Annotated in this window: 190 protein-coding genes, 14 pseudogenes and 2 riboswitches (2 of these 206 running past the window's edge); of the genes and pseudogenes, 98 read left to right on the top strand and 106 right to left on the bottom strand. The window is 72.7% G+C overall.

Going from position 1 to position 227,741, the window contains the following annotated elements; translation table 11 throughout:
• Positions 1-984, bottom strand: the 5' portion of a protein-coding gene (locus tag ACSU53_RS02545; protein WP_437024538.1) for an McrC family protein. It extends 270 nt beyond the left edge of the window; the window shows 984 of its 1,254 coding nt (coding positions 1-984); it begins with the start codon at positions 982-984; its stop codon lies beyond the left edge, outside the window.
• Positions 981-2,795, bottom strand: coding sequence for a DUF4357 domain-containing protein (locus ACSU53_RS02540; RefSeq protein WP_437024537.1), 1,815 nt, complete (start codon positions 2,793-2,795; stop codon positions 981-983). Before ACSU53_RS02540 ends, ACSU53_RS02545 begins: the two co-directional genes overlap by 4 nt.
• Positions 2,796-3,007: 212 nt before the next feature.
• On the opposite strand from ACSU53_RS02540, the gene ACSU53_RS02535 reads away from it, so the two are divergent.
• On the top strand, positions 3,008-4,330 hold the full coding sequence (locus tag ACSU53_RS02535) for a hypothetical protein (protein WP_437024536.1): 1,323 nt from the start codon (positions 3,008-3,010) through the stop codon (positions 4,328-4,330).
• A gap of 160 nt (positions 4,331-4,490) precedes the next feature.
• Positions 4,491-5,588, top strand: coding sequence for a hypothetical protein (locus tag ACSU53_RS02530; protein ID WP_437024535.1), 1,098 nt, complete (start codon positions 4,491-4,493; stop codon positions 5,586-5,588).
• On the opposite strand, the gene ACSU53_RS02525 is transcribed toward ACSU53_RS02530, so the two are convergent.
• Entirely contained in the window at positions 5,563-6,069 is a 507-nt protein-coding gene (locus ACSU53_RS02525) for an ATP-binding protein (RefSeq protein WP_205077761.1), read from the bottom strand. The genes ACSU53_RS02530 and ACSU53_RS02525 overlap by 26 nt on opposite strands.
• 226 nt (positions 6,070-6,295) lie before the next feature.
• Between ACSU53_RS02525 and ACSU53_RS02520 the strand changes: the two genes are divergently transcribed.
• Entirely contained in the window at positions 6,296-7,807 is a 1,512-nt protein-coding gene (locus ACSU53_RS02520; protein ID WP_344556827.1) for an oxidoreductase, read from the top strand.
• Here the strand turns inward: ACSU53_RS02520 and ACSU53_RS02515 are convergent.
• The 4 genes and pseudogenes from ACSU53_RS02515 to ACSU53_RS02500 all read right to left on the bottom strand — a co-directional run.
• Positions 7,804-8,265: pseudogene (locus ACSU53_RS02515) on the bottom strand (transposase); the annotation flags it as partial. The gene ACSU53_RS02520 and the pseudogene ACSU53_RS02515 sit on opposite strands and share 4 nt — an antisense overlap.
• 148 nt (positions 8,266-8,413) lie before the next feature.
• A complete protein-coding gene (locus tag ACSU53_RS02510) occupies positions 8,414-8,731 on the bottom strand; it encodes a Yae1 family protein (RefSeq protein WP_437024534.1) in 318 nt (105 codons plus the stop codon).
• Between the two features lie 78 nt (positions 8,732-8,809).
• Positions 8,810-9,277, bottom strand: coding sequence for a hypothetical protein (locus ACSU53_RS02505; RefSeq protein WP_437024533.1), 468 nt, complete (start codon positions 9,275-9,277; stop codon positions 8,810-8,812).
• An 84-nt stretch (positions 9,278-9,361) separates the two neighbouring features.
• Positions 9,362-9,586, bottom strand: a complete 225-nt coding sequence (locus ACSU53_RS02500) for a DUF397 domain-containing protein (RefSeq protein WP_186779377.1) — start codon at positions 9,584-9,586, stop codon at positions 9,362-9,364.
• A 319-nt stretch (positions 9,587-9,905) separates the two neighbouring features.
• On the opposite strand from ACSU53_RS02500, the gene ACSU53_RS02495 reads away from it, so the two are divergent.
• Together ACSU53_RS02495 and ACSU53_RS02490 are read left to right on the top strand one after the other, a co-directional pair.
• Complete coding sequence (locus tag ACSU53_RS02495) at positions 9,906-10,808, top strand: helix-turn-helix domain-containing protein (protein WP_437024532.1); 903 nt, start codon at positions 9,906-9,908, stop codon at positions 10,806-10,808.
• Positions 10,805-10,996 (top strand): DUF397 domain-containing protein, encoded by a 192-nt coding sequence (locus tag ACSU53_RS02490; protein ID WP_384667243.1) that lies wholly within the window; start codon positions 10,805-10,807, stop codon positions 10,994-10,996. Before ACSU53_RS02495 ends, ACSU53_RS02490 begins: the two co-directional genes overlap by 4 nt.
• A 46-nt stretch (positions 10,997-11,042) precedes the next feature.
• Here the strand turns inward: ACSU53_RS02490 and ACSU53_RS02485 are convergent, their stop codons facing one another.
• The 5 genes and pseudogenes from ACSU53_RS02485 to ACSU53_RS02465 all read right to left on the bottom strand — a co-directional run.
• Positions 11,043-11,408 (bottom strand): hypothetical protein, encoded by a 366-nt coding sequence (locus ACSU53_RS02485; RefSeq protein WP_384667240.1) that lies wholly within the window; start codon positions 11,406-11,408, stop codon positions 11,043-11,045.
• Between the two features lie 220 nt (positions 11,409-11,628).
• Positions 11,629-15,681 (bottom strand): Eco57I restriction-modification methylase domain-containing protein, encoded by a 4,053-nt coding sequence (locus tag ACSU53_RS02480; RefSeq protein ID WP_437024531.1) that lies wholly within the window; start codon positions 15,679-15,681, stop codon positions 11,629-11,631.
• A 1,220-nt stretch (positions 15,682-16,901) separates the two neighbouring features.
• Positions 16,902-18,305: pseudogene (locus ACSU53_RS02475) on the bottom strand (helicase-related protein); the annotation flags it as partial.
• Positions 18,306-18,683: 378 nt separating this feature from the next.
• Positions 18,684-25,019, bottom strand: a complete 6,336-nt coding sequence (locus ACSU53_RS02470; RefSeq protein WP_437032988.1) for a protein kinase domain-containing protein — start codon at positions 25,017-25,019, stop codon at positions 18,684-18,686.
• A gap of 295 nt (positions 25,020-25,314) precedes the next feature.
• Positions 25,315-25,484 (bottom strand): annotated as a pseudogene (locus ACSU53_RS02465) (aminoglycoside phosphotransferase family protein); the annotation flags it as partial.
• A gap of 52 nt (positions 25,485-25,536) precedes the next feature.
• On the opposite strand from ACSU53_RS02465, the pseudogene ACSU53_RS02460 reads away from it, so the two are divergent.
• Positions 25,537-25,713, top strand: a pseudogene (locus tag ACSU53_RS02460) (transposase); the annotation flags it as partial.
• Between the two features lie 522 nt (positions 25,714-26,235).
• Here the strand turns inward: ACSU53_RS02460 and ACSU53_RS02455 are convergent.
• The 3 genes from ACSU53_RS02455 to ACSU53_RS02445 form a co-directional block, all read right to left on the bottom strand.
• A complete protein-coding gene (locus ACSU53_RS02455) occupies positions 26,236-26,529 on the bottom strand; it encodes a hypothetical protein (RefSeq protein WP_164349034.1) in 294 nt (97 codons plus the stop codon).
• A gap of 285 nt (positions 26,530-26,814) precedes the next feature.
• Positions 26,815-27,498: an ABC transporter ATP-binding protein gene (locus tag ACSU53_RS02450; RefSeq protein WP_164333335.1), complete on the bottom strand. Its 684-nt coding sequence runs from the start codon at positions 27,496-27,498 to the stop codon at positions 26,815-26,817.
• Entirely contained in the window at positions 27,495-28,583 is a 1,089-nt protein-coding gene (locus ACSU53_RS02445; RefSeq protein WP_164443963.1) for an FtsX-like permease family protein, read from the bottom strand. The genes ACSU53_RS02450 and ACSU53_RS02445 overlap by 4 nt, the downstream gene beginning before the upstream one ends.
• A 173-nt stretch (positions 28,584-28,756) precedes the next feature.
• On the opposite strand from ACSU53_RS02445, the gene ACSU53_RS02440 reads away from it, so the two are divergent.
• A complete protein-coding gene (locus ACSU53_RS02440; protein ID WP_437024530.1) occupies positions 28,757-29,980 on the top strand; it encodes a sensor histidine kinase in 1,224 nt (407 codons plus the stop codon).
• Positions 29,977-30,612, top strand: coding sequence for a response regulator (locus ACSU53_RS02435; RefSeq protein WP_164333338.1), 636 nt, complete (start codon positions 29,977-29,979; stop codon positions 30,610-30,612). Before ACSU53_RS02440 ends, ACSU53_RS02435 begins: the two co-directional genes overlap by 4 nt.
• A gap of 310 nt (positions 30,613-30,922) precedes the next feature.
• On the opposite strand, the gene ACSU53_RS02430 is transcribed toward ACSU53_RS02435, so the two are convergent.
• Both ACSU53_RS02430 and ACSU53_RS02425 read right to left on the bottom strand, forming a co-directional pair.
• Entirely contained in the window at positions 30,923-31,219 is a 297-nt protein-coding gene (locus ACSU53_RS02430) for an antibiotic biosynthesis monooxygenase family protein (RefSeq protein WP_239064166.1), read from the bottom strand.
• Positions 31,220-31,337: 118 nt separating this feature from the next.
• On the bottom strand, positions 31,338-33,881 hold the full coding sequence (locus ACSU53_RS02425) for an MMPL family transporter (RefSeq protein ID WP_437024529.1): 2,544 nt from the start codon (positions 33,879-33,881) through the stop codon (positions 31,338-31,340).
• Positions 33,882-34,036: 155 nt separating this feature from the next.
• Here ACSU53_RS02425 and ACSU53_RS02420 point away from each other — a divergent pair, with 155 nt between their 5' ends.
• Positions 34,037-34,633 carry a TetR/AcrR family transcriptional regulator gene (locus tag ACSU53_RS02420; protein ID WP_437024528.1) on the top strand — a complete coding sequence of 199 codons (597 nt, stop codon included), beginning with the start codon at positions 34,037-34,039 and terminating at the stop codon, positions 34,631-34,633.
• 264 nt (positions 34,634-34,897) lie between these two features.
• Here the strand turns inward: ACSU53_RS02420 and ACSU53_RS02415 are convergent.
• Together ACSU53_RS02415 and ACSU53_RS02410 are read right to left on the bottom strand one after the other, a co-directional pair.
• Positions 34,898-35,077 (bottom strand): annotated as a pseudogene (locus ACSU53_RS02415) (transposase domain-containing protein); the annotation flags it as partial.
• 100 nt (positions 35,078-35,177) lie between these two features.
• Positions 35,178-35,459: pseudogene (locus ACSU53_RS02410) on the bottom strand (FecCD family ABC transporter permease); the annotation flags it as partial.
• Between ACSU53_RS02410 and ACSU53_RS02405 the strand changes: the two are divergent.
• Both ACSU53_RS02405 and ACSU53_RS02400 read left to right on the top strand, forming a co-directional pair.
• Positions 35,367-35,921 (top strand): annotated as a pseudogene (locus ACSU53_RS02405) (GntR family transcriptional regulator); the annotation flags it as partial. The pseudogenes ACSU53_RS02410 and ACSU53_RS02405 sit on opposite strands and share 93 nt — an antisense overlap.
• Positions 35,922-35,980: 59 nt before the next feature.
• Entirely contained in the window at positions 35,981-36,148 is a 168-nt protein-coding gene (locus ACSU53_RS02400; RefSeq protein ID WP_362102644.1) for a hypothetical protein, read from the top strand.
• 54 nt (positions 36,149-36,202) lie between these two features.
• On the opposite strand, the gene ACSU53_RS02395 is transcribed toward ACSU53_RS02400, so the two are convergent.
• Positions 36,203-36,730 carry a copper chaperone PCu(A)C gene (locus tag ACSU53_RS02395; protein ID WP_437024527.1) on the bottom strand — a complete coding sequence of 176 codons (528 nt, stop codon included), beginning with the start codon at positions 36,728-36,730 and terminating at the stop codon, positions 36,203-36,205.
• Positions 36,731-37,243: 513 nt separating this feature from the next.
• Between ACSU53_RS02395 and ACSU53_RS02390 the strand changes: the two are divergent.
• A pseudogene (locus ACSU53_RS02390) lies at positions 37,244-38,088 on the top strand (hypothetical protein); the annotation flags it as partial.
• 41 nt (positions 38,089-38,129) lie between these two features.
• On the opposite strand, the gene ACSU53_RS02385 reads toward ACSU53_RS02390, so the two are convergent.
• The gene (locus ACSU53_RS02385) at positions 38,130-38,267 is read right to left on the bottom strand and encodes a hypothetical protein (RefSeq protein ID WP_164443932.1); all 138 of its coding nucleotides are present in this window, start codon (positions 38,265-38,267) and stop codon (positions 38,130-38,132) included.
• A 744-nt stretch (positions 38,268-39,011) separates the two neighbouring features.
• Here ACSU53_RS02385 and ACSU53_RS02380 point away from each other — a divergent pair.
• From ACSU53_RS02380 to ACSU53_RS02370, 3 genes are all read left to right on the top strand, one after another.
• Positions 39,012-40,352 carry a TrkH family potassium uptake protein gene (locus ACSU53_RS02380; protein ID WP_164443961.1) on the top strand — a complete coding sequence of 447 codons (1,341 nt, stop codon included), beginning with the start codon at positions 39,012-39,014 and terminating at the stop codon, positions 40,350-40,352.
• An 85-nt stretch (positions 40,353-40,437) separates the two neighbouring features.
• Positions 40,438-41,070: an NAD-binding protein gene (locus ACSU53_RS02375; RefSeq protein ID WP_164443960.1), complete on the top strand. Its 633-nt coding sequence runs from the start codon at positions 40,438-40,440 to the stop codon at positions 41,068-41,070.
• A gap of 187 nt (positions 41,071-41,257) precedes the next feature.
• Positions 41,258-41,707: an ATP-binding protein gene (locus tag ACSU53_RS02370; RefSeq protein WP_164443959.1), complete on the top strand. Its 450-nt coding sequence runs from the start codon at positions 41,258-41,260 to the stop codon at positions 41,705-41,707.
• Between the two features lie 226 nt (positions 41,708-41,933).
• On the opposite strand, the pseudogene ACSU53_RS02365 reads toward ACSU53_RS02370, so the two are convergent.
• A pseudogene (locus ACSU53_RS02365) lies at positions 41,934-42,194 on the bottom strand (LysR substrate-binding domain-containing protein); the annotation flags it as partial.
• Between the two features lie 181 nt (positions 42,195-42,375).
• Between ACSU53_RS02365 and ACSU53_RS02360 the strand changes: the two are divergent.
• Together ACSU53_RS02360 and ACSU53_RS02355 are read left to right on the top strand one after the other, a co-directional pair.
• On the top strand, positions 42,376-43,794 hold the full coding sequence (locus tag ACSU53_RS02360) for an aldehyde dehydrogenase family protein (protein WP_437024526.1): 1,419 nt from the start codon (positions 42,376-42,378) through the stop codon (positions 43,792-43,794).
• 106 nt (positions 43,795-43,900) lie between these two features.
• On the top strand, positions 43,901-44,617 hold the full coding sequence (locus ACSU53_RS02355; RefSeq protein ID WP_437024525.1) for a GntR family transcriptional regulator: 717 nt from the start codon (positions 43,901-43,903) through the stop codon (positions 44,615-44,617).
• Positions 44,618-44,677: 60 nt separating this feature from the next.
• On the opposite strand, the gene ACSU53_RS02350 is transcribed toward ACSU53_RS02355, so the two are convergent.
• The 7 genes and pseudogenes from ACSU53_RS02350 to ACSU53_RS02320 all read right to left on the bottom strand — a co-directional run bounded on the left by ACSU53_RS02350 (position 44,678) and on the right by ACSU53_RS02320 (position 50,194).
• Positions 44,678-44,959: an ATP-binding cassette domain-containing protein gene (locus tag ACSU53_RS02350; RefSeq protein WP_343240703.1), complete on the bottom strand. Its 282-nt coding sequence runs from the start codon at positions 44,957-44,959 to the stop codon at positions 44,678-44,680.
• 76 nt (positions 44,960-45,035) lie between these two features.
• Positions 45,036-45,353 (bottom strand): annotated as a pseudogene (locus tag ACSU53_RS02345) (branched-chain amino acid ABC transporter permease); the annotation flags it as partial.
• Between the two features lie 82 nt (positions 45,354-45,435).
• On the bottom strand, positions 45,436-46,437 hold the full coding sequence (locus ACSU53_RS02340) for a proline racemase family protein (RefSeq protein WP_437024524.1): 1,002 nt from the start codon (positions 46,435-46,437) through the stop codon (positions 45,436-45,438).
• Positions 46,438-46,439: 2 nt separating this feature from the next.
• Entirely contained in the window at positions 46,440-47,336 is an 897-nt protein-coding gene (locus ACSU53_RS02335; RefSeq protein WP_164349071.1) for a dihydrodipicolinate synthase family protein, read from the bottom strand.
• Positions 47,333-48,784 carry an FAD-dependent oxidoreductase gene (locus tag ACSU53_RS02330; protein WP_437024523.1) on the bottom strand — a complete coding sequence of 484 codons (1,452 nt, stop codon included), beginning with the start codon at positions 48,782-48,784 and terminating at the stop codon, positions 47,333-47,335. The genes ACSU53_RS02335 and ACSU53_RS02330 overlap by 4 nt, the downstream gene beginning before the upstream one ends.
• Entirely contained in the window at positions 48,777-49,031 is a 255-nt protein-coding gene (locus tag ACSU53_RS02325; protein WP_437024522.1) for a (2Fe-2S)-binding protein, read from the bottom strand. Before ACSU53_RS02325 ends, ACSU53_RS02330 begins: the two co-directional genes overlap by 8 nt.
• Entirely contained in the window at positions 49,028-50,194 is a 1,167-nt protein-coding gene (locus tag ACSU53_RS02320; RefSeq protein ID WP_403639686.1) for an NAD(P)/FAD-dependent oxidoreductase, read from the bottom strand. Before ACSU53_RS02320 ends, ACSU53_RS02325 begins: the two co-directional genes overlap by 4 nt.
• Positions 50,195-50,305: 111 nt before the next feature.
• On the opposite strand from ACSU53_RS02320, the gene ACSU53_RS02315 reads away from it, so the two are divergent.
• Positions 50,306-51,889: an aldehyde dehydrogenase (NADP(+)) gene (locus ACSU53_RS02315; protein WP_437024521.1), complete on the top strand. Its 1,584-nt coding sequence runs from the start codon at positions 50,306-50,308 to the stop codon at positions 51,887-51,889.
• Positions 51,890-52,243: 354 nt separating this feature from the next.
• Here the strand turns inward: ACSU53_RS02315 and ACSU53_RS02310 are convergent, their stop codons facing one another.
• The 4 genes from ACSU53_RS02310 to ACSU53_RS02295 form a co-directional block, all read right to left on the bottom strand.
• A complete protein-coding gene (locus ACSU53_RS02310) occupies positions 52,244-52,369 on the bottom strand; it encodes a hypothetical protein (RefSeq protein WP_437024520.1) in 126 nt (41 codons plus the stop codon).
• A 26-nt stretch (positions 52,370-52,395) separates the two neighbouring features.
• Positions 52,396-52,620: a hypothetical protein gene (locus tag ACSU53_RS02305; RefSeq protein WP_437024519.1), complete on the bottom strand. Its 225-nt coding sequence runs from the start codon at positions 52,618-52,620 to the stop codon at positions 52,396-52,398.
• Positions 52,621-52,651: 31 nt separating this feature from the next.
• Positions 52,652-52,939: a hypothetical protein gene (locus ACSU53_RS02300; protein WP_437024518.1), complete on the bottom strand. Its 288-nt coding sequence runs from the start codon at positions 52,937-52,939 to the stop codon at positions 52,652-52,654.
• Between the two features lie 526 nt (positions 52,940-53,465).
• Positions 53,466-55,031 carry an ABC transporter substrate-binding protein gene (locus ACSU53_RS02295; RefSeq protein ID WP_437024517.1) on the bottom strand — a complete coding sequence of 522 codons (1,566 nt, stop codon included), beginning with the start codon at positions 55,029-55,031 and terminating at the stop codon, positions 53,466-53,468.
• 446 nt (positions 55,032-55,477) lie between these two features.
• Between ACSU53_RS02295 and ACSU53_RS02290 the strand changes: the two genes are divergently transcribed.
• Entirely contained in the window at positions 55,478-58,075 is a 2,598-nt protein-coding gene (locus ACSU53_RS02290) for a collagenase (RefSeq protein ID WP_437024516.1), read from the top strand.
• Positions 58,076-59,052: 977 nt separating this feature from the next.
• Here the strand turns inward: ACSU53_RS02290 and ACSU53_RS02285 are convergent.
• Positions 59,053-60,045: a LysR substrate-binding domain-containing protein gene (locus tag ACSU53_RS02285; RefSeq protein WP_164333356.1), complete on the bottom strand. Its 993-nt coding sequence runs from the start codon at positions 60,043-60,045 to the stop codon at positions 59,053-59,055.
• 250 nt (positions 60,046-60,295) lie between these two features.
• Here ACSU53_RS02285 and ACSU53_RS02280 point away from each other — a divergent pair, with 250 nt between their 5' ends.
• A complete protein-coding gene (locus tag ACSU53_RS02280; protein WP_164333357.1) occupies positions 60,296-60,811 on the top strand; it encodes an ATP-binding protein in 516 nt (171 codons plus the stop codon).
• A gap of 363 nt (positions 60,812-61,174) precedes the next feature.
• Here ACSU53_RS02280 and ACSU53_RS02275 read toward each other — a convergent pair whose 3' ends face one another.
• The 5 genes from ACSU53_RS02275 to ACSU53_RS02255 form a co-directional block, all read right to left on the bottom strand.
• A complete protein-coding gene (locus tag ACSU53_RS02275) occupies positions 61,175-61,504 on the bottom strand; it encodes an FCD domain-containing protein (RefSeq protein ID WP_437032986.1) in 330 nt (109 codons plus the stop codon).
• A gap of 69 nt (positions 61,505-61,573) precedes the next feature.
• Entirely contained in the window at positions 61,574-64,171 is a 2,598-nt protein-coding gene (locus tag ACSU53_RS02270; protein WP_437024515.1) for a collagenase, read from the bottom strand.
• A 236-nt stretch (positions 64,172-64,407) separates the two neighbouring features.
• On the bottom strand, positions 64,408-65,493 hold the full coding sequence (locus tag ACSU53_RS02265; protein WP_275403981.1) for a S1 family peptidase: 1,086 nt from the start codon (positions 65,491-65,493) through the stop codon (positions 64,408-64,410).
• Positions 65,494-66,028: 535 nt separating this feature from the next.
• A protein-coding gene (locus ACSU53_RS02260) for an IS5 family transposase (protein ID WP_437032984.1) occupies positions 66,029-66,888 on the bottom strand; the annotation gives its coding sequence in 2 pieces (ribosomal slippage) (positions 66,029-66,543 and positions 66,543-66,888; 861 coding nt in all).
• 33 nt (positions 66,889-66,921) lie between these two features.
• Entirely contained in the window at positions 66,922-68,382 is a 1,461-nt protein-coding gene (locus ACSU53_RS02255; RefSeq protein ID WP_403639667.1) for an aminopeptidase P family protein, read from the bottom strand.
• A 166-nt stretch (positions 68,383-68,548) separates the two neighbouring features.
• Between ACSU53_RS02255 and ACSU53_RS02250 the strand changes: the two genes are divergently transcribed.
• Genes ACSU53_RS02250 through ACSU53_RS02230 form a run of 5 tightly spaced genes read left to right on the top strand, consistent with a single transcriptional unit; the run spans position 68,549 to position 74,327 of the window.
• Positions 68,549-70,288 (top strand): ABC transporter substrate-binding protein, encoded by a 1,740-nt coding sequence (locus ACSU53_RS02250; RefSeq protein WP_437024514.1) that lies wholly within the window; start codon positions 68,549-68,551, stop codon positions 70,286-70,288.
• A gap of 19 nt (positions 70,289-70,307) precedes the next feature.
• A complete protein-coding gene (locus tag ACSU53_RS02245) occupies positions 70,308-71,252 on the top strand; it encodes an ABC transporter permease (RefSeq protein WP_164333360.1) in 945 nt (314 codons plus the stop codon).
• Positions 71,249-72,235, top strand: coding sequence for an ABC transporter permease (locus ACSU53_RS02240; protein WP_437024512.1), 987 nt, complete (start codon positions 71,249-71,251; stop codon positions 72,233-72,235). Before ACSU53_RS02245 ends, ACSU53_RS02240 begins: the two co-directional genes overlap by 4 nt.
• Positions 72,235-73,302 carry an ABC transporter ATP-binding protein gene (locus tag ACSU53_RS02235; protein ID WP_384669895.1) on the top strand — a complete coding sequence of 356 codons (1,068 nt, stop codon included), beginning with the start codon at positions 72,235-72,237 and terminating at the stop codon, positions 73,300-73,302. The genes ACSU53_RS02240 and ACSU53_RS02235 overlap by 1 nt, the downstream gene beginning before the upstream one ends.
• Positions 73,299-74,327, top strand: coding sequence for an ABC transporter ATP-binding protein (locus ACSU53_RS02230; RefSeq protein ID WP_437024511.1), 1,029 nt, complete (start codon positions 73,299-73,301; stop codon positions 74,325-74,327). The genes ACSU53_RS02235 and ACSU53_RS02230 overlap by 4 nt, the downstream gene beginning before the upstream one ends.
• A 38-nt stretch (positions 74,328-74,365) precedes the next feature.
• Here the strand turns inward: ACSU53_RS02230 and ACSU53_RS02225 are convergent.
• Positions 74,366-74,461, bottom strand: a pseudogene (locus tag ACSU53_RS02225) (IS3 family transposase); the annotation flags it as partial.
• Positions 74,462-74,907: 446 nt separating this feature from the next.
• Here ACSU53_RS02225 and ACSU53_RS02220 point away from each other — a divergent pair.
• Positions 74,908-75,232: pseudogene (locus tag ACSU53_RS02220) on the top strand (transposase); the annotation flags it as partial.
• Between the two features lie 11 nt (positions 75,233-75,243).
• Here the strand turns inward: ACSU53_RS02220 and ACSU53_RS02215 are convergent.
• The 4 genes and pseudogenes from ACSU53_RS02215 to ACSU53_RS02200 form a co-directional block, all read right to left on the bottom strand.
• Positions 75,244-75,453: pseudogene (locus tag ACSU53_RS02215) on the bottom strand (acyl-CoA thioesterase); the annotation flags it as partial.
• 125 nt (positions 75,454-75,578) lie between these two features.
• A riboswitch (cobalamin riboswitch) is annotated at positions 75,579-75,788 on the bottom strand.
• Between the two features lie 76 nt (positions 75,789-75,864).
• Positions 75,865-76,713 (bottom strand): ABC transporter ATP-binding protein, encoded by an 849-nt coding sequence (locus ACSU53_RS02210; protein WP_360594498.1) that lies wholly within the window; start codon positions 76,711-76,713, stop codon positions 75,865-75,867.
• Complete coding sequence (locus ACSU53_RS02205; RefSeq protein ID WP_164333372.1) at positions 76,710-77,738, bottom strand: FecCD family ABC transporter permease; 1,029 nt, start codon at positions 77,736-77,738, stop codon at positions 76,710-76,712. The genes ACSU53_RS02210 and ACSU53_RS02205 overlap by 4 nt, the downstream gene beginning before the upstream one ends.
• 32 nt (positions 77,739-77,770) lie before the next feature.
• Positions 77,771-78,811 carry an ABC transporter substrate-binding protein gene (locus ACSU53_RS02200; RefSeq protein WP_437024510.1) on the bottom strand — a complete coding sequence of 347 codons (1,041 nt, stop codon included), beginning with the start codon at positions 78,809-78,811 and terminating at the stop codon, positions 77,771-77,773.
• A gap of 43 nt (positions 78,812-78,854) precedes the next feature.
• Positions 78,855-79,047, bottom strand: a riboswitch (cobalamin riboswitch).
• 413 nt (positions 79,048-79,460) lie between these two features.
• Between ACSU53_RS02200 and ACSU53_RS02195 the strand changes: the two genes are divergently transcribed.
• The 3 genes from ACSU53_RS02195 to ACSU53_RS02185 are packed head-to-tail and all read left to right on the top strand — an operon-like array spanning position 79,461 to position 81,741.
• On the top strand, positions 79,461-80,096 hold the full coding sequence (locus tag ACSU53_RS02195) for a metal ABC transporter ATP-binding protein (protein WP_033275430.1): 636 nt from the start codon (positions 79,461-79,463) through the stop codon (positions 80,094-80,096).
• Positions 80,093-80,962, top strand: a complete 870-nt coding sequence (locus tag ACSU53_RS02190) for a metal ABC transporter permease (RefSeq protein ID WP_384669892.1) — start codon at positions 80,093-80,095, stop codon at positions 80,960-80,962. The genes ACSU53_RS02195 and ACSU53_RS02190 overlap by 4 nt, the downstream gene beginning before the upstream one ends.
• Positions 80,920-81,741 carry a metal ABC transporter solute-binding protein, Zn/Mn family gene (locus ACSU53_RS02185; RefSeq protein ID WP_360594504.1) on the top strand — a complete coding sequence of 274 codons (822 nt, stop codon included), beginning with the start codon at positions 80,920-80,922 and terminating at the stop codon, positions 81,739-81,741. Before ACSU53_RS02190 ends, ACSU53_RS02185 begins: the two co-directional genes overlap by 43 nt.
• 65 nt (positions 81,742-81,806) lie before the next feature.
• Here the strand turns inward: ACSU53_RS02185 and ACSU53_RS02180 are convergent, their stop codons facing one another.
• Together ACSU53_RS02180 and ACSU53_RS02175 are read right to left on the bottom strand one after the other, a co-directional pair.
• Positions 81,807-83,492 carry a class I adenylate-forming enzyme family protein gene (locus tag ACSU53_RS02180; RefSeq protein WP_437024509.1) on the bottom strand — a complete coding sequence of 562 codons (1,686 nt, stop codon included), beginning with the start codon at positions 83,490-83,492 and terminating at the stop codon, positions 81,807-81,809.
• Positions 83,489-85,231, bottom strand: a complete 1,743-nt coding sequence (locus ACSU53_RS02175) for a CoA transferase (protein ID WP_437024508.1) — start codon at positions 85,229-85,231, stop codon at positions 83,489-83,491. The genes ACSU53_RS02180 and ACSU53_RS02175 overlap by 4 nt, the downstream gene beginning before the upstream one ends.
• Before the next feature lie 110 nt (positions 85,232-85,341).
• Between ACSU53_RS02175 and ACSU53_RS02170 the strand changes: the two genes are divergently transcribed.
• The gene (locus ACSU53_RS02170) at positions 85,342-86,520 is read left to right on the top strand and encodes an acyl-CoA dehydrogenase family protein (RefSeq protein WP_437024507.1); all 1,179 of its coding nucleotides are present in this window, start codon (positions 85,342-85,344) and stop codon (positions 86,518-86,520) included.
• Here ACSU53_RS02170 and ACSU53_RS02165 read toward each other — a convergent pair.
• Both ACSU53_RS02165 and ACSU53_RS02160 read right to left on the bottom strand, forming a co-directional pair.
• Positions 86,517-87,563, bottom strand: a complete 1,047-nt coding sequence (locus ACSU53_RS02165) for a sugar ABC transporter permease (protein ID WP_437024506.1) — start codon at positions 87,561-87,563, stop codon at positions 86,517-86,519. The genes ACSU53_RS02170 and ACSU53_RS02165 overlap by 4 nt on opposite strands.
• Positions 87,560-88,678 (bottom strand): MFS transporter, encoded by a 1,119-nt coding sequence (locus ACSU53_RS02160; protein ID WP_019521404.1) that lies wholly within the window; start codon positions 88,676-88,678, stop codon positions 87,560-87,562. Before ACSU53_RS02160 ends, ACSU53_RS02165 begins: the two co-directional genes overlap by 4 nt.
• A 254-nt stretch (positions 88,679-88,932) precedes the next feature.
• Here ACSU53_RS02160 and ACSU53_RS02155 point away from each other — a divergent pair, with 254 nt between their 5' ends.
• From ACSU53_RS02155 to ACSU53_RS02110, 10 genes are all read left to right on the top strand, one after another.
• Complete coding sequence (locus tag ACSU53_RS02155; RefSeq protein WP_026243302.1) at positions 88,933-89,637, top strand: hypothetical protein; 705 nt, start codon at positions 88,933-88,935, stop codon at positions 89,635-89,637.
• Positions 89,638-89,828: 191 nt separating this feature from the next.
• A complete protein-coding gene (locus ACSU53_RS02150; RefSeq protein WP_136238325.1) occupies positions 89,829-90,470 on the top strand; it encodes a sigma-70 family RNA polymerase sigma factor in 642 nt (213 codons plus the stop codon).
• A 139-nt stretch (positions 90,471-90,609) separates the two neighbouring features.
• Entirely contained in the window at positions 90,610-91,353 is a 744-nt protein-coding gene (locus ACSU53_RS02145) for a hypothetical protein (protein ID WP_437024505.1), read from the top strand.
• 152 nt (positions 91,354-91,505) lie between these two features.
• Positions 91,506-92,102: a sigma-70 family RNA polymerase sigma factor gene (locus ACSU53_RS02140; protein ID WP_037643109.1), complete on the top strand. Its 597-nt coding sequence runs from the start codon at positions 91,506-91,508 to the stop codon at positions 92,100-92,102.
• Between the two features lie 212 nt (positions 92,103-92,314).
• On the top strand, positions 92,315-92,569 hold the full coding sequence (locus ACSU53_RS02135) for a hypothetical protein (protein ID WP_028959070.1): 255 nt from the start codon (positions 92,315-92,317) through the stop codon (positions 92,567-92,569).
• Positions 92,569-94,857, top strand: a complete 2,289-nt coding sequence (locus tag ACSU53_RS02130; protein ID WP_437024504.1) for a heavy metal translocating P-type ATPase — start codon at positions 92,569-92,571, stop codon at positions 94,855-94,857. Before ACSU53_RS02135 ends, ACSU53_RS02130 begins: the two co-directional genes overlap by 1 nt.
• A complete protein-coding gene (locus ACSU53_RS02125) occupies positions 94,854-95,366 on the top strand; it encodes a copper chaperone PCu(A)C (protein ID WP_437024503.1) in 513 nt (170 codons plus the stop codon). The genes ACSU53_RS02130 and ACSU53_RS02125 overlap by 4 nt, the downstream gene beginning before the upstream one ends.
• A 377-nt stretch (positions 95,367-95,743) precedes the next feature.
• Entirely contained in the window at positions 95,744-96,163 is a 420-nt protein-coding gene (gene panD, locus ACSU53_RS02120; RefSeq protein ID WP_164443934.1) for an aspartate 1-decarboxylase, read from the top strand.
• A 43-nt stretch (positions 96,164-96,206) separates the two neighbouring features.
• The gene (locus ACSU53_RS02115) at positions 96,207-96,551 is read left to right on the top strand and encodes a GNAT family N-acetyltransferase (protein ID WP_164333367.1); all 345 of its coding nucleotides are present in this window, start codon (positions 96,207-96,209) and stop codon (positions 96,549-96,551) included.
• 23 nt (positions 96,552-96,574) lie between these two features.
• Entirely contained in the window at positions 96,575-97,225 is a 651-nt protein-coding gene (locus tag ACSU53_RS02110; RefSeq protein ID WP_384669898.1) for an aspartate/glutamate racemase family protein, read from the top strand.
• A 481-nt stretch (positions 97,226-97,706) separates the two neighbouring features.
• On the opposite strand, the gene gndA is transcribed toward ACSU53_RS02110, so the two are convergent.
• On the bottom strand, positions 97,707-99,146 hold the full coding sequence (gndA, locus tag ACSU53_RS02105) for an NADP-dependent phosphogluconate dehydrogenase (RefSeq protein ID WP_437024502.1): 1,440 nt from the start codon (positions 99,144-99,146) through the stop codon (positions 97,707-97,709).
• A 582-nt stretch (positions 99,147-99,728) separates the two neighbouring features.
• Between gndA and ACSU53_RS02100 the strand changes: the two genes are divergently transcribed.
• The gene (locus ACSU53_RS02100) at positions 99,729-101,087 is read left to right on the top strand and encodes a transglycosylase family protein (RefSeq protein WP_437024501.1); all 1,359 of its coding nucleotides are present in this window, start codon (positions 99,729-99,731) and stop codon (positions 101,085-101,087) included.
• An 86-nt stretch (positions 101,088-101,173) separates the two neighbouring features.
• Here the strand turns inward: ACSU53_RS02100 and ACSU53_RS02095 are convergent, their stop codons facing one another.
• Positions 101,174-102,706: a DMT family transporter gene (locus tag ACSU53_RS02095; protein ID WP_437024500.1), complete on the bottom strand. Its 1,533-nt coding sequence runs from the start codon at positions 102,704-102,706 to the stop codon at positions 101,174-101,176.
• Between the two features lie 548 nt (positions 102,707-103,254).
• On the opposite strand from ACSU53_RS02095, the gene glgA reads away from it, so the two are divergent.
• The 5 genes from glgA (at position 103,255) to ACSU53_RS02070 (ending at position 111,882) form a co-directional block, all read left to right on the top strand.
• Positions 103,255-104,406 (top strand): glycogen synthase, encoded by a 1,152-nt coding sequence (glgA, locus tag ACSU53_RS02090; RefSeq protein WP_437024499.1) that lies wholly within the window; start codon positions 103,255-103,257, stop codon positions 104,404-104,406.
• A 52-nt stretch (positions 104,407-104,458) separates the two neighbouring features.
• Positions 104,459-105,685: a glucose-1-phosphate adenylyltransferase gene (gene glgC, locus ACSU53_RS02085; RefSeq protein WP_437024498.1), complete on the top strand. Its 1,227-nt coding sequence runs from the start codon at positions 104,459-104,461 to the stop codon at positions 105,683-105,685.
• Between the two features lie 310 nt (positions 105,686-105,995).
• Entirely contained in the window at positions 105,996-108,656 is a 2,661-nt protein-coding gene (locus ACSU53_RS02080; RefSeq protein WP_437024497.1) for a PA14 domain-containing protein, read from the top strand.
• Positions 108,657-108,900: 244 nt separating this feature from the next.
• Positions 108,901-110,304, top strand: a complete 1,404-nt coding sequence (locus ACSU53_RS02075) for a wax ester/triacylglycerol synthase family O-acyltransferase (RefSeq protein ID WP_437024496.1) — start codon at positions 108,901-108,903, stop codon at positions 110,302-110,304.
• Positions 110,305-110,406: 102 nt separating this feature from the next.
• Complete coding sequence (locus ACSU53_RS02070; protein WP_437024495.1) at positions 110,407-111,882, top strand: SDR family NAD(P)-dependent oxidoreductase; 1,476 nt, start codon at positions 110,407-110,409, stop codon at positions 111,880-111,882.
• Between the two features lie 23 nt (positions 111,883-111,905).
• Here ACSU53_RS02070 and ACSU53_RS02065 read toward each other — a convergent pair whose 3' ends face one another.
• Positions 111,906-112,313 (bottom strand): hypothetical protein, encoded by a 408-nt coding sequence (locus ACSU53_RS02065; RefSeq protein ID WP_437024494.1) that lies wholly within the window; start codon positions 112,311-112,313, stop codon positions 111,906-111,908.
• A gap of 469 nt (positions 112,314-112,782) precedes the next feature.
• Between ACSU53_RS02065 and ACSU53_RS02060 the strand changes: the two genes are divergently transcribed.
• Positions 112,783-112,956: a hypothetical protein gene (locus tag ACSU53_RS02060; RefSeq protein ID WP_437024493.1), complete on the top strand. Its 174-nt coding sequence runs from the start codon at positions 112,783-112,785 to the stop codon at positions 112,954-112,956.
• Positions 112,957-113,023: 67 nt separating this feature from the next.
• Here ACSU53_RS02060 and ACSU53_RS02055 read toward each other — a convergent pair whose 3' ends face one another.
• From ACSU53_RS02055 to ACSU53_RS02045, 3 genes are all read right to left on the bottom strand, one after another.
• Positions 113,024-113,446 carry a VOC family protein gene (locus tag ACSU53_RS02055; protein ID WP_437024492.1) on the bottom strand — a complete coding sequence of 141 codons (423 nt, stop codon included), beginning with the start codon at positions 113,444-113,446 and terminating at the stop codon, positions 113,024-113,026.
• A gap of 200 nt (positions 113,447-113,646) precedes the next feature.
• On the bottom strand, positions 113,647-115,017 hold the full coding sequence (locus tag ACSU53_RS02050; protein ID WP_437024491.1) for an amidase: 1,371 nt from the start codon (positions 115,015-115,017) through the stop codon (positions 113,647-113,649).
• A 626-nt stretch (positions 115,018-115,643) separates the two neighbouring features.
• A complete protein-coding gene (locus tag ACSU53_RS02045) occupies positions 115,644-116,417 on the bottom strand; it encodes an MBL fold metallo-hydrolase (RefSeq protein WP_437024490.1) in 774 nt (257 codons plus the stop codon).
• 215 nt (positions 116,418-116,632) lie between these two features.
• Between ACSU53_RS02045 and ACSU53_RS02040 the strand changes: the two genes are divergently transcribed.
• The gene (locus tag ACSU53_RS02040) at positions 116,633-116,800 is read left to right on the top strand and encodes a hypothetical protein (protein WP_192231460.1); all 168 of its coding nucleotides are present in this window, start codon (positions 116,633-116,635) and stop codon (positions 116,798-116,800) included.
• Positions 116,801-116,930: 130 nt separating this feature from the next.
• Here the strand turns inward: ACSU53_RS02040 and ACSU53_RS02035 are convergent, their stop codons facing one another.
• On the bottom strand, positions 116,931-118,340 hold the full coding sequence (locus ACSU53_RS02035; RefSeq protein WP_437024489.1) for a lipase maturation factor family protein: 1,410 nt from the start codon (positions 118,338-118,340) through the stop codon (positions 116,931-116,933).
• A gap of 265 nt (positions 118,341-118,605) precedes the next feature.
• Here ACSU53_RS02035 and ACSU53_RS02030 point away from each other — a divergent pair, with 265 nt between their 5' ends.
• Together ACSU53_RS02030 and ACSU53_RS02025 are read left to right on the top strand one after the other, a co-directional pair.
• Entirely contained in the window at positions 118,606-120,720 is a 2,115-nt protein-coding gene (locus ACSU53_RS02030) for a SpoIIE family protein phosphatase (protein WP_437024488.1), read from the top strand.
• Between the two features lie 31 nt (positions 120,721-120,751).
• On the top strand, positions 120,752-121,615 hold the full coding sequence (locus ACSU53_RS02025) for an Fpg/Nei family DNA glycosylase (RefSeq protein WP_437024487.1): 864 nt from the start codon (positions 120,752-120,754) through the stop codon (positions 121,613-121,615).
• Between the two features lie 30 nt (positions 121,616-121,645).
• On the opposite strand, the gene ACSU53_RS02020 is transcribed toward ACSU53_RS02025, so the two are convergent.
• From ACSU53_RS02020 to ACSU53_RS02010, 3 genes are all read right to left on the bottom strand, one after another.
• A complete protein-coding gene (locus ACSU53_RS02020; protein WP_437024486.1) occupies positions 121,646-122,299 on the bottom strand; it encodes a zf-HC2 domain-containing protein in 654 nt (217 codons plus the stop codon).
• A gap of 151 nt (positions 122,300-122,450) precedes the next feature.
• Positions 122,451-122,963, bottom strand: a complete 513-nt coding sequence (locus tag ACSU53_RS02015; protein WP_437024485.1) for a hypothetical protein — start codon at positions 122,961-122,963, stop codon at positions 122,451-122,453.
• A 136-nt stretch (positions 122,964-123,099) separates the two neighbouring features.
• Positions 123,100-123,645: a sigma-70 family RNA polymerase sigma factor gene (locus tag ACSU53_RS02010; RefSeq protein WP_437024484.1), complete on the bottom strand. Its 546-nt coding sequence runs from the start codon at positions 123,643-123,645 to the stop codon at positions 123,100-123,102.
• Positions 123,646-123,856: 211 nt separating this feature from the next.
• On the opposite strand from ACSU53_RS02010, the gene ACSU53_RS02005 reads away from it, so the two are divergent.
• Positions 123,857-125,008, top strand: a complete 1,152-nt coding sequence (locus tag ACSU53_RS02005; protein WP_437024483.1) for a CapA family protein — start codon at positions 123,857-123,859, stop codon at positions 125,006-125,008.
• A 98-nt stretch (positions 125,009-125,106) separates the two neighbouring features.
• Here the strand turns inward: ACSU53_RS02005 and ACSU53_RS02000 are convergent, their stop codons facing one another.
• Complete coding sequence (locus ACSU53_RS02000; RefSeq protein ID WP_437024482.1) at positions 125,107-125,568, bottom strand: universal stress protein; 462 nt, start codon at positions 125,566-125,568, stop codon at positions 125,107-125,109.
• A 112-nt stretch (positions 125,569-125,680) separates the two neighbouring features.
• Between ACSU53_RS02000 and lysX the strand changes: the two genes are divergently transcribed.
• Together lysX and ACSU53_RS01990 are read left to right on the top strand one after the other, a co-directional pair.
• Positions 125,681-128,959: a bifunctional lysylphosphatidylglycerol synthetase/lysine--tRNA ligase LysX gene (gene lysX / locus ACSU53_RS01995; protein WP_437024481.1), complete on the top strand. Its 3,279-nt coding sequence runs from the start codon at positions 125,681-125,683 to the stop codon at positions 128,957-128,959.
• A 159-nt stretch (positions 128,960-129,118) separates the two neighbouring features.
• The gene (locus ACSU53_RS01990) at positions 129,119-129,958 is read left to right on the top strand and encodes a polysaccharide deacetylase family protein (RefSeq protein ID WP_437024480.1); all 840 of its coding nucleotides are present in this window, start codon (positions 129,119-129,121) and stop codon (positions 129,956-129,958) included.
• 31 nt (positions 129,959-129,989) lie between these two features.
• Here ACSU53_RS01990 and ACSU53_RS01985 read toward each other — a convergent pair whose 3' ends face one another.
• Entirely contained in the window at positions 129,990-130,649 is a 660-nt protein-coding gene (locus tag ACSU53_RS01985) for a class F sortase (RefSeq protein ID WP_437024479.1), read from the bottom strand.
• A 336-nt stretch (positions 130,650-130,985) separates the two neighbouring features.
• Between ACSU53_RS01985 and ACSU53_RS01980 the strand changes: the two genes are divergently transcribed.
• On the top strand, positions 130,986-131,504 hold the full coding sequence (locus ACSU53_RS01980) for a hypothetical protein (RefSeq protein WP_437024478.1): 519 nt from the start codon (positions 130,986-130,988) through the stop codon (positions 131,502-131,504).
• A gap of 141 nt (positions 131,505-131,645) precedes the next feature.
• Here ACSU53_RS01980 and ACSU53_RS01975 read toward each other — a convergent pair whose 3' ends face one another.
• From ACSU53_RS01975 to ACSU53_RS01965, 3 genes are all read right to left on the bottom strand, one after another.
• Positions 131,646-132,182: a hypothetical protein gene (locus ACSU53_RS01975; RefSeq protein WP_437024477.1), complete on the bottom strand. Its 537-nt coding sequence runs from the start codon at positions 132,180-132,182 to the stop codon at positions 131,646-131,648.
• Between the two features lie 299 nt (positions 132,183-132,481).
• Complete coding sequence (locus tag ACSU53_RS01970) at positions 132,482-133,246, bottom strand: DUF4239 domain-containing protein (protein WP_437024476.1); 765 nt, start codon at positions 133,244-133,246, stop codon at positions 132,482-132,484.
• A 113-nt stretch (positions 133,247-133,359) separates the two neighbouring features.
• Complete coding sequence (locus tag ACSU53_RS01965) at positions 133,360-133,500, bottom strand: hypothetical protein (protein WP_437024475.1); 141 nt, start codon at positions 133,498-133,500, stop codon at positions 133,360-133,362.
• A 902-nt stretch (positions 133,501-134,402) separates the two neighbouring features.
• Between ACSU53_RS01965 and ACSU53_RS01960 the strand changes: the two genes are divergently transcribed.
• The 4 genes from ACSU53_RS01960 to ACSU53_RS01945 all read left to right on the top strand — a co-directional run bounded on the left by ACSU53_RS01960 (position 134,403) and on the right by ACSU53_RS01945 (position 140,036).
• Positions 134,403-135,326, top strand: coding sequence for an SCO0930 family lipoprotein (locus ACSU53_RS01960; protein WP_437032982.1), 924 nt, complete (start codon positions 134,403-134,405; stop codon positions 135,324-135,326).
• A 323-nt stretch (positions 135,327-135,649) separates the two neighbouring features.
• Positions 135,650-136,462 (top strand): SAM-dependent methyltransferase, encoded by an 813-nt coding sequence (locus ACSU53_RS01955; protein WP_437024474.1) that lies wholly within the window; start codon positions 135,650-135,652, stop codon positions 136,460-136,462.
• Entirely contained in the window at positions 136,459-138,603 is a 2,145-nt protein-coding gene (locus ACSU53_RS01950) for a putative bifunctional diguanylate cyclase/phosphodiesterase (protein ID WP_437024473.1), read from the top strand. Before ACSU53_RS01955 ends, ACSU53_RS01950 begins: the two co-directional genes overlap by 4 nt.
• 275 nt (positions 138,604-138,878) lie before the next feature.
• On the top strand, positions 138,879-140,036 hold the full coding sequence (locus tag ACSU53_RS01945; protein WP_437024472.1) for a tetratricopeptide repeat protein: 1,158 nt from the start codon (positions 138,879-138,881) through the stop codon (positions 140,034-140,036).
• Here ACSU53_RS01945 and ACSU53_RS01940 read toward each other — a convergent pair.
• Positions 140,019-140,936 carry a hypothetical protein gene (locus ACSU53_RS01940; protein ID WP_437024471.1) on the bottom strand — a complete coding sequence of 306 codons (918 nt, stop codon included), beginning with the start codon at positions 140,934-140,936 and terminating at the stop codon, positions 140,019-140,021. The two genes, ACSU53_RS01945 and ACSU53_RS01940, sit on opposite strands and share 18 nt — an antisense overlap.
• Positions 140,933-141,328: a hypothetical protein gene (locus ACSU53_RS01935; protein WP_437024470.1), complete on the bottom strand. Its 396-nt coding sequence runs from the start codon at positions 141,326-141,328 to the stop codon at positions 140,933-140,935. The genes ACSU53_RS01940 and ACSU53_RS01935 overlap by 4 nt, the downstream gene beginning before the upstream one ends.
• 142 nt (positions 141,329-141,470) lie before the next feature.
• On the opposite strand from ACSU53_RS01935, the gene ACSU53_RS01930 reads away from it, so the two are divergent.
• A complete protein-coding gene (locus tag ACSU53_RS01930; RefSeq protein WP_437032980.1) occupies positions 141,471-145,259 on the top strand; it encodes a CHAT domain-containing protein in 3,789 nt (1,262 codons plus the stop codon).
• Between the two features lie 22 nt (positions 145,260-145,281).
• On the opposite strand, the gene ACSU53_RS01925 is transcribed toward ACSU53_RS01930, so the two are convergent.
• Positions 145,282-146,166: a LysR family transcriptional regulator gene (locus tag ACSU53_RS01925; RefSeq protein WP_437024469.1), complete on the bottom strand. Its 885-nt coding sequence runs from the start codon at positions 146,164-146,166 to the stop codon at positions 145,282-145,284.
• A 132-nt stretch (positions 146,167-146,298) separates the two neighbouring features.
• On the opposite strand from ACSU53_RS01925, the gene ACSU53_RS01920 reads away from it, so the two are divergent.
• The 4 genes from ACSU53_RS01920 to ACSU53_RS01905 all read left to right on the top strand — a co-directional run bounded on the left by ACSU53_RS01920 (position 146,299) and on the right by ACSU53_RS01905 (position 150,904).
• On the top strand, positions 146,299-146,970 hold the full coding sequence (locus tag ACSU53_RS01920) for a succinate dehydrogenase (protein ID WP_437024468.1): 672 nt from the start codon (positions 146,299-146,301) through the stop codon (positions 146,968-146,970).
• A 1-nt stretch (position 146,971) separates the two neighbouring features.
• On the top strand, positions 146,972-148,921 hold the full coding sequence (locus tag ACSU53_RS01915; protein ID WP_437024467.1) for a fumarate reductase/succinate dehydrogenase flavoprotein subunit: 1,950 nt from the start codon (positions 146,972-146,974) through the stop codon (positions 148,919-148,921).
• A complete protein-coding gene (locus ACSU53_RS01910; protein ID WP_437024466.1) occupies positions 148,918-149,667 on the top strand; it encodes a succinate dehydrogenase/fumarate reductase iron-sulfur subunit in 750 nt (249 codons plus the stop codon). The genes ACSU53_RS01915 and ACSU53_RS01910 overlap by 4 nt, the downstream gene beginning before the upstream one ends.
• Positions 149,668-150,052: 385 nt before the next feature.
• On the top strand, positions 150,053-150,904 hold the full coding sequence (locus tag ACSU53_RS01905) for a DUF2382 domain-containing protein (RefSeq protein ID WP_437024465.1): 852 nt from the start codon (positions 150,053-150,055) through the stop codon (positions 150,902-150,904).
• Positions 150,905-150,932: 28 nt separating this feature from the next.
• Here the strand turns inward: ACSU53_RS01905 and ACSU53_RS01900 are convergent, their stop codons facing one another.
• Complete coding sequence (locus ACSU53_RS01900; protein ID WP_437024464.1) at positions 150,933-151,949, bottom strand: LLM class flavin-dependent oxidoreductase; 1,017 nt, start codon at positions 151,947-151,949, stop codon at positions 150,933-150,935.
• Between the two features lie 147 nt (positions 151,950-152,096).
• Between ACSU53_RS01900 and ACSU53_RS01895 the strand changes: the two genes are divergently transcribed.
• Positions 152,097-152,591 (top strand): LNS2 domain-containing protein, encoded by a 495-nt coding sequence (locus tag ACSU53_RS01895; protein ID WP_437024463.1) that lies wholly within the window; start codon positions 152,097-152,099, stop codon positions 152,589-152,591.
• A gap of 435 nt (positions 152,592-153,026) precedes the next feature.
• Here the strand turns inward: ACSU53_RS01895 and ACSU53_RS01890 are convergent, their stop codons facing one another.
• A complete protein-coding gene (locus ACSU53_RS01890; protein WP_362099908.1) occupies positions 153,027-153,242 on the bottom strand; it encodes a dodecin in 216 nt (71 codons plus the stop codon).
• Positions 153,243-153,472: 230 nt separating this feature from the next.
• Here ACSU53_RS01890 and ACSU53_RS01885 point away from each other — a divergent pair, with 230 nt between their 5' ends.
• Positions 153,473-154,732 carry an extracellular solute-binding protein gene (locus ACSU53_RS01885; protein ID WP_437024462.1) on the top strand — a complete coding sequence of 420 codons (1,260 nt, stop codon included), beginning with the start codon at positions 153,473-153,475 and terminating at the stop codon, positions 154,730-154,732.
• Between the two features lie 251 nt (positions 154,733-154,983).
• Here the strand turns inward: ACSU53_RS01885 and egtD are convergent, their stop codons facing one another.
• From egtD to egtA, 4 genes are read right to left on the bottom strand one after another with little or no spacing between them, the layout of a single operon-like run.
• Positions 154,984-155,952 (bottom strand): L-histidine N(alpha)-methyltransferase, encoded by a 969-nt coding sequence (egtD, locus tag ACSU53_RS01880; protein ID WP_437024461.1) that lies wholly within the window; start codon positions 155,950-155,952, stop codon positions 154,984-154,986.
• Entirely contained in the window at positions 155,949-156,791 is an 843-nt protein-coding gene (gene egtC, locus ACSU53_RS01875; protein WP_437024460.1) for an ergothioneine biosynthesis protein EgtC, read from the bottom strand. The genes egtD and egtC overlap by 4 nt, the downstream gene beginning before the upstream one ends.
• Complete coding sequence (gene egtB, locus ACSU53_RS01870; protein ID WP_437024459.1) at positions 156,791-158,110, bottom strand: ergothioneine biosynthesis protein EgtB; 1,320 nt, start codon at positions 158,108-158,110, stop codon at positions 156,791-156,793. The genes egtC and egtB overlap by 1 nt, the downstream gene beginning before the upstream one ends.
• On the bottom strand, positions 158,107-159,435 hold the full coding sequence (gene egtA, locus ACSU53_RS01865) for an ergothioneine biosynthesis glutamate--cysteine ligase EgtA (protein WP_437024458.1): 1,329 nt from the start codon (positions 159,433-159,435) through the stop codon (positions 158,107-158,109). The genes egtB and egtA overlap by 4 nt, the downstream gene beginning before the upstream one ends.
• A 300-nt stretch (positions 159,436-159,735) precedes the next feature.
• Here egtA and ACSU53_RS01860 point away from each other — a divergent pair, with 300 nt between their 5' ends.
• On the top strand, positions 159,736-160,638 hold the full coding sequence (locus tag ACSU53_RS01860; RefSeq protein WP_437024457.1) for a TIGR02452 family protein: 903 nt from the start codon (positions 159,736-159,738) through the stop codon (positions 160,636-160,638).
• A gap of 69 nt (positions 160,639-160,707) precedes the next feature.
• Here ACSU53_RS01860 and ACSU53_RS01855 read toward each other — a convergent pair whose 3' ends face one another.
• On the bottom strand, positions 160,708-161,154 hold the full coding sequence (locus ACSU53_RS01855) for a type II toxin-antitoxin system PemK/MazF family toxin (RefSeq protein ID WP_437024456.1): 447 nt from the start codon (positions 161,152-161,154) through the stop codon (positions 160,708-160,710).
• A gap of 231 nt (positions 161,155-161,385) precedes the next feature.
• Here ACSU53_RS01855 and ACSU53_RS01850 point away from each other — a divergent pair, with 231 nt between their 5' ends.
• From ACSU53_RS01850 to ACSU53_RS01825, 6 genes and pseudogenes are all read left to right on the top strand, one after another.
• The gene (locus ACSU53_RS01850; RefSeq protein ID WP_437024455.1) at positions 161,386-162,378 is read left to right on the top strand and encodes an Acg family FMN-binding oxidoreductase; all 993 of its coding nucleotides are present in this window, start codon (positions 161,386-161,388) and stop codon (positions 162,376-162,378) included.
• A 649-nt stretch (positions 162,379-163,027) separates the two neighbouring features.
• Positions 163,028-164,290 carry an MFS transporter gene (locus ACSU53_RS01845; RefSeq protein WP_437024454.1) on the top strand — a complete coding sequence of 421 codons (1,263 nt, stop codon included), beginning with the start codon at positions 163,028-163,030 and terminating at the stop codon, positions 164,288-164,290.
• Between the two features lie 98 nt (positions 164,291-164,388).
• Positions 164,389-164,919: pseudogene (locus tag ACSU53_RS01840) on the top strand (cysteine hydrolase family protein); the annotation flags it as partial.
• Between the two features lie 137 nt (positions 164,920-165,056).
• Complete coding sequence (locus ACSU53_RS01835; protein WP_437024453.1) at positions 165,057-166,007, top strand: aminoglycoside adenylyltransferase domain-containing protein; 951 nt, start codon at positions 165,057-165,059, stop codon at positions 166,005-166,007.
• A 32-nt stretch (positions 166,008-166,039) separates the two neighbouring features.
• Positions 166,040-166,891 (top strand): serine/threonine protein kinase, encoded by an 852-nt coding sequence (locus ACSU53_RS01830; protein WP_437024452.1) that lies wholly within the window; start codon positions 166,040-166,042, stop codon positions 166,889-166,891.
• A gap of 282 nt (positions 166,892-167,173) precedes the next feature.
• Complete coding sequence (locus ACSU53_RS01825) at positions 167,174-167,626, top strand: hypothetical protein (RefSeq protein ID WP_437024451.1); 453 nt, start codon at positions 167,174-167,176, stop codon at positions 167,624-167,626.
• 156 nt (positions 167,627-167,782) lie between these two features.
• Here the strand turns inward: ACSU53_RS01825 and ACSU53_RS01820 are convergent, their stop codons facing one another.
• The gene (locus ACSU53_RS01820) at positions 167,783-168,211 is read right to left on the bottom strand and encodes a peptidase M23 (RefSeq protein WP_437024450.1); all 429 of its coding nucleotides are present in this window, start codon (positions 168,209-168,211) and stop codon (positions 167,783-167,785) included.
• 278 nt (positions 168,212-168,489) lie between these two features.
• Here ACSU53_RS01820 and ACSU53_RS01815 point away from each other — a divergent pair, with 278 nt between their 5' ends.
• From ACSU53_RS01815 to ACSU53_RS01805, 3 genes are all read left to right on the top strand, one after another.
• The gene (locus ACSU53_RS01815; protein WP_437024449.1) at positions 168,490-168,921 is read left to right on the top strand and encodes a VOC family protein; all 432 of its coding nucleotides are present in this window, start codon (positions 168,490-168,492) and stop codon (positions 168,919-168,921) included.
• Between the two features lie 185 nt (positions 168,922-169,106).
• Positions 169,107-169,532, top strand: coding sequence for a CBS domain-containing protein (locus tag ACSU53_RS01810; RefSeq protein WP_437024448.1), 426 nt, complete (start codon positions 169,107-169,109; stop codon positions 169,530-169,532).
• Between the two features lie 8 nt (positions 169,533-169,540).
• A complete protein-coding gene (locus ACSU53_RS01805; RefSeq protein ID WP_437024447.1) occupies positions 169,541-170,239 on the top strand; it encodes a phosphoribosyltransferase in 699 nt (232 codons plus the stop codon).
• Between the two features lie 183 nt (positions 170,240-170,422).
• On the opposite strand, the gene ACSU53_RS01800 is transcribed toward ACSU53_RS01805, so the two are convergent.
• Both ACSU53_RS01800 and ACSU53_RS01795 read right to left on the bottom strand, forming a co-directional pair.
• On the bottom strand, positions 170,423-171,613 hold the full coding sequence (locus ACSU53_RS01800; RefSeq protein WP_437024446.1) for a CaiB/BaiF CoA transferase family protein: 1,191 nt from the start codon (positions 171,611-171,613) through the stop codon (positions 170,423-170,425).
• 189 nt (positions 171,614-171,802) lie between these two features.
• Positions 171,803-172,084: a hypothetical protein gene (locus ACSU53_RS01795; protein ID WP_437024445.1), complete on the bottom strand. Its 282-nt coding sequence runs from the start codon at positions 172,082-172,084 to the stop codon at positions 171,803-171,805.
• A gap of 177 nt (positions 172,085-172,261) precedes the next feature.
• Here ACSU53_RS01795 and ACSU53_RS01790 point away from each other — a divergent pair, with 177 nt between their 5' ends.
• A complete protein-coding gene (locus tag ACSU53_RS01790) occupies positions 172,262-173,167 on the top strand; it encodes a LysR family transcriptional regulator (protein WP_437032978.1) in 906 nt (301 codons plus the stop codon).
• Between the two features lie 335 nt (positions 173,168-173,502).
• Here ACSU53_RS01790 and ACSU53_RS01785 read toward each other — a convergent pair whose 3' ends face one another.
• Positions 173,503-174,069: an NAD(P)H-dependent oxidoreductase gene (locus tag ACSU53_RS01785; protein WP_437024444.1), complete on the bottom strand. Its 567-nt coding sequence runs from the start codon at positions 174,067-174,069 to the stop codon at positions 173,503-173,505.
• 138 nt (positions 174,070-174,207) lie between these two features.
• Between ACSU53_RS01785 and ACSU53_RS01780 the strand changes: the two genes are divergently transcribed.
• Positions 174,208-174,966, top strand: coding sequence for a TetR/AcrR family transcriptional regulator (locus ACSU53_RS01780; protein ID WP_437024443.1), 759 nt, complete (start codon positions 174,208-174,210; stop codon positions 174,964-174,966).
• A 194-nt stretch (positions 174,967-175,160) separates the two neighbouring features.
• Positions 175,161-176,198 carry a LacI family DNA-binding transcriptional regulator gene (locus tag ACSU53_RS01775; RefSeq protein WP_437024442.1) on the top strand — a complete coding sequence of 346 codons (1,038 nt, stop codon included), beginning with the start codon at positions 175,161-175,163 and terminating at the stop codon, positions 176,196-176,198.
• A 312-nt stretch (positions 176,199-176,510) separates the two neighbouring features.
• Here ACSU53_RS01775 and trxA read toward each other — a convergent pair whose 3' ends face one another.
• On the bottom strand, positions 176,511-176,924 hold the full coding sequence (gene trxA, locus ACSU53_RS01770; RefSeq protein WP_437024441.1) for a thioredoxin: 414 nt from the start codon (positions 176,922-176,924) through the stop codon (positions 176,511-176,513).
• A 128-nt stretch (positions 176,925-177,052) separates the two neighbouring features.
• On the opposite strand from trxA, the gene ACSU53_RS01765 reads away from it, so the two are divergent.
• The 3 genes from ACSU53_RS01765 (at position 177,053) to ACSU53_RS01755 (ending at position 180,638) form a co-directional block, all read left to right on the top strand.
• The gene (locus ACSU53_RS01765; RefSeq protein ID WP_437024440.1) at positions 177,053-178,489 is read left to right on the top strand and encodes a dihydrolipoyl dehydrogenase family protein; all 1,437 of its coding nucleotides are present in this window, start codon (positions 177,053-177,055) and stop codon (positions 178,487-178,489) included.
• Between the two features lie 329 nt (positions 178,490-178,818).
• Complete coding sequence (locus ACSU53_RS01760; RefSeq protein WP_437024439.1) at positions 178,819-179,784, top strand: pirin family protein; 966 nt, start codon at positions 178,819-178,821, stop codon at positions 179,782-179,784.
• A 425-nt stretch (positions 179,785-180,209) separates the two neighbouring features.
• The gene (locus tag ACSU53_RS01755) at positions 180,210-180,638 is read left to right on the top strand and encodes a VOC family protein (RefSeq protein ID WP_437024438.1); all 429 of its coding nucleotides are present in this window, start codon (positions 180,210-180,212) and stop codon (positions 180,636-180,638) included.
• Positions 180,639-180,873: 235 nt separating this feature from the next.
• Here ACSU53_RS01755 and ACSU53_RS01750 read toward each other — a convergent pair whose 3' ends face one another.
• The 10 genes from ACSU53_RS01750 to ACSU53_RS01705 form a co-directional block, all read right to left on the bottom strand.
• Positions 180,874-181,632 carry a GntR family transcriptional regulator gene (locus ACSU53_RS01750; RefSeq protein WP_437024437.1) on the bottom strand — a complete coding sequence of 253 codons (759 nt, stop codon included), beginning with the start codon at positions 181,630-181,632 and terminating at the stop codon, positions 180,874-180,876.
• Positions 181,633-181,740: 108 nt separating this feature from the next.
• The gene (gene deoC, locus ACSU53_RS01745) at positions 181,741-182,457 is read right to left on the bottom strand and encodes a deoxyribose-phosphate aldolase (protein WP_437024436.1); all 717 of its coding nucleotides are present in this window, start codon (positions 182,455-182,457) and stop codon (positions 181,741-181,743) included.
• 134 nt (positions 182,458-182,591) lie between these two features.
• Positions 182,592-183,047: a D-ribose pyranase gene (rbsD, locus tag ACSU53_RS01740; protein WP_437024435.1), complete on the bottom strand. Its 456-nt coding sequence runs from the start codon at positions 183,045-183,047 to the stop codon at positions 182,592-182,594.
• A gap of 91 nt (positions 183,048-183,138) precedes the next feature.
• Entirely contained in the window at positions 183,139-184,713 is a 1,575-nt protein-coding gene (locus tag ACSU53_RS01735; RefSeq protein ID WP_437024434.1) for a sugar ABC transporter ATP-binding protein, read from the bottom strand.
• A complete protein-coding gene (locus ACSU53_RS01730; protein WP_437024432.1) occupies positions 184,713-185,738 on the bottom strand; it encodes a sugar ABC transporter substrate-binding protein in 1,026 nt (341 codons plus the stop codon). Before ACSU53_RS01730 ends, ACSU53_RS01735 begins: the two co-directional genes overlap by 1 nt.
• Before the next feature lie 105 nt (positions 185,739-185,843).
• Positions 185,844-186,893: an ABC transporter permease gene (locus ACSU53_RS01725; protein ID WP_437024431.1), complete on the bottom strand. Its 1,050-nt coding sequence runs from the start codon at positions 186,891-186,893 to the stop codon at positions 185,844-185,846.
• A complete protein-coding gene (locus ACSU53_RS01720) occupies positions 186,890-187,807 on the bottom strand; it encodes a ribokinase (RefSeq protein ID WP_437024430.1) in 918 nt (305 codons plus the stop codon). Before ACSU53_RS01720 ends, ACSU53_RS01725 begins: the two co-directional genes overlap by 4 nt.
• Before the next feature lie 233 nt (positions 187,808-188,040).
• A complete protein-coding gene (locus ACSU53_RS01715) occupies positions 188,041-190,059 on the bottom strand; it encodes a SpoIIE family protein phosphatase (RefSeq protein WP_437024429.1) in 2,019 nt (672 codons plus the stop codon).
• Between the two features lie 365 nt (positions 190,060-190,424).
• Positions 190,425-192,272 (bottom strand): SpoIIE family protein phosphatase, encoded by a 1,848-nt coding sequence (locus ACSU53_RS01710; RefSeq protein WP_437024428.1) that lies wholly within the window; start codon positions 192,270-192,272, stop codon positions 190,425-190,427.
• Between the two features lie 176 nt (positions 192,273-192,448).
• A complete protein-coding gene (locus tag ACSU53_RS01705; RefSeq protein ID WP_437024427.1) occupies positions 192,449-193,723 on the bottom strand; it encodes an amidohydrolase in 1,275 nt (424 codons plus the stop codon).
• Between the two features lie 389 nt (positions 193,724-194,112).
• On the opposite strand from ACSU53_RS01705, the gene ACSU53_RS01700 reads away from it, so the two are divergent.
• Complete coding sequence (locus tag ACSU53_RS01700) at positions 194,113-194,910, top strand: 3-hydroxybutyrate dehydrogenase (RefSeq protein ID WP_437024426.1); 798 nt, start codon at positions 194,113-194,115, stop codon at positions 194,908-194,910.
• A 166-nt stretch (positions 194,911-195,076) separates the two neighbouring features.
• Positions 195,077-196,465, top strand: a complete 1,389-nt coding sequence (locus tag ACSU53_RS01695; RefSeq protein WP_437024425.1) for an MFS transporter — start codon at positions 195,077-195,079, stop codon at positions 196,463-196,465.
• 212 nt (positions 196,466-196,677) lie between these two features.
• On the opposite strand, the gene ACSU53_RS01690 is transcribed toward ACSU53_RS01695, so the two are convergent.
• Positions 196,678-197,445, bottom strand: coding sequence for a sulfite exporter TauE/SafE family protein (locus ACSU53_RS01690; protein ID WP_437024424.1), 768 nt, complete (start codon positions 197,443-197,445; stop codon positions 196,678-196,680).
• A gap of 209 nt (positions 197,446-197,654) precedes the next feature.
• Positions 197,655-197,915 (bottom strand): GlsB/YeaQ/YmgE family stress response membrane protein, encoded by a 261-nt coding sequence (locus ACSU53_RS01685; RefSeq protein ID WP_164334660.1) that lies wholly within the window; start codon positions 197,913-197,915, stop codon positions 197,655-197,657.
• A gap of 474 nt (positions 197,916-198,389) precedes the next feature.
• Between ACSU53_RS01685 and ACSU53_RS01680 the strand changes: the two genes are divergently transcribed.
• The 4 genes from ACSU53_RS01680 to ACSU53_RS01665 all read left to right on the top strand — a co-directional run bounded on the left by ACSU53_RS01680 (position 198,390) and on the right by ACSU53_RS01665 (position 201,958).
• On the top strand, positions 198,390-199,043 hold the full coding sequence (locus tag ACSU53_RS01680; RefSeq protein ID WP_437032976.1) for a helix-turn-helix transcriptional regulator: 654 nt from the start codon (positions 198,390-198,392) through the stop codon (positions 199,041-199,043).
• A complete protein-coding gene (locus tag ACSU53_RS01675; protein WP_437024423.1) occupies positions 199,040-200,017 on the top strand; it encodes a pyridoxal-phosphate dependent enzyme in 978 nt (325 codons plus the stop codon). Before ACSU53_RS01680 ends, ACSU53_RS01675 begins: the two co-directional genes overlap by 4 nt.
• A 252-nt stretch (positions 200,018-200,269) precedes the next feature.
• Positions 200,270-200,629: a cupin domain-containing protein gene (locus ACSU53_RS01670; protein ID WP_437024422.1), complete on the top strand. Its 360-nt coding sequence runs from the start codon at positions 200,270-200,272 to the stop codon at positions 200,627-200,629.
• 483 nt (positions 200,630-201,112) lie between these two features.
• Positions 201,113-201,958, top strand: coding sequence for a class I SAM-dependent methyltransferase (locus tag ACSU53_RS01665; protein ID WP_437024421.1), 846 nt, complete (start codon positions 201,113-201,115; stop codon positions 201,956-201,958).
• A gap of 474 nt (positions 201,959-202,432) precedes the next feature.
• On the opposite strand, the gene ACSU53_RS01660 is transcribed toward ACSU53_RS01665, so the two are convergent.
• Genes ACSU53_RS01660 through ACSU53_RS01650 form a run of 3 tightly spaced genes read right to left on the bottom strand, consistent with a single transcriptional unit; the run spans position 202,433 to position 205,337 of the window.
• Complete coding sequence (locus ACSU53_RS01660) at positions 202,433-203,083, bottom strand: LutC/YkgG family protein (RefSeq protein WP_437024420.1); 651 nt, start codon at positions 203,081-203,083, stop codon at positions 202,433-202,435.
• Positions 203,080-204,585 carry a lactate utilization protein B gene (locus tag ACSU53_RS01655; RefSeq protein ID WP_437024419.1) on the bottom strand — a complete coding sequence of 502 codons (1,506 nt, stop codon included), beginning with the start codon at positions 204,583-204,585 and terminating at the stop codon, positions 203,080-203,082. Before ACSU53_RS01655 ends, ACSU53_RS01660 begins: the two co-directional genes overlap by 4 nt.
• A complete protein-coding gene (locus ACSU53_RS01650; protein WP_437024418.1) occupies positions 204,582-205,337 on the bottom strand; it encodes a (Fe-S)-binding protein in 756 nt (251 codons plus the stop codon). The genes ACSU53_RS01655 and ACSU53_RS01650 overlap by 4 nt, the downstream gene beginning before the upstream one ends.
• Positions 205,338-205,815: 478 nt before the next feature.
• Between ACSU53_RS01650 and ACSU53_RS01645 the strand changes: the two genes are divergently transcribed.
• Genes ACSU53_RS01645 through ACSU53_RS01630 form a run of 4 tightly spaced genes read left to right on the top strand, consistent with a single transcriptional unit; the run spans position 205,816 to position 209,705 of the window.
• The gene (locus tag ACSU53_RS01645) at positions 205,816-207,117 is read left to right on the top strand and encodes an alpha/beta fold hydrolase (protein WP_437024417.1); all 1,302 of its coding nucleotides are present in this window, start codon (positions 205,816-205,818) and stop codon (positions 207,115-207,117) included.
• A 55-nt stretch (positions 207,118-207,172) separates the two neighbouring features.
• A complete protein-coding gene (locus tag ACSU53_RS01640) occupies positions 207,173-207,916 on the top strand; it encodes a PIG-L deacetylase family protein (protein ID WP_437024416.1) in 744 nt (247 codons plus the stop codon).
• A gap of 5 nt (positions 207,917-207,921) precedes the next feature.
• Complete coding sequence (locus tag ACSU53_RS01635; protein WP_437032973.1) at positions 207,922-208,824, top strand: sigma-70 family RNA polymerase sigma factor; 903 nt, start codon at positions 207,922-207,924, stop codon at positions 208,822-208,824.
• Positions 208,825-208,874: 50 nt separating this feature from the next.
• Positions 208,875-209,705, top strand: coding sequence for a pentapeptide repeat-containing protein (locus ACSU53_RS01630; protein WP_437024415.1), 831 nt, complete (start codon positions 208,875-208,877; stop codon positions 209,703-209,705).
• Here ACSU53_RS01630 and ACSU53_RS01625 read toward each other — a convergent pair.
• Complete coding sequence (locus ACSU53_RS01625; protein ID WP_437024414.1) at positions 209,667-211,196, bottom strand: cytochrome P450; 1,530 nt, start codon at positions 211,194-211,196, stop codon at positions 209,667-209,669. The genes ACSU53_RS01630 and ACSU53_RS01625 overlap by 39 nt on opposite strands.
• Positions 211,197-211,306: 110 nt before the next feature.
• Between ACSU53_RS01625 and ACSU53_RS01620 the strand changes: the two genes are divergently transcribed.
• Together ACSU53_RS01620 and ACSU53_RS01615 are read left to right on the top strand one after the other, a co-directional pair.
• Complete coding sequence (locus ACSU53_RS01620) at positions 211,307-211,915, top strand: TetR/AcrR family transcriptional regulator (RefSeq protein WP_437024413.1); 609 nt, start codon at positions 211,307-211,309, stop codon at positions 211,913-211,915.
• Positions 211,916-212,005: 90 nt separating this feature from the next.
• Positions 212,006-212,734 (top strand): DUF2470 domain-containing protein, encoded by a 729-nt coding sequence (locus ACSU53_RS01615; RefSeq protein WP_437024412.1) that lies wholly within the window; start codon positions 212,006-212,008, stop codon positions 212,732-212,734.
• 189 nt (positions 212,735-212,923) lie between these two features.
• Here the strand turns inward: ACSU53_RS01615 and ACSU53_RS01610 are convergent, their stop codons facing one another.
• From ACSU53_RS01610 to ACSU53_RS01600, 3 genes are all read right to left on the bottom strand, one after another.
• Positions 212,924-213,970 (bottom strand): hypothetical protein, encoded by a 1,047-nt coding sequence (locus tag ACSU53_RS01610; RefSeq protein ID WP_437024411.1) that lies wholly within the window; start codon positions 213,968-213,970, stop codon positions 212,924-212,926.
• Positions 213,971-214,027: 57 nt separating this feature from the next.
• Positions 214,028-215,263 (bottom strand): FUSC family protein, encoded by a 1,236-nt coding sequence (locus ACSU53_RS01605; protein ID WP_437024410.1) that lies wholly within the window; start codon positions 215,261-215,263, stop codon positions 214,028-214,030.
• An 86-nt stretch (positions 215,264-215,349) separates the two neighbouring features.
• Positions 215,350-215,844: an FBP domain-containing protein gene (locus ACSU53_RS01600; protein ID WP_437024409.1), complete on the bottom strand. Its 495-nt coding sequence runs from the start codon at positions 215,842-215,844 to the stop codon at positions 215,350-215,352.
• A 204-nt stretch (positions 215,845-216,048) separates the two neighbouring features.
• On the opposite strand from ACSU53_RS01600, the gene ACSU53_RS01595 reads away from it, so the two are divergent.
• Together ACSU53_RS01595 and ACSU53_RS01590 are read left to right on the top strand one after the other, a co-directional pair.
• Positions 216,049-217,335, top strand: a complete 1,287-nt coding sequence (locus tag ACSU53_RS01595; RefSeq protein WP_437024408.1) for an ROK family transcriptional regulator — start codon at positions 216,049-216,051, stop codon at positions 217,333-217,335.
• A gap of 87 nt (positions 217,336-217,422) precedes the next feature.
• Positions 217,423-217,860, top strand: a complete 438-nt coding sequence (locus tag ACSU53_RS01590; protein ID WP_437024407.1) for a hypothetical protein — start codon at positions 217,423-217,425, stop codon at positions 217,858-217,860.
• A gap of 183 nt (positions 217,861-218,043) precedes the next feature.
• On the opposite strand, the gene ACSU53_RS01585 is transcribed toward ACSU53_RS01590, so the two are convergent.
• The 4 genes from ACSU53_RS01585 to ACSU53_RS01570 all read right to left on the bottom strand — a co-directional run bounded on the left by ACSU53_RS01585 (position 218,044) and on the right by ACSU53_RS01570 (position 222,376).
• Positions 218,044-219,075: an SDR family oxidoreductase gene (locus ACSU53_RS01585; protein ID WP_437024406.1), complete on the bottom strand. Its 1,032-nt coding sequence runs from the start codon at positions 219,073-219,075 to the stop codon at positions 218,044-218,046.
• 292 nt (positions 219,076-219,367) lie between these two features.
• A complete protein-coding gene (locus tag ACSU53_RS01580; RefSeq protein ID WP_437024405.1) occupies positions 219,368-220,603 on the bottom strand; it encodes an FUSC family protein in 1,236 nt (411 codons plus the stop codon).
• Between the two features lie 31 nt (positions 220,604-220,634).
• Entirely contained in the window at positions 220,635-221,291 is a 657-nt protein-coding gene (locus ACSU53_RS01575; protein WP_437024404.1) for an HAD family hydrolase, read from the bottom strand.
• A 41-nt stretch (positions 221,292-221,332) separates the two neighbouring features.
• Complete coding sequence (locus ACSU53_RS01570; RefSeq protein ID WP_437024403.1) at positions 221,333-222,376, bottom strand: PHP domain-containing protein; 1,044 nt, start codon at positions 222,374-222,376, stop codon at positions 221,333-221,335.
• A 137-nt stretch (positions 222,377-222,513) separates the two neighbouring features.
• Between ACSU53_RS01570 and ACSU53_RS01565 the strand changes: the two genes are divergently transcribed.
• Together ACSU53_RS01565 and ACSU53_RS01560 are read left to right on the top strand one after the other, a co-directional pair.
• Positions 222,514-223,323 carry an SDR family oxidoreductase gene (locus ACSU53_RS01565; RefSeq protein WP_437024402.1) on the top strand — a complete coding sequence of 270 codons (810 nt, stop codon included), beginning with the start codon at positions 222,514-222,516 and terminating at the stop codon, positions 223,321-223,323.
• Positions 223,324-223,429: 106 nt separating this feature from the next.
• The gene (locus ACSU53_RS01560) at positions 223,430-223,672 is read left to right on the top strand and encodes a hypothetical protein (RefSeq protein ID WP_437024401.1); all 243 of its coding nucleotides are present in this window, start codon (positions 223,430-223,432) and stop codon (positions 223,670-223,672) included.
• Positions 223,673-223,702: 30 nt separating this feature from the next.
• Here ACSU53_RS01560 and ACSU53_RS01555 read toward each other — a convergent pair whose 3' ends face one another.
• The 3 genes from ACSU53_RS01555 to ACSU53_RS01545 all read right to left on the bottom strand — a co-directional run bounded on the left by ACSU53_RS01555 (position 223,703) and on the right by ACSU53_RS01545 (position 225,722).
• Positions 223,703-224,266, bottom strand: a complete 564-nt coding sequence (locus ACSU53_RS01555; protein ID WP_437024400.1) for a VanZ family protein — start codon at positions 224,264-224,266, stop codon at positions 223,703-223,705.
• A 113-nt stretch (positions 224,267-224,379) separates the two neighbouring features.
• Positions 224,380-225,042 carry a DUF4230 domain-containing protein gene (locus ACSU53_RS01550; protein ID WP_437024399.1) on the bottom strand — a complete coding sequence of 221 codons (663 nt, stop codon included), beginning with the start codon at positions 225,040-225,042 and terminating at the stop codon, positions 224,380-224,382.
• Between the two features lie 299 nt (positions 225,043-225,341).
• Positions 225,342-225,722: an anti-sigma factor antagonist gene (locus ACSU53_RS01545; RefSeq protein ID WP_437024398.1), complete on the bottom strand. Its 381-nt coding sequence runs from the start codon at positions 225,720-225,722 to the stop codon at positions 225,342-225,344.
• 242 nt (positions 225,723-225,964) lie between these two features.
• Between ACSU53_RS01545 and ACSU53_RS01540 the strand changes: the two genes are divergently transcribed.
• Entirely contained in the window at positions 225,965-226,357 is a 393-nt protein-coding gene (locus ACSU53_RS01540; protein WP_437024397.1) for a VOC family protein, read from the top strand.
• A 122-nt stretch (positions 226,358-226,479) separates the two neighbouring features.
• Here the strand turns inward: ACSU53_RS01540 and ACSU53_RS01535 are convergent, their stop codons facing one another.
• On the bottom strand, positions 226,480-226,752 hold the full coding sequence (locus tag ACSU53_RS01535; RefSeq protein WP_437032971.1) for a DUF4235 domain-containing protein: 273 nt from the start codon (positions 226,750-226,752) through the stop codon (positions 226,480-226,482).
• Between the two features lie 160 nt (positions 226,753-226,912).
• Positions 226,913-227,741, bottom strand: the 3' portion of a protein-coding gene (locus ACSU53_RS01530) for a glutathione S-transferase family protein (RefSeq protein ID WP_437024396.1). 197 nt of this gene lie beyond the right edge of the window; 829 of the gene's 1,026 nt are visible here — the last part of the coding sequence; its start codon lies off the right edge, out of view — the gene reads right to left on this strand; its stop codon occupies positions 226,913-226,915.

The following is a 227,741-nucleotide window of genomic DNA, read 5'->3' as shown; positions in this document are numbered from 1 at the left end:
CTTGTACTTGGCGTCGACGACGGCAACGGGTGTCCGGCCGTCCCCGGTGCGCACCACGAGGTCGGGGCGGATCCGTACGAGGCCGGCGGTGTCCAGGTGGTGGCGGTCCTGGAGACGAGGGACCAGCCCCTGCTCCTTCAACGCTGTGCTCAGCGCGACGGTGACGAAGTCCTCGAACAACTGGTTCATGTCGAACAGGAAACCGTCCACGGTGAGCGGATCCGCCCCCGGCGTTCGGTGCTCCGGCGAGGAGCCGCGCAGAACGGCTTCGCAGAGCCGCACGGCCGGCTGGTAGCGCACGTTGAGGCGGGAGGGCTGCCAGCGCGGCAGCTCCTGTCCCCGGACCAGTGGGAGCGCGTCGGCGAGACGGACCCGCTGGTGCGCCAGTCGCCGCCGCACGGGGCCGGAAACGCCCGGGAGCCGCAGCAGTCGCTCGACGGCGGCCCGCAGGATGCGGTTCTCGGCGGTGTCCGCGGTGTAGGCGTCGTACGCGATCTCCACGGGAGGCGTGCGGCCGAAGTGCCGCCGGATCTGGTCGGCCTCACGTATCCGCCCGCGCACCACCAACGAGGATTCCTCCACCTCCCGGTAGCCCTGGAGAACCCCCTGTCGCAGCGCCGCGTCGATCCGCCGCTCCACGGCGTGGGCGAGCGCGGGCACCACGTCGTCGTACGCGCCGGTGTCGACGGCGCCCTCCCGTTCGTCGCGCCAGGCCCGTTCCGGGTCGAGGCTGAAGCCGAGCAGGAAGAAGATCCGGCTCACCGGCGTTTTGGGCATGATCCGTAGGACCGGACCGTCGCGCATACGGAGCGCGCCGACCCGGTTCCCCGCCCGCAGCAGCCAGTGACCGTCCCGGGCCGGGTCCGGCGTGGCGCTCTGGAGTATCCCGGAGGAGGCGAGGGCCCGGCCGGCCTCGGCGCCGAGCGGCACGGAGACGGCGGGCCCGTACTCGTGCAGCACCATGTCCGGCACGGGTGCCGTCATGCCGGCCGCTCGCGCAGCGAGTCGAGCCCGTAACGGGCGGCAACGTCGATGCCTTCGCCGTAATGATGCTCTTCGAGAAGCGGCAGGATCTTCGTGCGCCAGGTCCGCTCGAGGCCACCGTCGCGGTACACGCCCGGCTTCATCAGGTACGAGGGACCGATGGCGAAGTCCGCTTCGTCGATACGGGAGTTGAGAGCGTCGAGGAGACGGGCCGGCTCCGCATCGCGGCCTTGTCGTTCGAGCCAGCGTCCGAGCAGCCCGGAGGTCGGCTCGGTGCGCGGGGACAGCTCGACGAACGCGAATCGGCGCCGCATGGCCGCGTCGACCAGCGCGATCGACCGGTCGGCGGTGTTCATCGTGCCGATCACGAAGAGGTTGGGCGGCAGCGGGAAGTCGTCCCCGGAGTAGGTGAGCCGCACCGACCGGTCCCGGTACTCCAGCAGGAAGTACAACTCACCGAACACCTTGGCCAGGTTGGCGCGGTTGATCTCGTCGATGATCAGGAAATGCGGGACATGCCGGTTGCCCTCGCGTGAGGCGAGGTCGGCGAGCTCCCGCAGCGGGCCGGCGGTCAGCCGGAACGCCACCTCCCGTGTCTCGGGGTCCTCCACCGGCCGGAACCCCTCGAAGAAGTCCTCGTAGGCGTACGACGGATGGAACTGCACGATCTTGACCTGCTCCGGGCCGCCGCCGAAGTACTCGGCCAGCTTCATCGCCAGGTACGTCTTGCCGGTGCCCGGCGGACCGTAGAAGACCAGCTGCTTCTCGTCGAGCAGGAGCTCGCGCAGCTCCTCCAGCCACGCCCGGTCGTGGACCAGGAGATCGTCGGCGAGCGTGTCGCTGATCTCGGGCAGGGTCAGTTCCTTCGGCACCGGCCGCTCAAGGGTCTGCACGACCTCGGGCTCGTCCGTACCGCCCGCCTCACCGGCCAGCCCGTCCAGAGCGTCCAGGACGCCGGTCAGATCGACCACGTCGTGCTGAACGGACAACTTCTGCCGCAGTTCACCGGGCAGTTCGTCGTACGCGTGACTGTCCGCCTGCCAGGTGACCGGCCGTCGCAGGTTGGACAGCCCGCCCGGCGACGAGGCCTGCACGGCGTCCCCGGTGATCCGGCCGAGGTACAGCCGGTCGTCGTCATAGGTGGCCACGGTGTCCCCGACGCGCATCTGCGTCAGGAACGCGTGCAACTCGTCCACCAGGCCCTGCTTCTGGTGGTACGAGGCCGCCCCCTCGTAGCCCTCCTCGACGAAGCGGCGCAGCGCGCTCTTGGTCGGGTCGGACTCCTCCAGCGGCGGCAGGTGCGCGCCCGACAGCGACACGAGCCCTTCCTTCAGCCACTGCTGCCGCACCAGGTTGTGCCCCGAGACGTTCGAGCCGCGCACCAGCCACGCCTTGTGCGGGGGGCGCCAGCCGGTGGACTGGTAGTCGGAGAGCGGGTGGCCCTCGTCGGTGCGCCAGGACTCCGGGCCGGAGGCGTCGTAGCCGTACACCAGCGCGGCGGCGGCCGACGAGGAGTTGCACTCGATGTCCCGCGTCACCACCCAGCGCGTGGGCGCGTCCTGTGGCCGGCCGGAGGCGGCCGGGGCGTCCACGAGTGCGCCGTCCGCGCGGAGTTCCGCCCGGAACCGGCGCGCGTGGCGGCCGAGCCCCGGCCACTCCTCGGCGGTCACGAGGGATCCCTCGCGCAGCAGGAACTTGTTCGTCCCGTTGCCGCCGAACCGCGTCAGCAGGTACCCGCGCGCCTCGGCACCGTCCTGCGGCAGCTTGATGCGGAAGTCGGGCGTGCCGGGGAGGCGGTCGGGCTGCGGCATGGTGACCTTCCGAAAGGGCGAGGCCTGTGTCGGACACCGCACAGACTACACGTTGACACCGTCAACGCGCATGAGTGAGATGTATCAGGCTTCCTCGGACCTGTGCCGCTGGGTGGCCGATGTGGATCGAGTGACACACGGTGCGGTGATTCGGCTATACCGTTCTGCCGGGACGTCAGACGCGGGCTGACGTGGGATGAGTAGGGGGGACGATGATCGACTACCGCAAGGTGCCGAATGTTCCGGTCTGGACGCTGGCGACACGCGATGTCCAGGTGCCGGCCGTCATCGGGGACGGGCCGATGACGCCCGAGCGGCTGACCGAACTGCGCGGGGTGCTGGCCGCGTTGGCCGACCAGCCGATCGCCACGCTGGAGGCGCACCCGCTGCCCGAGAAGCTCGACCGCAGCCGTGGCATTCCGCTCGATGCCGCCAGCCCGCTGGCGCAGCATCTGTCGCAGCTCATCACCGACTCGGCGAAGGTGTCCGCCACGGCCGCCAAGGCGACGGCCTCCGGCGGGATCCTGTGCCGCGTGGTGGTCCCGGCGAAGGTTGCCGGGGAGTTCGGGCAGGGGCTGGTCCGCTGGATGGTGCCGAAGGGGTCGAAGGGCGGGTTCTACGGCGACCTCGTGAATTCGGCGACGGGGCAGATCGTCGCGAAGCCGACGTTCGTGCCGGTCAGTGGAGCGGCAGCGGCCGGCACGGTCGGCGGCGCGGGCGCGACCGTCGGCGCCGCGGCTGCGGGGGGAACGGTGCTCACGGTGGCCGCTCCACTCGTGCTCATGGCGGTGGCCGTGGGGGTGAGCGCCCACGCCGACCGCAAGCGGCAGCAGGCCATCGAGCACATCACGGACCTTCTGGAGCAGCTTCAGGCCGACAAGCTCGACGACGAGCACAGCGCACTCAACGGCTGCCGCCCCGCCATCGACAAGGCCACGGCCATCCTGCTCGACCAGGGAAGACTCGGTGTCTCGCTGGGCCTCGACTCGGCGGTGCACGCCATCGACACGGCACTGAGCAAGGCCGATATCCGTCTCGCCCGTTGGCGGGGCGCGCTCGACAAGCTGCCCGCCGGCGAGCCCGTCGAGATGGGCACGCTGACCGAGGCGTTCCCCGGCGTCGACGAACAGGGAGGTGTGTTCCGCACCCACCTCGAACTGGTCTCGCTGGCCGTCGCGTTGAAGCGGCGCGTCAACGTCCTCCAGGCGGTCGAGCGGGCCCAGAGCGAGCCGGACAACCTGTTCGAGAACTTCGTCCGTGCCCTCAAGGACGACGAGCGGCGTCTCGAGGAGCTGGAGAAGGGCATCGCCGCCGTGCTGCTGCGTCTGTCGACGCTGGAGCTGGCCCGCCCGAGCAGCAAGCGCCCCGTCTTCACGACCGGTGAGGTCGACCGGCTGCTGCGTTCGGCGTACCAGCTCCGCAGCCTGGGCGACGGCGTCGCGCTCAACGGCCGCCCGACGGACGTGGCGATCGAGATCGCCCGCGACCGGGACGGCTCGGTGGTGGTGTTCCCCGCGCTGCCCGCGGAGGCATAGCGCTGCGGAGGGGAGGGTGAGGGCGCGCGGCTCCGGCGCGATGGTGTGGCTGGGCGGGGAAGCCTGCCCGACGTGCGTCACATCCTCGCCCGAAAGCACGCTGGTGAGAAGTTCCGGCGTTCTGAGGTGTAATCAGGTTGATGGTGCTTAAGGTCACCGCATGGTGGGGTTGAGAACGCTGAAGGGATACCTGCTCGAAGAGGTCCTCGCCTGGCTGCTGCGGACGAGTGGGTACCGTCTGCTGACGGAGGCGGACGACACGGCCAGGCCCCCGTGGAAAGTGCTGGAAAAGCGCAAACACGGCCTGGTGGTCCGGGGCCGGGGGGCTTGGCACCAGGCGGATGCTTTGGGTGAGTTCCCGTACGTCCCTCCCTTCTCGCTCCCGATCCGTCTGTTCGCCGAGGCCAAGTTCACCAGCCCCCCGGTCGGACTCAGTGTCGTACGCAACGGCCACGGTGTCGTGCACGATCTGAACGCAGGCGACGTCACCACGCTGAGCAATGGTGCGGGTCCTCGGCGCCCGAGGACGCGCTACCACTACAGTTACGCGATCTTCTCGACGTCAGGGTTCACGCGGGACGCGCAGGAGTTCGCGCTGGCCCATCAGATCTCGCTCATCGATCTGTCGCTGCCCGACTTCAACCCCCTGTGCAAGCTGGTGAAGTACGCCGCCGAGGCGGTCTACGACGTGACCAAGTCGATGCCTCCGAGTCAGCGGCCCGCCGTGTACAGGATCCGCAACTACGTACGCCGCCATCTGCTGGACATGGACGAGGGCCCCGTGCCCAGCTCCGCCGCGGTGACTCGTCCGCTCGACACGCTGGTGGCCGACCTGCAGCGTCTGCCGCTCGGACTCGTACTCGCCTTTCCCGCGGCTCCATTCGTCCTCGGGCTCGTCTCCGACGACCTCGAGCACTTCTTCAGATACGCGCGGGCACATCCCACTCACGCGGTGCGCGTGCGCAGGAGCCAGCGGAGCGCAGGGCATCCCCTCTGGTTCCTCGAACCCCGTGAAGGACGTGCCTACACGCTGAGCTTCAGCCTCCCGGAGTACGTCGAGGACTGGATTCTCGACCAGGAAGAGGGGATCCGGTCCCGCACCCGTCGGACGGCGCGTGACCTGCTCTCCGCCATCACCGTCTACTGGGTCGGGGGCGGACACACCCACACCTTCCGGCTCCACTACGACCCGGACGAGCTCCGTGAGGCCAGCGGAAGAGCCAGAACACCGTTCAGCGACGTGGACCTCCTGTACTGATCCCGAGGGTGGTCGGGCTGGTGGGATCGAGGCCGGGCGGCCAGGGACTGGTGTCGAGCAGGTCCGCCCGGACGGTCTTGCCGCTGGGTGGGTAGGGGACGCAGTCCCAGTGGTCGGCGAGGGCGGTGACGAGGGTCAGGCCGCGTCCGGTGGTGCCGAGTGGGTCGGTGTCCGTGGGGCGGGGGAGCGGGTGGAGGTCTCCGCGGGCGTCGCTGACCTCGATACGCAGGCGGCCGGCCGCCGGGCCGAGGGCGAGCGTGAGCCGGAAGCAGCGGCCCGGCACGCGCCCGTGCAGTACGGCGTTGGCGGTCAGCTCCGCGACGACGAGTTCGGCACGCTCCGTGAGGTCCTGCGAGACGCCCCAGGAACGCAGTTCGGTCACTGCGAGGAGCCGCGCGAGACGGGCGCCGCGCCGTGTGGAGGACAGGAGCTGGGTGAAGGCGCCGACGCGGGCGACGACGTGAGGTGTTGCCTGGTTCATGGCGTCAGCGTGGCGGGAGGGAACAGGCGGAGGCGAGTACCGCGTCCCGTACGCTGAGTGAGCGTACGGAGCCGGAGCGTCCGGTCTTCCACACGCACCGGTACGGCAGTTTCCGGGAGAGTTGTTTGCGAGGCGCGTTGGCGATCGGGCTGTAAGAACCCCTAACAGAATGAACTGATCTCTTGGTCGGTGCGCGACCGGGTGAGGAGATCATTACTCTGCATGGGTGCTGTCATATGACGAGTTGACCTCGCCGGAGCGCGAGCTATGGGACGCCTTCCCCGAGGGGTGTCGAGTTGACCTGCGCACAGGCGCGCCCGAGGCGGACGCTCCCTCCTCGGGTGCTCGGTGGGGTCCCGAACGCACGGTCCGCGCGGCCGTCGTGATGGCGCTGCTGCTCGGCGCGAACGATGATCGGTCTGGGGGCGTAGCCGCCCTGCGTCTCGCCGGGACGCGTATCACCGGCCGTCTTGACCTGTCCGGGGCGGAGATCCCCCACAGGCTCTCGCTGGAGGGCTGCCGGCTGGACGAGGCGGTGCGGCTGCGCGGGGCCACGACCCGGACGATCGAGGTCGCGGACAGCTGGGTTCCGGGGATCGATGCCGAACTCGCACGGATCGAGGGCGACCTGGATCTGAGGCGGTCGACTGTCGAAGGTGGCTCTCTCATACTCGTCAACGCCCGTATGGCCGGGAATCTCCTGCTCGCGGACGCCGAAATTTCAAGCCCGGAAGAATGGGCGGTGCTCGCGGGCGGCCTTGTCCTGGACGGCGGCGTCTTCGCCCGGCGGCTCACCACACGAGGCGGGTTCCGGCTGCCTGGCGCACGACTGCTCAGCGGTCTGTTCCTGCAAGGCGCACGGTTGGAGAACACCGGTGGCGTCGCACTTGCCGCAGGTGGTGTGACCGCCTCGACCGTGGACTGCTCCCAGGGATTCACCGCGCAAGGAAGTGTGCGGCTGCGCAGGGCTCGCATAGAAGGTCTGTTGACCTTCGAAGGAGCCCGTCTGAACGGGGACGGCACAGCCCTGGACTGCGTGGCGATGCAGGTGGGCGACTTCGACTACAGAACCGCAGCACCGCTCTCAGGGCTGGTGGACCTCCGGTCCGCACAGGCCACCTGGTGCCAGGACAGCGAGCGGAGCTGGCCTGAGAAGGTGCTTCTGGAAGGGTTCACCTACGGCTCCATCCGATTCCGGGATACGCCGTCCGCAGCGGGCGAAGGCGAAACGCCCGACAGGGACGAGGTGGCCCGTCGCCTGGCGTGGGTCCGTCGGAATCCCGGGTATGCCCCGCAGCCGTACGAACAACTCGCGGGCTGGTACCGGCGCATCGGCCACGACGACGACGCCCGCCGCGTGCTCCTGGCCAAACAGCGCCACCGACGCCTCACCCTATCCCTGCCGGCACGGGCGTGGGGGCACCTGCTCGACGTGACCGTAGGCTATGGCTACCGGCCCTGGTTGGCAGGCGTCTGGCTCCTGACACTGACCCTGCTGGGCGCCCTGGTCTTCGGTACCCACTCTCCCACCCCGGTGAAGCCGGGTGAAGGCGTCCCGTTCCAGCCCCTGGTCTACACACTCGACCTCTTGATTCCCATCGGTGGTCTGGGACAGCGCGTGGGGTGGTACTGGTCGAACAACGGCCTCCAGTGGCTGGCCTACCTGCTGATCGCTTGCGGTTGGATGCTCACGACCGCCGTCATCGCCGGTGTCACCCGCACCCTGCAGAAGAACTAGCGATCGACAGTTGAGTTCAGGCGTCGCCAGCAGAGCAGTGCGCATCCGAGGATGAGGAAGGCTTCGTGGATGTCGTCGCGGATCTCCCAGCGGATCCGCAGGCGGCGACACCAGTGCAGGTGGGCGAAGGCACGCTCGACAACCCAGCGTTGAGTGCCGAGTCCGGAGCCGTGTTCGGTGCCGCGTCGCGCGATCAGCGGCTTCACTCCCAGCACGCGTCCTGCCCCGGTCAACAGGGCTTCGTCCCGTCTTCGATCCCCCTTGAACGCACGGATGTGGGAGCCGTCGACTGCCGTCCGGGAGAAGCCCAGGGCGTCCGCACCGCGGAGCCTGGCCAAGAGCGCTTCGTGGAGCCGGGGCCACACGCCGGCCTTGGTCCACTCGGCCAGGCGCCGCCAGCAGGTCATGCCCGAACCGAAACCAAGTTCCGGTGGCGGGTGTTCCCAGGCGGTCCCGGTGTGCAGCACGAACAGGATCCCCCTGAAACACCAGCCTGTCCGGATGCCGCTTGCGCCCCGGATGCCGGACCCGACGTTTCGTTAGGAGTTCTAAGGCGAGCGGGGCCGCACCTCGGAGTGGAATGCGGTCGGAAACGCGTCCTTGGTGTCAGTGGGGGACGCGGTCCATGGAGGTGGGGGTGGCGAAGACCTCGTCAAGGCTGGTGGCGTCGATGGCGCGGTCGAACCAGAGATCCAGGAGCGGCAGGTCCGTGCAGGTGGTGACGCGCTGACGGGCTTCTTGCGTCAGCGGGAGGCCGCGGCGCTCCATCAGACGCAGCAACTGCTCGGCCTTTCCAGCCAAGCGTCCCTCCTTGAACCCCTCCTTGAACCCCTCCTTGAAACCTTCCTTGAAGCCTTCTTCCAGCCCTGCGAGGCGGGCGTCGCCCACGATGGTGCCTCGCCTGGGGGTGAAAGGTGTTTCCATCAGGTTCCTTCAGACTTTCGGGAGCGTTCGCAGCCCACGCCGCGTGTGGTCAAGGCGGGGGCGAGTGCTGGGTCTGCTCTACGCGCAGGGGCAGGCCAGTTCGGGCGTCGTGCGGTTCGGTGAGCATGTCACCACGGCCAGGGCGAGGTACGACGGGCGTTCGAGGTAGTGGCCGTACGACACGTCGCCGCCCGCGTGCAGCCGTTCGGCGGCGGCGTCCACCAGCCGAGCCAGGCGGGCGGTGTCCCGGTCGTGCTCCGCGGCGAACCGCGGGGCGTACTCGGCCAGGCGCTCACTCAGCCAGGCCACAGCCTCCTTCGCGTCCTCCCAGGTGCCCCTCACCAGTGAGCGCGGTTTGACGAGCCAGTACGCCGTCTCCAGGGGCGGGAGGTCCGACGTGCGGAACTCCGAGGCGACTTGGCGGTAGCGCTCGATCAGTTCCGGCCTGCTCCCGGCCGGGGGCGGATCGGGGTGCGGGGGCCGTCGTAGGGCCTCGTCGTCGAAACGTGCCTTGGGGCCGGTCCAGAGGTAGGCGTGGTGGTGCACGTGTTGCTCCCGGAGGGCGGAGCGCCGGCCGGACGCGGGGAGGGGCCCGGTCCGGCCGGCGACGGGGGAGGAGAGGGACGAGGGTCAGGCGCCGAGGCCGAAGCGGGCCGGGTCGATACCGGCGGCGTCCAGTTCCTCCGTGGTGAACCGCAGCGGCGCTGCGTCCGGCCGCTTGCTGTCGCCCAGCGCCCAGGCGTCCTCGCCGATCCGGGCGAGGGTCACGCACCCTTCCGTGCAGGGGCCGCCGCACGCCTTGGTCAACGAGGCCGCGCTGATGTCGAGGGCGTAGAGGTTGGTTCCGTTCTGCATGACTGCACCTTCCAGCTCGTCTGACGCGGCCGGGTCCGGCCGCGCCCGCCCGTAGTGGGCGGGAGTGCACGGAGGGGGCGGGCCGCCTGGTGTTTCCGCAGGTGAGCGGCGGATACGGACGGCTCGTCCCGGATCTCCGTGACCTCAGAGTGGCGGTCGGACGGGGGCGGGGACGAGTGTGGCACCCCGTACGCTGAGTCAGCGTACGGACACGAAGAGTGGACGGTACGTCTGATGATCCGTCAGTCTTGGGGTGGACGCGGGCGGCGGAAGAGACGGCCGTCGCGGTGCGGTGCGGAGGCAAGGAAAGGGGCGGCGGATGGACGTGGTCGGGGTCGAGGGGGAGGCGGCGGCCGGGAGCGCCGGCGGTGTGCGGGCGGTTCCGGCGGGGCCGGTGGGGGAGTGCGAGCGGGAGCCGCATCCGTCGGACAGCCTGCGGACGTTCGGGGCCGTCGTCCAGGCGCTGCGCGAGCACGCGGGGCTGAGCCGGGCCGACCTCGGCGCGAGGGTCCAGTACTCGAAACACACGGTCGAGTCGGTGGAGTTGGGACGCCGGATGCCGGACGAGGCGTTCGTGGAGCGCGCGGAGGAGGCCCTGGGCAACACCGGTGCGCTGCGGAAGGCCGCGCGGCATCTGACGCGGGGGGAGGCGGGGCTCGCGGCGTGGTTCCGGCGGTGGGCGAGGTTGGAGCGGGAGGCGGTGAGTCTGTGTACGTATGAGTGTCGCTTGGTGCCGGGGTTGTTGCAGTCGGAGGGGTATGCGCGGGCGGTGTTCGAGGGCACGATCCCGCTGCGGACGGACGAGGAGTTGGAGGTGCAGCTCGCTGCACGGATGGAGCGGCAGGTGATGATGCGGGAGCGGCCGACGGTGCCGTTCAGCTTCATCGTCGAGGAGCACGTGTTCCGGCGGCAGTTCGGGGATGCCGAGGCGATGCGTGGGTTGGTGGACCACGTACTTGAGCTCACGGCTCCGCGTAACGTGACGCTCCAGGTGGTGCCGGTGGAGGCGCGGTTGCATGCGTGTCTGGATGGGCCGTTGCAAATTTTGGAGACGGCCGAGGGCCGACGGCTCGGGTACTCAGAGGGGCAGCAGAACGGTCGGCTGATCTCCGACCCGAAAGAGATGATCCTGCTCTGCCAGCGCTATGACACACTGCGCTCGCAGGCCCTGAACCCGACCGAATCCCGGGACCTGCTGGAGCGACTGCGAGGAGAGCTATGAGCAGCGGCACGTCGGAACTCGCCTGGTTCAAGTCCAGCCACAGCGGCAGCCAGGGCGACAGTTGCGTGGAGGTCGCGATCGCCGAACAGGCGGTTCACGTCCGGGACTCCAAGGACGTGACCCGCCCGTCCTTCGCCGTCGGCCGTGAAGGCTGGGGGCAGTTCGTACGGTTCGCGTCGGAGCGATGAACGACTTGGGGGCGTGCCGTCCACTGGAGCAGCGGGCGGCACGCCCTCACCGCGTCTCTTTCGTGGGGCCGTATCCCAGGGCCGCGCGGTTGATGAAACGGTCACCGAGGTCGCGCACGGGCGCGGGCTTCGGTTGCTTCGCAGTGCTCTTCGCCGTGGACTTCTTCGGGGCTGGCTTCTTGCCGCCCGCATGCTTGGTTGCTGTCGCCTTCGCCTGCTTGGCCTTCTTCGCGGCCGGCGTGTTGCGTGCAGCGAACCTCTTGCGGGCCGCTGAGAGCCTTTCGCGTTCTGCAATGGCTACGTTGGTGGGGAGGGCCTCGGCGAGAACGCGGGCCCGGCTGAGCGCGTAGCGCGCTGCACTCCAGTTCTTTCTACTCATGGCCGAATTCGCCAGGCTGATGGCGTGCTGCAAGGCTCTGATCTTCGCGGGCTGCTTCCGAGGTATCTCGGACCCGGCTCCGCTGCTGCGCTTCTGCCCGGCGGCTCGGGTACGCCAATCCGTACCTGAGCTCAGGACGACGATTGACCGAGGGTTGCTGCTCTGGTTTACGCGTACCACGTGCGTTGTTCCTTGGTTGAGCGGTGGGGCAGGCCCTGGGGTGGCCACCAGGCGGGGCCACCCCAGGGGCGGGTCAGTCGTGGCGAGGACCCTGACCGGGAGGCGGGGTGAGGGTGGATCGGTAGGTACCGGACTCGCCCTCGATGAGCGGGTTCTCCAGGGTCAGGCCGGCGGCGGCCATGCGGTCGTACTCGGCGAGGATCAAGTTCTTGGTGCGGTACTCGCCATGCGCCTTCATGTCGTTGTCGCGGGTGACGTTGAAGGTGTCGAGGATGTAGGCGGTGTCGTCGCGGTTGATCCCGTAGAGGTGGAAGAAGAGGGCGTCCAGTTCGGCGCGGATCACTGCGCGGCGGTCCTCGTCCCAGCGGAACGGGGCGCCGGTGTCGCCGAGGTCGCGGGCGAATGGAGTCAAGTCTCGGCAGGTATATGTGAGCTCAAGCGTCCGCCGCGAAATGAAATTCTCATGGGGTGCGAGTTGGTGCGGTGTTGGTACAGGAGTCTGCTCAGATGTCCCCTGAGGAATGCTGGGCTGGCTCAATGAATTGCGAAGAGTGTAATCGTACGGGAAGGAATTGTAGACAGCCAGGAGGAGGTTGAGGTCTTTCGCTTCCGGTCCTGCGGAAATGATCCAGCCGTACGATGCCGCGCCCCATGGAATCAGAGCCGAGATTGCAGTTCGGTCATCAGTGCTTCGTGCCACACGACGATGCCCAAGGAGTGCAGTGCGGCATCCGAAATCGCGACGCGCCAGTCGATCTTCGGTGGCCTCGACTGATACCCAGTATTGCGGTTGCACTCGAAAATCGGCATCGGTGAGGTTTTCGATCGAGACGAGTCTATCTCCTGCGGCGTCCGCGAATCGGTGTGTGAATTGATGACCCATGCGCCCCTCATACAGGGGGAGCAGTCTGTTATCGCCGCGAATCAGCGCGTTACCGGCCGGGTGCCAACCGTCCCTAAGGAGGTCAGTGAAGGATTCACCGTTCTGAACGTCAGGACGGAATAGATGGGCGTCATTGGACATGTGAAACATGGTCATAAGTGAGATGCCCCAGGCGTTACCATCGATCTCTTTGGTCTTGTCTACGAGGACTGGCATTCGGCGGTAAATTCCGAGAGTGATCTCTGCGTCTCGGCGAGATCGAAAGACCGGGCATGTCCCCGTGTTTGGGTTCAATAGGGTGATTTCTTCGGGTGTGAGGCTGAAGGTCTTAGTCGGGTTTTTGAGCTCTTCTGGGTTGTGGAGGAAGAACCCGAAGCGCGCGGATCCCTCGGTGCAGTGAGGGCCGGTCAGAGAGAATACGCAGAACTTAAATGACCTATGCACGTCGGGAAAGATGGGTGCTGCATTCTCGAAGTCGAAAAGAGCGGCCAGTGACTCGTGTTGGACAATATCTTTGAAGAAGAATTGCGTTGTTGCGTCCGTTGCAATCCCTGTTGGAACGATCATGCCAGTCCGGCCGTGCGGGCCGGTGAGGATACGATCCGTCTCTGCGAAGACCGCATACGTGTTGATGTCGCCGCGCGCTGTCAGAGGGAAGCGATTGCTCATGCGCAGGAAGTGGCTTTCGCCTTCCGCGCGACGCTTAGCTGCGCCGAACTCGGTGAAAAGGCGCCTACCGTCTGGATCGCCACTTAGAGCAGCGATAAGCTTCTTCCGGGAAGCTGCGTTCTTTGCCTTGGCGATCAACGGCGACCGCTGCGCGAAGAACTCCTGCTCCTGGAGCTTGACACGCTCCCACGGCGGATTCCCCACCACCGCATCGAACCCACCGGCCCACCCCGTCCCCGGCTGGACGCCCGCCCCCGACTTCGGGACCGCGAACACCTCCGGGAACTCCAGGTGCCAGTGGAAAAACCGGTACTGATCCCGCAGGCTCATGATCTCGGCGTGCGTGGTGTCCGGCACCGCCGACTGGTCACGCCCACGCAAGGCGCGGAACACTTGGTCGGTCGGAGCCTCCGGCGCCCCCTCCCACTTCGGCCAGACGAACGCGGCGCACCAGGCGTCGGCGGCGTGCAGGTCCTGCACGTACGTCGCGGACTCCACGTAGGCCTGGTACGCGGACTCCTGCGCCCGCACCTGCTCCAGGGAGTCGGTTGGCGCAGCTGTGATCCGGGCGAGTTCGGCGGCGTACTGGTCATTGCCAGGCAGGACGTCCGTGTCGAACAGCAACTCGTCCTGGCCACCACGCTGGGCCTTGTTCCGCTTGACCAGCCCAGCCGCGTATTTCTTGTCGTCCCCCTCGATCGGCTTGAACGCGTCGTCCGGCACGCCCTCCGCCAACAACTTGGGCGTCGCGCCGATCAAGCCGTTGCCGTGCTTAACGTGGGCGTCCAGGAACCCAAGCGGCTTACCCGGATCCAGCGCCTCCAGCCACAGCGAGACCTTCGCCAGCTCCACAGCCATCGGGTTGAGGTCCACGCCGTAGATGCAACGCGCGACGACCTCGTGCAGCGCATGCCGCACTGCGTCGACCGTCGGCTCCGGGTTGCGCTCCCGCACCGACGCAACCCGCTTGGCGATACGCCGAGCTGAAGCGACGAGGAAGTGCCCAGACCCACAAGCCGGGTCGCAGACCGTCAGTGACAGCAGCTCGTCGACGATGTCGTCAGCCGGGTCGGGACGGCCGGCCTCCGTGGCCCGCTGCTCGCCCCGCTTCACCGCGTCGTCTATGACCGGATCCAGCGTCGTGTCCAGCAGGCACTCGATCAGCGACGACGGGGTGTAGTAACTACCGGTCGTCTTACGACTGTTGCCCGCGACCTCGATCAGCTCGAAGGTCCGGTCCGTCGCCGAGTGCTTCGGCTCCAGCTCCAGCAGCGACTCGTAGACCGAGCCCAGCTCCTCCGCGTCCAGGTGCCGGTAGTCGACGGACCGCCACCGCCGCGCACCCGGGTCCCGCACCTGCGCCAGATGCCGCACGGCGGCCAGCAGCGACTCGTTGGACAGCTTCAGCCCGTCCAGCGGGGCGTCGGCCTCCGTGTGCGTGAACAGGCCACCGAGGCCGGGCAGCCCCAGCTCAGGACGGCCCTCTTCCTTCCCCAGCGCGTCGAGGACGATCCGCAGCGCCTCGTACTGGTCACCGTGCGCCGTCCCCTGCCGCCGCCGGGCCCGTTCCCGCAGCCGCGCCGACGAGAAGTACCGCTCGTACGCCTCCCGTTGCCGCTCACTGGCGTTCGGGTCGAGCAGGGCGTCCCGGTCCTCAGCCACAAACACGAACAACAACCGGTACACCAGCCGCAGCAGCGCATCCCGCAGCGCCTTCGGGTCCACGTCCTCCCGCAGCCGCACGTTCTCCGGATGCCGCAGGAACCCGGTCCCGAGCACGGTCAGCGCGTTCTGCACGCCCAGCCGCAGCTGGTCCAGCGCCCGCGCGCCCGAAGTGACGGCCTCCGTCCGCCACTTCTCCAGCCAGCACCCGGCCGGCGCCGCCCCCTCCGGCACAGCGAACCGCGAAGCATGCAGCACGCAGTACAGCAGCACGAACTCGCTGAACAGCTCCCCGTCGAAGATCGCCTCAAGGTCGAACTCGACGTACGCCGCCGTAGCAAACGAAGACGAGTCCCGCAGCAGCCGCAGCCGGCGCCCGTTCGTCAGCACCGCCCACAGGTGGGCCTCGGTGCGGTTCAGGCAGTCCTGGAGCATCGACTGCGCCGGGACCTGACCGGCCGCCGGACGCTTATCCAACTCCTGGTTCCACGGCACCAGATGCACCAGCGCGGGACCGTGCCGGTGCGACACCGGGAACCGCTTCTCCGCATCCGAGTCGGCCGGGATGCCCCCCGCCCCGACCTCCGTCAGCGCACCGAAGTCCAGCTTGCGGAACAACTGGGCGAGCCAGTCGGAGCCCGCCCGGCCCGTCGGGTCAGCGGACGGCGCACCCGTGACCGGGTCCGAGGGCAGCGCGGCGCGCAGCTCGCGCCACAGCGGCTTGAGGTATTCCCAGGCGCGCTCGGCCTCGTCCCGCACGGGGACGGAGGCGGGCAGGCCGTAGTCGGCGGGCTTGGTGCCCGGCAGGTTCCGCGCCTCGGCGATGCGCAGCAGCATGTCGGCGGGGAGCAGACCGCCGACCGTGGTGACGGCGGTGAAGGCCAGGGCGGTACGAGTGGCGGCGGCGGACATCAGGCTTCGGCTCCGGACACGGTAGAGGCGGCGGGGGCGGCGGGCGGCACGTAGACGTAAACCCCGAGTACGTCGGCGGGCTCCTGCGGGACGACCTTCAGGCCGCGGACGATCTCTTCGTTGGCCTTGCGCACCCGGCGGTGCGAGGCGTCCAGTTCGGCGGCCAGGCGGGTGCCGTACTCGGTGAGGTGCTCGGCGAGGCCGGGCAGGCCCTCCAGCGCGCGGGTGATGAACTTGCGGGCGGACAACTCGTGGGTGTTGGCGGTGGCGCGCGCGCCGAGCAGCGCGGCGGCCGCGTCGTCGTCCAGCCAGCGGGCGCGCTGCGGCAGACCCTCGTAGGCCAGCAGCCGCGCGTCCTCGGCGACCACCTGCCGCTCACCCGAACGGGACGGCAGGGTGAGGTGGAAGCGGTAGCGGACCAGCAGCAGCGTCGTGCGGACGCTCACCGCGTCCGTCGTCACCACACCGCAGCGGCGGGCCGGGCGCGGACCCAGCGCCTTCGCGTCCAGCGCCGAGTCCAGGACGTACGAGGCGACGGCCCCGATCGCCGGATCGGTGCGGACGAGGGCGGCCTCGCCGCGGCCGATCGCCGGCGTGGTGCGGAACGGGATCTCGCGGTCCTCCTCGACCAGCCGGTTGCCCAGCGTGGCCGCGAGCGCGTCCCGCAGCCCGGCCGGGGTGCCGCCGACCTGCGCGGTGAAGTCACCGCTGCCGTCCCGCGGATCGCGCACGAGCGCGTCCAGGTCCCGCAGCGCCTCCAGCATGAACTCGCGGACCTCCTCCGCGCCGCCGAGCGCGGCCCGTACGGCGGCCACCTCGCGGGCCACCTCCTCCGGGTGGATGGCCCGCTGCGCGTACTTGGAACGGGAGGTCTTCTCCCGGTCGGCCGCCGACGTCCACTCCCGCTCGATGCGGTCGAAGGACTCCTGGTGGGCGTCCATCTCGAACAGGCTCTCCTGGCTGCCCTGCCGGCCGTGCAGCAGCAGCCACTCGACCACGGCGTCCGTGACGCCGCTCGCGGTCTCGTCCGGGACGGAGACGGAGATGCCGAGGTCCTTCTTGATCTGGCGGTGCTTCTTGAAGAGCACCTCCAGGACCTTGCCGTCGATGCCGTTGTCCTCGCCGTACATCGTGATGACGCGGACCTGGTCGCGCTTCTGCCCGTACCGGTCGACGCGGCCCTCACGCTGGTCGTGGCGGGTGGGGTTCCACGCCAGGTCGTAGTGGACGACGGCGTCGAAGTGGTGCTGGAGGTTGACGCCCTCGGAGAGGCAGTCGGTGGCGATCAGCACGCGCCGCACGGACGGGTCGCCGCCCTCCTCGGCGGCGAGCTGCTCGATCCGCTCCAGGCGCTGCTGCGGGGAGAGCGTGCCGGTCACGGCCGCGATCCTGGTCCTCTTGCCGAGCTTGCCGTCCAACTGCTGGGCGAGGTAGTCGGCCGTGGGGATGTAGCGGCAGAACACGATCGGGTTGTAGCCCTTGCCGATCAGGTCCTTCAGGTGCTTGGTCAGCGCCTTCAGCTTCGCGTCCCCCGCCGGGCCCATCAACTCCTCCGCACGCCCGGCGAGTTCCAGCAGGCGGGCGCCCGCGTCCTCCGACTCGGCGGCGCCGGGCGCCACGTCCATGCCCTCGTGCCGGTCGTTCTCGGCGGAGTCGGCGGCCACCGGGGCGCCCAGCACGTCCGCCTCGTGCGCGGTGCGGGCGGTGGCGGACTCGGAGCGGGTCTTCAGGGTCTGGGCGGCGGCGGCCGGGGACGACACCATGGAGCGCAGCAGGGCGATCACCGACCACCAGGCGATGCGGGCCTCCCGCTTGCCCTGCTCCCCGGCCGCGTGGACGCGGTCCGCGGCGTAGGCGATCGCGTCGTCGAGGAGCGCCCGGTAGGCGGGCGTCAGCTTGTACGGCTCGTCCTTCGTCCAGCGGTCGGACGGGAACGCGGTCCGCTCCGCCAGGGAGTCGTCGGCGAGGCCGTCCTCCTTGGTGAGGTAGTCGCGGACGTCGGCGCGCTTGCGGGCCACGAAGTGCTCGGCGAGCTTCGCCCGGCCCGCCGGCGTCTCCAGGTCCAGCGTCGCCAGCTCGGGCCGCACCAGGCCGAGCAGGTTGCGGAACGCGGACTCCTTGCCGGAGTGCGGGGTCGCCGTCAGCAGCAGCAGATGGCGGTCGGCGTCGGCGGACACCTTGCGCAGCAGCTCGTAGCGGAGCTGGTTCGTCGCGGAGGACGCGCCGCCCTGCGCGGGGTCGTCGGCAGCCACGCAGGTGTGCGCCTCGTCGACGATCACCAGGTCGGGGCAGTGCTTGACGAAGTCCTCACGGTGACGGGTCGACTTGATGAAGTCCGTCGAGATGATCGTGAACGGATGCCGGTCGAACAGCGACTGGCCCAGCTCCAGGTTCCGCTCCAGACGCGACACTGTGGACGCCAGCACCAGCTCCGCGTCGATGCCGAACTTCTCCCGCAGCTCGCCCTGCCACTGCTCGGCCAGCGCGGGGGAGCACAGCACCGCCAGCCGGGTCGCCTCGCCCTGCGCCAGCAGCTCCTTGGCGATCAGCCCCGCCTCGACGGTCTTGCCGATACCGACGTCGTCCGAGATCAGCAGCCGTACCGTGCGCTGCCGCAGCGCCATCAGCAGCGGCACCAGCTGGTAGGCGCGGGGCTCGACGGCGATCGACGCCAGCGAGCGGAACGGGCCCGCGCCCGACCGGAACCCGATGCGCAGCGCCGTGCGCAGCAGACCGGCGGCGCGCTGGTCGCCCAGGTCGTCCGGGCTCGGCGCGGCGAACTCGGCGGGGCGCACCTCCTCGAACGAGGGGAAGACGGCCGCGATGTCGTCCTCGCTCCCGCCCAGCGGGCGCAGCACCAGCATGTCGGGGGCGCTCTCGGGCAGCACCACCCATTCCCGGCCACGGGCCGCGACCAGCGAGCCGGCTGTGTACGTGAGGCTCATGGGATGTCTCAGTTCCTCGGGTCGATACGTCGGGAGGTCGAAAGGGGCGCGGGACGGTCAGCGCAGATGGAAGTAGGCGGCATGGTGCTCGACGACGGCGTCCCAGTCCGCGTCCGCAGGGAAGCGCAACACGTCCCAGCCCGCCTCCTCCAGGCGGTAACCGGCCTCCACGTCACGGGAGGAGTCGGCCGGCCGGTCCGGGGTGTCGACGAACACGGCGAGGTGGACGCCGTCCAGGCGGAACACCAGGTCGGGCCGGGCCGCCGCCGCGTCGACGAACACGTCGGCCGCGTCCGGCAGCCGGTAGCCCTTCGCCTTCAGCCAGCCGACCAGATCGCCCTGCGCGACGAGCGCCGCCAGGTCCGTCTCCAGCGGCGTCGGCACGGACACGGGGGAGTCCCCGGCAGCGGCGGGAGCGTCCGCGTCCGCCGCCGTGCTGCCGCCCGTGCCGGCAGCCGCCGCCGGTACGAGCCTGCGGAACACCTCGCTGCGCGACTCGCCCCGGTCCTCCCGCTCGGTGCGGGCGCCGGCCAGCCGCAGCAGCAGCGGGCGGGCGGTGTGCCGGCTCAACTGCCGGTGGTGGGCCTGGTTGGCGTACGTCAGCAGGCAGGTGTAGCAGCCGCGCGCGCACTTCTCCTGCTCGGAAGGACCGCCCAGGTCCTCGCCCGTGTCCGGGTCGAAGTGGCAGATCTCCAGTGCCGTCCGGGCGGCCTGCGCGAGCGCGTCCTTCTCGTGCTGAATGCGGCGCAGCACGCCCGCACCGCCCTCCGCGGCCTCCGTGAACAGCATCCGGCGGCGCGGCCCGTCGTCCGGGGGCAGCAGCTCCGCCGTCAGCTCGGAGTCCTCCAGCTCGAACGCCGCCTCGATGCCCCGCTCCAGGGCGTACAGGAACGACAGCGCCACCGGCTCCGGCTGCGGCTCGTCCAGCGTGACCACCAGGATGTTCCGGCGGTCCTCCACGTACGGCAGGACTCGCTTCTTGCGGCGCTTCTCGTTGCCGTCCTCGTCGACCACCGGCATGCCGGTGCCCTCGATGGCGTCCGCGGCGGCCCGGTCGTTCAGCCAGCGGCCGTCGCCCAGGTCCAGCCAGTAGCCGTCCGGCTCGCCCTCCTTGTCGCGGACCCGGCCCAGGTTGGTGATGCGGACGGTCGCCGAGTCGCCGTAGTCCAGGTCGAGGACGGGCGTCCCCTCCCCGTCCCTGACGTGCGAGGTGAGACGGCCCTTGCGGGCGCCGTGGTCCTGGAACGCGTACGACGTCTCCAGGCGGAAGCCTGCCCTGCGCCGCTCCTCCTCGTCGGAGGAGATCCGCTCACGCGGCGTGGTGTACACGGTGTGCAGGTGGAGGAGGCCGGTGCGCTTGCCGCGCAGCGGCTCGCCGCACATCGCGCACAGGTCGGAACCGGCCCTGACATCGTGGTGGTAGCCGCAGCCGTCACAGCGGCGGGCTTCTGCCGTCGCCAGGTCGCCCGAGGCGTCCGGCGGCAGCTGCACCCGGGTCACCTGGTAGCGGGCGCCCTCGTGGTAGATGAGCGCGCCGGGGCCGAACTCGCGGATCGCGAGGAACCGGGGCCGCTGCAGGTAGTCGCCGTCGGCGTTGCGGCGGTTGCCGGAACGCGGGATGTAAGCGGCCAGCGGCAGCCTCGGGAAGCTGTAGCCGGGCAGGAACCCCTCGGACGCCAGGTAGCGGTACGGGTTGAAGTCGCTCATCACCGACTTGCTGTCGGTGGAGCGGTTCAGCAGCAGGTTCGTCTGCGTCTCCGCCTCCCGGCGGCGGGTGCGCGCCCGGCTCTGCTCACCGGGGGAGAGGGTGTGGTCGACGACCCGCTTGTTCTGCTCGTACTGGTCGATGACGGCCGCCCGGAACAGGTCCCGCCACCGGTCGAACGCCGCGTCGAACTTCGCCGGGGCCCGCTCGATCCGGTCCTCGATCCACTCGTCGTACCACCAGGTCGTCGCCTCGAAGTCGGCGATCAGCGGGGCGAGGACCGTACGGGCCGCGACGACCGCACGGCGGCGGGCGCCCTCGTCCAGGGACAGGTCGCGGATCCCGTCGACCAGCGGCAGGGGCATCTGCGGGTCGGGGCGGTCGTCGCCGTCCGGGTCGTAGGCGACGTCGATGACGTGCGGGATCGCGGCGCCCAGCTCCATCCCGGTCTCCGCCAGCCAGATGCCCTGGAGGTGCGAGCGGACCAGGTCCTCGTTGGCGAGATCCAGGCGCGGCGGGGCCACCTGCCCCGACACCATGTCCCGGGAAAAGCGGAAGTAGTACTGGTCGTGGCTGTTGCCCGTCGCGCAGTACGTGGTCACCAGCGCGGGCTGGCCGGAGCGGCCCGCGCGTCCCGAGCGCTGCGCGTAGTTCGCCGGAGTCGGCGGCACGTTGCGCATCATCACCGCGTTGAGCGAGGCGATGTCCACGCCCAGCTCCATCGTCGGCGAGCAGTACAGCAACGGCAGTTCGGCGTCACGGAACTGCCGCTCGCGCTCCAGCCGGTCCTCCGGCGTGACCTGCGCGGTGTGCTCCCGCGCGAACAGGCCGGCCAGCTCGGCCGCCGCCGTACGGTACAGGTCGCGGAAGAACGGATTGACGCGCGGCCCCTCGCCGCTGCTGTAGGTGCGCGCCAGCGGGTCGACCGCGCCCCGCTCACCGTCACCGGCCCGCCAGATCAGCGCGGCGGCCGCCACCCGGTAGCCGAGGCGCTTCTCCGACGCACGGCGGCGGAAGGCCGGCCCCGAACGCTCGGGAACCGCCTCCACCTCACGCACGAGCTCGGCGTCCCGCAGCACCTTCAACAGGTCCTCGATGACGCACTGCACGTCCTCCAGCGAGGCCGACGCCTCACGCAACGCGGGCAGGTTCCGCCGCAGGTACTTGCCGAACTTGCCGCGCGCCGACAGGAACAGCGCCGACCGCTCCATGCCGGGCCGCGAACCGTACGGGTAGGCGGTGCCGACGGTCGGCTGGTCCGAGTCGCTCAACACCCACGGGCCGGTCAGGCGCTCCTCGCTCGCCCGCTGCAAGGTGTCGAAGTCGTCGCGGAAGTACTGCACGTCGATGGCCAGTTCACGCCGCATGTGGTCGAGCAGCGTGCGGCCGATCTCCTCGCGCAGATGCGGGTCGGCGTCGCGCAGCACCGCGTGCGCGGACTGCCAGCGGTCCGGCTGGGCGGCGACCCAGTCCAGGTCCTCGTAGCCGATCCGCAGCAGACCCGTCTGCTCCAGGTTCGGCATCGTGATGCGCCAGCCGCGCTCCAGGTCGCGGTAGAGGCGGTACCCGACGACGTCCCGGAACACCTTCGCCGCCCGCTTCTCCATGGACGGAGGCAGGTTGGTGCCCGACGCGTAGTCGCGAGGCGTCAGACCCATCACCTCGGTGACGGCCTCGGCGAGGTCGTCGTGGCGCAGCCCGTCCTCACCCGCCCGCACAGCCGCCTGGTACAGCGCGCCGCGCAACTGCGTCACCTGGGCGAAGTCGTTGAAGTGCCCTGCCTGCAGGGACGCGTCCTGCCGGTTGTCGACGAAGGTGAGAAGCTTGCGCGCCTCCTTGCCCAGACTGTCCTCGGGCACCGCCCGCAAGGACTTCACGATCGACGCGGAGATCAGCGAGGTCGCCGACGAACGCCCCTCCTGGTCCAGGGTGGCCAGCTTGGCGAAGTCCCGCCCGCGCGTCTGCTCGTAACTGACCTGGCAGTGCACGCAGAAGAGGAACGGCGCCGGCACGAACGCCGCCACCAGGCCCTCACCGGACTCGTTGCCGTGGGCGTCCACGACAACCCGCTTCGGCAGACGGGGGCGGTAGGACTTCTTGACGGTCATCCCGCCGTTCGCGTCCGGCTCCAGCCACGACTCCGGCAGCCGGCGGTCGTCCACGGCCTTCTGCGGATCGGCCGGCCACTCGTAGTCCTGCCCCGGCATGCCCAGATACAGGTAGCCCTCGCCCTCGCGGCCCCCGGAGGCGGAGGTGTCCCGGCGCGGCTCGTACCGGAAGGCGCCGCCGTCCTCGCTGCGCCAGACCGTCAGGTACTCCTGACCGCACTCACGGCAGAAAGCCAGCGGGAACAGCGGCTTGCCGCCGCTGTCCGGCTGCTCCAGCTGATAGGTGCGGGTCAGCGGCCGGGTGAGCGGATCTTCCAGCGTCGTGTAGACGGTGTCGCCCTTGGACAGGAACTGGTGCAGCCGGAACGCGAACAGCGGCCGCTCCGTCACCGGGTGCTTGGCCTGCGCGCCCGCCTCCAGCGTGGTGCGGATCGCCTCCCGCACGGTCTCCTCGGCGACACCGGACACGGCGGACAGCTCCGCCGCCGCCTCCTCGACGGTGGCAGGGGCACGGCGGCGCAGCCGGCCCGTGCCCTCCTCCTGCTTCAGCCCGAACCGCGACTCCACCCAGCGCGCCAGGGAGTCCTTCGTCAGCGCCTCGTACGACCGGGGCGCCGAAGGCACCCGCAGCCGCTCGGCGGGCACGGACTCTGGCGCCTCATCGGTGGCCCGGATCAGGGTCTCGCCGATGACCCGCTCCGGCAGCACCGTCGTGCCGAACAGCCGCCTGGCGACCTTGGCCACCTCACGCCGCTGGTCGTCCCAGGTGCCCTCGGTCGACATGGTCGCCGAGGTGCCGATGCACTGCAGGGACTCCGACGCCCGGCAGGCCTCACGGACCCGCCGGATCAGGAACGCCACGTCGGCGCCCTGCCGGCCCCGGTAGGTGTGCAGCTCGTCGAAGACGAGGAACTGAAGTCCCTCCGCCATGCGGATCAGGCTGTCCCGGTCGTCCGGCCGGGTCAGCATCAGCTCCAGCATCACGTAGTTGGTCAGCAGGATGTCCGGCGGGTTCTTGCGCAGCTCACGGCGCTCCTCGCTGGACTCCTGGCCGGTGTAACGGGCGAAGGTGACCGGCTCGCGGCCCTTCCCGAAACCGTGGCGCAGGTACTTCTCCAGCTCCCCGAGCTGCGAGTTGGCCAGCGCGTTCATCGGATAGACGACGATCGCCCGCACCCGGCGCTCGGCGCTGGGTCCCGCAGCCTCACGCTCCTTCAGGACGCGGTCGACGATCGGCACGATGTACGACAGCGACTTGCCGGAGCCGGTGCCGGTGGTCAGCACGTAGGAGTCGCCCGCCTGCGCGGCCTCGATCGCCTGGCGCTGGTGGAGGTGGAAGGTCAGCGGCCGTCCGTCCGGACGCGACGAGGTCTCCCTCTTGCCCGCCTGGAAGATCTCCGCGCACCTCGGGTGCAGGACGCCGTCCCGCACCAGGTCGGTGACCTGGCCGCCGTCGGCGAAGAACGGGTTCAGCGACAGCCACGGGTCGGGCCACTGCGACTTCGCCCGCAGATCGTCGGCGACGAAGCCCTCGATGCGCGCGTCCCGGATCACCGTGCCGCTCTTGGTGAAGCTCTCGTACTCGGTGATCAGGTCGGCGTGGATGCCGAAGACGTCCATCGCCTCCGGCAGACGCGGCTGCCTGCGCGGCGCGGGCGCGGGTACGGCGGGGACCCGCTCGGGAAGCAGGGCGCGCAGCCGCGCCACCGGGTCGGACTCCTGCCAGTGCGGAGCGAGCAGGGCAGCCGTCGGGTCCTGGGAGAGCGCGAGCGGGACCAGCACCTCGCGGACCGACGCGCCGTTCTCCGGCCGGTGTTCGGCGTCCTTCTCCAGCAGACGCTCCACCAGCCGGACCAGACCGGCGGGCAGATCCGGACGCACCAGCGTCAGCTGGGGCGGCAGCTCCCGCAGATGCTGCTCGGAGATCTCGTAGTGGGTCCGGCCGGAGAACGGCGGACGGCCGATGAGCAGTTCGTACAGGATGCAGCCGAGCGCGTAGAGGTCGGCGGAGGCGGAGACCTGCTCGGCGCGGAACTGCTCGGGCGCCATGTAGCGGGCCGTGCCGAGGCTGACGCCCGTGCTGGTCAGGCGCGTCTGGTCGGGGTCGTCGACGATCGAGCCCATCCCGAAGTCGAGGACCTTGACGGTGCCGTCACCGGTCAGCATCACGTTGGCCGGCTTCAGGTCGCGGTGGACGACCCCGGCGGTGTGCGCGGCGGTGAGCCCGGACGCGATCTGCGCGCCGATGGCGGCGACCCAGGAGACCGGCAGCTGGGGTTCCTCGTCGATGAGGTCGGCGAGCGGACTGCCGTCGAGCAGCTCCATCGCCAGGTACGGCAGTCCGCCGCCGTCCGCGGTGTCGTCCACGCCGCCGTCGATCAGGAGCGTGAGGTTCGGGTGCCCCTGCGAGAGCATGCGCATGATGCGCACCTCGCGGCGGAAGCGCGCGGTCTCCTTGCCGGACCCCGAGGCGTCGATCGCGCCCCCGGTCCGGCTGCGCAGCAGGGTCTTGACGGCGACCTGCCGGTGCGGGGAGTCCGGGGCGGCCTTCAGGTCCTCGGCCCGGTGCACCTCGCCCATGTTCCCGCGCCCGACGACGCCTGTGATGCGGAAACGTCCGCCGACTGTCCCCAACCCCACTTACCCCTCCCCATTCACCCGTTTTGTACGCGGTGGATGCGTCCCGCAAGGGAGCGTATACCGTCCCGGTTGAAGAGGATTATGCAATCTGTTTACGTTGTCAACGCGTCGACTGTGTTGTTAGTGCGATCGACGTATGTGTCTGCAGGCTGACATCCGGGCGCCTCGCAACGTGGTAGAGCTCGCGGCCGGCCAGTCGACCAGTCGACCGGCTGGGCGGGTGCTTCCTGAGCGGCGGCGCGTCGTGCAGCTTCCGGATGGCGGCGCCCGCCGCGGCCCACGCCGTCGGCGACCCGGTCGACGGCCCGCCGAGGCGCCCAAGCGTCGTCCCCGGGAGTGCGGCGGTCGCGAGCACGGGCGGCTTGCGCCACAGGACCTCCGGGTCGGGACCGGCGCGAGGGGCATCGCCTCGACCTCGACGTCGATGCGCGCCTGATCGGCGTCCACCTTCCAAGGGATGAGTGCTCGTCGTCCGTACCGCAGTGATGTCTCCCACGCCCGCTGGGCCTTGATCGAACCGGTCTTCACCGCTTGGCGAGCCGGGCGAACGGGTCCCGGCACGGCGGCCCGGGTGCACGACTTACGGGAGATCGTCAACGCGATCCTGTACGTCAACCGCACCGGCATCCCGTGGGAGTACCGCACGACTTCCCGCCGTACAAGACCGTCTACGACTACTACGCGAAGTGAGGGCCGACGGCACCACCCAGCAGGTCCACGACCTGTTGCGCGACAAGACCCGTCGATCCCACGGCCGTCACCGTCCACCAGCCGCACCCGCCGTACGACACCGCCATCGCGTTCCTTGACCACCCGCACACCGGCCTCCCCGAGCCTGCACTCGGAGGGCTCAACGAGACCTCCACCGCCACGGCGCCGGGTCCGGCATCACCGGAAGGTGTCCAGACAAGGAGATACTCGGCCGCTACAACTTCACCGGCTCCGTCCTCGTCGGCGGGAGTCTGCGTCCGCTGTGCGACCCGGACGCGCCGGAGCTCGATGAGGACGGCGACGGCGAGCAGGAGTGGCAGGCCGAACACCGAGCGGGGGCCGCCACACTCCCCGGCCGGCGCTCGGTTCAGGGCCCAAGGGGACAGGGCGGCGTCTTCAGTGCGGGAGTGGACCACGTCGCTCAGGGCTGCATCGGCCGAACCGTTCACGGGTGGGCTGCACCGGCGGCGGGACGGCGGGTGGTGGGAAGGTCTGGCACTTCGGCAGTGCGGGCCGAAGCGGGATCCAGTGACACGTCGATCACATCGACGAGTCTGCGCAGCTTGTGCTGTGCGCGCGGCGCGTCGGACCGCGGCACGCGTACGACGGCCGTGGCCGAGTCCGGTGATGAGGTGGTGTATGCAAGGTCGAGCACGTGGTGGTTGTTGAGGGTGGCGGCAAGGCGTGCGAGCGTTCCGTGGCCGGGCCGGAGCGTGACGGTGAGCCGGGTGTGTTCCATGGGTGGTGGTCCTTGTCTATGGGGGCCGTGGTGGGGCCGGAAAACGAAAAAGACCCCTCGCGAGGTGCGAGAGGTCTGCGTGCGGGCGGTGAGCCGGGGAGGGTTACTCCTGCGGGCTCGGTGCCGGCACGCTGCCGCTGGTAATCAGCTGCTGCTGCATGCGGGCATGCTGGCAGAACCCGGCTGCCGCTCGGAAGGCCATCTCATAGTGCGGACGAGGGGAGGGGCCGGGGCGTGCCCCCTGGTGTGCTGGGGCACGTCCCCGGGCCTGGGGGCGTCGGAGGGTCAGCGGGCTGCTGCGGGCAGATGGAGGCGGCCGTCGTGGACTTCGGCGATCTGGTCGACGGCGGTGAGGCGGGTGCGGTCGTGGGTGACCAGGACGGTGGCGGTGGCCTGCTGGTGGGTGAGGCGGGTGATCAGGTCGATGATCGCGGCGCCGCGTTCGTGGTCGAGGGCGCTGGTGGGTTCGTCGACCAGGAGGACGGTGGGGTCGTTCATCAGGGCGCGGGCGATGTTGACGCGCTGGCGCTGGCCGCCGGAAAGCTGGTGCGGGCGGCGGCCCGCGAGGTCGGCCAGGCCGACCGCGTCGAGCAGGTCGAGGGCGCGGGTGCGGGCCTTGGCCGGTGAGCGGCCGTCGAGCTGGGCCATGACCTGGAGCTGTTCGGCGGCGGTGAGGGAGGGCAGCAGGTTGGGCTGCTGGAAGACGATGCCGATCTTGTGGCGGCGCAGATCGGTGAGCTCGCCGCGGCTCATACCGGTGGTGAGAATGCCGTCGATGGTGACGGCGCCGGTGTCGGGGGTGATGAGGGTGGCGGCGACGGCAAGGAGGCTGGACTTGCCGGAGCCGGAGGGGCCGATCACGGCCGCGAGGCTGCCCTTGGGGACGTCGAGTGTGACGTTGTCGAGGGCGGTCAGTCGGCTGTCGCCGTCGGGATAGGTGAGAGTGATGTCGGTCAGGTCAAGGCTCATCGGGCGCTCCCCAGGGCGGTCAGCGGGTCGACGGAGGTGATGCGGCGGATGGCCAGGCCCGCGCCGAGGAGGCCGAGGAGGATCACCACGGCGGCCGGGAGCAGGACGGTTGTGGGGGTGAGGAGGAAGGGCACGGCGCTGCCGGAGACGAGCGCCCCGAGACCTGCGGCGAGGCCGGTGCCGAGCAGGGTGCCGCCGACGAGCAGGACGACGGCCTGGCCCAGTGCGTCCTTGAGGAGGTTGGCCGTGGAGGCGCCCAGCGCCTTGAGGACGGCGACGTCGCCGCTGCGCTGGATGGTCCACACGGTGAAGAAGGCGCCGATGACCAGGGCGGAGATGGCGAACAGGAAGCCGCGCATCAGCTGCAAGGAGCCGTTCTCGGAGGCGTAGGAGCCGATCGCGGAGAGCGAGTCGTCCTTGGAGAGCGTCTTGGTGCCTGCGGCCTGGTCGGTGGCCGCCAGATCGGCGTTGGAGGTGGTGGTCAGGGCGATCACGGTCGCAGCCGGGCCGTCACCGCCGGTGGTGGGGGGCGCGGTCTCCTGCCAGACATCGAGGCTGGTCCAGATCACTGGGGTGTGGCTGAACGAGGCATCGCCCTTGACGGCGGCTACGGTCAGCCGGTCACCGGCCAGGGTGAAGGCGTCCCCCGCCTTGAGTCCGAGGTCGTCGGCAGCCGTGGTGGACAGCACCACCGACTTACCGTTGATCTTGTCGCTGTCCGGGGCGAGGCGGGAGCCGGGCTGGATGCCGAAGGCGGATACCCCGGTGCTCCTGTCGCCGGCGGTGGCCTTGGTGGTGGTGATGCCCAGCGGTTCGGCACTTTCCACGCCGGGCGTCTTGGACCACTGCTGCCACTGCTTGGCGATGACGGTGGAGTTGGAGTAGGACACGTCCTGGCCGCCGCTGGGCGCCTGGAAGGCGATCCTGTCGGCCGGCAGGCCGGTGATGGCGGAGACGTTCTGCCGGCCCAGCCCGGCAGTCAGTCCGGACAGCAGGCCGACCAGCAGGGTGATGAGCACGATGACGGTCCCCATCAGGGCGAACCGCCCCTTGGCGAACTTCAGGTCTCTCCAGGCGACGAACACGGCTTTGGCCTGCCTTTTTCTGGCTGCGGATGAGGTAAGCCTCCACCATTGCCGTCAGCCCCCCGCGCACACATCTGGCTCAGGACAGCACTTGGCGGATCGAAGGACGGCGCGCGAGTTGTAACTTTCGATGGAGGCCGCGTTGGGGTGTGCGTCCTTAGGCTGGAGGGACTGTGAACACCACCGCTCCCTCCCTGACCCCGACCACCCGTGCACTGGCCTGGTGCCTGCACCTGCTGATCGTCGCGCTCCTGGTCCTGGCGGCGGGCCGGGCCGTGGCCGATAGCGAGCCGCACGCAGCGATGACCGTCGTCGTGGCCGCGGCGTGCGCCGTGGCGTACTCGGCCGGGCCGGCCCTGCCGCGCATCCGCCGCTCCCCGCGGGCCGCCGCAGTGTGGCTGGCCGCCGTGGGTGCCTGCTGGCTGGCGCTGCTGGCGCTGTCCGCCGACGCCGTCTGGGTCGCCTTCCCGCTGTTCTTCCTCCAGCTCCACCTGCTGCCGCGCCGCGCCGGTCTGGCCGCCGTGGCCACGACCACCCTCGCGGCGATCACCGGCTTCGCAGCCCATCAGGGCTCTTTCAGCCTCGCCATGGCGATCGGCCCAGCTCTGGGAGCCGCGGTCGCCGTCGCGGTGGTGTGGGGATACCAGGCACTGTTCCGTGAGAGCGAACAGCGCCGTCGCCTGATCGTGGAACTCACCGCCACCCGCGTCGACCTGGCCCGTGCCCAGCACACCGCCGGTGTACTGGCCGAACGCGAACGCCTGGCCCGCGAGATCCACGACACCCTCGCCCAGGGGCTGTCCAGCATCCAACTGCTCCTGCGCGCCGCCGAACGTGCCCTGCCCGGCACTGAGGAAAGCCCCGCTGCCCGCTACGTGGACCAGGCACGCCAGGCCGCCGTGGACAACCTCGCCGAAGCCCGCCGCTTCGTCGCCGCCCTCACCCCGCCCGCCCTGGAGGACTCCACCCTGGCGGGCGCCCTGGAGCGCTTGTGCGCCACCACTTCCGCCCGGCACCCCGTCACCGCACGCTTCCACCTCACCGGTGACCCCCTGCCGCTGCCCACCGCACACGAGGTCGCCCTGCTGCGCGTCGCCCAATCCGCCCTCGCCAACACCGTCCGCCACGCCGGCGCCACCCGTGTCGAGGTCACCCTCAGCCACCTCGGCGATCATGTCGCCCTCGACGTCGTCGACGACGGCACCGGATTCGACCCCGGCCGGGTACCGGCCGCCGACCCCGGCAGCGGCGGCTTCGGCCTGGCCGCCATGCGCGCCCGCATGCACGCTCTCGGTGGCAGCCTCACCGTCGAAGCCGCCCCCGGACGCGGCACCGCCCTGGCCGCTCAGCTCCCCCTACCCGCCCCCGCCGACACAGAGATCGAGGACCACCGGTGACCGACCACGCCATCCGCCTGCTCCTGGCCGACGACCACCCGGTGGTACGCGCCGGGCTGCGCGCTGTTCTGGAGACGGAACCCGGTCTCACCGTCGTCGCCGAGGCCGCCACCGCCGAGGACGCGGTCGCCCGCGCCGCCCAGGGCGACATCGACGTCGTTCTGATGGATCTCCAGTTCGGCAAGGGAATGGGCGGCGCCGAGGCCACCGCACAGATCACCGCCCGTCCGGGAGCCCCCCGCGTGCTGATCGTCACGACCTACGACTCCGACGCCGACACCCTGCCCGCCATCGAGGCCGGCGCCACCGGCTACCTCCTCAAAGACGTCCCACCCGAAGACCTGGCCTTTGCGGTCCGCACCGCCTTCACCGGCCGGACCACCCTCGCCCCCGCCGTCGCCGACCGGCTCATGAACCGGCTCCGCGCCCCCGCCACCAACCTGACCCGACGTGAGACCGAAGTCCTCTCATTGGTCGCCGAGGGCTTGTCCAACCAGACGATCGGCCAGCGGCTCCACCTCACCGAAGGCACCGTCAAGTCCCACCTGGCCCGCATCTACGCCAAACTCGGAACCGACTCACGCACCGCCGCTGTGGCCACCGCGACCGACCTGGGGCTCATCCGCCGCTGAACAGCATGTGGTGGGCGGAGTTCCCATTCTCCAGGACCTCAGCAGCGTCCGGAGTTGTGGTACCGGCTGGGCTTGGTGCCCCGTGCTTTGGACCCATGTGAACCCCCACGGCCAGTTCGAGCCGGACACGAACCCCACCCCGACTTGGCCTTTGCCGCGGTCCAGAATGCCCGGCCCCTGCATGTGGTCTGCCTACCCGTACAGGCAAGGGCGGTCACCGCTGCCGCGGTGCGGCCAGGAGGCACCGGTCTGCGTCATCCCGCGCGGCTCGGCCGCGCGAGCTGTTCCGGCACCCGCGGGGCCAGAAATGTCAGACCTGTGTGACCGCTTCGAAGACCGTGACGCGGTTGTCGTCGGCGAGCGAGGGGGTGGGGTCGGCGTGCGCGGCGCGGAACGCCTCCGACAAGGTGTAGGCGGTGAACGCGGTGTCGTCCTCGAAGTCGGGGACGGCCAGGTAGCCGTGTGCGCCCTTGCGGGGACGCAGCAGCCGTGTGTTGCGCAGCCCCGGCACGTCGGTAAGGGTGGCGCGCATGCTGGCGGTGAAGTTGTCCTCGAACGCGCCCTGGGCGGGCGCGGCGACGGTGAACTCGGTGACGGCGGTGAACATTCCTGTCTTCTTTCGGTTGTTGGCGTGATGTCGGTGGTTGTCCCGCCCGGCCGGGGCCCGCACGGCGATGGCGGTGATGTGCACCGCGTGTCCGATCGAGTCCCTCTGCGGGGTGCGGTTACCGGGCTGGAGTTGGGCTCGGGGTCGCGGCCGGCTGAGGGAGCTTGCCTGTGCGGCGGGCCCAGATTTCGAACGCGACAGTCATGAACGGGGGTACGGCGGCCAGCAGGGCGAAGATCGTGGTCCGGCCCAGCCGCCACTTCAGCCGGATCGCGACCAGGATGGTCAGGGACACGTAGACGATGAAGGCGGCACCGTGGAGGGTGCCGAAGATCCGTACGCCGAGTTCGGTGGTTTCGGGAATGTACTTGAAGTACATTCCGGCCAGCAGGCCCGCCCATGTGCACGCTTCGATGACCGCGATCCAGGTGAACGCGCGCAGCAGACGCCCGGAGCCGGTTTCGGCAGCCCGTGTGGCCGGCACGTCGGCGGAAGGCGGTTCGGAAGTGGGCGTGGAAGGCGTCTGCGGGGTGCCTGGGCGTGCAGGCCACAGGGCGCGGTCGCCGAGCAGGCGGACGATGGCGGGGACCAGGAGCGGGCGGATGAGGAAGGTGTCCAGCAGGATGCCGAAGGCCATGGCGAAGCCGAACTGGAACAGTTCGCGGATCGGCTGGGTCATCAGGACGGCGAAGGTCGCCGCGAGGATGAGGCCCGCGGAGGAGATGACGCCGCCGGTGCGTGTCAGGGCGGCGGTGATCGCCTTCGCTGGGGGCTGGGTGCGCAGTTCCTGCTTGAACCGGCTCATGATGAAGATGTTGTAGTCGACGCCGAGCGCGACGAGGAAGACGAAGATGTACGCGGTGACGCGGTTGCCGATGCCGTCGTCACCGAGGACGGTCACGGTGAAGAAGGTGGTGGCGCCCAGGGTGGCCAGGAACGACAGGATCAGGGTCGCGACCAGGTAGAGCGGGGCAAGGAGCGAGCGGAGCAGCAGGACGAGGACCGCGGTGACGAGGGCCAGGACCAGGAGCACGATGAAGGTCGTGTCGCGGTCGAGGGCGGAGCGGATGTCGGCGTTCTGCGCGGTCTCACCGCCGATGAGCACCGTGGCGTCCTGCACTCCGGCGGCCTGGGCCGCGGACTGTGTGGCCTGCTTGAGGGGACCGATCGCATCGAGTGCCTTGGAGCTGTAGGGGTCGAGGTCGAGGACGACCTCGTAGAAGACGGTCTTGCCGTCCTTGCCCATGCGGGGGTCTGCGACACGGCTGACGTGATCGGCATCGGTGAGCGCGGTGGCGATGTCGGCGGGTGCGGGGCTGGAGCGCAGGTTGTCCTGGGAATGGACGACGACGGTACTGGGGGCGATCTCGCCGGGCCCGAATTCCTCCTGGATGAGTTGCTGCCCGTGCTCCGACTCGGTTGCGGCGCGGAAACCGCTGAGGGTGTTGAAGCTCTCCTGGTAGCCGAGCAGTCCCGCGCTCAGCACCACGAGGAGTGCGATCACGGCCGAGGCCACCTTGACGGGGGCCCGGGCGACCAGGGCGGCGATGCGGTGCCAGATGCCTGCGCCGCGACTGCGTTCGGCGGCCTTGTCCACGCCTCCGGGCCAGAAGACGCCCCTACCCAGCAGGAGGACCAGGGCGGGGATGAAGGTGAACGCCACCAGCGCCATGACGGCCACGCCCAGGGCGAGGTACGGTCCGAAGCCATGAAGTGCCGGGGAGACGGCCACGAGCAGGGCGAACATGGCGAGCACGATGGTTGAGGCGCTGGCGAGGACGGACTCGGCGGTGCGGCGCACGGCGGTCTGCATCGCGCGGGCGCGGTCTGGCTCGTCGAGCAGGGTCTCGCGGTAGCGGGCGGTGATGATCAGCGCGTAGTCCGTGCCCACCCCGAACAGCAGCACGGTCATGATCGAGGCGGTCTGGGAGCTGACCGTGATGACTCCGGCGTCCGCGAGAATCGCGCCGAGCGTCTCCGCCACGCGCATAGCCACGCCCACGGCAAGAAGCGGCACGAGCGCCATCAGGGGCGAGCGGTAGATCGTCAGCAGGATGATCAGGACCAGCACGGTGGTGGCCAGCAGCAGGACTTTGTCACCGCCGCTGAAGACCTTCACGGTGTCGGTGGCGATCCCGGCGGGGCCGGTCACCGCGACGTCGGCGGGCTCGGCCCGGTCGGACGCGAGGGCACGCACCTCGTCGACCGCGTTCTGGAAGGACTCGTCCGAGGGGCTTCCCTTCATGGGCACGATGACCAGCTGGGCACCGCGGTCCTGCGAGACCAACTCGGTCACGGCGTCGGGAGCGGTCACCGTGGAGACCACGCTCACGACATGGTCGGGTCGGCTGGTTCCGGAAAGGGCCGAGGTGATGGCGGCGACCGCCTGCGTGGCGCTCGCCGTGGCGTCGGTGCCCTTGCCGCGGACCACGATGATCGCCGGCGTCGCGTCCTGGCCCGGAAGCTGGGCTCGGACGAGATCACGAGCCTTCATGGAGTCCGAGGCGGCGGGCGGCAGGTTGGCGGACGCGTTGTCCTCGACGGATTCCAGGACCGGGGCGACCCCGGCGAGGAGGCCCGCGATCAGGACCCAGAAGGCCACCACCACGGCGGCGCGATTCTTCGATCCCAGGAGACATCGGAGCAGAGCGGGGGAGTTCATCGGTTGCATCGGGCAGCCTTCGGCAGGAAGCACGGACAGACCTTAGCGACAGGGTGTCTCTAAGTTGCGTCAAGCTAACACAGGCCCCCTCGGCGCCTCGGACGCGGGGATAGATTGGCGTGGGACGGCGCAGCACCCGAGGCGGAGCGGAGAGAATGCCCAAGATCGAAGCCGGCAGCGTCCAGGAGCACCGGGCCCAGCGGCTCGCGCAGCTGATCGACGCGGCCGAGGCAATCCTGAACGAGAGCGGTGTGGAGGCCCTCACCGCGGGCGCGGTCGCCGCACGGGCCGGCATCGCCCGCAACAGCATCTACCGTTACTTCGACTCCATCGACGACCTGCTCGAACTCGTCGTCACCCGGGAGTTCCCCGACTGGATCGACGCTGTGGAGCGGGCCATCGCGGCCGAGACCTCACCCGAGGAGCAGGTGGCCGCCTACGTCAGGGCCAATCTCGAACAGGCCGCTCGCGGCACCCACGGCTGGCGGGCCGCGCTCTCGCGCGGCTCCCTCTCGCCGTCGGCGCGGGAGCGGGTGAGGAGCCTGCACATCTCGCTGCACGAGGCGCTCGCCCGGGTCGTGCGCGAACTGGGGCAGCCGCAGCCCGAGCTGACCGTGGCGGTGGTCCAGGCAGTCGTCGATGCATGCATCCGCAGAGTCGACCAGGGCGACGATCTGACGACCGTGTCCGACTTCGCGGCGGGAGCGACGCGTCGACTGCTCGCGGACGACGACTTGCCGCATCACCCGTGACGCACGTGCCACAGGCGACCAGGGCCACCAGCAGGACCTGCGGGTATCCCGAGGCGGCCGTGTACTGGTTGGATCCCTTGCCCAGCTTGGCGCGGACCGCTGGTCGTCGGCGATGCCCAGGTGGGTGCCGTCGATAGCGGTGACGAGCAGACCCTTCCAGCGTGCTCCGGTGGTACGGATCGCGCTGGCGGGTCCGCGGAGCAGGTCGAACAAGGCCCGCACCGGGCGGACACCGAGCCGGCAGCGGGCGTGCCACAGCGCGGTCGCGCTCACTTCAACCAGCGGCAGCCCCACCAGGGCGCCGGTGAGCTTGCGCCATACCTCGCGATACCCGCAATCCTCGAACAGGGCCGCGGCTGGCAGCAGGTGGACCACGCCCCGCACGGGCAGCTTCCGCAGCCGCTGCTGGACCCCTCCGCGCTCGGCAAGCTCGGCATCGACCAGTTCGAACGGAACGATCCGTGGGCGGTCAGGGAGACGTCGCGCACCAGGTTGCGGGCTCCGGCGGTGAGCGTGACGCCGTCGACGCTCAGTTCGGTCGCGGTCATGCCACTCCTCGGTCGGTGATGCGCCGGGCGTCCCGGCGCATCAGCCACAGGAGGAACGGACCGCCGCACAGGGCTGTGAGCACGCCGACGGGTATCTCCGTCGGTGCGGCGATCGTCCGTGCGGCGATGTCGGCCCAGACGAGGAAGACCGCCCCTCCCAGTGCCGCCGTGGGCAGGACCCGGCGGTGGTCGCCGCCGACGAACAGGCGCACGATGTGGGGCATCATCAGTCCGACGAAGCCGATCGGTCCGGCCGCCGCGACCAGCACTCCCTGGACGGCGGGGAGTTCCGCGAGACGTTCCCGGGGGAGCACGATCTCGCCACCGAGTACGAGGTCAGCCGGCGCACGGTGCGCGAGGCACTCCGGCAACTGCGGGCGCAGGCCATCGTCACGGCGCATCGCGGCAGGCTCTCGCGGTTCGCCGCGGACGGTCCGCTGGAGCCCAGGGTCGGTGAGGCATACAGCCTCTTCCGGGCCGTGGAGGCCGTCGGCGCGGTCCAGCGCAGTGGCGTCCGCGTCCTCGACCAGCGGGCCGACGGAGTGGTGGCCGCTCGACTGGAGGTCGAGGAGTCCACGCTGCTGGTCCATCTCGAACGGCCGCGACTGGCCGACGAGGAGCGCCTTGCCGTCGACCGGGTCTGGCTGCCCGCGGCGGTAGCCCGACCGCTCCTGGGCGTCGACTTCACCCGCACATCGCTCTACGACGAGCTCGAGCGCCACTGCGCCGTCCGCGTCAGCGGGGGATGGGAACTCATCCGGGCTGTCGTGCCGGGACGGGGAGAGCTGGCCCGACTCGCATGCTGGGTTCCACCGCTCTGTTCGCGATCGACCGGCTGGGGAGAGACGCCGGGGAGCGCGCCGTCGAGTGGCGGCAGACGCTGGTCCGTGCCGATCGTTTCGCGATCGCCGCCGAGTTCTCCGAAGGAGACGGCTACCGGCCCGGTGCTCCCGCTCGCACCTTCTGACAGGCCCGGCGCACGGCCCTCACGTGGTGCACGACCGACGGCTGACGTGCTGGCTCAGGAGGTGGGGGAGGGGCTTTCGTCGTAGGCGGGGCTCTGCGCCTGGATGTCGAAGGTGATCGACCCGGCCTTCTCGAAGCGCATCGTGATCTTCATGAAGTCCCCGCCCCTGATCACCTGGCGTGCGTCCCGCAGCACCAGGTGGGACGTGCCCGGTTCCAGTTCCACGAGCGTGTTCGCTGGGAGGTCCACCCCGTCCCCGAGCCGCTTGCCGTCGGAGTCGACGATGTCCACCGAGGCCGCGTTCGGAGTGGTGGCGCCCACGAGCCTGTCGGCTTCCTTGCCCTTGTTGTAGAGCCACACGTATGCCGGGACGTCGTCGCCCGGTTGCCACGGCTCGCCCTGCGGTTCGGCCACGTGCGCGTACCGGATCATGATGTCGCCGACGCGGGCGTTCTGACCGGGCGCGTTCCAGTCCGGCAGGGAGAAGTCATCCCCCCCCCCACATCCACCTGCGGTCACCGCAAGGGCGAGTGCGGCCGCCGCGAGAGCGCGTCGGCCGCGCGGCCGGAGGCCGACTGTCATCGGTACTCCTCCCACAAGTCCATCGGTTCCACACCGGGTGCCCACACGGGCCACGACAAACGGGACAGAGCCGATCGGGGCGGGCCCACGGACCGGATCGGGGCTCAGGAACAGGCAGGGAGACGGGGACGGTCCGCGGCGTGTCGGCCGCACCCGCCCGGTGTGCCGGTTCCTTGCCCGATGCGCCCCTTCGTCGTCCGGCCTCCGTCCGTTTGCTCAGGTCCCGCCGCGGAGAGTGCGCAGCCCGACCGGCTTCGCCGCGGCGAGGGCTTTGCCCAGATGTGCCAGCTGCCCCGTCGAGCCGCCCAGTCCGTGGCTCGCGACTGCGCTCGGTGCGAACGTGGCCCGCTGTTGGCTGTGGGCATGACAGATCGTCCCTCGTGTACGGCATCGGCGAAGCCCTGTCGTCTTCCTGGACCGACCGGCCCACCGCACCGCGTCCATGACACCGAACGTCAAGGAGTACAGGTGAAACGAAGACTCGCCGTGGCCGGCCTCTCCCTGGTCGTGGCCATGGGAACGGTGGCTCTGCCCGCCGTCACCACCGCCCGGGCAGCCGCGGGACGCGGCACGACGGCCGCGGCCGCAGACCCGAAGCCCGTCGACCGGGCCGTCGCCGCCGCGGACAAGGTCACCTCCAGCGGAATCGACGCCCTCGCCAAGGGACCCGACGAGCGCTACGACCGCACCATGGTCACCCCCTGGGGCAAGGGGCTGTACTCGATCGCATACGAGCGGACCTACCGAGGTCTGCCCGTGGTCGGCGGCGACGCCGTGGTCCTGGCCGACGGCGACGGCGACGTGCGCGCCGCGTCCGACGTCCGGATACCCGTCGGCACCGAGGCCAAGGTCAAGGCCGCCTCGGCGGCGCGCACCAGCCGCGCGAAGCTGAAGAAGACCGAAGGGACCGAGTCGCAGCGGCTGGTTGTGTCGGTGCGGGGCGACAAGGCGAGGCTCGCCTGGGAGACCGTCGTCACCGGCACCACCAAGGACAAGCGCCCCAGCCGGCTGCACGTCTTCGTCGACGCGCGCACTGGCAAAGTCATCGACTCCTACGACGACGTGCGCGCGGGCAGCGGCCACAGTGAGTGGAACGGCCCGAACCCGCTGTCCATCGACACCATGGCACCGACCCCGGTGACGGCAAGCCGACCAGTCCGACCTGCAACAACACCACCCTCACCGGGGTCGGCATCCAGAACGCGGGCAAGATCTTCTACGGCGGCATGCTGCTGAAGACCAGCAGGATGACGCACAAGCGCTACCGCACCGCGACGCCGACCGCCGCGAAGAACCTCGACGCCACCTGCAACCTGTTCAACAGGACGAAGGCCGCCTGGGACGCGATCAGGCAGCCGCCGGGTGCCGCGCGGTCACCCGCCCGAGCACATCGGCACAATCAGGCACGGTCGTTGTCCGCCCGCCCCCATGCCGCCAGCAGACCGTTGATGCCGTCGCCGGCGTAGGCGAAGACGTGGTCGACGTCCCACTCGCGGAGCCGTTGGAGGATGTAGTCGGCCACCTTGGTGCTGGCCATGGACACTCCGTTCCGATCCCGTCGACGGATGACGCTGCCTCCGGTCCACGTGGGCAGAGGGAGGCACGCGGATAAGACGCTTCATGAGTAACCGGGCCGGTACGGGCGAAACGTCGCCCGGGCCGAGCCCGCGCGGTCGCCGGGGCGACCGTGCGGGGGAGGCGAGCGGGTCGTCGCACGCCTGCCCGCAGCGGCGGCAGTCCGCGCCGTACGACGGTGGCGATGTCGTGCGGACGACCGGGGTCGGGCGGTAGAGCCCGGTGATCGCCAGGACCCGGGAGCCAGTCGTCAGGGTGTCCCCGGCACGCCAGTCGGTCGGGCCGTGCTCGTGCAGCACCCGACGCAGGACGCTGAGGTCGGTGCCGCCGGCCTTGCGGGCGCGAGCGTCTGCGCGGCGCGTTCGTGCCACGCGGTCGCGGTGGCGAGACCGCAGCGCCGAGCGGCCACCGGTGCCTCATGCCTGGCGCGATGACGGAGCCGGCAGGCGCCGGGTGAGCACGGACGGGCCACCTGAGGAGTCCCCTCGGACGCGCCGGGACGAAGCGGAGGTCTGAACTGGACACTTCCGGGCCGGCCGGGTAGACAGGCACGCGAAGCCTCTGGTGGGCACGGTTTTACTGGCCCAGGACCTGTCCACCGGGGGCTTCGCCCTGTCTGTCACGCAGTGCGGCTACCCGGCTCACCAGGACAGGCGGACGGGAGATCGGCGGATGTGAGTCGGGGCGGCACACCGGAGGTGGCGTGATGGATCGCCTTGGACGGCGGCGGCACCCGGCGCAGATCGTGGTGGCGGGGTTCGCCGCGACGATCGCGGTCGGGACCGTCCTGCTGATGCTGCCGTTCGCTCGTCAGGGGCCTGGTGCGGCCGGCATGCCGGACGCCCTGTTCACCGCCGCATCCGCGGTCTGCCTGACCGGTCTGACCGTCGTCGACACGCCGGCCTACTGGACGGGATTCGGGCAAGCCGTGATCCTCGGGCTGATCCAGGTGGGCGGGTTCGGGATCATGACGTTCGCGTCGCTGCTGATGGTCCTGGTCTCCCACCGGCTCGGGCTGCGCGCGCGCATGACGGCCGCGGCGGAGACGAAAACCCTCAGCCTGGGGGACGTGCGCAGAGTGATCGCCGGCGTGGTCGCCACCAGCCTGTCGCTCGAAGCGCTCACGGCTCTCGTTCTGACCGTACGCTTCGCGGTCGGCTACGACGAACCCTGGCTGCGGGCACTGTGGCTGGGGGTCTTCCATTCCGTGTCGGCCTTCAACAACGCCGGGTTCGTGCTGTATCCCAACAGCCTGATGCTCTTCACGACTGATGCCTGGATCTGTCTGCCCATCGCCTTCGCGGCCATCGCGGGCGGGCTGGGTTTCCCGGTTCTCCTGGAGCTGCGCCGCCGTCTGCACCGGCCGCGCACCTGGTCTCTGCACACGAAGATCGTGCTCTTCTTCAGCGCCGCCTTTCTGATCGGAGGCAGCGTTTTCGTCACGGCGATCGAGTGGTCGAATCCGGCCACGCTCGGCCCGCTCGACGTGAGTGACAAAATACTCGCCGGCTTCTTCCAAGGGGGCGCGATGCCCCGGAGCGCCGGATTCAACAGTCTCGACATCAGCGGAATGAACTCCGCGACCTGGCTGGGTGTGGACGTCCTGATGTTCGTCGGCGGCGCCAGTGCGGGCACGGCCGGCGGCATCAAGATCACCACCTTTGCCGTTCTCTTCTTCGTCGTCTACGCCGAAGTGCGCGGCGAGAGCACGGTCAATATCTTCAGCCGTCGCCTGCACGGCGACGTGCAGCGGCAGGCTCTGACCATCGTCCTGCTGTCCATGGCCGCCGTGGTACTCTCCACGATCGCCGTCATGGTTTCCACCGTCATCAGCCTGGACCAGGTCCTGTTCGAGGTGATCTCCGCGTTCGCCACCGTGGGGCTGACCACCGGCATCACCTCCAGTCTGCCGACCGCGCATCAGCTACTGCTGGTCGTGCTGATGTTCATCGGCCGCCTCGGCCCGATCATGGTGGCGTCGGCTCTGGCCCTGCGTTCACGTGTCCGTATGTACGACCTGCCCGAGGAGCGACCCGTCATTGGCTAGCCTTTTCTTCTCCCGGAAGACGCCATCGGTCCGGAGAAGCAGAGCAGAGAGCCGACGCCGAGACACTCGGGCGAGTTCCGTCGCCGTGATCGGCCTGGGCCGGTTCGGCCGGGCTCTCGCCCTGGAGTTGATCGACGAGGACACCGAAGTCCTGGGTATCGACGAAGACCCCGACACGGTCCAGGCCCTGTCCGGCTCCCTCACTCATGTGGTGCGCGCCGATTCAACCAAGGAAGAGGTGCTGCGGCAGCTCGGTGTTCACGAGTTCGACCGTGCCGTCGTCGGCATCGGCACCAATCTGGAAGCCAGCATTCTGACGGCTTCCCTGCTCATTTCCTTCGGCGTCGACGACGTGTGGGCCAAGGCCACCAGTGAGGCGCACGGCCGTATCCTCACCCAGATCGGCGCCCACCATGTCATCTACCCCGAGCACGACATGGGGCAGCGCGTCGCCCATCTGGTGCGCGGCCGCATGCTGGACTACATCGAGTTCGAAGACGACTTCGCCATGGTCAAGACGAGCGCACCGGCCGACATCGTGGGACTGCCCCTGGGCAGCAGCAACGTACGCACCCGGCACGGCGTCACGGTGGTGGCGATCAAGCGGGCGGGCGAGGGCTTCACCTACGCCACCGCCGCCACGGTGGTGAAGAAGGGGGACACGATCATTGTCGCCGGGCGCACCCGACAGACCGAACGCTTCAGCGAACTGACGTAGTCCGGTGGAGCTCTTGGCGGAACGACTCCCCGGGGTCGGTTGCCCCGGCGCCAGGTGGTGTCGGGGACAAGCCCTGATTGCCCACGGTCTGCGCGATGCAGCAAGTTACCGAAGACGGACATTGCTTGGAGGTTTCCGGGGTAGCTGCGCTGGGTAACGCTTGGCGCTTCGGAAGTGAGGCGGGTTCGTGGATACTGCTGCCCGAAATGAGGGCCGGGAGCCGCTTGTCGATCGGCCGATCGCGGCGTCCGCCGCCTTCCAGGGCAGTGCGGAGATCGCCGAGGCCCGTGACATGGCCCGCGACTTCCTCATATCGGTGCAGGCGCAGCACAGACTGCCGGTGTCGGTGCGGGCGATCGGCATGGTGGAGCTGGTCGTGAGCGAGCTGGTCACCAACGCCCGTAAATACGCGCCCGGCCCGTGCCTGCTGGACCTGGAGATCATCGAGGATGCCGTCCAGATCACCGTGTGGGACAGCGACACCACCCTGCCGGAGGTCCATGCAGCCGACGCGGAAAGGGTCGGCCAGCACGGACTGGAGATCGTCATGGCGGTGTCCCGGACCTTCTGCGTTCACCAGGAAGCGGTCGGCAAACGGATCACCGCGTCCGTGGTACTCACCGACGACGCACGGTAGAGACACCGCCAGGCCGCCTTGCCTTCCCCCTGGACTGTCGAACGAGAACGTTCCACAGTCCCGGTCGCGTGGGTACGGGATGCTCTGTGGTTCGTGGACGGCACGGTCGGGGCCGGTCCGGACGCGGGGTTCGAACGGCCGCCCGTCCCGCAGGGCGGCGCCCTCCAGGACGTGCGAGCTCGCGGACGCGGTGCCGGGGTGCCCACGGGCACCGGCTGGTAGCGGTTCACCCGTGACCGGTACGGCGGGCGCGGTGAACGGCGACGGCGAGGAGCTCGGCGGGGGGTCCGGCGAGATGTCGGCCGGCAGGCCACACCGCGCGCAGCGAGCGGCGCAGGTCGACGCCCTCCACCTCGACCGGAACCAGACGTCCCTGGGCCAGGTCGCCTCGCACCGCGAGCTCGCTGAGGACAGCCGGGCCGGCCCCCGCGACGACCGAGCCCCGCACGGCCGCCGCCGAGCCCAGTTCCAGCAGCGGGGCCTCCTCGACATGTGACATATTACATGGTGTTCGTGAGGCGCTTCGCGGCGGCATCGTCATCGGTCCGACGTGTGTCGGGGTAGGGCCCCTCCTGCACTCGCTGCGGAACCGATGCCGGCCCGAAGAGGCGGCCCCTGTGACCGTCCGGAGGCCCACTGCGTCATGACTTCATCCCGGAAGGCCCCCTGTGAACATCCACCCCGCCCCGACGGCCGACAGCGTGGTCATCTCCCGTAACCCCGCCGACCCCGGCGACGTGCTCGTCGAGCTGTACGGCTGCACCCCCGACACCGCCGCTCGAGCCGTGCAGCGGGCCGCCCGCGCCCAAGCCGCATGGCTCGCCGCCGGTGCGGCCGAGCGGTCTGCGGTCCTGCGCCGGGCCGGAGACGCCCTGGAGGGCGCGTATGAAGAACTGACCGGGCTCCTGGTCCGCGAAGTCGGCAAGCCGCTCACCGAGGCCCGCGAGGAACTCACCCGCGCCGTGGCGATCTGGCGCTATTACGCCCAGCTGCCACAGGACGTTCCCGGAGCGGTGCACGAGCCGACGTCCGGACCAGGGCTCCTGCTCACTCGCCGGCGTCCACACGGCGTCGCCGGATTGATCACCTCCTGGCAGTTCCCGCTGGCCGCGCCGTCCTGGAATGCGGCTCCGGCCCTCGCGGCCGGCAACACCGTGGTCCTCAAACCCGCACCGGAGGCCACCGCGTGCGCCCTGCGCCTGACGGAGATCCTCGGGCGAGCTCTCCCCGCGGACGTCCTGCAGGTCGCCCCCGGAGGCGTCGAAGCCGGGGCCACCGTGGCCCGCCTGGCCGATGTGGTCTCCTTCACCGGGTCCCGCGCCGTCGGTACTGCGATGGTGCGCGCCGCAGCGTCCCGGGGCGTGCCCGTTCAGGCGGATATGAGTGGTTACAACACGGCCGTGGTCCTCCCGGATGCCGACGTGGTACGCGCCGCCGCCGACATAGCCGTCGCGGTCGCCGGCTGTGCGGGGCAGAAGCGCACGGCCACCAAGAGGGTGATCGCCGTGGACAGTGTCCTGCCGAAGCTGCGCGAGGCGTTGAGACAGGCTCTGCAAGCTCTGCCCGCCCGTGATCCGAACGCGACCGACTCGGTGTGCGGCCCCGTCATCTCCGAGATGGCCCGTGACCGTGTCGTCCACGTCACGGACAGCGCTCTCGCCTCGGGGGCGGACCTCCTGGCGGGGGATGCCCGGGGTGGCCGGAGAGAGGCGCCGGGCTGGTATGTCGACCCCGTGCTGCTCGAGAATGTGCCCGGACACCATGACCTGAACCGCCGTGAGATCCATGGCCCCGTCGCGGTGTTGTCAGGGGCGTCGGACTTCGACGAGGCGATCCGGGTCGCGGGCAGGTGCCGCCGCGGCGTGGTGTCCTCACTGCATACGAGCGATCTGGAGAAGGCGCTTGCGATGGCGGACCGCCTGAACACGGCGATGGTGCGGGTGAACGCACCGACCACCGGTACCGAGTTCCTGCCCCCCTTCGAGCGGGAGAAGGATGCCCGCAGAGTGCGCGAGAAGGAGCGCGCCACGATGGATTTCTACACCTCCACCCGAACGGTGTCCCTTCTGCCCACCGCGTCGGCCTGAGCTCGTCACAGCGAGGGAGCCCAGGGCCCCACCGGTCGCACGGACGGGGCGCGTGGAGAGCAACGTGACATTGTATAGTGGGGCAACAAATCCACGGAGGGAACCCATGAGCGAGCTGAAGCCCCGCACACTCATCTCGGTGCACAAGCACCTGCGTGACCAGGTCGCCAACGCCCTCCGCGCGGCACTGATCGCGGGCGACCTGAAGCCCGGGATCATCTACTCGGCACCCACCCTCGCCGCCGAGTACGGCGTCTCCGCGACGCCCGTACGCGAGGCCATGCTGGACCTGGCGCGCGAAGGTCTGGTCGAGGCCGTACGCAACAAGGGCTTCCGCGTCACCGAACTGTCCGAGCGCGACCTGGACGAGTACACCGAGATCCGTTCCCTCATCGAGATCCCGACCGTCGGCAGGGTCACCCGGTCGGCCTCGCGGGAAGATCTCGAGGCCCTGCGCCCCGTGGCCGAAGAGATCGTGGCCGCCGCACGCGCCGGCGACCTCATCGGCTACTTGGAGTCGGACCGCCGCTTCCACCTCGGCCTACTCGGCCTCGCCGGCAACTCCCGCCTCGTCGAGACCGTGGCCGACCTGCGTAAACGCTCCCGGCTCTACGGCCTGACCGAACTCGCGGAAGCCGGGGCGCTGGTGGCCTCCGCGCAGGAACACACCGCACTGCTCGACCTCATGCTGGCCGGGGACTCCGCGGCGGCCGAGAAGCACATGCGTCATCACCTTGCGCACGTCCGGACCCTGTGGGCGGCGCGGAACCAGGAGAAGGCAGGGGAGCGCACCTCCTCGGTGCGGAAGCTGGGCACCCGCTGATCCCATCGCCACCGGCCGGCCACGGCTGACGGGGGACGGAGTGATCGGTCGGAGCATCCGTCAGGCCCTCGACCGCCCGACGCACGACACGTCCTTCTCCTTTCCCCGCTCGACGATCGACCAGGGCGTCGCCCTCGTGATGTCCTCCCCGAACGCCGAGACGGTGCCGGCCCGGGGCCTCACGAGGCCGGAGATCGCCGAGACGGTCGTGGACTTCCCCGCGCCGTTGTTGCCCAGGAGGGCGACGATCTCGTTCTCGCGGACGGTGAGGTCGAGCCCCCTGAGGGCTTCCACCTTGCCGTAGGCGACTTCCAGTCCCTTGATGTCGAGGACGGTGTTCACTGTCGCACCTCCGTCGTGTCGCCCGGACCAGAGTGTCAAGAGCGATCATGAGTACGACCGCGATCGCCGTCATCGCGAGCTGCGCCTGGGTGATCTGCGCGCCGGCGATGTTCAGCGTGCCGCCCCGGACCTCGATCTGGTACACCTCCGGGGTCGGGCCGAACGCGACCGCGATGCCGTACTCGAGCGCGAAACTCGCGCCGACGGCGGTGATGAGAACGGACAGTCTCGACGCGCTCCGCAACGGCCGGTAGGCCACCCGTTCCATCACCATGCCGAGGGTACCGGTCGCGATCATCGCGACGATCATGATGGCGACGAGCGCGACGAGTCCGCCGCCGAGTGCACCGGCACTGACACTGAGCATGGCGAAGCCGGCGAACGCCCCGAGCATGTACAGATCGCCGTGGGCGAAGTTGAGCAGCTGTGTGACGTCTGGCCTTCTCGTATGCCGCGTGGGCGGCATACGAGAACGCTCAGAGGCTGAAGCCCGCCGGGTAGGGGTCCGACGGGTCGAGCAGGTACTGCGCGGTGCCGGTGATCCAGGCGCGGCCGGTGACGGACGGCAGGACGCCCGGGCGGTCCCCGACCGTCGTCCCACCGAGGATGCGGCCGGTGAACCGGGAGCCGATGAACGACTCGTTGACGAAGTCCCGGCCGACCGGCAACTGGCCACGGGCGTGCAACTGTGCCATCCGGGCACTGGTGCCCGTGCCGCAGGGCGACCTGTCGAACCAGCCCGGATGGATCGCCATGGCGTGCCGTGAGTGCTCCGCCGTCGATCCGGGCGCCTCGAGATAGACGTGGTGGCACACGTCGATCTCCGGGTTCTCGGGGTGGGAGACCGGGTTCTGCTTGTTGATCGCGTCCATGACGGCCAGTCCGGCGTCGAGCAGCCGCTGCTTCTCCGCCCGGTCGAAGGGGATACCGAGATCCTCGGTCCGCACGAACGCGTAGAAGTTGCCGCCGTAGGCGATGTCGTAGCGCACCGCCCCGTATCCCGGGACGTCGACGACCTGGTCAAGTGCGTGGCAGTACGATGCCACGTTCTCCAGGGTCACCGATTCGGCGTGGCCGTCGCGCACCCGCACCCGGGCCGTGACCAGTCCCGCCGGTGTGTCGAGCCGGACCAGCGTCTCCGGCTCGGTCACCTCGACCATGCCGGTCTCCACGAGGACCGTCGCGACGCCGATCGTGCCGTGCCCGCACATGGGCAGGCAGCCGGAGACCTCGATGAAGAGCACGCCGTAGTCGGCGTCCGGCCGGGTCGACGGCTGGAGGATGGCGCCGGACATCGACGCGTGCCCGCGCGGCTCACATATGAGCAGGGTGCGCAGGTCGTCGCGTTCCGCGACGAACCGCTGCCGCTTCTCGAACATCGTCCCCCCGGGGAGGACACCGACACCACCCGTGATCACCCGGGTGGGCATCCCCTCGGTATGGGAGTCGACGGCGTGGTAGCAGACGGTCGAGCGCATCGTCAGTTCACCCCGGCGTCGATGAGGGCCTGGGTGGCGGCGCGCACGACGGCTTCGGTCTCCGGGGCCAGAGCCTGCCGCGGCGGGCGGCAGGCGCCGCCCCGCCGGCCGATCATGTCCTGGCCGAGCTTGATGGCCTGCACGAACTCCGTCTTGCTGTCCCAGCGCAGCACCGAGTGCAGCCGACGGTAGAGCGGCAGGGCCGTGTCCAGATCGCCGCCGACGGACGCCTCGTACAGCGCAAGACAGGCATAAGGGAAGACCTGCGGATAACCGGCGACCCAGCCCTTGGCGCCGGCCATGCCGACCTCCAGCACGGTGTCGTCCGTACCGATCATGAGGTCGAGACCGGGCGCCAGCTCGGCGATCTCGTAACAGCGCCGGACATCGCCGGAGAACTCCTTGACACCGACGATGAACCCCTCGGCGTGCAGCTTGGCCAGCAGGTCGGGGCGCAGGTCCACCTTGGTGTCGATGGGGTTGTTGTACGCCGTGACGGGCAGCCCCACCGAGGCCACCAGCTCGAAGTGCTCCAGGACCGCGCGGTCGTCGGCGCGGTAGGCGTTGGGCGGCAGGCACATGACGGCCTGGCAGCCGGCGTCCTTGGCGAACTGGGCGTGCCGCCTGGCCTCGGCACCGCCGTAGGCCCCGACACCGGGCATGACGGTGAACCCGTCGGGGGCGTTCGCCACGGCCGTCTCGACGACACGGTCGCGCTCCTCGTAGGTCAGTGTCTGGTACTCGCCCAGCGACCCGTTCGGCGCGACACCGTGCAATCCCTGCTCGGCGAGCCAGGCGACGTTCTCACCGTAGGCGTCGAAGTCGACGGTGAGGTCGTCGTGGAACTGCAGGCTGGTCGCGACGATGACGCCGTGCCAGGGCATGCGGGTCTCTGTCATGCGTGCTCCTTCGGAAGTTGTCGGTGTTCTTCTTCATCGATGTCGGCAAGCGCCCCGAGACTGATGGGCGTTGCGACAAGCCGCTCTGCGGGCGTGTAGGCCCGCTCCTGGGCCGTGAGGCAGTGCACGGCAGGGCCGCACATCCGCCCCTGGCACCAGCCCATCCCGGCGCGGGTCAGTTGCTTGACCTGCCGGTGGTCGTGGGCCCCGCCCCCGGCGCAGGCGCTGCGGACCGCGCCCGCGGTGACCTCCTCGCAGCGGCACACCACGGTGTCGTCGCTCAGCCACCACGGCCAGGCCGGAGGGAGCGGATGGGCCAGGGCCATCGCCCGGGCGAAGCCGCGCTGCCGGGCCACCGCGGAACGCACCGCGGACAGCCGCCTGCGCTCCAGCACGGAAGCGGAGCCGGAGTCGGCGAGGACCGATTCCGCGGCCAGACGGCCCTCGCCCACCGCGAGTACCGCCCCGCCCACTCCGCAGGTCTCCCCCGCGGCGTACAGACCGGGGACGGTGGTGCGCTGTCCGCCGTCGACGGCGACGACCGCGTTGCCGTCCGGAGCGTCCGTGAGGGCGCAGCCGAGGGGAACGAGCAGGTCGAGCTGGGGTGCGAATCCCCAGCCGACACCGACGGCGTCGACCTCGACCTGTCGTCGGGTGCCGGGCCGGGGGCTGCCGTCCGGCCTCAGCGAGGCGATCCGGACCGCTGTGACGCGGTCGCCTCCTTCGGCGCGGATGATCGCCGTGCGCGGGTGGACCCGGATGCCGTGGCGAGCGAGCGTGGCGCCGTACCGTGCCCCTTCCGTCCACTTGGCGGGGTTGCGCAGCAGTGGCCCGGGGTGGCGCAGCCACGCCAGCGGGTGAGCGGCCTCGCAGACCGCGACGACGTCGACTCCGCGCGCCGCGAGGCCGGCGGCCACCGGCAGCAGGAACGGGCCGGTGCCGCCCAGCGCCACCCGGCTCCCGGCCGTGACCCCGCCGCCCTTGAGCAGCGCCTGGAGGCCGCCGATGGTGAGCACACCGGGCAGGTCCCAGCCCGGGAAGGGCAGTTGCCGGTCGTAGGCCCCGGTCGCCACGAGCAGTCTCGGCGCACGCAGGGCTCCGGCGGTCTCCCGCGGCGCGTCCCGGCGGTCGACCACGTGGACGGCGAATCCGTCATCCTCGCGGACGGCGGACCAGGCATGATGCGCCAGGCGCAGATCCAGCCGGCCTTTTTGGGAGTACGCCGACAACGCCTGGCTCAGGGCGCGGTAGTCGCGCAGTCCGTGGTGCAGGTCGTCGGTGGGGATCGCCGCCAGCGCATGCTCCGGCGGGTGCCGCCAGTACTGACCGCCGACGGCGGTGCCCGAGTCAACCAGTACCACGCGCAGCCCACCCGCCAGAGCCGTGACCGTCGCGGCCATACCGGCCGGGCCCGCGCCCACGACAATGAGGTCGGTCGATTCACTCATCGTCATCCTCCTCGGTCGTGACGGTCATACCCGGGCGCGCCGGTACCAGGCAGGCACGCTGCCCGCCGGCGCCGTCGATCGTCACCAGGCAGTCGAAGCAGACGCCGATCCCGCAGAAGACTCCGCGAGGACGGCGCCCGACGCGGCTGGTGCGCCAGGACAGCCGACCCGCGGCGACGAGCGCCGCTGCGACGGTCTGTCCCTCGACGAACGACAGTGGCTCGCCGTCGATGATGAGCTCACTCACTCCGGTGCACCTCCAGAGGTGAGGAATCGGTTCGGCAGAAGTCCGGTGTGCGCGGTCGGATCGGCGCCGCGCCAGGTACGGCCGAGCAGGTGGGCCGTCACCAGCGCACCGGTGGCGGGCGCGAGACCGATCCCCGCGCCCTCGTGGCCGCATGCGTGGATGACGCCGGGGGCCCGCGGGTCGGGGCCGACGACCGGCAGGTGGTCCGGGCAGTACGGGCGGAAGCCGCGGTAGCTGCGGATCAGATGGGTCTCGCGCAGGAAGGGGAACAACCGGCAGGCCTGCGAGGCGAGCCGGGTGATCACGGCGGTGTTCATCGTGGTGTCGAAGCCGACGCGCTCCCGACTGGCGCCGATCAGGATCGTGCCGCCGCGCGTGCCCTCCACGACGCACGAGGTCTCCAGTCCGGCGTCGGACGACGCCACGTTGGCGACGTAGTCGGCCGAGTAGACCTTGTGCCGGACCATCGGCGGCAGCGGTTCGGTCACCAGGACGAAACCCCGGCGGGGAAGTACCTCGACGTGCGCGCCGAGCCTCCGGCCGACCTCACCGCCCCAGGTCCCGGCCGCGTTCACGACGGCATCGGCGGGCAGGACGTCACCGGCCGCCGTCCGTACACCGGTCACCCTGCCCTCCCGGCCGGTCACCGCGCCGGTGACCTCACCCGGGTGGAAGCGCGCGCCGCGTTCCACGGCGGCACGCAGCAGGGCGGCCGCCGCGAGCACGGGCTGCACCTGCGCGTCCTGCGGATAGCGGATGCCGCCGGGGAGTCCGGGGGCCAGGTGGGGTTCGACGTCCCGCACCTCACCGACCGGCTCGACGCGGACACCGGCCGCCTCCTGTCGCGCGGCGAACCCGCCGAGCGCCGCGAGGCCTTCGGCCGTGCTCGCGACGACCAGTCCGCCCTTGTGCTCGAGTTCGAAGGAGTCCGGCCCGAGCTCCTCGCCGGCCTCGTCCCACAGGGCACGGCTCAGGCGAGCGAGTTCGAGTTCGGGACCCGGCTCCTTGTCGGAGAGGAGGATGTTGCCCTCTCCGCGACTCGTCGTCCCCGAGCCGACGGCTCCGCGGTCGACGACCGTGACGTCCAGCCCCGCCGACGTGGCGTGGAAGGCGCACGCCGCGCCGACCACGCCCGCACCCACGACGACGACTTTCAGGGTCATCGACCCTCCCCCTGTGCAATGTCACATTCCATTGCCTAGGCTATACAGCCGACCGATGTGAAGACAACGCCAACGGCAGTACGACTTTTCTGCAACAGGAGACGGAGAGCAGTGCACCTGACTGGAACCTCGATCGTGGCCGGCCGTGACATCCCCGGAACCGGCGCCCCCTGGCGTGCCGTCCAGGCGGCGACGTCCGAGCCCTTGGGCCCACCGTTGCGTGACGCGTCACCCGACCAGGTCGCGCAGGCGGCCCGTCTGGCCGCCTCTTCCGCCCGCGAATACCGCGCCTTGCCCGGGCACCGCCGGGCCGCCTTCCTCGACGCCTGCGCGGAGGAGATCGAGGCACTCGGCGACAGGCTCCTGGACCTCGCGGCGAGTGAGTCCGGACTGCCGCGGGACCGTCTGACCGGTGAACGCGGACGCACCTGCGGACAACTGCGCATGTTCGCCGATCTGGTCCGCAGCGGTGACGCGCTCGGTGTGCGCGTGGACCCCGCGCTGCCGGGGCGTCTGCCGCTCGCCCGAGCGGACCTGCGTCTGCGCAGGATGCCCGTCGGCCCTGTCGCCGTGTTCGGCGCGGGCAACTTCCCGCTGGCCTTCTCCGTCGCCGGCGGAGACACCGCGTCCGCACTGGCCGCGGGCTGTCCCGTCATAGCCAAGGCGCACCCGGCGCACCCGGGCACCTGCGAACTCGTCGCCCGCGCCGTCGTCTCCGCCGCCCGGCGCACCGGCATGCCTGCCGGCGTCTTCTCGTTGCTGGTCGGCCGCGGTACGGAAGTCGGTCAGACACTCGTGCGCGACCCACGGATCACGGCCGTCGGATTCACCGGGTCCCGGACCGGTGGCCTGGCCCTGGTCAGGGCCGCGCACACCCGGCCGGTGCCCATTCCCGTTCATGCCGAGATGTCGGCGGTCAACCCGGTGATCGTCCTCGACGGAGCCCTGGCCGCCCCCGCCGCACTCGCCGCCGCGTATGTGACGTCGCTGACCAACGGCTCAGGCCAGTTCTGCACGAATCCCGGCCTGGTGCTGCTGCCGACGGGCGCGGCAGGTGACGCCTTCCGCTCGGCAGTGGCCCGGGAGGTGGCCGACACGACAGGACGGGTCATGCTCACTCCGGGCATCACGGAGGCGTACATCGAGGGGTCGAGACGGTGGGCGGCCGTCGACGGCGTCTCGTTGCTGGCCCAGGGAAAGCCCGGGGAGAGCCCGTATGCACCGGCCCCGGTCGTGCTCGAGTGCGATGCCGCGACCTATGCCTCCCATGAGGACCTCTCCGGTGAGGTCTTCGGGGCCGCAGGACTCATCGTGCGATGGTCTGGTGTCGAAGAACTCCTCGGCCTGCTGGAGAACATGGAGGGGCAGTTGACGGCAACCCTCCACGGCACCGACGCCGACCTGACGACGGCTGCCCGCCTCCTGCCCATTCTGGAGGAGCTCGCCGGACGCATCCTGTGGGGCGGCTGGCCGACAGGGGTCGAGGTCGGCCACGCCATGGTGCACGGCGGACCGTGGCCCGCGACGAGCTCGCCCGGTACGACGAGCGTCGGAACCCTGGCGATCGAACGCTGGCTCCGCCCCGTCTGCTACCAGTCGTTCCCCGACGCCCTTCTCCCCGAGGAACTGCGCGCCGACAACCCGCTGGGGATCCCCCGGCTCGTCGACGGCACGCCCGAACCGCGGCCGAGGTAGCCCTGCCGGCCGCACAAGAGGGCTCCGCCGAACGGATGACGGGACGCCCCTCGCGTGCTTCCGCTCGACCGGGCCCGGTGCGGGGCCCGGCTGAGCGAGGCTACGGGGTGATGCCTGGCAGGATCACCTGGTACTGCCGTTTGCCTCGGATATGTGCCCAGCCGAAGGCGGACGAGTCATGTTCCGTTTCTTTGGTCCGAGGATCCGCACCCAGCACGGCCGCAGGAAGGTGGGCGAGCGGGACCGCGGTGCAGTGGCGGCTGGTCGAGGCAGCCCTCCGCCCCACCGGTCACGCAGTCGGCTTGACACGATCATTGAGATTCCTTACTGGTGGGCGGTTGCGCGTGGGGGTGTTCAGTGCTGCCCGGCCGCGGCCGGGACATCGGGCGGCGGGGACTGCTCGCTGCCCGAGGGGTGGGCGGCGTGCCGGGCGCCGACGCGGATGCGGGGGACGGCCAGGGTGAGCAACAGGCCGGCCACTGCTGCGCCGATGGTGACCAGTCAGGTCATGCGGAACCCGCTCTCGGTGGGGATGATCCGCGCCGGGCGCCCGGTTCCTTGGTCATGCCGCCAGGATGCCCACCGTGACCACCGCTGGCGGTGGAGGTGCCGATGGAGCGTACGAGCGCGTCGACCCCGTCGGCGGGCGCGGTCTCGGTGACCGGCACGGAGTCCATGACCAGGGCGGGCATGGCGGCCTGGGCGGTGCCGGCGCCGGCACTGATGATCACCGAGGCGACGACGATCGCCAGACCTGGGACATCAGCGGCATTCCCGGCGCCGTCGCCGGCGCCGATGACCGACGCCCGCCGGCAGCGAGGTGCGGGCGCCGTACCGGGCGGAGACGGGGGCGAGAGCCATCATGACCAGGCCGCCCGGGGATAGCGCGAGGCCTGCGGCGAGGACGGACTGCCCAGGCCGTAGCCGGTCGCCTCCGGCGACTGACAGCGACATGGCGTACATCGCGAAGCCGACCATGATGGATGCCAGGTTGGTGCCAAGCAGCGGGCGGCGCACGGTGACCCTTGGGCCGACCAGCGGCTCGGACACGCGTGTCTCGTACCATCCCCATGCGGTCAGGACCACGACTCCGGCCGCGAACAGACCCGGGGTCGTCCCGCTGGTCCAGCTCCGGTCGCCGTCCTTCGTGACGGGCAGCAGCACGAGCCGGGCCGGGGGAGAGGCTGGGCGACTCGGACAACAGCATGGTGACCAGCAGCAGGCAGACGGGTGCCGAGAGCGGCCGGGAGCCGGATCAGCACACGCCAGTTCGCGTTCGGGACCATGGCGGCCGGGACCGGCAGGCCGGTCCCGGCCGCCGCCCCCGAGGGTGGCGCTGACAAGCGGCACGGTCCCGCCGGCCTTGGCGGCCGGCAGTTCGTCGCGCTGGACGCTGATGCCGACCGGTACGCCGCCGGTGGCCAGGCCCTGCAGCGTCGGCCGACGATGACCGGGACCAGGCGGTCGGAGACCGCGCAGACGACGGAGCCCGCGACGAGGGGGAGCAGCGACACGATCAGGACGCGGCGCTTGCCGAACATGTCGCCCGGCGCGCCTGCGATCCAGGTCCGGGCTGTCAGACCCAGGTCAGTCGCCACAGGCGCAGAAGCCCCGTGCCATCCACCGCGTACTGGCCGCCGCCCACATCCTCCGCGGACACCACGAAGTCCTTGGCCTGCCACAGCGGGACGACGGGCACATCGCGGGCGACGGTCCTTTGAAGGGCTTCGAGGTCGGCTTCGGCGTCGCCCCGGTCGGCGAAGCGCTGACTGCTCGTGATCAGCCGGTCGACGGCCTTGCTGCCGTACCCCGTTGCCATGGTGCCGTCCGTGCCGACGAGAGGACCGCCGAAGGTGTCGGGATCGGGATAGTCGGCGACCCAGCCGACGGCATAGGCGTCGAGTTTTCCCCCGGCCCAGCTCTTCTGGAATTCGTGCCACTCGTATCCTTTGAGGGTCACCTTGAACAGCCCGTCGGCCTCGAGTTGCCTTTTCACCTCAGCGGCCTCCTCGTGGGCTGCGCCGCGTCCCGCTGCGTAGCCGTAGGTGAAAGCCAGGGGGATTTCTTCACCGGCCTCGACGAGTAGTCGGCGCGCCCTTTCGGTGTCCTTGTGAGGGTAATTGTCGAAGAAGGAGGTGGTGTGGCCCGTGATGCTCGTCGGGATGAGGGAGTAGAGCGGGTCCACGGTTCCGTCGTAGACGTCGTAGGAAATCCGGCCCCTGTCAATCAGCCAGGCCGCCGCCTGACGTGCGCGTCTGTCGTGGAACGGCTTGCCGCGGCGGGTGTTGAGATACAGGTTTCGAGTCTCCGCGCTCTGTGCTTCCGTCACGCGTAGCCCTGGATCGCTCGGGTTCAGATCGGCGAGCATTTCGGGGGGGAGCTGTCTGAGGGCGACGTCGATGTGGTGGGACTTCCAGGCACGGGCGAGTGAGTCGGGGGTGTCGTAGAAGCGGAGTTCGATCGGCTGGCCGGTCTTCTCGGCGGCACCCTTGTACCGAGGGTTGGGCGAGAGGGAGAGCTTCTCGCCCTTCGTGTGGGAGACGAGACCGTACGGTCCGGTCCCGTCGATCCGGCCGTCCGAGCGCAGGGAGTCAGCCGGGTACGTGGTCGAGTCGACGATCGAGCCCGCCCCGGTCGTCAGCTTGAAGGGGAACGTGGCGTCCGGTGCGGTCAGTCGGAAAGTGACGGTCCGGTCGCGGGCGTCCATTGTCTCGATGGTGTCCAGAAGGGATGACGGTCCCACGTCGGAATCTATTTTCTTGACGCGTTCGAAAGAAAACGTGACGTCAGTTGCGGTCATTCTGCGTCCACTGGGGAAGGTGATGTCATCCCGCAGCCGGCATCGGTAGGTGCGCAGGCCGGAGTCGGTGAAGGAGCAGCTTTCGGCAGCGTCCGGAACGGGCTTGGTCGCTCCGGGGTCAAGGGTCAGCAGCGTCTGGAAGACATTGCTGTAGAGAGCCGTCGAGCCGGAGTCGTAACCGCCGGCCGGGTCCAGTGACGTCGGAGGTTCCGTCGTCCCGACTCTGATGGTGGTGCCCTCCTGGCCGCCCGGCGGGTACAGCAGAAAACCGGCTGCCAGTGTCGCGGCGATCACCGTGGGTGTGACGACGGATGCGCGGATGTGCGCGCGAATAGGCCTCATGAGGCTCGTCCTCGCAAGTTCAAGACGAACAGGAAATCTCGATCCCCTGGGGGAGAGAGTGTCGGCCAAGTATGCGCAGGCATCGCGTCCTTCGGGGCCCGACGGTACTTCCGGCACGATGTCTTATGACTGACGCGGCGAAACTGTTATGCCCCGTTCGGCGAGAGGGCCGACAGGGCTCGGCACCCCCTTTCAGCAGCCATTCCGCCTCGTCTCCGGTGGTGCCGCGGACCCGCGTGCACCGGTCCCGCCCACGGTCTTACTCCTCGACACCATTCCCTGTGGCATGTCACCTGTGCCATGTTCCGTGGTGCAGGGCGTGGTCATGCCAAGCCGAGAGGCCGTCCGTCTGCCCCCACGGCGGCAGCGCGGCACTCCGCTCCCCGCGCCCTCTCCCCCTTCAGTCGGCCGTGCTCCGCACAGCCGGATCCCTCATGGGAGGCGCAGTGAGAAAGTCACTGGTACGGCGAGGTCTGGGGGCGGCGCTGCCGCTGGCCCTGACCGTCGCCATGAGCATGGGCCTGCTGTCGCAGCCGGCCGGCGCAGCCGGGAACACCGGCTCCGTCGCGCACGTCGCGGCGGACGACCCGGAGGACGCAGGACCCCCACCCGTAGCGCAGTCCCCCACCGCCGAGACGGAGCACGTCGCGCACGGACGCACGAAGGTGTCCGAGCTTCCGCCCCTGGCCGCGAGCAAGGACCCGCTCAAGGAGGTGTACGGCAAGACCGCGAAGGCGCCGGTCCGTCCCTCGAAGTCGATGGAGAAGGCGGTTGCCGGCAAGACCGGCAAGTCCCGTGCGCTTGCCGCCGCGTGCAACGTCTCCGACTTCACCAGCCGAAGCGGCGGCGCGCTGGTCCAGCAGATCAAGGCGTCTACAACCGACTGCGTCAACACCCTGTTCAACCTGACCGGGTCGGACGCCTACTACGCCTTCCGCGAGTCGCAGATGACCTCGGTCGCCTACGCCCTGCGCGACGGCTCGACGTCCTACCCGGGTAATGCCTCCACCGGTATGCCGCAACTCGTGCTCTACCTGCGCGCCGGCTACTACGTCCACTACTACAACGCAAGCACGGTGGGCTCCTACGGCAGCAGCCTGCAGACCGCGATACGCGCCGGGCTCGACGCCTTCTTCGCCAGCCCGCGCTCACGCGACGTCAACGACGCCAACGGCGAGACGCTCGCCGAGGCGGTCACGCTCATCGACAGTGCCGAGGAGAACGCCCGCTACATCCACGTCGTCAAGCGCCTGCTGGCGGATTACGACTCCACCTGGAACTCCTCCTGGTGGATGCTCAACGCGGTCAACAACGTGTACACCGTGACCTTCCGCGGCCATCAGGTGCCCGCGTTCGTGAGTGCCGTGCAGTCGGACCCCGGTCTGATCGACGCGCTCTACAACTTCGCGAGCGGCCACCTCGCGCTGCTGGGAACGGACCAGTCCTACCTCACGTCGAACGCGGGACGCGAACTCGGCAGGTTCCTGCAGCACTCCCCACTGCGCTCCAAGGTCCGCCCCCTGGCCGCGGGCCTGCTCAACTCCAGCTCCATCAAGGGCCGAACGGCCCCGCTGTGGGTCGGTGTGGCCGAGATGACCGACTACTACGACAAGGCCAACTGCTCCTACTACGGCACCTGCGACCTCCAGGCCCAACTGGCCCGCTCCGTCCTGACGGTGACCTACCCCTGCAGCTCCAGCATCACCATCAAGGCGCAGCAGATGACCTCGGGCGAGCTGTCCTCCAGCTGCAGCAGCCTGCGCAACCAGGACGCCTACTTCCACAACGTGGCCCGTGACAACGGCCCCGTCGCGAACGACAGCAACAGCACCATCGAGGTCGTGGTCTTCGACTCCAGCACCGACTACCAGACCTACGCCGGCGCCATGTACGGGATCGACACCAACAACGGCGGCATGTACCTGGAAGGGAACCCGTCGGCGGCCGGCAACCAGCCGCGATTCATCGCCTACGAGGCCGAGTGGCTGCGGCCCGACTTCCAGATCTGGAACCTCAACCACGAGTACACGCACTACCTCGACGGTCGCTTCAACATGTACGGCGACTTCAACGCCAACATCACCACCCCGACCATCTGGTGGATCGAAGGCTTCGCCGAGTACGTCTCCTACTCCTACCGCGGTCTCCCCTATACGGAGGCGACGACCGAAGCAGGCCGTCGCACGTACGCGCTGAGCACCTTGTTCGACACCACGTACAGCCACGACACCACGCGCATCTACCGCTGGGGCTACCTCGCCGTGCGGTACATGCTCGAGAACCACCGCGCCGACATGGACACCGTCCTCGGCTACTACCGCGCGGGAAACTGGAACGCCGCACGTTCCTACCTGACCGGCACCATCGGCACCCGCTACGACACCGACTGGTACACCTGGCTGGCGGCCTGCGCGGCCGGCAACTGCGGAGGCGGGGGCACCAACCCGCCCGGCAACCAGGCGCCCACCGCCGCGTTCACCACCGCCGTCCAGGGCCTGGACGTCACCTTCACCGACCAGTCCACGGACGCCGACGGCACCATCGCCTCCCGGTCCTGGAGCTTCGGTGACGGCACCACCTCCACGGCCACCAACCCCGTCAAGAGGTACGGGTCGGCCGGGTCCTACACGGTGAAGCTGACCGTCACCGACGACAAGGGAGCCACCTCCACCGCAACGAGGACGGTCACCGTAGCCAGCGGCGGAGGCGGCGGCACCGAGTGCACCGGAACCGACACCCGGGAACTGGGCCAGAACTGCCAACGCGGCAACCAGTCCGCCACCACCGGTAACTACGCCTACCTGTACCTCTACGTCCCGGCCGGCACCACCCAGCTGAAGATCACCACCTCCGGCGGGACGGGCGACGCGGACCTCTACTACAGCACCAGCGGCTGGCCCGGCACCACGAGCTACACGCAGCGTGCGACGGGATCCGGCAACAACCACACCCTGACCATCAACAACCCGCCGGCCGGAGCCAACTACATCAGCCTGCACGCCGTGAGCAGCTTCAGCGGCGTCACCGTGAGTTCCGCCTACTGACCCACGCTTCCCGCACCAAGGTACGACCCCCACGACGGCCCGGGGCGGCTCTCCCCGCCCCGGGCTGCGTCCGGGGCGACGGCAGAAGGGGAGACCTCCGTCGCCCCGGACCGCGAACACACCGCCCGCCCCCACACGGGCATCCGACCTCCCAGGCGGCAGAGCGTGAAGGCATCACCCGCACGCAGGCGCCGCCGAGCCATGAGGTCCCTCATCGCGTCCGTCGGCCTCACCTGCGCACTCGCCACACCCGCCGTCGGCAGCGGTGAGAGGACACGCCGCGGCTCGGCGCCTCGCAACAGCGCTGCGTGAGCGCCTGGGTTCCCGCTTCGCAGGAGCCTGGATCGACCAGAAGCACGGCGGCAGGCTGACCGTGGCCGTCACCCGGTCGACGGCCACCGCCCCCGTCGAGGTCCGGCCCGCTCAGGCTCGGGCCCCCGACGACGACCACCGTCGTCGTCGACCGCAGCCTGCGGCAACTCGACAGCATGCCCGCAGAGTTGGCCCACCCTATGGCCGCGGGGAACAAGGGCGCTGCCCACGGTCTGCAGTTGGCTGTGGTGGTGCAGGACAACAAGGGTCGTCCGGACCTGCCACGGGGCTACCCTCACCTTCGCCCAGCACACAGTGGTGGAGTGGGGCGAGGCGGACTCTCGGGGAGGGCCGCGAGGTCAGCACCTACGCGCACGCCTCCGAACCCTCTTCGGCTGCGGCAGCCAGTACTCGTGCGCCCCCCTTCACGCTCGGGCTTGACCACCATCGACGACCCCGGCCTTCTGGCAGCCGCGAGGATGGGTCTACCCGTCGACCGGCATCACCAGCTGAGGCTACGAGGACGGCGGCCGGTACGTGTGAGAGCAGGACTCCCCGACCGGCTACACCTGCGGGCAGATCACCGTGGTCGGAGTCCTTCCCGTACTCTGCTCGGGGGCGTGGCACGCCGTGCATGCCGCAGTGCAGCGGAACACGTCGGCTGATCAGACCGTACCGGGGAGTGCCTTTCCGGCTCCGCTCGCGGGACGGGCGGGTGCGTAGGCGCGTGTCACCCACTTCTGGAAGTGCGGAGCCTGCGACAGCAGCTGCCAGTGGGTGCGTACGGCATGGTGGTGCACCACCTCGACGACCGGCGCCTCGACCGAGTCCCGCCGCCAGACGAGCAGATGCCGCTGCCACAATGGATCCCCCACGAGGGGTTTGACCAGCACTCCGCCCACCGGGCGCATGGTGGGCTGGACGGCGGCCACCCCCAGCCCCTTGGCTATCATCGACTGCAGTTGGTCGAGCATGTGGAACTCGTGTGTGACGGCGGGCCTGAATCCTGCGGCCCCGCACGCGTCGTAGAAGGCGCCGGGCCAGCCCACCCCGTCGTCCGCGGAGACGAACCACGCGTCCTCCGACAGGTCGGCCAAGGACACCTCCAGCCGTTGCGCCAGTGGGTGGTCTGCGGGCGTGGCCACGAACACCGGGACGGTCCTGATCGCCCGGTGATCCAGCTTCGGTGAGTGACGAAGAGGGAGTCCAGGGTAGTCGCACCCCAGGGCGACGTCGAGTTCGCCGGCCTCAAGGAGGCCGAGGAGTTCTCCGGTGGCGTACACACTGCTGACGGAGACGGTCAGATCGGGGCAGGCGTCGCGGAGGACGTCGAGCAAGGTGGGCACCACCGGTGTGTTGATGGCACCGAGGCGAAGCCGACGTGTCGTCCCGGACGAGCGGGGCGGCCGCAGACGCGCGAGATCGTCGGAGAGCGCCAGGATCTCCCGGGCCCGGCCGACGACCTGGGCGCCGTAGGCGGTGAGTTCCACGCCCGTGCTGCTTCGCAGGAAGACACCCGCGCCGAGCAGCCCCTCGATGCGGCGCAGTTGGGTACTCATCGCCGGCTGGGTGTACCCGAGCGCCGCGGCGGCCCGGCCGACACCCCCCGCGTCGGCTATGGCGCACAGCACACGCAAGTGGCGCAGCTCAAGTTCCACGCAGGCACCTCGCTCCGGGCGAACAGAGGTCCATTATGCGCCACGAAGAAGTGGGTGGGAAATCCGAGACGGTCCGACGCCTTCGGTCGACCAGCAGGCCGAGGGTCCGAGGGTTATGGGTGAGCCGGAGTCTCTGGTATGGCCTGGCCGGTTGTTTGCGTTTGACCGCCGTGCAAGTCTCGGACCTGCGTGTTGTTCCGCAGAGGCGACTGCGGAAGCCTGAAGCGCACCGCCTTCGAGGAGCGACATCATGCCTCACACCTGCATCAGCTTCACCGTCGAAGCGACCGGGGCCGCGGTTCACCGCGCCCGCCACCGCGTCTCCACCGCGTTGAGCTGGTGGGGAGGGCCGGTCGAGGATGATCTCCGCTTCAGCGTGGAACTCGTGACCTCCGAGCTCCTCACCAACGGGCTGCGGCACGCCGGCGGGCCCATGACCGTCGAGTTGACGCTGGTGCACGACATGGTCGTCGTCGCGGTCCTCGACGACAGCCGGGAGCTCCCGCGGCCTCGGCTGACAGAGGTGGACGACGAGTGCGGGCGGGGACTCGCCCTGATCGAGGACCTCAGTCTGATACGGGGAGCCGAGACGACTTCCCGCGGTAAGCGCTGCTGGGCGGTTCTGCCGCTGCGGACGCCGCAGGAGCCGGTTGCCGAGTCGGCTCCGGCTGAGGAGGCGGACCCCGGCTTCGCGGCGGACCGGGAACGCTGGTCACTGGCTCCGCAGGGGAGCGGACTGTTGGCGAGTCTGTTTCCGGCGAAGTGAGCTCGTTCTCTCGGTCGGCCCCGGGAGCCGACCCACAGCAGGCGGGTATGCCTGCGGGCGCGAAACCGCTCGTTTTGACGCTCTGGCTGCCCTCAACCTGCACAGCGAGCCGATAAACCGCCTCTGCCCTGGCCTCTTCTTCGGCTGGCTCGGACCGACCTTGTTCCGATGACGTCGCACGTGGAGTGCGCCGCTGGCCCGACCGGGCCACCGCCCGCGCCGAGATCTTCACCTTTGTCGAGATCTTCTACAACCGCAAGCGGCTACGGAAGCACCCGCATGGAGCTACCTGACGCCGCTGGAGATCCGGCAACGGCACGAGCAAGGAAACGCCCTCGCGGCGTAAGCATCGAGTGTCCGACGTCACGGGGGAAGTCCACCTGCTGCGGCGTCGCCAGACAGCATGAGGTCGAGCAATGCGGTGTGCTCGTGCACGGAGGCCACCAGCGCCCCGGCTTCCGCGAGCTTTGAGAATCCGTATGGTCGGGAGCGTTTTCGCACGTCGGCCACAGTATCGACGAGGCGGGAATGGCCGACCAGGGCGAGCAGGCCGAGATGGAAACGACGGTTTGATCTCAAGTCGGCGATGAGGTCGCCGGCGCTTGCGGCGGCCACGATCTCCCCGGCTACGGGGCGCACGGCCTCGAGCTCTTCCCCTGAGGCCGACCGGGCGACCCGGCCGACGGTCGGGATCCCGATGAGAGGAAGCCGGGGCGGGCGCGAGGATCGCGCCCGCCCCGGCGGTCGGCGGTGGATCAGGGCTCAGTACTCGGTCTTGACCGTCGCTCCGGAGAAGTCCGCGGCAGCGGCCAGGCTGATGTAGTTCCAGCCGGCGGGCGGATTGGTGATGGTGAGTGTTTCGCTGTTGCCTGCGCCTGTGGACCTGCTGGTGTAGCTGGAGGTGGTGGCCCAGGTGCTGTTGCTGTAGTAGAGATCGGCGTTGCCGGTGCCACCGGACGAGGTGACCTTCAGCTGCTGGACGCCGGCGGGGAGGTAGATGTAGAGGTAGGCGTAGTTCCCCGCAGTCGCGGACAGGTTGCTTCGCTTGCAGTTGCGGCCGAGTTCCCGCCCGTCGCTGCTGGTGCACTCGGGAGTGGCGTCCGCGCCGCCGACGGCGATGCTCTGGGTCGCGGTGCTGGTCGCGCCCTTGTCGTCGGTGACCTTCAACGTCACGGTGTAGGTGCCTGCCGCCGTGTAGGTCTTGGCCGGGTTGGCCGCGGCGGAGGTGGTTCCGTCGCCGAAGCTCCACGAACGGGAGGCGATGGTCCCGTCGGAGTCCGTCGAGCGGTCGGTGAAGTTGGCCGTCAGACCACTGACGGACACCGCGAACGCCGCAGTGGGAGCCTGGTTGCCCGGCGGGGTGGTGGAGCCCCCGCAGTCGCCGGCTGCGCACCGGGACAGCCAGTTGTACCAGTCGCTGTCGTAGCGGGTACCGATGCTGCCGGTGAGGTAGGCGCGGGCAGTGTTCCAGTTGCCGGTGCGGTAGTACGCGAGGACGGTGTCCAGTTCGGCGCGGTGGGACTGGAGCATGTAGCGCACGGCGAGGTAGCCCCAGCGGTACACACGTGTGCTGTCGTGACTGTAGGTCGTGTCGAACAGTGTGCTCAGCGCATAGGTGCGCCTGCCGGCTTCGGTGATGGCCGCGTCGTAGCGCAGGTTGCGGTAGGAGTAGGACACGTACTCGGCGAAGCCCTCGATCCACCAGATGGTGGGGGTCGATACGTTGGCGTTGAAGTCGCCGTACATGTTGAAGCGGCCGTCGAGGTAGTGCGTGTACTCGTGGTTGAGGTTCCAGATCTCGAAGTCCGGACGCGCCCACTCGGCCTCGTAGGCGATGAACCTGGCCTGGTTGCCGGCCGAGGAGGGGTTCCCCTCGAGGTACATGCCGCCGTTGTTGGTGTTGATGCCCCAGTCGGCCCCGGCGTAGGTCTGGTAGTCGGTGCTGCTGTTGTAGACGACCACTTCCAGGCTGGTGTTGCGGTCACCCGCGACAGGCCCGTTGTCCTTGGCGATGCTGTGGAAGTAGGCATCCTGGTCGGCCAGGCTCCGGCAGGTGGACGCCAGCTGTGCCGAGGTCATCTCCTGGGCGCGGATGCGCAGGCTCGCGCTGCAGGTGTGGTTGATCACCAACACGCTGCTCGCCAGGCGCTGTTGGAGGTTGCAGGTGCCGTAGAGGCTGCACTTGGACTTGTCGTAGCTCTCGGTCATCTCGGCAAGGCCCACCCACAGCGGAGCAGTGGTGCCCTTGAGGGAGCTCTTGGCCAGCAACGCGGCCACCTGGGGACGAGTTGTCTCCCGGGTAGCGGTGTGCTGCAGGAACCGGGCGAGTTCACGTCCGGCGTTGGACGCGAGGTAGCTCCGGTCGGTGCCGAGCAGGTTCTTGTGCGAGGAAGCGAAGCCGTAGAGGGCCTTCAGGACGCTCCGGTCGGAAGACACCGCGGTGACGAAGCCCGGCACCTGGTGGCCACGGAAGAGAACGGTGTGGACGTTGTTGACCGCGGTGAGCATCCACCAGGACGAGTCGTACGTGCTGTTGTAGTCCTTCAGCAGCCGCTTGACGACGTACAGGTAGCGGGCGTTCTCCTCGGAGCTGTCGATCAGGGTGACTGCTTCGGCCAGGACCTCGCCGTTGGCGTCGGTGACGTCCTGCGAACGGGGGCTGGCGAAGAACGCGTCGAGACCGGCACGGACGGCGGTGCGCAGCTTCGGGCCGTAAGCACCCACTGTGGCCTCGTCGTGCCAGTGCGCGTAGTAGCCGGCGCGCAGGTAGAGCAGGAGCTGGGTCATGCCGGTGCTGCTGTCACCCGGGTAGGCGGCGGAGCCGTCCCGCAGTGCGTAGGCGACGCTCGTCATCCGGTCCTCGCGGAAGGCCCGCTGCGCGTTGCTTTCGCTGAGGTCGAAGAGCGTGTCGATGCACTCGGTCGTGGACGTCTTGACCTGCTTGACCAGGCTGCTGCCCGAACGGCTGGTGAAGTCTGCCGGGCTGCAGCCCGCGGCGGCTCCCTTCCCCTTACCAGCAGCCTTCCTGTCCGAAGACTCGTTCATGGAGGGCCTCTTGAAGGGTGGAGGGGAGACCGGGCTGTCGTAGTCCCGACGCACCACGTCTGTGGCCGATGAAAGCGGCGCCCGTTCTTCTACCGGCAACGGCTTGCCGTGCACGTGCTCGGGGTCTTCTCCCAGTGCCGCATGCAACGAAGCCTGCGGAGGTATGCCCTCGTGCGCCCGTTCGCCGTCCGATGTCTGGATCGGACGGCTCAATGCGGCATAGCTCGGGGCTGACAGCATGCCTATCCCGAGGCACAACGCAAGTATCAGTGCGCCCAGCCTCGCGATGCTTGGTCGCTCGAAGTTTCTTTTCACTCACTGCCTCCAGAAGGAGCAGCCGTGCGGATGACACGGCTCAGGTGGTCATCCCGGCCGTCCGGAGAAGCGCCTGGGAGAGGCGACTTCTCCGGACGGCCGGTGAAAGTGCAATGCAACAGGTGACATTGCACTCTCGTCTTTGATGTGAGCGGGAAACTGCCCTGGGCTTCGCCGCTCTTCGGCCAGGCTGGCCTTCCTGCCTTCGCCTTACTGAGGCGGCGTCATTGCGGGGGTCAGCCGGCCAGCAGGCTGACTCCCAGGGAGGAGAGGGCCCGGCTGATGGGTTCGTGGATCATGCCGCATCCGCTGTTGGGACCACCGCTGAGGATTCCGTGCGCGGTCGAGCCGTCGTAGACGCCACTGCCGCTGTCCCCGGGCGACACGCACGCCGTGCTCCAGGTCATCCCGGTCAGGGTGCGTCCGGGGTACTGGACGGTGGCGTTGACATCCGTGATCTGCCCGCAGGTGTAGCCGGTGGTGGAGCCCTGCTTGCACACGTACTGACCCACGTAGTCGTAGTCCCAGTTGCGGATGGGTTGGGTGGTGTAGACCCAGCCTCGCGGCTGCCAGAAGGCGGTGTCGCTGATCCGGACGATCGCGTAGTCGCCGTAGTAGCCGAAGTGGTAGTTCGCCGTGCTGCCTACGCCCTGGTAGCCGTAGCTGTAGGTCGGTACCTCCCAGTAGGAGGCGGCCTCGGTGCAGTGACCGGCCGTCATCATGTAGTAGCCGGAGCGGTCATAGGCCATGAACGCACTGGTGCAGCGGGTGTTGCCGCCGTAGATGGCCAGCCCCGAGCGCAGCGGAGGATCGCACGAGTACTGCCCGCCGCAGTACAGCGGCCGGGACGCGTGCCGGTAGCTGTCGACGACCAGCGCGTCTCCGAACGTGCGCTCGGCCCAGCGCACGACGCGCCGTTGCTCGTCCGTCAGCTTCTTTCCTCGCGGAAGATCCAACCGCAGAGCGTTCTTCTCGGTCACCACCGCGGACTGCAGGCCGTGCTGCGCCGCCTTGTTCGCCTTGGCGATCCGCTTGCTCAGCGAGGCCGACATCGACTGCAGCTCACTCATGCTGCGATCGACGACCACGGTGTCGACCGGGGACTTGCCTGAAGCCGCAGCGGTCACCGATGAGGCCGAGGCCTTCTCGGTCACTGCGACCTTCAGCTTTCCGCCGTCCTGGTGGTCCACCCAGGCCCCGCCGAACCGCTCGCCCAGTTTCGTGCGTAGTTCGGTGATGACAGCGGTCTGTTCGTCCTGCCGGGCTATGCGGCGTTGTCCTTCTGCGACCGGGATGCCGTAGTCCTCGACCAGTTGGGTCACTGCGGCTTTCTGCTGTGCGTTCGGGGCCGGCTGGTCCGAGGTGTTCTCAGCGGCCGAGGTCGTCGGCGCGAGAAGGAGCGTGGCGATCAACGCAGCCACTGCTGCTATCGGCCCTGACAGCCGTAACGGAGCACTGTGCACGGAGCACCTCCATGTGGTGGGACCGATGCCGGGCCCGGGCCCTTGCCTGTGTCTGGACGGATGCCCGGCGTCGGGGACATGACAGGAACAATATGGAGGGTGACATGTCACATGGCAAGAGCGAATTGTCTCCTGGCAGCGTCCGAGCAACTGCGCACGGTGATAGGTCCTGGTGGCACGTTCGGTCACGTGCGAAAGTCTTGTCGCCTGAGGGCCCCTGGAGGCGAAGAAGTCACAGAGGCCCTGCGCGCCAAGTAGCGCTTCCTGGCGGATGCCTCGTGGCTCAGCAGCTTCTAGCGGCCGGGGGAGGGCAGGCAGAGCGCGGTCTCCGACAGGGCAGGGCCTGTCGGAGACCGCGCTCGTTGCGATGGCCGGCTAGGCCGTTTCTTTCGGATCACCTCGTCGACCAGATGAAGATGGCGGCGAGGTGCAGTCCGGCTAGGTAAATGGTGGCCGTCTTGTCGTAGCGGGTGGCCAGGCCGCGCCATTGCTTGAGCTTGTTGATGCACCGCTCGACGGTGTTGCGCTGCTTGTAGGTCTCGCGGTCGAAGGCCGGGGGACGGCCCCCGAGCCGACCACGTCGCTTGCGGTTCGCAGCCTGGTCCGCCGGCTGCGGGATCACCGCTCGGATCTTCCGCTGTCGAAGATGGAGGCGGATCGCCCGGGACGAATACGCCTTGTCGGCCAGGACCACGTCTGGCGTGACCCTGGGGCGGCCGATCCGTCTGGGCACCCGTAACCGGGCCATGACCTGCTCGAAGGCGGGTGCGTCACCTGCTTGACCCGGCGTGATGACGAACGCCAGCGGTCGGCAACCGCCGTCCGCGACGAGGTGGATCTTCGTGGTCAGTCCGCCGCGGGACCGTCCGAGGGCATGGTCAGCCGGCTCGCCGGCCGGGGCCCCTTTTGACGGGCCCCGGCGGCGTGCTGGTGTGCGCGCACGACAGTGGAGTCGACTGCGACGACCCAGTCGAGGTCGCCTTCGGCGTCGGCCTGGGCGAGCAGGGCGGTGAAGACCTTCTCCCAAGTGCCGTCGGCGGCCCACTTCCGCAGCCGGTTGTACGCGCCCTTCCACGACCCGAACTGCTCGGGCAGGTCCATCCACGGGGTGCCGGTGCGGTACTTGAACGCGATCGCGTCGATCACCTGCCGGTGATCACGCCACCGACCACCGCGCCGAGGGGTCCGGTCCGGCAACAACGGCTCGATGCGGGCCCACTGGGCGTCAGTCAACGACACACCCAGACCAACGATCCGATGATCTGAAAGAAACGGCCTAGCTCACGGCTAGCTCTCCAGCAGCCGGGCCATCCACTCCTCCACATCGGCGGCGTTGCGGGGCAGGGCGTCCGAGAGAAGCTTCGCGCCGTCCGCGGTGATCAACAGATCGTCCTCGATACGCACCCCCATGCCTCGCAGTTCCAGCGGCAGTGTCTCGTCGTCGGGCTGCAGATAGAGGCCGGGCTCGACCGTGAGGACATGGCCCTCCTCCAGGACTCCGTCCAGGTAGGTTTCCGCTCGCGCCTGTGCGCAGTCATGGACATCGATGCCGAGCATGTGACCGCTGCTGCACAGCGTGTAGCGGCGGTGCAGGCCGCTGTCCTCGTCCAGCGCCCTCTCGGGTGGCAGGCGCAGGATGCCCCACTCGTGCAGACCCTCGGCTATGACGCGCATGGCCTCCCGGTGGAAGTCGCGGAACCTGGCCCCAGGCTTCAGGACGGCGATGGCGGCCTCCTGGGCTGCGAGGACCAGGTCGTAGACGTCTCTCTGGGCAGCGGAGAAGCGACCGGACAGGGGCAGGGTGCGCGTGATGTCCGCCGTGTACAGGGTGTCGGTCTCCACGCCTGCGTCCAGGAGCAGCAGCTGCGAGGGGTCAAGCGCGCCGTCGTTGCGGATCCAGTGCAGGACACAGGCGTGAGCACCGGAAGCAGCGATGGTGTCGTAGCCGGTCCCGTTCCCCTCCGCTCGCGCACGAAGGTTGAACACGCCCTCGATCCAGCGTTCACCGCGGGGGTGCCGCAGAGCTTGCGGCAGCGCCCGCACCACGTCGTCGAAACCCGCGGTGGTGTGCTGGATGGCCAGTTGCAGCTGGCCGACCTCCCAAGGTTCCTTGACGAGGCGGAGCTCCGACAGAACAGTCTCCAGCTCGGTGTCCCGCGCCTCGGTACGGCCCTCCGGGGACGCCAGGTCCTCCAGCACCGGGTCCACCCCGGCCAGCAGGCGGGTGGGCGGTCGGGAACCGGCAAACGTCGTGGGCAGATCGTCCAGGTGCTCGCTGCGCAGGCCGGTCATCATCGTCGTCTCGTCGAGGTCAGGGCGGCGGCCCACCCAGAACTCCCCGTAACGGCGGTCGCGGTAGAAGCCGCTGCTGTCACGCGGCGAGCGCGGGCGGACGTAGAGCACCGCCTCGTGCCCTTCCGAGCCTGTCGGCTCGAGGACCAGTACATGACCGGGCTGGTCCTCCCCGGTCAGACCGGTCAGCCAGGCGTAGGCGCTGTGCGGTCGGAAACGGTGATCGGTGTCGTTGGAGCGGACCTTGAGGACCCCGGCAGGCACGACGAGCCGCTCACCCGGAAAGCGGGCCGAGAGCCGCTCGCGGCGGGCGGGGAGATGGGCGTGTCCCGGCACTCGGGTGTCCGGCGGGAGCGGGGAGGGTGCCCAGCCGGCGGACATGAAGACGTCCAGGGCTGTGGAGACGGGCAGATCATGACTGCGGGTGTGCGGGCGGGCGATGTCGTCGGACGGCACGGAGCTCCTTCGAGAACGGGGCGGGAACAGGGCGGCACATCCGAGGCAGGACACAGCTCGGTAACGGACAGGCCTACCTCTTGGATATAAAATTTCACATTACTATGTTACGGGTCACACCTCATAGGTGTCGGTGCTTCCCACCGCCTCCAGCAAGGAGTGGCACATGATCCGCAACGCTCGCGTCCTGGCCGCATCCCTCGGCGCCTCCCTGTCCCTCGTCGTCGTGGGTGCCTGTACCGATCAGGCAGGCCACGACTCCAAGGCGAACCGGCCGGACTTCACGACCGGAACCGTCATCGGCGGTACCCCGAAGAAGGGCGGCACCCTCACCGTGCTGTCCAACCAGGACTTCGCCCACCTCGACCCCGCACGCAACTGGGTGATGCCCACCATGGACTTCGGCACCCGGCTGCTGTACCGCACCCTGACCACGTTCAAGGCCGAACCCGGGGAGAAGGGGAGCGAGATCGTCCCCGACCTCGCCACCGACCTGGGCAGGCCCTCCGACGGCGGCAGGACCTGGACCTTCACACTCAAGCCCGGCCTCAAGTACGAGGACGGCACCCCCATCAAGGCCCGCGACATCAAGTACAACGTGGAGCGCTCCTTCGCTCCGGACCTCGCGGGAGGCCCCGATTACGCCCAGCAGTACCTGGCTGATGTCGAGGGATACGCCGGGCCGCTGCAAGGAAAGCACCTGGACTCGATCAGGACCCCCGACGACCGCACCATCGTCTTCTCGCTGCGCAGACCGGTCGCCGAGTTCTCCTACACGGTCACGCTGCCCACCTTCTCTCCCGTTCCCCAGTCACAGGAGAAGGGTGTCCAGTACGACCTGCGCCCCTTCTCCTCGGGGCCCTACAAGATCGACAGCTATGCGCGTGGCAAGAAGCTGGTCCTGGTCCGCAACCCCCACTGGGACCCTGGCACCGATCCGGTACGCAAGGCCTACCCCGACCGGATCGTCGTGGTCCAGGGACTGAAGGGCGGCCAGATCGATGACCGGATCATCGCCAGCCAGGGAGCCGACGCATCCGCGGTCGAGTGGTCCGACATGCAGCCGTCCAGCATCTCCAAGGTACTCACCAGGCCGGAGATCAAGAAACGGCTGTCTGCCGAACGGACCGGCTGCACCGACATGCTCGCTCTGAACACCTCTCGCCCGCCCTTCGACAACCTCAAGCTGCGACAAGCAATGCAGTACGCCGTCGACAAGCAGGCACAGGTGACTGCCAACGGCGGACCAGCCCTCAACGACGTCGCAACCGGCTACCTCCCACCGGCTCTGACCGGCAATCAGGTCGCTGACCCGGTCTACGGCACATCGGACACGGGGGACGTGGACCGCGCCAAGAAGCTCCTCGTCGAGGGGGGCAAGCCTGCGGGCTTCTCCGCGACCATCACCGTCTCGACCGGGGACAAGACCCGTGCTGAGGCACTTCAGCAGAGCCTGTCCCGGATCGATGTCCGTCTGAAGATCCAGACCGTCGACCCCTCGGTGTACTACGACACCATCGGCGACACCAAGAACGCCCCGGACATGGTCATCAGCGGCTGGTGTCCCGACTACCCCTCTGGTTCCACCTTCCTGCCCTTCGTGTTCGACGGCCGAACCATCAAGGAGAAGGGAAACCAGGGAAACGTCTCCCAGTTCCGTGACGAAGCCGTACAGAAGCGCATGGACGAGATCGCCGAGATGTCCGACGCCGCAAGCGCCAACCAGGCATGGATCGACCTCGACCCCGTGATCCAGCGCAAGTCCCCGGCCGTCCCCCTGCTGTGGGAGCGCAAACCCTTGCTGGTCGGCGACAACATCGCAGGCGCCTTCGGACACGCGGCCTGGACCGGACAGTTCGACTTCGCGGTGATCGGACTCAAGGACCCGGCAAAGAGCCGGGACTGAGAGACACGGACGAACCGCAATGACCCTTCCGCTCAACACTCCCGTGCAGACCGGCACGGCACCACTGCCCGACAACCTCTGGCGGACCACTTGGCGAGGGCTCTGCCGGAACAAGGGCAGCCGCATCGCCCTGGCCACCACCGCGCTCCTGGTCCTGATCGCTCTCACGGCACCACTCCTCAGCCGCCTCGGCGGATGGTCACCCACCGCCTTCGACCCTGATGCCATCGACCCCTATCTCGGCGGGATGCCCCGGGGGCCCCTCGGCGGCATCAGCGCCGAGCACTGGCTCGGCGTGGAACCGGTCACGGGTCGCGACCTGTTCGCACGAGTGGTGCACGGCGCCCAGGTCTCCCTGCTGATCTCATTCGCCGCCACCGCGATCGTCGTCGGTGTGGGCACCGCCGCAGGAATCGTGGCAGGCTACTTCGGCGGCCGCATCGACACCGTGCTGAGCAGGTTGATGGACCTGACCATGTCCTTCCCCTCGCTCATCTTCATGATCGCGATGATGTCCGTCGCCCAGGACGTCAACCGTGTCGTACTGATGACAGTCGTCATCGGCGTCTTCGGATGGCCCGGCATCGCTCGGGTGGTGCGCGGCGAAGCCCTGGCCCTGCGCCACCGCGAGTACGTCGAAGCCGCGCGCGCCTGCGGATCCGGCTCATGGCGCATCCTCACCCGGCAGGTGCTGCCCAACATCGCCGGCCCCATCATCGCCTACACCACCCTCCTGATCCCCGGCATGATCAGCACCGAGGCGGCCCTCAGCTTCCTCGGTGTAGGAGTACGCCCACCCACGTCATCTTGGGGCCAGATGATCGCCGAGGCCGTCGCATACTACGAGACGGACCCGATGTACTTCCTCGTCCCCAGCGCCTTCCTCTTTCTCGCCGTCCTCGCCTTCACCGTGCTCGGCGACGGACTGCGCGACATCCTCGACCCCCAGGGAGGCCGGCAATGATCGTCTACCTGGCGCGCAGGGCTCTTGGCGTGGCTGGGGTGCTGCTCGCCATCTGCGCAGTCACCTTCGTCATCTTCTATCTCCTCCCAGCCGACCCCGCCGCTGCCGCCTGCGGCAAGACATGCAGTCCCGAACGACTCGCAGAGGTACGTCACTTCATGGGACTCGATCAGCCCGTCTGGCGTCAGTTCGGTGACTACCTCACCGGCATCTTCGCCGGCCGGGACCTGGGCAGCGGCCCCCACACCATCCACTGCGGTTTCCCGTGCCTGGGCTACTCCTACGAAAACGCCCTGCCGGTGTGGAGCCTGCTGATGGACCGTCTCCCCGTCTCCGCCTCCCTGGCTTTCGGCGCCGCCTGCATGTGGCTCGTCCTGGGACTGGGCGCAGGGGTGACCGCCGCACTCAAGAAGGGCGGACTGCTCGACCGGACGCTGATGGTAGGCGCCGTAGCCACCGCCTCCCTCCCCGTCTACTTCACCGCGGTCATGCTCATCTACGGGCTGGTCCGAATCGGAGGGCTCCTGCCGTATCCCACGTACATCCCGATAAGCAGCGACCCGTTCGGATGGGCGGCCAACCTCCTGCTCCCCTGGACCGCCCTGGCCCTCCTCTACGCAGCGATGTACGCCCGCCAGAGCCGCAGCTCCATGATCGAGGCCATGACACAGCCGTACATCCGCACTGCCCGGGCAAAGGGCATGCCACGCCGCGTCGTAGTGATCAAACACGGCCTGCGCTCCGCCATAATGCCGGTGATCACCATCTTCGGCATGGATCTCGGAGCCCTGCTCGCCGGTGCCGTCATCACCGAGTCCATCTTCGGCATCCCCGGCGTCGGCCGCCTCTTCTACGATGCTCTGCAGCGCTCCGATCAGCCCGTTGTCCTGGGCGTCACCCTCCTGGCCGCGTTCTTCATCGTGGCAGCCAACGTCGTCATTGACCTGCTGTACGCCGTCATCGACCCCAGGGTGAGGAAATGATGCCGTCCACCACTGAGCCCGGCGTGCCCTTGCTGCGCGTGCGTGACCTGAAGGTCGCCTTCGACACCCCCGCCGGCACGGTCCAGGCAGTCGATGGGGTCTCTTTCACTGTCGAAGCCGGCCGCACCCTGGGCCTCGTGGGAGAGTCCGGCTCCGGCAAGTCGGTCACCTCACTGGCCGTTATGGGCCTGCACCAACGGGCACAGGTCAGTGGATCGATCACCTTGGCCGGACAGGAACTGCTTCCTCTCACTGATCATCAGTTCAGCCGGCTGCGAGGGCGGAAGATGGCCATGGTCTTCCAGGACCCTCTGTCCGCGCTGCACCCCGCCTACACAGTCGGCGAACAGATCGCCGAGGCCCATAGGCACCACTTCGGCACCCGCAGGCGAGCCGCTCGCCGACAAGCTGTGGACATGCTCGGTGAGGTCGGCATACCCGAGCCTGCCCGCAGGGCAGGTGAGTACCCCCACCAGTTCTCCGGCGGCATGCGCCAGCGCGCCATGATTGCCATGGCCCTGTCCTGCGAACCGGACCTGCTCATCGCCGACGAACCCACCACCGCGCTCGACGTCACCGTCCAGGCTCAGATCCTCGAACTCATCGCAAGAGTGCAGCAGGAGAGGCGGCTGGGCGTCCTGATGATCACCCACGACCTGGGCGTGGTGGCGCGTGTCGCCAACGACGTGCTCGTCATGTACGGCGGCCGGGCCGCTGAACAAGCTCCGGTCGATGACCTCTTCCTGCGGCCTGCCCATCCCTATACCCGCGGCTTGCTGGAATCCTTGCCGCGCCTGGACGATCCCGATGATGCACCGCTACGCGTCATCCCCGGCAGTCCGCCCTCACTTGCCGCCCCGATATCCGGCTGTCCCTTCGCCCCTCGTTGCCCTCAGGCAGAAAGAGCTGAAGAGCTGGTCCGCGCCCGCTGCACAGGGGAACGGCCCCGGCCACAGGAGCACTCTTCCGGACGATCGGTGTCCTGCCACCTGCCCTTGCTCCCCGCCGTGAGGCCCCGACCCGCCCTGCCTCACAGCGAAGACGATCAGGAGGAGAAGACCCGATGATTCATGCTCGACGAGACTCCCAGAGCCCAGAGGAACGGACCGCTGCCGTCGAGACGCCCCTGATGTCCGTCCGCGGGCTGACCAAAGCCTTCCCGGGCCGCCGCGTCCGGGGCCGGGCAGCCGCTCCGGTCCGAGCAGTGGACGGGGTGGACCTCGACCTGGCGAGGGGCGAAACGCTCGGCCTGGTCGGTGAGTCTGGATGCGGGAAGTCCACTACCGGACGCATGCTTGTGCGTCTCCTGGAACCCACTGCCGGCACAGTCGAGTTCGAGGGGCGGGACATCACACACGCCTCATCGCGTGAACTGAGGCCTGTACGCCGGCGTCTGCAGATCATTTTTCAAGACCCCTATGCCTCCCTCAACCCCCGGCAGACCATCGCCCGTATCATCGCCGAACTTTTGCTGGTCCAGGGCTCCTCCGCACGGGCCGCACGGCTGAGGGCCGCGGAACTGCTGGCGATGGTGGGCCTCGGCGATGAACATCTGGACCGTTACCCGCACCAGTTCTCCGGAGGCCAGGCGCAACGCGTCGGCATCGCGCGAGCCCTGGCCACCGGACCCCGCCTCGTCATCGCCGACGAACCCGTCTCGGCGCTCGACGTCTCCGTGCAAGCCCAAGTGGTCAACCTGATGGAACGTCTCCAACGCGAGCTCGACCTGGCCTTCCTCTTCATCGCGCACGATCTGTCTGTCGTCAAGCGGGTATGCGACCGGGTGGCGGTGATGTACCTCGGTCGTATCGTCGAGATCGGTGACAAGCACGAGGTTTACACTGCGGCGGCCCATCCCTACACCCGTGCGCTGCTCTCGGCTGTACCGCTGCCCGATCCCGCACAGGAGCGTCGTAGAGAGAGGATCATTCTTCTGGGCGACCCGCCCAGTCCGGCCGCGCCCCCGACGGGCTGCAGCTTCCACCCACGTTGCCCGAAGGCACAGCCGGTCTGCCGCACCGAACAGCCTTCTCTGCAGGTTGTCGGCTCGGGAATGCGTAAGGCGGCTTGTCACTTCCCCGAGATCCAGTGAAACCTGCGTACGTCACCAAGGGATATGAAGACCGGGTGCACGGCGCCGGTGATCCCGGTCTCGCGCATGAGGCGTTCGACGGTGCAGCGGGCTACCTCGTGGCCCTGACGGTTCAGTTCCCGCCAGATCTTCCTGGGCCTCACCGGGGTCTGAAACGAGCGGTGCAACCAGGGCGGTTGGGGGGACTGACGGGCTGCGGAGAGGCGGCCGTCGAAGGTGATGTCGAAGGCGTGCAGGGCGGTCTTCCAGGGCATGGTCCAGCGGGCCTGGTCCTTGCCGGTGGGGTCCAGGCTCACTGAACTGCTCCGGGTTCGATAGACATGGCCGCCCCGGGCCCCGCGACGACTCGACCGCCCATTGGGAGACGTGACTCGATCGCTGCATAGGCCAACGTCGGCGAGGTCGTCCGCTGGGTTGACGTGACGACGAGCCGGCGGAGGTGACCGTGATGGTGATCAACACGGACGGCGACCGGCTGCTGTCCCGCCGCGTCCAGAACGACGGGTCTGAACTGCTGGAACTCATTGGCGATGTGCTGGCGATATCCACCGACGTGCTCTGGGCGGTCGACCTCAACCACGGCGGCGACATGGACGTCTTCGGCAGCGCCGACCGCCTGGCGGGTTTCGCCGTTCTGGCTCCGCAGCCCCGTGACTCCGGCCGCGTCGGCGGCAACCTGCGCAGACCCCGCCGCTACCATCGCGGACTGTTGTGGGCCATGTACCTCTCGGCGATGGCCGGCCTGCCCGGCCTCCAAGACGTACTACCGGCGCAAGCGGAGCGAGGGGAGGGGACACAAGCAGGCCCTGCTCGCGCTCGCACGCCGTCGCCTCAACGTCCTGTGGGCCATGATCCGTGACGGTCAGTGCCATCAAAGTTCACCTCCCGTCACGGTTGCGGCTTGACAACACGATGGGGATGTCCTTCCCGCGCGTTCGAGCTCGGCGTGCACCGTGAGCAGATCGCCGGCACGTACCGGGGCCAGGAACGCCATCCCGTCGACAGAGGCGGTCACCGGGGGCTCGTGGGCGTGTCGTCCGGCGGCAGCCGCAGCTGCGTCGTCGATCAGCTTCATCACCACTCCGCCGTGGATGGTGCCGTACAGGTTGGTGTCGTGTTCGCTCATGATGTGCGCGAGCGTCACCCGTGATGCGGCCGGGTGCTTCGTGTCGGTGGGCAGGGTGGCATGTCGGTCGGCCACGTCAACTTCTCCTTCGCGAGTCGGGACAAGGGCGGAACCGCATGCGAGTACGGGTGCGCGGGCAGGTGGCAGGTCTTCGGACTCGCGGGCACGTCTCGTCGTACGACACTCCTGCCGGCCGTCGCTTCCCAGGCCCGGTACGTCGGACCCAGTGCGTATGACGGTGGTCGTCTCCGCTCACCGCTGCGGGGCAGTCCCGGTGTCCCACCGGGTTCCCTCTCACGACGCCCTGCCGTGGGGCCCCATGCCTTCAGGGCTATGGGGGAGGGCGGGGCGAACCAGCTGCGCGCGCGATCCTACGGGCCGCGTCTCGTCGTTCGGGGCCTGGGGCCGCCCTCAGTTCGCTGCCACCGTGCCCAGGAAGCGGATGTGCGGCCGGTCGCCCGGGCCGGAGCGGGTGACCTCGGTGCGTACGCCGTACACGTCGGCGATCAAGGGCTCGGTCAATGTGTCGCCCGGGGTTCCGGCAGCGACCACCCGGCCGCCCCTGAGGACGACGACCTGGTCGCAGTACATGGCCGCCAGGTTCAGGTCGTGCAGGGCGACGACGCTGGTGACGGGGAGTTCGACGATCAGCTTCAACAAGTCGAGCTGGTGCTGGATGTCGAGGTGGTTGGTGGGTTCGTCCAGGAGCAACTCGCGCGGTTCCTGGGCCAGGGCGCGGGCGATCTGCACGCGCTGGCGCTCGCCGCCGGAGAGCGTGTGCCAGGGCTGGTCCGCGCGGCCGGTGAGGCCGGTGCGCTCAAGGGCGCTGCGCACGGCTTCCTCGTCGGCCGCGGTGGCGGGGGTCCAAGCGCGTCGGTGCGGGATGCGGCCGAGGCGTACGACGTCGAGAACGGTCAGCTCGACGAGGGTGTCGGAGTGCTGCTCGACGACGGCAACGCGCCTGGCCACGGCGCGGCGGCCCCAGTCGCCGAGGGGACGCCCGTCGAGGGTGACGATGCCGGAGGCGGGGGCGAGGACGCCGGACAGCAGCCGCAGCAGCGTCGACTTGCCGGAGCCGTTGGGGCCGAGCACCCCGGTCACGGAGCCGGGCCGGGGGGTGAGGCTCACACCGTCGACGATCAGCCGCCCGTCGAGGGTGCGGCTCACGCGGTCGGCAGCGAGGGTGTGCGGCCCGGCGGGTGCCTGTCCACGGCCGGGCGGCCGGGTACCGTCGTCCCGCCGCTCGGTGCCGGTCGTCATCGCATCCTCCTCGTGCGGTACAGGACCAGGACGAACGCCGGAACACCGACGAGTGAGGTGACCACGCCCACCGGCACCTCCTGGGGGTCGAGGACGGTACGGGCCAGGGTGTCGGCCCAGACCAGGAACACCGCCCCGGCGAGCGCGGTGACCGGCAGCAGCCTGGCGTGCCCCGGGCCGACGAGGGCGCGGGCGGCGTGCGGCAGGACCAGGCCGACGAAGCCGATCGCCCCCGCCGAGCTGACCAGCGCGGCGGTCAGCAGCGCGGTCACGCACAGCAGCACCAACCGGGTCCGGGCGACGGACACCCCGAGCGTGGCCGCGGCGTTCTGGCCGAAGGCGAAGGCGTCCAGGGTGCGTGCGTAGCCGAGGCACAGCACGAGGGCGAGCGCCAGGACGGCCGCGCAGAGCCCCACTTCGGTCCAGCCGGCCCCGCTGAGCGAGCCGAGCATCCAGAACAGCACGCCCCGGGTGGTCTCCGCGTCGGCCGCCGTCGTCACGACGAACGAGGTCAGGGCGGAGAACAACTGCATCGCGGCCACCCCGGACAGGACCACCCGGTCGGTCGTCCCGCCGAGGGTGTGGCTGAGGAGCAGCACCAGAGCGAACGAGCTCAGGGCGCCCACGAAGGCGCCGCCGGAGACGGTCAGGACGCCGCCGCCGGCGCCGAGGACGATCACGGCGACGGCGCCGGTCGACGCACCGGAGGAGACGCCCAGGACGAAGGGATCGGCGAGGGGGTTGCGCAGCAGGGACTGCATCACCGCGCCGCACACGGCGAGTCCGGCCCCGCACACCGCGGCGAGCAGGGTGCGAGGCAGCCGCAGGTTCCACACGATGCCCTCGCGGATCGGCGTGAGATCCGTCGAACCCCAGCCCAGGTGGGAGGCGATCACCGACCACACGTCGCCCACCGCGATGTCCGCCGGACCGATGGTGATGGCCACGGCGACGGACGCGGTGAGCACCGCCAGCCCGGCGCCCAGCCCGGCGACGACGCGCACCACCCGGACGGCACCCCGCATGGGGCGGACCGGGGAGGACCGCAGGGCGGTTCTCATCCGGCGAGCCCGTACTCGCGCAGCGCCGCGGCGACCTTCTCCACGCCCTCGACGGTACGGATCGTCGGGTTCATGGCCTGCCCGCTGAGCAGGACGTACCGCTTCTCCTTCACCGCCTTCATGTTCTTCGTCGCCGGGTTCGACTGCAGGAACGCGATCTTCTTCGCGGCCGACTCGGCGGTCTGCGACTTGCGCGTGAGGTCGCCGATGACGAGCACGTCGGGATCGCGGTCGGCGACGGTCTCCCAGTTGATCTGGGGCCACTCCTGCGTGCTGTCGTCGAAGACGTTCTGCGCGCCGAGCGCGTGGGTGATGATGCCGGGCGCGCCGCAGCAGCCCGCCATGTAGGGGGACTCCTGGTTCGCGAACCAGTACAGGACGGTGGTGTCCTCGGCGCGGATCCCCGCCGTGGCCTTCGTCACCCGGCTCTTCAGCCGGGCGACGAGCTTCTCGCCCCGCTCGTCCACGCCGAAGACCCGGGCCAGTTCCCGTACTTCGCGGTAGACCGTCTCCATGGTCAGGGGCTTGGTCCGTGAGCCGTCGCCGTCGCCGCTGTTGTCCTTGCCCTCGCAGTCGGCGGGTGACAGGTACGTCGGTACGCCGAGCTCCTCGAACTTCTCGCGGGAGGCCACCCCGCCCTTGCTCAGGGTGGAGGTGAAGGAGGAGGCGACGAAGTCCGGTTCGGTGTCCAGGACTCGTTCGAACGACGGCTGGTTGTCGGCGAGCCGGGGCACCTTGGCGTTGGCCTTCTCCAGTCCCTTCATGACCGGGTCGGTCCAGGTGGCGGTTCCCACCACGCGGTCGGCGAGGCCGAGGGAGAGCAGGATCTCGGTGGTGCCCTGGTTCAGGGACACGGCCCTCTTCGGTGGAGCCTCGACCGTCACCTCCTGCCCGCAGTTGTCGAACGTGACGGCCCCGGCATCCGAGCCGCCGGACTTCGGGGACGAGCCGGAGTCGGAGCCGGAACCGCACGCGGTGAGCAGCAGGGCCCCGGTCAGGAGCAGGACGGAACAACAGGCGGGGCGTGACAAGTGCACGGTTGCGGCTTCCTAGGCGTCGGGACCCATACGCGGGGTCCGTGCGGACGATCGGGTGCCAGCAGGTCTTCGGACTCGGGATCACCCCGGCGGGACGCCTTCCCGGACCCGGCCGTGACCGTCGTCCAGTGGCTTCGCTGCCCCGCCCGTCACCCTCACCGCTGCGCGTCAGTTCCGGACTCTCACCGGATTCCCTGACCCGTGCACGTGTACGGACACGCCCACGAGTTCGACTGGCGTCCGGAAGCTACCACAGCCTTACCCATGTGGTCCGACCTGCCCGTCGGCGGTGCCCGCCGGGCCGAGGCGCGCGCCCCCCAGGTGGCCGCCGCTCCCAGTGGCTTCTCCGGCGCTGGTTCGGCCATGCGAGTCCCCAGGCGTCGGCCGAAGGGGACAAAGGCCACTGCGGCGCGGGCCAGGTCTGCCGGACCCCGACCGCAGCGGTTGTATGACGTCCTGCTCGTGACCGTCTTCTCGACCAGCACCGTCCGGCGCCCATGGCGCCGCAATTCCCGAGCCCCGCCATCGCGGGCCGAACGCGCCGCGGCCCGTCCGGGAAGCCAAGTCCGCTGCCGTCGCGGATCCTTCGCCCCGTCCGGGAACCGACCGCCTCTCCCCTCCGACTGCTGTGAGGAGGCAGGGAGGTGGCATGGAAGGGCTGGATGTCCGGATGTCGGGCGTCGTGTGCCGGCACGGCCGGGTCGAGGCCGTGCGCGACGTCGATCTCGACGTCGTGCGCGGGCAACGGGTGGCGCTGACCGGTACCAACGGGTCGGGCAAGACCACGTTGCTGCGTGCTGTTCTGGGGCTGCACCGGCATGTCGCGGGCCGGATCCTGGTGGGTGGCCGGGACACCGGGAGTGCTGCCGAGTGGGCGTGGCGGCGACGGGCGTGCGCGTGGATCCCGCAGAAGCCGGCGACCGGACGTTTTCCCTTGCTGGCAAGCGAGTTGCTGGCCAGCGGCGGTGCGCGTGCCGAGGCGGCGGAGGCGGCCGACAAGCTCGGGGTCGGGCATCTCGCCGACCGGCCGTTGCACACCTTGTCCGGTGGTCAGCTTCAGCGTATGTACCTGGCGCGGGCGGTCGGCTGTGTGGCGGCCGGGGCGGGCGTCCTGCTCGCCGACGAGCCGACCGCCGCCCTCGACTTCTCCGGTCAGGAGGAGGCGGCCGACGTATTGCTCTCCCTGCCGGTGACCGTCGTGGTCGTCACCCACGACCGGGCTCTGGCCGAGCGCTGCGACCGGGTGCTGGAGATGGCCGCGGGACGTCTGCGGGAGGTCCGGTGAGCGTCCTGGCCGCGGCCGACGTCGGTCAGCTCCTGCAGCTCGTGCCCGTTCAACGGGCGGGTGTCGCCCTGCTGGTGGCCGCGGTCGGACTGCCGGTGATCGGTGTCGTCATCGTCGGCCTCGACATCATGCCGGTGCGGTTCGCGATGATGCATGTCGCACTCCTGGGCATCGCCGTTGCTCTGCTGACCGGGCTCGATCCCATGCTGTGTGCGCTGGTGGCCTGCGCGCTCGCCGGCGCCGGAGTCGCTCCGCTGGCCCGTACCCCGGACGGTCTGTCAGGTGCCATGGGTCTGCTGATGAGTCTGGCGATCGCTGCCGCCCTGCTCGTGCTGGCCGTCTCCGGCGTCAACGCGGCGGGCGCCTTCTCCCTGCTCTGGGGGTCCATCCTCTCGGTCGGTACCGCCGACCTGTGGCTGCTCGTCGTGCTGGCCGTCGTCGTACCGGCTCTTTTCTGGTGGCGTCGCAGAGACATCGCGCTCCTCCTCTACGACCGTGAACTCGCCCTGTCCTCGGGCGTGCGGGTCGACCGGCTCACCCTCGTGCTGCTGGTCCTGGTCGCGGTGTCCGTCGCCGGGGCCATCAAACTCACCGGCGCCCTCCTCGTCGACGCGCTGACGCTTCTTCCGGCCCTCGCCGCCCGGCGGCTGGGCCGCTCCCTGCTGTCCATCACCGTGTGGGCGGTCGGCATCGGTGTGGTCGTGAACCTGACCGGGTTCCTGGTCGCACTCCGGTTCGACTGGCCGCCCGGTCCCGTCCTCGTCCTCACGGCCGGCGTGGTCGTCCTCGCCGTCCATCTCGTACCCGAACGGAGAATCAGCTCATGGCGCGCACCCGCGTCCGCATCACTCCCCTCCTCGCACTGAGCTTCAGCGCGGTCCTCCTGCTGACGGCCACCGGCTGCGGTGGGGAAAGCGACACGTCGTCCTCCTCGTCCGACGCGGACGCGGCGGGGAAGGGCACCGGCCCGGTCGTGGTCGCCACGACCAGTTGGGAAGGGGCGTTCGCCAAGGCCGCCGGTGCCGAGGACGTCACGGTCATCGTGCCGGAGTCGGTGCAGCACGCCCCCGACTACGACCCGAAACCCTCCGATCTCACGGCCGTGGCGGACGCCGACTTCGTGCTGTACGCCCCCTTCGAGCCGTACGCGGAGAAGTTCAAGGAGGCCGCCGGAGGCGACGCCGAACTGGTCGAGGTCAACCTCGACAACGACGCGGACAAGGCCAAGGCCGAGGTGACCCGGCTGGGCAAGATGTTCGGCACCGAGGACACCGCCGCCGGGTGGATCACCTCGTTCGACACCGAGTACGGCAAGCTGCAGAAGGACCTCAAGAGCGCCTGGCCGGACGGCAAGGCGCCCACCGTCGTCGCCCAGGTCTTCTCCGCCTGGTCGGCGAAGCTGGCCGGGGCCGAGGTGGTCGGCACGTACGGACCCGAGGCCGTGACGGCCAAGCAGTTGTCCGACCTGTCCAAGAAGAAGCCGCAACTGGTGCTCGACAACGTGCACATGACGGCCGGCACCGTGCTGCCCGACTCGGGCGCGCGCCAGGTGGGAATCGTCAACTACCCGGACAAGGACCTGGATCTGCTGACCGTCTACAAGAACGCGGCGACGACGCTGGAGAAGGCGATGAACGCCTCCTGATCCGAGGCACCGGACGACAAGGGCCGCTCGGGGAACACTCCGAGCGGCCCTTGTCGTCCGGCGGGTCAGCCGGCCGAAGCCAAGGGCTGCTGCTGTCGCTCCGCCTGGGGCGTGCACCGTTCCCGCAGTACCGCCCGGTCCGGCTTGCCGGCCGGCGTCAGGGGCAGCTCACTCAGCACCAGCAGGCGCTCAGGTTGTTTGCGTCGTTCCAGACCTCGCGTGTCCAGGTGGGCGCACAGTTCCTCCAGCGTGGGCGCCGCCTCGTCCCTGGGCACGACGCAGGCCGCGAGCCGCTCGCCCATCAGCGGGTCGGGCACGCCGACGCAGACCACGTCCCGGACCGCCGGGTGCGCGGCCAGTTCGACCTCGACCTCGGCGGGGCTGATGTTCGCACCGCCGCGGATCACCACGTCCTTCAGCCGTCCGACGACCCGGAGCGTGCCGTCGTCGTCGATGAGACCGAGGTCCCCGGTGCGCACCCAGCCGTCCGCGGTGCGGTAGCGGGTGTCGAGGTCGGGGGCGGCGACGTAGCACAGCGGTGTCATCGGGCCACGGGCGACGATCTCACCGACCGTGCCCCCGCTGACCTCCCGCAGCTCACGGGTGCCGGGGACGGCGATCCGTATGTCGGCGACCCGGGGGTCGGGTTGTCCCGCGGCGATGCCGGGCCGTCCGTCGCCGTCGGGGGAGCCGTGCGTCAGCCCGGTGTGGCAGTTGACGCCGTCGGCGGAGCCGTAGAGGTTGACGACCGGGCAGCCGAAGGCCAGGCGGGCCTCGGTCGCGGTGGCCTCGTCCAGTGGTGAGCCGCCGACGACCACGGCCGTCGGTGGAGTGAACGTCCGGTGCCCGCCCTCCGCGATCCGGTCGAGCATCATGCGGATCATGGTCGGTACACCCAGGACATGGGTCGGTTCGTGTGCGGCGAGTGCCTCCAGGGCGGCCTCGGGGGTGAAGTGGTCGAGCAGGACCAGGGTTCCGCCGTGCCGGGCGAGGGTGACCGGGGTGCCGTTGCTGCCGAAGGCGGAGGCCAACGGGACCAGGAAGAGGCAGCGCGGTCGGCGCCCGTCGGGGATGAGGGAGCCGAGGAAGTTGCCCCGGCCGCCGGCCAGGGCGTTGTGCGAGTAGGCCACCATCTTCGGCTCGGACTCCGACCCGGAGGACACGAGGATGCGGGCGGCGGTGTCGGGATCGGGGCGGGCCGGCACGAACGTCTTCGGGTCGGTGCGCATCAGGGCCGACAGCGGGACGGCTCCCTGCGGTGCGGTGCCCGCCGGCCCGGCGGAGACGACCGTACGCAGGGCGGGCAGTTCATCCGTCAGCGCCAGCAGGTCGGCCGCATGGTGGTTGCCCCGGTGCTCGGCTGCCGCGATCACCGCGACCGCCTCCGATCTGCGCAGCAGCGAGGCCGCCTCGCGCCCGCCCCGCCCGACCGGGAAGGGCAGCGCGACCGCGCCCAGGGCGGCGAGCGCGAGGTCCGCGATGACGGCGTCGCGGCCGTTGGGCAGTTGGACGCCGACGACGTCACCGGTGTGTATCCCGAGGCCGGAGAGCCCGGCGGCCAGACATCGGGCCTTGCGGTCCAGAGCGGTGTAACAGAGTTTCCCCTTGCCGTCGAGGACCGCCGTGCGGTGCGGGTCGGCGATCTGACGGGCGCGGTAGAGGCTGTAGAGATCCAGGTCGGGGCAGGTGCCCTCCACGGCCCAGGTACGGCGCAGCGTGGCGGGCAGCAGGTCGTGCAGGGCGACGGTCATGCGAACCTCCAGGGGGCGGGAACGGCGGGGGAGCCGTGCGCGTCGCGGCTGATCGGGCCGGAGGAGAGCAGGCCGGCGAGGTCGGTGACGACCGGGACGGCGGCCGTGCCGCTTTCATGCAGCCGCTCCAGCGCCTGTGCCGCGGACAGGTGACGCACGTCGTACGGGTGCGCCGCGTGGTCGGGCAGCGCGATCCAGCCGTCGGCCGTGGGCACGGGCCGGCGGAATCCAGCCGGCCGGCGCGGGTCGAGGCCCCGGGCCGCGCGGATCCGGGCCGGCGCGGTCAGTACGTCGGCCGCCCCGAGCAGGGACGAGTCCACCCGCACACCGGCTCCCGTGCGCTGGCGCAGCAGCAGCCCCGCGAGGACGGCCTCGGCCCCGAGGAGCCCCCCGAGTACGTCGAGCAGTGTCATCAGGGACGGCACGGGCGGCTCGTCGGCGGCCCGCACCGCCTCCCCCACTCCGGTGCGGGCCTGCACCATGAAGTCGGTGCCCATCGGAGCCCCGGGCAGCCGGTCGGCCCATCCGCTGGTGTACGCGTAGACGAGCGCGGGGTTGCCGGCGGACAGGTCCTCGTGGTCCAGGCCGAGCGCGGCGGCCTTGCCGGGCGCCCAGTTGTGCAGGAACACATCGGCGTCCGCCGCCATCGCACGCAGCCGCTTGCGGTCCGCGGCGGACTTGATGTCCACCTCGACGGCCTTCTTGCCCCGGTTGAGGGCGAGCCAGCGGGCCGAGACTCCCGAGCAGGTCGGTGGCATGCCGCGCAGCGGATCACCGCCCGGCGGTTCGATCCGCACCACTTCGGCGCCGAGCAGTCCCAGCAGGTGCGCGGTGAGCGGTGCCTGGATCCGGCGCCCGGCCTCCAGGACGGTCTGCCCGGCCAGCGGGGCGTCGACGGGCGGTGGTGCACCGGATCCGGAGTACGACGCCTCGTGCGCCGTCAGCTTCCAGGGCGGAGCCCCGTCGTACTCGACGGCCCGTTCGGTGAGCGTGTGCAGGGCGCACACCTCGGCACCGGAGGACCGGGCCGCTTCCCGGACGCGCTCCCAGCCGTGGCCGCCGGCCGAGGTGTGCAGCTCCTGCGGAAAGGGCGCGCAGGCCGTGGCGTACCGGAACTGGAAGGGCCGCCAGCCGCGCCGTACCGCGTCCGCCGGTGCGTCGAGGGCGCGCCAGAAAGCGGCCCACGCGCCCGGATCGAGCGTCTCCAGCTCGAAGACGACCCCGTCGGCGGAGGTGAACGGCGGACCGCCCGGTGCGGTCTCCGCGGCCTCGGCCTCCTCCGCCCCGGCCGCGGCGAGGTACTGCGAGACGGCGAGCAGCCCGGCTCGCTCGACGCTCACCTCGGTGCTCGTCACTCGTGAGCCGCGGGCCTGCGCGAGAAGCCCGGCCAGCAGGCCCTGCACGGTCAGGACACCGGCTGCGGTGGCGGCGTAGTCGGCGGCGAGCCCGCGAGGCGCCCCGTCCCGGCGGCCGTGCACGGCCATGATGCCCGTCGCCGCCTGCGCGGTCGCCTCGTCGACGGCCAGGTCGCCCCACGTCACGTGGGCGGTGATGCCGTCGCCCTCCGGTCCGACGAGTGTCGTGCGTTCGCCGGAGCGCCCGGTCTCCTCCGCGCCGAGCAGCCGCAGGTGCTCCGCGACGAGTCCGTCCGCCGGCCCCGGGGGGCCCGAGGCTTCCAGACGCAGTCCGTCGAGGGGCCGGGACGTCTGCGCGATGGCCGGTGTGGCTGGTGGTGCCATGCCTCTCCTTTCCTGACGCGCGGGAACCCGGGGGCGATCACCCCCGACCGGTTCCACGAACAGACAGTCGGACCGGCGAGAGCCGGAGTTCCCTGAAAGGTGGGGGAGACGTGCTGGACGAGACGCTCGGTGACCCGCAGTGCCCGCCGGAGGTACGGGAGTTGAAGGACCGGGTGGCGGACTTCGTCCGCGCCCGGGTCGTGCCCTGCGAACGGGTCCTGGACAGCGGTGGCCCGGACGCGGCCCGGACGCTGCACCGGCTGCGCCGGGAGGCGAAGGAACAGGGCCTGTGGGCACTGCCCCTTCCGGTCGAACTGGGCGGTCAGGGGCTCGGACTGCGCTCGTACGCCCATGTCGCGGAGGCGGAGGGCGCCAGCGATCACGGACCGGCGGCCCTCGGCACGGCTTCCCTGCTGGACGCGCTCATGCTGGCGCGACACGGCAGCCCGCGCGTACGCGAGCGATACCTCGCGCCGCTGGTCGCGGGGGAGTTGCGGGCCAGTTATGCGATGACCGAGCAGGACGCCCCCGGCACCGACCCGTTCCTCACCGCCACCCGCGCCGCCGAGACCGAGGACGGCTGGCGGCTGACGGGAGGCAAGTGGTTCGTCAGCGGAGGCGACGCCGCGGACCTCGTCACCGTCCTCGCGCGCACGGACGGGCGGCCCCCGGAGCGGGAGGGCCTGTCCTTGCTGTTGGTCCCGACCGCGTCTCCCGGCTTCCGGGTGGTGCGCGAGCTGCCCGTGCTCGGCGCCGCCGGGCAGGCGGAGATCGCACTCGACGGGGTCGCGGTGGACGCCGACCACCTGATCGGCGAACGCGGCAAGGCCCTCGCCGTCGCCGCCGAACGGCTCCAGCTCGGCCGGACCCTGCGCTGCCTGCGCTGGCTCGGCCAGGCCGGCCGAGCCTTCGACCTCATGCGGGAACGTGCCGTCACCCGCACCCGCTCCCGTGGTCCGCTCGGTGAGCTGCAACTCGTCCAGCGCCACGTCTTCGAGTCACTGCTCGCCCTGCGGACGACCCGGCCGTTGGTCCACGAGGCCGTGTCCCGGCTGGACGCGGGCGCCGACGCCCATGTGGAAGTGGGGCTGGCCAAGGTCGCCGCGGCCCGCACGCTCCAACAGGTGGCCGACGCGGCGATACAGGTACACGGCGCGGCGGGACTCGGCCCGGACACCGCACTCCCCGCGCTGTTCCGTACAGGGCGCGCGGCCCGCATCCTCGACGGCCCCGACGAACTGCACATCACCTCCGTGGCGCGACGAGTGCTGCGTACGGAGCGGCTCTAGCCGGTGCCACCGGCCACCTGGCCGGTGAGTTCCGCGAGGGCGTAGGCCAGGAAGAAGTCGCCCCAGATCAGCTCGTGCCGGACGGCTGTTCCGGCCGGGAGGTCGTAACAGCCGTCCAGGAGGCGCCCGTCGGCGGTCAGATGTCGGTCGACCAGCACTTCGAGGACACCGACGGCCCGGTCCCGGCGTCCCAGTCGCAGCAGAGCCAGCGCGGTGATGGCGGCGGCGGAGGTGTCGAGGGGGCCGCCGGCGTGAGCGGTGTCGGCGAGCGGCACGGGAGAGGCCGGCGCCGACGTGTCGGCGAGTGCGGCGAACGAGTCGCCGTCCGGCAGACGGGCGCCTTCGGCCAGGGCGAGCAGCAGCCACGCCGGACCACGGCTCCAGCCCGGTGGCGGGTCGGCACAGGCGGTCCAGCCGGTCGCCTCGGCGTGCAGCCACGACCAGGAGGACGGTCGGCTCCCGAGGCACAGGTCGAGGTGCCGGCGCAGATGGGAGCGGGCGGCCTCCACGTCCACCGTGGCCAGCAACGGCACCATGCCGGGGACGCCGTCCACACGGGCCGTCAGCCGCGGCCCGCCGAACGCCGAACCCCACGGCACGAGACCCAGTTCCGGATCGAAGGAGTCCCGGCAGGCACGCGCGCCCTGGTACCGGATCCGCTCCCCGTCGTCGGCGAAGACGGTGCCGTACCAGAGGATCAGGCCCCGGGTGGAGGTGTCCGCCCCGGCCCAGTCGGCCAGGCGGGCCGTGCACGCCCGTGCGGCCTCCCGGTCCGAGGGATCGCCGGTGTGCCGGGCGCGCAGCCACAGCAGCCCCGCCCAGAAGCCGCCGGTCCAGGAGCCGCGCGCCGTCGTCCTCCACGCCCCGGTGCCCGGGTCCGCGTAGAGGGGGAACCGGTCGCCGACTTCGGCGCGGGTGACGGCGACCCTGGCGAGGACGGAGCCGAGCGCCGGAGCGGCCCAGCCGGGTGCCGGGCCCGGTTTCACGCGGCCCGCCCGCCGGTCCTCGGACGGGGGAGTGTCCCCGTCCGGGCGTGCCTTCATGACAGTACGTCCGACCGGCGTTCCCGCACGGACCACAGCAACGCCACCACCCCGGCCCCCGCGAACTCGGCCGCCACGAGAAGCCACCCGCTTCCGTACCGGCCCGCCTCGGCCAGTACTCCGAAAACCGGTGGGCCGACCGCGAACCCGGCGAAGAAGCCCGCGGAGACCAGCGCGGAGTCCTGGCCCGCCCGTCCCGGCTCCGCGCGCTGCAGGACGAGGACCATCGATACCGCGTTCGCCGCCACGGCGAACACCCCGACGGCCAGGGCCGCCACCCACACCAGCGGGCGAGCGGACGACGAGCCCGCCAACAGCAGGGCCGCAGCCACCGCTCCCACAGCGAGCGAGCCCGGCAGCCGGACCGCCCGGTCGGGCCGCCCCGCCACCTTCGACCAGCCCAGCCGGCCCGCGATCCCGGACACGCCCAGCACGGCCACCAGCGCCCCCGCAGCCGTGGGACCGAGCCCCAGACGCTCGGTGCCGTACAGCGACAGGTAGGTGTTGACCGAGGCGATCCCGCAGCCGAGCAGCAGCGAGAACACCATCAGCCACGCGGTCATCCCGCGCGGTACCCAGACGGCCGGCGTGGACTTCGCGGGCGGGTCGGCCGGCAGCGTACGTGCCGCCCACACGGCGGCCACCGCCGCGGCGCCCGCGGCGGTCCAGACGGCGCCCCGCCATCCGGTGAGACCGGCCAGCGCCGCGAGCGGCAGTCCGGCCGTGAACGCCCCCAGCTGTACCCCCGACTGCTTCGTGCCGGTCACCGAGCCGCGCCGGGCAGGTGGTACGGCGGCGAGGATCGCCTTGTTCGTGGCGGGGTTGGCCAGCGCCTGCGGCAGTCCGCCGAGCGCGACGGCGGCCAGCAGGAACCCGGAGCCCGGAGCCGTTCCGATCAGCGCCAGCGCGACCGCGGCCACGGCGAGCAGGGCCATCAGGCAGCGCCGGGGCCCCACCCGGTCCACCACCCGGCCGCCGGCCGGGGAGAGCACGGCCGCCGTGGCGAACCCGACGGTGGTCGTCAGCCCGAGCACCGTCGGTGAGACGCCGAGGTCCGCCACGAGCCGCGGGCCGAGCGCCCCGAGCAGGAACAACTGCATCATCGAGAAGGCCATGGCACACGTCAGCAGCGCGGTCAGAGCCCTTGTCGCTCCTTCCCCGGTCGCCGGACCCGCCCCGTTCCGCCCGGCCTGTTCTGTCCGTCCCGTCGTCACAGACGCACCTCCTTGGGGAGGCAGTCGAGTGCAACTCTCCTTGGGTTCCCGCAAGTTGGCGTGACATGAATCACCGGGGGCGGGTTGAGTCGCAGGTCCGGGAACTTCTCGTACTCGCTCAAGACGGTGCGCCGGAAATGCAAGGATGAGCCGCCATGGGTGCTGGGGGAGGTCTCCGCACGACACGGGCCGCGGTGTTCGCGGCCGTCTGCGTGCTGCTCGCCGCCCTGGGGCACGTCATGATGTCGGGCGCCTCCGTGCCCTGGTGGGCCCTCGCCGTCGCGGTGGTCGCGTGCGGCGGGACTGCGTGGTGCCTGGCCGGCCGGGAACGCGGGCTCCTCCTCGTCTCCTCCGTCGTGGTGGCCGCTCAGTCGGCGCTGCACGAGTGGTTCTCCTACGCGCAGGAACTGTCGACGTCGTCGATGTCCGCGGGCGGTACGGCTCACGGCACGCCGTCCACGCATCACATGGCCTCCACGGCGCACACCGGTCACGCCATGCACTTCATGACCCATGACGGATCCGCCGTGGAGCCGACGGAGGCCATGGACCCGGCGACGGGAATCGGCCACATCATGAGTGGCGGGATGTCCCCCACGGGCATGCTCGCCGCCCACTTGCTGGCCGCGCTGCTGAGCGGCCTGTGGCTCGCGCACGGCGAACGCGCGGCCTTCCGTGTCCTGCGGGCCGTCGCCGGATGGCTGGCCGCCCCGCTGCGGCTGCTTCTCGCCCTCCCGGCACCTCCGCGCCGCCCAGGCGTCGTCCTGCGCCGTGGCCGCACGGACCGCAGTCCATGCCGGCTGCTCCTGGTGTACGCGATCACTTCCCGGGGTCCGCCCGTGGGAACCGCTGTCCTCTGAGACGGCCGGTTCCCCGACACCGTCCCGGGCCTCTCACGCCCGAACGGCTTCGGGCACCAGGAGTGCGCCGCAGTACAGGCGTACTCCTGCCACCCCCTGCCCACACCGGATCCGCCGTGCGCCCCGAGCCGCCCGGTCCGGTCTCCGGATGTCCGCGTGCCGGCCCTCCGGATCCCCGAAAAGGACACCAGGTGATCAGTCCCGCTCCTCCTGCCGCATGCGACAGGACTCCGCACCCCACGAGAACACCTGAGGAACGCAAGTCGGCCGACGAGCTGATAACGGCCTGGGCGCTCACTGCCCGCGGTGGTGACCCGGAAGCCGTCGAGAAGTTCGTTCGCGCCCTCCAAAGAGACGTCCGGCACTTCGTCGGGTATCTCGGCGCAGACCCCCAAGCCGCCGACGACCTGGCTCAGGACACCTTCCTGCGGGCCCTGGGCAGCCTGCACCGTTTCGAGGGCCGCTCCTCCGCCCGCGTCTGGCTGCTGTCCATCGCCCGACGCGCGGTGATCGACAGTTACCGGCACGCGTCCGCCCGGCCGCGTCTCGCCGACACCGACGACTGGCAGGCAGCCGCCGAACGCGCCCAGGAGCGCGGTCTGCCCGGCTTCGACGACGGCATCGCTCTCGCCGAACTGCTGGATGCGCTGCCCGCCGAACGCCGTGAGGCGTTCGTCCTCACCCAACTCCTCGGCCTTCCCTACGCGGAGGCGGCCGAGTTCAGCGGCTGCCCGATCGGTACGGTCCGCTCCCGGGTCGCCCGGGCCCGTGCCGCACTGATGCAGTTACTGCACGACGCGGAACGAGCCGACCCGGTGGGAGCTCCGAACTGACCGGGCGCTCTGAGCGACTCGGTGTCGGCCGCCGAGGAGCCCCGCGACCGGGCCGTGCGGGACTCGTTCCCGGCCGCGGTCCGGTCGGGTGGCATCCCCGGTGTCGGCGTTCGTCCACCGAGTGCCAGGATGGGGCGCCATGTCCGCCGGTGGGTTTCTGCGTGTGCTGCGGGCCGCGGTGTTCGCGGCCGTCTGCGTGGTGCTCGCCGCCCTCGGCCACGTGCTGATGTCGGGGGAGGGGCTGCCCTGGTGGGTGCTCCTCTCCGGCACCTTCGCGGTCGGTGCCGTCGGCTGGGCTTTCGGGGCCCACGAGCGCCGCCGCCGTACGGTGGCCGGTCTGACGGTCGTCGTCCAGACCTGCCTGCACATCGCCTTCACGCTCGCGCAGTCCGGCAACCGGCCGGTTATGGCGACGGCCCCGGGGGACGCGCAGTCCCTTCGGCAATGGGCCGACCGCTTTCTCTGCGGTGCGGCCCCCACGCCCGAGCGGATTGCCCGGGCCTACGACATCGCCGTGGCGGCGGGGCTGCACCCCACGGATCACCTGGCCTCTCACGGTGCCCACAGCATGGCGTCGACGGGCCACGACATGACGCACCTGGCCGGCTCGTCCTCCTGGGGCATGCTGGCCGCCCACGTGCTGGCCGCCGTCCTGTGCGGACTCTGGTTGGCCCAGGGCGAAACCGCGGTCTTCAAGATGCTCCGTGCCTGCGCGGACCGTGCGTTCGTACCGCTGCGGCTGGTCCTGGCCGTGCTCTGCCCACCCTCCTCCCCCCGGCCCTCCTTCCGGCCGGCTCCGCGGCCGAGGCGGCGCCTGCGGCAGCTCCTGCTCGTCCAAGCCCTCGCCACCCGGGGACCTCCCGGGGAGACCGCTGTCGTCTGACAGCCGGATCACCGCCACCGCCTTCCACACGGCGGCGGTCTCCCGTCCGCGCTTCCCTGCGGCCGGATCTCCCCAACACCCGTGCGACCGCCGACGGCGCCCGTGCCGTGCCCGGCCCGTGCGCGCGGGACTGAAGGAAGGACCACAGGACCATGACCCCTGCCCTGCCCACCGTGACCGACGAGACGGTCACCGCCTGGGCGCTCGCCGCCGCCGGCGGCGACAGCGAAGCGGTCGACCGTTTCGTCCGGGCACTGCAACGCGACGTACGCCGCTACGTGACGTACCTCGCCGACGACGCGCAGGCGGCGGACGACCTGACCCAGGACACGTTCCTGCGCGCCCTGACGGCACTGCCCCGGTTCGAGGGGCGTTCCTCGGCGCGGACCTGGCTGCTGTCGATCGCCCGCCGGACCGTCATCGACAGCCTGCGACACGCCGCGTGCCGTCCCCGTACGGCATGGACCGACGACTGGCAGGCCGCGGCCGAACGCGCCCAGCCGACAGGGCTGCCGGGCTTCGACGAGGGCATCGCCTTGTTGGAGCTGGTCGACTCCCTGCCCGGCGACCGCCGTGAGGCGTTCGTGCTGACCCAGCTCCTCGGGCTGCCGTACGCCGAGGCCGCCGAGCTGAGCGGGTGCCCGGTCGGCACGGTGCGCTCCCGGGTGTCCCGTGCCCGGACCGCCCTGGCCGAGTGGGCGGCGGACGGGTCCGTCACCCGCCACCTGGCGGAACCCGCCGTGGCCTGACGACACGACCGGGCGCCGTTCCGGCCGTCGGTCGCCGCTCCAGGGCAGCGGCCGACGGCTGCCGGCCTTCCTGAAGCCTCTCGGGCCTCTCCAGTGACGGGCGTCACACTTGCCCTGAGGAACTGGAGAGCCTGCGGCCCCGACTCCTGTACCGGTGCGGCTCGGTCCAGTGGAGGCCGTGCGGCGTGCGACGCGATCGGGAGAGTCGACAGATGGCCCAGACACGGCAACCCGCTTCCGGTACGCCGGCCGGCCTGCTGCGCCGTGTCCTGCCCCCTCCTGCCCTGTGCGGGTTCCTCGTGCTGCTGGTGCTGGTCTTCGCCGTCTCCTACGCCGTCGGCCGGAGCGTCGGCCCCGTCGCGCCCGGGATGCACGGCCCCGGGATCACCGAGGACGGCCATGAGGGCGGCGGCACGGACGTGGAGGACGACGACATGGGCGGCATGAACCACGGGAGCGGACACTGATGGCCGGCGAGCCGGTGTCCGTGGTGGAGGTGACCGACCTCGCGGTCGGCGGCATGACCTGCGCGGCCTGCGTGAAGCGGGTGGAGAAGAAACTGGCCAGGCTGGGCGGCGTCACCGCGAGCGTGAACCTGGCCACCGGACGGGCCCGCGTGCACCATCCGTCCGAGGTGCTCCCGGAGCAGCTCGTCGCCACCGTCGAGCAGGCCGGATACACCGCCGCACTGCCCGAACCGCCCGAAGCGCGGCGCCGAGAAGACGGTGACGACGAGGACACGGACACGGGGCAGGAACGCCACCGGCTGACGGTCACCGTCCTGCTCGCCGTCCCCGTGCTCGTCCTGTCGATGGTGCCCGCCTGGCAGTTCCGCAACTGGCAGTGGCTGTGCTTCGTGCTCGCCGCGCCCGTCGTGGTCTGGGGCGCCTGGCCCTTCCACCAGCGGGCGGCGCGGGCACTGCGGCACTCCACCTCGACCATGGACACCCTGGTGTCGCTGGGCGTCGTGGCCTCCTTCGCCTGGTCCTCCTATGCCCTGTTCCTCGGCGGCGCCGGCGCCCCGGGCATGCGGATGCCCTTCAGCCTGGTGCCGACGGCATCGGACGGCGTCGCCCACATCTACCTGGAGGCCGCCGTCGGCGTCCCCCTGTTCGTCCTGGCGGGCCGGTACCTGGAGGCGAGGGCCCGGCGCGGCACCGGAGCGGCCCTGCGCTCACTGGCGGAACTGGCCGCCAAGGAGGTCGCCGTACGCGACGACACGGGCGAGCGCCGCATCGCGATCGAGGACCTCAGGGTGGGGCAGATCTTCGTCGTGCGGCCCGGAGAACGCGTGGCCACCGACGGCACGGTCGCCGAAGGCAGTTCGGCCGTCGACCTCTCCCTGGTCACCGGGGAGAGCGAACCGGCCGAGGTCGCTCCCGGCACGGCCGTGATCGGCGGCAGCGTGAACGTCGGCGGCCTGCTGGCGGTGCGGGCCACCGCGGTCGGCGCCGACACCCGACTGGCCCGCATCACCCACCTGGTCACCGAGGCACAGGCAGGCAAGGCGCGGGCACAGCGCCTCGCCGACAAGGTCGCCGGCGTCTTCGTACCGGTCGTACTCACCCTGGCCGCCACCGTCCTCGGCTTCTGGCTCGGCGCGGGCGCCGACCCGCAGGCCGCGATCACCGCCTCCGTGGCCGTCCTGGTCGTCGCCTGCCCCTGCGCCCTCGGCCTCGCCACCCCGACCGCCCTGATGGCCGCCACCGGCCGCGGCGCCCAACTGGGCGTCCTGATCAGCGGCCCACAGGCCCTGGAAGGATTGCAGCACATCGACGCCGTGGTCCTCGACAAGACCGGCACCCTGACCTCCGGGCACATGAGCGTCGCCCGGGTCACGGCCGCACCCGGCGGCATCGGCGAGGAACGGGCGATCAGGCTCGCGGGCGCGGTCGAACAGGGCTCCGAGCACCCGCTGGGCCAGGCCGTCACGGCCCACGCCCGACGCACCGCACCGGACGGCACGCTGCCGGACGTGACCGGCTTCGCGGCACTGCCGGGACGCGGCGTGCGCGGGAACGTCGACGGCCGGCTGGTGGAGGTGCTGGCCCCGGACGACGAGCTGCCCGCACCCCTGGACAAGGCGCTGTCCGCCGCCGAGACGGCCGCCCACACGCCCGTCGTGGTCCGCGTCGACGGTGTGACCGAGGCGCTCGTCGAGATCGGAGACGTATTGCGGCCGGGCAGCTACCGGGCCGTGGACCGGCTACGGCGTCTGGGGGTACGGCCGGTGCTGGACACCGGAGACCGTGAGGCACCCGCCCGCGCCGTCGCCACCGCCCTGCGCATCGACGACGTACGCGCCCGCTGCACCCCCGAGGACAAGGCCCGGCTCGTCCGCGAACTACGGGAAGAGGGCTACCGGGTCGCCGTCGTCGGCGACGGAGTCAACGACGCCGCCGCCCTGGCCGGGGCCGACCTCGGCATCGCCATGGGCACCGGCACCGACGTGGCGATCGGAGCCGCCGACGTCACCCTGGTCCGCGGAGACATCGACGCCCTCGCGGACGCCGTCCGCCTCTCCCGCAGCACGCTGGCCGCAATCCGCGTCAACCTGCTGTGGGCCTTCGGCTACAACGCCGTGACCGTCCCCCTGGCCATGGTCGGCCTGCTCAACCCGATGCTGGCCGCCGCCGCGATGTCCGTCAGCTCACTGCTCGTGGTCGGCAACAGCCTGCGGCTGCGCGCCTGGCGGCCGTCGCCGGCCCGCGGCCGTCCGTCCGCGTCGCCCGCCCGTGAGAGGAGCCTTCGATGACACCCTCCGTCTGGACGCCCACCCGGCGACGACTCGCGGACACCGCCCTGGCCGCTCTGGCACCGGTCTGCGCCTGTGTGCTGGCCCTGGGCGGTCTCGCGGTCTGGACCGCCACGGGCAACGCCGGTACCCCCGCACGCATCGGGGTCACCGACGCGCGGCTCTTCCTCCCGTCGCGGGGAGTGCCGGAGACAGCGGCATTCTTCAAGATCATTAACACCGGTGGCGCCCAGGACCGGCTGATGGGGGTGACTTCGTCCGACGTCACCGAGGGCATCTCCCTCAGCAGCCACCGGATGACCACCGGCGGAGCCGCATACCGCTGGCCCACGGAGTCACTGTCCATCCCCGCCGGGGGCACCCTCGACATGTCTCCGCACAGCAGCGATGTGACCGTCCCGGCCGCGACACGCTGGGCGGAGGGCGACCTGGTGCCGTTCACCCTTCACTTCGAGCACAGCGGGCGAATGGAGGTCCTGGCGGTGGTCGTCCGGCCCGGGTCCTGGTGACGCCGCCGCGCGGCGGAGCACCGTGGGGCGTACGGCGCTCCGCCACGCGCTGTCAGGCGGTGACCGCATCGGCCGCCTCGTACCCGGCTTCGGTGACAGCCGCGCGGACCAGGGCGTCGAGGGCCTGGCGCATCGTCAGGTCAGTCAGCATCTGGTCAGCATGAGTCCGCACGCATTCCGGGACAGGTGTTCGGGGCGGTGCTTGGTCGGCCATGGTGCGACAGTCCGGATCGGACGGAAGCGCAGGCGAGGAGCCTTCTTGCCCGAGTGGGGTCCGTGTTCTCCGGAATCTTCGAGTGCGACGCGTGCCGGTGTACAGTGAACGACGCCCCTGACCTGCAGAAAGCTGGCGGGGAGCCGTCTTCTAGGAGTCCAAAGTGCTGCGAACTTTGATGAAGTCCAAGATCCATCGCGCCACCGTCACCCAGGCCGACCTGCACTACGTGGGATCCGTGACGATCGATGCCGATCTGCTCGACGCCGCCGATCTGCTGCCCGGCGAGCTCGTGCACATCGTCGACATCACCAACGGGGCGCGGCTCGAGACGTATGTGATCGAGGGGGAGCGCGGGTCCGGTGTGGTCGGGATCAACGGGGCGGCGGCGCACCTCGTCCACCCCGGGGATCTGGTGATCATCATCAGTTACGCTCAGGTGACCGACGCCGAGGCGCGGGTACTGGAGCCGCGGGTCGTGCACGTGGACCGCGACAACCGGATCGTCGCGCTGGGTGCCGACCCGTCCGAGCCGGTCCCCGGGTCGGACCAGGAGCGCAGCCCGCAGGCCGCCACGGCCTGAGGGGCCGCGCCGCCGCAGACCGAGGCAGGAGCGTGGTGCGTCCATGAGCGACATCGAGATCCGCGACGACCGGGCGGCGGGCCGGCTGGAAGCGGTGGCGGGCGGAGACGTCGTGGGCCGGATCGAGTACTTCGTGCTCGACGAGCCCCGGCGGGCCCTCGTGCCGGTGCACACCGTCGTCGAACCGGCGCACGAGGGGAAGGGCATCGCGGGCTCCCTCGCGCGCGAGCTCTACGGCATCGCGTCCCGTGAGGGAAGCGCGGTCGCGCCCCTGTGCCCGTATGTCACGAAGTGGGCGCAGCGCCACCCGGACGAGGCGCCGTCGGCGGATCCCGAGCTGATGGCGGCGGCGAAGAAGGGGCTCGCCGACCACCCCGAGATGTTCTGAGCCGGGTCCGGTCCCGTCCCGCCGTGCTGGCGCTGCTGCACACCTCGCCCGTGCACGTCCCCGTCTTCGACGCGCTGCGCGACCGCGCGCACCCGGGGCTGGAGCTGCGGCACCTCGTCGCGGCGGACCTGCTGGAGCGGGCGCGCGCCACCGGGCCGGAGGCCGTCGCCGGTGACGTACGGGCGCGGGTGCGCGAGGCCGTGGACGGCGGGGCGCGGGCGGTGCTGTGCACCTGTTCCACCCTCGGGGCCGTCGCGGAAGCCGCGTCCGGCGTGGCCGGTGTGCCCGTGCTGCGGGTCGACCGCCCGATGGCGCGGCAGGCCGTGGAGGCCGGCCCGCGCATCGTCGTGCTCGCCGCGCTGCAGAGCACCCTGCGTCCCACGGTCGGCCTGATCGAGGAGGAGGCCCGCCGCGCGGGCCGTCCCGCGCGTGTGCGGCCGGTGGTCGTGGACGGGGCCTGGGAGCGGTTCGAGGCCGGTGACTCCGCCGGGTACCTGAGTCGGGTCGCCGCCGCGGCCGACGGCGTGACCGGTGCCGACGTGATCGTGCTCGCCCAGGCGTCCATGGCCCCGGCGGTGGAGCTGGGCGGGGCCCGCGTGCCCGTGCTGTCCAGCCCGGGGACCGGACTCGCGGCGGGGGCAGCGGCGGCGGGCGGTACGGGTGGCCGTAGGTGAGATCGGGAGCCCGAGCGTGCCGCGGTCGGGTGACTGGGGAGGCGGCCGTTGGGTAGGCGGGGGATAGTCCAGAGCCGACGTCGACCGACTGGCCGGAGGACCACCGTCATGACCGAGCCGCATCCGGACCCCGTCCCGCCGGGACCCACCCCGGGGCCGGACCCCTCGCAGCCGCAGCCGAACCCCGCGCCCGTTCCGCCGCCCGAGCCCCCGCCCGGCCCGGACCCCGCGCCCGGTCCCACCCCGCCGGAACCCGGTCCGCCGGCCCCGGGACCGACGCCGCCCCGGCCGGGGCCTCCGCCCGGGCCGTCGCCCTCGCCCATCCCGCCGGGGCCCGAACCGGTGCCCAACCCGGAGCCCGGCCCGCCACTGACCTGACCGGCGGAGCGGCATGGCCGCGGAAACGACGCGGGGGCGGTGAACGGGTGCTCACCCGTCCACCGCCCCCGCACTGTTCACCTCACGCGAGCACGGTGGAGCGCTACGCCGTCACCTCGGACCGGTCGCCGCCCCACAGCGTGTGGAACGAGCCGTCGCGGTCGGTGCGCCGGTAGGTGTGCGCGCCGAAGTAGTCGCGCTGGCCCTGGGTCAGGGCGGCCGGCAGCCGCTCCGCGCGCAGGGCGTCGTAGTAGGCGAGGGCCGCCGCGAAGCCGGGGGTCGGCACGCCCTGGCGGGTGGCCGCGATCAGCACCTCGCGCCAGTCGTCCTGCGCCTCGGCGATCTCCCGCGCGAACGTCTCGTCGGACAGCAGGCTCGGCAGGTCGGCCCGCGCGTCGTAGGCGGCCCGGATGCGGTCCAGGAAGGCGGCGCGGATGATGCAGCCGCCGCGCCAGATCGCGGAGACCGCGCCCAGGTCGATGTCCCAGCCGTACTCCTCGCTGCCCGCGGCGATCTCGTGGAAGCCCTGGGTGTACGACACGATCTTCGACGCGTACAGCGCCTGCTCCACCCGGTCCGCGAACGCCGCGGCCTCCGCCTCGCCCAGCGGCTTCGCCGTCGGGCCGGCCAGTCCGCGGGACGCCTCGCGCAGCGCCCCGTGCCCGGACAGGGACCGGGCGAACACCGCCTCCGCGATCCCCGACACCGGAACCCCTAGGTCCAGGGCGATCTGCACGGTCCACCGGCCCGTGCCCTTCTGCTCCGCCTGGTCCACCACCACGTCGACGAAGGGCTTGCCCGTCTCCGCGTCCACGTGCGACAGGACCTCGGCCGTGATCTCGATCAGGTACGAGTCCAGCCGCCCGGTGTTCCACGTGCGGAAGATCTCCGCGATTCGGGCGGGGGAGTACCCGGCGACGTCGCGCAGCAGCTGGTACGCCTCACCGATCAGCTGCATGTCGGCGTACTCGATGCCGTTGTGCACCATCTTCACGAAGTGCCCGGCACCGTCCGGGCCCACGTGCGTCACGCACGGCGCGCCGTCGGCGGCCTTGGCGGAGATCTTCTCCAGCATCGGGCCCAGCGAGTCGTAGGACTCCTTCGGGCCGCCCGGCATGATGCTCGGCCCGTTCAGAGCGCCCTCCTCGCCGCCGGAGACACCCATGCCGACGAAGTGGATGCCCTGCTCGCGCAGCGCCTGCTCCCGGCGGCGGGTGTCGGCGAAGTGGGCGTTGCCGCCGTCGATGATCATGTCGCCGGGCTCCAGGAGCGGCGCGAACTCCTCGATCACCGCGTCGGTCGGCTCCCCGGCCTTGACCATGACGACCAGTCGGCGCGGGCGCTCCAGCGCGGCCACGAACTCCTTGGCCGTCTCGGCCGCCACGAAGTCGCCCTCGCTCCCGAACTCTTCCACGAGCGCGTGCGTCCGCGCCGCCGTCCGGTTGTGCACCGCGACCGTGTAGCCGTTGCGGGCGAAGTTACGGGCGAGGTTGCGGCCCATGACCGCGAGGCCCGTCACGCCGATCTGCGCTGAACTGCTCATTGAGTTGGCTCCTCATGACCTTGGTAACGGTGCTGCCGGTGCGGCGGCGCTGCCGGTCGGTGCCCGCCAGTCCTGCCGCGACCATCCTGGCGTGCCGCTCTTCCTGCCGCACGCGCGGGTCGTCACGACACGCACGCCGCCTCATACGGACGAAAGTCGCACGACACTCAGTGGACACGCAGGTCCGTCCGCGATGTGGGCCGCCGGGTGCACGCAGAGCGGTCCGCCCCGCGCGGCTGCCCTCCGTCCCCGCGCCTTGCGTCCCCGGCTCCGCGCCTTGCGTCCCCGTCCCCGCGCCCTGCGTCCCCGGCTCCGGGCCCCGCCTTTCGCTCACCTGGATCCGCTCCTCCGCAACCGCCCGGCGTCGTCTGCCGTGCGGGTCCGCGCCCGTGCCCGGATCGTGCGCCCGGAGCACGCACCCGGCGCGCACCCCGCGGAGGGGTCGCACGAGGCCGCGGCAGGGGCGCAAGGCGCCGAACGATCCCGGCCATTCGGCGCCTCCGGGCGGCCGATAGCCGTCTTGTCGCGCCCGGCGGGGAGCGCTTACTTTTGCCCCTTCTGACGCAATGTCGAGGGGGCTCCATGGCCGTGCGCGGCCGGCACCGCCGGTATCAGCCGAACAGAATCAACCGTGCCTCGCTCACCGTCACGGCGGGCGGCGCCGGGATGGCCCTCCCGTTGATGGGCGCCGGTGTCGCCGAGGCGGCCGACGTGGAGACCTGGGACCGGGTCGCCGCCTGCGAGTCGACCGACGACTGGGACATCAACACCGGCAACGGGTATTACGGCGGCCTGCAGTTCAGCCAATCCACGTGGGAGGAGTACGGCGGCACGCGGTACGCGCCCCGTGCGGACCTGGCCACCAAGGACCAGCAGATCGCCATCGCCGAGAAGGTGCTCGACGGGCAGGGCCCCGGCGCCTGGCCGGTGTGCTCGAAACGGGCCGGGCTGACCAGAGGCGGAGCCGAGCCGGACATCCGGCCGGGTGCCGACCGGGCCGACCGCGACGACGCCCGACGCGGCGGCAGCGGCACCGGCGGTGGCACCAGCGGTGGCTCCGGCGGCAGCAAGGACGCGCGGGGGACCGCCGGGAAGAAGACCGACCGGCCCACCGTGGAGGACGTCAAGCCGCAGAAGACGCCCCAGTCCCGGGCGGGACGGGCCGAGATGTACACCGTCGTCCGCGGCGACACGCTCTCCGGCATCGCGTCCGGCGAGCGGGTGCGGGGCGGCTGGCAGGAGCTGTACGACGCCAACCGCTCGGCCATCGGCGCCGATCCGGACCTGATCCTGCCCGGCCAGCGGCTCGCGCTGCCGGACGGCACGGGCAAGCAGTCCGACCGGGCGTCGGCGACGTGGGAGCGGACGAAGCCCGCCGCCCCGCAGAAGCCGGAACGGGGACAGAAGGCGTCGGACGGACAGCGGCAGAAGTCCACCGCCTCGCCGAAGCCGTCCCCGTCGGAGAAGAAGAAGTCGGAGAAGAAGACCTCCGCACCGCGCACCGGCGAGCGGGCCGACCGGGCCGCGGCGTCCGGCGGTGGCCTCGTGGCTCCGGTCGCGGCCCCCCTCGGCACGCCGTACCACAAGGCGGGCTCCTCCTGGTCGAAGGGCTACCACACGGGCGTCGACTTCCCCGTGCCCACCGGCACGTCGGTGAAGTCCGTCGCGAGCGGCCGGGTGGTCAGCGCGGGGTGGGAGGGCTCCTTCGGCTACCAGGTCGTCGTCCGGCACGCCGACGGCCGCTACAGCCAGTACGCCCACCTGTCCGCGATCTCCGTCCGCAACGGGCAGTCGGTGAGCGCCGGTCAGCGCATCGGCCGGTCCGGGAACACCGGGAACAGTTCCGGCCCGCATCTGCACTTCGAGGTGCGGACCGGGCCGGGCTTCGGGTCGGACATCGACCCCGTCGCCTACCTTCGGGCGGGCGGCGTCAGGATGTGACGCGTGCACGGCCCGGGAAGTGACGCAGACTCCCGCCCTCCTCAGGGTGCGACGCGTGCGCGGCATCCGGGGTGACGGCCCGCGGCTCAGGAAGTGACCGGTGCGCGGTGCCCGTCCAGGACGGGCACCGACAGGTACGGGCCGTCCCGGAAGGGCGCGGACGTCAACAGCGGCGAGCCCGTCGGGGCAGGGGCGGGCGCCGGCGCCCGCCGAAGGGCGGCCGGCACGGTCTCCGACTCCGTGTGCGCGGCCCCCGCCTGTGTCCCCTCTGTGTGCGACGCCCCCATGTGCGACGCCCCCGTGTGCGTCGCACCCATGTGTGAGGTCACCGTGTGTGCGGCCCCCGTACGGGTCGCCCCCGTCAGCGCTGCCCCTGAGAAGACCGGCACCGCGCAGGCCAGGGCCGGGACCGCGGCGGCGAAGACGGACGACGAGGACGCCGCCACGATCGGGACCCGGAGCCCGGACACGGGCCCGGCACCGTCCCGGGCGCCCTCGGCGATCTCCCCGCCGCCCCCGACGAGCACACCGGCCCCGACGGGCACCTCACCCTCGGCGGGCACACCGTCCCCGCTGCCGGCAGCCGGCCAGGAGAACGCGGGAGGCGCCCACGGCACCTGCTCCGGCACCCGGAACCGCTCCGTGGCCAGGAGCCCGGGAGCCGAAGCCCCGCCGGACGACCCGGCCGCAGAGCCGGCGTGCGCGACGGATGCCGCGACGGCTGCCGGCGCCGCCGCGCCCCGGGCCGCCCGGACCGGTGCTGCCGTCCGCTCGCCGCTGTCCCGCTGCTCGCGGGCGAGCCGCTCGGTCGTCAGCAGGATGAGTCCGCCGGCCGCGACCACACCGGAGCCCAGGGCGAGCACCGTGCCGGTGGAGCCGTAGCGGAAGGTCTCGCCGAACATGGTGATGCCCACCGCGGCCGCCACCACCGGGTTGACCACGGTCAGGGTGGCCAGCGGCGCGGCGAGTCCGGCGCCCCGGTAGGAGGCCTGGGAGAGCAGCATGCCCGCCGTGGCGAGGACGCCGATCACCGCGAGGGACGGCACGTCGGACGCGGCCACGCCGTCGGTCCAGTCCACCGCGACGGTCTTGGTGAACACCGACGACATGCCGAACGCGACACCGGAGGCGGTCGCGAGGAGGATGCTGCGCACCGCCGGGTGACGGTGCACGGCGCGCGCCGCGACCATCAGGGCGACGATCGCCCCGGCCGTGACCACCGCGGCCACCGCCCGCTGCGGGGTGGAGAGGGACTGGGCGCCGGCCGTGCCGACCAGGGCCAGCAGACCGGCGAGACCGACCGAGGCCATCAGCGCACCGCGCCAGGCTGTCGCGCCCGCCCGGCGTCCCACGAACAGCGCGGCCATGGGCAGCGCGAAGACGATGGTGAGCGCGCCCAGCGGCTGCACCAGGCTCAGGGGGCCGTAGGCCAGCGCGACGACGTGGAGGAGAGCGCCGAGACCGTTCAGCGAGACCGCGCCCCACCAGGCCGGCCGGCGCAGCGGCGCGTACGGCTCGCCGGGGGAGGACACCGCGACCTGCTCCTGCACGATCGCCCCGCCCGCGTAGGCGACCGCGGACACGAACGACAGGAGCACGGACAACGCGAGGGCGCTCATCGGCTGCTCCTCTGCGGGGAACCGGGGCGCGGTGCCCGGCGCGGCGGACGGTCGGCTGTCATGGGGAACACGATGCCGCTTCCGGCTGTTCCCGTCGTCGTTCCTGAGCACCCAATCCGTCCTACTGCCGATGGAGTAGGAGGACCGCCCGGTCATCCCCTGGGTGGGCTCCCGCCGAGGGAGGGCCCCCTACGGGCACCGCCCGAACCGCCCCGGGGAAGCCGTCGGCCGGGACGCGGCACCCCGGGATCCCGCCCCAGGGCTTCGCCCCGCCGCCCCGCCCCATCCCCGAGCCCGTCCCTGACCGGCCTGGCCCCCCGCACCCACTCCACCGGACGCACCCACGCCCGCTTCCTGAACGGACCCCAGCCCATCCCTCGGAAGGCCCCACCGCCCACTCGAACTCCCCGACCGCCCCCGACCGCCCCCGACCGCCCCCGACCGTCCCCGACCACCCCCGACCGGCCCTCCGCCCCGTTCTCCCCTTCCCCACGCGCCCCATCTGGGTGACGATGGGAACAACGTCCGCTCAGACAGGGGGTTCGCGGGTGCGAGTGGGACTGCTGACCCGGGAGTACCCCCCGGACGTGTACGGCGGCGCGGGCGTGCACGTGGAGTTCCTGGCCGGGGAGCTGAGGTCCCTGGTGGACCTGGAGGTGCACTGCTGGGGCGAGGGCCGCGCGGAGGGCGTGCGGCGGCACCGGCCCTGGCCCGCGCTGGACGGAGCCAACGACGCGCTGCGCACCTTCTCCGTGGACCTGGCCATGGCCGCCGCGCTCGAAGGCCGCGACCTCGTCCACTCCCACACCTGGTACGCCAACCTCGGTGGTCACCTCGCGAAGCTGCTCCACGGCATCCCGCACGTGGCGACCGCGCACTCCCTGGAGCCGTTGCGGCCCTGGAAGGCCGAGCAGCTCGGCGGCGGCTACGCCCTGTCGGGCTGGGCGGAGCGCACCGCCCTGGAGGCCGCCGACGCGGTCGTCGCCGTGTCGGGCGCCATGCGCGAGGACATCCTGAGCTGCTACCCGGCCCTCGACCCCGGCCGGGTGCACATCGTGCACAACGGCATCGACACGGCCCTGTACCGCCCCGACCCGGGCACGGAGGTCCTGGACCGGCTCGGACTGGACCGCTCCCGCCCCTATGTGCTGTTCGTCGGCCGGATCACCCGGCAGAAGGGCGTGCCCCACCTGCTGCGCGCCGTGCGCGGCATCGACCCGGCCGCGCAGGTGGTGCTGTGCGCGGGCGCCCCGGACACCCCGGAGATCGACCGCGAGTTCCGGGAGCTGTACGAGGAGCTGCGCGGGGTGCGGGAGGGCGTGCACTGGATCTCCCGGATGCTGCCGCGTCCGGAGGTGATCCAGCTGCTCACGCACGCGACCGTGTTCGTCTGCCCCTCCGTCTACGAGCCGCTGGGCATCGTCAACCTGGAGGCGATGGCCTGCGGCACCCCGGTGGTGGCCTCCCGCGTCGGGGGCATCCCCGAGGTCGTGGCGGACGGTTCGACGGGGGTACTCGTCGACGTGGACGACGACTTCGAGGCGGGCCTCGCCCGGGCCCTCGACACGGTCCTCGGTGATCCGTCCGCCGCACGGCGGATGGGCGAGGCCGGCCGGGAGCGCGCGGTCGGGGAATTCGGCTGGGACGCGGTGGCCCGCCGCACGGTCCGGCTCTACGAGGAGGTCCTCGAACAGGCTTAGTCCCGCCCGTCCGGGGCAGTCATGGGAAAATTCCGGCGTGAGGGGAGCGGCCATGCGGCGTGGTGGTCCTTCGGTTCTGGGAATCGTGCTGGCGGGCGGCGAGGGCAAGCGCCTGATGCCCCTCACGGCGGACCGTGCCAAACCGGCGGTCACCTTCGGCGGCACGTACCGCCTCGTCGACTTCGTGCTGTCCAACCTGGTCAACGGGGACATCCTGCGCATCTGCGTGCTCACGCAGTACAAGTCGCACTCACTGGACCGGCACGTCACCACCACCTGGCGGATGTCCAGCCTGCTCGGCAACTACGTCACGCCCGTCCCGGCCCAGCAGCGCCTGGGCCCGCGCTGGTACCTGGGCAGCGCGGATGCCATCCTGCAGTCGCTGAACCTGATCCACGACGAACAGCCCGACTACGTGGCCGTGTTCGGCGCCGACCACGTGTACCGGATGGACCCCCGCCAGATGCTCGCCCAGCACATCGACAGCGGTGCCGGGGTGACGGTGGCCGGGATCCGGGTGCCGCGCTCGGAGTCGGCGGCGTTCGGGGTGATCACGCCGGGTTCGGACGGGCAGACGGTGCGGGGCTTCCTGGAGAAGCCCGCCGATCCGCCGGGGCTGCCCGACGACCCCGAGTGCGTGTTCGCCTCGATGGGCAACTACCTCTTCACCACCAAGACGCTCGTCGAGGCCCTCCAGCGGGACGCCGAGGACGAGGACTCCGTGCACGACATGGGCGGCTCGATCCTGCCCCAGCTCACCGACCGCGGCGAGGCCCACCTCTACGACTTCAGCGCCAACCACGTCCCGGGCGAGACCACCCGCGACCAGGGCTACTGGCGGGACGTCGGCACGCTGGACGCCTACTACGAGGCGCACATGGACCTCATCGCCGAGCGTCCGGCGTTCAACCTGTACAACCGCCAGTGGCCCATCTACACCACCTCGGGACAGCTCTCGCCCGCCCGGTTCAACGCCGGCGGCATGGCGAGCGAGTCGATCATCAGCGCGGGCTGCCTGATCCGGGGCCAGGTCACCCGGTCGGTGCTCTCCCCGGGTGTGCTGGTCGATCCGGGAGCCGTGGTGCAGGGCTCGGTGCTGCACGACAACGTGCACATCGGGCGCGGAGCGGTGGTGCGGGGCGCGGTGCTGGACAAGAACGTCGAGGTGCCGCCCGGCGCGACCATCGGCGTCAATCCCGAGCGGGACGCGGAGCTGTACACGGTGTCCAAGGGCGGCGTCATCGCGCTCGGCAAGGGGCAGCGGGTGCCGATGCCGTAGGGCGCCGGGCGAGACGGCGTCCGACGAAGGCTGCGGATGAGGGATGCGGTATGCGGGCCCCGGTCGGATGGGACGGCCGGGGCCCTTGTCATGTCCCTGGACGGATGGCGGAATCCGTGCTGTTATGACGACTACTGTTCATGACAACGTTGTTCGGGCGTTCAACCGAACACAAAGGAACACAGGGCCCGCGCATGAACCGGCACCGGCACGGCTCGCCACCGCGCACGCACCACGCCCACCACGCCCGCACAGCACGGCACAGCACCCACACCGCACCGAGCCGTCACTCCTCACCCACGGAGGATCCGTGCGCACCAGACGACTCAAGGACCGACTCGCCTTACTCCTGGCCACCGCGCTGGGCGTCGCCGGACTGACCGCGGCGACGCTGCCCGCGGCGGGACCGCCCGCCGCCGGGGCCACCACGGCCGGCGCCCCGGACGACCCGGTCGAGATCCACGGCCTGAAGGGCGAGTACTACACGCACTCCGCGCCGGGAGCCTTCGACTTCCACGAGCTCAAGGCCACCGCCTTCGACCCGCACCTGGACTTCGACAACCTGGAACCGCGGCTGAACCTCACCACCGGCCGCTCCGACGACGTCAGCGTCCGCTGGACGGGCAAGATCGTCCCGGAACGGAGCGGTCCGCACACCTTCTCGATCATCGGCGACAACGGCTTCCGCCTCTGGATCGACGGCCGCCTCGCCATCGACCACTGGGTCGACGACTGGGACCGCGAACAGACCGCCGAGCCGATCGAGCTGACCGCGGGCACCGCCCACGACATCAAGGTCGAGTACTTCGAGCACTACGGCGGCTCCAACCTGCACCTGCGCTGGACCGAACCGGGCGGCACCAAGAAGCCCGTACCGCAGTCGGCGTTCCGTCTCCCCGACGGCTACGACTACGACGGGGCCCTCGCCGCCACCGTCCTCGCCTCCGGGCGCACCCTCAAGCTGGACTTCCCGCGCCCGCTCGCCGAGCCGCCGGCCGGCTTCACCGAGCACCTCGACGCCGTCATCGGGGGCGCGAAGTGGCCGCTGGCCTCGGCACGGCCCGACCCGGCCGACCCCAGGTCCCTGTTGGTCACCCTGAAGGAACCGGTGGTCGGCAACAAGTCCGGCACCGCCCGCGGTGCCGCCGACATCCGCTACGACGGCGCGGGCGGACTGGCCACCGCCGCCGGCGACCCGGTGGACGCCTTCCTCAGCAGCGGCCCCAACCGCTCCACCCACGAACTGCGCACCAAGTGGGCCGACGAGGTGGGCCCGGACAACGCCCTGCCCGAGTACCCGCGCCCGCAGCTCACCCGGGACAAGTGGCGCAACCTCAACGGGCGCTGGCAGTTCGCCGCCGCCGAGGAGGGCGAGCGGCCGCCCGTCGGCAAGAACCTCAAGGAGCGCATCCTCGTCCCGTACCCGGTGGAGTCCCAGCTGTCCGGCATCCAGCGGCACGAGGACCGCATGTGGTACCGGCGCACCTTCACCGTGCCCCGCGACTGGCGCATCGGCTCCTCCCAGCGGTTGCGGCTGAACTTCGGCGCCGTCGACTGGCGGGCCGAGGTGTACGTCAACGGCACGAAGGTCACCGAACACGAGGGCGGTTACGACAAGTTCAGCGCCGACGTCACCGACGCGCTGAAGCCCGGCCGCACCCAGGAGCTGATCGTCGGCGTGTACGACCCGACGGACGCGGCGGACGGGGAGAACCCGCCGGTCGGCAAGCAGCGCCTGGACCCGAGCGGCATCTGGTACACCCCCAGCTCGGGCATCTGGCAGACGGTGTGGATGGAGCCGGTCGCCCGCGACCACGTCGACTCGCTCCGCCTGGTCCCCGACGTGCCCGGCGAGCGGCTCACCGTGGAGGCACGGGGCGTCCGCGACGGCCTGCCCGTCACGGCGACCGCGTACGACGGACGACGCAAGGTCGCCACGGCGACCGGCCGCACCGGCAGGCCGCTGACCCTGAAGATCCGCGACCCGCGCCTGTGGTCCCCCGACGACCCCTTCCTGTACGACCTGAAGGTGACCGTCGGCGCGGACCGCGTCGAGAGCTACTTCGGCATGCGCTCGATCGAGGTCCAGCAGGTCAACGGCGTGCCGCGCACCCTCCTCAACGGGGAGCCGCTGTTCCTGATGGCCACCCTCGACCAGGGCTTCTGGCCCGACGGTCTGCACACGGCGCCCACCGACGAGGCCCTCGCCTACGACCTGAAGGCGCACAAGCGGCTCGGCTTCAACTCGGTGCGCAAGCACATCAAGGTCGAACCGGACCGCTGGTTCCACTGGGCCGACCGGCTCGGCCTGCTGGTCTGGCAGGACATGCCGTCCATGACGGCCGGGGTGAACCCGGACGCCGAGTCCCGCGCCCGCTACGAACGCGAGCTGAAGCAGATGATCGACGAGCACATCAGCAGCCCGTCGGTCGTCATGTGGGTCACCTTCAACGAGGGCTGGGGCCAGTACGACGTCGGGCGCATCGCCGGCCTCGCCAAGAGCTGGGACCCCTCGCGGCTGGTCAACAACCAGTCCGGGCTCAACCTGGGCGCCGACGGCGACGCCGGCGACATCATGGACGAGCACGGCTACCCGAGCCCGGCGCTGCCGCCCCGCCCGGACGGCAGGCGCGCCCTGGTCACCGGCGAGTACGGCGGCCTCGGACTCGCGGTCCCCGGACACGCCTGGTCGGTGCAGATGTCGTACGTCGACGTCGACCCGTCGACCTACACCGACGACTACCTCACCAAGCTGGACGAGGTGCGGGCACTGGTGTGCCGGGGCAGCAACGGCGCCGTGTACACCCAGATCACCGACGTCGAGGGCGAGTTGAACGGTCTGCTCACCTACGACCGCCGGGTGATCAAGCCGGACGTGACCCGGGTGCGGGCCGGGCACGAGGCGCTGATCCGGGACGCCTCCCGGGCCGCGCCCGCCGGCTGCCCGGCGGCGCAGGGCTCCGGGAGGTGACCGCGCCACGGGCGGCCCGCGCCCGTCCGGGTGAGGCCGGTCGCCGCACCGGACGCCCCGGAAAGGGCTTCCGGCCGCCCCGCTGACCGCGCCCGCCCGTCCGGCCCGTCCCCCGCACCGTCCCGGTGCGGGGGACGGGCCATGTCATCTGATGTTAACTGTACGTAGCCGGATCGTACTTGACCGTAATCGGCCGGGGGCGATTGACTGCTGATCCATCCCGTCGTCGCTGCGAGGCCAGCCCGTGACCGCAGACCTGCTCGCTCCTCTCGACCTGGCGTTCTGGAACATCGAGTCCGCCGACCATCCGATGCACCTCGCCGCGCTCGGGGTGTTCCCGGCCGGATCGCCCGCCGCGGGCGCCCACGCCGCCGACCTCCTCGCGTCGCGCGCCGCGGCCGTCCCCGGACTGCGGATGCGCATCCGCGACGTGTGGCGGCCCGGCCCCGAAGGCGGCTCCCTGGCGGCGCTCCGGCGCCCGTGGGCCGGACGGGGGGAGCGGCTCGCCGCGGCCCTGCGCGGACCGCTCGCCTTCGGCGGCGCCCGCCGGGAGCCAGACCCGCGCTTCGACCCGCAGGACCATGTCCGGCTGCACGCCCCGGTCCCCGACTTCCATGAGGCGGCGGGCCGCCTCATGGAGCGCCCGCTGGAACGCTCCCGGCCCCCCTGGGAGGCCCACGTCCTGCCCGGCCGGGACGGCGACTGCTTCGCCGTGCTGTTCAAGTTCCACCACGCCCTCGCCGACGGGCTGCGCGCGCTGACCCTCGCCGCCGCGCTGATGGACCCCATGGACCTGCCCACGCCCCGGCCCCGACCGGCGGACCCCGCCCGCGGGCTGCTCCCCGACGTGCGCCGGATGCCGGACCTGGTGCGCGGGGCCCTCTCCGACGCGGGGCGCGCCCTGGACATCGGCGCCTCCGTCGCCCGCTCCACCCTCGACGTGCGGTCCTCGCCCGCCCTGGTCTGCCCGCCCAGCGGCACCCGGCGCACCGCCGGCGCGGTGCTCGACCTCGACGACGTGCACCGGGTCCGCAAGAGCGTCGGCGGCACCGTCAACGACGTCCTGATCGCCGTCGTCGCCGGTGCCCTGCGGCGCTGGCTCGACGAACGCGGCGACGGCAGCGAGGGCGTCGCGCCCCGCGCCCTCATTCCGGTCTCCCGGCGCCGGCCCCGCACCGCCCACCCCCAGGGCAACCGGCTCTCCGGCTACCTGATGCGGCTCCCGGTCGGCGAACGGGACCCGCTCGCCCGCCTCGCCGCGGTGCGCGACGCCATGGACCGCAACAAGGACGCCGGCCCGCACCGGGGCGCCGGCGCCGTCGCCCTGCTCGCCGACCACGTGCCGCCGCTCGGCCACCGGCTCGGCGGCCCGCTGGTCGGCCAGGCGGCCCGGCTCTGGTTCGACGTGCTGGTCACCAGCGTGCCGCTGCCCGGCTTCGGACTGCGGCTGGGCGGCAGCCCGCTCGGCGCGGTCTTCCCGCTCGCCCCACTGGCCCCCGGGCACTCCCTGGCGGTCGCCGTCTCCACCTACCGCGGACGGGTCCACTACGGGCTGGTGGCCGACGGCGAGGCCGTCAAGGACCTCGACCTGCTGGCGCTCGCCCTGTCCGAAGAGGTGGAGACGCTGCTCACGGTCTGCGACCCCTGACCGCCGCGGGTTTGGTCTGCGGCGCGGCGCTCCGTAAAATCGCCCGTTCGACAGCGGGCGCCACCGGGGCGCCGCGAGGCAGAGCGGGAAACGACAGCGGCGATGACGGTGACAGAGGACGGCCCCCGGGCCACGGACGCGGTGGCACACGGGCCCGGTATCGACCCCGAGCGGCTGGCCGTCTGCCTCGCCGTACTGGAGGAACTCGACCGGCTCGACGTCGACCACCCCGACGCGATCCTGGTCCGCCGGGCCACCTCCCACATCTACCGCACGGTCAAGCAGCGCCGCCGCCAGGAGCGCCGGGCCGCCAAGACCGCCCACGACAAGGCGGTCACCGAGGCCACCGCCACCGGCTCCGCCGAGCGCATCGACGACGAGACCGAGGGCATCCTGCCGTCCTCCCGGGTCGAGCCCGGACAGATCGCGGGGATACTCCAGCGCCCGCGCTCCTGCTACGTCTGCAAGACCCGCTACGTCGAGGTCGACTACTTCTACCACCAGCTCTGCCAGAAGTGCGCGGCGGAGAACCGCGCCCGGCGCGACGCCCGCACCGACCTCACCGGCAAGCGCGCCCTGCTCACCGGCGGACGCGCCAAGATCGGCATGTACATCGCCCTGCGGCTGCTGCGCGACGGCGCCCACACGACGATCACCACGCGCTTCCCCAACGACGCGATCCGCCGCTTCAAGGCCCAGCCCGACAGCGACGAGTGGATCCACCGGCTGAAGATCGTCGGCATCGACCTGCGCGACCCCGCCCAGGTCGTCGCGCTCGCCGACTCCGTGGCGGCCGCCGGACCGCTGGACATCCTGATCAACAACGCCGCGCAGACCGTGCGCCGTTCCCCGCAGGCCTACAGCGAACTGCTCGGCGCCGAGTCCGCCCCGCTGCCCGCGGGTGAACTGCCCGCCTCCGAGGTGATCGGCACCTTCGGATCCGGCGCGGTGGCCGAGCTGCCGGTCGCCGGGGGAGGGGCGCTCACCGCGCAGGACGTCACCGGCCTCGCCCTGGTCTCCGGCTCGGCGTCCCTGGACCGCATCGCCGCCGGCACCGCGATCGACGCCGGGGGACTGGTCCCGGACCTGCACGACACCAACAGCTGGGTGCAGACCGTCGACGAGGTCACCCCCGTCGAACTGCTGGAGGTGCAGCTGTGCAACTCCACCGCCCCGTTCATCCTGATCAGCCGGCTGCGCCCGGCGATGGCGGCCTCGTCGGCGAAGCGCACGTACATCGTGAACGTCTCCGCCATGGAGGGGGTCTTCGACCGCGGCTACAAGGGCGCCGGACACCCGCACACGAACATGGCGAAGGCCGCGCTGAACATGCTCACCCGCACCAGCGCCCAGGAGATGTTCGAGCAGGACCGCATCCTGATGACCGCCGTCGACACCGGCTGGATCACCGACGAACGCCCGCACCCCGACAAGGTGCGCCTGGCCGAGGCCGGCTTCCACGCCCCGCTCGACCTGGTCGACGGTGCCGCCCGGGTCTACGACCCCATCGTGCGCGGGGAGGCCGGCGAGGACCTCTACGGCGTCTTCCTGAAGGACTACGCGCCCGGCAGGTGGTGAGCCGGCGGCGGCCCGACGGTCCGTCAGCCGGGCGCGTCCAGCCGGGACTCGCGGGCCGCCAGCAGCTCCAGCACCGTGCGCCAGTCCTCCAGCACCCCCGGGTCGAAGCAGGCCGTGCGGGCCTCCTCCTCCGCGGTGTGCAGGGCCACGGCGTCGTCGTCGGCGCCCGCGGTCGGACGCGGGCGGACCAGGTCCGCCACCCGTCCGCCGAGCAGCGGGCGCACCGCCTCGGCCGCGCGCTCGGCGGGGTCGCCGGGTCCCAGCAGCCGGCCCACGGGCCGCACCAGGCCCGCGACCTGGAGTTCCTTGTCCGCGGGACGGCCGCGACGCAGCAGCGCGGCGGTCCGCAGGGCGTGCGCCTGCCCCTCGGCGCCCGCGCCGCCGCAGGCGTACAGCAGGTCCATCAGCTCCTCGACGCTGCGCAGTTCCACGCGGTCCTCCCAGCGAGACAGCCGTTGCCGGACGGCAGCAGACCATGGCGGACTTGCGGGCCGGCCAACGGGACGTGAACGCCGCCATGACCACCAGGCATTCCCGCACACGTCTGCACCCGTGTAGTCCGTTCGAGTGACTGGAAAAAAGGTAGGAATGCGGATACAGGGCCATATTGAGGGGCGGGGAAACGGGGCCGACGTGTGATTGTTACCGTGAGTTTCGAGCCCCATCGAGCGGGGGGTCGCTCATTTGGTTAATCTGAGCCGGACGGACAGCCCACGGGGTCCTACCCACACCCACGGTCCGTCTGGGACAAGCCGGTTCACCACGGCCAGCTCTTGTCTCGAGCAACCGGCGCCACCGCGTCCGAACGGCTTTCCCCTCATGCCCGGAGGGCGGCGGGCGCAGGCGCGGCAGAGCCGGCGCGGCACGTCCCCAGGGTGACCGACACATAAGGAGTGCGCGGTGACACCGGAGAAGACGCAAACCGAAGAGCGCCCCAAGGAACGGTCCGAACGCACCGTCCGCCGCCCCGGCGAACTGTGCAGCCTCGACGTCTGGGCCCGCTCGGCCCCGATCCGGCTGGCGGGCTACGAGGACGACCTCGCCGAGCCCCACATCCTGCCCAGCGTCGACTGACGCCGCCCGTACGGTCATCCCGGGGGCATGGGCGTGCCGGACGCACGCCCATGCGGACCGGGACCCGTCAGGGCCGGACGTACGGCCGGGTCATGATCTCCATGTTGTGGCCGTCCGGGTCGTCGAAGTAGGCGCCCCGGCCGCCGAAGAGGCCGTTGACCCGCCCCGGCTCCGTGTGACGCGGGTCCGCGTAGTACGTGACCCCGAGCGCCTCCAGGCGCGCGATCATCGCGTCGAACGCCTCCTCCGGGACCAGGAACGCGTAGTGCTGCGGCTGGATCCGCTCCTCGAGCATCTCGTGGTAGTCGAGCGTGACGCCGTTGCCCAGGTCCACGGGCAGGAACGGCCCGAACCGGGCCCCCACCTCCAGTCCCAGGACCGCCGCGAGGAAGTCGGCGGACAGCCGGGGGTCCCGGGCGAACACCACGGTGTGATTCAAGTGCGCGACGGAGGTGGGCAGTTCGGTCGGGTGCGAGGGATGTGCAGGCATGGCCGGTGATCTCCGAGTGTCGATTCCACGGGTGGGGCCGCGCACGGGCGCGGCGGGAAAGGAACACGGAGGAACGGGCGGGTCGCGGCCCCGCCCCGGACTCACGCCAGGGCCGGGCGCACCTTCTGTGTACGGCTCTGGGCCGACCCGGCAGTCATACGGCCGAGGTTAGACGCCCCTGGCCGACCACGGCAACGCGGTTACCGGCCGGACGGCTCCGCCACCGGCGCCGTCCGCCGCCACGGGCGCCGCTCCTCCAACTGCCGTGCCAGGTCCAGCAGCACCGCCTCGGACCCCGGCCCGCCCACGAGCTGCACCGCGCAGGGCGCCCCGGACGGCAGCGTGCCGAACGGCACGGCCATCGCCGGCCAGCCGGTGAGGTTCCACGGCGGAGTCATCGGCGAGTACGACGAGTTGGCGGCCACGTTGCGCAGCCATCCCCGCTCGTGCCACGGCCCCGCCTTGGGCGAACGGCGCGCCAGGGCCGGGGTGAGCAGCACGTCGTACTCGCCGAAGAACGGCTCCAGCCGCTCCCGCAGCCGCCGGCGTCCGTCGCCCGACCGCACGGAGCGCTCGCAGCGCCGGCCGATCGCCACGTGCACCCGGGTGCGCCGGGCCAGCAGCCGGGTCTCCAGCTCCCGCGCGTCCACCGCCGTGCCCGCCGCCCAGTGGGTCAGGGCCGTGGTGCCGAGCGACATCGGGTACGGCGGGTCGGCACGCCGCACCTGGTGGCCCGCCTTGATCAGCGTGCCCGCCGCCTCCCGCACCGCCGCCGCGTACGGCCGGGAGATCGTGACCCCGGCCAGCGGGCTGCGCAGCGACACCGCGATCCGCCGGGTGCCGGTGCCGGCCGTCTCCCCGCCGCCCGGCACCCCGTCCGTCCCGGCCAGCACCGACAGCATCAGCCGGACGTCCTCCACGGTCGTGGCGAGCGGCCCGTTCTCCGACATGCCGAACCAGTCACCGTCGCCGATGTCCGCCGGGACCACCCCGAGCCCCGGCTTGATGGTGACCAGACCGCAGTTGGCGGCCGGGATCCGCAGCGACCCCATGCCGTCGTTGCCGAGCGCGACGGGCACCATCCCGGCGGCGACCGCGGCGGCGCTGCCGCCCGACGAGCCGCCCGCGCTGCGGGTGAGGTCCCACGGGTTGCGGGAGGTGCCGTGCACCCCGTCCGTGGTGCCGAACACGCACAGCTCCGGCACATGGGTCAGGCCGACGACCACCGCGCCCGCCGCCCGCAGCCGCGCCACCGTCTCGTGGTCCTGCCCGGCCGGGGTGTCCGGGGTGGCGGCGGACCCGACGCGCATGCTCTCGCCGCGCACCGCCAGATTGTCCTTGACCGCCACCGGCACCCCGGCCAGCGGCAGTCCCGCCAGGTCACCGCGGGCGGCCACCTCGTCCGCCTCCGCCAGGGCCGCCTCCGCCCGCACCACGCGGAACGCGCCCACCCGGCCGTCCAGCCGCTCGATGCGCGCCAGGTGCTCCGCGACGACCTCGCGCGGCGTGACCCGCTTCTCCCGTACGGCGGTGGCGATCTCGACGGCGGTCCGGCCGGCCCAACTGGTCAACTTCGGCTCCTCGGGGTGCGGAGGGGAGGGGCGCACCAGAGAGTACGCGGGGCCACTGTGCCCCGCCGGGTGCCCCCGCGTCGAGATCGTCCCGCACGCCGGACCCGGAGGCGTCCCCGGACCCCCGTGCCGGACCCGTACCCGGACGCGGCGGAGGGGAGGTCGAAGGCGACGATCAGCCGGTCGGGGCTCCCTGGCCGTCAGCTCGTCGATCAGCGTGTCCCACTGCCGGTGGTCGTAGGTGAGCCCGTGGAGCAGGACCACCGGCGCTTCGTTCCCGTGCCGCGTGCCGTGCACCCGGGCACCCAGGCGCCCGAGGAGTTCGTACTGTCCCGGAGTCATCGTGTCCCGCCTTTCCGTGCTTTCCCGAGGAAGGCGTTCCGGGACGGGGAACAAGGTGTGCGACGGAGGTCACACCAGCCGTCGGTCCGGGCCGCCCGCGGCCGGGCGGCGGCGGAAGGGGCGGCCCGGCCGCAGGGAGGCACGCCGGTGGGCGCTCGCCGGCCAGGGGGCCGCTGCCTCGATCAGCGCGGGTCGGCCTCCGGCGGGTGTCGCTCGGAGATCGCTCAGCGGTTCCCCGCCCCCGAGGCGGCCGGGCGGGCACCCCGCGTTCGGCCGGCCGTCGGCTACCGCCGCGGCTCGAACCGGGCCGCCTCCCGGTCGCGGGCGGTCTGGGCCGCCTTCCTGACGGAGCCGCGGTGGACCGGGCCGTGGCCCGGGAGCAGCGTGTCGCCCTCGAACGCCCCGATGACGTCGAGGGACGCCCGGGCACGCTCACGGTCGTGGTCGAACATGGCGGGCAGCAACTGCGGACCGCGTGCCCGCGTCGTGGGGTGTCCGCTGACCAGGGCGTCCCCGGAGATGACGATCCCGGCCTGCGGGAGTGCGTAGGCGCAGTGCCCGGCCGTGTGTCCCGGAGTGTGCAGCGGTACCGGGCGGCCGGGCAGGTCGAGGGGTCCGGCGGAGGAGGGGAACGGCCGGGGGAGGGTGACGCGTGAGTCCTTGAGCCCGCCCGCCCGGATGCTGTGCACGGCCCACGGGGCGACACCGGGGCGCCAGATGTTGCGCAGCACCGTGCCGACGCCGATCTGGTGCAGGAACTCCCGCCGGGCGTGCGGGATCTCCTCGTCGTGGGCGTGCACCACGGTGCCGTAGGCGCGGGTCAGGTACTCGGCGTTGCCGATGTGGTCGTTGTGCGCGTGCGTGACGAGGACCGCGGCCACGGACTCCGGGGCGTGCCCCAGTTCGGACAGGGAGGCGAGGAGCAGCGCGCGGTCACCGGGGTAGCCGCAGTCGACGAGCGTGGCCGAACCGCCCTCGCTCAGGACCACCCAGTTGGTATTGCTGCCGCGGACGAGGTGAACGCCGTCGGCCACTCGGACAAGGGGGTCGTCCCGCATGTGTTCTGCCCACTCTCGGAGAAGGAAGGGAAGCCCTTGAGGACATCACGTCGAACGGGTCTCTTTCCGCCGCCGCCGGCGAACGAACCGCCGGCGGCCGTCTGTCCCCCGCCCCGCCTGGTGCGCGGACGGGTCCCTCATGTGCCTGCCCGTCAGGTGACTGCAAGCGTGACGGCCGGGCATACGGGAGTTCACCCTAGGAGAGGAGCTCGCGCATGCTGGGCATCGTGGCCGCCGTACTGTTCTTCATCTCTTTCCTGATCAACGCGGCGGACATCGGCACCAACGACGTGTTCTCGTCGGTCAACATCATGCTGCTGGGGCTGACCGCCCTGGCCCTGCACGTGGCCGGCGTCGGGGCGGGCATGCCCCGCAGACGCTGACCACCCCTGTCCACGGGCCTGGTGACGCTCCGTCACCAGGTCCGTGTTCCCGTGGTTTCGAGGTGCAGGCGCCCGACACGGGGAGCGACGCCCCCGCGGCGCTCCGCCCGGTGACCGAACACCAAACCGCCTAGACGTCCCCGAGCCGGGTGGGCGGCGCGAAGTCCCGGACGTACGTCCGCTGCCACCAGGCGCCCGTCTCCCGCAGCTCCCGCCGCGTGCTGAAGCGGTAGCGGAACAGCCGGGCGCGGACGTACCGGGGCGGCGCGTCCGGCGGGAACGGGGAGGAGCGCAGCAGCCGCAGCGTGTCCCGGTCGCCCTCCAGCAGCCGCCGCACCAGCGCGCCGAACCACGGCTCCGCGTACGCGGGAGACAGCGCGGCGAACCACATCAGCCAGTCGAGCCGCAGGTGGTACGGGGCGAACTGGCGCGGCCGGCGCCGCGGGTCGCCCGGCTTGCCGCGGAACTCGTACGCCCGCCAGTCGGCGTCAGCCCCGGGCGTCGCCGCCGAGGTGCCCTCGATGACCACCTCGTAGCGCACCCGGCTGACGCTGCCGAAGGCGCCGTAGGTGTTGACCAGGTGCAGCGGGTCGAAGGAGCGGTTCATCACCTGGCGGCGGGAGACCATGTTGCGGACCGGGCGGAAGCTGAGCAGGAGCAGCAGCGCCGACACCGCCAGGACGACCACCACGTACCACGGCGGGGGAGCGGACACCTCGGGAGCGTCGGACGGCAGCCGCACGGCGGACAGCGCCAGCACCACGGTGAGCCAGTTCAGCCAGGCGAAATTGCCCGACAGCACGAGCCACAGCTGGGTGAGGATCATCAGCGCGGCGGCGGCCGAGGCGACCGGCTGCGGGGCGAACAGCGCGAACGGCACCACCAGTTGGGTGACGTGGTTGGCGGCCGCCTCCACCCGGTGCAACGGCCGGGGCAGGTGGTGGAAGAACCGGCTCAGCGGGCCGGGCATCGGCTGCGTCTCATGATGGTGGTAGAGGCAGGTCAGGTTCCGCCAGCAGGCGTCGCCCCGCATCTTGATCAGCCCCGCGCCGAACTCCACCCGGAAGAGCACCCACCACAGCAGGTACAGCACCGCGACCGGCGGCGCCACCTCGTCGTTGCCGAGGAACACGGCGAGGAACCCGGTTTCCAGCAGCAGCGACTCCCAGCCGAACGCGTACCAGGTCTGCCCCACGTTGACGATCGACAGGTACAGCAGCCACGGCACCAGCCACAGCAGCATCGCGCCCCACAGCGGCACCACCGAACCCAGCCCGGCGAGCAGCGCCACCGACACCGCGCAGCCGGTCCACGCCACGAGGGCGAAGAAGCGGTCCGAGACGTACAGGTGGAACAGGCTGGGCGAGCGGCGCGGCGGCACGGCGGCCACGAACCGGGACACCGGCAGCATGCCGCGCTCGCCCAGCAGCGGCCGGAACTGCAGCGCCGCCGTCAGGAAGGCGACGACGTACAGCGCGGCCAGCCCCCGCTGGAAGACCTCCCGGGTCAGCCAGTACTCCGGCGCCCCGAACCACTCCACGGCCGCGGCCTCCCTCCGGCGTCCCGCCCCGCGGCGCGGACGCTCCGTCGGACGCCGTGCCCGGCCGTCCGGGCCGCCACCGCGCCGCGGGTGTCACCTGCCCGGGTGAACGGCGGCCGGACCGCGCCGCCGCCCGCCGTCCCCGTCGCCCACCGCGTCCCGGCACGCCCGGCGCCCCCGGGCCCGCCGGTGAACGTCGGCGACGCACCCCCGCGTACCCCGCGCAGCGGTCGAAGATTCGGATGAATCCTGGCAAGGTGGCCCCATGGCTGATCGGGGAGCGGGCGTGCTGTCACTCCCGGACGACTGGCCGGACCACCCGGACCCCATTCTGGCGCTCAACCGCATGGGCAGCTTCGACTGGGACCTGGACACCGGCGTGATGCAGATGGACGCCCAGGCCCGCGAGATCTTCGACATGCGGCCCGAGGAGTACGACGACCGTCCCGCCACCCTGTCCGACCGGGTCCCGCCCACGGAGGCCCAGCGGCTCGACGCCGCCGTGTCGCAGGCGCTGAAGGACGGCAGCGAGAACTACGGAGCCTACTTCCGCCTCCGCCGCCGCGACGGCACCCTGCGCTGGACGCACACCCAGGGCTACATCCGCCGGGACGAGACGGGCCGGCCCCGCCGCATCATCGGCATCGTCCGCGACGCCACCCAGGAGCTCAACGACAGCACGGCCCGGCGCCAGGAGGCCGCCCAGGAGACCGCCCGCCGGGAACAGACCAACGTCGTGCAGCTCACCACCGCCGCACTCGCCCACGCCCGCACCGTGCAGGACGTCATCGACGTCCTGAAGGACACCCACGGCCTCACCCACCTGGGGGCGACCAGCCTCGTCATGGGCCTGGTCGAGGCGGGCCGGATCCGGCTGATCGCCGAGGGGCCCGCCGGCAGCTTCGTGCCGGGCACCCGGGTCACCGGGATCGAGGAGGCGTACCCGATGAGCGAGGCGGTCCGGACCCTCGGCCCCTGCTTCATCGAGTCGCCCGAGGAGTTCGCCGAGCGCTACCCGCTGCTGTGGCCGCACCTGGACGGCCTGAACGTCACCTCGGCTGCCTATCTGCCGCTCATCGTGCAGGCCCGGCCGATCGGCGCGATGGGCCTGCTCTACAGCGACCGGCACGGCTTCTCGCCCGAGGAACGCAACATCCTCGTCGCCCTCGGCAGCAGCATCGCCCAGAGCCTGCAGCGGGCCATGTTCTACGAGCAGGAGATGGACCTCGCCCAGGGGCTCCAGCAGGCCATGCTGCCCCGCACCATCCCCAGCGTCGCCGGCGCCGACGTCGCCGTCCGCTACCGCGGCGCCACCCTCGGCGGGTCGCTCGGCCGGGACATCGGCGGCGACTGGTACGACCTGATCCCGCTGCCCGGGGGGACGACCTCGGGCGCCGGCAAGGTGGGCGCCGTCATCGGCGACGTGCAGGGCCACGACACGCACGCCGCCGCCGTCATGGGCCAGCTGCGGATCGTGCTGCGCGCCTACGCCGCCGAGGGCCACCCGCCGGCCACCGTGATGGCCCGCGCCTCCGTGTTCCTGCACGAACTCGACACCGACCGCTCCGCGACCTGCCTCTACGCCGAGGCGGACCTGTCCACCGGGGTGCTCCAGGTGGTCCGGGCCGGCCACCTCGACCCCCTGGTGCGGCGCACCGACGGCTCCTGCCGGAGGGTGTCCGTGCCGGGCGGGCTGCCGCTCGGGCTGTCCGCCGAGTTCGGCCGTCTGGACTACCCGGTGGGCACCATGGAGCTGGACCCCGGCGACACGCTGCTGCTGTGCACCGACGGGCTCGTCGAGCAGCCGGGAACCGACCTCGACGAGGGCATGGAGACCCTGGCCGCGCTCGTCGGCACCGGCCCGGACGACGTCCGCGACCTCGCCGACCGGCTCATCGAGGTGGCCGACGAGCGGCGCGGCGACGACGACGTGGCCCTGCTCGTGATGCGCCGCCGCCCCCTGGACAGCCCGCGGGCCGGCGGCCGCCTCCAGCAGCACGTGGCCCCCGGCGACCCGGAGGCGCTCTCCGAGGCCCGGCGCATGATCCGGGCCGCCGTCGGAGCCTGGGGCGCCCGCGACCGCGCCGACGAGATCGAACTGGCCGCCGACGAGCTGATCACCAACGCCCTGATGCACACCGAGGGCTCGGCCGTCGTCACCCTGCGGCTGATGACGGGCGGCGAACGGCGGCTGCGGGTGGAGGTCGAGGACTCCTCCAGCGCCCTCCCGCGCCGCCGGGACGCGGGGGAGGCCGGGGTGTCCGGGCGCGGCCTGCTGCTGGTGGAGATGCTCACCGACCTGTGGGGGGTGGAGGCCCGGGGCGGCGGCAAGTGCGTGTGGGGCGAGTTCGCGCTGCCCGACGGGGCGGAGCCGGACTGACCGCCCGGGTCCCGGATGGCACCCTGGACGTATGCCGGAACTCCCCGAGGTCGAGGCGCTCAAGGACTTCCTGGCCGAGCACCTCGCCGGTCACGAGATCGTCCGGGTGCTCCCCGTGGCCGTCAGCGTCCTGAAGACCTACGACCCGCCCCTGTCGGCCGTCGAGGGCCGCGAGGTCACCGCCGTGCACCGGTACGGCAAGTTCCTCGCCCTGGAGACCGGCGGCGGCCCGTACTTCGTCACCCACCTGGCCCGCGCGGGCTGGCTCCAGTGGCGGGACCGCCTGCCCGGCGGCCCGCCCCGGCCCGGCAAGGGGCCGCTGGCCCTGCGCGTGGCCCTGGAGACCGGGGAGGGCTTCGACCTCACCGAGGCCGGGACGCAGAAGCGGCTCGCGGTGTACGTGGTGACCGACCCGGCCGAGGTGCCGGGCATCGCCCGCCTGGGCCCCGACCCGCTGGCCGACGACTTCGACGAGGCGCGCCTGGCGGACCTGCTGTCCGGTGAACGCCGCCGGCTCAAGGGCGCCCTGCGCGACCAGGGCCTGATCTCGGGCGTCGGCAACGCCTACAGCGACGAGATCCTGCACGCCGCCCGGATGTCCCCGTTCAAGCCGGCCGGCTCGCTGACCGGTGAGGAGACCGCCCGGCTGTACCGGGCGCTGCGCACGACGCTCACCGAGGCGGTGGAGCGCTCCCGGGGGGTGGCGGCGGGCCGGCTGAAGGCGGAGAAGAAGAGCGGTCTGCGGGTGCACGGCCGCACCGGCGAGGCGTGCCCGGTGTGCGGCGACACCATCCGGGAGGTGTCGTACAGCGACTCGTCCCTGCAGTACTGCCCCACCTGCCAGACGGGCGGCAAGCCGCTCGCCGACCGCAGGCTGTCCCGGCTGCTGAAGTGAGCCCCCCCGGGCCGGCGGGGCGAGGGCCGGTCAGCGGGGCCGCAGGGTGACCAGGTGCTCGCCCTCGGAGGTGCGGACCTCGTAGTGGTCGATCTGCCCGGACCGCAGGGCGGAACCGGCCAGCATAGTGTGGGGGCGGTCGTCCCCGCCGGGCACGCGCCAGTTGGTGACGGTCTCCTCCGAGCCGTCGCGGCCGACCACCACCAGGTGGCAGGTGCGGGGGCCCGCACCGTCCTTGACCTGCACCTCGATGCTGCTGCCCCAGGTCTCGTCGTCCGAGGTGACCTGGGCCCACACCCCGGTGCGGGTGTCGGTCGCGGCGACGCTCCCGCGCCCGCCGTCACCGCCGCCGGTCACGATCGCGACGGCCGGGGCGGACACCGCGAACACCACCGAGGCGGCGAGCGCCAGCATCAGCCGGCGCCGTCCCGCCCGGTGGCGGGTGGCCACCTCCGCGAGCAGCCGGTCCAGCATCCTCGGGCCCGGCTTGGCCAGGGGGTGCACCAGCCGTGGGGTGGAGCGCCGGTACAGCATCAACTGGCGCGTCGCCGGGCCGAATTCGGTCACCTGGGCAGCGCAGCTGGGGCACTCCATGAGGTGGTCCTCGAAGCGGAACGCCTCCGCCTCGTCCAGCACGCCGAGCGCATAGGCGCCGACGTCGCGATGCCTCTCCAGGGACCTCATGCCGAATCCTCGTGCCGTTGGGTGCGGGTGGGGTTACTCCTTGCTCCCACCGGTACGCACCAGGCAGCCGAATCACTCAAGCAACGGACCGAATCGTAACCAAAGGATTCGGAGCCCTCCGGCCCCCGGATTGGGCGGTTTTCCGTCGGCGCTAGAAAAGGTGGATGGCGAGGTGGCCGAGGGGCAGTCCCAGCTCCCACGCCGGCGTCCACACATTCGGGCCCTCGTCCTCCCCGGCCCCCGCGCCGCCGCCGGGGACCGCGTTGAGGTCGGGTGCCAGCAGCTCCGTCTCGAGGAGCCAGCGCCAGGCGGCCCGGGCGAGCTCCAGGTCCGGGTCGGGGCCGGCGGCCGCGGCGTCGGCCGACAGGTCGGCCAGGCGGTCCTCCACCCACTCCTGCCACGGCTGGTCGTAGGCGGTCAGGGAGAGCCAGGTCTCCAGCTGGGTGATCACCCGGATGCCGGAGAGCTCGCGGTCGGTGTCGGACAGGAAGACGGTCAGCGCCAGCGCGTCCCGGCCGGCCCGGAACTCGAAGGACGTCGGCGGCATCAGGTCGCCGCTGCGCAGCAGCTCGTCGGCGATGTACTCGGCGTACAACCAGGCCATGGGGACGACCAGTTGGCCGTCTCCCGGGCCCTCCGTGCTCTCTTGACCTCTGTGCAGCATCCCTTCCTGCCTTCCTCCGTCACGTGCGCGTCGCCCGCAGCCGGGCCCCTGGTCCGGAACACGGATGAGGACAGCCGATTACTCAACCGGGGCAGTCGGCAAGGCGCTTTACGGAGGTTTGACTCAGCCGCCGGTTTCACCGCAGGTCGGCGGCGTATCCTGGAAGCACCCGGCGCAGGGCGCGCAGCGCGTAGTACGCGCGGGACTTCACCGTACCGGGAGGGATGCCGAGGGCTGCCGCGGCTTCCGCCACACTCGCCCCCTGGAAGTACACCAGCACCAGGACTTCACGGTGCTCGGGAGTGAGAGTCTTCACAGCCTCGCGGACGTCGAGGGCGGCGGCGGCCCGTTCGGCGTGGTCGGAGATGACGCGCGCGTTCTCCAGGACGGCGTCCCCGACCTCGGCGGGACGGGCCTGCCGGGCCCGCCGGGCGTCGATGGCGAGCCGCCGGGCGACGGTGAGCAGCCAGGGGCGCACCGACTCGAAGTCGGCCGCGCGCAGCGCCTCGGGGTGCTGCCAGGCGCGTACGAGCGTCTCCTGGACCAGATCCTCCGCGCGCTGCCGGTCTCCGTCGCAGAGCCGGAGCAGCAGCGCGAAGAGGGGCCGGCCGTGCTCGCGCTGGAGAGCGGCGAGCTCGTGCTCGGCGGTGGTCCCGTTCGTGAGTGTGATTCCGGCCGTCATGGCCGTATGGCAACCCACGGGGCCGTCCGGGGACAGGGCGCGCGCAGGAGCGTGCGGCGGACGGTCGATCGCGTCGACGAACGGTTCGACGAACGGTTGAGGCGGCCGTTCCGGCACGCCGGACGGCATGTCGGGCGTGTCGGAGCGACAGAGACCCCCGGTCAGATTTGTATCTGATTGTCAGGAAATATGACTACAGTGGGGTGAAGTGATGATCACACGGAGTCGACGACTGGCCCTGGCCCTGACCGTCGTCCTCGCCGCCGGCGCCGCCTGCCAGGCCCGCGACCACCGGCCGTCGGAATCCGGCCACCCCGCCCCCGCACCGGCCGCCCGGGGCTTCACCCTGGTCGCCTCGGGGGACGTCCTGCCGCACATGTCGGTCATCGACCGCGCCCGCTTCGACGCGGGCGGCACCGGGTACGACTTCCGGCCCATGCTCGCCGGGGTCCGCTCCGTCGTCGCCGGCGCCGACCTGGCGCTGTGTCACATGGAGACCGTGTACGGCGAGAACGGCGACTACACCGGCTACCCCGTCTTCAAGTCCCCGCCCGAGGTGGCCCGCGGCCTCGCCGCCACCGGCTACGACGGCTGCTCCACCGCCTCCAACCACACGCTCGACGACGGCGCCGACGGCATCCGCCGCACCCTGGACGCCCTCGACCGCGCCGGCGTCCGGCACGCCGGAGCGGCCCGCACCGAGCAGGAGTCCCGCACGGTGACGATGCACCGCGCGGGCACGGCCCGGGTCGCCCACCTCGCCTACACCTACGACACCAACGGCATCCCCCTGCCCGAGGGGCAGCCGTGGGCCGTCGGCCTGATCGACGAGGACCGGATCGTCGCCGACGCCCGCACGGCCCGCGGCGCGGGGGCCGACGTGGTCGTGGTCTCCGTCCACTGGGGCACCGAATGGCAGGAGGCACCCGACGACCGGCAGGTCGCCCTCGCCCGCTCCCTCACCGCCGCCCGCGACGGCCGGCGCCCCGCGATCGACCTCGTCCTGGGCACCCACGCCCACGTCCCCCAGGCCTACGAGAAGGTCAACGGCACCTGGGTGATCTACGGCATGGGCGACCAGATCGCCGGCGAGATGGTCAACCACGAAGGGGCCAAGGACCCCCGCGGCAACCAGTCCACGCTGGGCCGCTTCACCTTCGCCCCGCCGGCCCGCCCCGGGGAGCGCTGGCAGGTGACCCGGGCCGAGTTCGTCCCGCAGCTGTTCGACGTGGACGCCGGACGCGTGGTCAACCTCAACCGGGCCCTCGACCGGGGCGCCGAGGTGAAGGCCGTACGCGACCGCATCCGCGACGTGGTGCTCAGCCGGGGCGCGGCCCAGGACGGACTCGTCATGGGGAAGTAGACGCCCCGGCCCGCACCCGCCCGCTGCCCGCTGCCCGCCTCGCCCCGGCGCCGCCGGCCGACGGCGCCGGGGCGAGGCGCGCTGCGGCGAGGCGGGCCCTACGGCACCACCGTCACCGGCCAGCGCCCCGTCTTCACCAGCCGCACCGCGACCGACCCGACGAACCGGTGCCCGGCCTTCTCCGACGCGCCCACCACCACCGCGTCCGCCCGCAGGTCGTCGGCCGCCTTCACCAGGCCGTTGTACGGATCGCCGCGGAAGGTGTGGAACTGCCAGCGCGGCGCGGACAGGTCCCGCACCCGCTGCGCCGCCTCCCGGATCTGCGTCACCAGCTCGTCCGCGATCTCGTCGGTCGCGTCCGCCGCTGGCGCCCCGAGCGCCACCCCCGCCGCCATCACCGGCCGGACGTACACCGCCGCCAGCATCGCGCCCTGACGCCGGGCCAGCCCCAGGGCATAGGCCGCCGCGCGCATCGACGACTCCGAGCCGTCCACCCCGACCACGATCATCTTCGGACCGTCGGTGCCCCGCTCGAACCGTCGTGCCTGCGATTCCGTCACGTGTGCGAGGCTATCGGACCCCCGGGCGAGGGCCCCGGTCTCCCGGCCCCCGCGGCGACGGCCCCGCCCCGCTCGACGCGCGGGGCGACGGAGGTGTTCCTACAGTCGAAACATGAGTGCCACCGTGGACACCGGTACCGCCCGGGACACCCAGGCGCCGATACGCCGCCCCGGCCGCCTGTTCCCCGGCCGGGTGCCCCAGGTCTTCGCGGTCTTCTTCACCGCACTCGGCATCCTGTGCGTCCTGCTCGCCGTCATCCCGCCCCTGCGCACCGGCCTGCGGCCCCTGACCGACGTGCTGGAACTGCTCCTGGTGCCGGTCAGCGCCAACCTCGCCTACGCCGTCTTCCTCTTCCTGCTGGCCGCCGCGACCGCGGCCCGCAAGAAGATCGCCTGGTGGCTGGTCGTCGTCTACCTCGGGCTGCTGCTGCTCGCCGACGTGATCGGCCTGGCGGCCGGCGAGTACGCCGACTCCCTCCCCTCCTTCGCGGTCTGCGCCGTCGCCCTCGGCGTGCTGATCGCGGCCCGCGGCGAGTTCTACGCCCTCTCCCGCCGCGGCGCGGCACGACGGGCGCTGGCCGTCCTGGCCGCGGGGCTCGTCGTCGCCGTCCTGGCCGGCTGGGGACTGGTCGCCCTGTTCCCCGGCGGCCTCCCGCGCGGCCAGAGCCTGGCCTGGGCGGCCAACCGCGTCCTCGGCGGGCTCGTCCCCGCCGACACCTTCGACGGCAGCCCGCCGCGCCCCCTGTTCTTCCTGCTCGGCCTGTTCGGCGCGCTCGCCCTGCTGAACGCCGCCGCCACCCTCTTCCGCTCCCAGCGCCTGGAAGCCGCCCTGCACGGCGACGAGGAGACCCGCATCCGCGCCCTGCTGCGCGCCTACGGCGACCAGGACTCCCTCGGCTACTTCGCCACCCGCCGGGACAAGGCCGTCGTCTTCTCGCCCAGCGGCAAGGCCGCCGTCACCTACCGCGTGGAGACCGGGGTGTGCCTCGGCAGCGGCGACCCCGTCGGCGACCGCGAGGCCTGGCCGCACGCCATCGACGCCTGGCTGGAGGTGGCCCGCCGCCACGCCTGGACACCGGCCGTGATGGGCGCCTCCGAGGAGGGCGCCCGGGCCTTCGTCCGGGCCGGGCTCGGCGCGCTCCAGCTCGGCGACGAGGCGGTCCTGCACGTCGCCGGCTTCGATCTCGACGGACGGGACATGCGCGTCACCCGGCAGGCGGTCAACCGGGTGCGGCGCGCCGGTGCCGGCTGCCGGGTGCGCCGCCACTCGTCCCTCTCCGAGGACGAGATGCGGGAGATCGTCGAGAAGGCCGACGCCTGGCGGGACACCGAGACCGAGCGCGGCTTCTCCATGGCCCTGGACCGCCTCGGCGACCCCGCGGACGGCGACTGCCTGCTGGTGGAGGCCCACGGAGCCGACGGCAGACTGCTGGCCCTGCTCTCCTTCGTCCCGTGGGGGCGGGACGGCGTCTCCCTGGACCTGATGCGCCGGGACCGGGAGGCCCCCAACGGCGTCACCGAGTTCATGATCGCCGAGCTGTGCGCCGCCGCACCCAAGCTGGGCGTCCGCAGGATCTCCCTCAACTTCGCCGTCTTCCGCTCGGTGTTCGAGGAGGGCGCCCGCATCGGGGCCGGCCCGGTGCTGCGGCTGTGGCGGCGACTGCTGCTGTTCTTCTCCCGTTGGTGGCAGCTGGAGGCCCTGTACCGCTCCAACGCCAAGTACCACCCCGAGTGGTACCCCCGCTTCCTCTGCTACGGGGAGGCCGCCTCCCTCGCCCGCGTCGGCCTCGCCTCCGCCGTCGCCGAGGGATTCGTCCGCGTCCCGTCCCTGCGCGAGCTCCGCGAGAAGGGGCGTCCCCGGGACCGGCACCGGCCCGCCACGACCGAGGGCCTGCCGTCCCTGGCGGCGCTCGGCCTCGACGGAGGGGACGAGACCGAGCCCGCCGACCCCCTCGCGCACCTGCCCGACCAGGTCCGCGTCCGGCACCGCAAGCTGGACCGGCTGCGCACCCAGGGCGTCGACCCCTACCCCGTCGGCGTCCCCGCCCGCACCCACACCCTCGCCGCCGTCCGGCCCGGCCAGGACGTCACCGTGACCGGCCGGATCATGCTCGTCCGCGACTTCGGCGGCATCGTCTTCGTCGTCCTGCGCGACTGGTCCGGACAGCACCAGCTCGCCCTCACCCGGGACGGTTCCGGCGCCGCCCTGGACCGCTTCACCGCCGACACCGACATCGGCGACCACATCAGCGCCACCGGCCGCGCGGGGGTCAGCGACAGCGGCGAACCGACCGTCTTCGTCACCTCCTGGCAGCTCGTCGGCAAGTGCCTGCGCCCCCTGCCCGACAAGCGGCGCGGCCTCGCCGACCCCGAGGCCCGGGTGCGCCGCCGCTACCTCGACCTGGTGGCGAGCCCCGAGGCCCGCGACGTCGTCCGGCGCCGGTCCACCGCCGTCCAGGCCCTGCGCCAGGGCCTGCTGGAGCGCGGCTTCCTCGAGGTCGAGACGCCCATGCTCCAGCAGATCCACGGCGGAGCCAATGCCCGCCCCTTCACCACCCACATCAACGCCTACGACCTCGACCTGTACCTGCGCATCGCCCCCGAGCTGTACCTGAAGCGGCTGTGCGTGGGTGGCATGGAGAAGGTTTTCGAGATGGGCCGCACCTTCCGCAACGAAGGCGTCTCCTACAAGCACAACCCCGAGTTCACGATGCTGGAGGCCTACCAGGCGCACGCCGACTACGACGTGATGCTCGACCTCGTGCGCGAACTGATCCAGGGCGCCGCGACCGCCGCCTTCGGCTCACCCGTGGCCCACAAGGACGGCACCGAGTACGACATCTCCGGCACCTGGCCCGTCAAGACCGTGCACGGCGCCATCAGCGAGGCCCTCGGCGAGGAGATCGGCCCCGGCACCGAACTGCCCGAGCTGCTGCGGCTCTGCGACCGCGCGGGCGTGCCGTACACCGACGACGACGGGCCCGGCGACGTGGTGCTGGAGATGTACGAGCGGCTGGTGGAGGAGAAGACGCAACTGCCCACCTTCTACAAGGACTTCCCCACGGACGTCTCACCCCTCACCCGCGAGCACCGCACCGACCCCCGGCTCGCCGAACGCTGGGACCTGGTGGCCTTCGGCACCGAGCTCGGCACCGCCTACTCCGAACTCACCGACCCCGTGGAACAGCGCCGCCGGCTCACCGCCCAGTCCCTGCTCGCCGCGGGCGGCGACCCCGAGGCGATGGAGCTGGACGAGGACTTCCTCGACGCGCTCGAATACGCGATGCCGCCCACCGGCGGCCTCGGCATCGGTGTCGACCGCCTCGTGATGTTCCTGACCGGGCTCACCATCCGCGAGACGCTGCCGTTCCCCCTCGTGCGCCGCCGCTGACGCGCACCCCCACCTCGGACCCCGGATGCGCCGGCGCGGGCGCCGGGCGCATCCGGCCGGGTGGAATCCCGTCCCGAAACTGGGCCGCTCGGGTGGAATCGTGCCGCCACACCGGTGTCGCGGCAGAGCGCCGGGCCCGCACCGGGCGACTGATGACTCATGAAGAAGGATCAGTTGCTCACCCGGCGCCGGGCGTTGCTCACCGGCGCCACCGCAGTGGGGGCGGCCGGCGCGGCGGGTCTGTTCGCGGCGCTCTCCGGGAACCCGACGGCCCCGGCCCCCGCCCCGCCCATCCCCGGGGCGCAGGCCGCCCGCCCGTCGAAGCCGTCCGCGTACCGCCTCCAGCCCCTCACCGGGTACGGTGCCCCGCGCTCCGTGCCCGGCAGGACACCGGTGCGCAGCGAACCGCTGCTGCGGATCTCCGGGCGCGGCCGCACCATGGTGCTGACCTTCGACGACGGCCCCGACTCCCGCTACACCCCCGCCGTCCTCGACACGCTCGCCGAGTACGACGTGCGGGCCATGTTCTTCGTCTGCGGTGAAATGGCCTCCTACCGCAAGGAGTTGCTGGCCCGCATGGCGGAGGAGGGCCACGTCGTCGGCAACCACACCTGGTCCCACCCCCTGCTGACCCGTCTCGGACGCGGACGCATCCGCTCCGAGATGGAACGCACCAGCGACGTCATCGAGGACGGCTGCGGTGAACGCCCGCAGTGGTTCCGGGCCCCCTACGGCGCCTGGAACCGGGCCGCGTTCCGCATCGGTGCCGAACTCGGCATGGAACCCCTGGCCTGGACGGTCGACACCCTGGACTGGACCGAGCCGGGCACCCGCACCATCGTCGACCGGGTGGAGGACGGCGCCGCCCCCGGCGTCGTCGTGCTCTCCCACGACGCCGGGGGCGACCGGTCGCAGAGCGTCCGGGCCCTGCGCGAGTACCTGCCCGGGCTGCTGGACGCCGGCTACCACATCGGCGTGCCGCGCCGCGTCCCCGCCTGAGCGGCCCCCGCCCGCCCGGCCGGGCCCGCGCTCAGCGGACCGCGGTCAGGCGGGCGAAGGCGACCACGTTCCCGTCGTAGCCGTCCTGCTGGGAGAAGCCGCCGCCGCAGGTGATGACCCGCAGCTCCGCGGCGCCCTTGGAGGCGTAGACCCGGTCGCCGGGGAAGTCGTTCTTCGCGAAGACCTCGATGCCGTAGATCTCGAACACGGCCGTCTTTCCGTCCTGGCGGGCGATCTCGACCTTGTTGCCCTTCTTCAGGGCCCCCAGCCCGTAGAACACGGCGGGGCCCTGCTGGTTGTCGACGTGGCCGACCACGACCGCGGTGCCCTTCTCGCCGGGGGTGACCGCGCCGGTGAACCAGCCCGCCAGGTTGGGGTCCTCCGCCGGCGGAGCGTCCACCCAGCCCTCGGCGTCCAGCCCCACGGCCATGACCGGCGCGTCGACCTGGATCGCGGGGATGCGCACCCGGTCCGGCAGCGCGTACGGCAGCGGCTGGGCCGCCCCGGCCACCGGCGCCCGGGTGTCGGCCGCCGCCGCACTGGCGGGCTGCGGCGGACCCACGTCGAACTCCCCCGACCCGTTGCGGATCAGCGCCAGGCCGGTGAGCAGCACCAGCGCTATCACGCCCCACGGCGCGCGCTTCCTGCGCCGTGCCTCCTCCTCGGCCTCGGCCGCTTCGAAAGCAGACATTCGCTCTTCCCCTCTCGACGCGGCCGTCGCCGCGTCACCGGCGCATGGCTGAAACGCTAGGTTCCGTGGGCGGAACCGGCGACGGGACGGCGCCGAACGGGTGCCCCGGGACGACGGCCGTGCGCCATCCGGGGAACCGCCGTGGGAGGACGGCTCCGCAGGGCGTGACCTGCGGCGATGAACGATCTTGGGCGCGGCGGCGGACGGACCGCTCACCGGGACGGACCATTCCCGACATGCGGCTGCCCGCACGGCAACTGAGGGTTCTTCCGGGAGGCGCTTTCTCGCCGATCCACGCCGGGTACGGGACCCGGGGCGTCTTCCGCGGAGGATCACATGCGCAACTCACGTGCCCTGGCAGCCGCCGCAGCCGCGGTCGCCGTCCTCGGTCTGGGCGCCCCGGTGGCGGTCGCGGACGCCCCGGTCGCCGTCTCGGACGGCGGCGGGGTCCCCAGCCCGTCCAACATCACCGCCCTGCCCAGCGTCATCGCCCGCGGTGGCCAGCTGACCATCACCGTCGACGGCTGCCCCCACGGCGGGCACGCCACGTCCAACGCCTTCCCGCGCACCCACCTGACGCCGGTCAGCGGGTCCCGCGGCACCTCCCGGGGCACCGCCACCGTCAACTCCGACGCGCGGCCGGGTTCGTACGACATCACCGTGCACTGCTCCGGGCGGACCCTGACCCGCTCGGGCGCCTTTACCGTCATCGGCGGTGTGCGCGGCGGTCTCGGCGGCAGCAGCACCACCGGTGCGACCCCGACCGACATGGCCATCGGCGGCGGGCTGGTCGCCGCGGCCGTCGCGGCCGGCGGCGTGTTCTGGATGCGCCGCCGCGCCGAGAAGCGGATCTGAGCCCTCCCCTCGGACGGCCCGCTCGCACGTGACCGCAGCCCTTCGCCCCGGACGCCACCGGCCCCGGGGCGAAGGGCTGTCGGGCGGTCCGGGGACCGGCCGTCGGAACCGGTCGTGGGCAGGGCGTCGGGGTAACGGCCGTCAGGACTCGTCCTGCGGTCCCGGACGGCGGACGTGGCGGTACGCGGCGCCGAGGGCGCCGGCGACGACCAGCGCGCCGAGGCCGATGCGGCCCGCGTCGAGTCCCGCGAGGCTGCCGCCCTCGCCGGCGTGCACGCCCTTGGGGTGCGACGGTTCCACGGGCACCGGGCTGGGGAGCGGCACCGGCCGGTCGGAGGCGATGGCCAGCGGTGCGGTGCCGGTGACGCCGTCGCAGGTGAACGCCACCTGGTACACGGCTCCGGGCCGCGCGTCCCAGTCGACCACGGCCTTCGCCGTGGACTTCTTCGGCGGCAGGGTGACGCTGTCGAACACCGGTGAGGTGACCGTCGCGTGGCCCTTGCAGCCGCCCCCGGCGCGGTCGATGCGCAGGGTGACCGTGTCCCCCGGGTCGACGATGCCGGGCTCGACGCCGAATCCGAACGGCGTGACGTCGCCGGCGACGGCCGACGGCGCGGCGGCCAGGGCGAGGGCGCCGGCGCCCAGCAGGGCTGCCGAAGCGACGCGTATCGCGTGCATGAGGTTCCTCCGGGTCCCGAAGCGCAGCCGCGGACCTGTTCCGCGCGGGGCAGGGATGCGCCTCGATGGGCGAAACGCTAGGAACGCCCACCCGCCCGCGCGATCGCAGTCGCGCGAACGGGTCATTCCGCAGGGCCGTGCGGGCGAATCCGGGTCCTTCCGGCGGGGGACGGGCCCGGCGTGGCGCCCGCTGCGGGCGCCCGGTGTGCTGTAGCGGGCCCGGCCCCGGCCCGGCCGGCGGACCGCCGGGGCTCCGTGCCGCGCCGGGGTGCGCCCGGGGGGTCCGGGGCGCGGCGGGCTCAGCCCCGCAGGTGCGGGAAGAGGTTGAGGAACGGGTCGGCCGAGGCGGTGATGCCCCGGCTGTAGGGCATGTCGAAGTCCCAGATGAGGAACAGCAGGAAGGCGATGAGCGCGGAGAACATCCCGGCGAGCACCAGTTCGCGGGGGGTGCGCCTGATCTGCAGTGCGAAGATCATCCCGACGGTGACCACCCCACCGGTGATCAGCCCGAACCACACGACGCCCGGCATGGTCTCGCCGGTGGACTCCGCCCGGGCGCTGCGGGCCTGGTCGGCGGCGGCCACCTGGTCGACCAGCGGCTGGTAGGCCTGGGCCTCGAAGTCCGTGCGCGGTTCGTAGTCGGTGACGTCCCGGCGGATGCGGTCGAGGAGTTCGGTGCCGCGCTCGGTGACCCGGGCCTCGTCGGCCATGGTGCGCCACTCGGTGGTCACCACGAACGACACGTAGGCGTCGACGTCGTCCCGGATGCGGTCGCGCGTCTCGGGCGGGTAGACCCGGACCCGCTCCGCGATCTCGTGCAGTGCCACCGCCTCCGCCCGCACGTGGTCCTCGGCGGCGCCGCGTCCCTCCCAGACGCCGGCGATCGCCAGGCCCAGGACGATGGCGTACACCACGCCGATCCACATGGTCATGTACTCGATGACATCGGGTGTCTCGGTGGGGTCCTCGTCGTCGGCGGCCCGCTGGTGCCGGATGACGGTGATGGCCACCACCACGGCACAGACGGCCAGCATCGCGAGGGTGAGAACAAGCCATTCCGGCAAGAGGTGCCTCCAGAACGAGTCCACGGGTCAACGGGGAACGGACGACGAGCGGGACAGGACGAGCGGGGCGACGGCGCGCGTGCGGTCGGCGGCGCGCGTGCGGCGGCCCGGGATCAGCGCGGGCGGAGCGCGGCGACGGCGACCACCGCGGGGGTCGCGATGAGCAGGACGAAGGTGAGCGGCGAGGTGGCGCCGCGCGTGGGCCGCTCGGCGCGGGGGGCCGGGCGGGGCACCGGGTAGCGCACCGGGGTCACGGACGGGCGCGGGGTGGCCGTGACGGTGGGCTCCGGCGTGGGAGCGGGGCGCGGCCTCGGCGGCGGTGCCGGCCGGGCCGGGGGAGGCGTCGGACGGGCCGCGGGCGGCGGTGGGGGCGGCGCCGGGGGTGTGGGCCGGGCCGTCGGGCTCGGCTTCGGCGGCGGCGGAGGGGCTGGTTCCGGCGGGGGTGGAGGGGGCGGCGGTGGCGGTGGCGGGGGAGTCGGCGGAGGCGTGGGGGTGGGGGCCGGCGGCGGAGTCGGGGCGGGGGGCGAGCACTTGGGCGGCATGGGCCAGGTCATGCTGCCGGCGACCGCCACCGCCTCGGTGCCGTCCGGGCCGGTCGAGGCGTACGCGCAGGCGTCCGCCGAGGCCGGGCCGGGCGCGCCGAGGAGGGCCCAGGCCAGCGCCGCCGCGGCCAGCGCGCGGGCCACGAGGGCCGAGGAGGTCGGTACGAGTCCTTGCACGACGAAGATCATGAGCCCGCAGATGCCAGGACACGCCCGGGTACGGGCCGTTTGGCCCGATGGAGTTAATTTCCGCCGTACGGGATTGGACTCGCGCGGGTCCGTGCGGACCGGCCGGGCACGGGTGTGCGGGACCTCACCCCGGGCGGACGCGGCCGTTGGGGCGGTGGCCGTCCCGGAAGGCAGGTGGCCGTCCCGGAGGCCAGGTGGCCGTCCCGAGAGGTGGCCGGCCGGAGAACCGGTGCCGGCCCGGAGGCGCCGACGCCCGACCCGCGCACCGGCGTCGCACCGGAAGGCCGGCGCCCACTCCGCGGAACCGGTGACTCCGGAAAAAGTCCCGGGAGGTTTGAACACGACGGGTGCTCCCGTGCGTACCCCTCGTCGAGCGGCGGCACGGCAGAGCGCTGCACGACCATGGCGATGATGTGGAGTTGACGATGAAGACCTCCTGGCGGACCGCCTCCCTGGTGGCGAGCGCCGCGGCGGTGCTGGCGCTGACGACGGCGTGCGGTCAGGACGCTCCGCCGCCCTCCAGCAGCCAGAACGTGGGCGCCACGGCAGGGGCGGGGGACTACGCGGGCGCCGACGGGGACAAGGCGGGCGGGCAGCCGTCCACCGGCCCGGCGAACACCGCGGGCGAGCTGTCCGCCGCCGACAGCGCCGAACTCGGCAAGGTGGTGACCGACGGCCTCGGCCTCACCCTCTACCGCTTCGACCAGGACGCCGCGAAGCCGCCCAAGTCCAACTGCGACGGCGACTGCGCCGCGACCTGGCCCCCGGTGCCCGCCGACGACGCCACGGCCGGCAAGGGCATCGACGCCTCGCTGCTCGGCGAGGTGACCCGGTCCGACGGCACCAAGCAGCTGACCGTCGCCGGCTGGCCCGCCTACCGCTACGTCAAGGACGTCAACGCCGGTGACACCAAGGGCCAGGGCGTGGGCGGCAAGTGGTACGCGCTCGCGCCCGACGGCAAGAAGGCCCAGGCGGCCGACCAGCCGGGACTGTCCACCCGCAAGGACCCGAAGCTGGGCGAGATCGTCGTCGACAAGAACGGCATGACGGTCTACCGCTTCGCCAAGGACGAGGCCTGGCCGAAGCCCGTCTCGGCCTGCACCGGCGCCTGCCTGGACAAGTGGCCGGTCGTGGCGCCCGTCGACATCGACGACACCAAGGGCATCCAGAAGAAGAACTACATGACCTTCACGCGCCCGGACGGCGCGAAGCAGCAGACGATCAACTGCTGGCCCATCTACACCTTCGCCGGGGACAAGGAACCCGGCGACACCAACGGTCAGGGCGTCGGCGGCACGTGGTACGCCGTCCGTCCCGACGGAAAGCCGGTCGGCGCGCCGGAGAAGTAGCAACCTCCCCAGGGTGTCGTCCACTTCGGCACCGCCGGCCCGGTCCGCCCCTCCGCACCGCGCGGAGGGGCGGACCCTTTTGCTGTGATTGACTGGAACTCGGGGAAATTTCGGTGTCCTTCTCCCCGTCCTCCGTGACACGTCGGAACTCTCCGGAATGCCGTGGGTACTTTTCGTCACCATGTATCGGGGTATCAATTCGGCACGTGCCAGAGGCAGTGACCGGGAACGGATGGTCAATTTCCGTTTCGGGTCGCTCCCTTGGCGGGCGATCAGTAGCCTCTGCTCTCGAACACCGGATCGCCTTCGCCTTGGAGAGATACATGGAGCGTCCCGCCTGGGCCCCACGGAGCATCGACATCACGGTGCCGAGCGTTTCCCGGATGTACGACTTCTACCTGGGCGGGTCGCACAACTTCGAAGTCGACCGGGAGGCGGCGCGCAAGGCCATGGAGTTCATGCCGGGACTGCCCAAGATCATGCAGGCGAATCGTGCCTTCATGCGACGCGCCGTGCGTTTCGCGGCCGGCGAGGGCATCACGCAGTTCCTCGACATCGGCTCCGGCATCCCCACGTTCGGCAACGTCCACGAGGTGGCCCAGGCCGCCGAACCCGCCGCGCACGTGGTGTACGTCGACCACGACCCGGTCGCGGTGGCGCACAGCCGGGAGGTGCTCCGGGGCAACGAGCGGGCCGACGTGGTCGCGGCCGACCTGCTGGGGCCCCGCGACATCCTCGAGAGCACCGAAGTGGCGCGGCTGATCGACCTGAACCGGCCGGTCGCCCTGCTCCTCGTTGCCATACTGCACTTCGTGGAGGACGCGGACGATCCCTACGCGGCGGTGGCCGAACTGCGCGAGGCGCTCGCGCCCGGCAGCATGCTCGTCCTCACGCACGCCTCCTACGAGGGGGTCCCGCTGCCGCCGGAGCGGGCCGAGGGGGCCGTGGACGTCTACAGGAACATCCGCAACCCGCTGATCATGCGCACGCGCGAGGACATCGCGCGGTTCTTCGAGGGGTACGACATGGTGGAACCCGGGCTGGTGCCGATGCCGCGGTGGCGGCCGGAGACACCCGAGGAGGACGTGGATCCGTTCGCCTTCTCCGGATTCGCCGGCGTGGGACGCAAGCGGTGAACGCGGAACCCGACGGCCCGGAGGACAGACTGCGGCGGTTCGCGACGATCTGGAGCCGGGCGGTCTACCCGGTGACCTCCACCTCGTCCACCCGGCCCGAGTTCGAACGCCAACTGATCGACCCCGCACGGCGGCTGAGCGAGGCGCTGCTCGCCCGGACCTTCGACCCGGAGGCCGGGAAGGCCGTCGGCGCCGCCCTGGTCCACGCCCACTGCACCGACCCGGAGGCGCTGAGCCGCAGCCTGGACTGCGTGGACGCCTACCTGGTCCTCTACTGCGGCGGGGACGGCGACCGCGAGGCCCTGCGGGCCCGCTGCTCACGGCTGCAGCACGCCATGGCGGCGGGCTTCGCCCAGGCGCTGCGCGAGCGCACCCTGGCGGAGCAGGAGGCCGTCGCGCGGGCCGCGCTGGAGGCCCAGGGCGTGGTGGCGCAGGCGCTGCACGCCACCGAGGCCCGGTTCCGCGCGGTCTTCGAGGGAGCGGCCATAGGGATCGGCATCGCCGGCCTCGACGGCACCGTCCTGCAGGTCAACGGCGCCCTGGTCCGCATGTTCGGCATCTCCGAGCACCACCTGCGCGGCCGCAACGTCCGGGACTGGACGCACGCCGACGACGCGCCCCAGACCTGGAGGCTCTACGAGGAGCTGGTGCGCGGCGAACGCGAGCACTACCACCTGGAGAAGGCGTTCTACCGCTCCGACGGCACGGTCCTGTGGACCAACCTGACCGTCTCCCTGCTGCGCGACGCCGACGGCCGCCCCCAGTACCAGCTCGCCCTCATGGAGGACACCACCGAGCGGCGGCTGCTCAACCTCCGGCTCCGCTACGAGGCCACCCACGACGCCCTCACCGGACTGCCCAACCGCACCTTCTTCTTCGAACGCCTGGAGAAGGCCCTCAGCGCCGGGGAGGGGCAGCGGTTCGGCCTGTGCTACCTCGACCTGGACGGCTTCAAGACCGTCAACGACAGCCTCGGCCACGCGGCCGGGGACCGGATGCTCGTCGAGGTCGCCGACCGGCTCCAGGCCTGCGCCACCGCGCCCGGCGAGATGGTCGCCCGGCTCGGCGGTGACGAGTTCGTGGCGCTGACCACCGGCCCCGACACCCGGCGCGGCGTCGACGAACTCGCCGGCCGCATCATGAACGCGCTGCTCGCCCCCATCAGCATCGACGGCCGGGAACTCACCGTGCGCGGCAGCATCGGCATCGTCGAGGGCCCGGCCGGTGAGCGCAGCGCGGCGGAGGTGCTGCGCAGCGCCGACATCACCATGTACCGGGCCAAGTCGGCGGGCGGCAACCGCTTCGAGCTCGCCGATCCGGAGGCCGACCGCCGCGCCATCACCCGGCACGGGCTGACCACCGCCCTGCCGGCCGCGCTGGAGCGGGGCGAGTTCTTCATCGAGTACCAGCCGCTGGTGCACCTCGGCGACGGCAGCGTGCGCGGCGCCGAGGCACTGGTGCGCTGGCTGCACCCGCAGCACGGGGTGCTCTCCCCGGACCGGTTCATCCCGCTCGCCGAGCACACCGGCCTGATCGTGCCGCTGGGCCGCTGGGTCCTCGAACAGTCGGTGCGGCAGGCCCGTGACTGGCAGGAACGGCTCGGCGGCACGGACGCGCTCGGCCCGCTGCGCATCAACGTCAACCTCTCGCCCTGCCAGCTCACCCACCCCGGCCTGGTGCAGGACACGGTGGACATCCTGGAACGGGCCGGCGTGGCACCCGACGCGCTGTGCCTGGAGGTGACCGAGTCGGCGCTCATCGGCGCCGACGACGACCTGCTCAAGCCGCTGCGCCGGCTGGCCGAGATGGGCGTCGACATCGCCCTGGACGACTTCGGCACCGGCTACTCCAACCTCGCCAACCTGCGCCGGCTCCCGGTGAGCATCCTGAAGCTGGACCGCTCCTTCACCCAGAGCATGCAGCAGTTCCCGGCGGACCCGGTCGACCTCAAGATCGTCGAGGGGATCGTCTCGCTCGCCCACAGCCTCGACCTCGCGGTGACCGTGGAGGGCGTGGAGACCGGCGCCCAGGCCGAGCAACTGCGCATACTCGGCTGCGACACCGCCCAGGGCTGGTACTACGCCCGCCCGGGCCCGCCCGAGCGCCTGCACGAACTCGCCCTGGTGGACGCCACGGGCTGAGCCCCGGCGGCGGTGTCGTCCGGCTCCCGCACGGCGGCGGGAGCCGGTGCCGGGGACCGCGGCCGTCCCCGCGCGAGGGGGAGGCGTACTCCCGTACGGGGCAACGCCGTTGCCGTTCCGGCGGCCGGATCGCGCCGGATGCGGCCGACCGTACGAGTGAAGCGGCCGCGCACCGGGAACGACCCCGGGCGGGGCGGCGTGCTTCCACACCGGAAGGACGCATCCGTGGGCCCGCGACCGTGACGCCCCGCGGTCCGGGAGGGAGGACCGGGCAGGTGTCCGAGGGCTCGGCGAACCAACTGCGCACGCGCGTCGGGCGCCTGGAAGAACAGCACGGCGCGCTCGCGCTGGAGACCACCACCGCCCGGCACGACCTCGCGGGCGCACTGCACCGCGAAGGGCGGCTCCGCGAGGCGGAGGAACAGTACGAGCTCGCGTTCCAGGGTCTGTCCCGCAGGTTCGGCAGCACCCACCTGTTCACCCTGGTCTGCCTCAACAACCTGGCCCTGGTCCTGCGCGACCTGGGCCGCTGGGACGCCGCCCTGGGCCTGCTCGGCACCGTGCACACTCACCGCACCCGACTGCTGGGCCCCGCCCACCCGCTGACCCTGAACGCCGCCAACAACGCGCTGGCCGTGATGGTCCGCGCCGGGGACCTGGCCACGGCGGCGCGCGAGTACCCGGTGCTGCTCGCCCGGTGCGAGGAGACCCTCGGACCGGACCACGGCGGCACCCGGGCGATCCGTCGCGACTACGCGCACGTGCTGGACCGGCTCGGCCGGCGGCGGGAGGCGGTGCGGCTCGTGGCCGGCCTGCCCGGCCTGCCGGTGTCGGCCGTCCTCCTCGGATGTGCCCGGATCCTGCGCTACACCGGCCTCTTCCCCGTGGCGCTGACCGCGAGCCGCTACGGCGCCGACCTGACCCTCGGCACCCACCGCGGCGACCGGACCGGCCTCACCGAGGGCAACGAACTCCACGACCAGGACCTGGGCATCCGGGGCCGCGTGATCGGCCCCGGCAACCCGGAGGCCCCCTACCGGCAAGGACTCGACCTGCGCGCGACCTGCGACCGGGTGGCCGACGCCGTCGGGGCGCTCGCCGAACACCTGGCCGAGGTGGAGCACGCCCTGGGCGAGGGCCGTCTGCGGGTCAGGGTCCACGTCCACCACGAGCACTGGCCGAGTCTCAGCGACCCGCCGTCGCTGGCGGTCGACCGGCGCCTGATGTCCGCACGCGACCGGGCCCGGCACGACCGCCTGCTGCGCCGCACCCCCCACACCCCCGTGACCCTCCCCGACGTCCCCGGCCCGCCCCGCCGGCTCACCGGGCGCACGGACGGCTTCACGGTGCTGTTCCCCGGCGCGCCGCACGTCATCGTGTCCACGTTCTTCGGTCTCGAACGCCGGCCCGCCCCCTCACCCCTGGAGGCGTGAGCGGTCCGTACGGTCCTTGCGCAGCAGGCTCGTCGCCGTGTCGCCCGCCTCCCGGGTGAGGCGCCCCGGGCAGTCGACCCCGAGCAGCAGCACCATCTCCCGCCCGTACAGGTCGACCGCCGCCTCGATCAGGTCGGCCTGCACGGCGACCGCCGCCCGTGCGCGACGACGGGCCGTCAGCAGCACCCCCGCGGCGAGCACCGCGGCCGGCCACCACAGCAGGGCGAGCGGCGCGTACAGCAGCCCCCAGGCCAGCAGGCGGGCGGCGGCACCGACACCCGCCCGCGCGGCGGCCAGTTCGGCACGCGCCCCGTCCGGGAGCATCAGCCACAGCCGGGGCCAGGCGGCCGTCAGGTCCAGGTGGTAGGTGTCGTGGACCCGTTGGTCGACCGCGTGCAGACGGTCGCCGATCCAGGTGGCGCGGGCGGCGGGCTCGGGGCAGATCGCGTCCCGCCGCAGGATCGCCGCCCGCAGCGCCGCGGCCTCGCGGGGCGCCGCGCCCGAGCGGGTGAACTCCCGCAGCGCGGCCCGTACCGCGTCCTCGGCGCGCTCCCAGCGCCGCGCCCGGCGGGCGGCGAGCCGGCGTAGCACCGGCTCCTCGCCCGACGACCACCAGACCCACTCCACCCCCTGGGCGACGGCCGAGGCGGCCAGACCCGCCACGGCGGCGACGGCGGTGAACGCCGCCGCGGCGATCAGCACCGTGCCGAACCGGCCACTGGCCGGGGCGAGGGCCACCCGGTCCAGCCAGGCGGCCGGCACCGCGGGGTCCAGGGCGTGCGCGTGGCCCAGCACCACGGCCGCCGTCACCGCGCACACGTAGAAGGCGCCGGGCAGGAGCAGCAGGGCGGCCCACCGGCCCGCCAGGTGCTTGCCCAGCTCGGCCAGCAGGGTGCTCACAGCCGGTACTTCCGGGACACCAGCTCCCTGCCCGCCAGGCCGCAGCGCGGTGGCTCGTCGCGCCCGTGCCGGCCCGGCTCCCGCGGCTCCAGCCGGGAACAGGAGACGTCCGCCGGGCACGCCCACACCGTCACCACGGGACGCGGCCGCCCGCCCCGCAGCGGTTCGAAGGCACGGTCACCCAGGGTCAGTCCGTCGACGCCGTGACGGGCGAACGCGTCGTCCAGCGCGTCCAGATCGGCGCTCACCGAGGGACCACGCGCGCCCGAGCGTGCCGCCTCGACCAGCCGGGCCAGTGCCCCGCCCACGCCGAACTGCTCGGCCCTGGACCGCAGTCCGTCGTCGCCGGCCTGGACGCACAGCCGCGCCAGCCGCTCCCCGACCTCGTCCATCACGCCCCTCCCCTTGCGCCCGGCACCGTCCGGTCACGCACCTCGGCCTCAACCTACCCGTCACCACGGGTGGTTGAGCCGCGACCGCATGGAACCGGAGGCCCCCGAACGGGCGTTGTGACCGGTGGAGGTGGTGGTGACGATGGCGGACGTGCTCGGCCCCGGCCTGGCCCGGTACCTGCGCACCGGCGACGCCCGGGACCTGCCCCCGGTCCCGCCCGCGACGTGGCCCCCGGCGGCCGGCCCCGACGCCGCCGCGACCGCCCGGCTCGCCCTGGTGCGCTGGCACCGGTACCGGCACCTTCCCGGCGTGGCCGGACTGCCCGAGTACCGTGCCGCGTCCCACCTCGCCGCCACCCTGGACGCCGTCCCTTCCGGCGTGCCGCCGCTGCCCGAACCGCTGGCGGCCCGGGTGGGGAGGACCGCCGCGCGCGGACGGCGTGCGCGCCGCAGGGCCCGGCGCCCCGGCGCGGAGGAGGAGGCGGTCACGCTGGGAGCCGCTCTGACGGACCAACTCCTATTTCTGGCGGCCCGGTTCGAGGACGCCCGGGACTCCTCCGCTCTCGACACCCTGCTGGCGCTCCAGGAGAGGCTGCTCCGAGCGGACGGCACCTCACCGCGCGAGAGGGCCGCCCTGTTCACCGACCGGGCCCGGGTGCTGCTGACCGTCGGCGAACTGGGCGCCCACCGCTCGCACCCGGCGGAGGCCGAGCGGTGCGCCGCCGAGGCGGTCCGGCTGACCGCGCAGCGGGTCGTGCCGGACGACCCGCACCTGGCCGGCCGGCTGCTGCTGAAGGGCCGGTGCGCCGCCTTCCTGTACGACCCCGACGCCGACCCGTCGGGACTGGAGCGGGCCGTGGACGACCTGCGCCGGGCGGCGGAGGCCGCGGCCCGGACCGCACCGGCGCACCTGGACCCCCTGCGGGAACTGGCCGCCACGCTCGTCCGGTGGTACGAGAACGGGGGACCGCCCACGGCTCTCGCGGACGCGGTCGCGGCTGCCCGAGACCTGGACCGGGCCACGGACCACGCCGACCGGCGAGCCGCCGAACACCGGAAACGGTTCGCCGACCTGCTCGAACGCGCCCGTACCGAGCTGGGGGACGCCACCGTCGATGCCCGGCTCGACGGAGGCCTGCCGCCGTACGTCCGCCCCGGCGGCGAGCGTGCGCAGGCCTGGTGGCGCACCGCCGCCGACCTCTGCGCCGACCCCGCCGAGCGTCTGAGCGCCGCACTCGCCCTCGTCGGCACGGTCCCGCCCGGGGACGAGGACCGGACGGCCGCCCTGGTGCTCGCCGCGGAGGCCGAGGTCATGGTCTGCGGGAACGGCGGGCCGGACGCCTCGTTGAAGCGGGCCCGCGCCCGGGCCCTGCTCGCGGCGGACGCGGCGCCCCCCGGACACCGCCTCGCCGGGCGGGCGCTGGCCGCCCTCGCCCGGGCCACCTTGTGGCTCGCCGCCAACGGCTCCGAGGAACTCGACGACGTCCTGGCCCACGAGACGGTGGGGCTCGTCCGGCAGGCCGCCGCCGCACTGCGGCCCGGGGAGCCGGACACGCCCGCGCGGCTGGACGACCTGGCAAGCCTGCTGTTCGACACGGCCAACGTGCTGGCGGACCGTTCGCTGCTGCCCGAGACGCTGGCCCTCCAGCGGCGGGCGCTCGACCTGACCCCCGCCGACGCGCCCTTCCGCCCGTTCCGTCTGTCGACCCTGGCCGGTCTCCTCGAAGAGGCGGCCGTGGAGCTGGACGAGCCCGCATGGGCGGACGAGGCCGTCGCCGTGGCCCGCGAGGCGGCGGACAGCCTGCCGGCGGACCATCCGAACAAGCACGAGCTGCTGTTCAACCTGGCTTCGACGCTGCTGTACCGGATGAGTCAGGTCGACCGGGCCGCCGAAGGGCTGGACGAGGCCGAGCGCCTCTACCGGACGGGCCGGGCCATGCTGCCTCCCGGCCACCCGGACCACGCGCGGTTCATCAGCTCCCTCAGCCAGGTGCTGCACGTGCGGTACGAGGAGACCGGTGACCGCGGCGGACTGGCCGAGGCCGTCGACCTGGCGAGGGAGGCGGTGCGGCTCACCCCGCCCGACGACCCGTTCCGCACCGAACGCCGGATGCTGCTGGCCCGGCCCTGCACGGTGCTGCACGACCTGGCCCAGGAGGAGGGCGGGGAGGCCGCCGCCCTGCGCGCGGAGGCGCTGGCCGCGTGGGAGGCGGTCGCCGCGGACGAGAACCTCCCCATCGGGAGGCGGATCGAGGTGCAGCACCAGCGTGCCCGGCTCGCCCTGGCCGGGGACGATCCGCACCTGGCCCTGCGGGCGCTGGAGGACGTCCTGGCCCGGATGCCCCGCATCGCCCGGCGATGGCTGACCGGGCCGGTCCGCAAGGACGCCGCCCGCCGGGCCCCGCACCTGGCCGCGCAGGCCGCGGTCGCGGCGATCCGCTGCGGCCGGCCCGGGTACGCGGTGGAACTGCTGGAACGCGGTCGTGCCGTCCTCTACTCCGAGGCGATGGCCGGCCGGCGCCTGCGCACCCTGCTGGAGTCGGTGGACCCCGCGGCCGCCAAGCGGCTGGCGCGGATCGACGCGGCCCTGTCCGGGGCCGACTTCTTCGCCAACGTCACCGCCGTGGAGGTGAGGTCCAGGGAGCGGCGGGCCTTCGGCCGGGTCGTGACGACGCACGAGAAGGCGTGGGACCCCCGTCCGCAGGTGGCGGCCCGCACCCGCCGGCTGGCCGCCGAACGCGCGGCCGTCCTCGAAGAGTTCGCCACGACACCCGAGTTCGAAGAGGCGACCCGGCAGCTTGCCTTCGACGAGCTGCGCAGCCGTCTCGCCGGCCGGCCGGTCGTCCACGTGCTGGCCCACCCGGACGGGGGCCACGCCCTGCTCGTCCCGGCCGACCCCCGGCAGGACGTCGTCCACATCCCGCTGCCGGGCCTGACCACCGAGGCCGTCGAGCGGCACGCCGCGCGCACGGAGCGGGCCGTGCGGGACGCCACCGACGTCCGGCTTGCCCACCACCTCCGGGCGGCGGCCCAGACCGAGCTGCACACCGTCCTGGAGTGGCTGTGGGACGAGGTCGCCTCCCCGGTGCTGGCGCGGCTGCCCGGGACGGACCGGGCGGACGCCGGGAGGCCGCGGCTGTGGTGGTGTCCGGTCGGGCCCGTGGTGCGTCTGCCGCTGCACGCCGCCGGCCGCCACACCCGCCCGCGTCCGCCCGGCTCCCCGGAGCCGCCGCCCACCGTCATGGACCGGGTGGTCTCCTCCTACACACCGACCCTCGCGGCGCTCGCCCGCGCGCTGCGGGACGGCCCGGACCGGCCGTCCGGCGCCGGACACCCCGGTGCCCTCGTGGTGGCCGTCCAGGAGGCCCGGGGACTGCCGCCGCTGCCGCAGGCGCGCAGGGAGGCCGAGGCGGTCCTCGCCGCCGTTCCCGGCGCCCGCCTCCTGATGGACGAGGAGGCGACGGTGGCCGCGGTCGAGGAGGCGCTGGGTGAGCACACGGTCGTCCACTTCGCCTGCCACGGCGACAACGACGCGTCCCTGGCGATCCTGCGCGGCGGCGGACTGCACCTGGCCTCGGGCGAGACGCTTCCGGCCACGCGGATCCAGGAGTCACCGCTGGACCACGGAGCCCTCGCCTTCCTCTCCGCCTGCAGCACCGCCGAGCCGCACCCGGGCCTGCCCGACGAGCCGATGCACCTGGCGGCCGCCTTCCAGCTCGCGGGCTTCCGGTCGGTGATCGGCACCCTCTGGCGGGCGCCGGACACCCCCGGCATGGCCGCGGAGGTCTACGCGGCGCTGACCGCCCGCGGCACGCGTCCCCCCGACCCGACCGTCTCGGCCGCCGCGCTCAACGCCGCGGTGCGCGCCGTCCGTGACGCCTACCCGGCCGCGCCGACCCGCTGGGCCGCCCATCTCCACACCGGAGCCTGACCCGTCCCCCCGGCCGCGCGGGTCAGCGTTCCAGCAGCATCCGCTGGAGTTCGCGTGCCGCGCGCGGTGGGGCCACGTCGCTGCGGTGGGCCAGGGCGATGGTGCGGTCCAGGCCGGGACCGGCCAGCGGCGTGACGCGCAGGCCCTGGCCGGAGCGCGCGGCGACCATGCGGGGCACCACCGCGACCCCGAGGCCCGCCCGGGCGAAGCCCAGCACCGCGTCCATCTCGCCCCCCTCCACCGCGAAGTCCGGCTCGAAGCCCTCCGCCCGGCACGCGGCCACGGTCAGTTCCCGCAGGTCGTAGCCGTGCCGGAACATCACCAGCCGCTCGCCCTCCAGATCCGCGATGCGGACCGCCCGCCCGCCCCGGCCCGGCGCGGGGGCGTCCGGCGAGGAGACGACCACCAGGTCCTCGCGCAGCAGCTCCACCGTGGTGAGGGCGGGGGAGGGGGAGGGCAGGGGCAGGACGACCAGGGCGAGGTCGAGGGCGCCGCGGGCCAGCTCCCGCACCAGGTCGTGCGACCCGCCCTCCTCGATGAGCAGGCGGATGCCCGGGTAACGGTCGTGGAAGGCGCGCAGCACGTCCGGCAGCAGGCCCGTGCACAGGCTGGGGGTGGCACCCAGCCGCACCCGGCCGCTGCGCAGCTGCACCAGCTCCTGCACCTCGTGCCGGGCGGTGTCGGCGTCCGCCAGGATCCGCCGGGCCAGCGGCAGCAGCGCCTCGCCCGCGGCGGTCAGCGTGATGTTGCCGCGCGCCCGCAGGAAGAGGTCGGCGCCCAGTTCCCGCTCCAGGGCCTTGATCTGCTGCGACAGCGACGGCTGTGCGACGTGGACCAGCTCGGCGGCCCGGGTGAAGTGCCGGGTCTCGGCGACGGCCACGAAGTACTGGAGCTGGTGGAACTGCATACGGCCATCCTAGACCGGAGCATAGCCTTACCCTATGGAAACGAGGGGTTCCATGTCTTGGACCGATGGGACCGTTCGGCCCTAGCGTCTGATGACATGGCTCTGGCAACGCGGACGGACCGACGGCCGTCCATGGCACGCAGCGTGTGGGACTCGACCGTCGGCAAGAAGACGGTGATGGCGGTCAGCGGCCTGATCATGCTGCTGTACCTGGTCGTCCACATGATCGGGAACCTGAAGATCTTCTTCGGTCCCGGTGACTTCAACCACTACGCCCACTGGCTGCGCACCCTGGGCGAACCGTTCATGCACTACGAGTGGACGCTGTGGGTGGTCCGCGTCGTCCTGGTCCTCGCGGTCGTCGCGCACGCCGTCTCCGCCTACCAGCTCAGCCGCCGCGACATCAAGGCGCGCCCCAGCAAGTACGTGCACAAGAAGGCCCGGACGAGCTACGCCACCCGCACCATGCGCTGGGGCGGGATCATCCTCGGCCTGTTCATCGTCTGGCACATCCTGGACCTGACCACCGGCCACGTGCACGCCGGCGGCTTCGAGTCCGGCAAGCCCTACCAGAACGTCGTGGACACCTTCTCCACCTGGTACGGCAACGTCATCTACATTGCCGCCGTGCTAGCGCTCGGCCTGCACGTCCGGCACGGCTTCTGGAGCGCCGCCCAGACCCTCGGCGTCGGCAGCAGGACCCGTGACCGTGCCCTGAAGATCTCCGCCAACGTACTCGCGCTGCTGCTCACGGCCGGCTTCGTCGCCGTGCCGGTGGGCGTCATGACCGGAGTGGTGAGCTGACATGACCTCGTACGCCGACTACCGGACCGGCGAGCCGGTCGCCGACACCAAGGCACCCGCCGGACCCGTCCACGAACGCTGGGACAAGCGCCGCTTCGAGGCGAAGCTGGTCAACCCCGCCAACCGGCGCAAGCAGACCGTCATCGTCGTCGGCACCGGGCTCGCGGGCGGCTCCGCCGGCGCCACGCTCGCCGAACAGGGTTACCGTGTCATCCAGTTCTGCTACACGGACTCCCCGCGCCGCGCCCACTCCATCGCCGCGCAGGGCGGCATCAACGCCGCCAAGAACTACCGCAACGACGGCGACTCGATCCACCGCCTCTTCTACGACACCGTCAAGGGCGGCGACTTCCGCTCCCGCGAGTCCAACGTCCACCGCCTGGCCCAGATCTCGGTGGAGATCATCGACCAGTGCGTCGCCCAGGGCGTGCCCTTCGCCCGCGAGTACGGCGGCCTGCTCGACACCCGCTCCTTCGGCGGCGTCCAGGTCTCCCGCACCTTCTACGCCCGCGGCCAGACGGGCCAGCAGCTCCTGCTCGGCGCCTACCAGGCGCTGTCCCGGCAGATCGCCGCCGGCAACATCGAGATGCACCCGCGCACCGAGATGCTCGACCTGATCGTCGTCGACGGCCGGGCCCGCGGCATCGTCGCCCGCGACCTGATCACCGGGAGGATCGACACGTACTTCGCGGACGCCGTCGTCCTCGCCACCGGCGGCTACGGCAACGTCTTCTACCTGTCGACCAACGCCATGAACTCCAACGCGACCGCCGTCTGGCGGGCGCACCGGCGCGGCGCGTACTTCGCCAACCCCTGCTTCACCCAGATTCACCCCACCTGCATCCCGCGCACCGGTGACCACCAGTCCAAGCTGACGCTGATGAGCGAGTCGCTGCGCAACGACGGCCGCATCTGGGTGCCGAAGGCCAAGGGCGACACCCGTCCGCCGAACGAGATCCCCGAGGACGAGCGCGACTACTACCTGGAGCGCATCTACCCCTCCTTCGGCAACCTCGTCCCCCGGGACATCGCCTCCCGCGCCGCCAAGAACGTCTGCGACGAGGGCCGGGGCGTGGGCCCGGGCGGCCAGGGCGTCTACCTGGACTTCGCCGACGCCATCCGGCGGATGGGCCGGGCGGCCGTCGAGGCCAAGTACGGCAACCTCTTCGACATGTACCAGCGGATCACCGACGAGGATCCGTACCGGGTGCCGATGCGGATCTACCCGGCCGTGCACTACACGATGGGCGGCCTGTGGGTCGACTACGACCTCCAGACCACCGTCCCGGGCCTGTTCGCGATCGGCGAGGCCAACTTCTCCGACCACGGCGCCAACCGGCTCGGCGCCTCCGCGCTGATGCAGGGCCTGGCGGACGGCTACTTCGTCCTGCCGGCCACCATCAACGACTACCTCGCCCGCAACCCGCACAAGGAGGAGGTCGACGCCGGCCACCCGGCGGTGCAGGAGGCGCTGGCCGAGACCGAGGACCGGCTCAACCTGCTGCTGTCCGTGGACGGCGACCGCACCCCGGACTCCTTCCACCGCGAACTCGGCGAACTGATGTGGGAGTTCTGCGGCATGGCCCGCAACGAGACGGGCCTGCGCAAGGCGCTGGAGCGCATCCCGCAGATCCGCGAGGAGTTCTGGCGGCGGATCAGGGTCCCCGGCACCGGCGAGGAGTTCAACCAGTCGCTGGAGAAGGCCAACCGCATCGTCGACTACCTCGAACTCGCCGAGCTGATGTGCCTCGACGCGCTGCACCGCACCGAGTCCTGCGGCGGCCACTTCCGCGAGGAGTCGCAGAGCCCCGACGGCGAGGCCGAGCGCAAGGACGACGAGTTCGCCTACGCGGCGGCCTGGGAGTTCACCGGCACGGGCACCGCCCCCACCCTGCACAAGGAAGACCTCGTCTTCGAGTACGTCCACCCCACCCAGCGGAGCTACGCATGAAGCTCACCCTGCGCGTCTGGCGGCAGAAGAACGCCGACGCCGAAGGCACCATGTCCACGTACGAGGTGGACGGCATCTCCGCCGACATGTCCTTCCTGGAGATGCTCGACACCCTCAACGAGGAACTCATCCTCAAGGGCGAGGACCCGATCGCCTTCGACCACGACTGCCGCGAGGGCATCTGCGGCGCCTGTTCGCTCGTCATCAACGGCGACGCCCACGGGCCCGAGCGGACCACCACCTGCCAGCTGCACATGCGGTCCTTCCAGGACGGCGACACCATCGACATCGAGCCGTGGCGGGCCGCCGCCTTCCCGGTGATCAAGGACCTGGTGGTGGACCGGTCGGCCTTCGACCGGATCATCCAGGCCGGCGGCTATATCACCGCGCCCACCGGCTCCGCTCCGGAGGCGCACGCCACCCCGGTGCCCAAGCCGGACGCCGACCTCGCCTTCGAGAACGCCGAGTGCATCGGCTGCGGCGCCTGCGTCGCCGCCTGCCCCAACGGCGCGGCGATGCTGTTCACCGCGGCGAAGGTCAACCACCTCAACGTGCTGCCCCAGGGCGCCCCCGAACGCGAGACCCGCGTCCTGGACATGGTGGCGCAGATGGACGAGGAGGGGTTCGGCGGCTGCACCCTCGCCGGCGAGTGCGCCACCGCCTGCCCGAAGGGCATCCCGCTGACCTCCATCACCGGCATGAACAAGGAGTGGCTGCGCGCCACCCGCAAGGCGGCCAAGCGGTAACGCCGCCCCTCAGCGTTCGCCGCACGGGCGGACGGGCGGGACCGGGCGTGGTGCTCAACCCCGGTCCCGCCTCGTGTTCTCCCCGTCCTGCCACGGGTTCTGCCCGTCCTGTGCCACAGGTTCCTCCGGTTCCGCCCCGTGTTCGTGCGCGGACTGGTCGCCGAGGTGGAGGTGTCCGCCCCGCTGACGCCCTGCCCGCACACCGACCGCCGCCCCCTGGCGCACGCCGCACCGGGCCGTGCGGGCGCCGTCCGGACCGGTGGAGGCACGGTGGCCAGGGGTGAGCACTGCGGGAAATCAAGTGCCTCTTGCGGCACATGTCAGTTTCTGTGGCGGTTTGGCGGAGAACCGGAAGGGAGGAGCACCGAAAGGAGGGTGACATCAGATGATCACCCGCGATGAGATCCCGATCCTGCTGGACCACCCCGTCTACGACGGCGACGGCAACAAGATCGGTGACGCCAAGCACGTGTTCTTCGACGACATGAGTGGGCGCCCGGAGTGGGTGAGCGTCAAGACGGGCATGTTCGGCTCCAGCGAGTCGTTCGTCCCCATCCACGACGCCACCCTGGTCGAGGACCACCTCGAGGTCCCGTACCGCAAGGACAAGGTCAAGGGTGCACCGAAGGTGGACGTCGACGCGGGCGGACACCTCTCCGCGTCCGAGGAACACCGGCTGTACGACTACTACGGCATCAACTGGGACAACGTGCTGTCCGACGAGCCGGGACACGCCGACGACGACGCCACGGCGTCCGGTACGGCGGGCACGGCCGGTATGGCCGGTACTGCCGGTATGGCCGGCACGGCGGGAACCGCCGGGCACGACGCCGGCACCCGCGGCGACGACGCGATGACGCGCTCCGAGGAGGAGATGCACGTCGGTGTCGAGCGGCGCGAGACCGGCCGGGCCAGGCTGCGCAAGTACGTGGTGACCGAGGAGGTGGAGCAGACCGTGCCCGTGCGCCGCGAGGAGGTGCGCGTGGAACGGGAGCCCATCACCGCCGAGAACCGCGACGAGGCGCTGTCCGGACCGGAGATCTCCGAGGCCGAGCACGAGGTCACCCTGCACGAGGAACGTCCGGTGGTGGAGACCGAGACGGTCCCGGTGGAACGGGTGCGCATGACCACGGAGGAGGAGACCGACCAGGAGACGGTCCGCGGTCAGGTACGCAAGGAGCGCATCGAGGCGGAGGGCGTCGAGGACCTGCCGCACAAGCAGCGCCGCACGGAGTGACCCGCGGCCGGGGTGCGCGCCGGTGGCATCACCGGCGCGCACTCTCGACCGTGCCCACCAGCGAGGCGAGCCGCCGGTAGGAGTCCAGCACGGCGTCGCGGTCGTAGGTACTGGTGGTGACCAGCACCTCCTGGGCGCCCGTCTCCGCCAGCACCGCCTCCAGCGCCTCCGCGACCTGATCCTGGGTCCCGGCGATGTGCCCGGTGAGTCCGGCGGCGTACAGCTCGCGCTCCTTGGCGGTCATCGCCGTCTCCTCGACCCGCTCGGCCGGCCGCAGCGCGGGGAACGTGCCGCGCGTGCGCGCATGGGCCATCGACCACGCCTCCGGCACCAGCAGCCGCCGTGCGCTCTCCCGGTCGGCGGCCACCGCCACCGTCCCGGAGACGATCACGTACGGCTCGTCCGCCCACACGGAGGGCCGGAACTCCGACCGGTAGCGCTCGATGCCGCGCCGCATCCGCTCCCGGCCGCGCAGGTCGCCGATGACCATCGGCAGCCCGGCCCGCGCGGCGATCCCGGCACCTTCCCCCATGGCCAGGACGAACGGCGGTACGACCAGGCCCTCCGCGGGACGGGCGTGCACCCCGGTCGGCGACGTGCCCCGGAACCAGCCCAGCAGCTCGTCGATCTGCGCCCCGAAGTCCTCCGCGTCCTCCTTGTCACGGCCCAGGGCCCGGCGCACCCCGTCGGTGAAACCGACCGAGCGGCCCAGCCCCATGTCGATCCGGCCCGGGTACAGGGACTCCAGCACCCCGAACTGCTCGGCCACCACCAGCGGCCGGTGGTTGGGCAGCATGACCCCGCCGGTGCCGACCCGGATGGTCCGCGTCGCCCCGGCGACGGCAGCCGCCAGCACCGTCGGCGCCGAACCGGCGACCCCGGGCACGCCGTGGTGCTCCGAGACCCAGAACCGGTGGAAGCCGAGCCGCTCCGCCTCCTGTGCGAGCCGCACGGTGTCGCGCAGCGCCTCGGCATCGGTGTGGCCCTCCCGGGTGCGGGAGCGGTCCAGGACGGAGAAACGGGTTCGGGCGAGCAGGGAGGTCACACCCTTTCCAACGCCTGGGCCGACGGGTCATTCCCGCCGCCCGCCGCCCCGGGTGGGGACGCGGCCACCCGCCGCTCCCGCCACCGGCCCTCCGGGCCTGACGCCCTCCGCCCCGCCCCTGCCGGGCCGAGCCTCTAGGCTGGGCGCGTGACCCACAGCAGCAAGCGGCGTCCGCTGGCCGTGTTCGACCTGGACAACACCCTCGCCGACACCGCGCACCGCCAGCGGTTCCTGGAGCGCAGGCCCCGTGACTGGGACGCCTTCTTCGCCGCCGCCCCGCACGACCCGCCGCTCGCCGAGGGCATCGCGCTGGTGCACGAGAGCGCGCGGGAGTGCGAGATCGTCTACCTCACCGGGCGGCCCGAGCGCTGCCGCCGCGACACGACCGAGTGGCTCGCCGCCCAGGGGCTGCCGGAGGGCGCGCTGCACATGCGGGGCGACACCGACCGGCGGCCCGCCCGGTTCACCAAGCTGGCCGTGCTGCGCCGGCTGGCCCGCGGCCGGGAGGTCCGGGTCCTGGTGGACGACGACGAACTGGTCTGCGCGGACGCCCGCACAGCGGGCTTCACCGTGCTCCACGCCCGGTGGGCGACTCCCTCGGGCGACCTGAAGGCCGCTCAGGAGCGGGAGGGCCGCACCTGAATCAGGTGCGGCCCCGTCCGCGCCGCCGGGTGTGCCGGTCGGCGTCCGCGCCGCCGGGTGTGCCGGTCGCCGTCCGTGCCGCCGGGCGTGCCGGCCCCCGTCCGTGCCGCCGGACGTGCCCATTGCCGTCCGCGCCGCCGGATGTGCCGGCCCCGTCCGCGCCGCCGGACGTGCCGATCGCGTCCGCGGCGCCGGGTGTGCCGGTCGGCGTCCGTGCCGCCGGACGTGCCCGTTGCCGTCCGCGCCGCCGGGTGTGCCGGTCGGCGTCCGTGCCGCCGGACGTGCCCGTTGCCGTCCGCGCCGCCGGGTGTGCCGGTCGGCGTCCGTGCCGCCGGACGTGCCCGTTGCCGTCCGCGCCGCCGGATGTGCCGGCCCCGTCCGCGCCGCCGGACGTGCCGATCGCGTCCGCGGCGCCGGGCAGACCGCTCGGACGGTTCAGTCCGTGCCCTCCAGCCGGAAACCGACCTTCAGGCCCACCTGCCAGTGCCGGATCTCCCCCTCCTCGATGTGACCGCGCACCTGGGTCACCTCGAACCAGTCCAGATTGCGCAAGGTCTCCGAGGCACGGGCGATGCCGTTGCGGACGGCCTGGTCCACACCGTCGGGCGACGTGCCGACGATCTCGGTGACGCGGTACGTGTGGTTCGACATGCGAGGGCTCCTCTCCGTGGCGGCTCCGCGTCCCGCAGCGGACACCGCCTGCAACACGAGTCACTCCACCGTGCCCCACGGCACGGCGGAGCGCGAGACAGCGGCCGGGTACCCACGGCCCTTGACCGTTCTCATTGGTCCATACCAAGATGCGGGTAACCCAGCCGAGCTCCCGCTCGTCCCCCCACGCCGGGCCCCGCACTGTCCCGTCAGACAGAACAGGACCCCTCGTGAGACCTCGTCTGCTTGCCCTCGTCTGTGCGTCAGCCACCCTCCTCGGCGGCTGCGGCCTCATGCCCGGCGGTTCCACGGAGCGGCAGACCGTGACGGTGTGGCTCATGCGGCACAGCGCCTCGCAGGACTACCTGGACCGCTTCACCGAGGACTTCGAACGCCGGCACCCCGACATCGACATCGACATCCGCATCCAGGACTGGACCGGCATCGGCGAGAAGGTGCAACGGGCCCTGGACGACGAGGAGTCCGACGGGCCCGACGTGATCGAGGTCGGCAACACCCAGGTCACCCAGTACGCCGAGGGCGAGAAACTGCTCGACCTCACCCTGGAGTCCCTGCGCGACTGGAACAGCAACGACTGGCTGCCCGGCCTCGCCGAACCGGGCAAGTGGGGCTCGCGCCAGTACGGAATCCCCTGGTACGCGGCCAACCGAGTCGTGATCTACCGCAAGGACCTCTTCCGGCAGGCGGGCATCACCGCCCCGCCGAAGACCCGCGACGAATGGCTGGCCGTCACCGAGCAGCTCAACACCGGCGGCACCCAGGGCATCTACCTCGCCGGCCAGGACTGGTACACCCTCGCGGGGTTCATCTGGGAGGAGGGCGGCGAACTCGCCGAGGACCGCGACGGGGTCTGGCACGGCGCCCTGGACAGCCCCGCCGCGCTGCGCGGCATGGACTTCTACCGGCGGCTGCAGGCCCTCGGGGACGGCCCCGTCGATGCCGACGAGGAACACCCGCCGCAGGCGGGCGTGTTCGCCCGGGGCGAGGTGGCCCAGATCGTCGCCGTCCCCGGCGTGGTGAGCGCGGTCCTCAAGGAGAACCCGGACCTGGAGGACGAGCTGGGCTACTTCCCCGTCCCCGGGCGGAAGGCCGGCCGGCCCGGCGCCGTCTTCACCGGCGGCTCCGACCTGGTGATCCCCGCGGTCACCGACCAGCGCAAGGCCGCCGTCGCCGTGGTCTCCGAACTCGTCGGGACCAAGTGGAACACCGACCTGGCCCGCACCATGAACTACGTGCCCAACAAGACCACCCTCGCCGACACCGTCGGAGGCGAGGAGGCCGTCGCGGCCATGGCGGCCGGCGCCGCCCGGGGCCGGGCGACCCCGAGCACGCCGGAGTGGGGCCGGGTCGAGGCGGACAACCCGATCAAGGACTTCATGACGAAGGTCCTCAAGGGCGCCGACCCGGAGCAGGAGGGCCGGCGCGCCTCACGGCGCATCACCGAGGCGTTGGAGGTGAACGTGCACTGACCGGCCGGGGGCCGGGGGCCGGGGGCCGGGGGACGGCGGGCGAGGCGGCGGGGGCGGCCGGGAGGCCCGGCCCGCAGGACCGGCCTCCGGACGACCCCCGCCCGGAGGCCGGGCCCTGGGGCCTCCGGCCCCCGGAGGTCCCGGCCCCGCCGTCGTCCGGACGCCGGCGCGGACGCCACCGACAGGGGGTGGGCCGGGGCGCCGACGTGACGCGGAAGGCCCGGGCGCCGTCGAAGCGCCCGGACGGGCGGTCACTGCTCGCGGGCCACGCTCAGCGACAGGGCGAACCGGCCCTCCTCGTCGGTCCACCACCGGGTCAGCTCGAACCCGCCGGCGGCGAGTTCGGCCCGCACCCCGTCCTCGCGGAACTTGGCCGACACCTCGGTGCGCAGCTCCTCACCCTCCGCGAAGTCGACGACGAGCCCCACACCCGGGATCTTCACCGTCTGCGCCGACAGGGAGCGCAACCGCATCTCGATCCACTCCCGCTCCGCGTCCCACACCGCCACGTGCGCGAACGCGTCCGGGTCGAAGTCGGCGCCCAGCTCGCGGTTGATCACCGTCAGCACGTTCTTGTTGAAGGCGGCCGTCACCCCGGCCGCGTCGTCGTAGGCCCGGACCAGCACCTCCTCGTCCTTGACCAGGTCCGTGCCGAGCAGCAGCGCGTCGCCCGGGGCCAGCAGCCCGCGGACGGACGCCAGGAAGCCGGCCCGCTCGTCGGGCAGCAGGTTGCCGACGGTGCCGCCGAGGAACGCCACCAGCCGGGGGCCGGGGGAGTCGGGCAGCGTCAGGGACGAGGTGAAGTCGGCGATCAGCGCGTGCACCCGCAGCCCCGGCCGCTCGGCGGCCAGGGCCTGCCCCGCCCGGGTGAGGGCGCTCCCGCTGACGTCGACCGGCACGTAGGTGTGCAGGCCGGTGAGCGCGTCGAGCAGGTGCCGGGTCTTCTCCGACGACCCCGAGCCCAGCTCGACCAGGGTGCGGGCGCCGGTGACGGCCGCGATCTCGCCGGCCCGGGCGAGCAGGATCTCCCGCTCCGCACGGGTCGGGTAGTACTCGGGCAGCTCGGTGATCCGCTCGAACAGCTCGCTGCCGTGCGCGTCGTAGAACCACTTCGGCGGCAGGGTCCGGGGGCTGCGGGTCAGGCCGTGCCGGACGTCGGAGCGCAGGGCGGCGTCCGTGGCGTCCTCGGGCAGGGTGCGGGTCAGCTGGAACGGACTCACGTGCGGGGCTCCTCGGTGCGGGCGTCGGACACGTGCGGTGCGGCACCGGCGGGGCGGGCCGAGTGGGCGGGGCGGGCGCCGGGAGCGGCGGCCGGGTCCTTGAGGGGCGTGAGCAGCACGTCCGTGCCGCTCGCCGCGAGCAGGGTGCGGTCGGGGACCTCGCGCCAGTGCGGATCGTCGTCGTACGGCTCGGAGGCGACCACCGTGCCGCCGCCGGACCGCGACCGGTACCACAGACTGTCGCCCCAGGCCGTCGCGGTGACCGTGTCGCCGTCGGTGAGCAGCAGGTTGAGCCGGGCCGCCGGCGCCGCCTCGGCGACCTCCACCACCGTGTCGGCCAGGGCCTGCCCCTCGTCGTCCCCGGCGCGCAGCCGGGCCAGGACCAGCGCCCACACGAACGCGGAGTCGTTGCGGGCCTCCATCGACAGCAGGTCCCCGGCCGGCAGGGTCGGCACCAGCGGCGCGAGCGAGTCCGGCCAGCCGGGCACCGCGCCGTTGTGGCTGAACAGCCAGGTCCCCGCGGCGAACGGCGCGGCCGCGGCCTCCGCGTCGGCGCCGGCCAGCGTCGCGTCCCGCACGGCCGCGAGCAGGACCCGGGTGCGCACCACCCGGGCCAGGTCCGCGAACGACAGGTCGGCCCACACGGGACCGGCCCGCCGGTACCGGGCCGGCACCGGATCGCCGTCCGCGTACCAGCCGACCCCGAACCCGTCGGCGTTGACCGTCCCGTACCGCTGCCGGCGCGGCGCCCAGGACTGCCGGTACAGGCCGTGCGGCGGATCCACCAGGAGTGCCCCGATCGGCAGTGCGGGCCCCGTGTAGGCCAGATGACGGCACATCAGGAACCCTCCGCCGCACGGGCGGTGCGGAACCCGGAGAAGATCTGCCGCCGCACCGGGAGGTCCCAGTTGCGGAACGTCCCCCGGCAGGCCACCGGGTCCACGGCGAACGAGCCGCCCCGCAGCACCTTGTGCTCCGGCCCGAAGAACACCTCCGAGTACTCCCTGTACGGGAACGCCCGGAACCCGGGATACGGCAGGAAGTCGCTCGCCGTCCACTCCCACACGTCACCGATCAGCTGGCGCACCCCGAGCGGCGACGCCCCGGCCGGGTAGCTGCCGACGGGGGCGGGACGCAGGTGGCGCTGGCCGAGGTTGGCGTGCCCGGGACCCGGCTCGGCGTCGCCCCACGGGTAGCGCGTGGAGCGGCCGCCCGCCGGGTCGTGCCGCGCCGCCTTCTCCCACTCGGCCTCGGTGGGCAGCCGCCGTCCGGCCCAGCGGGCGTAGGCGTCGGCCTCGTACCAGCTCACGTGCAGCACCGGCTCGTGGGGCGGCACCACCTCGGTGACCCCGAACCGGCGGCGCAGCCACTGCCCGCCGTCCCGCCGCCAGAACAACGGCGCCGACAGGCGTGCCCGGCGCACGTGGGCCCAGCCCTCCGCCGTCCACCAGCGCGGGTCGTCGTAACCGCCGTCCTCGATGAACGCCTGGTACGCGCCGTTGGTCACCGGCGTCGTGTCGATGTGGAACGGCGCCATCTCCCGCCGGTGCGCGGGCCGTTCGTTGTCCAGGGCCCACGGTTCGGTGGACGTGCCCATGGTGAACGGCCCGCCGGGCACCAGCACTTCGGACGGCCCGGTGAACAACGGGACCGGCTCCGGGTCCGGTGCGGTCAGCGCCGGCGGCCCCTGCCGCAGCTGATGGGTGATCAGCATGGTCTCGTCGTGCTGCTGTTCGTGCTGCGCGATCATCCCGAACGCGAACCCGGCCTCCGTCAGCCGCGCCCCGGTGAAGGCGGCCGCCTCCAGCACGTCCAGGGCCCGGCCGCGCACCTCGGCCGCGTACCTGCGGGCCTCCGCGGGCGGCAGCAGCGGCAGACCGGGCCGCTCGGCACGGGGGTGTTCGAAGGCGTCGTAGATGCCGTCGATCTCGGGGCGCAGCGCCTCCTGGCCGGCCACGGCCCGCAGCAGCCACTGCTCCTCCTGGTTGCCGATGTGGGCGAGGTCCCACACCAGCGGCGACATCAGGGGCGAGTGCTGCGCGGTGAGGTCCGGTTCGTCGACGCAGCTCGTCAGCAGCGTGGTGCGCTCCCGAGCGGTGACGAGCGAGGCGACCGCGCGCTCCCGCAGCGCGTCGGCGTCCTGTGCGGGGTCGGTCATGAGGGGGAGTCCTTCCCGTGCGGAAGCGGCGCGGGCCACGGCGGGCCGCCGGACGGTGTGGTGTGCACGGCGTCGAGCAGGTCGTCGGCGGGGCACCGGCCGCGGGCCACGTGGCGCTCGTGGAAGGCGGCGACCGCGTCGACCACCTCCGTCGTGGCGCCCAGCCGGGGCAGCGCCTCCAGGGCCGCGGCGAAACAGGCGGCGGCCGTCTCCCGCAGCTCCGGGTCGGCCAGCCCGGTGCGGGCCGCGTCCCGCCACAGCGGGTTGTGCGGAGCGGGCAGGCCCAGCGCGCGCTCGGACAGGGGCTTCACCGCCCGGTACGCGGTCTCGCTCGCCTCCGGATCGTCGAACAGGGCCGCCGTCACGGCCAGCGGCACGATCCAGCCGTCGTCGCCGGGCTGCGCGTCCATCATCCGCAGCTCCAGGTGACCGCGCGGCCGTACCGGCGGGAACAGCGTCGTGGCGTGGTAGCCGAGGTCGTCCCGGGTCGGGGCCCGGGGCACCCCGGAGCGGGCCCACGCGCGGAACGTGAGCCCGTCCGGCACGTCCCACGCCCTCCCGCCGTCCTGCCGTACGCACATCACCGGCGCGTCCAGGACGTGCCGGGCCCACGCGCCGCGCGGATCCGCGTCCAGCAGCGGGCCGCCCGCCCGGCCCGGGCCGATCTGCTCCCAGCGCAGCTGCCGGGTGGAACGCCAGCCGGTCGGCCGGTCACCGGCCAGCGGCGAGTTCGCGAACACGGCCACCAGCACCGCGCCCAGCAGGTGGGCCAGCCACCAGCGGCGGACGTGGCCCAGCGGGCCCGGCTCCTCGTACCCGGCGTCGACGCACACCTGCACGGACGCCGACGCGCACATCATGGAGCGGCCCGCGGGCCCGGTGCGGTCCAGGCACGCCTCCATCGCGTCGTAGCGCGGCGCGCGCAGGAACCGGCGCGGGGTGTGCCAGGGGTCGTGGCCGAGGCCGACGAGGCACAGACCGTCCCGGCGCAGGACCGCGCGGACGGCGTCCAGGTCGGCGGAGACGGTACTGACGCACTCCATGAGCGTGGCGGCGGGCGGCGAGCTCAGCTCCAGCTGACCGCCGGGTTCCACGGTGAGCGCGGATCTCAGGGCAACGGGCCGCAGCGCCGCGTAGGCCGCTTCGAGCCGTTCGGGTGTGACGGGGAGCCGCGGCTCCCGCAGCTCGTGGACCAGCCATTCCACCTCGACGCCGAGGCGGCGCGGCGGTCCCGTCTTGAAGCAGATGCCCCGTACCACGGCTTCCGCCTCGGCTTCCGTCACCAGGGCTCCCGGCGCACCGGGAGCATTGCGCGGATCGGACATGTCGGACTCCTTCTGGGGGTCCACGATGCCACCGGTCCGGGATCCCAGCCCCCCGAACCGGTCACGACCCGTCCACTCAAAACCTTCCCGGCGCCGGCGCACAAGGGCGCGAGGACAGGCGATCAGGGCCCGTCATCCTGTCGTTCCGCCCGTTCGCCGGGGCTTTTCCGCCCGTTCCGCGGCCCTCGGACGCCGGGAAAATCCGTTGCACGGCCCGCTCGTGACCGACCAGGATCCCCGTATGAGGAACACGGGGGAGACCGCGCGGCGCCCGGTCACGGCGCGTACGGGGGTCGCGGCGTGAGCGCGCGGCTGCGCGGCCTCGCCCGCGAGACGGAGGGCATCGTCGCAGCGGGCCGCTACCGCGCCCCGGACGGCCGCGAGCACGACCTGGCGGCAGCCGTCGAGGCCGCGCGGGAGGGCACCCGCCTGTTCGGTCCGCGACCGGTGCCGGTCCCGGACGTCCGGCCGACGGCCACGCGGATCGAGGTCACCGGCGAGAGCAGCCTGCAGGCCGCCCGGCGCCTGGTCACCGCGCCGGTACGGCGCGAGGACGGGCGGGACGGGCCGGACGAGCCGGACGGGCCGGACAGCGCGCCCGCCGTGCTGAACTTCGCCTCCGCCCGCAATCCCGGCGGCGGCTACCTCAACGGGGCCCAGGCCCAGGAGGAGGCCCTGTGCCGTGCCTCCGCGCTGCACACCTGCCTGCTGCGGGTCCCCGAGTTCTACGAGCACCACCGCACCCACCGGGACCCGTTCTACACGGACCGCGTGATCCACTCACCGGCCGTGCCCGTCTTCCGCGACGACCGCGGCCGCCTGCTCGACGAGCCGTTCACCACCGGCTTCCTCACCTCGGCCGCGCCCAACGCGGGGGTCGTCCTGCGCCGCACGCCGGAACGGGCCGCCGAGATCCCCGGCGCCGTCGCGCAGCGCGCCGGACGGGTGCTGGAGACGGCGGCGGCCGTCGGCCACCGGCGTCTCGTGCTCGGTGCCTGGGGCTGCGGCGTCTTCCGCAACGACCCGGCCGTGGTGGCCGGGGCGTTCCGCTCCCTGCTCGGGCCCGGAGGGCGCTTCGCCGGGGTCTTCGACCACGTGGTCCTCGCCGTCCTGGACCGCACACGGGCCGGGACGACCCGCGCGGCGTTCGAGCACGCCTTCGCCGGCCTCGCGGCCCGGCCGGAGGCCCCGGTCGCGCCCTGAACCGGCGGGGCGGTGTCCGGGCCCGGCACGGAGGACCGGACCCGTGGCAGACCGGACCGGAAGGGGCCGTCAGTTCCAGCCGTAGCGCTCCCGCAGCCGCCGGCGCACCAGGTCGAACCGCATCCGGTCCAGGGCGCAGGCCTCCCGGCGCATGCCCTCCTCGTGCAGCCGGAGCACCCGGTCGACGCCGACCCAGGAGTCGCGGCCGGTGCGGTCCCACGGACCGGCGCCGATCGGCACCCAGTCCCGGTCACCGTTGCGCGGCCTGCTCGACATCCGCACCGCCAGGACGGTCCCGCCCGTCTCCCGCGCCACGACGAGCACCGGCCGGTCCTTGCCCCGCCCGTCGGCTTCCTCGTAGGGCACCCATGTCCAGACGATCTCCCCGGGATCCGGGTCACCGTCGTGCACGGGCGCGTACTCGGTGCGGACCGGGCCCACCTCATGGGGTGCGGCCTCGGTGGTGGCAAAGGGGCCGTGGCGGCCCGGGACGCTCTCGGGGCTGTACGCGGTCACAGGTGCACCGTACGGCACACCGCGCGGGCGGCGGACGTGCCGCACGGCCACCGCTGCCCCCTGACCGCGTCCCGTACCGCACGGCACGCGCCCCGCCGCACGGCACTGCCTCGGGCCCGCCGCGACGGGCCCGGGCCACATGGCCCCGTCGGCGGCCCCGGTCGACCCTCGCCCGGGGCGGGAGGACGGCGCAGGCTGGGCTTCACGGGGAGTCCGGGAGAAGGAGCCGACATGCAGCAGAGTCGACCCGTGGACGCGACGGCCGTGGAGGCGCTGCTCACCGCCGCGGTCGCGGCGCCCTCGATCCACAACACCCAGCCCTGGCGGTTCGGCCTGGACGCGGCGACCGGCACCGTGGAGGTGCGCGCCGACCGGCGCCGGATCCTGCCCCTGGCCGACCCGCACGCCCGGGCGCAGTACCTCTCCGTGGGGGCGGCCGTCCTCAACCTCCGGGTCGCCGCGGCCCACGGCGGCTGGGACCCGGTGGTGCGCCTGCTGCCCGACCCGCACCAGCCGGATCTGCTGGCCACCGTGCTGCTCTCCGACCCGATCGCCGGCGTGCCGTCCGGCCTGGCCTCGCTCCACGAGGCGGTGGGGCGCCGGCACACCAGTCGCATGCCCTTCACCGGCCGCCCGGTGCCGGACGGGATCGTCGCCGAGATGGTCGGCGCCGCCCGGGCGGAGGGCGCCCACCTCGACGTGCCCGACATCCCGGGGACCCGCCGCCTGCTGCGGCTGACCGGTGCGGGCGAGGCCCGCAACCGCGCCCACCCCGGCCGCACCGCCGAGTCCCGGGCCTGGGTCACCGCCCCCGGCACCGACACCCCCTACGGCGTCCCGCTGGCCGCGGTCGGCCCCCGCGACTCGGGCGGGCGCATGCCGATGCGCGACTTCACGGGCCCCCTGCCGCCGGGCCTGGTGCCGCCCGCCCTGCGGTTCGAACGGCACGCCCAGGTGGCGCTGCTGTGGACTCCGCGCGACCGGAGGGAGGACTGGCTGCGGGCGGGACAGGCGATGGAACGCACCCTGCTGGTGGCCACCGCTCACGGCCTGCGCACCTCGATCCTCCACCAGGCGATGGAGTGGCCCGACCTGCGGGCGGCCGTCGCCGGGACCCGGCGGCGCCGCAGTCCGCACCTCCTGATCCGCTTCGGCTACGGCCCGGAAGGCGGCCGCACACCCCGCGCCTCCCTCACGCCACGGGCCCGCCCGGTCGCCGACTGAGCAGCACACGCGCGGCCGTCAGCGGCGCCGGCGACGCGCGCCCACCGGTGCGACCGGCCGGCTCAACCGGTCGGCGCAACTGGTCGGCGTAACCGGCCGGCTCAACGATTCCGCGCAACGGGTCGGCTCAACGGGCCGGTACTCACCGGCGCACTCCGATGCGGGCCCGGTGTTGGACACCGGCGCGCCCATGCCTGCCCGGCCTCCCTGCCTCGCCCGCCTGCCCGGCCTCCCTGCCGTGCCCGCCTGCCCGGCCCCCGCCGCGCCCGCCCGTTCGGCCGTGACTCGCTCGGGGGGCGTGCCGTCCCCCCACGGCGCGCTCCACCAGCGCCCCCGGTCGCGCGCTCCACCAGCGTCCCCGGTCGGCGCGCCCCGCCCTCGGCGCATGGACCCGGCGCCGGGGTGACCCGGCAGGCGGCGGGGTTCGGCGGGGACGGTCGGACCCCGTCCCCGGGACCCTTGCGGCGGGCCTCCGGGACGGACGGCCCCGTGGTGCGGAGGACGCCGCCGGGCCATCGTGGGCGGGAGGGCGCGAGCGCCTCGCCGGCCACCCCGACGGCCGGTCGCCTCGACCGTTCCGCCAATGCGGCGCACCACCCGCAGACGGAGCGGATGCGGCGGACAACCCACAGACGAAGGGGAGGACGGCATGCCGAAGCCGTCGGCCACAGCGCACAGGAAGACCGCCCCGCCCCCCGTTCCCGCCCGCGCCTGGCTCATGCTGGCCATGGCGACCATCGGCTTCGCGGTGAACTTCTGGGCATGGGCGCTGCTGAGCCCGCTCGGTCCGAGGTTCCACGACGAACTCGCCCTGTCCTCCTTCGAGTCGTCCCTCCTGGTGGCGGTGCCCGTCGTGGTCGGCTCCGTGGGACGCATCCCGGTGGGGGCCCTCACCGACCGGTTCGGCGGCCGCACGATGTTCCCGCTCGTCTCGGCGGTCACGATCGTGCCGGTCCTGTACCTGGGGCTCGCCGGACACTCCTCGCTCCCCGCCCTGCTGATCGGTGGGTTCCTCCTCGGCGTCGGCGGTACCGCGTTCGCGGTCGGGGTGCCGTTCGTCAACGCCTGGTTCCCGCCCGAGCGGCGCGGCCTGGCGATCGGTGTCTTCGGCATGGGCATGGGCGGCACCGCGATCAGTGCGCTGACCACGGTCAAGCTGGTGGACGCGAACGGCATGGCGACCCCGTTCGTCCTCACCGCCGTCGTGCTCGCGGTGTACGCGGTCGCCGCCCGGCTGCTGCTGAGGGACGCGCCGGGGCGCGCGGTGCCCTCGGAGCCGCTCCCGCGCAGGCTCGCGGGCACGGCACGGCTTGCGATCACCTGGCAGGCGTCCGCCCTGTACGCCGTCGCCTTCGGGGGCTACGTCGCCTTCTCCGTCTATCTGCCGACCTACCTCAAGACCGGCTACGGGCTGACCCACGCCGACGCGGCGAACCGGATGGCCGGCTTCGTGCTGCTGGCGGTGGCCATGCGACCGGTGGGCGGCTGGCTGTCGGACCGGGCCGGACCCGTACGGGTCCTCGTGGGCGTCTTCGGAGTCGTCGTGGCCGCCGCCCTGGTCCAGGCGGCGACGCCCTCGCTCGCCCCGGTCGGCACCGTCACCTTCCTGTCCATGGCCGCCGCGCTCGGCGCGGGCAGCGGCGCGGTCTTCGCCCTGGTCGCCCTGGTGACCCCGGCGGCCCAGGTCGGTTCCGTCACCGGCGTCGTGGGCGCGGCGGGCGGACTGGGCGGCTTCCTCCCGCCCCTGGTGATGGGCTCGCTCTACGGCGTCCGCCATGACTACGCGCTCGGTCTGATCCTGCTCGGCCTGGTGTCCGCCGCCGCCCTCGCCTACACCGTCACCGGCGTCCGCCGAGCCCTCGCCCGGCGCACCGGGGCCGTCCCGCGCACCGCGTCGGCCGCGGGCGGCTGACCCGACGGGGGCCGGGACCGGAACCGCTTCCCGCTCCGTCCGCCGGCGCCCGGCCGGCACGGGTCGCTCGATTCCTCCGGACGGGGAACCCTGGTGACATGGCCAAGAGCGCTCTCATCGTCATCGACATGATCAATACGTACGACCACCCGGACGCCGAACTGCTGCTGCCCTCGGCGGAGACCGTCGTACCGGTCGTCTCCGGCCTGATCGACCGGGCCAGGAAGCGGGACGTCCCCGTCATCTATGTCAACGACAACTTCGGGCAGTGGCGCTCGCACCACGGGGAGCTGCTGGACAGCGCCCTGTCCGGGCCGCACGCCCGGCTGGTCGAGCCGCTGCGCCCCGACGACTCCTCCCTGTTCGTGGTGAAGGCCCGCCACTCGATCTTCTTCGAGACCCCGCTCGGCTACCTCCTCAACCAGCAGGGCATCGAGCGGCTGGTGCTCTGCGGGCAGGTGACCGAACAGTGCGTGCTCTACTCGTCGCTCGACGCGCACATCCGCCACTTCCAGGTGGTCGTGCCCCGCGACGCCGTCGCCCACATCCACGCCGACCTCGCGGACGCCGCCCTGCGGATGATGGAACGCAACATGGGCGCCCGGGTCTGCGACAGCGACGACCTCTGGGCCGACGAAGCCGGTCCCGACGGCACCACGGCCGACACCGGTGGCAACAAGGACGCCGGTGCCGATGCCGATGCCGGTGCCGATGCGGGTGCCGGTGCCGGTGCCGGTGCCGGTGAGCGTGGCGACGCGGACGCCTCATGAGGTACGCGGAGAACGACCCCGCGGCGCCCCCGCACCCCACCCCCGCCGAAGCCCCGCCCCCCGCCGGCCTCCCGCCGTCCGGGGCCGCCGCGTCCTCCCCGTCGGGCCCCGGGCCCGGGCGGGCGCCGCTGCCGCCGGAATTGGGGCCCTACCTGACGGAACTGGTCCACCGCACCCGTGCCGTCTGCGGCACCCGCCCGGTGAGCGTCCTCGCCGTCGGCTCCGTCGCGCTCGGCGACTACCGGCATGGACGCAGTGACGTCGACGTCACGGTGGTCGTGGACCCCTCCCTGCCCCGCGCGGCCCTCTCCGAACTGGCGGCCGCCCTCGCCCACCCCGCGTTGCCCTGCCCCGCGGCCGGGCTCGAACTGACGGTCTATGACGCCGGCTTCGCCGCCCGCCCGTCCGCCGAGGCGGGCTACCTGCTCGACCTGAACACCGGCCCTCAGCTGCCCGGGAAGGTGAGCTTCGACCCCTCGCAGTCCCCGGCCTTCTGGTACGTCATCGACCGCTCCGTCGCCGCCCGCGCCGGGCGCTCGCTCCACGGCCGGCCGGCCCACGAGGCCGTCGCCGAGCCCGAGCGCCGTGCCGTGCTGCGGGCGCTCGGCGCCTCGGTCCGCGAACACGCCGACGGCGACGGCCACCTGGCCGACAACCGGGTGCTCAACGGCTGCCGCTCCGTGGTGTTCTGCCGTACGGGCCGCTGGTGCGCCAAACGGGAGGCGGCACGTGCCGTCGCCGGCTCCGAGCCCGCCTTCCGGCCGCTCATCGACGACGCGCTGAGCAGCTTCGACCGGCCGCGCCGCGACGCCCGCACCCTGCCGCCGGAGGCCGTGCGCTCCTTCCTGACCTGGGCGGCCGACCGTGTGGCGGAGGCGGCCCGTACCGAGGAGCGGCCGCCGGGCGACGCGCGGGAGCCCTGGGAGGTGTCCGGCAGGCACCCCTAGACTGCTGCGCGACCGAGCGGGGGTGCGCCCAAGTGGAGACGATCATCGTTCAGTTACCGGACCTCATGCCGTCACCGCGCGGCGGTCCGGGCAGGCCCGAGCTGCTGCATCTGGGGCCGGGCGATGTGGTGGACTTCGGCCGGGCGCTGCCCGGGAGCGGGGGAGTGGCCATCGCGCTCGACGACCCCGGCATCTCCCGCCGCGCCGGGCAGGTGGAGGCCGCCGGCGACTACTGGCGGCTGTCCAACTTCAGCCGCACCGTCTCCTACGCCGTGGAGAACCTGGAGGGCGCGGGCGAATACCTCACCGTCGCCCCCGGCAGGCTGGGCGCGCCGGTGCCCTTCGAGTTCTCGCGGGTCGTCCTGCCGGCCCTGACCGGTACGGCGGGCTTCAAGGTCTTCGCTCCGCAACACGCCTATCTGGGCGAGGAGTCCGCCGACGGACTGGGCGAACAGACCGTCCACCCGTTCGCGTTGGACCCGACGGCCAAGTATTTCCTGGTTCTGGTGGCGCTGTGCGAACCACGGCTGCGGGACGCGTCGGACACGGCCCTCCCGGGGGCCGGGGAGATCGTCGACCGGCTGCGTCCGCTCCCCTCCTGCCGGGACCTGACCCGTTCCGCGGTGAACTACCACATCGACTACCTCGCCCTGACCAAACTCCGCCTCGACACGGGTGAGGAGGGCGCACCGGGGGCCGAGGGCGGCCGTACCGGAGCCAAGCGCGCCCGCCTCGCCTCCGTCGCGCTCCGCTTCGGCCTGGTGCGCGAGGAGCACCTCGGCCTGCTGCCCCGACGCAGTAGGGGCACCGGCCCGGGCCCCTCGACCGGCCCTGCACCAGGCCCGGCGCCGGGCTCCGGTGCGGGCACCGGCACTCTTCGGTGACCCCCCGGACGGCACGCCGTCCGACGGCGTTCCGACAGCGTGTCCGACGAGCGGGCTGCCCGCGAGGCCGGTGACGAGGGGCGGAAAGGCGGGGTGTGCTCCCCGCCGGGGGTCGGGGGCCGGAGTCCCCACCCTGATACCTGTCAGGTGTCGGCGCGGCTCCCGGTGCCCGTACGGTCGCGGTCAGTCACCGGGGCACGGGTGCCCGGGCCGGAGTGCCGGCCGCCGCCCCGCCCGGTGTGACCACGTCGAGCTGGAAGACCCAGGAAAAGGAGCCCGACCATGAGCCGCCGTCCGCTCAGGACCCTTCTGGCCGCCGGAGGCGCCGCCGCCGTGATGGCACTCCTCCCCACCACGTCCGTGCACGCCGCCCCGTACTCGGGCGGCAACTACGGTGCCTACGCCAGGGAGGGGCAGTACCCCACCGTCAGCGGCTGCGCGGGCACCTTCCGGCAAGTGGGGGCCACCCGGTACGCCGAGGGCATGGCGCTGAAGTACTTCTACTCCGCCACGTGCGGGTCCTTCGCCCGCATCGAGAACTCCCGCACCAACTGCGAGGCCGTGCTGGAGCGTTCCGACAACGGGGTGGGCCGGTCCGACGGCTGGGTCTCCGAGACCGTCGACGCCGGCATCACCTACGCCTACACGAAGATCGGCAACAACCTCAACGGCCGGGTGTCGCGGGCCCTGCTGGCCTGCGACGGCCATGTCTGGGCCCAGACCGGCTGGTACTGATCCGTAATCGGTCCGGCTGGTACTGATCCGGCCGGTACCGGCCGCGGCCCGGTCCGTGCCCGAGGGGCGCGAGCCGGGCCGCGGCGGCGGAGGGCGGGCACAGGGCGGGCCGCCGGGTACGGTGGCCCGCCACCTGCCTGCGCCCGGTGCGCCGGCTCAGCAGTCGGGGACGCCCGCGATCTTCTGGCCGCCCCGCAGATACAGGTTGTTCACCCAGGCGATGTCGCTGCCCGACAACTCCTGTACGGCGGTCCACCAGTTGTTGGTGCCGACGGCGGGATCGGTGACGGTTTCGCCGCGCGTCTGGCAGACCGCGTCCAGCCAGTACCGGGAGCGGACGGCCAGCACGTTGGACTGGCGCGTCGGCCGGGCGCGCAGGTTGACGTCGGTGGCCCAGAGGTAGACGTCGGTGAGGGTCGGGTCCCCGCCGGTGGGCGCGAGCGCCCCGGAGTCCCGCGCGGGCTGCGCGGCGGCGGTGGGCGTGGTGGCGGTGTCGGGTGCCGCCTGTGCGGTGGCGGTGAGGCCGCCGATGGTGAGGGCCGCCGCGACCAGGGCGGTGGCGGTACGGCGCGTCAGCTGCTTCATGAAGTCCCCCGGAAACAATGGACGGTGAGTGTGGCAGCGGTCCGACGGCCGGCGTGGTGCGCCGGAGCGGGCCGCTGTCCAGCACCTTAGGGACGGCGGCAGCCGTCCGGTCCCTGACGGATGTCAGGGCCACCGGCGGGCCGCACGGAGCAGCACGCGGAGAAAAGCACTCGACCGGCGTCCGGAGCGACGCCTATGCTCCCGGCGCGGCATCGCGTGCCGGTCACCGACCGGGTGAGGCATGGAGGCGCCGTGGATGCCCGTGGAGGCATTGCCGTATGTCAGTCGAGTTCGATCACACCATTGTCCTGACCCGTGACCGGGAGGAGTCCGCCCGTTTCGTGGCGCACGTCCTGGGGCTGGAGGTCGGGGAGCCCGCCGGGCCCTTCCTGCCCGTCACCACCGCCAACGGCGTCACGCTGGACTTCGCCGCCGTCGGCCACGACGTCCCCGTGCAGCACTACGCGTTCCTCGTGTCGGAGGACGAGTTCGACGCCGTCCTCGGCCGGCTCGTGGCCGCCGGGGTGCCCGTCCAGGCCGACCCACAGGGGCGGCATCCGGGGCGGATCAACCGCAACGACGGCGGGCGCGGGGTGTACTTCCGCGACCCGGCCGGACACGGACTGGAGGTGCTGACCCGTCCGTACGGCACCGACCCGGCCTCACCGCTCAACGGTGTCACCGAGGAGGTCCCGGGAGCGGCCGGGTAACGGTCACCCGGTGGAGGTGGGGGCGGCAGGCCGACGGGTCCGCCCGGCGTCCGGCCGCCCCCGCCCTTCGCCCCCTCGCCCCTCGCCCGCCGGACCGTCGGTTTACCGACCGCCCCGCGGGCTACGCGGACAGCGGCGGGACCCGGAACACCCGCCGCCGCCCCACCCGTCCCCCGGAGGTGCCCATGAACCGGCGGATACGGGACGTGATGTCGCCGGACACCGCGTCCGTGGAGCCCATGACCACGGTGGCGCGGGCGGCCCGGCTGATGCGTGAGCGCGACGTCGGGGACGTCCTGGTGGCCTACGACTGCGACCTCTTCGGCCTCCTCACCGACCGCGACATCGTGCTGCGGACCGTCGCCGCGGGGCGCGACCCGCAGCGGACGCCGGTCGGCTCCGTCTGCACCCGGCCGCCCCTGGCGACCCTGGACCCCGACGACACCACCGAGCACGCGGCGGACCTCATGCGCCGGCACGCGGTGCGCCGCCTCCCCGTCGTCGAACGCGGCGGCTGCCCCGTGGGTGTGGTCAGCATCGGCGACCTGGCCAGGGCCGACCGCCCGTACTCCGCCCTGGCGGGCATCGGCCGGGCCGAACCGACCCGGTGACGGCCCCCGTGCGGTTCACCGATCGCCGGCAGGCGGGACGCGCGCTGGCCCGGGAGCTGCGCGCCCGGGGCGACGCCGGCCTGCTGCCCGACCCGGTGGTCCTGGCCCTGCCCCGCGGCGGCGTGACCGTGGCCCGGGAGGTCGCCGAAGCGCTCGGCGCACCGCTCGACGTGCTCGTCGTCCGCAAGATCGGGGCGCCCGCGCAGGAGGAGTTCGCGGTGGGCGCGCTGGCCGGCGACGGCGTTCCGATGTTCGACCCGCGCACCCTGGATCTGCTCGGCCTCGACGAGCGTGATCTCACCGCCGTCGTCGAGCGGGAACGCGCCGAACTGCACCGCCGGGAACGCGTCTACCGGCGGGGCCGCACCGCCCCCGCGCTGGAGGGCCGTTCCGTGATCGTCGTCGACGACGGGCTGGCGACGGGGGCCACGGCCCGTGCCGCCCTGCGCTCCGTACGTCGCCGCTCGCCCGCGCGCGTGCTGCTGGCGGTGCCGGTCTGCTCGCCGGAGGGTGCCGCGTCGCTGCGCGGGGAGGCGGACGAGGTGGTCTGCCTGCACCGGCCGTCCGGATTCACGGCGGTCGGCGAGTGGTACGACGACTTCGGCCAGCTGACCGACGAGGACGTCCTGGCCGCCCTGGACCGCCCGGCCGGAGACGCCGGAGACGGTGCGACGGGCCGCCCGCCGGGAGACCGTTCCCGGCCCTGAAGGGCGTTGAAGGCCCTGAGGCTCTGGAGGTGCTGAAGCCCTCAGGGCCATGAAGTCGCGAAGTCGTCCAGGGCGTGAAGTCGTCCAGGGTGTGAAGACCGTGCAGGTCACGCGGACAGGTGGGGCCGGCGGGGCGACGGCCCAGCACGGTCACCGTCCGTCCGCGGGACCGGATCCTCCCGGTCAGACGACCCCGTCCGCGCGCAGCCGCGCGATCGACTCGGCCGAATGCCCGAGCCCCGTCAGGATCGCCTCCGTATGTGAGCCCACCTCGGGCACCGGGTCCATGCGGGTGGCCGTCCCCGCGAGGTCGGCGGGCGGCAGCAGGGCCTCGACCGTGGCGCCCGGCACCGCGACCTCGCGCCAGCGGTCCCGGGCGGCGAGCACCGGATGGTCCAGGAAGGCGGCGACGTCGTTGACGCCCGCGCACGCGATGCCGAGGGACTCCAGCTCCTTCAGCAGGTCGTCGGCGCCGGAACGGGCGCAGCGCTCGGCGACCAGGGCGTTGAGTTCCTCCCGGTGTGCCACCCGGTCCGAGCCGGTGGCGAACCGGGGGTCGTCGGTCAGCTCGGGGCGGCCCAGGAAACCGGCGCACAGCACCGACCACTCGCGCTCGTTCTGGATGGAGAACAGCACCTCGCGGCCGTCGGCGGCGCGGAACGTTCCGTAGGGGGCGATGGTGGCGTGCTGCGTGCCGAGTCTGGGCGGCTGGGTGCCGCCGTAGCGGGTGTAGTAGGCGGGCTGGCCCATCCATTCGGCGAGCGCCTCGAACAGGGACACCTCCACGGGGTGCGCCTCTCCCGTGGTGGCCCGGGTGTAGAGCGCGGTGAGGACACCGCTGTAGGCGTACATCCCGGCGGCGATGTCGGCGACGGAGATGCCCGTCCGCGCGGTCTCCTCCCCGGTCCCGGTCAGCGACACCAGCCCGGTCTGGCACTGCACCAGCAGGTCGTACGCCTTGCGGTCGGCCCACGGCCCGGTGGTGCCGTAACCCGAGACGGTGCAGGTGATCAGGCGGGGGCGGTGGCGGGTGACCTCGGCGGTGCCCAGCCCGAGACGGTCGACGGCCCCGGGCGCCAGATTGTGGACGAAGACGTCGGCGTCGTCGAGCAGTCGCCGGAGGATCTCCAGGCCGCGCGGGTCCTTGAGGTCGAGGGTGAGGGACTCCTTCGACCGGTTGAGCCACACGAAGTAGCTGGAGTGGCCGTGCACGGTCGTGTCGTAGCGACGGGCGAAGTCGCCCTCGCCCGGCCGCTCCACCTTGATCACCCGCGCGCCGAGATCGGCCAGCTGACGCGTGGCGTACGGCGCGGCCACGGCCTGCTCCAGACTGACCACCGTGACCCCCGCCAGGGGATACCGCTGCGCTCCCATGTGCCTTCCGCTCCCTCCCGGGGCCCGCGGCCCCCGTTACGTCCGGTCCGTGCCGGGGGCCCGGGGCCGGCCCGCCTGCCCGTCCCGCCCGCGGTCACCGGCCCGTTCCGCGTTTCCGGCACTCCCGCCGTTCCCGGCAATCCGGCGGGTGGCGCGGGGACGGGGGGCTGCTCCTCCCGTGCGCGGTGCTCACCGCCGGACGGCCGGGGCGGCTGCCGGGTCCGCGGGCCTGCTGCGGGAGACGATACGCGTGCCGCGCTCGTCGACCACCCTGACCTGGAGCGAGCCGCAGCCGCAACGGGTCCACAGGGTGCTGCCCGTGCCAGTGGGGTGGCGCGAGACCACGCTGAACGGCTCGGCGCCGTCGGGCCACCCGCAGTACGGGCAGGCGGTACCGGGGGCGGGCGCCCCGTCCGCCCGGTGGGCCGCGCCGCCGTTCGCCCTGCCGGTCGTGCCGGTCGTACCGGTCATGTCGGTTCCCCTCTCTTCTCGGGTCTTGCTTCGTGTTCCGGTTCCGGTGCCGGTCTCTTCGCCGGTCCCTTTAGCGGGCCCGGCCCGGCCCCCGGTCTTCACCACAGCCAGCGTGCGACGCCCGGTCCGTTCACGTCCAGGTTGACTTTGTGGGCCTGACCGTGAAGCGTGGACTTCATGATTGACCTGCGCAGGCTGCACGTCCTGAGGGCGGTCGCCCACTACGGCACGGTCACCGCGGCCGCCAGGGCGCTGCACTTCACCCCGTCCGCCGCTTCGCAGCAGATCCGGCAACTGGCGCGGGAGCTCGACGTGGTCCTGCTGGAGCCGCAGGGGCGCGGGGTGCGGCTCACGCCGGCGGCGGAGAGTCTCCTGGCGCACGCCGACGCCATCCAGGCACGGTGGGAGCAGGCCGAACGCGACCTGCGGGCCGATCACGACGCACCCGCCGGGCCGCTGCGGGTGACGGGTTTCCCGGTCGCGGTGTCGGTGCTGCTGGCCCCGATGGCCGCACGGCTGGGCGGACGGCATCCGCGGCTGGCGGTGCGGATCCTGGAGGCGGGGGTGCCGGAGAGCTTCGACCTGCTCTTCGAGGGGGCCACCGACCTGGCGGTCGTGGAGTCCACTCCGCGCAATCCGCCGCCGGGTGACGAGCGCTTCGACCAGCAGCCGCTGCTGGACGACCCCTTCGACCTGGTCGTCCCGGAGGGCCACGCCCTGGCCGGGCTGGAGCGGGTGGACCTCGCGGAGGCGGCCCGCGAGCAGTGGATCGCGCCGGTGCCGGAGAGCCCGTGCCGGCCGCACGTGATGTCCGCCTGCGGGGCGGCCGGTTTCACTCCGGACGTGGTCCACCACGCCCTGGACTGGAACGTCACCGCCCACCTCGTCGCCCACGGGCTCGGCGTCGCCCTCGTCCCGCGCCTGGCCCAGCTCACGGCCCACCTGCCCATCACGCGGGTGCGCTGCACGGGCGACCCGCACCGCAAACTGCTCACCTGCACGCGCGGCGGCGACCGCACGCGGCCGGCGGTGGCCGCGGCGCTGGCTGAACTGCGGGAACTCGCGGCCGAGGCGGTGGCCTGACCGGGGGGCGGATTCGGGCGGGCGGGGCCGGGGTTCGCAGCGTGCGGCCCGGGGGCCGGCGTGCGGGGCGCGGCGGGGGTCACGGGGGCCCGGGCCTGAAGGGGCCGGGAGTCGCAGCAGGGGCCGGGAAGGGCCGAAAGAGCCGGGAACGGCCGAAGAGCCGGAGCACGCGCTCCGGCCCTTCGGGGCGTTCCGCTCGTCCGGGCGGTTCCGGTCGTCCCGGGGCGTCCGGACCTCCGGACCCCCGACGTCCGGGCTTCCGGATCTCCGGACCTCGCGACCCACGAACGACCTCGGGGCCCTTCCCGGTCCTTCCCGTCGTCCGGAAGTCCGGGTCAGGCGGCAGCCGCGGGTGCGGTGGCCTGCTCCTGGAGCCGGGCGACGACCTGGGTCAGCTGCTCGACGACCTCGGCGTCGTCGGCCGGGTGGAGCTCGGCGAAGCGGGTGACGGAGCCGGGGATGGACAGCTTGATGTCCTCGACCACCTTGCCGCCCGCGATGCCCACGGCCTTGCGGGCCTCGTCCTGCGCCCACACGCCGCCGTACTGGCCGAAGGCGGTGCCGATCACGGCGACCGGCTTTCCGCCGAGGGCACCGGCGCCGAACGGACGGGACATCCAGTCGATGGCGTTCTTCAGGACGGCGGGGATGGTGCCGTTGTACTCGGGGGTGAACAGCAGCAGGGCGTCCGCCGAGGCGGCGGCCTCGCGGAGGCGGGCGGCAGCGGCCGGAACGGTCCCCTCCGCGTCGATGTCCTCGTTGTAGAAGGGGATCTCGGCGAGTCCTTCGTAGAGCGCGACCTCGGCGCCGGCCGGAGCCAGCTTCACGGCGGTCTCGGCCAGCTGACGGTTGTGCGAACCGGCGCGCAGACTGCCGACGAGAGCGAGGATGCGAGCGGACATGAGGTACTCCCAGGGGGGTGGTCTTCGGGGCAGGGGATCGCAGCGTTCGTGCCGCGATCCGGACCGGGGTCCGGTTAATGTTCTAGCACCCTAACCGGACCGCGGTCCAGTTTCTTCCCGATGCTTTACCCTGGCTTCATGTCCATCGCCCGACCGCCCGGCCCGGCGCCCCAGGAGCCCATCGAGCCGCAGGAGTTGCTGCACTACGGCTTCGACGATGAGGAGCCCTGCCTGCGTGCGGACGCCGCGCGCAACCGGGCCCGGCTGCTGGAGGCGGCCGCCCGTCTGGTCGCCGAGCGCGGTGCGGACGGGCTGACCATGGAAGCGGTGGCCGTCGCGGCCCAGGTCGGCAAGGGCACTGTCTTCCGCCGGTTCGGGGACCGCACCGGCCTGCTGTCGGCTCTGCTCGACCACTCCGAGAAGAAGCTCCAGACCGCCTTCCTCTCCGGCCCGCCCCCGCTCGGCCCGGGCGCCCCGCCCGCCGAACGGCTCAGGGCGTTCGGCCATGCCGTGCTGCGCCGCGGTGTCGAGGAACTGGAGCTGCAACTGGCGGCCGAGGCGGACGCCGGCCGCCGCTTCGTGCACCCGGCACGCCGCGTGCTGCACCACCACGTGACGCTGCTGCTGCGCGAGGCGGTGCCCGAGGCGGACTGCGAACTCCTGGCCCACACTCTGCTGGCCCAGCTGGACGCCGCCCTGATCCACCACCTGACCCGCCAGTGCGGCATGCCGCCGGCCCGCCTCGAAGCAGCCTGGGAGGACCTGGTCGACCGCGTCACCGGCACGGCAGGCGCCACGGGCACGGCGGAGGCCACGGGCACAGCAGACGCCCCCGGCGCGCCGGGTGCTCCGGATGCCCCGGGCGGCCAGGGTGCGGGGAGGCGCGGGGAGCCGTAGAGGGACCGTGCCCTCCGGGCGCCCCCCGGCGTCGCCGACCTGGGCCGACCGTGCGCACCCGCGACCCGAGGCCCGCGGCCCGCGGACGTACCGTCGGGCCCGCCCCGCCAAGGAGCGTCCGTAGGTTCCCCTCGCCGGCTTCAACTCACCCCGGCGCAGGCCGCGTTCGGGCCTCTGCAAGGATGCCGTACGTCATGGTGAAGATTCCCCCGACGTCCACGCCCGCGCCTCCCGGACCGATGCGCTCCGTACCCACGAGCGCCGATGTGGCCCGCCTCGCGGGCGTCTCGCGTGCCACCGTCTCCTACGTCCTGAACAACACCGGTGCGGTACGGATCAGTGATCCCACCCGGCGTCGCGTGCGCGAGGCCGCGAAGGAACTCGGGTACGTTCCGCACGCCGCCGCCCGCAGTCTGCGGGCCGGCCACAGCCGCATGGTGCTGATGCCGGCGCCCGACTTCCCCGTCGGGCCGCTCTACAGCCGCTTCATCACCGATCTCCAGGTCGCGCTGGGCCGCCTCGACTACACCGTCGTCCAGTACGGGACCGTCGGCGCGCACGACGACGAGGCCGCCCGGGCCTGGGCCGAACTGCGGCCCGTGGCGGTCCTGGTCCCCGGCTCGGGACTGGGCCCGCGGGGTGTGGAGGTCCTCAAACGCTCCGGCGCCCGGGCCGTCGTCACGCTCGGGCCGGAAACCGTGGAGGGCGCACACGCCCTGCTCATGGACCACGACGTCGTCGGCCACAGCGCCGGAGCGCACCTCTTCGACCGCGGCCGACGCCGCGTGGGCGTCGTCCTCCCGCGCGAAGCCGGGCTGGAGACCTTCTCGGGGCCGCGTCTGAGCGGAGTGCGCGAGGCGCTGCGCGGTTCGGACGCCACCGTCACGCCGCTTCCCCTCGCCCTGGACGAGGACGACGCGGCGCGGCTGGCCGCCCGATGGCGGGACCTCGGTCTCGACAGCGTGTTCACCTACAACGACGAGTACGCGATGGTGCTCATGCGGGCCCTGCAGGACGCGGGCGTCCGCGTCCCGGAGGACACGGCCGTGGTGGGCGCCGACAACCTCATGCTGGGCCGGCTGCTGCGGCCCCGGCTGAGCACCGTGCACCTGGAACTGCCGTCCGGCCGGGAACTGGCCGACTGGGTCGACCGCGCGGTGCGGGACCCGTCCGCGGCCCCCGAGGCGCACAAGGTGCTCGGGGCGACGGTCGTGCGGCGGGAGTCCAGCTGACGCGACCGGCGGCGGCACGGCGGGCACGCCGCACCCGCCCCGGGAGGGCGAGCGGCGGCCTGCGCCACGGCGGACTCGGTCCGGGCGCCGCGCGGCAGCCCGCACGGCGGCGGACGCCGTCCGCGGGCCGAGTGGCGGCCCGTGCGGCGGACGGGGCTCATGGAGTCCCGGAGGGGGCCCATGGAGTCCGGGTCCGCGCGGCCCACGGGCCCGGTCCCCGGGCCCGCCACCGGGTGCCGGTACGGGCCGGGCGGGCGGGCCGGTGGGCGGAGCGGGCGTCCGCCCCGGTACGGGCCGGGGGACGCTCAGGGATCAGGCGCCCTGGTTCGGCTCCTGGGCCTGGGCCTGTCCCTCGCCGCCCTGCGCCTGCTGCTCGGCGATCGACTTGCGGACCTCGTCCATGTCGAGCTTGCGGGCCTGCCCGATGACGTCCGTCAGCGCCGCCTCCGGAAGGGCACCCGGCTGGGCGAACACCGCGACCTGGTCGCGGACGATCATCAGCGTCGGAATCGACTGGATGCCGAAGGCGGCGGCCAGCTCCGGCTGCGCCTCCGTGTCCACCTTGCCGAACACCAGGTCGGGGTTCTCCTCGGCCGCCTTCTCGTACACCGGTGCGAACTGACGGCACGGCCCGCACCACGACGCCCAGAAGTCGATCAGGACGAACTCGTTGTCCGTCACCATCTGGTCGAAGTTCTCCTTGGTGAGCTCCACGGTGCTGCTCATGGGTCTGTCCCTCTTCCTGGGTTCGGGGATGCTCGGGGCGGGGTCTCGGCACAACACGGCCGCCCGGTCGGGTATTCCGCGCCCCTACCCATGTGGCCCGTGCGCACACCACCCACCAGACTGACGTCATGACGCAATCGCCAGCACAGTCCAACGCGTACGACGTCGTGGTCCTCGGTGCCGGACCCGTGGGTGAGAACGTCGCCGACCGCACCCGCGCCGCAGGGCTCTCCACGGCGGTCGTGGAGAGCGAACTGGTCGGCGGCGAGTGCTCCTACTGGGCGTGCATGCCCAGCAAGGCCCTCCTGCGGCCGGTCCTCGCCCAGGCCGACGCCCGCAGGCTGCCCGGCCTGAGCCGGGCGGCGCGGGATCCCCTGGACGTGGCGGCGGTCCTCGCCCGCCGGGACGGCTTCACCAGCGACTGGAAGGACGACGGCCAGGTCGACTGGCTGCGGGGCACCGGCGCCGACCTGTACCGGGGGCAGGGGCGGATCACCGGGGAACGCACCGTGACGGTCACCGGCCCCGACGGGGAGCGCCAGGTCCTCACGGCGCGGCACGCCGTCGCCGTGTGCACCGGCAGTCGCGCCGTGCTGCCCGACCTGCCCGGACTCGCCGACGTCTCGCCCTGGACCAGCCGGGAGGCGACCAGCGCCGAGGCCGCCCCCGGACGGCTCGTCGTCGTCGGCGGCGGCGTGGTCGCCACCGAGATGGCGACCGCCTGGCAGGCGCTCGGCTCCCGCGTCACCGTCCTGGTGCGCGGCGAGGGCCTGCTGTCCCGCATGGAGCCGTTCGCCGGGGAACTGGTCGCCGAGGCGCTCACCCGGGTCGGCGCCGACGTCCGCACCGGAACGTCCGTGACCTCCGTCCACCGGCAGGACGGCACCGTCGTCGTCGGCACCGACACCGGCGACCGCATCGAGGCCGACGAGATCCTCTTCGCGACGGGCCGCGCCCCGCGCACCGGCGACATCGGCCTGGAGACGATCGGTCTGGAGCCCGGCTCCTGGCTCGCCGTGGACGACAGCCTCCGGGTGAGCGGCCACGACTGGCTCTACGGGGTCGGCGACGTCAACGGGCGCGCCCTGCTCACCCACCAGGGCAAGTACCAGGCCCGCATCGCGGGCGCCGCCATCGCCGCCCGGGCCTCCGGCGACAGCGTCGACACGGAGGAGTGGGGCGCGCACGCCGCCACCGCCGACCACGCCACCGTCCCCCAGGTCGTCTTCACCGACCCGGAGGCGGCCTCCGTCGGCCTCACCCTCGCCGAGGCCGAACGGGCCGGGCACCGCGTGCGGGCCGTCGACGTCGACCTGGCCACGATCGCCGGGGCCTCCCTGTACGGCGACGGCTACACGGGCCGCGCGCGCATGATCGTCGACCTCGAGGAGGAGATCCTGCGCGGCCTCACCCTCGTCGGCCCCGGCGTCGGCGAACTCGTCCACTCGGCGACCGTCGCCGTCGCCGCCCGGGTCCCGGTCGCCCGGCTCTGGCACGTGGTGCCGTCGTACCCGACGATCAGCGAGGTGTGGCTGCGCCTGCTGGAGGCGTACCGGGACGCCTGAGGGGCCGGACGCCGCTCCGGCGGCTGCGGCGGGGGCCGGTGGCAGCGGGAACGTGAGACGGGCGTCGGCCCGGGCGCCGGCCCGCCCACGCCGGCGGTTCCGGCAGCCGCCCGAGGCGGGGACCCGAGCGGGCCCCGGGCGGGACCCCGAGAACCCGCCCCGCCCGCCGTCACGGCAGGCCGGGCCTGCGGCCGGTCCCCTCCGGTCTCACGGAAGGTGGCCCAGTGGTCCCGGGCCCCGCCCCGTCCCGGGGTGGGCGGGTCACTCCTCCGGTGAGTGATGGCGTCCGACGCCTGACGCCGGCGCTCCGGCCGGGCTAGGTTGACGCCATGAGCAATCTCGATCGGGAGGCGGTTCCCGCCCTGTGCGGCGGCCGTGGCTTCGTGGTGGCGGAGCCCGTGCGCGAACTCCTCAGCCCCCGGCGCGTCCCTCTCGGCGAGTCCACCGAGGTCCGGCGCCTGCTGCCGAACCTGGGCCGCCGCATGGTGGGGGCGTGGTGCTTCGTCGACCACTACGGCCCCGACGACATCGCCGACGAACCCGGCATGCAGGTGCCCCCGCACCCGCACATGGGTCTGCAGACGGTGAGCTGGCTGCACGAGGGCGAGGTGCTGCACCGCGACTCCACGGGCAGCCTCCGGACGATCCGCCCCCGCGAACTCGGCCTGATGACCTCCGGCCGGGCGATCAGCCACTCGGAGGAGAGCCCGCGTCCGCACGCCCGTTTCCTGCACGGAGCCCAGCTGTGGGTCGCCCTCCCGGACGGCCACCGGCACACGGACCCCCGCTTCGAGCACCACACCGGTCTGCCGCTCGTCACCGCCCCCGGGGTCGAGGCCACGCTCATCCTGGGCACGCTCGACGGCGCCACCTCGCCCGGCACCGCCTACACCCCCATCGTCGGCGCCGACCTCGCCCTGGCCGACGGCGTGGACGTCCGCCTGCCCCTGGAGCCGGACTTCGAGTACGCCGTGCTCTCCATGTCCGGCGAGGCCCACGTGGACGGCGTCCCGGTCCTCCCCGGCTCCATGCTCTACCTCGGCTGCGGACGCACCGAACTCCCCCTGCGCGCCGAGTCCGACGCCGGCCTGATGCTCCTCGGCGGCGAGCCGTTCGAGGAGGAGCTGATCATGTTCTGGAACTGGATCGGCCGCACCCAGGAGGAGATCGAACAGGCCCGGCGGGACTGGATGGAGGGGACGCGGTTCGGCGAGGTGAAGGGTTACGACGGGGACCCGCTGCCCGCCCCCGAACTCCCGGCGACGCCGCTGAAGCCCCGGGGAAGGACCCGCTGACCGGCTGACCGGCTGACCGGCTGACCGGCTGACCGGCGGGCCCCGCCGCGCGGCACGGTGCGCGCGGCCCTCCGGCCGGCCGGGGAGCCCCCGCGCCCGCCGGGACCGGCGCCCCCGACCGTACGACGGCGGTGACGGTGCCGGCCCCCGGGCCGGAAGAGAGCGCTCCTGGTGGCGGCCCCCCAACTGCTGTCCTCTGTACGGTCTTGCCGTGCCCGCCGAGCCGGGTGACAGCCCCCCGTACGCCCCGCGTGCACCCCAGCGTCCCCGGGCGCGATCGGCCGCTCGGCGGTGGTCGGGGACAGGCCGGGACTAGGACCAGCGTCCGATGGCACCGGCCGTCCGAGGGTGCCTAGGCTCGCTGCCGTCGATGTCCACGGACGGTCACGGTGTGTGCCGGCCGTTCCGCACGCAGGAGGTACGCCGTGCCGGCCGACGCCGCCGCCCACATCCGCATCGCCCGGCCCTCGCGCGACCTGCGGGCCGCCGAGGAGTTCTGGGTCTTTGGACTCGGCCTCGACGTCCTGTTCCGCCGCGCGGCGGACGGCACGCCCGGCGACAGTTCGCTCCTCATGGTCGGCTGGCCCGACGCCGCCTGGCACCTGGAACTCGTGCACGATCCGGCGGCGCCGATGGAGCCGCGGCCGACCCCCGAGGACCTCCTCGTCGTCTACCTCGGCGAACCGGTGCCCGACGCGCTGGTGGCGCGGCTGGAGCGGCACGGCGGCACGCGGGTGCCGGCCCACAACCCGTACTGGGACACCTGGGGCGTGACGGTGCAGGACCCCGACGGCCACCCGCTGGTGCTGTCCACCCGCTCCTGGTCCAACTCACGGGCACTGAGCGGACACTGAGAGGACATTGAGCGGACACTGACCAGGGGCTGAGCGGACACTGACCAGGCGTTGAGCCGGTCCTGACCGGGCCCTGAGCGCCGCGTCCCCGGCGGAGCGCGGTGGAGCGCGGTGAAGCCGGGTGGCCCGCGGTGCAGCCGGCCGGCGGCGCAGAGGCCGGCCGGGTCCGGGGCCGTCGCGTCCCGGTCACCGCTGCCGGGGGCGACGGACGGCCGCGGCCGACGCCCCCGGCGCCTCAGCGGCGCAGCAGCAGCGAGGTGACCCGCAGGCGGCCGCTGTGGATCCACACGTCGGAATACTCCACCGGCCGGTCGTCGGAGAGGTAGGTGACCTGCTGGAGGTACTGCACCGGGGCGCCCTCGGCCAGGTCCAGCGCGGTGGCGACGTCGCTGGTGGCCGCCTCGGCGCTGAAGGTCCGGCGGGCGGTGGCGATCTTCAGGCCGTACGTGCCCTCCAGGGTGCCGAAGAGACTGGAGGAGGTGAAGTCCACCTCCTCGATCCCGGGCGCCAGGTCGGTGCGGACGAAGTTGAACAGCAGCGCGACCGGCCCCTGTTCGGTCCGCCGGACCCGCACCAGGCGCAGGACCTGGGTGCCGGGGGTGACGTCCAGGAGGGCGGCCACCGGCCGCGGCGGCACGATCAGCGAGCACTCGCGCACCGACGTCGTGGTGACGATGCCCTGGCTGGCGAAGTCCTCGGACAGGGTGCTCAACTTCTGGGCGATCGCGGGTTCGATCGTCGTGGAGGTGACGAAGGTGCCCCGCCCGCGCACCTGCCGCAGCAGGCCCTCCTCGATCAGCGTGGTCAGGGCCCGCCGCAGGGTGCCGCGGCTGACGCCGAACTCCTGGGCCAGTTCCGGCTCGCTCTTGAGGCGGTAGTGCGCGGGCCACTCGCCGCTGGCGATGCGCAGCCGGATGTGTTCCGAGATCTGCACGTGGATCGCCGTGGGGACGTCCCGTTTGATGCCCGGGGGTGTCCGTTCGTCGGCCGTCACCGTGGTCGCAACTCCTTCTCCGTTCTCACCGGAAGGACGCCTGTCCCTCCGGACGTCAGGGCCGTCCCCGGCCGCGGTGCGCGGCCGGGGACGGCGGTGGTGGTCCGCTCAGTAGCTGACGGTGGACTCGTCCCCGCTGTCCGTGATGATGGCCAGTCCGGCACTCGTCCCCAGCAGGGAGGCGCCCGCCCGCAGCAGTTCGAGGCCCTGACCGTAGCTCTTGATCGAACCGGAGGCCTTGACCCGGACTCCGTCCCGCGCCCGGTCAACAAGGTAACGAACACTGGTCGGATTCGCAGTTTCGATCTGCCCGCTGCTGGCGTTCTTCAGGAACGCGGCACCGGCCTCCATGGCCAGCTCGACCGCCGCCTCCTTCTCGGCGTCGGTCAGCAGCGGCAGTTCCAGCATGACCTTCACGGGCAGGCCCGACGCCCGCACGACCCCCGCGATGTCCTCACGGAAGTCGTCGTAGCGGCCGCTCTTGAGCCAGCCGATCTGGACGCCGATGTCCAGCTGGTCCGCCCCGAGCCGGGCGATCTCCTCGGCCTCGGCCGCCTTGCCGGCACTGGTCATCACACCGACGGTCGGGAAGTCGAGCGCGGTGGCGACCTCGACCCCGGTGCCCTTGAGCTCGGAGACCACGAGGGGCAGCCAGGAGGCGGGCACCATCGCCGCGTTGAAGCCGTGGGTGACGGCCTCGCGGGCGTGGGCGGCCATCTCCTCGCGGGTGGCGTCCGGGTCGATCTTGGTGTGCTGGATGTAGGACGCCAGCTCGGCCGGGGTGAGGTCGAGGTCGGTGACGTCGGCTGTGGTGGTGCTGGACATGGGGTTCTCCCTGGGAAGTGAGGTGCGGCCGGGGCCCGGCGGGCGGACCGCCGGCCGGGTCTTTGCGGAGGTGGCCGCAGGGTGACCGGAGCGGGCCGCGCGGCCCGGGCTCCTGAGGAACGTGTGCGGGCGGGTCAGACCTTGGACGCGTACTCCTCCGGCACGACGACGTCCTCGCCGCCGAACCACCGGGGGGCGTCCACACCGCAGTACAGGCCGATGTTGCCCCAGGGCTCGAAGGCCCCGGTGCGCACGACGGCCTTCGCCTGGCGGGCGAGGTCGCCGAGCATCTCGGCGTGCGGGCGGGTGGTGAACTCGGCGCCCGTGAAGCGTCCCTGGAGCCACGCGTCGAGACGGGGGTGGTGCGTGGGGACGTTCTCCGCGCGGACCACGCCCTCGACGACCAGCTCGTCGGCGATCAGGTCGAGGACCGTCCGCAGGTCGGGCAGGTTCTCGGCGATGGCCAGGTCGATGCGGTGGGCGTCGCGCGGCACGGGGAAGCCCGCGTCGACGACGAGCAGCAGGTCGGTGTGGCCGAGGGTGGCCAGGACGCCGCTCAGTTCGGCATGGAGGATGCCGGAGCGCTTCATGGTCGTTCTGCCTTTCTTCCGCGGCCTCGTGGGGAGGCCGGCTCGGATGGGGCGGGCCCGGATGCCGGTCGGGCCCGGAGGGGCGGGGCGCCTACGCGGCGGCCGGGGCCGCCCCGGTGGCGAGGGTCATCACGGACTCCTCGGTGGCCTCGGCGGTGTCGACGACGGCCACCAGGCGGCCCTCGCTCATCACCGCGATGCGGTCGGTCAGGGTGAGGAGTTCGGGCAGGTCGGACGACGAGCAGAGGATCGCCAGGCCCTTGTCCGCGAGCGCGGACAACTGGGCGTAGATCTCCGCCTTGGCGCCGATGTCCACACCCCGGGTGGGCTCGTCCAGGATCAGCACCCCGGGGTCGATGGCCAGCCAGCGGCCCAGTACGGCCTTCTGCTGGTTGCCGCCGGACAGCGAGGTGATGGGCTGGCCGAGGGTGGCCGTCTTCACCCGCAGCCGCTGCGCCTGCTCGGCGGCCGCCTCGTCGAAGGCGCGGCGCCGGACGAGGCCGAGGCGGCTGAACGTCTTCGCGGTGAGCGCGCCGATGTTGTCGCCGACGCTCATCGTGGTGAGCAGGCCCTGGGCACGGCGCTCGCCGGGCACGAACGCCAGCCGGCGCTCGACGCTCGCGATCGGGTTGCGCCGCTCGTAGGGCCGGCCCAGCAGCTCCACGGTGCCCCCGGTGCCGGGCTCCCCGCCGAAGAGGTTGTGCAGCAGTTCCACCCGGCCGGAGTCCGGCAGCCCGGCCACTCCGAGGATCTCGCCCGGACGCAGCTCGAAGGAGACGCCGTGGTGACGCCGTCCGCCGAGGTCCCGCACCTTCAGGGCGGGTGCCGCGGACGCGGACGGGCGGGACGCCTGGTCCGCGCGGCGGGTGAAGCCGCCCAGCTCACGGCCGACCATCGCGGCGACCGCCTGGTCCGGGTCGGTCTCCTCGGCGCGCCAGGACGCCACGTGGGCGCCGTCCCGCAGCACCTGGATGTGGTCGGCGAGCTGGAACACCTCGGGCATGCGGTGGGAGACGTAGAGCATGGTCGTCCCGGCCGCCTTCAGTCTGGCCATCAGGGCGAACAGCCGGTCGGCCTCCGCGGGCGTGAGCATCGCCGTCGGCTCGTCCAGGATCAGCACCCGGCAGCCCCGGGCGATGGACCGGGCCACCACGATGAGCTGCTGCGTCGCCAGGTCCAGGGTCCGCACGGAGGCGTTCGGGTCGAGGTCGAGGTCGAGTTCGGTCAGCAGCTCGGCGGTCCGCTCCAGCATCCTGCGCCGGGAGGGGAACCAGCGGTTGCCGGGTTCCACACCGCTGAGCACGTTCTCGGCGACGGTCCGGTCGAGCAGCAGCGACAGTTCCTGCGGGACGATGGCCACGCCGTGCCGGCCGAGCATGGTGCTCGGCTCGTAGGAGGAGACCTCCTCGCCGAAGACGGTGACGCTGCCCTCGCTGGGCGGCTGGAGCCCGGCGAGGATCTTCAACAGGGTCGACTTTCCGGCGCCGTTCTCCCCCAGCAGCGCGGTGATCCCGCCCGCGGGCACGTCGAAGGAGACGTCCCGCAGGGCGCGGACCGGGCCGAAGTTGCGGCTCAGGCCCCGGATGCGGACGGCCGGGCCGGCGGCGGCCGGCTCCGTCGTGCGGTCCGGGCCGCCCGGGGCGGCGTCGCGGGGTGCGGCGGTCATCAGTCCTCCACGGTCGCGTCGGCGAGGTTGTCGCGGGTGATGAACTGCGCCCCGGTGTCCACGCCCTTGATCTCGGTGCCCTCGGTGAGGAAGTCGTTGAGCACCTTGACGGCCTGGTAGCCCTGCTCGGCCGGGTTCTGGCTGATGGTGAAGTCCAGGACGCCCCGCTCGATGTACTCGGAGGTCTGGGTCAGCAGGTCGAACCCGCCCATCGTGATGTCGTCGACCTTGCCGGACTGGGCGACCCACTTGGCGGCGGCCGTGGTGGAGCAGCAGTCCAGACCGGCGACGGCCACCACGCCGGACTGCCCGGACATGCTGGACTCGACGGTGTTGTAGGCGCTGTTCGGCTCATTGCCGACGTTGACCGGACCGACGATCTTCAGGCCGCTGCCGTCCAGCCCCTCCTTGAACCCGTTGAACCGGTCGTGCGACCAGCCGGCGCCGGTGTCCACGGAGAAGACCACGACAGACTTGCCGTTGACGTCACCGTCGAGCTTCTTGCGCAGTTCCTCGGCCTGCGCCTTGCCGGAACCCTTGAGGTCCTGGCCGACGAAGCCCATCTGCTCGGAGTCCGGGTTGTCGGTGTTGAAGGAGATGATCGGTATGCCCGCCTTGTAGGCCTGGCTGATCACCGGCTTGAGGGCGTCGCTGGAGGCGGAGGAGACGGCGAGCCCGTCCACCGCCTTCTGCTGGATGAGCGTCTGGATCTCGGAGACCTGCTTGGCCGCGTCGCCGCCGGTCGGTCCGATGAGGGAGACGTCGGCGCCGAACTCCTTGCCCGCCTTCTCCATGCCCGCCGTGATCGGGGTGGCGAAGGCCAGCGACGGGTCGTGGTAGCTCAGCTTGATGCGCATCGGCTTGTCGGCGTCGAGCCGCTCCTGGATGTAGGGGGCGAGCTCGAAGGAGCCGTCGGCGGCACCGCCGGCGTCGGCCGCGGTGACGGCGCCGCACGCGGTGAGGGACAGGGCCGCGGCGGCGGCCGTCGCGGCGGTGAGGCATCTGCGGAGGGTACGCGGGGACATCGTGGCTCCTTGGTGTGCGAGAGGGGCGTCCGTGGGCGGCGGTTGGGCGCGACGGCACCGGGACGCGGCCCGGACGGCCGGTGAGGGGGTACGAGTGGGCTGCGGTCAGGCGCGGGACTTGCGCTTGCGCTGCCAGGTGTCGGCTGCGACGGCGGCGACGATGACGAGACCGGTGACGACGGTCTGCCAGAAGGACGAGATGCCCTTGATGTTGAGGATGTTCTGCAGCAGGCCGATGAAGGCGACACCGATGACGGTGCCCCACATCGTGCCCGACCCGCCGAAGAGGGCGGCGCCGCCGATGATGACGGCCGAGATGACGGTGAGTTCCAGGCCCTGCCCGGTCACGCCCTGCACGTAGGAGAGGAAGGACAGACCGAGGACGCCGGCCAGGCCCGCCGTGAAGCCGGACAGGACGAAGGCGGTGAGCTTGACCCGCTTGACGTTGACGCCGACGAGCCGGGCGGCCTCGGGATTGCCGCCGACCGCGTAGGTGTTGAAGCCGAAGCGGGACCGGGCCAGCAGGATCACGCCGACCGCGGCGACCACGGCGAAGAAGACGAACTGCATCGGGATCAGGCCGAACAGCCGTCCCTGGCCGAGGAGGTTGAACTCCGCGACGCCGGGCTGGGAGGCGCTGAGGGAGATCGGGGCGCCGTCGGAGATGAGCAGCGCGATGCCGCGGAAGACACTGAGCGTGCCCAGGGTGACGATGAAAGACGGCACGCCCAGCATCACCACGGCCAGGCCGTTGAGGAGTCCGGCGACGACCCCGACGGCCAGGCCCACGCCCATGGCCAGGGGCCAGCTCCAGCCGTCCGAGATGAGCATGCCGGTGGAGATCGCGGACAGCGCGTAGATGGAGCCGACCGACAGGTCGATCTCGCCGTTGAGGATGACGAAGGTCACCCCGATGGCCATGATGCCGATCTGTGCGATCTGCTGGCCCACCGAGAGCAGGTTGTCCGACTGGGCGAACGTCGGTGAGAGCACGGTGCCGAGGACGAACAGGGCGACGAGCGCGGCGAAGACACCCGACTCCCGGGCGTGCAGCAGCCTGCGCAGGGCCGCGGGGAAGCGGCCGGTGCCCTCGTCCGCGGCGGGGGAGGAGGACGGCGGGGTGGGGACCGGAGGCTTGGACAGGGTCGAGGTCACGAGGCGTTTCCAATCAGGGCGTTCAGCTGGGCTCTGGTGGGGAGGGCGGGGACGACTCCCGCGATCGACACGGTGTGGGAACCCGCGACCGCGGCGAACTCGGCGGCGCGTTCGACGGGTTGGCCTTCGGCCAGGGCCACCGCGAAGGCGGCGGTGAAGGAGTCGCCGGCGCCCGTGGTGTCGACGACGGCCGGCGCCGGGTGCGGCGGCACCGTGCCGGTACCGGAGTCCTGGGCGACGAGTGCGCCCGCGCCGCCCCGTGTGATGACGACGACGCCTCCGGTGCGCGCGCGGAGGGCCTCGGCCAGCTCCTCGTCGCCGAGGCCGTGCCCCTCGCCGAGGCCGAGGAGGACGGGCGCCTCCGTCTGATTGGGCGTCAGGACGTCGATCAGCGGCCAGCACGCGTCGGGGAGCGGCCGGGCGGGGGCCGGGTTGAGCAGGGTGCGGGTGCCGGTCTCGCGGCCCGCGCGCAGCGCGGCGACCACGGCCTCCTCGGGGATCTCCATCGAGACGACGAGCACGTCGGCGGAGGCGATCTCCGCGCGGAACGCGTCGACGGCGGCGGCGTCCAGTTCGTCCAGGGCGCCCGGTGCGATCGCGATGCGGTTCTCCCCGGACGGCTCGACCAGGATGAAGCCGACCATGGTGGGCGCCTGGGCGGTCACCACGTGCTCGGCACCGACCCCCTCGCGCTGCCACAACTCCCGTGCGGAGCGGCCGAACTCGTCGTCGCCGACGGCGGTGAGCAGCGAGACCTCGGCGCCCAGCCGGGCGGCGCCGATGGCCTGATTGCTGCCCTTCCCTCCGGCGCCCGCGTCGAACAGGCCGCCCGAGACGGTCTCCCCTGCGGAAGGTGCCTTCGGCACCCGCATGGTGAGCCCGGCTCCATAGCTTCCGACAACCGCGATCTTCATCGGCACACCACTTTGTGTATGGACAACTATGTACAAGCGAGAGCGTAGGTATAGGGATGTCCATAGTCAACGGTTCTCGGACAGAAGATTTCCGGACAGTGTCCGGGGTGTGTCGCCCGACGGCGGGCGGGGGCGGGGGCGGAGGCGGAGCAGGCGGCCAGGCCCTCAGGCCCCGTCCCCCCGTCCCATGTCACCCCCGTCCCCCCGTCGCTCGCGCGCTCCGTGTGCCTTCCTCAACCGGCCGCCGGCAGGCGCACGCCCACCATCGCCACGTCGTCGTCGCCGTCGTCGTCCGGCAGCCGGTCCAGCAGCGTGTCGCAGCAGACCTCCAGCGGCGCCCCGGTCAGGTCCGCGGCCTGACGGCGCAACCGCTCCAGCCCCGTGGTGAGGTCCTCCGTGCGACGCTCCACCAGGCCGTCGGTGTACAGCAGCAGGGTCGCGCCGGGCGGCAGCGGCTCAACGGCGCTCTCGGGCCGGGGGGCGGGGTCGACCCCGAGCATCGGGGACCGGCCGCCGTCGAGGAAACGGGCCGTGCCGTCCGCCCCGGTCAGCAGCGGCGGCGGATGCCCCGCGACGGAGTAGCGGAGCCGGAAGCGGCCCGGTTCCGGGCGTTCCACCCGGGCCAGGACGCAGGTGCCGGTGAACTCCGGGTGGAGGGTCTGCACGGCGACGTCCAGACGGCCCAGGATCTCCCCGGGGGGTTCCTGCCGGTCGAGGGCCAGACCCCGGAGCATGTTCCGCATCTGGCTCATGGTGACGGCGGCGGGCAGATCGTGTCCGGCCACGTCACCGATGGTCAGGACGGTGGCCCCGTCCCGCAGCACGAAGCAGTCGTACCAGTCGCCGCCGACCTCGGCCGCCGCACTGCTGGGCCGGTACCGGACGGCGATGCCGAGGTCCGGCACCTCCGGCGGCTCGGTGAGCAGACTCTGCTGGAGGGCGAGCGCCACCTGCCGCGTGCGCTGGTACTCGAACGCCTTGCTGAGCGGCGCGTCGGCGCGTTCCAGCAGCGTCCGCAGCAGACCGATGTCGGACGGCCCCAGGGGCGGCCGGTCGCCGCACGCGGAGGCGGTCACCAGAGCGGCGGTGGTGCCGTCGACCACCACGGGGAGCAGGACGGCACTGTTGGCCCCGGGCGCCGTCCACGGCTCGGTGCCGGGCGGGACCAGGTCCGGCGGCGGGGAGCCGGGCGGGAACACGGCGTGGACGGTGCGCCGGGCGTCGGCGGCGCGGGTGAGCGGACTGTCGGGGGCGAGGTGGTCGGAGTGGGGCGGGGGCAGGGAGGGCAGGCCCTCGCGCGTGGTGGCGGCGACCCGTTCGGCGGTGAGCGGGGCGCCCGGCGGCCGGGGCAGGGCCTGGGGGAGGAGGTAGACGGCGCACGCGTCGGCCAGGTCGGGCACGATCACCTCGGCGAGAGCGGTGAGCATGTCGTCGAGGCGCACCGTGTCGGCGGTGGCGGCGGCGGCCCGGGCCAGCAGGTCCTCGCGGCGGGCCTCCTGCCATTCCTGCTCCACGTCCGTGCAGGTGCCCATCCATTCGATCACCGTGTCCCCGTCGCGGACCGGTGCGGCCTCGACCGCGAAGTGCCGGTATCCGGAGGTGGCCGTGCGCAGCCGGTAGGTGTGGGTGAAGCGCGGCCACACCTCGGCCAGGGCCCGCCCCCACTCCTGGAGAAGGGCGTCCCGGTCGTCGGGATGGACCGCGGCGGTCCAGCCGTCGCCCCGGAACTCCTCCCAGCTCTGCCCGGTCACCCGCTGCCAGCCGGGGCTGGGCTCGGTGACCCCGCCGTCGGGCGCGGTCACCCACACGATCTGCGTGCCCGCGTTCACCAGACTCCGGTAGCGCAGCAGCGCGCGGCGCCGCTCCTCGGACAGCACGCGGATCCGCTCGGCCGCGGTGACCTGCTCGGTGACCTCCGCGATGACGCCCAGGACGCCCCGGCCGCCGTCGCTGAACGTGGTGCGGGAGATGCTGAAGGTGAAGAAGCGGACCTTCTCCCGCGACGGCTCGGGAAAGGCCACGTCGATGGGCACCGCCGTGAGGACCTCGGGCGTGCCGGTGGCGTAGACCCGGTCGTAGATGGCGAAGTAGCCGGACTGGGCGAGGTCCGGGAACGCCTCCCGCAGGGGATGGCCCAGGGGGCGGTCGCCGAAGGTCTTCCGGTAACGCTCGTTGAAGTACCCGAGCCGGTGTTCCGGCCCCCGCGTGATCATCACGCCGATGGGGGCGGGGTCGAAGACCTCGAGCCGCATGACGCCTCCAGTCGCCCGGTCCGGATCCCCAGCGGGCGGGCGGAGCAGGCCCCGGGGCGGGCAGCACAGGCCCAGTACCCCGCACCCGGGGGCCGATGCGGACCGGTCACGTGCCCGGCCGGTCGGTGAGCCGGTCCGCGGGGCGGCCGCCGTACCGACACCTGCCGGACGCGGTCAGCGTCCACCGGGAGCCGCACGCCGCCCCCCAGGGCGCCCGGTCGGGGCCCCGGACGCCGCGGGCCCTCGGCCTCCACGGTGCGCGGGCGGCCGACGGCCGGCAGCGGCGCGACGGCCACGGCCGGCCGGGTCCGCCGTCCGCGTCCGTGCAAGGCGGCGCACGGCAGACGGGAATGTGACGACAGGACCTAACCCGGCTCCTGCCGCCCGTCGTCGGCGGGGTGCGTGGGGTCCTGCACGCGCGGATGTTCCTGGGTGGAGCCCGGCGCGGCGCGGTGCGGGGCGGCCGGGCTGTACGGCGACTGCGGGGGAGGGGGCGGGCGGCGGTCGCCGGGGGCGCCCATGCCGGCCTCGGGGACGCGGACGGCGAGCAGGGCGGTGTCGTCGCCGCTCGGCGCGATGCGGTCCAGCAGCGCGTCGCAGAAGTCGTCCACCGTGTGGCGGGCCAGCATCGAGGCGTGGTGGCGCAGGGTGGCCATGCCGAGGTCGATCGGGCGTCCCCTGCTCTCCACGAGGCCGTCGGTGTACAGCAGCAGCGTGGACCCCGGCGGGAGGTCCTGGCGTGCGTCGGGCCACGTCAGTCCCAGGTGGAGGGCGGCGTTCATGCCGATCAGGGGACCGTGCCCGCCGGTGAGGTACCGCGTGCCCCCGTCGGGGGCGATCAGCAGCGGGGGAGGGTGTCCGGCGTTGGACCAGTGCAGCTGCCAGGGTCCCCCCTCCGGGCCCTCGATCCGGGCGAACACCAGGGTGGCCATGGGCGCGTCGCTGGTGTTGGTCACCGCGTCGTCCACCCCGTGGACGACCCCACTGGGCGGTTCCTGCCGGTCCCAGGCCACGGCGCGCAGCATGTTGCGCACCTCCGCCATGTGGGAGGCCGCCTCCAGGTCGTGGCCGACCACGTCCCCGATGACCAGCGCCATGACGCCGTTCTTCAGCAGGAAGGCGTCGTACCAGTCGCCCCCCACCTCCAGCGCGCTCTGCGCGGGCACGTACCGGGCCGCCATCCGCAGGTGGTCGACCTGGGGGAGCGGGGTGAGCAGCTGGCGCTGCATGGTCTCGGAGACGTCGCGCTGCTCGTTATAGAGCCGCACGTTGTCCAGCACCAGGGCCAGGCGCCGGCCGAGGTCGGTGAGCAGCCGGACCTCCTCGTCGGTGTGGGCGGGCGCCTGCGCGGTGCGGGCCACGGTCAGCAGGCCGTAGGACCGCCGCCGGGCCCGCAGCGGCACGGACACGGCGGTGCGGCCACCGAGCTCGTCGAACAGGGGCCGGTAGGCGACGGCGAGCGGTCCGTCGGCGGCGGCGCGCAGGTCCCGCGCGTCGATCCTCACGGGCTCGTCCTCACGGCCGCGGAGTCCGCCCGCCGGGACCGCCCCCGGCGGCAGTGGACCCTCCAGCCGGCTCGCCCGGCGGGGGTGCGTACCGCTGCGCACGGCGACGCGTTCGAGGGCGCCGTCCTCCTCGGGGTACAGGTCGACGGCGGCCCACTCGCCCAGCATCGGGACCAGCAGCCGCAGCAGGCGGCGGATCCGGCCCGGGGAGTCGTCGCCGGACATCAGCACCTCCGACGCGTCCTCCATCAGGTGCAGCCGGTCCGTCAGCGCCTCCAGTGCGGCGGTGTGCGCCGCCGTCCGCTCCTCGGCCTCGCGCTGTGCGCTGTAGTCGCTGAAGGCCACCACCAGGCCCACGGTTCGGTCCGCCTCCCGCAGCGCGGTGGCCGCCCAGTGGATCGGCATGACCGAGCCGTCGGACCGCAGGAAGTGGTCCTCGCTGCCGGCCGCGGCGGCCCCCGCACGGTCCAGCGGGGTGAGCAGCGGGCACTGCGACCGCGGCAGCGCACTGCCGTCGGCGCGGCGGTGCAGCAGGTCGTGCAGGTCCCGGCCGGTCATCCGGTGCGCGGGGCGGCCCAGCAGCCGCTCGGCCCACGGGTTGGCGTAGGTGATGCGGCCGGAGGTGTCGGTGGTGAGGACACCGACCCCCGCGTCCCGCAGCACCACGTGCGGGAAGTCGGACTCGGACACCACCCGCGGGGTGTTCATCTGTCGTCCCCTCGTCGTCCCGGAACCGCCAGGCGGGCCCTCACGGCGCCCGCCGCTCCCTGCAGGCCGTGCGACGGGCGGGCACCACGTCCGTGCACCCCTCCAGTGTGCCGGTCCGGACCGGCACAGGCGCGGAACGGCGGCACCGTCCGGCCCGGTGTCCCGGCCGTGCCCGCTCAGTGCCCCAGCCAGGCGAGCGCGGCCACCGCCAGGGCGGCGACACCCGTGTCCAGGGTCGGCTGGAGCACGGGGGCGAACGCGGCGCTGTGGTTGACCGGCACGTCCTCGCCGACGGTGCCCCCGCGCACCGCCTCGGCGTGGAGCGCGGGGTCCGTGCCGCCGATCGCCCAGTACGTGTAGGGGGCGCCGAAGGCCGCCGGGATCCTGCTCATGTCCTCGCTGGCCGTCTGCAGGTCCGCGGTGCGCGCGGCGTCCCCGAAGTACCCGGCGAACGCGTCGGCGACCCGCCGCGTCACCTCCTCGTCGTTGACGGTCGGCGGGAAGGAGGCGATCTGCTCGATCAGGGGCGCCTCGGGACAGCGGGACGCCCGGCACTCGGCCTCGACGACGCGCCGGACGGCCTCCAGGACACGGGAGCGGGTGGTCCCGTCGTACGTGCGGATGCTGACCTCCAGGACGGCCCGGTCCGGGATGACGTTGGGGCCGCTCCCGGCGTGGATGCTGCCGACCGTCAGCACGGCGGGGGTGGTGGCGGCCACCTCGCGGGACACGATCGTCTGCAGGCGCAGCACGATCGCGGCGGCCGTCACGACCGGGTCGACCGCGGCCTGGGGCATCGAGCCGTGGGCCCCGCGCCCGTGGACGGTGATGCGCAGACTGTCGGCGGCGGACAGGAAGGGCCCCGGGCGGGTGCCGACGTGACCGGCGGGGTGGGGCAGGACGTGCTGGGCGAGGACGACGTCGGGGCGCGGCGCCTTCGTCACGAGCCCGTCGGCGATCATGGCGTCGGCGCCGTCCCCGTTCTCCTCCGAGGGCTGGAAGAGGGCCACGAAGGTGCCCCGCCAGGACGTCCGGTCCGCGGCCAGCAGGCGTGCGCACCCGGTCAGGCAGGCGACGTGCACGTCGTGCCCGCAGGCGTGCATGACCGGTCGTTCGACCCCGTCGCGGTCGGTCGCCGTCCTGGTGGACGCGTACGGCAGACCGGTCCGTTCCAGGACCGGCAGGGCGTCCATGTCCGCCCGGGCCATGACGACCGGGCCGTCCCCGTTCACCAGGACGCCGATCACCCCCGTGCCGCCGACGCCCTCCGTGACGTCGTAGCCGGCGGAGCGCAGGGCCTGCGCGGCCCGTCCCGCCGTGCGGTGTTCCCGCAGGCCGAGTTCCGGGTGCCGGTGCAGGTCCCGGTACAGCTCCTCCACGTGGGGGCGGACGGCCGGGAGGCCGGCCCGCACGGCGCGGGCGGACGACGGGGTGGGGGCGGGCCGGGTCATGGGGCTCCTCGCTCGGCGGGCTGCGACGCGTCACCGGAGCGGGTACCCCGATGCGGCCCGCCGCGAGCGGGGACGCCGGCCGGCGAACCGGCGGACCGGCGCACCGGCGAACCGGTAAGCCGGTGACGATCCGTTCCGGAGGCCCTGGAGGCCCCGGGGCCCCGGAAACCCCGGAGGCCCCGCAGCCCGCGGACGCCGCGGATGCCCCGAACACACCGGAAGGCACCCGTGCCCCCTGTTCCGGGACGACCGGCACGAGTCGGTCACCGGTGTGGCTCCCGTCACCCCCCGATCGCCTCCCGAGTGGTCTCATCGCCCACTGCACGAGTCATCACTGTGTAGTTCCCATACATAGGTGTGCAGGCGAGGTGTCCGTACTGTTTCCGGCCATGACAAGCGAACTCCCCCCTTCCCCCGCCCTCGCGGAGCCGCGCGGCGCAGGGGTCGATCTGACGTCCCGGGTCGCCCTGGTCACCGGGGGCGGCAGCGGCATCGGCAAGGCGTGCGCCACGGCCCTGGCCGCGGCGGGCGCCACGGTGCACGTGGTCGACCGGGACGCCGACGCGGCCAAGGCGGTCGCCGCGGACATCGGCGGGGAGGCGCACATCGTCGACCTGGCCGACCCCGTGGCGCTCGACGCCCTGCCCGCCGAGGTCGACATCCTCGTCAACAACGCGGGACTCCAGCACGTCGCTCCGCTGACCGAGTTCCCCCCGGACCGCTTCGACCTCATCCAGCAGGTGATGGTCACCGCCCCCTTCCTGCTGATGCGCCGCAGCCTGCCGCACATGTACGCGCACGGCTGGGGCCGGCTCGTCAACATCTCCAGCGTGCACGGCATCCGGGCGAGCGCCTACAAGTCGGCCTACGTCGCCGCCAAACACGCGCTGGAAGGGCTGAGCAAGGTCGCCGCGATCGAGGGCGCCCCGCACGGGGTGACCAGCAACTGCATCAACCCCGGCTACGTCCGCACCCCCCTGGTGGAGAACCAGATCCGGGACCAGGCGGCGGCGCACGGCATCAGCCCCGGCGACGTCCTGACCACGGTGATGCTGACCCGTTCCCCCGTGAAGCGACTGCTGGAGGCGGACGAGGTCGCCGCCGCCGCGCTGTGGCTGTGCGGCGGCCACAGCAGCTACGTCACCGGCATCTCCCTGCCCCTCGACGGCGGCTGGGGAGCCACCTGACCCACCCGCCGCCGCACCCCCCCCTTCGCCCGGCCGCCGGCCGCCGGCCGCCGTCGCCGGACCCCCGCTCCCCGTCCCCACGTCCGCCGCACCGTCCCCAGAACGCGCCCCCCACACGCCGTCCCCCACACGCCGTCCCCGCACCCCGTCGAGAACCGGTGAACCCATGACCGACACCACGCCCGCCCAGCAGGGCGAGTCCCGCTCCGGCATCGCCCGCATCGTCGGCGCCAGTCTGATCGGCACGACCGTCGAGTGGTACGACTTCTTCCTCTACGGATCCGCCGCCGCGCTGGTGTTCAACACCCTCTTCTTCCCCAGCAGCGACCCGCTGGTGGGAACCCTGCTCGCCTTCATGACCTACGCGATCGGCTTCCTCGCCCGGCCGATCGGCGGCATGGTCTTCGGGCACTTCGGCGACAAGATCGGCCGCAAGAAGCTGCTGGTGCTCAGCCTGCTGATGATGGGCGGCGCCACCTTCGCCATGGGTCTGCTGCCCACCTACGGCACCATCGGCGTCGGCGCCCCCATCCTGCTGACGGTGCTGCGGCTCGTCCAGGGCTTCGCGCTCGGCGGCGAGTGGGGCGGTGCCGTGCTGATCGTCTCCGAGCACGGGGGCGACAAGCACCGCGGCTTCTGGGCCTCCTGGCCGCAGTGCGGCGTGCCCGCGGGCAACCTGCTGGCCACCGCCGTTCTCGCGGTGCTGGCCTCCGTCCAGTCCGAGGCCGCCTTCCAGTCCTGGGGCTGGCGCATCCCGTTCCTGCTGTCCGGGGTCCTGGTCGTCATCGGCCTGTGGATCCGCGTCTCGGTCTCCGAGTCGCCGGTCTTCCTCGCCGCCCAGGCGCGGGCCGAGGCGGAGGCGGCCCGGGGCGCCAAGGTGGCCCCGCCCGTCGTCGAGGTGTTCCGGCGCAGCTGGCGCGAGGTGCTCGGAGCCATCGGCGTCCGGTTCGGCGAGAACATCTCGTACTACATCGTGACCTCCTTCCTGCTGGTCTACGTCACCACCCACCTCGACCTGCCGAAGAGCACCGCCCTCAACGCCGTCCTGATCGCCTCCGCCGTCCACTTCGTCACCATCCCGCTGTGGGGGGCACTCTCCGACCGGCTGGGCCGCAGGCCGGTGACGCTGATCGGAGCGGTCGGCATGGCGCTGTGGGCCTTCGCCTTCTTCACCCTGGTGGACTCCGGGTCGTTCCTCGTCATCACCTTCTCCGTCACCGTGGGCATGCTGCTCCACGGCGCCATGTACGGGCCGCAGGCCGCCTTCATCTCGGAGATGTTCGACACCAAGGTCCGCTACTCCGGGGCGTCGGTGGGCTCGCAGCTCGCCTCGATCCTGGCGGGCGCGCTCGCCCCGATCATCGCCGTCGAACTCCTGCGGCGCTTCGGCTCCTCGACGCCCATCGCCCTGTACCTCTCCGCCGCGGCCGTGGTCACCGCCGTCACGGTCCTCGTCGTCCGGGAGACCCGTGGCCGTGACCTGACCGTCCCGCTCACCGAGGCGGCGCCCGAGCGGAAGGCGGCCACGCCGGTCGCCGACGGCGAGCGGGTCTGACCGCCTCGGCGGTACGCCCCGTCGGCGCCCCGCGCTCGCCCCGGGTTCACGGACCCGGGGCGGGCGCGTTGCGCCTCCGGTCCGTGCGGCGGTTTTGGGGGGCGTGGGCGGGCGCGCCGGGCGCGTGGGACGGCCGTCGGCCCGCGGGGGAGACTCCGGCCACTCGGAGCGCCTTCGGCCCGTCGGCCCAGCGGGCCGGCGCAGGACGCGGGTCAGCGCAGGAGCAGCTGGACGATGGCGAGCGAACCGACGACGACGATGAACACCCGCAGGGCGGACGGCGGGAGCCGCCGGCCGACCTTCGCGCCCACCTGGCCGCCGATCGCGGACCCCACCGCGATGAGGAGGACGGCCGTCCAGTCGAAGTCGGCGGCGAACAGGAAGAACAGGGCGGCGATGGTGTTCACGACGGCCGCGAGGACGTTCTTCACCGCGTTGAGGCGCTGGAGGGTGTCGTCGAGCAGCATGCCCATCAGGGACAGGTAGATGATCCCCTGGGCGGCGGTGAAGTAGCCGCCGTAGACGCTCGCGAGGAGGAGCCCGCCGAACAGCACCGGGCCGCCGTCGGCGCGGGCGGACGTGCCGTTGCGGGCCCGGTGCCGCTGCACCCGGGCGGAGATGCGGGGCTGGAGCACGACCAGGACGAGGGCGAGCGCGACGAGGACCGGGACGATCGTCTCGAAGGCCGTCGACGGGAGGGTGAGCAGCAGCATCGCCCCGGCGAGGCCGCCGGCCGCGGCGGCGACCCCGAGCCGCAGGACCAGGCGGCGCTGGCCCTTCAGCTCCTCCCGGTAGCCGATGGCACCGCTGATCGAGCCGGGGATCAGACCCAGCGCGTTGGACACCGTGGCGGTCACCGGCGGCAGTCCGGTGGCGAGCAGCACCGGGAAGGTGATCAGGGTCCCGGACCCGACGATGGTGTTGATGGTGCCCGCGCCGACTCCGGCGGCGAACACCGCCAGTGACTCCCAGATGGACAAGGCCATCTCCTTCACGATCGTGTGGAAACCTCCCCGCCGTGCAGGGTCGAGGGGCCGCACCGATCATGCATGAGGAGCGCCGGCCGCGGTGGGGCGGGGCCCGGACCGCCCAACCGGAACGCGGACGGCTCCGTTCGGGCCCGGAGGCATGCCGTCCGGAACGGCGACAGCCCCGTCCGTAGGGCCGGACGGGGCTGTGCTCGGGACGGTCAGGCGCGTCGCCGGGCCCACATGGGGGTGATGAGCGCGATGAGCACGGCTGCGATGCCGATCTGGAAGATGTGGCGGATCCAGTCGATGCCGCCGGTGTCCCGCACGCCGAACGCGCTGGCCAGTCCGTTGCCGGCAACGGCTCCGATGATGCCCAGGATGACGGTCAGCCACAGCGGGATCGGCTGACGCCCGGGAACGACCAGCTTGGCCAGCAGACCGATGATCAGCCCCGCGATGATGGCCCAGAGGAACGACACGGCAACTCCTTCCGTTCGGATGCCCGGTTCGGGCACCACTCCGCGTGCCCGTGTAAGGACGGCGTAAGCATCACCGGGCGCAACAATTTGCGCGTCCGGTCCGTGGCTGGACTGTCCGTCCAGCGGTTGGACGGTTAGTCTGGCGGCACGGCCGGAAGCCGCCGGGTGCCCGCGAGGGAGGAGGACATGCCGATGCCTGCCGCCGACGAGGAGGGCGCGCTGCACGCGCTGCGCGTGCCGGAACCCCCGCAAGCCCCGGGCACCCCGGGGGCCTTGGCCGCTTCGGATGCCTTCGCTGAGGCCGCTGAGGCCGCTCCAACCGCTGAGGCCGCTCCAACCGCTGCGACCACTCCGACCGCTGCGACGGCTCCGGAGCCTTCGGACGTTTCCCACGCTTCCCCCGCCCCGGCCGCTTCCCCCGCCCCGGCCCTCCCGGATCCCGGGGACCACCGCTCCGCCGAGCGGGACGCCGTCCTGGCCGCCCTGACCCCCGTGATCCACGGTCTGGCCGCCACCTTCGGGCCGGTCTGCGAGGTGGTGCTGCACGACTACCGCCGCCCCGAGGCATCGGTGGTGGCCGTCGCCGGCTCGGTCACCGGACGGGCGGTGGGCGGCGCGATGAGCGAGATCGGCATGCGGCTGCTCGCCCGCGGGGACGAGGCGGCCGACGACCTCAACTACCGCACCCGTACCGCCTCCGGCCGGCTGCTGAAGTCCTCCACGATGCTGCTCCGGGACTCCGGCGGCGCGGTGTTCGGTGCCCTGTGTGTGAACGTGGACGTCACCGCGCTCGACCGGGTGCGGCACCTGCTCGGCGCCCTGACCGGCAGCCCGGACGACCCCGCCGAGCCGCCGACGACCGTCTTCGCCCACGGCATCGACGCCGTCGTGGACGCCGTCGTCGACGCCCAGGCGCGCGGGCACCGCGACTGGGCGGAACTGGACGGCACCGAGCGGGTCCGGCTGTTCCGCGACCTCGACGAACGGGGCGTCTTCACCGTCCGGCGGGCGGTCGAACAGGTCGCCGCCCGGCTCGGCATCTCCCGCGCCTCCGCCTACACCTACCTCTCCCGGGCCCGCGGCACGGCCCGGGAACCCGGCCCGACCCCGCTCGGAGGTACCACGTGACGACCACCGCCCCGCCCGTCACCCTCGACGACGTCCGCGGCGCCGCGGAGCGCCTGTGGGGCGTCGCCCACCGCACCCCGATCCTGCGCTCCCGCACCCTGGACGCGCTCGTGGGTGCCGAAGTGCACCTGAAGGCCGAGAACTTCCAGCGGGGCGGCGCCTTCAAGTTCCGGGGCGCCTACCACGCGGCCTCCCGCCTCACCGCCGATCAGCTGTCCCGGGGCATCGCCGCCTACTCGTCCGGCAACCACGCCCAGGCCGTCGCACTGGCCGCCCGCGAACTCGGCACCCGGGCCGTCATCGTCATGCCCGAGGACGCCCCCCGGTCCAAGCGGTCGGCCACCGAGGGGTACGGGGCCGAGGTGGTGACCTACGACCGCTACACCGGCGACCGCGTCGCCCTGGCCGAGTCGCTGGCCGCCGAGCGCGGACTGACGGTCGTCCCGCCGTACGAGCACCCCGACGTCATCGCCGGCCAGGGGACGGCCGCTCTCGAACTGCTCGACGAGACGGGCGGCCTGGACATGCTGCTCGCACCGGTCGGCGGCGGCGGACTCGTCGCCGGATCGGCCACCGTCGTCAAGGGCCTGTACCCGCGGGCCCGGGTGATCGGTGTCGAGCCGGAGACCGGGGACGACACGCTGCGGTCGCTGCGGGCGGGCCGGCGCGTCGGCATCCCGGTCCCGCACACCATCGCCGACGGCCAGGCGCTGCACATCCCCGGCGAGTTGACGTTCGCCGTCAACCAGCGGCTTCTGGACGACGTGGTCCTGGTCGGCGACGACGAGATCCGGGAGGCGATGCGGTTCGCGTTCGAACGGCTGAAGATCGTCCTGGAGCCGAGCGGCGCGACCCCGCTGGCTGCCCTGCTCACCGGCCGCGCCGGGCCGCTGCCGGAACGGGTGGGGGTCATCCTCTCCGGCGGCAACGTCGACGCCGAGCGGTTCGCCCGGCTCTGCGGCCCGCGGGTCTGACCCGGGGGTCCGGCCCCGACATCGCCCGCCGGCCCGCGGCTCCGCGCCCTGCCGACTCCGCCGCCCCGCCGCCTTCCGCCGCCGCACGCGCACGGCTCCGACCGGCCTGTGCGGCGGCCGGTTCACCCGAATGGCGGCCCCCGGTGGACGGGCGGACGATGGAGTGATGGGGCCCGGCCCCGCCGGTGCCGTCGAGGGGCGGACGGAGGCCGGACCCGGCCGCGCGGAGCGACGGCCGGAAGGAGAAGGATCATGATGGAGGTCAAGACGCTGGACAAGCCGGATGAGCGGCGCGACTTTCCCCGCGGGCACCTGGAAGCGGTCCACATGACGGGTCTGGACTTCGCCGTGGCGACGTTCGAGCCGGGGTGGCGCTGGTCGGAGTCGGTGGGACCCATCGCCGGTACCGACAGCTGCATGGTCCACCACAACGGCTATGTGGTGCGGGGCCGCATGCACATCCGGATGGACGACGGAGCCGAGGGCGAGGTGGGCCCCGGTGACGTCTTCGTCTGCCCGCCCGGCCACGACGCGTGGGTCGTGGGCGACGAGCAGGTGGTCGTGTACGACTTCGCGGGCGGCATGGCGCAGACGTACGCGAAGGCGGACTGAGCGAGACCGGGGTCGCGAACGGCGCGGAGACGAGCGGCGGGCCCACGGTCCGGAGGCACGCGCACCGTCTGCGACGTCTCGCGCGCCGGTCCACCGCCCCCGGTCCACCGCCCCCGGTCCACCGCCCTGCGAGGACCGGGACGTGCCGTCACTGGGGTGCCGTTCCCTGCGCTCCACCCGGCACCGCGCGGGCTCGGAGCTGTGTGCGACGCCCGTGCGGAGCCACTCGGGAGCGGCGCCGCTTCCGGTGTCCGCCGGACGTCGGACGGCCGCAGGCACGCGTTCCGAAGTCGGCCCGAGTCCCCGGCCGGAGCTGCGGTCGATGCCCGGATCGCGTCCCGGCGCCCCCGCGTCCCCGCATCCCCGTGCCGCCCCCGCACCGTGCCCCCTGCCGCCTCCCTGCCGGAACCCCGTGCCGTCCCCGTTCCGCATCCCCGCCGCGCCCCCGGCCCGCGCCGAGAACTTTCCCAGGAGAGAACAGTCATGACGAACGTGATGGACACGACCCAGGCCGACCGCGCTCTCAAGGCCAAGCACCGGGCGATGTGGGCCCAGGGCGACTACCCCTCGGTGGCCGCCGAACTCATCCCCGGGCTCGGGGCGACGCTCGTGGAGGCGTGCGGCGTCGGTCCGGGCGACCGGGTGCTCGACGTCGCGGCGGGCACGGGCAACGCGGCGATCCCGGCCGCGTTGGCCGGCGCGGACGTCGTGGCGTCCGACCTCACCCCCGAACTGCTGGAAGCCGGACGGAAGTTGGCGGAGGAACGGGGTGCGAGGCTGCGCTGGGAGACCGCCGACGCCGAGGCGCTGCCCTTCGAGGACGCGTCCTTCGACACCGTCCTGTCCTGCGTGGGCGTCATGTTCGCCCCGCACCATCAGGCGGCCGCCGGTGAACTGGTGCGGGTCTGCCGGCCCGGCGGCACCCTCGGGCTGGTGAGCTGGACACCGGAGGGCTTCATCGGCCGGATGCTGGCGGCCCTGAAGCCGTACGCCCCGCCGCCCCCGCCCGGGGCGCAGCCGCCTCCGCTGTGGGGGGACGAGAACCACGTGCGTGAGCTGCTGGGCGACCGGGTCACCGACGTGACGGCCGAGCGCCGTACGGTCGTGGTGGACCGCTTCGCGACCCCCGAGGAGTTCCGCGACTTCTTCAAGTCCCGCTACGGTCCGGTGATCAGCGTCTACGCGTCCCTCGCCGGGACCGCGGACCGGGCCGCCGCCCTCGACCGCGACCTGGCCGACCTCGGCCGCCGGCACGACCGCGGAGGGGAGGGCGGCGGCACCGTGCTGGACTGGGAGTACCTGCTGTTCATCGCCCGCAGGGCCGGCTGACACCGGGGCGGGTGACGCGGTGGACCGGCGCGGGGCCCCCGGGCAGCGCCGGTCCGGGGCGCACACCGGCAGCAGTCGTCCGACCACCTCGCTCAGCCGCCGGAGCGGGCGAGGCGAGGTGTCCGGCCTCGGCGAGGCGCGCGGAGACGTCATCGACGGAAGTGAACAACGCGAGGACCTCCGGCTGGGCGGGAACGGTGACCGGGCACGGCGACGTGCCCGCTGCTGTCCAAGCGCTTGCTCACCGTTCCGTCACGGGGTCGCCGCGACCGCCCCGTGGGAGGCGGCGGCCGGCCGGATCCGGCCGACCGGCGAGGCGGACCTGTCCCCGGCACCGGCCCTCCGCCAGCCCTCCACCAGTCAGTCACACAGCCATCCACCGGCCGCGCGCCGGGCCGGTCGGCCGAGAGCCCGGCTCCCGCCCGCCCGGGCCCTCGCCGCAGTCCTCCCGTCGGCCCCGGAGGATCCGTTGCGTCAGCCCGTCAGCACGACCTCCAGGGTGCGGGGCCCGTGCACGCCCTCCACCCGGTCCAGTTCGATGTCACTGGTCGCCGACGGGCCGGAGATCCAGGTCAGCGGCCGGGCAGGGTCGAGGCGCTCCAGGGCCAGGGGCACGGACGTGACGACCTGGTCGGGGACCCGGACGACACAGATGTGATGGTCGGGGACCAGGGTGATCCGCCGCCGCCCCTGGTCGGGGGAGCCGTCCAGCACGATCGTGCCGGTCTCGGCGACGGCCACCGCGCAGGCGGTCACCACACTGTCGGCGCGGTCCAGCTCCGCCGCCGTGCTCTCCGCCCGGCTCACCCCGTCGGCGGACGCGAGCCAGCGCTCGTCCAGCCCGGGCGGCACCAGTACCGACCGCGCCCCGCGCGCCGCGAGCAGCCCCGCGACGACACCGGGCAGGGCATCGGGCGCGCACCGGTGCACGAGCGCCCGGTAGTCGGCCAGGTGCTCCGCGAGCAGGTCCACGGCCTCCTCCGCGCCGCGCTCCCCGTGCTCGCGCGGATCGGCACGCCCAACCGCCCGTTCGTACCGGGCCGGGTCCCCCGGCGACCCGTCGTCCGACGGAACGTCCGCCAGGGCGCGCCGCACCCGGCCCAGGACCAGCTCCCTGCTGCTCACGTCGCTCCGTCCTTCCCGCCGCGCGTGCGCTGCCACCAGTCCCGGAACGGTTCCTCCGGCACCGGCGGCAGGTCCCGCGTCCCGCTCCACGCCCGGCCGGGCCCCGGCAGGGTGCGCGGGTGGAGGCGGCGGGTGCGCGAGGTGAGGCGCTGGCCGGTGCGCAGGACCCGCGGACGGCCGAGCGCCCAGCGGGCCGCCCGCATCGCGGCGCGCTCGGCCGCGTGTCCCTTCGCGGGCCGCAGCACCACCTTGTTGCCGTCCCGGGTGGCCGTACCGCCCTGCACCACCCGTTCCCGCAGGTGCACCAGCACGTCCGGGATGTCGATGGCGACCGGGCAGACCTCGTAGCACGCCCCGCACAGCGACGAGGCGTACGGCAGCGAGGCGTCGAGCTCACTGGCGGTGCCCCGCAGCTGCGGGCCGAGGACGGCGCCGATGGGGCCCGGGTAGACCGAGCCGTAGGCGTGGCCGCCCGCCCGCTCGTACACGGGGCAGACGTTCAGGCAGGCCGAGCAGCGGATGCAGCGCAGGGCCTGGCGGCCCACCTCGTCGGCGAGGGTGTCGGTGCGGCCGTTGTCCAGCAGGACCAGGTGGAAGACGCGCGGGCCGTCGTCGTCCGCGACGCCCGTCCACATCGACGTGTACGGGTTCATGCGCTCGGCGGTCGAGGAGCGGGGCAGCGTCTGCAGGAACACCTCCAGGTCCCGCCAGGTCGGCACGACCTTCTCGATGCCGACCACCGAGATCAGCGTCTCGGGCAGGGTCAGGCACATCCGCCCGTTGCCCTCGGACTCCACCACCACCAGGGTGCCGGTCTCGGCGACGGCGAAGTTGGCGCCCGAGATGCCGACCCTGGCGCGCAGGAACTTCTCCCGCAGGTGCAGCCGGGCCGCCTCGGCGAGGTCGGCGGGGGAGTCGGTCAGCCCGTCGGGGGCCGGGCGTCCCCAGGCGGCCATCTCGCGGGCGAAGACCTCCCGGATCTCGCCGCGGTTGCGGTGGATGGCCGGGACCAGGATGTGCGAGGGCCGGTCCCGGCCCAACTGCACGATCAGTTCGGCCAGATCGGTCTCGTAGGCGCGGATGCCGGCCGCCTCCAGGGCCTCGTTCAGCCCGATCTCCTGGGTGGTCATCGACTTGACCTTGACGACCTCCCTCTCGCCGGTCTCCCGCACGAGTCCGGTCACGATCCGGTTGGCCTCCTCGGCGTCCGCCGCCCAGTGCACGGTGCCGCCGGCCGCGGTGACCGACGCCTCCAACCGCACCAGGTAGTGGTCGAGATGACGCAGCGTGTGGTCCTTGATCCGCCGGCCGGCCTCGCGCAGCTCCGCCCAGTCCGGCAGTTCGGCGACGGCCGCCGCGCGCCTGGCGCGGATGGTCTGCGTGGCGTGCCGGAGGTTGCCGCGCAACCGGGAGTCGCGCACCGCGTCCCGCGCGGCCTCCGGGAAGGCGGGGGCGGGGGCGGGCGGGGTGCCCGCCGGCATCCCCAGGAACGTTCGGCTCATCCGACCGGGTCCTCCTCCGTGCTCGCCAGGATCTCCGCCAGGTGCACCGGCCGCATCCCGGACCGCAGCCTGGTCATCGTGCCGCCGAGGTGCATCAGGCAGGAGTTGTCCGCCGCGCACAGCACTTCGGCGCCCGTCGACTCGGCGTGACGCACCTTGTCCGCGCCCATCGCCGCCGACACGTCGGCGTTCTTCAGGGCGAAGGTGCCGCCGAACCCGCAGCAGTCCTCGGCACCCGGCAGCTCCACCAGCTCCAGTCCCTTCACGGCCTCCAGCAGCCGGCGGGGCCGGTCGCCCAGCCCCAGGGACCGCAGGCCGTGGCAGGTCGGGTGGTAGGTGACCGTGTGCGGGTAGCAGGCGCCGACGTCCGTCACGCCCAGCACGTCCACCAGGAACTCGGTGAGTTCGTAGGTCTTCGGCACCACCGGCGCCAGCGCCGCCGCCAGCGCGTCCCCGCGGCCCTCCGCGCGGGCCCGCTCGCCCATGCGCGGGTACAGCTCCCGCACCATCGCCCCGCACGACCCGGACGGCGTCACGACCGCCTCGTAGTCCCGGAACACCTCGGCGAACCGCAGGGCCAGCGGCTCCGCCTCGTGCCGGTAGCCGGTGTTGTAGTGGGCCTGCCCGCAGCACGTCTGCCCCATCGGGAAGTCCACATCGACGCCGAGCCGGGTCAGCAGCTTCACCACCGCCCGCCCGGTCCCGGGACACAGCGTGTCGTTGACGCAGGTCAGGAACAGGGCGACACGCATCGCGGCTCCTCACGGGTCGATCGTCACGGGTGGAGGTCACGGGTCGATCGTCGGGCGCCTGCAGGGTAGTCCCCGGGGACCGGGCCGGGACAGACCGCGTCAGCCGGCGGCGAGCCGGGCCCGGGCTGGCCCGCCACGGCGGGTCGTCGCCCCGCGGCAGGCAGCACGTCGGCGGCAGGCAGCGGGGTGTTCGGCAGGCAGCGCGGCGGCACGGACCGGGCGAGCAGCCGCCGCGTTCCGCCGGGTCCGCCGGCCCGGCGGGCACGCGGGCCCGCACCAGGACGTCACCCGGTGCGGCCGCCTCGGCGGGCCGGTACGGGCGGGCCCGCCGGTCCAGCGCCGGGGGCCCAGCCGTCCGGCCTTCCGGCGGCCCGGCAGCCCGGCGGCCGGAAGAATGTCATGATCCGGTCTCGTTGACCGGAGGAACATGTGCTGAACTGGGGCGCGGCCCGCCCGTTCGTCCGTCCTTGGAGCCCCGTTGACCGTCACCTACCGTCAGCCCGGTGTCGTCCTGACCGACCACCGCTTCACCGTGCCCCTCGACCACGACGACCCCACCGGGGAGACGATCGAGCTGTTCGCACGGGAGGTCGTCGCCCGTGACCGGGTGGGCCGGGACCTGCCGTGGCTGCTCTACCTCCAGGGCGGCCCCGGCTTCGGGGCCAACCGTTTCATCGGCAAGCAGGCGTGGCTCGGCCGGGCCCTGCAGGACCACCGGGTCCTGCTCCTCGACCAGCGCGGCACCGGCCACTCCACCCCCGCCAACCGGCAGACGCTCCCGCTGCGCGGCGGCCCCGCCGAGCAGGCCGAGTATCTCGCCCGCTTCCGCGCCGACGCCATCGTCCGCGACTGCGAGGCGATCAGGCCGCAGGTCACCGGCGGCGCCCCCTGGACCGTCCTCGGCCAGAGCTTCGGCGGTTTCTGCACGGTCGCCTACCTCTCCACCGCGCCCGAGGGACTCGACGCCGCCCTGATCACCGGCGGGCTGCCCTCGCTGGACGCCCACGCCGACGACGTGTACCGGGCCGCCTACCCGCGCGTCGAGCGCAAGGTCGCCGCCCACTACGCCCGCTACCCCCAGGACGTCGAACGCGCCCGCCGCATCGCCGACCACCTCCTCACCCACGACGTGGTCCTGCCGTCCGGCTACCGCCTCACCGTCGAGGCGTTCCAGACCCTCGGTGTCCTCCTGGGCAGCGGCGACGGCAGTCACCGCCTGCACTACCTGCTGGAGGACGCCTTCGTGCGCACCCCCTCCGGCCCCGCCCTCTCCGACGCCTTCCAGGAACAGGTCCAGGGCCTGCTGTCGTACGCCGGGCACCCCCTCTACGCGCTGATCCACGAGTCGATCTACGCCCAGGACGACCGCCCCACCGCCTGGTCGGCGGAGCGGGTGCGCTCGGAGTTCCCGCGGTTCGACGCGGCCAAGACCCTCGCCGGCGACGAGCCGCTGCTGTTCACCGGGGAGACCGTGCACCCCTGGATGTTCGACACCGACCCGGCCCTGCGCCCGCTGCGCGAGACCGCCGAACTGCTCGCCGCGCGCACCGGCTGGACCCCCCTGTACGACCCGGCCCGCCTCGCCGCCAACGAGGTCCCGGTCGCCGCGGCGGTCTACCACGACGACCTGTACGTCGACACCGCCCACTCGCTCACCACCGCCCGCGCGATCCGCGGCCTGCGCACCTGGGTCACCGACGAGTTCGAGCACGACGGCGTCCGCGCGGGCGGGCCGCGCGTGCTGGACCGGCTGTTCGCGCTGGTCCGCGACGACGTCTGAGGGGTCCGGGAAGCCGCCACGGCCCCGGCGCGCCGCCGGCGCTAGTCTTCGGAGCATGACCGAGCCGACGACCCGTCAACTGCAGCCCATGCCCGACGACTGGCAGCGCGCCCTCGCTGTGGTCGCCCACCCGGACGACCTGGAGTACGGCTGCTCGGCGGCCATCGCCTCGTGGACCGACGCCGGCCGCGAGGTGACCTACGTGCTCGCCACCCGGGGCGAGGCGGGCATCGACACGCTCGACCCGGAGCGCTGCGGCCCGCTGCGGGAGCGTGAGCAGCGGGCCGGCGCCCGGGTGGTCGGCGTGTCCGAGGTGGAGTTCCTGGACCACCGGGACGGCACGATCGAGTACGGCCCGGCCCTGCGCCGGGACATCGCGGCAGCCGTCCGCCGCCACCGGCCCGAGCTGGTCATCACCCTCAACCACCGGGACACCTGGGGCGGCAACCACTGGAACACCCCCGACCACGTGGCCGTCGGACGCGCCGTACTGGACGCGGCCGGGGACGCGGGCAACCGGTGGATCTTCCCCGAGCTGGCCGAGCAGGGCCTCGAACCGTGGGACGGGGTCCGCTGGGTCGCCGTCGCGGGGTCCACCACGCCGACGCACGCGGTGGACGCCACCGACGGGATGGAGCGCGCGGTGGCCTCCCTGCTGGAACACCGCGCGTACATCGAGGCACTGACCGACGAGGACCCGGAGACGTACGTGCGCGGATTCCTGCTGCCGTATGCCGAGGAGACCGGCAAGCGGTTCGGCGGCCGTCCCGCGGTCGCCTTCGAACTCTTCCCGCGGTGACACCGGTGGACGACCCGGACCTGCTGGCCCGCCGCTTCGAGGAACACCGCGGACACCTCCGCGCGGTCGCCTACCGCATGCTCGGCTCCCTCGCCGAGGCGGAGGACGCCGTCCAGGAGGCATGGCTCCGCCTGGCCCGCACCGACCGCCCGGACACCATCGCCCGCCTCGGCGCCTGGCTGACCACCGTGACCGGCCGCATCTGCCTGGACCTGCTGCGCTCGCGCGCCGCGCGCCGGGAGCAGTCCCTCGACGAGACGTTCGTGCCCGACCCGGTGCTGCGGCCCCTGGCCGGGCCCGCCGACCCCGAGGCGGCGGCGCTGCGCGCCGACTCGGTCGGCATGGCCCTGCTCGTGGTCCTGGAGCGGCTGGCGCCCGACGAGCGGCTGGCGTTCGTCCTGCACGACCTGTTCGCCGTGCCCTTCGACGACATCGCGCCCGTCGTGGAACGCAGCACCGCCGCCACCCGGCAGCTCGCCTCCCGGGCCCGCCGCCGGGTCGCGCAGGCCCGGCCGGCCGCCGACCCGGACCCCGTACGGCAGCGGGAGGCGCTCGACGCCTTCCGGGCCGCCTCGCGCGACGGCGACTTCGAGGCCCTGGTCGCCGTGCTCCACCCGGACGTGGTGCTGCGCGCCGACGCGGGCGCCCTGGCCCGGGGCGCGGCGGCGTCGAAGGTGCTGCGGGGCGCGAAGCCGGTGGCCGACTCGGCGCTGCTGTTCGCCCGCTTCAACGCGACCGCCCGCACCGTCCTGGTCAACGACGGGGTCGGCCTGGTCGGCGTGGACGAGGACGGCGCCGTCCGCTCGGTCCTGTCCGTCACCGTCGCCGACGGGCGCATCACCGGCCTGTACATCCTGGCCGACCCGGACCGCACGGCCCGGCTCGAGCTGCCGGAGCGAGCGGGGTGAGCGAGGGCCGGCGCCCGGGCGCCGGCCCCGGCCTCCGTATGCTGGGGACCATGCGAGAACAGGCCGCCGACGTGCCGGAACTGCGCGGGGACTGCGCCCGGTGCTTCGGGCTGTGCTGCGTGGCCCTGCCGTTCTCCGCCTCGTCGGACTTCGCCGTGGACAAGGCGGCGGGCACGCCCTGCGGCCACCTGCGCACCGACCACCGCTGCGGCATCCACGACCGGCTCCGCCAGGAGGGCTTCACCGGCTGCACGGTCTACGACTGCTTCGGCGCGGGCCAGAAGGTCTCCCGGGTCACCTTCGGGGGGCAGGACTGGCGCACCGGCCCGCCGGAGCGGGCCCGCCGCATGGTCGAGGTGTTCCCCGTCGTCCGCCACCTGCACGAACTGCTGTGGTACCTGACCGAGGCCCTGGCCCTGCCCGCGGCCCGTCCGCTGCACGAGGACCTGCGCCGTGCGCTGGAGGAGACCGAACGCCTCACGCTGGGCGGGCCCGAGGAGCTGGCCGCCCTGGACGTCGGGGCCCACCGCGGCGCGGTCGACGTCCTGCTGCTGCGGGCCAGCGCACTGGCCCGGGAGGGCGTGCGCGGGCGCCGGAAGGACCGCCGGGGCGCGGACCTGGTGGGCGCCCGCCTGAAGGGCGCCGACCTGCGCGGCGTCAGCCTGCGCGGCGCCCTGCTGATCGCCGCCGACCTCACCGGTGCGGACCTGCGGGGGGCCGATCTGATCGGTGCCGACCTGCGCGACACCGACCTCACCGACGCCGACCTGACCGGCGCGTTCTTCCTCACCCAGCCGCAGGTGCGGGCGGCGCGGGGGAGTGCGGGCACGAAGCTGCCGGCGTCAGTGACCCGTCCCGCGCATTGGGCGCCGGCCGCCTGAGGCGGCGTCGGCGCCGGCGCCCTCCCGGGCCCGCGGGACGGCGGACGCCGTCCGGCGCTCGGGACGCAGCCGCAGGCCGTCCGGCATCAGGGTGAGCCGCTCCGTGACCTTCAGCCGGTAGCCCGGATCGGGGTGCAGCTCGTAGCGGCGCAGCAGCAGCCCGAGCACCAGCGTCGCCTCGTGCAACGCGAACTGCCGCCCGATGCAGGCGCGCGCCCCCGTGCCGAACGGCTTGTAGGCGTGCGGGGGGCGGGAGCGCACCGCCCTGGGGTCGAAGCGGTCGGGGTCGAACCGGTCGGCGTCCGCGCCCCACACCTCGGGGTCCCGGTGCAGCATCGGCGTGAGCACCAGCGTCCAGGCGCCCCGCCGCATCTCGTGCTCCCCGGCCAGCACGGTGTCCGCCACCGCCTCCCGGGCGTAGGCGGGCGCCGTCGGCCACAGCCGCAGCGACTCGTCCAGGATCCGGCGGACGTACCGCAGGCGGGCCACCTGCGCGTACCCGGGGGCGGCGGTCCCGCCCCAGACCGCGTCCACCTCGGCGCGGGCGCGGGCCGCGACGTCCGGGTGCCGGGCGAGGTGATGCAGCGCGAAGGACAGCGCGCCGGAGGTCGTCTCGTGCCCGGCGACGAGGAAGGTGATCACCTGTCGGCGCACGTTCTGCGCCGACAGGCGCTCGCCGGTCTCCGGGTGCGCGGTGTCCAGCATCCGGTCGAGCAGGTCGCCGTCGCCGCCGCCCCCGGCCCGCCGCGCGCGGACCACCTCGTCGACGATCCGGTTCAGCCGGGCGATGTCGGCCGCGTTGCGGCGGCCCGCCCCGCGCAGCAGCAGCGGCACCAGCGGCCCGGGCACGCTGTTGAGCCGCTGGGCGTAGGTCAGCGTGCCGACCATGGAGGTGACGAACGGGTGGGGCCGGGCCCGCTCGAAGGAACCGAAGTCGTGTCCGAAGCCCGTCCGGGCGATGGTCTCCAGCGTCAGCTTCGTCATGTCGCCGGGCACGTCCACCGTCCGGCCGTCGGCCGCCGCGCGGTCCCAGTGACCGGTGAGCCGCTCCGCCACGGCGAGCATCATCGGGTGGTAGCCGGCCATCGCCTCCCGGTGGAAGCCCGGGGCCAGCACGTCGTGGGCCAGCTGCCAGTTGGGTTCGTGGTTGTACGCGGTGAACAGGCCGTCGCCGGCCACCGGCCGCAGGTTGGCCACGCCCAGCCCGACGTGCTTGGCGAAGCGCGTCTCGTCGGCCAGGTCGGCCACCAGCCGGGCGCCCCAGGTGAACACGAACTCCTTGCCGAAGGCGTTGCGCCGGAAGATCGGGCCGAGACGGCGGGCGTGGCGCAGGGTGTCCTGCAGCGGGGTGCGGGGGCTCGCGCCGACGACGTCGCCGACCAGGGGGAGACGGTACGGCGGATGCGGGATGCGGTGCAGTCCGGGCCAGCCGTGCTCGGCGCTGCGGAACCCCTTCGGCAGCGGCCGGGCCCCCTGAGTCGTCTCCGCCATGACGCGATCTCCTTCGACCGGCGAGCGTCCGTGGACCGTGTTGTACGTGGGTTCAATAGCCCGGTTCAGTCTGGTCCGGCCCCTGAACGGGCGTCAAGTAGAGTGCGGGGATGGCCGCGAACCAGGGTGGGCGCACCCGCCGACGGCTCTCCACCGCGGAGCGCCGGGAGCAGTTGCTGGCGGTCGGCGCGCGGCTGTTCTCCGACCGTCCGTACGACGAGGTGTGGATCGAACAGGTCGCGGAGATCGCCGGTGTCTCCCGGGGGCTGCTGTACCACTACTTCCCGACCAAGCGGGACTTCTTCGCCGCGGTCGTGGAGCGCGAGAGCGAACGGATGCTGCGCATGACGGCGGCGGTCCCCGGTGTCCCCGTCCGCGAACAGCTCGCCGCCGGCCTGGGCGCCTACCTGGAGTACGTCCAGGAGCACGCGCACGGCTACCGCGCCTTCCACCGCGCGGACGCGGCGGGGGACGTCGCGGTGCGCCGGGTCTACCGGCGGGCCCTGGCCGCGCAGGAGCGGCAGATCCTGGCGGCGCTCGCCGAGGACCCGGAGTTCGGGCCGCTGCTCCAGCGGTGCCCCGAGACCCGGCTGGCCGTGCGCGGCTGGCTGGCCTTCACCACGGCGGTGTGCCTGGAGTGGCTGCGCGGTTCGGAGCTGGGCCGGGAGCAGGTGCAGCAGCTGTGTGCCCGTGCGCTGCTGGGAGTGCTGACGCCCTGAAGGACGACCGGGAGAGCGGGCCCCCGGTGGTTGGCGCGCACCTCGATCTTGGGTAGGTTAGGCAAGGCTTACCTAAGAGGAGGTTCGAGGATGGGTGACGACACGCACGGCTGGACGGCCGCACCCGGCGCGGCCCAGCGGGCCCGCTCGGTGCTCGCCGCCGCGTGGTCCTGCACGGTGACCGCGGAGGCCGCCCGGGAGGAGCTGATCGGCGCGCACGAGGTGACCGACGACGGGCGGGTGCTGCTGCGGCTGCCGGCGGACAGTGCCCTGGCGGCCGCCGCCCTCTGCGCGCCCCGGGGGGAGCCGTCCGCCGTCCTGGAGTTCGCCGACGCGGCGCCCGTCCCGGTCCGGGGCCGGATCCGCGCCCGGCTGTGGCTCGCGGGCCGGCTCTCCGCCGCGGCGGACCGACTCGCCTTCGAGCCCACCCGGATCGTCCTGCGGCAGCTCTCCGGCACCGTCCTCGTCGACCCGGCGGAGTTCGCCGAAGCCGCCCCCGACCCGCTGGCCACCGCCGAGGCCCGGCTGCTCACCCACCTCGCCGACTGCCACCCCGACGCCGTCGAACGGCTGACCCGGCTGGTGGAGCCCGCGAGCCTGCACGGCGCCGTCCGGGTCCAGCCGCTCGCCCTGGACCGGCACGGACTGACGCTGCGCATCGAACGGGTGCGCTCCGACGGGGACGTGCGCCTGACCTTCCACGCGCCCGCCGACGGCGTCGCCGAACTCACCGAACGGGTGCACGTCCTGCTCTCCCAGGCGAGCGCCGCCGCCTGCCCCCGGCCCCTCCAGCGGCAGCGCACCGACCGCGAGGGCTGACGCGGACACGGCCCGGCCGCAGGACGGGGAGCGGGCGCACCGGGGACGGGGGCAGGCCGACGGAGCGCCGGGCGGGCAGGGTGCGCGCCCGACAGAGCGCCGGGCCGCCGGTCACCCGTCGAGCCGGCCCACCGCCGGTCACCCGTCACCCGTCGAGCGTGCCAACCGCCGGCCGCCGTGCCCTCCCGGCTACCAGTCGCCGTCCCGCACCGGTGCCCCCGGGGCGTCACCCAGCGGCTTCACCTGGTGGGGAGCGGGCGGGTGCCAGGGCTCGTGGTCGTCCCCGATCCAGTCACCGACCGGCTTGACCCCCTCCAGGGCGTCGGCCGGGCCGAGGTCCTGCGCGTCCTCGTCGTAGTAGTCGAACCACGGCAGGCCGGCCCGGGTGTAGGCGGCCCGGTCGACCGGGGACGGCGGCGGTGCCTCACCGGTGATGCGGCGCCACTCCGGAGGCGTCACCAGGTGCACGAACACCCGCCCCGCAGGCCGCTCGGCCCAGTCCGACAGGCGCCGCTCGTCCCGGTACACCTCCTGGCGCATCGAGCCGCCGACGCCCAGCCCCATGGCCGCGGCGCGCCGCGGCGCGCTCCCCGGGGCCGCGCCGGGCGCCGCCATCGGTGCGCCCGCGGCCCCCGGGGCCGGCGCCGCGGCCATCGCCGCCCCGAAGCCGTACCCGGCCGACGCACGCCGCCGCCGCTCCGCCTCCCGGTAGCGGGCCAGCGCCTCGTCGTTCAGCGGGAAGGACTGCAACTGCACGCCGCCCCACACCTCCTCGCCGGTGACCTGCCCCTCCACGGTGGCGCCGAGTCCCAGCGGCACCGCCACGAACTGACGGACCGTGCCCTTGCCCGAGTTGATGCCGTCCAGCCACGGCTGGCGGGGCAGCACGACGTAGTTCTGCGGGTCTCGGGCCAGCCGGTCGCTCCACGGGCGGCCGGAGACGGCGCACACCTTGCCCACCCCGACCTGCAACGCGGCCGGCTCGCCGGTCCCGGCGAAGCTCAGCCACATGGCCTCCCGCAGGTACACCGGCAGCATCACCCCGCCCCGGGCCCGCCACTCCCGCGGCACGGTGTCCGCGTAGTCCTCGACCCGCCGCACCGGGAACTCGCCCAGCCCGGGAGGCAGCGGATGCGTGCCCGTCTCCGGCAGGCGCAGGGTGCGGACGAACCGCACCACCGCACCGCCCGGCAGCCGCAGCGTGTTCCTGTCGATCCGCACGGTGCCGTCGGTCATCCGCGCGCCCCCTTCGTCGTTCCTCGGCCCGGGCGTCCGCCGCCCGTGCCCGGTCCCTCAGGAAGAACGACGGCCACCACGCCCGCGGTTCCCCCGCACACGGTCCCACAGCCGGGTCAGCCGCGGCGCCCGCTCGCGCCGCTCCCGTGTGTGCCGGTCCAGCTCCTCGAACAGCCGGCGTGTGCGGTGCTCGGTGTCCATCTCGTCCAGGATGCGGTTCACCTCGGTGAGCACCGCGCCGTGCAACTGCCACTGGCGGGGGTTGCGCTGCACACCGTCCAGCAGCAGCTCGGCCAGCTTGTCCCGGGTGGCGGCGGCCTGCCGCAGCTCGGCGGCGAGACGTTCCTCCGCGGACTCGGCGCTGGAACTCACACTGGTGGTCACCAGCACCGCGAAGCTGACCACGGCGTCGGCGATCTCGGACAGCAACTGCGCCAGCGTCGCGCCGGTCTCCGGGTCGAACAGCGGTTCCGTCTCGCGCTCCTTGGCGAGGTCGGTCAGGGTGCGCGCCAGCACCCGCAGCACCACCGTGCAGATCTCCAGGGTGTCCAGGCCGGTGCGCAGCACCACCCGGTGCAGCAGCCCCTCGCGGACCCGGGGGTTGAGCTTGAGACTGTCCTCGGCCTGCCGCAGCGCCGCGTCCACCTCGACGATGTCGTGGTCCAGGCGGCGCGCCTCGTGGAGCCGGGCCACCGCCCGGTCCACCGGGGTCCGGCCCGCGGCCTCCTCGCCCATGCGCAGCATCAGCTGCCGCACCCGTCGCGCCAGGTCCTCCACCGAGCCCCCGGCCTCCTCCACCCACACCGGCGGCGCCAGCAGCAGGTTGAAGGCCATCCCGACGACCGCGCCGATCAGGGTCTCCACGATCCGCGCCCAGGCCGTGTCGCCGTGGTGCGTCACCCCGAGCACCAGCATCGCGCTGATCGCCACCTCGGGGACGAACTCGTCGACCCGCACCAGATGGCCGACCAGCAGCGACGCCAGGATCAGCAGGCCCAGGCTCCACCAGGTCAGCCCCACCAGCAGGCTGAACAGGATCGCCACGACCACGCCGGCCACGACGGCGTTGACCCGGCGCACGCCGGTGGTGAGGGTGGAGAACAGCGTCACCTGCACCACCAGCAGCGCGGTCAGCGGCGCGGTCAGCGGCGCCGCTTCGGGACTGAGCCGCACGGCGATGACGTAGGCGACGGTCGCGGCGGCCGTCGAGCGCAACGTCTGCACGGCCACCGGGTCCCGGCGCCGCTTGACGAACTGCACGGCCGGCGCCGCCAACTCACGTACCTCTCGCATCCTCGGACGGTTCCCCCTCCCCACCGGCCTCGAACGTTCCGGCCGGTGACGGCAGCCGGGCGGGGGACCGCGGCGCGGCGTCCGGCTCAGGCGACGAGCTTGTCCACGAAGGCGAACAGGTGACCCGTGGTGCGGGCGATCTGCTCCTCCAGGGTCAGGCTCTCCTCGAACCGGCCCCCGGACTCGGGCACCTTCAGGCCGCGCAGATACAGCGAACAGGCCAGGTCGGTGCACATGTAGGCACCGACCGAGTTGCCCTCGCGGCCGGCCGCGCCCGCCTTGCGGGCGGTCATCAGGGACACCCCGCCGCGCGGATGGGTGGTCAGGCACAGCGAACACATGCTGCGGTGCAGGAACCCGCGCTGCGCCGGCTGGAAGCGCAGGGCGACCCCGACCGGCCGGCCGTCCCGCTCGGCGACGAGGTGGGCGCGGTCGGGCGCCCCGGGGTCGCGCCAGCCGAGGAAGTCCAGGTCGGCCCAGGGCCGTTCGGCCAGGTCCCGGGGCACCGTCAGGCGCTTGGCCTCACCCTTGGAGCAGTTGATGAACGAGCTGCGGATGTCCTGCTCGGTGAGCGGTCTCATGGTCCTTCTCCGTGATCGCGGGACCTGAACCTCCCAGGCCCCGCGCCAGCGTAGGGAGCGTCCGGGACGGGGGCGAACGCTTTTTCCCGAGGTCCGGGCCGGTCATCCGGCCGGCCCGGACCCGCCGTCGCGCCCCGCCCGGCGCGGGCGGTATCTTGCGCTCCGGGCCGGGGCGGAACGTGCCGGGACGCGGGAGGGGGCCGTATGGCGGGGCGCAGCGGCACGGTGCGCGACCTCAGACGGGCCAACCGCGCGGCCGTGCTCCACCGGCTCTCCCTCGACGGCCCCCTCAGCCGCCTCGAGCTCGGCCCGGCCACCGGTCTGAGTTCCGGCGCGGTGAGCAACGTGGTGGCCGACCTGGTGGCCGAGGGCCTGGTGGAGGAGGCGGGCAGCGTCGGCTCCGACGGCGGCCGGCCCCGGACCCTGCTGCGGGTGGCGCCGCACAGCGGCCGTCTGATCGGCGTGGACGTGGGGGAGACCCGGGTCCGGATCGACCTGTTCGACCTGGCCCTCGCCGAGGTGGCGCGCACCGAGCGGTCCCTGGAGCGGCGGCGCCACGACCCCGCCGCCGTCGCCGGCCACGTCCGCGCCGGCATCGCCGAGGTGCTCGCCGCGTCCGGCACCGCCCCGGACCGCCTGCTGGGTGTCGGCGTCGGGGTCCCGGGCATCGTCGAGCACACGCCGGACCGCGGCGCCGTCGTCCACGGCCAGCCCATCGGCTGGGACGCGGTCCCCCTCGAATCGCTGCTGCGCGCCGGATCGCCGCTGCCGGAGACCGTGCCGTACGTCATCGACAACGGTGCCCGGACCCTCGGGCAGGCCGAGATGCGGTTCGGGGGCGGGCGCGGGGCCCGTACCGCCCTGGTGGTGCTCGTCGGCTCGGGGATCGGCGCCTGCCTCGTCACCCCGGAGGCGCAGCAGGGCCGTGCCGTCGAGTGCGGGCACCTGACCGTGCGGGTGCGGGGCCGCCGCTGCCGCTGCGGCGCGCGCGGCTGCCTGGAGGCGTACGCGGGCGCCGGGTCCCTGCTCGACCGGTGGCGCGAGGAGGGCGGCCGGGTGCCCGAGGGCGCCGACGAGGAGACCGCGCTCGCCGCGCTGCTCGCCGGCGCCCGCCCGGCCGACGGCGGCCCGGATGATCCCGTCGCACCGGCCCTGCTGGACGAGACGGCCGAGTACCTGGGCGCCGGCCTGGCCGGCCTGATCAACCTCTTCCGGCCCGAGCGCATCCTGATCGGCGGCTGGGCCGGACTGCGGCTCGCTCCTCACCTCCTGCCCGCCGTCCGCCGGCACGCCCGGTCCTACGCCCTGCGTCACCCGGCCCGGCAGGTGACGATCGAGCCCGGGCGCCTCGGTCCCGAGGCCGTCACCGTCGGCGCGGCGATCCTGCCCCTCGCCGACTTCTTCGCCCGCGGCGGACACCGGGCCGGGCCGGACCCCGCCACCCGCCGCCCGCCCGCCCGGCGGACCGGGCACCAGCGCGCGCCGCGCTGAGGTTTCGCAGGTCGAGGCGGTGGTACTCGCCGGGCGCTCGTACGCGTACGGGCTGTGGGAACCGACCCCGAACGGAGGGAGAGTCCGGTGAGCGACCACCGTCTCGAAGGGCCGGGTGAGAACGGCGTGGGTGTCCCGCGCGACCTGCCCGACCAGCAGGCAGGGGCGGGCGAGGACCCCTGGGAGGTCGCCCCCGGCGCGGCCCAGCAGGCCGCCGACGACGAGCGGACCGGCACTGAGCGGGAGGCGGGGGAGCGGGCCTCCCGCACCCACAGCCCGGACGACGCGGAGGGCACGGACGGCACGGACGGCACGGACGACGACGCGTCGGCGCAGGAGAACGCCGGTGCCGAAGCCTCTGGCGACGGGGCCGACGGCACCGGGGCCGACACCGGCACGGACACCGCCTCCGGCACCGACACCGACGTCCCGGACACGGACGAGGCCGGCACGGGGCGCCGGGGCGCGCCGCACAGCGGTTCGCCGAACCCCGAGCACCCGGTCCCGGAGGAGTCCCCCGGGTAGCGGCGGCCGTCCGCCCGACGGGGCCGTCTCCCGCCGTCTCCCCGGCAGGCAGCCGACGAACGCGGGACGGCAGGCCCCAGCAGCAGCCCCTGACAGCCCCGGCAGGTCCCCAGCAGCCCGTGACAGCCCGGCAGGCGAGGAGCCGGTGGCCGACACCCCCGTCGGCCGCCGGCTCCCGCCCGTTCACCCGGCCTTGCGGCCCCGCATCGGTTCCGTCGGCGCGCCCGCGCCCTGCCGCATGCCCTCCAGGAACTCCTCCAGGACCTCCGTGGCGGGGCGCGTCGGCCGCCAGCCCAGTTCCGTCCGGGCGCGGGAGCAGTCCATCAGGGGCAGCCGCAGCACGGCGTCGAACAGGTGCGGGGAGGCGGGCAGCAGGTGCAGTCCCCAGGCGGCGGCGATCGCCGACCGGGCTGCCGTCCGCGGCAGGCGGACACGGCGGGTGCCCAGCAGCTCGCCGAGCAGCTCCGCGTCGACGGCCGGCTCGGCGGCCAGGTTGTACGCGCCGCGGGCCTCTGCGGACAGCAGGGCCAGCCGGTACGCGTCGGCGGCGTCCTCGGTGTGCAGCAGCTGCACGCGCAGCCCCGGCACGTCCGGCAGGACGGGCAGCAGGTCGGGCCGGGCCAGCTGGCCCGGCAGGAACCGGCCGCCGAAGATGCGCCGCTGCTCGCTCGCCGAGGAGCGCTGGAACAGGAACGCGGGCCGCATGCGCACCACGCGGGTGCCGGGGTGGTCGCGTTCGAAGGTGTCCAGGGCCCGCTCCAGGTAGGCCTTCTCCCGGCAGTAGGCGGCGTCCGGCCAGCCGTGCGTGGGCCAGGACTCGTCGACCGCGTGGTCCTTCGGGCCGGGCGAGTAGGCACCGACCGAGGAGGCGTGCAGGAGGGTGGGCACCCCCGCCGCCGCGACGGCGTCGAACACCCGCATGCTGCCGAGCACGTTGGTCCGCCAGGTCGTCGCCGGGTCGTGCGTCGGCTGGAACGCCCAGGCCAGGTGCACGACCGCGTCGGCGTCGGCGAACGCCTCGGCCAGCGGTGCCCGTTCCGAGGACAGGTCGACCGCCGCCCAGTCCGTCTTCGGCGGCGACCACTCGGGGATCCGCCGGGCCAGGCCCAGCACGGACGCCACCTCCGGCTCCGCCGCCAGGGCCCGTACGACGGCCGTCCCCACATTGCCGGTGGCGCCCGTGACGACCACCCTCGCACCCATTGCGCTGCTCACCCCTGTGCTCCTTCCGGCCGCGGTGGACGCGGACCGGCCGAGTACCCGGGGGCGGACAGGGGAAAGCCCCGACCGCGACGGGGGAATCACGGTCGGGGCGGTTCAGGAGGGTGCGGAGGGCGGTCGCCTCGCGGCGAAAGGCTCCACAGGGCTTCAGCCGAACGATCGTCCCTGTGGGCGAATGGTGAGGCCCGGGGACACTGTCCCCTCCGCACCCACGTCCGGTTCAACGGTGAACCATCAGTGGATGTTCCGGAGGATGTCCGCCTTTGCGGTGATGTGTATCACTCTCTCACTCCGCCCGTCCGGTGTCATCGGTCCGCGGTTCCGGAAGGAGCTCCGCCCACAGGTTCTCGGCCTGCAGCACCAGGGTCCCGAGGACCGCCGTCCGCGCCGGGCCCTGCCGGGCGGCGTCCTCCCGGAGCGCGTCCTGCAACCGCTCGTGCAGCTCCCGCATCCGGGCCGAGGCCCGCTCGTCCGGTTCCGACTCCGCGGCCGCGCCGGCCCGCTCCAGCCGGTCGGCCTCCGCGCGGCAGGTGTCCCCGATCAACTCCAGCAGTTCCCCGTACCGGCTGAGGACCGGATGGTCCGGCGCGGCGGGCGTCCGGTTCTCGTCGGTGGCCACGGACAGCGTCCGGGTCAGCGCCGTGACGTGCCCGGTGACGCGGCCGAGCCGTTCGTCCTCCTGCTCGGAGGGGAGCGCCACGGTCGGGGCCCGGTACAGGGTGCGCAGCAGCCCCGACGTGAGCCGCAGGCTCTCCCTGCTCCACCCGCGCGCCGATTCCAGCGCGTCCAGCCGGTGCTGCAGCCGCGCGGTGGCGGCCAGCCAGTCGGCGGCCGTCTGGCTGTCCCACTCGCCGTCCCGCAGGTCGGCGGCGACGGTGTGCAGCAGGTCACCGGTCTCCCGGGCGAGCCCGGCCAGGTTCTCCCGCACGTCGCGCAGGTGCACGGGCGGGAACACCAGCGCGTTGACCGCGACGCCGATCGCCGCGCCGAGCGCCGCCTGCCCCAGCCGGTGTCCCACGGCGACGGCGCTCACGGTGCCCGTCGCGATGGTGAACACCGCCGTGGTGGCCGCGTAGATGCCCTGGTCGCCGAAGCGCGGCCAGTTCGACAGCAGCACCAGCACGGGGATCGACAGCGCGAGCGCGCCCGTCGTGTCGCCGGTGATCGCCTGCGCCCCCGAGGCCACCAGGGCGCCCACGCAGATCGCGGCGAACTGCCGGCCCGCCTGGACCAGCGAGCTGTACACCGTCGCCTGCACCAGCACCAGCGCCACCCACGGCGCCATCAGCGCCATGGGGTCCTCGAGCCATTCCCGTGCCACCAGCCACGCCAGCAGGGCCGCCCCGGCGGCCTTCAGCGACTGGACGACCAGGTCCCGTTCCCGGCCCGGCCCGCGCCAGGCGGCCCGGGCCGCCCGGCCCACCGCCTGCGCCTCCCGCCGCACGGAGTCAGCCGTCCGCTGCAGCCGTCCCGGTCCCGCGGCGCCGTCCACCGCCACCCCCGTCCGTCTCGTACGCGTCATCGGCGTCCCGGTTTCCCCCGCCGGAGGGCGGTCACGCCAGGAGGCTGCCGGGCAGCGACGCCAGGAGGTGGGCCGGGTCGTCGTACACCGCGTCGGCACCCGCCTCTTCGAGGTCGGCGCGCGGGATCCCGCCGCACAGCACCGCGACGCTCCGCACCCCGGCCCGGCTCGCCGCCCGCATGTCCCAGACGGTGTCGCCGACGAACACGGCCCGCTCGGCGGGCACCCCGGCCAGTTCCAGGGCGTGCTCGACGGGTTCCGGCGCGGGCTTGCCCTCCTCGACGTCGTCGGCGCTCGCCGTGGCGGTGATCGCCTCGTCGGCGTCGATCGCCCGGCGCAGGGCACCGAGTTCCGCGCCGCCCGCCGAGGTGGCGAGCACCACCCGCCAGCCCTCCGCGTGCAGCCTCTTCAGCAGCGGCCCGGCCTCCGGCAGGGCGGGCAGCCGGTCGAAGAACTGCCCGTACAGCGCCTTGTGCGCGGCACTCAGCTCACCGTCCCGCTCCGGGTCCCGGTCCTCGCCCAGCACGTGCGCCACCAGGTCGCCCGAGGGCAGGCCGACGGCCCGGTGCAGGCGGTGCATGGGCACCTGGTGCCCGGCCTGCCGGAACGCCTCCCACCAGGCGGTGACGTGCAGGTGGTTGGTGTCCACCAGGGTGCCGTCGACGTCGAACACGGCGGCCCGTTCCATACGCGGGTCCTTTCTTCTCGGCGGCCTGACCGGGTACCACCTCAGGCGTCCGTCACTCCGGACGGCACCTTCCGCTCCCGGGTCCATGCCAGCAGGTCCTCCACGGGCCAGGTGGTCACCACCCGTTCGGGGGGCACCCCGCACTCCTCCGCGCGGGCGCAGCCGAGGATCTGCCAGTCCAGCTGACCGGGCGCGTGGGCGTCGGTGTCGACCGAGAACAGCACGCCGGCCGCCACCGCCCGGCGCAGCAGCCGGCGCGGCGGGTCGAGCCGTTCCGGCCGGCTGTTGATCTCCACGGCGGTGCCGGTCTCGGCGCAGGCGGCGAACACCTCGTCCGCGTCGAACTCGGACTCCGGCCGGCCGCGTCCGCTCAGCAGCCGCCCGGTGCAGTGCCCGAGGACGTCCGCGTGCGGGTTGCGGACGGCGGCCACCATCCGGCGCGTCATCGACCGCGCGTCCATCCGCAGTTTTGAGTGCACCGACACCACGACCACGTCGAGCCGCTCCAGCAGCCCGGGCTCCTGGTCGAGCGAGCCGTCCTCGAGGATGTCGCACTCGATGCCGGTGAGCAGCCGGAACGGCGCCCAGGTCCGGTTCAGGCGGGCCACCACCTCCAGTTGCTCCCGCAGCCGCTCCGGCGACAGCCCGCGGGCCACCGTCAGCCGCGGCGAGTGGTCGGTGAGGGCCGCCCACGCGTGGCCGAGTTCCGCGGCGGTGCGGCCCATCTCCTCGATCGGGCTGCCGCCGTCGGACCAGTCGGAGTGCAGGTGGCAGTCGCCGCGCATCAAGGCCCGCAGGTCCCGGCCCCGTTCCCCGTCGGGGGAGGGCCCGGCCGCCTCCTCCTCCAACGTGCGCAGGTAGTCGGGCACCCGGCCGTCCAGCGCCTCCCGGACCACCCGGGCGGTCTTCGGGCCGACCCCCTTCAGGGACTCCAGGCTGCCGGCGGCGGCCCGTTCCCGCACCGCCGCCGGGCCGATCCCGGTGAGCACCCGGGCGGCGGTGCGGAAGGCCCGCACCCGGTACGTCGGTGCCAGGGACCGCTCCAGCAGGAACGCGATGCGTTCCAGCGCCTCGACGGGATCCATGGCCACCTCCTGCGCCGCCTCCTGGCTCCAGGGTTGCCCAGGGCGGCGGCACCCGCACGGCGGAACGCGCGGTTTGCCCGGTGCCCGGCCGGGTACTGCGAGGCGTCGTCGTGTCCCCCGGCAGCCGAGGAGGCCCCGTGTCCGATCCCACCGCCCCGCACCGCCGGGCCGCCGTCGTCACCGGTGCCGACTCCGGCATCGGCCGTGCCACCGCCGTACGGCTGGCCGAGGCGGGGCTGGACGTCGGCATCACCTGGCACACCGACCGGGAGGGCGCCGAGGAGACGGCCGAGGAGGTGCGGGCGCACGGCCGGCGGGCCGAGACGGCGCCGATGGACCTCGGCCGGCTGCCCGCCGCGGCCCAGGCCGTCGACGACCTCGCCGACCGCCTGGGGAGGATCGACGTGCTGGTCAACAACGCCGGCACCGGCACCATGACGCCGTTCCTCGACCTGGACCACGACACCGTGCGCCACGTCCTCGACGTCGACCTGGTCGGCCCGTTCCTGTGCGGGCAGAAGGCGGCGCGGCACATGATCCGGCAGGGCGGCGGCGGGCGCATCGTGAACATCACCTCCGTCCACGAGCACCAGCCGCGGGTGGGCGCCGCGCCCTACTGCGCCGCCAAGGGCGGACTCGGCCTGCTCACCCAGGTGATGGCACTGGAACTGGCCGAACACGGCATCACCGTGAACGCCGTGGCCCCCGGCGAGATCGCCACGCCGATGACCGGCCAGGAGGACACCGACCCGCGCACCGAGCGCCGGCCCGGCATCCCCCTGGGCCGTCCGGGCGACGCCCGCGAGGTGGCCGCGGTCGTCGCCTTCCTCGCCGGACCGGACGCCTCCTACGTCACCGGCGCCTCGTGGAGCGTGGACGGCGGCATGCTCCGGATGGGACCCCAGGCCGGTTCGCACCTGCCGGGGGACGACTGGCGGCGCCCCTGAGAACGGCCCGGACCGCGGCCCGGGACCGGGCCGCGGGAAGCTCCGGCAGCGCGGCAGGGGAGTCCGCGGACCCGCGCTCCGGGGCTTTGCGCTCTACCCTCGATGCATGACGGAAAGTGCGAGCCCGTACATCTCCCACCCGCGGATCATGGTGCTCGGGGTGCAACCCGGCACCCCGCCGTTCCGGATCGTGGAGATCGACGGAGAGGTGGTCGGTGAGGCGAGAACGGTCACCGACGTGCTCCAGGCGGCGGCCGCCTTCGGGATCACGGTCCACGACCTGGACGACCCGGACGTGATCCGCTGGGTGGGCGGCGACAAGTTCACCTGGCGGGTGCGCGGCGGATAGCCGCGGACGCCCGCGGCAGCGGGCCGTCCCTCACGTCCCGGCCGGGGCGCGCTTCCCGCGCCGGGCGTGCACCGCGCGGCCGAGCCGCCGCCCCAGCAGCAGGTGACCGAGCAGGGCGCCCGTGGTGTTGAGGATGACGTCGTCGATGTCGAAGGCGCGGCCGGTGACCAGGGCCCCCTGGGCGAACTCCACGAGCAGCATCACCACGGCCGTCAGCAGCAGCACCCGCAGGAACGTCCGGGACCGCGGGGCCAGGACCGGTACCAGGACGCCGAACGGCACCCCCAGCAGGATGTTGCCGCCGACCTGGCGCACCGCGTCGCGCAGCGCGGGCTGGTCCAGGTAGGCGCGCAGGGAGTCCCCCGGACGCAGATTGGTGTGGATGAGCGCCTCCGACGCGGGGGAGGGCTGGAGCGTCAGCCGGGCCAGCACCACCGCGAAGGCGACCATGACGGCGAACGCGCACAGCATCACCGCCACCCGCACCGGCAGCGGCAGCGGACGGCTCCCGCTCCCGCTGCCGCCGGTGTCGTGCCCGGCCGGTGCGGGGCGTCGGCGCGACCTGGAGCGCACCCGGGGAGCGACACGGGCCATGAGGTCCTCCAGTCGTCAACCAGCCTGTGGGTAAGCCCTGTTACCCCGCGATCCGGTGTCCACGCCGGAGCCCGCGCGGAACCGGACACGGGGCCGGGTGGGCGGACGGGGCGTCAGTCGCCGTACGTCACGCGGACCGTCTCGAACCCCAGCGAGCGCAGCAGCCCTTCGAGCATGTCGGTGGTGTTCGTCTCGGCGCGGGCGGTCAGCCCGCTCTCCTTCGCCGCCGCGCCGATGTGCCGCACCGCCAGCTTCTGGACCGCCTGTTCGCTGTTGGGGTTGTCCGAGAAGAGGTCACCGAGCCGGTCCAGCAGGCCCCGCTGCTTGGAGACGGCGTAGGAGCGCTCCGGGTCGAGCGCCGGCGTGCCCAGGCGGGCGTGCGGCAGCCGCAGCGTCGCGGAGGTCCGCTCCTCGTCGACCCGGACGTCGTCCGGGCCCAGCGCGCCCAGGTCGACGTAGGCGTCCACGGTGCCCGCGCCCACGTACAGCGTGCGGCTGCCGCGCACCGCGTCGGGCAGGAACTTGGCGTCCTTCTCCAGGTCCACCACGACCTGGAAGTTCCCGGAGGCCGCGTCGTAGCGGCTGATGTCCTGGATCGACTCCAGCAGGGCGGGCCCGGAACGGTCCCGGGTCTCGGTGCCGAACAGGTCCTTGAGCCCGGGCAGCAGGCTCAGCCGGACACCGGCGAAGAGCACGGCCAGGATGAGCACCACCGCGGTCGTCACCTTGGCCCAGGCCGGGACCCGCCGGTGGAGGCGTCCGATCGGAGTCGTCATGGCGACGGCCCTCCTTCCTCCCCTCCGCATGCCCCCCGAATGGCGTGCCAGACAAGCGCGTTGGGGACCCGGTGGGCCCGCCGGGGGCACGAGGGGGCGCACGCGCCGGGGGCCGGCCGCCGGAAACCGGCCTCCCGACCGGACGTCCGCCGGAGCGGGCACCGGGCGCGTGGCGGGCGGGTGCTCCGCGCGTCGCGCCGGACGGGAGAGGGCCCACCGCACCGTGTCCCGCCGGGTGGTGTCACGCCGGGCCGGGCGTTCCGCCGGGTGTCACGCCGGGCCGGGCGTCCCGCCGGGACTCACACCGGACCGGACGTCGCCTCCGGCCGTTCCAGGGCCGCGTCCAGCGACGGGCGCGGGGGCAGGAGGCGGGACAGGCCGGTGATGCGGAGCATGCGCAGGGTCAGCGGGTGGGCGCACACGAGCCGCAGTTCGCCCCCGCCGTCCAGCACGTGGCGCCGCGCCCGGTACAGCAGGCGCAGGCCGGAACAGTCGAAGAACGTCACGAGGGTCAGGTCGATCACGACCCGGGTGTGCGGGACCGTCGTCACCGCGTCGAGGCGCGGGAGGATCTCGGCGGCGGCGGCGATGTCGATCTCGCCGCGGAACTCCAGCACCGTGTGCCCCCGGTCCCGGTGGACACGTAAGTGCCGGGTCGGCCGTGCCGGTTCCTGCTGCACTGCGCCCTCGCCTCCAGACTGGTCCGTCGGAGCGGCAGCCGCCCTCAACGCCGGTTCCCACGCTGCAAGTTAACCGCGAACGAGCGAATCTGAGCATGTTCGACTGACATATGTCGTCGAATTGCGACCGAGTTCACCGACCGGTACGCGCGTCGCCGACTGAAGTCGCCCGCCCGGGACAGGTGTTCCGGTACCGGCCGGGGCAGGGCGCCCCGTGCCCCCGGACCCCTCGCGGAGGAGACATGGCACTGGTGAACGCGGGCGTGGTGGTGCTCGACTGCGCCGAGCCCGAGAAACTGGCGGAGTTCTACAAGGAGTTGCTGGAGGCGGAGGAGGTCGCCGCGAACGCCAACCGGGTGGAGGTGCGGGCCGCCGACGGCTTCCGGCTGGCCCTGCGCCGCGACGTCAACGCGACCGCTCCGAGCTGGCCGCGCCCGGAGAACTCGCTCCAGGTGCACCTGGAGTTCGTCGTGGAGGACCTCGACGCCGTGGAACGCCGGATCGTGAGCCTCGGCGGACGGCCGATGGAGGCCGGTGACGCCGGGAGCCCGCTTCAGGAGCGGGGCTACGCCGACCCGGCCGGACATTCCTTCACCCTGCGCCACGGGGCACCGACCGCCCCCAAGCAGGGCTGAAACCCGCTCGTCCCGCGCGCCGCCCGGCCCCGGCCCGGTCCGCCGCCGGGAGGGCACAGTCGTGTGGGGCGGCCGGAGCCGTTCTCCGGCCGCCCCACACGCGGCAGTACGGCGCCCCGCGGTCAGTCGCGCCCGCCCTTGCCCTGGGCCGGCCACGTGCCCGTGGAGCGTTCGATGGCGGTGGCTCCCGCGCGGTCCACCGCGCTGCGGACCACCGCGAAGATGGCGCCTTGGATGGCCGCGGCCAGCAGGATCTCGCCCCAGCGGCGGTCCCGGTCCAGCGCGTCCGGCGCGTCGTCCTCGTGCCGGATCAGCTTCCAGGTCTTCTGGAACGCGAGCCCCGCCACGGTGCCGCTGGTCCAGCCCAGGGCGAAACCGATGGGCTTGTAGGCCATGGGCAGCTTCTTCTTGCTCTTCTTCTTCGCCACGTCGCTCTCCTGCCGTCGCTTGCGTTCGCTCTGATGGGGGATCCGGTCCGGCGGTCCGCCGGTCGGGTACGGGTTCCGGCGGTCCGGGCCGGTTCCGGTGGTCGTCGGGCCGGGCGCGGGCCCGGGGTCAGGGGCGGCCCAGCGCGGGCACCTCCTCGTCCGCGCGCACCGGCCCGGGCGGGGTGCCGTCGCCGAACGGCCGTCCGCCCAGCTCCTCCCGGTGGTGCGGCGTCAGCCAGCCCGCGAGGTCGGGACCCGCGGGCACGATGCCGGACGGGTTGATCCCGGTGTGCACCTGGTAGTAGTGCCGCTTGATGTGGTCGAAGTCGACGGTGTCCCCGAAACCCGGCGTCTGGAACAGGTCGCGGGCGTAGGCCCACAGCACCTCGTTCTCCGCGAGCTTCCAGCGGTTGCACTTGAAGTGGCCGTGGTACACCGCGTCGAACCGCACCAGCGTGGTGAACAGCCGGATGTCGGCCTCGGTGATGCTGTCCCCGACCAGGTAGCGCCGCCGCTCCAGCCGCCCGGCCAGTTCCTCCAGACGGCGGAACACGTCCTCGTGGGCGGCTTCGTACTCCTGCTGGCCGGTGGCGAAGCCCGCCCGGTACACGCCGTTGTTGACGTCGCGGAAGACACCGTCCATGACCTCGTCGATCTCGTCCCGGAGGTCCGCCGGGTACAGGTCGGGCGCCCCCGGGCGGTGCAGCGCGGTCCACTCGGTGGCCAGGTCGAGGGTGATCTGCTGGTAGTCGTTGGTGACCAGCATGCCGCTGGGCACGTCCACGACCGCGGGCACGCTCACCCCGCCGGGGTAGTCCGTCTCGCGCCGGTCGTACGCCTCGCTCAGGTACCGGATCCCCAGCACCGGGTCCCGGCCGTCCGGGTCCAGGGTGAACCGCCAGCTGCGGTCGTCCTGGATCGGGTCGGTGACGGCCAGCGACAGCGCGTCCTCCAGT

The organism is Streptomyces sp. enrichment culture, from assembly GCF_964273255.1.
Lineage (GTDB): Bacteria > Actinomycetota > Actinomycetes > Streptomycetales > Streptomycetaceae > Streptomyces.
The sequence above is the reverse complement of the archived record's forward strand: the minus strand, read 5'-3'. Positions and strand labels throughout refer to the sequence as shown.

What these genes read in the sequence shown, in the direction of transcription:
- ACSU53_RS02540 (WP_437024537.1), bottom strand. Translation starts at nt 2,795, where the DNA reads ATGCCGCAGCCCGACCGCCTCCCCGGCACGCCCGACTTCCGCATCAAG.
- ACSU53_RS02535 (WP_437024536.1), top strand. Translation starts at nt 3,008, where the DNA reads ATGATCGACTACCGCAAGGTGCCGAATGTTCCGGTCTGGACGCTGGCG.
- ACSU53_RS02530 (WP_437024535.1), top strand. Translation starts at nt 4,491, where the DNA reads ATGGTGGGGTTGAGAACGCTGAAGGGATACCTGCTCGAAGAGGTCCTC.
- ACSU53_RS02525 (WP_205077761.1), bottom strand. Translation starts at nt 6,069, where the DNA reads ATGAACCAGGCAACACCTCACGTCGTCGCCCGCGTCGGCGCCTTCACC.
- ACSU53_RS02510 (WP_437024534.1), bottom strand. Translation starts at nt 8,731, where the DNA reads ATGGAAACACCTTTCACCCCCAGGCGAGGCACCATCGTGGGCGACGCC.
- ACSU53_RS02500 (WP_186779377.1), bottom strand. Translation starts at nt 9,586, where the DNA reads ATGCAGAACGGAACCAACCTCTACGCCCTCGACATCAGCGCGGCCTCG.
- ACSU53_RS02495 (WP_437024532.1), top strand. Translation starts at nt 9,906, where the DNA reads ATGGACGTGGTCGGGGTCGAGGGGGAGGCGGCGGCCGGGAGCGCCGGC.
- ACSU53_RS02490 (WP_384667243.1), top strand. Translation starts at nt 10,805, where the DNA reads ATGAGCAGCGGCACGTCGGAACTCGCCTGGTTCAAGTCCAGCCACAGC.
- ACSU53_RS02480 (WP_437024531.1), bottom strand. Translation starts at nt 15,681, where the DNA reads ATGTCCGCCGCCGCCACTCGTACCGCCCTGGCCTTCACCGCCGTCACC.
- ACSU53_RS02470 (WP_437032988.1), bottom strand. Translation starts at nt 25,019, where the DNA reads ATGGGCGAGGTGCACCGGGCCGAGGACCTGAAGGCCGCCCCGGACTCC.
- ACSU53_RS02455 (WP_164349034.1), bottom strand. Translation starts at nt 26,529, where the DNA reads ATGGAACACACCCGGCTCACCGTCACGCTCCGGCCCGGCCACGGAACG.
- ACSU53_RS02450 (WP_164333335.1), bottom strand. Translation starts at nt 27,498, where the DNA reads ATGAGCCTTGACCTGACCGACATCACTCTCACCTATCCCGACGGCGAC.
- ACSU53_RS02430 (WP_239064166.1), bottom strand. Translation starts at nt 31,219, where the DNA reads ATGTTCACCGCCGTCACCGAGTTCACCGTCGCCGCGCCCGCCCAGGGC.
- ACSU53_RS02425 (WP_437024529.1), bottom strand. Translation starts at nt 33,881, where the DNA reads ATGAACTCCCCCGCTCTGCTCCGATGTCTCCTGGGATCGAAGAATCGC.
- ACSU53_RS02420 (WP_437024528.1), top strand. Translation starts at nt 34,037, where the DNA reads ATGCCCAAGATCGAAGCCGGCAGCGTCCAGGAGCACCGGGCCCAGCGG.
- ACSU53_RS02400 (WP_362102644.1), top strand. Translation starts at nt 35,981, where the DNA reads ATGCTGGGTTCCACCGCTCTGTTCGCGATCGACCGGCTGGGGAGAGAC.
- ACSU53_RS02395 (WP_437024527.1), bottom strand. Translation starts at nt 36,730, where the DNA reads ATGACAGTCGGCCTCCGGCCGCGCGGCCGACGCGCTCTCGCGGCGGCC.
- ACSU53_RS02385 (WP_164443932.1), bottom strand. Translation starts at nt 38,267, where the DNA reads ATGGCCAGCACCAAGGTGGCCGACTACATCCTCCAACGGCTCCGCGAG.
- ACSU53_RS02380 (WP_164443961.1), top strand. Translation starts at nt 39,012, where the DNA reads ATGGATCGCCTTGGACGGCGGCGGCACCCGGCGCAGATCGTGGTGGCG.
- ACSU53_RS02355 (WP_437024525.1), top strand. Translation starts at nt 43,901, where the DNA reads ATGAGCGAGCTGAAGCCCCGCACACTCATCTCGGTGCACAAGCACCTG.
- ACSU53_RS02340 (WP_437024524.1), bottom strand. Translation starts at nt 46,437, where the DNA reads ATGCGCTCGACCGTCTGCTACCACGCCGTCGACTCCCATACCGAGGGG.
- ACSU53_RS02335 (WP_164349071.1), bottom strand. Translation starts at nt 47,336, where the DNA reads ATGACAGAGACCCGCATGCCCTGGCACGGCGTCATCGTCGCGACCAGC.
- ACSU53_RS02330 (WP_437024523.1), bottom strand. Translation starts at nt 48,784, where the DNA reads ATGAGTGAATCGACCGACCTCATTGTCGTGGGCGCGGGCCCGGCCGGT.
- ACSU53_RS02320 (WP_403639686.1), bottom strand. Translation starts at nt 50,194, where the DNA reads ATGACCCTGAAAGTCGTCGTCGTGGGTGCGGGCGTGGTCGGCGCGGCG.
- ACSU53_RS02295 (WP_437024517.1), bottom strand. Translation starts at nt 55,031, where the DNA reads ATGAGGCCTATTCGCGCGCACATCCGCGCATCCGTCGTCACACCCACG.
- ACSU53_RS02280 (WP_164333357.1), top strand. Translation starts at nt 60,296, where the DNA reads ATGCCTCACACCTGCATCAGCTTCACCGTCGAAGCGACCGGGGCCGCG.
- ACSU53_RS02250 (WP_437024514.1), top strand. Translation starts at nt 68,549, where the DNA reads ATGATCCGCAACGCTCGCGTCCTGGCCGCATCCCTCGGCGCCTCCCTG.
- ACSU53_RS02245 (WP_164333360.1), top strand. Translation starts at nt 70,308, where the DNA reads ATGACCCTTCCGCTCAACACTCCCGTGCAGACCGGCACGGCACCACTG.
- ACSU53_RS02240 (WP_437024512.1), top strand. Translation starts at nt 71,249, where the DNA reads ATGATCGTCTACCTGGCGCGCAGGGCTCTTGGCGTGGCTGGGGTGCTG.
- ACSU53_RS02235 (WP_384669895.1), top strand. Translation starts at nt 72,235, where the DNA reads ATGCCGTCCACCACTGAGCCCGGCGTGCCCTTGCTGCGCGTGCGTGAC.
- ACSU53_RS02230 (WP_437024511.1), top strand. Translation starts at nt 73,299, where the DNA reads ATGATTCATGCTCGACGAGACTCCCAGAGCCCAGAGGAACGGACCGCT.
- ACSU53_RS02210 (WP_360594498.1), bottom strand. Translation starts at nt 76,713, where the DNA reads ATGACGACCGGCACCGAGCGGCGGGACGACGGTACCCGGCCGCCCGGC.
- ACSU53_RS02205 (WP_164333372.1), bottom strand. Translation starts at nt 77,738, where the DNA reads ATGCGGGGTGCCGTCCGGGTGGTGCGCGTCGTCGCCGGGCTGGGCGCC.
- ACSU53_RS02195 (WP_033275430.1), top strand. Translation starts at nt 79,461, where the DNA reads ATGGAAGGGCTGGATGTCCGGATGTCGGGCGTCGTGTGCCGGCACGGC.
- ACSU53_RS02185 (WP_360594504.1), top strand. Translation starts at nt 80,920, where the DNA reads ATGGCGCGCACCCGCGTCCGCATCACTCCCCTCCTCGCACTGAGCTTC.
- ACSU53_RS02180 (WP_437024509.1), bottom strand. Translation starts at nt 83,492, where the DNA reads ATGACCGTCGCCCTGCACGACCTGCTGCCCGCCACGCTGCGCCGTACC.
- ACSU53_RS02175 (WP_437024508.1), bottom strand. Translation starts at nt 85,231, where the DNA reads ATGGCACCACCAGCCACACCGGCCATCGCGCAGACGTCCCGGCCCCTC.
- ACSU53_RS02165 (WP_437024506.1), bottom strand. Translation starts at nt 87,563, where the DNA reads ATGAAGGCACGCCCGGACGGGGACACTCCCCCGTCCGAGGACCGGCGG.
- ACSU53_RS02160 (WP_019521404.1), bottom strand. Translation starts at nt 88,678, where the DNA reads ATGGCCTTCTCGATGATGCAGTTGTTCCTGCTCGGGGCGCTCGGCCCG.
- ACSU53_RS02155 (WP_026243302.1), top strand. Translation starts at nt 88,933, where the DNA reads ATGGGTGCTGGGGGAGGTCTCCGCACGACACGGGCCGCGGTGTTCGCG.
- ACSU53_RS02145 (WP_437024505.1), top strand. Translation starts at nt 90,610, where the DNA reads ATGTCCGCCGGTGGGTTTCTGCGTGTGCTGCGGGCCGCGGTGTTCGCG.
- ACSU53_RS02140 (WP_037643109.1), top strand. Translation starts at nt 91,506, where the DNA reads ATGACCCCTGCCCTGCCCACCGTGACCGACGAGACGGTCACCGCCTGG.
- ACSU53_RS02135 (WP_028959070.1), top strand. Translation starts at nt 92,315, where the DNA reads ATGGCCCAGACACGGCAACCCGCTTCCGGTACGCCGGCCGGCCTGCTG.
- ACSU53_RS02130 (WP_437024504.1), top strand. Translation starts at nt 92,569, where the DNA reads ATGGCCGGCGAGCCGGTGTCCGTGGTGGAGGTGACCGACCTCGCGGTC.
- ACSU53_RS02125 (WP_437024503.1), top strand. Translation starts at nt 94,854, where the DNA reads ATGACACCCTCCGTCTGGACGCCCACCCGGCGACGACTCGCGGACACC.
- ACSU53_RS02115 (WP_164333367.1), top strand. Translation starts at nt 96,207, where the DNA reads ATGAGCGACATCGAGATCCGCGACGACCGGGCGGCGGGCCGGCTGGAA.
- gndA (WP_437024502.1), bottom strand. Translation starts at nt 99,146, where the DNA reads ATGAGCAGTTCAGCGCAGATCGGCGTGACGGGCCTCGCGGTCATGGGC.
- ACSU53_RS02100 (WP_437024501.1), top strand. Translation starts at nt 99,729, where the DNA reads ATGGCCGTGCGCGGCCGGCACCGCCGGTATCAGCCGAACAGAATCAAC.
- ACSU53_RS02095 (WP_437024500.1), bottom strand. Translation starts at nt 102,706, where the DNA reads ATGAGCGCCCTCGCGTTGTCCGTGCTCCTGTCGTTCGTGTCCGCGGTC.
- glgC (WP_437024498.1), top strand. Translation starts at nt 104,459, where the DNA reads ATGCGGCGTGGTGGTCCTTCGGTTCTGGGAATCGTGCTGGCGGGCGGC.
- ACSU53_RS02070 (WP_437024495.1), top strand. Translation starts at nt 110,407, where the DNA reads ATGACGGTGACAGAGGACGGCCCCCGGGCCACGGACGCGGTGGCACAC.
- ACSU53_RS02055 (WP_437024492.1), bottom strand. Translation starts at nt 113,446, where the DNA reads ATGCCTGCACATCCCTCGCACCCGACCGAACTGCCCACCTCCGTCGCG.
- ACSU53_RS02045 (WP_437024490.1), bottom strand. Translation starts at nt 116,417, where the DNA reads ATGCGGGACGACCCCCTTGTCCGAGTGGCCGACGGCGTTCACCTCGTC.
- ACSU53_RS02040 (WP_192231460.1), top strand. Translation starts at nt 116,633, where the DNA reads ATGCTGGGCATCGTGGCCGCCGTACTGTTCTTCATCTCTTTCCTGATC.
- ACSU53_RS02030 (WP_437024488.1), top strand. Translation starts at nt 118,606, where the DNA reads ATGGCTGATCGGGGAGCGGGCGTGCTGTCACTCCCGGACGACTGGCCG.
- ACSU53_RS02025 (WP_437024487.1), top strand. Translation starts at nt 120,752, where the DNA reads ATGCCGGAACTCCCCGAGGTCGAGGCGCTCAAGGACTTCCTGGCCGAG.
- ACSU53_RS02020 (WP_437024486.1), bottom strand. Translation starts at nt 122,299, where the DNA reads ATGAGGTCCCTGGAGAGGCATCGCGACGTCGGCGCCTATGCGCTCGGC.
- ACSU53_RS02015 (WP_437024485.1), bottom strand. Translation starts at nt 122,963, where the DNA reads ATGCTGCACAGAGGTCAAGAGAGCACGGAGGGCCCGGGAGACGGCCAA.
- ACSU53_RS02010 (WP_437024484.1), bottom strand. Translation starts at nt 123,645, where the DNA reads ATGACGGCCGGAATCACACTCACGAACGGGACCACCGCCGAGCACGAG.
- ACSU53_RS02005 (WP_437024483.1), top strand. Translation starts at nt 123,857, where the DNA reads ATGATCACACGGAGTCGACGACTGGCCCTGGCCCTGACCGTCGTCCTC.
- lysX (WP_437024481.1), top strand. Translation starts at nt 125,681, where the DNA reads ATGAGTGCCACCGTGGACACCGGTACCGCCCGGGACACCCAGGCGCCG.
- ACSU53_RS01990 (WP_437024480.1), top strand. Translation starts at nt 129,119, where the DNA reads ATGAAGAAGGATCAGTTGCTCACCCGGCGCCGGGCGTTGCTCACCGGC.
- ACSU53_RS01985 (WP_437024479.1), bottom strand. Translation starts at nt 130,649, where the DNA reads ATGTCTGCTTTCGAAGCGGCCGAGGCCGAGGAGGAGGCACGGCGCAGG.
- ACSU53_RS01980 (WP_437024478.1), top strand. Translation starts at nt 130,986, where the DNA reads ATGCGCAACTCACGTGCCCTGGCAGCCGCCGCAGCCGCGGTCGCCGTC.
- ACSU53_RS01975 (WP_437024477.1), bottom strand. Translation starts at nt 132,182, where the DNA reads ATGCACGCGATACGCGTCGCTTCGGCAGCCCTGCTGGGCGCCGGCGCC.
- ACSU53_RS01960 (WP_437032982.1), top strand. Translation starts at nt 134,403, where the DNA reads ATGAAGACCTCCTGGCGGACCGCCTCCCTGGTGGCGAGCGCCGCGGCG.
- ACSU53_RS01955 (WP_437024474.1), top strand. Translation starts at nt 135,650, where the DNA reads ATGGAGCGTCCCGCCTGGGCCCCACGGAGCATCGACATCACGGTGCCG.
- ACSU53_RS01935 (WP_437024470.1), bottom strand. Translation starts at nt 141,328, where the DNA reads ATGGACGAGGTCGGGGAGCGGCTGGCGCGGCTGTGCGTCCAGGCCGGC.
- ACSU53_RS01930 (WP_437032980.1), top strand. Translation starts at nt 141,471, where the DNA reads ATGGCGGACGTGCTCGGCCCCGGCCTGGCCCGGTACCTGCGCACCGGC.
- ACSU53_RS01925 (WP_437024469.1), bottom strand. Translation starts at nt 146,166, where the DNA reads ATGCAGTTCCACCAGCTCCAGTACTTCGTGGCCGTCGCCGAGACCCGG.
- ACSU53_RS01920 (WP_437024468.1), top strand. Translation starts at nt 146,299, where the DNA reads ATGGCACGCAGCGTGTGGGACTCGACCGTCGGCAAGAAGACGGTGATG.
- ACSU53_RS01915 (WP_437024467.1), top strand. Translation starts at nt 146,972, where the DNA reads ATGACCTCGTACGCCGACTACCGGACCGGCGAGCCGGTCGCCGACACC.
- ACSU53_RS01910 (WP_437024466.1), top strand. Translation starts at nt 148,918, where the DNA reads ATGAAGCTCACCCTGCGCGTCTGGCGGCAGAAGAACGCCGACGCCGAA.
- ACSU53_RS01905 (WP_437024465.1), top strand. Translation starts at nt 150,053, where the DNA reads ATGATCACCCGCGATGAGATCCCGATCCTGCTGGACCACCCCGTCTAC.
- ACSU53_RS01890 (WP_362099908.1), bottom strand. Translation starts at nt 153,242, where the DNA reads ATGTCGAACCACACGTACCGCGTCACCGAGATCGTCGGCACGTCGCCC.
- egtC (WP_437024460.1), bottom strand. Translation starts at nt 156,791, where the DNA reads ATGTGCCGTCATCTGGCCTACACGGGGCCCGCACTGCCGATCGGGGCA.
- egtB (WP_437024459.1), bottom strand. Translation starts at nt 158,110, where the DNA reads ATGACCGACCCCGCACAGGACGCCGACGCGCTGCGGGAGCGCGCGGTC.
- egtA (WP_437024458.1), bottom strand. Translation starts at nt 159,435, where the DNA reads ATGTCCGATCCGCGCAATGCTCCCGGTGCGCCGGGAGCCCTGGTGACG.
- ACSU53_RS01850 (WP_437024455.1), top strand. Translation starts at nt 161,386, where the DNA reads ATGCAGCAGAGTCGACCCGTGGACGCGACGGCCGTGGAGGCGCTGCTC.
- ACSU53_RS01845 (WP_437024454.1), top strand. Translation starts at nt 163,028, where the DNA reads ATGCCGAAGCCGTCGGCCACAGCGCACAGGAAGACCGCCCCGCCCCCC.
- ACSU53_RS01835 (WP_437024453.1), top strand. Translation starts at nt 165,057, where the DNA reads ATGAGGTACGCGGAGAACGACCCCGCGGCGCCCCCGCACCCCACCCCC.
- ACSU53_RS01825 (WP_437024451.1), top strand. Translation starts at nt 167,174, where the DNA reads ATGAGCCGCCGTCCGCTCAGGACCCTTCTGGCCGCCGGAGGCGCCGCC.
- ACSU53_RS01820 (WP_437024450.1), bottom strand. Translation starts at nt 168,211, where the DNA reads ATGAAGCAGCTGACGCGCCGTACCGCCACCGCCCTGGTCGCGGCGGCC.
- ACSU53_RS01815 (WP_437024449.1), top strand. Translation starts at nt 168,490, where the DNA reads ATGTCAGTCGAGTTCGATCACACCATTGTCCTGACCCGTGACCGGGAG.
- ACSU53_RS01810 (WP_437024448.1), top strand. Translation starts at nt 169,107, where the DNA reads ATGAACCGGCGGATACGGGACGTGATGTCGCCGGACACCGCGTCCGTG.
- ACSU53_RS01800 (WP_437024446.1), bottom strand. Translation starts at nt 171,613, where the DNA reads ATGGGAGCGCAGCGGTATCCCCTGGCGGGGGTCACGGTGGTCAGTCTG.
- ACSU53_RS01795 (WP_437024445.1), bottom strand. Translation starts at nt 172,084, where the DNA reads ATGACCGGTACGACCGGCACGACCGGCAGGGCGAACGGCGGCGCGGCC.
- ACSU53_RS01790 (WP_437032978.1), top strand. Translation starts at nt 172,262, where the DNA reads ATGATTGACCTGCGCAGGCTGCACGTCCTGAGGGCGGTCGCCCACTAC.
- ACSU53_RS01785 (WP_437024444.1), bottom strand. Translation starts at nt 174,069, where the DNA reads ATGTCCGCTCGCATCCTCGCTCTCGTCGGCAGTCTGCGCGCCGGTTCG.
- ACSU53_RS01780 (WP_437024443.1), top strand. Translation starts at nt 174,208, where the DNA reads ATGTCCATCGCCCGACCGCCCGGCCCGGCGCCCCAGGAGCCCATCGAG.
- ACSU53_RS01775 (WP_437024442.1), top strand. Translation starts at nt 175,161, where the DNA reads ATGGTGAAGATTCCCCCGACGTCCACGCCCGCGCCTCCCGGACCGATG.
- trxA (WP_437024441.1), bottom strand. Translation starts at nt 176,924, where the DNA reads ATGAGCAGCACCGTGGAGCTCACCAAGGAGAACTTCGACCAGATGGTG.
- ACSU53_RS01765 (WP_437024440.1), top strand. Translation starts at nt 177,053, where the DNA reads ATGACGCAATCGCCAGCACAGTCCAACGCGTACGACGTCGTGGTCCTC.
- ACSU53_RS01760 (WP_437024439.1), top strand. Translation starts at nt 178,819, where the DNA reads ATGAGCAATCTCGATCGGGAGGCGGTTCCCGCCCTGTGCGGCGGCCGT.
- deoC (WP_437024436.1), bottom strand. Translation starts at nt 182,457, where the DNA reads ATGTCCAGCACCACCACAGCCGACGTCACCGACCTCGACCTCACCCCG.
- rbsD (WP_437024435.1), bottom strand. Translation starts at nt 183,047, where the DNA reads ATGAAGCGCTCCGGCATCCTCCATGCCGAACTGAGCGGCGTCCTGGCC.
- ACSU53_RS01735 (WP_437024434.1), bottom strand. Translation starts at nt 184,713, where the DNA reads ATGACCGCCGCACCCCGCGACGCCGCCCCGGGCGGCCCGGACCGCACG.
- ACSU53_RS01730 (WP_437024432.1), bottom strand. Translation starts at nt 185,738, where the DNA reads ATGTCCCCGCGTACCCTCCGCAGATGCCTCACCGCCGCGACGGCCGCC.
- ACSU53_RS01720 (WP_437024430.1), bottom strand. Translation starts at nt 187,807, where the DNA reads ATGAAGATCGCGGTTGTCGGAAGCTATGGAGCCGGGCTCACCATGCGG.
- ACSU53_RS01715 (WP_437024429.1), bottom strand. Translation starts at nt 190,059, where the DNA reads ATGCGGCTCGAGGTCTTCGACCCCGCCCCCATCGGCGTGATGATCACG.
- ACSU53_RS01710 (WP_437024428.1), bottom strand. Translation starts at nt 192,272, where the DNA reads ATGAACACCCCGCGGGTGGTGTCCGAGTCCGACTTCCCGCACGTGGTG.
- ACSU53_RS01705 (WP_437024427.1), bottom strand. Translation starts at nt 193,723, where the DNA reads ATGACCCGGCCCGCCCCCACCCCGTCGTCCGCCCGCGCCGTGCGGGCC.
- ACSU53_RS01700 (WP_437024426.1), top strand. Translation starts at nt 194,113, where the DNA reads ATGACAAGCGAACTCCCCCCTTCCCCCGCCCTCGCGGAGCCGCGCGGC.
- ACSU53_RS01695 (WP_437024425.1), top strand. Translation starts at nt 195,077, where the DNA reads ATGACCGACACCACGCCCGCCCAGCAGGGCGAGTCCCGCTCCGGCATC.
- ACSU53_RS01670 (WP_437024422.1), top strand. Translation starts at nt 200,270, where the DNA reads ATGATGGAGGTCAAGACGCTGGACAAGCCGGATGAGCGGCGCGACTTT.
- ACSU53_RS01665 (WP_437024421.1), top strand. Translation starts at nt 201,113, where the DNA reads ATGACGAACGTGATGGACACGACCCAGGCCGACCGCGCTCTCAAGGCC.
- ACSU53_RS01655 (WP_437024419.1), bottom strand. Translation starts at nt 204,585, where the DNA reads ATGAGCCGAACGTTCCTGGGGATGCCGGCGGGCACCCCGCCCGCCCCC.
- ACSU53_RS01650 (WP_437024418.1), bottom strand. Translation starts at nt 205,337, where the DNA reads ATGCGTGTCGCCCTGTTCCTGACCTGCGTCAACGACACGCTGTGTCCC.
- ACSU53_RS01640 (WP_437024416.1), top strand. Translation starts at nt 207,173, where the DNA reads ATGACCGAGCCGACGACCCGTCAACTGCAGCCCATGCCCGACGACTGG.
- ACSU53_RS01630 (WP_437024415.1), top strand. Translation starts at nt 208,875, where the DNA reads ATGCGAGAACAGGCCGCCGACGTGCCGGAACTGCGCGGGGACTGCGCC.
- ACSU53_RS01625 (WP_437024414.1), bottom strand. Translation starts at nt 211,196, where the DNA reads ATGGCGGAGACGACTCAGGGGGCCCGGCCGCTGCCGAAGGGGTTCCGC.
- ACSU53_RS01620 (WP_437024413.1), top strand. Translation starts at nt 211,307, where the DNA reads ATGGCCGCGAACCAGGGTGGGCGCACCCGCCGACGGCTCTCCACCGCG.
- ACSU53_RS01615 (WP_437024412.1), top strand. Translation starts at nt 212,006, where the DNA reads ATGGGTGACGACACGCACGGCTGGACGGCCGCACCCGGCGCGGCCCAG.
- ACSU53_RS01610 (WP_437024411.1), bottom strand. Translation starts at nt 213,970, where the DNA reads ATGACCGACGGCACCGTGCGGATCGACAGGAACACGCTGCGGCTGCCG.
- ACSU53_RS01605 (WP_437024410.1), bottom strand. Translation starts at nt 215,263, where the DNA reads ATGCGAGAGGTACGTGAGTTGGCGGCGCCGGCCGTGCAGTTCGTCAAG.
- ACSU53_RS01600 (WP_437024409.1), bottom strand. Translation starts at nt 215,844, where the DNA reads ATGAGACCGCTCACCGAGCAGGACATCCGCAGCTCGTTCATCAACTGC.
- ACSU53_RS01595 (WP_437024408.1), top strand. Translation starts at nt 216,049, where the DNA reads ATGGCGGGGCGCAGCGGCACGGTGCGCGACCTCAGACGGGCCAACCGC.
- ACSU53_RS01580 (WP_437024405.1), bottom strand. Translation starts at nt 220,603, where the DNA reads ATGACGCGTACGAGACGGACGGGGGTGGCGGTGGACGGCGCCGCGGGA.
- ACSU53_RS01575 (WP_437024404.1), bottom strand. Translation starts at nt 221,291, where the DNA reads ATGGAACGGGCCGCCGTGTTCGACGTCGACGGCACCCTGGTGGACACC.
- ACSU53_RS01570 (WP_437024403.1), bottom strand. Translation starts at nt 222,376, where the DNA reads ATGGATCCCGTCGAGGCGCTGGAACGCATCGCGTTCCTGCTGGAGCGG.
- ACSU53_RS01560 (WP_437024401.1), top strand. Translation starts at nt 223,430, where the DNA reads ATGACGGAAAGTGCGAGCCCGTACATCTCCCACCCGCGGATCATGGTG.
- ACSU53_RS01555 (WP_437024400.1), bottom strand. Translation starts at nt 224,266, where the DNA reads ATGGCCCGTGTCGCTCCCCGGGTGCGCTCCAGGTCGCGCCGACGCCCC.
- ACSU53_RS01550 (WP_437024399.1), bottom strand. Translation starts at nt 225,042, where the DNA reads ATGACGACTCCGATCGGACGCCTCCACCGGCGGGTCCCGGCCTGGGCC.
- ACSU53_RS01540 (WP_437024397.1), top strand. Translation starts at nt 225,965, where the DNA reads ATGGCACTGGTGAACGCGGGCGTGGTGGTGCTCGACTGCGCCGAGCCC.
- ACSU53_RS01535 (WP_437032971.1), bottom strand. Translation starts at nt 226,752, where the DNA reads ATGGCCTACAAGCCCATCGGTTTCGCCCTGGGCTGGACCAGCGGCACC.